Annotated in this window: 178 protein-coding genes, 2 tRNA genes, 1 other RNA gene, 3 pseudogenes and 1 other annotated feature (1 of these 185 only partly in view); of the genes and pseudogenes, 98 read left to right on the top strand and 86 right to left on the bottom strand. The window is 53.9% G+C overall.

The window, feature by feature from the left end; all coding sequences use genetic code 11:
• Nucleotides 1–125: 125 nt before the first annotated feature.
• Nucleotides 126–1,811: an alpha,alpha-trehalase gene (locus M987_RS18440; RefSeq protein WP_014070622.1), complete on the bottom strand. Its 1,686-nt coding sequence runs from the start codon at nucleotides 1,809–1,811 to the stop codon at nucleotides 126–128.
• Between the two features lie 355 nt (nucleotides 1,812–2,166).
• Here M987_RS18440 and M987_RS18435 point away from each other — a divergent pair, with 355 nt between their 5' ends.
• Both M987_RS18435 and M987_RS18430 read left to right on the top strand, forming a co-directional pair.
• Nucleotides 2,167–3,525: a glycoside-pentoside-hexuronide (GPH):cation symporter gene (locus tag M987_RS18435; RefSeq protein ID WP_014070621.1), complete on the top strand. Its 1,359-nt coding sequence runs from the start codon at nucleotides 2,167–2,169 to the stop codon at nucleotides 3,523–3,525.
• Nucleotides 3,526–3,622: 97 nt separating this feature from the next.
• Nucleotides 3,623–5,005 (top strand): carbohydrate porin, encoded by a 1,383-nt coding sequence (locus M987_RS18430; protein ID WP_014070620.1) that lies wholly within the window; start codon nucleotides 3,623–3,625, stop codon nucleotides 5,003–5,005.
• Between the two features lie 13 nt (nucleotides 5,006–5,018).
• On the opposite strand, the gene M987_RS18425 is transcribed toward M987_RS18430, so the two are convergent.
• Nucleotides 5,019–5,975, bottom strand: coding sequence for an AraC family transcriptional regulator (locus M987_RS18425; protein ID WP_014070619.1), 957 nt, complete (start codon nucleotides 5,973–5,975; stop codon nucleotides 5,019–5,021).
• A 116-nt stretch (nucleotides 5,976–6,091) separates the two neighbouring features.
• Here M987_RS18425 and M987_RS18420 point away from each other — a divergent pair, with 116 nt between their 5' ends.
• The gene (locus M987_RS18420; protein WP_014070618.1) at nucleotides 6,092–7,282 is read left to right on the top strand and encodes an MFS transporter; all 1,191 of its coding nucleotides are present in this window, start codon (nucleotides 6,092–6,094) and stop codon (nucleotides 7,280–7,282) included.
• A gap of 431 nt (nucleotides 7,283–7,713) precedes the next feature.
• Here M987_RS18420 and gap read toward each other — a convergent pair whose 3' ends face one another.
• The 4 genes from gap to hpaX form a co-directional block, all read right to left on the bottom strand.
• A complete protein-coding gene (gene gap / locus M987_RS18415; RefSeq protein ID WP_014070617.1) occupies nucleotides 7,714–8,724 on the bottom strand; it encodes a type I glyceraldehyde-3-phosphate dehydrogenase in 1,011 nt (336 codons plus the stop codon).
• Nucleotides 8,725–8,802: 78 nt separating this feature from the next.
• Entirely contained in the window at nucleotides 8,803–9,783 is a 981-nt protein-coding gene (locus M987_RS18410; protein WP_014070616.1) for a GlxA family transcriptional regulator, read from the bottom strand.
• Nucleotides 9,784–9,835: 52 nt separating this feature from the next.
• The gene (locus M987_RS18405) at nucleotides 9,836–11,032 is read right to left on the bottom strand and encodes a DUF2235 domain-containing protein (RefSeq protein ID WP_014070615.1); all 1,197 of its coding nucleotides are present in this window, start codon (nucleotides 11,030–11,032) and stop codon (nucleotides 9,836–9,838) included.
• 132 nt (nucleotides 11,033–11,164) lie between these two features.
• Nucleotides 11,165–12,553, bottom strand: a complete 1,389-nt coding sequence (gene hpaX, locus M987_RS18400) for a 4-hydroxyphenylacetate permease (protein WP_014070614.1) — start codon at nucleotides 12,551–12,553, stop codon at nucleotides 11,165–11,167.
• 265 nt (nucleotides 12,554–12,818) lie between these two features.
• Here hpaX and M987_RS18395 point away from each other — a divergent pair, with 265 nt between their 5' ends.
• From M987_RS18395 to M987_RS18305, 19 genes are all read left to right on the top strand, one after another.
• Complete coding sequence (locus tag M987_RS18395; protein WP_014070613.1) at nucleotides 12,819–13,292, top strand: MarR family winged helix-turn-helix transcriptional regulator; 474 nt, start codon at nucleotides 12,819–12,821, stop codon at nucleotides 13,290–13,292.
• A 333-nt stretch (nucleotides 13,293–13,625) separates the two neighbouring features.
• The gene (locus M987_RS18390; protein ID WP_014070612.1) at nucleotides 13,626–14,750 is read left to right on the top strand and encodes an amidase; all 1,125 of its coding nucleotides are present in this window, start codon (nucleotides 13,626–13,628) and stop codon (nucleotides 14,748–14,750) included.
• Between the two features lie 99 nt (nucleotides 14,751–14,849).
• Complete coding sequence (locus M987_RS18385; protein WP_014070611.1) at nucleotides 14,850–15,977, top strand: acyl-CoA dehydrogenase family protein; 1,128 nt, start codon at nucleotides 14,850–14,852, stop codon at nucleotides 15,975–15,977.
• A 22-nt stretch (nucleotides 15,978–15,999) separates the two neighbouring features.
• On the top strand, nucleotides 16,000–16,359 hold the full coding sequence (locus M987_RS18380; RefSeq protein WP_014070610.1) for a hypothetical protein: 360 nt from the start codon (nucleotides 16,000–16,002) through the stop codon (nucleotides 16,357–16,359).
• Between the two features lie 11 nt (nucleotides 16,360–16,370).
• Nucleotides 16,371–16,883, top strand: a complete 513-nt coding sequence (locus M987_RS18375; RefSeq protein WP_014070609.1) for a nuclear transport factor 2 family protein — start codon at nucleotides 16,371–16,373, stop codon at nucleotides 16,881–16,883.
• A gap of 19 nt (nucleotides 16,884–16,902) precedes the next feature.
• Nucleotides 16,903–18,216 (top strand): aromatic ring-hydroxylating oxygenase subunit alpha, encoded by a 1,314-nt coding sequence (locus M987_RS18370; protein ID WP_014070608.1) that lies wholly within the window; start codon nucleotides 16,903–16,905, stop codon nucleotides 18,214–18,216.
• Nucleotides 18,216–18,695: an aromatic-ring-hydroxylating dioxygenase subunit beta gene (locus tag M987_RS18365; RefSeq protein WP_041162238.1), complete on the top strand. Its 480-nt coding sequence runs from the start codon at nucleotides 18,216–18,218 to the stop codon at nucleotides 18,693–18,695. The genes M987_RS18370 and M987_RS18365 overlap by 1 nt, the downstream gene beginning before the upstream one ends.
• Nucleotides 18,696–18,705: 10 nt before the next feature.
• On the top strand, nucleotides 18,706–19,440 hold the full coding sequence (locus tag M987_RS18360) for an SDR family NAD(P)-dependent oxidoreductase (RefSeq protein WP_014070606.1): 735 nt from the start codon (nucleotides 18,706–18,708) through the stop codon (nucleotides 19,438–19,440).
• Nucleotides 19,441–19,449: 9 nt separating this feature from the next.
• On the top strand, nucleotides 19,450–20,382 hold the full coding sequence (locus tag M987_RS18355) for a PDR/VanB family oxidoreductase (protein WP_014070605.1): 933 nt from the start codon (nucleotides 19,450–19,452) through the stop codon (nucleotides 20,380–20,382).
• A 10-nt stretch (nucleotides 20,383–20,392) separates the two neighbouring features.
• Nucleotides 20,393–20,887, top strand: a complete 495-nt coding sequence (locus tag M987_RS18350) for a flavin reductase (protein ID WP_014070604.1) — start codon at nucleotides 20,393–20,395, stop codon at nucleotides 20,885–20,887.
• Nucleotides 20,888–20,977: 90 nt separating this feature from the next.
• Nucleotides 20,978–22,231, top strand: coding sequence for an MFS transporter (locus M987_RS18345; RefSeq protein ID WP_041162237.1), 1,254 nt, complete (start codon nucleotides 20,978–20,980; stop codon nucleotides 22,229–22,231).
• Complete coding sequence (locus M987_RS18340) at nucleotides 22,228–22,911, top strand: 3-oxoacid CoA-transferase subunit A (protein ID WP_014070602.1); 684 nt, start codon at nucleotides 22,228–22,230, stop codon at nucleotides 22,909–22,911. Before M987_RS18345 ends, M987_RS18340 begins: the two co-directional genes overlap by 4 nt.
• Complete coding sequence (locus M987_RS18335) at nucleotides 22,908–23,570, top strand: 3-oxoacid CoA-transferase subunit B (protein WP_014070601.1); 663 nt, start codon at nucleotides 22,908–22,910, stop codon at nucleotides 23,568–23,570. Before M987_RS18340 ends, M987_RS18335 begins: the two co-directional genes overlap by 4 nt.
• 12 nt (nucleotides 23,571–23,582) lie before the next feature.
• Nucleotides 23,583–24,362, top strand: coding sequence for a 3-oxoadipate enol-lactonase (gene pcaD, locus M987_RS18330; RefSeq protein WP_014070600.1), 780 nt, complete (start codon nucleotides 23,583–23,585; stop codon nucleotides 24,360–24,362).
• On the top strand, nucleotides 24,346–25,461 hold the full coding sequence (locus M987_RS18325; protein WP_014070599.1) for a muconate cycloisomerase family protein: 1,116 nt from the start codon (nucleotides 24,346–24,348) through the stop codon (nucleotides 25,459–25,461). Before pcaD ends, M987_RS18325 begins: the two co-directional genes overlap by 17 nt.
• 9 nt (nucleotides 25,462–25,470) lie before the next feature.
• The gene (gene catC / locus M987_RS18320) at nucleotides 25,471–25,761 is read left to right on the top strand and encodes a muconolactone Delta-isomerase (protein ID WP_014070598.1); all 291 of its coding nucleotides are present in this window, start codon (nucleotides 25,471–25,473) and stop codon (nucleotides 25,759–25,761) included.
• 32 nt (nucleotides 25,762–25,793) lie between these two features.
• Nucleotides 25,794–26,720 carry a catechol 1,2-dioxygenase gene (gene catA, locus M987_RS18315; RefSeq protein WP_014070597.1) on the top strand — a complete coding sequence of 309 codons (927 nt, stop codon included), beginning with the start codon at nucleotides 25,794–25,796 and terminating at the stop codon, nucleotides 26,718–26,720.
• A 132-nt stretch (nucleotides 26,721–26,852) separates the two neighbouring features.
• The gene (locus M987_RS18310; RefSeq protein ID WP_014070596.1) at nucleotides 26,853–27,824 is read left to right on the top strand and encodes a fatty acid desaturase; all 972 of its coding nucleotides are present in this window, start codon (nucleotides 26,853–26,855) and stop codon (nucleotides 27,822–27,824) included.
• Complete coding sequence (locus M987_RS18305) at nucleotides 27,817–28,617, top strand: phosphate/phosphite/phosphonate ABC transporter substrate-binding protein (protein WP_014070595.1); 801 nt, start codon at nucleotides 27,817–27,819, stop codon at nucleotides 28,615–28,617. Before M987_RS18310 ends, M987_RS18305 begins: the two co-directional genes overlap by 8 nt.
• A gap of 4 nt (nucleotides 28,618–28,621) precedes the next feature.
• On the opposite strand, the gene M987_RS18300 is transcribed toward M987_RS18305, so the two are convergent.
• The 7 genes from M987_RS18300 to M987_RS18270 all read right to left on the bottom strand — a co-directional run bounded on the left by M987_RS18300 (nucleotide 28,622) and on the right by M987_RS18270 (nucleotide 34,910).
• The gene (locus M987_RS18300) at nucleotides 28,622–29,938 is read right to left on the bottom strand and encodes an LLM class flavin-dependent oxidoreductase (protein WP_014070594.1); all 1,317 of its coding nucleotides are present in this window, start codon (nucleotides 29,936–29,938) and stop codon (nucleotides 28,622–28,624) included.
• Between the two features lie 54 nt (nucleotides 29,939–29,992).
• The gene (locus M987_RS18295; RefSeq protein WP_014070593.1) at nucleotides 29,993–30,883 is read right to left on the bottom strand and encodes an ABC transporter substrate-binding protein; all 891 of its coding nucleotides are present in this window, start codon (nucleotides 30,881–30,883) and stop codon (nucleotides 29,993–29,995) included.
• Nucleotides 30,884–30,913: 30 nt separating this feature from the next.
• Entirely contained in the window at nucleotides 30,914–31,591 is a 678-nt protein-coding gene (locus M987_RS18290; RefSeq protein WP_014070592.1) for an ABC transporter permease, read from the bottom strand.
• Nucleotides 31,591–32,220: an ABC transporter permease gene (locus tag M987_RS18285; RefSeq protein WP_041162077.1), complete on the bottom strand. Its 630-nt coding sequence runs from the start codon at nucleotides 32,218–32,220 to the stop codon at nucleotides 31,591–31,593. The genes M987_RS18290 and M987_RS18285 overlap by 1 nt, the downstream gene beginning before the upstream one ends.
• Nucleotides 32,213–33,301: an ABC transporter ATP-binding protein gene (locus tag M987_RS18280; RefSeq protein WP_014070590.1), complete on the bottom strand. Its 1,089-nt coding sequence runs from the start codon at nucleotides 33,299–33,301 to the stop codon at nucleotides 32,213–32,215. Before M987_RS18280 ends, M987_RS18285 begins: the two co-directional genes overlap by 8 nt.
• A gap of 546 nt (nucleotides 33,302–33,847) precedes the next feature.
• Nucleotides 33,848–34,168, bottom strand: a complete 321-nt coding sequence (locus M987_RS18275; protein WP_014070589.1) for an AzlD domain-containing protein — start codon at nucleotides 34,166–34,168, stop codon at nucleotides 33,848–33,850.
• Between the two features lies 1 nt (nucleotide 34,169).
• Complete coding sequence (locus M987_RS18270) at nucleotides 34,170–34,910, bottom strand: AzlC family ABC transporter permease (protein ID WP_014070588.1); 741 nt, start codon at nucleotides 34,908–34,910, stop codon at nucleotides 34,170–34,172.
• A 120-nt stretch (nucleotides 34,911–35,030) separates the two neighbouring features.
• Here M987_RS18270 and M987_RS18265 point away from each other — a divergent pair, with 120 nt between their 5' ends.
• Nucleotides 35,031–35,345: a cupin domain-containing protein gene (locus tag M987_RS18265; RefSeq protein WP_014070587.1), complete on the top strand. Its 315-nt coding sequence runs from the start codon at nucleotides 35,031–35,033 to the stop codon at nucleotides 35,343–35,345.
• Between the two features lie 17 nt (nucleotides 35,346–35,362).
• On the opposite strand, the gene M987_RS18260 is transcribed toward M987_RS18265, so the two are convergent.
• From M987_RS18260 to M987_RS18250, 3 genes are all read right to left on the bottom strand, one after another.
• Nucleotides 35,363–36,265 (bottom strand): LysR family transcriptional regulator, encoded by a 903-nt coding sequence (locus M987_RS18260; RefSeq protein ID WP_014070586.1) that lies wholly within the window; start codon nucleotides 36,263–36,265, stop codon nucleotides 35,363–35,365.
• 105 nt (nucleotides 36,266–36,370) lie between these two features.
• On the bottom strand, nucleotides 36,371–38,659 hold the full coding sequence (locus M987_RS18255) for an FdhF/YdeP family oxidoreductase (protein WP_014070585.1): 2,289 nt from the start codon (nucleotides 38,657–38,659) through the stop codon (nucleotides 36,371–36,373).
• Nucleotides 38,660–39,235: 576 nt separating this feature from the next.
• A complete protein-coding gene (locus M987_RS18250; protein WP_014070584.1) occupies nucleotides 39,236–40,135 on the bottom strand; it encodes a LysR family transcriptional regulator in 900 nt (299 codons plus the stop codon).
• Nucleotides 40,136–40,281: 146 nt separating this feature from the next.
• Between M987_RS18250 and M987_RS18245 the strand changes: the two genes are divergently transcribed.
• Both M987_RS18245 and M987_RS18240 read left to right on the top strand, forming a co-directional pair.
• Entirely contained in the window at nucleotides 40,282–41,304 is a 1,023-nt protein-coding gene (locus M987_RS18245) for an aldo/keto reductase (RefSeq protein ID WP_014070583.1), read from the top strand.
• A gap of 46 nt (nucleotides 41,305–41,350) precedes the next feature.
• Nucleotides 41,351–42,046 (top strand): annotated as a pseudogene (locus M987_RS18240) (carboxymuconolactone decarboxylase family protein); the annotation flags it as partial.
• 64 nt (nucleotides 42,047–42,110) lie between these two features.
• Here M987_RS18240 and ychF read toward each other — a convergent pair.
• The gene (ychF, locus tag M987_RS18235; RefSeq protein ID WP_014070581.1) at nucleotides 42,111–43,205 is read right to left on the bottom strand and encodes a redox-regulated ATPase YchF; all 1,095 of its coding nucleotides are present in this window, start codon (nucleotides 43,203–43,205) and stop codon (nucleotides 42,111–42,113) included.
• Nucleotides 43,206–43,331: 126 nt separating this feature from the next.
• Nucleotides 43,332–43,916, bottom strand: a complete 585-nt coding sequence (pth, locus tag M987_RS18230; RefSeq protein WP_014070580.1) for an aminoacyl-tRNA hydrolase — start codon at nucleotides 43,914–43,916, stop codon at nucleotides 43,332–43,334.
• Between the two features lie 274 nt (nucleotides 43,917–44,190).
• Here pth and ychH point away from each other — a divergent pair, with 274 nt between their 5' ends.
• Both ychH and M987_RS18220 read left to right on the top strand, forming a co-directional pair.
• A complete protein-coding gene (gene ychH, locus M987_RS18225) occupies nucleotides 44,191–44,466 on the top strand; it encodes a stress-induced protein YchH (protein WP_014070579.1) in 276 nt (91 codons plus the stop codon).
• A gap of 119 nt (nucleotides 44,467–44,585) precedes the next feature.
• On the top strand, nucleotides 44,586–45,632 hold the full coding sequence (locus M987_RS18220) for a MerR family transcriptional regulator (RefSeq protein WP_014070578.1): 1,047 nt from the start codon (nucleotides 44,586–44,588) through the stop codon (nucleotides 45,630–45,632).
• Here M987_RS18220 and dauA read toward each other — a convergent pair.
• The 4 genes from dauA to lolB form a co-directional block, all read right to left on the bottom strand.
• Nucleotides 45,615–47,309, bottom strand: coding sequence for a C4-dicarboxylic acid transporter DauA (dauA, locus tag M987_RS18215; RefSeq protein ID WP_014070577.1), 1,695 nt, complete (start codon nucleotides 47,307–47,309; stop codon nucleotides 45,615–45,617). The genes M987_RS18220 and dauA overlap by 18 nt on opposite strands.
• A 246-nt stretch (nucleotides 47,310–47,555) precedes the next feature.
• The gene (gene prs / locus M987_RS18210; RefSeq protein WP_003856663.1) at nucleotides 47,556–48,503 is read right to left on the bottom strand and encodes a ribose-phosphate diphosphokinase; all 948 of its coding nucleotides are present in this window, start codon (nucleotides 48,501–48,503) and stop codon (nucleotides 47,556–47,558) included.
• A 124-nt stretch (nucleotides 48,504–48,627) separates the two neighbouring features.
• Nucleotides 48,628–49,497: a 4-(cytidine 5'-diphospho)-2-C-methyl-D-erythritol kinase gene (gene ispE / locus M987_RS18205; protein ID WP_014070576.1), complete on the bottom strand. Its 870-nt coding sequence runs from the start codon at nucleotides 49,495–49,497 to the stop codon at nucleotides 48,628–48,630.
• The gene (gene lolB, locus M987_RS18200) at nucleotides 49,494–50,105 is read right to left on the bottom strand and encodes a lipoprotein insertase outer membrane protein LolB (RefSeq protein WP_014070575.1); all 612 of its coding nucleotides are present in this window, start codon (nucleotides 50,103–50,105) and stop codon (nucleotides 49,494–49,496) included. The genes ispE and lolB overlap by 4 nt, the downstream gene beginning before the upstream one ends.
• Before the next feature lie 234 nt (nucleotides 50,106–50,339).
• Between lolB and hemA the strand changes: the two genes are divergently transcribed.
• Genes hemA through kdsA form a run of 6 tightly spaced genes read left to right on the top strand, consistent with a single transcriptional unit; the run spans nucleotide 50,340 to nucleotide 55,643 of the window.
• Nucleotides 50,340–51,596, top strand: coding sequence for a glutamyl-tRNA reductase (gene hemA / locus M987_RS18195; RefSeq protein ID WP_014070574.1), 1,257 nt, complete (start codon nucleotides 50,340–50,342; stop codon nucleotides 51,594–51,596).
• Nucleotides 51,597–51,637: 41 nt separating this feature from the next.
• On the top strand, nucleotides 51,638–52,720 hold the full coding sequence (gene prfA / locus M987_RS18190) for a peptide chain release factor 1 (protein ID WP_014070573.1): 1,083 nt from the start codon (nucleotides 51,638–51,640) through the stop codon (nucleotides 52,718–52,720).
• Nucleotides 52,720–53,550 carry a peptide chain release factor N(5)-glutamine methyltransferase gene (prmC, locus tag M987_RS18185; RefSeq protein ID WP_014070572.1) on the top strand — a complete coding sequence of 277 codons (831 nt, stop codon included), beginning with the start codon at nucleotides 52,720–52,722 and terminating at the stop codon, nucleotides 53,548–53,550. The genes prfA and prmC overlap by 1 nt, the downstream gene beginning before the upstream one ends.
• On the top strand, nucleotides 53,547–53,939 hold the full coding sequence (sirB2, locus tag M987_RS18180) for an invasion regulator SirB2 (protein WP_014070571.1): 393 nt from the start codon (nucleotides 53,547–53,549) through the stop codon (nucleotides 53,937–53,939). Before prmC ends, sirB2 begins: the two co-directional genes overlap by 4 nt.
• 3 nt (nucleotides 53,940–53,942) lie before the next feature.
• A complete protein-coding gene (sirB1, locus tag M987_RS18175; RefSeq protein WP_014070570.1) occupies nucleotides 53,943–54,752 on the top strand; it encodes an invasion regulator SirB1 in 810 nt (269 codons plus the stop codon).
• Nucleotides 54,753–54,788: 36 nt separating this feature from the next.
• Entirely contained in the window at nucleotides 54,789–55,643 is an 855-nt protein-coding gene (gene kdsA, locus M987_RS18170; RefSeq protein WP_014070569.1) for a 3-deoxy-8-phosphooctulonate synthase, read from the top strand.
• A 94-nt stretch (nucleotides 55,644–55,737) separates the two neighbouring features.
• Here the strand turns inward: kdsA and chaA are convergent, their stop codons facing one another.
• On the bottom strand, nucleotides 55,738–56,838 hold the full coding sequence (gene chaA / locus M987_RS18165) for a sodium-potassium/proton antiporter ChaA (RefSeq protein ID WP_014070568.1): 1,101 nt from the start codon (nucleotides 56,836–56,838) through the stop codon (nucleotides 55,738–55,740).
• Between the two features lie 270 nt (nucleotides 56,839–57,108).
• On the opposite strand from chaA, the gene chaB reads away from it, so the two are divergent.
• Both chaB and M987_RS18155 read left to right on the top strand, forming a co-directional pair.
• Nucleotides 57,109–57,339, top strand: a complete 231-nt coding sequence (gene chaB / locus M987_RS18160; protein ID WP_014070567.1) for a putative cation transport regulator ChaB — start codon at nucleotides 57,109–57,111, stop codon at nucleotides 57,337–57,339.
• Between the two features lie 177 nt (nucleotides 57,340–57,516).
• Nucleotides 57,517–58,212, top strand: coding sequence for a gamma-glutamylcyclotransferase (locus tag M987_RS18155; protein ID WP_014070566.1), 696 nt, complete (start codon nucleotides 57,517–57,519; stop codon nucleotides 58,210–58,212).
• 42 nt (nucleotides 58,213–58,254) lie between these two features.
• Here M987_RS18155 and M987_RS18150 read toward each other — a convergent pair whose 3' ends face one another.
• From M987_RS18150 to M987_RS18140, 3 genes are all read right to left on the bottom strand, one after another.
• Nucleotides 58,255–58,494, bottom strand: a complete 240-nt coding sequence (locus tag M987_RS18150) for a DUF1883 domain-containing protein (protein WP_010432930.1) — start codon at nucleotides 58,492–58,494, stop codon at nucleotides 58,255–58,257.
• A gap of 213 nt (nucleotides 58,495–58,707) precedes the next feature.
• Complete coding sequence (locus M987_RS18145) at nucleotides 58,708–60,492, bottom strand: methyl-accepting chemotaxis protein (protein WP_014070565.1); 1,785 nt, start codon at nucleotides 60,490–60,492, stop codon at nucleotides 58,708–58,710.
• A 106-nt stretch (nucleotides 60,493–60,598) separates the two neighbouring features.
• A complete protein-coding gene (locus M987_RS18140; protein WP_014070564.1) occupies nucleotides 60,599–60,952 on the bottom strand; it encodes a DsrE/DsrF/TusD sulfur relay family protein in 354 nt (117 codons plus the stop codon).
• Nucleotides 60,953–61,025: 73 nt separating this feature from the next.
• Here M987_RS18140 and nasR point away from each other — a divergent pair, with 73 nt between their 5' ends.
• From nasR to M987_RS18105, 7 genes are all read left to right on the top strand, one after another.
• Nucleotides 61,026–62,210 carry a nitrate regulatory protein NasR gene (nasR, locus tag M987_RS18135; protein ID WP_014070563.1) on the top strand — a complete coding sequence of 395 codons (1,185 nt, stop codon included), beginning with the start codon at nucleotides 61,026–61,028 and terminating at the stop codon, nucleotides 62,208–62,210.
• Nucleotides 62,211–62,439: 229 nt separating this feature from the next.
• Nucleotides 62,440–63,687, top strand: coding sequence for a CmpA/NrtA family ABC transporter substrate-binding protein (locus tag M987_RS18130; protein WP_014070562.1), 1,248 nt, complete (start codon nucleotides 62,440–62,442; stop codon nucleotides 63,685–63,687).
• 2 nt (nucleotides 63,688–63,689) lie between these two features.
• Nucleotides 63,690–64,577: a nitrate ABC transporter permease gene (gene ntrB / locus M987_RS18125; RefSeq protein ID WP_014070561.1), complete on the top strand. Its 888-nt coding sequence runs from the start codon at nucleotides 63,690–63,692 to the stop codon at nucleotides 64,575–64,577.
• Nucleotides 64,578–64,586: 9 nt separating this feature from the next.
• The gene (locus tag M987_RS18120) at nucleotides 64,587–65,375 is read left to right on the top strand and encodes an ABC transporter ATP-binding protein (protein ID WP_014070560.1); all 789 of its coding nucleotides are present in this window, start codon (nucleotides 64,587–64,589) and stop codon (nucleotides 65,373–65,375) included.
• A 13-nt stretch (nucleotides 65,376–65,388) separates the two neighbouring features.
• Nucleotides 65,389–69,375: a nitrite reductase large subunit NirB gene (gene nirB / locus M987_RS18115; protein WP_014070559.1), complete on the top strand. Its 3,987-nt coding sequence runs from the start codon at nucleotides 65,389–65,391 to the stop codon at nucleotides 69,373–69,375.
• Entirely contained in the window at nucleotides 69,372–71,870 is a 2,499-nt protein-coding gene (locus tag M987_RS18110) for a nitrate reductase (protein WP_014070558.1), read from the top strand. Before nirB ends, M987_RS18110 begins: the two co-directional genes overlap by 4 nt.
• 164 nt (nucleotides 71,871–72,034) lie before the next feature.
• On the top strand, nucleotides 72,035–73,441 hold the full coding sequence (locus M987_RS18105) for a YchO/YchP family invasin (RefSeq protein WP_014070557.1): 1,407 nt from the start codon (nucleotides 72,035–72,037) through the stop codon (nucleotides 73,439–73,441).
• A gap of 2 nt (nucleotides 73,442–73,443) precedes the next feature.
• Here M987_RS18105 and narL read toward each other — a convergent pair whose 3' ends face one another.
• Nucleotides 73,444–74,094 carry a two-component system response regulator NarL gene (narL, locus tag M987_RS18100; protein ID WP_003856701.1) on the bottom strand — a complete coding sequence of 217 codons (651 nt, stop codon included), beginning with the start codon at nucleotides 74,092–74,094 and terminating at the stop codon, nucleotides 73,444–73,446.
• Nucleotides 74,087–75,883, bottom strand: a complete 1,797-nt coding sequence (gene narX, locus M987_RS18095; protein ID WP_014070556.1) for a nitrate/nitrite two-component system sensor histidine kinase NarX — start codon at nucleotides 75,881–75,883, stop codon at nucleotides 74,087–74,089. Before narX ends, narL begins: the two co-directional genes overlap by 8 nt.
• Before the next feature lie 309 nt (nucleotides 75,884–76,192).
• Between narX and M987_RS18090 the strand changes: the two genes are divergently transcribed.
• The 5 genes from M987_RS18090 (at nucleotide 76,193) to narI (ending at nucleotide 84,630) form a co-directional block, all read left to right on the top strand.
• Nucleotides 76,193–77,590: a NarK family nitrate/nitrite MFS transporter gene (locus tag M987_RS18090; protein WP_014070555.1), complete on the top strand. Its 1,398-nt coding sequence runs from the start codon at nucleotides 76,193–76,195 to the stop codon at nucleotides 77,588–77,590.
• A 380-nt stretch (nucleotides 77,591–77,970) separates the two neighbouring features.
• The gene (locus M987_RS18085; protein WP_014070554.1) at nucleotides 77,971–81,714 is read left to right on the top strand and encodes a nitrate reductase subunit alpha; all 3,744 of its coding nucleotides are present in this window, start codon (nucleotides 77,971–77,973) and stop codon (nucleotides 81,712–81,714) included.
• The gene (gene narH / locus M987_RS18080; protein WP_014070553.1) at nucleotides 81,711–83,246 is read left to right on the top strand and encodes a nitrate reductase subunit beta; all 1,536 of its coding nucleotides are present in this window, start codon (nucleotides 81,711–81,713) and stop codon (nucleotides 83,244–83,246) included. The genes M987_RS18085 and narH overlap by 4 nt, the downstream gene beginning before the upstream one ends.
• Nucleotides 83,243–83,953 (top strand): nitrate reductase molybdenum cofactor assembly chaperone, encoded by a 711-nt coding sequence (narJ, locus tag M987_RS18075; protein ID WP_014070552.1) that lies wholly within the window; start codon nucleotides 83,243–83,245, stop codon nucleotides 83,951–83,953. The genes narH and narJ overlap by 4 nt, the downstream gene beginning before the upstream one ends.
• Entirely contained in the window at nucleotides 83,953–84,630 is a 678-nt protein-coding gene (narI, locus tag M987_RS18070) for a respiratory nitrate reductase subunit gamma (protein ID WP_014070551.1), read from the top strand. Before narJ ends, narI begins: the two co-directional genes overlap by 1 nt.
• On the opposite strand, the gene M987_RS18065 is transcribed toward narI, so the two are convergent.
• Nucleotides 84,627–85,523: a DMT family transporter gene (locus M987_RS18065; RefSeq protein ID WP_014070550.1), complete on the bottom strand. Its 897-nt coding sequence runs from the start codon at nucleotides 85,521–85,523 to the stop codon at nucleotides 84,627–84,629. The genes narI and M987_RS18065 overlap by 4 nt on opposite strands.
• 107 nt (nucleotides 85,524–85,630) lie before the next feature.
• Here M987_RS18065 and M987_RS18060 point away from each other — a divergent pair, with 107 nt between their 5' ends.
• Complete coding sequence (locus tag M987_RS18060) at nucleotides 85,631–86,074, top strand: Lrp/AsnC family transcriptional regulator (RefSeq protein ID WP_014070549.1); 444 nt, start codon at nucleotides 85,631–85,633, stop codon at nucleotides 86,072–86,074.
• Between the two features lie 92 nt (nucleotides 86,075–86,166).
• On the opposite strand, the gene M987_RS18055 is transcribed toward M987_RS18060, so the two are convergent.
• The 5 genes from M987_RS18055 to M987_RS18035 form a co-directional block, all read right to left on the bottom strand.
• Nucleotides 86,167–86,297: non-coding RNA, RtT sRNA (locus M987_RS18055), on the bottom strand.
• A 45-nt stretch (nucleotides 86,298–86,342) separates the two neighbouring features.
• Nucleotides 86,343–86,427: transfer RNA gene (locus M987_RS18050), tRNA-Tyr, on the bottom strand.
• A 35-nt stretch (nucleotides 86,428–86,462) separates the two neighbouring features.
• A tRNA-Tyr gene (locus M987_RS18045) sits at nucleotides 86,463–86,547 on the bottom strand.
• Between the two features lie 157 nt (nucleotides 86,548–86,704).
• Nucleotides 86,705–87,547 (bottom strand): formyltetrahydrofolate deformylase, encoded by an 843-nt coding sequence (purU, locus tag M987_RS18040; protein ID WP_014070548.1) that lies wholly within the window; start codon nucleotides 87,545–87,547, stop codon nucleotides 86,705–86,707.
• Nucleotides 87,548–87,595: 48 nt separating this feature from the next.
• Nucleotides 87,596–88,054, bottom strand: a complete 459-nt coding sequence (locus M987_RS18035) for a YchJ family protein (RefSeq protein WP_014070547.1) — start codon at nucleotides 88,052–88,054, stop codon at nucleotides 87,596–87,598.
• A 114-nt stretch (nucleotides 88,055–88,168) separates the two neighbouring features.
• Between M987_RS18035 and rssA the strand changes: the two genes are divergently transcribed.
• From rssA to galU, 3 genes are all read left to right on the top strand, one after another.
• Nucleotides 88,169–89,071, top strand: coding sequence for a patatin-like phospholipase RssA (gene rssA / locus M987_RS18030; protein WP_014070546.1), 903 nt, complete (start codon nucleotides 88,169–88,171; stop codon nucleotides 89,069–89,071).
• Nucleotides 89,072–89,163: 92 nt separating this feature from the next.
• Nucleotides 89,164–90,177: a two-component system response regulator RssB gene (gene rssB, locus M987_RS18025; protein WP_014070545.1), complete on the top strand. Its 1,014-nt coding sequence runs from the start codon at nucleotides 89,164–89,166 to the stop codon at nucleotides 90,175–90,177.
• A gap of 197 nt (nucleotides 90,178–90,374) precedes the next feature.
• Entirely contained in the window at nucleotides 90,375–91,283 is a 909-nt protein-coding gene (gene galU / locus M987_RS18020) for a UTP--glucose-1-phosphate uridylyltransferase GalU (RefSeq protein ID WP_014070544.1), read from the top strand.
• Between the two features lie 205 nt (nucleotides 91,284–91,488).
• Here the strand turns inward: galU and hns are convergent, their stop codons facing one another.
• Nucleotides 91,489–91,902, bottom strand: a complete 414-nt coding sequence (hns, locus tag M987_RS18015; protein ID WP_008502781.1) for a histone-like nucleoid-structuring protein H-NS — start codon at nucleotides 91,900–91,902, stop codon at nucleotides 91,489–91,491.
• 550 nt (nucleotides 91,903–92,452) lie between these two features.
• Here hns and tdk point away from each other — a divergent pair.
• Nucleotides 92,453–93,067, top strand: a complete 615-nt coding sequence (gene tdk / locus M987_RS18010; protein ID WP_014070543.1) for a thymidine kinase — start codon at nucleotides 92,453–92,455, stop codon at nucleotides 93,065–93,067.
• 80 nt (nucleotides 93,068–93,147) lie between these two features.
• On the opposite strand, the gene adhE is transcribed toward tdk, so the two are convergent.
• The gene (adhE, locus tag M987_RS18005; protein ID WP_014070542.1) at nucleotides 93,148–95,829 is read right to left on the bottom strand and encodes a bifunctional acetaldehyde-CoA/alcohol dehydrogenase; all 2,682 of its coding nucleotides are present in this window, start codon (nucleotides 95,827–95,829) and stop codon (nucleotides 93,148–93,150) included.
• 480 nt (nucleotides 95,830–96,309) lie between these two features.
• On the opposite strand from adhE, the gene M987_RS18000 reads away from it, so the two are divergent.
• The 7 genes from M987_RS18000 to M987_RS17970 all read left to right on the top strand — a co-directional run bounded on the left by M987_RS18000 (nucleotide 96,310) and on the right by M987_RS17970 (nucleotide 104,241).
• Entirely contained in the window at nucleotides 96,310–96,957 is a 648-nt protein-coding gene (locus M987_RS18000) for a YchE family NAAT transporter (RefSeq protein ID WP_014070541.1), read from the top strand.
• Nucleotides 96,958–97,729: 772 nt separating this feature from the next.
• Entirely contained in the window at nucleotides 97,730–99,364 is a 1,635-nt protein-coding gene (gene oppA / locus M987_RS17995) for an oligopeptide ABC transporter substrate-binding protein OppA (protein ID WP_014070540.1), read from the top strand.
• A gap of 123 nt (nucleotides 99,365–99,487) precedes the next feature.
• Complete coding sequence (oppB, locus tag M987_RS17990; RefSeq protein ID WP_014070539.1) at nucleotides 99,488–100,408, top strand: oligopeptide ABC transporter permease OppB; 921 nt, start codon at nucleotides 99,488–99,490, stop codon at nucleotides 100,406–100,408.
• A 14-nt stretch (nucleotides 100,409–100,422) separates the two neighbouring features.
• Complete coding sequence (oppC, locus tag M987_RS17985; RefSeq protein ID WP_014070538.1) at nucleotides 100,423–101,331, top strand: oligopeptide ABC transporter permease OppC; 909 nt, start codon at nucleotides 100,423–100,425, stop codon at nucleotides 101,329–101,331.
• A gap of 11 nt (nucleotides 101,332–101,342) precedes the next feature.
• Nucleotides 101,343–102,356: an ABC transporter ATP-binding protein gene (gene oppD / locus M987_RS17980; RefSeq protein ID WP_014070537.1), complete on the top strand. Its 1,014-nt coding sequence runs from the start codon at nucleotides 101,343–101,345 to the stop codon at nucleotides 102,354–102,356.
• Nucleotides 102,353–103,357 carry a murein tripeptide/oligopeptide ABC transporter ATP-binding protein OppF gene (gene oppF, locus M987_RS17975; protein ID WP_014070536.1) on the top strand — a complete coding sequence of 335 codons (1,005 nt, stop codon included), beginning with the start codon at nucleotides 102,353–102,355 and terminating at the stop codon, nucleotides 103,355–103,357. The genes oppD and oppF overlap by 4 nt, the downstream gene beginning before the upstream one ends.
• 14 nt (nucleotides 103,358–103,371) lie before the next feature.
• Nucleotides 103,372–104,241, top strand: a complete 870-nt coding sequence (locus M987_RS17970) for an ion transporter (RefSeq protein WP_014070535.1) — start codon at nucleotides 103,372–103,374, stop codon at nucleotides 104,239–104,241.
• Nucleotides 104,242–104,272: 31 nt separating this feature from the next.
• On the opposite strand, the gene M987_RS17965 is transcribed toward M987_RS17970, so the two are convergent.
• Together M987_RS17965 and cls are read right to left on the bottom strand one after the other, a co-directional pair.
• The gene (locus M987_RS17965; protein ID WP_014070534.1) at nucleotides 104,273–104,602 is read right to left on the bottom strand and encodes an HI1450 family dsDNA-mimic protein; all 330 of its coding nucleotides are present in this window, start codon (nucleotides 104,600–104,602) and stop codon (nucleotides 104,273–104,275) included.
• Between the two features lie 33 nt (nucleotides 104,603–104,635).
• Nucleotides 104,636–106,096, bottom strand: coding sequence for a cardiolipin synthase (gene cls, locus M987_RS17960; protein ID WP_014070533.1), 1,461 nt, complete (start codon nucleotides 106,094–106,096; stop codon nucleotides 104,636–104,638).
• 157 nt (nucleotides 106,097–106,253) lie between these two features.
• Here cls and M987_RS24740 point away from each other — a divergent pair, with 157 nt between their 5' ends.
• From M987_RS24740 to leuE, 4 genes are all read left to right on the top strand, one after another.
• Entirely contained in the window at nucleotides 106,254–106,427 is a 174-nt protein-coding gene (locus M987_RS24740) for a YciY family protein (protein WP_014070532.1), read from the top strand.
• 116 nt (nucleotides 106,428–106,543) lie between these two features.
• Nucleotides 106,544–106,672, top strand: coding sequence for a KPN_01571 family protein (locus tag M987_RS25315; protein WP_210434728.1), 129 nt, complete (start codon nucleotides 106,544–106,546; stop codon nucleotides 106,670–106,672).
• Nucleotides 106,673–106,683: 11 nt separating this feature from the next.
• The gene (locus M987_RS17955; RefSeq protein WP_014070531.1) at nucleotides 106,684–107,094 is read left to right on the top strand and encodes an Exc2 family lipoprotein; all 411 of its coding nucleotides are present in this window, start codon (nucleotides 106,684–106,686) and stop codon (nucleotides 107,092–107,094) included.
• A gap of 70 nt (nucleotides 107,095–107,164) precedes the next feature.
• Nucleotides 107,165–107,800: a leucine efflux protein LeuE gene (gene leuE, locus M987_RS17950; RefSeq protein WP_014070530.1), complete on the top strand. Its 636-nt coding sequence runs from the start codon at nucleotides 107,165–107,167 to the stop codon at nucleotides 107,798–107,800.
• Nucleotides 107,801–107,839: 39 nt separating this feature from the next.
• On the opposite strand, the gene catA (M987_RS17945) is transcribed toward leuE, so the two are convergent.
• Nucleotides 107,840–108,517 (bottom strand): type A chloramphenicol O-acetyltransferase, encoded by a 678-nt coding sequence (catA, locus tag M987_RS17945; protein ID WP_014070529.1) that lies wholly within the window; start codon nucleotides 108,515–108,517, stop codon nucleotides 107,840–107,842.
• A 273-nt stretch (nucleotides 108,518–108,790) separates the two neighbouring features.
• Nucleotides 108,791–109,702: a LysR substrate-binding domain-containing protein gene (locus tag M987_RS17940; RefSeq protein WP_014070528.1), complete on the bottom strand. Its 912-nt coding sequence runs from the start codon at nucleotides 109,700–109,702 to the stop codon at nucleotides 108,791–108,793.
• 178 nt (nucleotides 109,703–109,880) lie between these two features.
• Between M987_RS17940 and M987_RS17935 the strand changes: the two genes are divergently transcribed.
• Complete coding sequence (locus M987_RS17935; protein ID WP_014070527.1) at nucleotides 109,881–110,657, top strand: SDR family NAD(P)-dependent oxidoreductase; 777 nt, start codon at nucleotides 109,881–109,883, stop codon at nucleotides 110,655–110,657.
• 31 nt (nucleotides 110,658–110,688) lie between these two features.
• Here the strand turns inward: M987_RS17935 and M987_RS17930 are convergent, their stop codons facing one another.
• Nucleotides 110,689–110,985, bottom strand: a complete 297-nt coding sequence (locus M987_RS17930) for a YciI family protein (RefSeq protein WP_014070526.1) — start codon at nucleotides 110,983–110,985, stop codon at nucleotides 110,689–110,691.
• Nucleotides 110,986–111,206: 221 nt separating this feature from the next.
• Between M987_RS17930 and tonB the strand changes: the two genes are divergently transcribed.
• Nucleotides 111,207–111,932, top strand: a complete 726-nt coding sequence (gene tonB / locus M987_RS17925) for a TonB system transport protein TonB (RefSeq protein ID WP_041162235.1) — start codon at nucleotides 111,207–111,209, stop codon at nucleotides 111,930–111,932.
• Between the two features lie 38 nt (nucleotides 111,933–111,970).
• Here tonB and yciA read toward each other — a convergent pair whose 3' ends face one another.
• From yciA to M987_RS17905, 4 genes and pseudogenes are all read right to left on the bottom strand, one after another.
• Nucleotides 111,971–112,366: an acyl-CoA thioester hydrolase YciA gene (yciA, locus tag M987_RS17920; RefSeq protein ID WP_014070524.1), complete on the bottom strand. Its 396-nt coding sequence runs from the start codon at nucleotides 112,364–112,366 to the stop codon at nucleotides 111,971–111,973.
• Between the two features lie 104 nt (nucleotides 112,367–112,470).
• Nucleotides 112,471–113,010: a septation protein A gene (locus M987_RS17915; RefSeq protein ID WP_014070523.1), complete on the bottom strand. Its 540-nt coding sequence runs from the start codon at nucleotides 113,008–113,010 to the stop codon at nucleotides 112,471–112,473.
• Nucleotides 113,011–113,067: 57 nt separating this feature from the next.
• Nucleotides 113,068–113,811, bottom strand: coding sequence for a YciC family protein (locus M987_RS17910; protein WP_014070522.1), 744 nt, complete (start codon nucleotides 113,809–113,811; stop codon nucleotides 113,068–113,070).
• A 25-nt stretch (nucleotides 113,812–113,836) separates the two neighbouring features.
• Nucleotides 113,837–114,010 (bottom strand): annotated as a pseudogene (locus M987_RS17905) (YkgJ family cysteine cluster protein); the annotation flags it as partial.
• 277 nt (nucleotides 114,011–114,287) lie between these two features.
• Between M987_RS17905 and ompW the strand changes: the two are divergent.
• Entirely contained in the window at nucleotides 114,288–114,923 is a 636-nt protein-coding gene (gene ompW, locus M987_RS17900; protein ID WP_014070521.1) for an outer membrane protein OmpW, read from the top strand.
• A gap of 55 nt (nucleotides 114,924–114,978) precedes the next feature.
• On the opposite strand, the gene uspF is transcribed toward ompW, so the two are convergent.
• The 5 genes from uspF to M987_RS17875 all read right to left on the bottom strand — a co-directional run bounded on the left by uspF (nucleotide 114,979) and on the right by M987_RS17875 (nucleotide 118,295).
• Nucleotides 114,979–115,413, bottom strand: a complete 435-nt coding sequence (gene uspF, locus M987_RS17895) for a universal stress protein UspF (RefSeq protein WP_014070520.1) — start codon at nucleotides 115,411–115,413, stop codon at nucleotides 114,979–114,981.
• A gap of 148 nt (nucleotides 115,414–115,561) precedes the next feature.
• Nucleotides 115,562–115,795, bottom strand: a complete 234-nt coding sequence (gene yedF / locus M987_RS17890) for a sulfurtransferase-like selenium metabolism protein YedF (RefSeq protein ID WP_014070519.1) — start codon at nucleotides 115,793–115,795, stop codon at nucleotides 115,562–115,564.
• Entirely contained in the window at nucleotides 115,792–117,003 is a 1,212-nt protein-coding gene (yedE, locus tag M987_RS17885) for a selenium metabolism membrane protein YedE/FdhT (RefSeq protein ID WP_014070518.1), read from the bottom strand. Before yedE ends, yedF begins: the two co-directional genes overlap by 4 nt.
• Nucleotides 117,004–117,337: 334 nt before the next feature.
• Entirely contained in the window at nucleotides 117,338–117,577 is a 240-nt protein-coding gene (locus tag M987_RS17880) for a DinI family protein (RefSeq protein WP_014070517.1), read from the bottom strand.
• 382 nt (nucleotides 117,578–117,959) lie between these two features.
• Nucleotides 117,960–118,295, bottom strand: coding sequence for a colicin E1 family microcin immunity protein (locus M987_RS17875; protein ID WP_014070515.1), 336 nt, complete (start codon nucleotides 118,293–118,295; stop codon nucleotides 117,960–117,962).
• A 274-nt stretch (nucleotides 118,296–118,569) separates the two neighbouring features.
• Between M987_RS17875 and M987_RS17870 the strand changes: the two genes are divergently transcribed.
• On the top strand, nucleotides 118,570–118,908 hold the full coding sequence (locus tag M987_RS17870) for an SMR family transporter (protein WP_014070514.1): 339 nt from the start codon (nucleotides 118,570–118,572) through the stop codon (nucleotides 118,906–118,908).
• Between the two features lie 40 nt (nucleotides 118,909–118,948).
• On the opposite strand, the gene trpA is transcribed toward M987_RS17870, so the two are convergent.
• From trpA to trpL, 6 genes are all read right to left on the bottom strand, one after another.
• Nucleotides 118,949–119,758, bottom strand: a complete 810-nt coding sequence (gene trpA / locus M987_RS17865) for a tryptophan synthase subunit alpha (RefSeq protein ID WP_014070513.1) — start codon at nucleotides 119,756–119,758, stop codon at nucleotides 118,949–118,951.
• A complete protein-coding gene (gene trpB, locus M987_RS17860; RefSeq protein WP_014070512.1) occupies nucleotides 119,758–120,951 on the bottom strand; it encodes a tryptophan synthase subunit beta in 1,194 nt (397 codons plus the stop codon). Before trpB ends, trpA begins: the two co-directional genes overlap by 1 nt.
• A 10-nt stretch (nucleotides 120,952–120,961) precedes the next feature.
• Entirely contained in the window at nucleotides 120,962–122,320 is a 1,359-nt protein-coding gene (trpCF, locus tag M987_RS17855; protein ID WP_014070511.1) for a bifunctional indole-3-glycerol-phosphate synthase TrpC/phosphoribosylanthranilate isomerase TrpF, read from the bottom strand.
• Nucleotides 122,321–122,323: 3 nt separating this feature from the next.
• The gene (gene trpD / locus M987_RS17850; RefSeq protein ID WP_014070510.1) at nucleotides 122,324–123,919 is read right to left on the bottom strand and encodes a bifunctional anthranilate synthase glutamate amidotransferase component TrpG/anthranilate phosphoribosyltransferase TrpD; all 1,596 of its coding nucleotides are present in this window, start codon (nucleotides 123,917–123,919) and stop codon (nucleotides 122,324–122,326) included.
• Nucleotides 123,919–125,481 carry an anthranilate synthase component 1 gene (locus tag M987_RS24520; RefSeq protein WP_014070509.1) on the bottom strand — a complete coding sequence of 521 codons (1,563 nt, stop codon included), beginning with the start codon at nucleotides 125,479–125,481 and terminating at the stop codon, nucleotides 123,919–123,921. The genes trpD and M987_RS24520 overlap by 1 nt, the downstream gene beginning before the upstream one ends.
• A gap of 26 nt (nucleotides 125,482–125,507) precedes the next feature.
• Nucleotides 125,508–125,602: a sequence feature (Trp leader region), on the bottom strand.
• Complete coding sequence (gene trpL / locus M987_RS25310) at nucleotides 125,579–125,623, bottom strand: trp operon leader peptide (protein ID WP_106993556.1); 45 nt, start codon at nucleotides 125,621–125,623, stop codon at nucleotides 125,579–125,581. (Overlaps the previous feature by 24 nt.)
• 139 nt (nucleotides 125,624–125,762) lie before the next feature.
• Here trpL and rnm point away from each other — a divergent pair, with 139 nt between their 5' ends.
• The 3 genes from rnm (at nucleotide 125,763) to rluB (ending at nucleotide 128,233) form a co-directional block, all read left to right on the top strand.
• Nucleotides 125,763–126,644 carry an RNase RNM gene (gene rnm / locus M987_RS17840; RefSeq protein ID WP_041162076.1) on the top strand — a complete coding sequence of 294 codons (882 nt, stop codon included), beginning with the start codon at nucleotides 125,763–125,765 and terminating at the stop codon, nucleotides 126,642–126,644.
• On the top strand, nucleotides 126,641–127,261 hold the full coding sequence (locus tag M987_RS17835) for an L-threonylcarbamoyladenylate synthase (RefSeq protein WP_014070507.1): 621 nt from the start codon (nucleotides 126,641–126,643) through the stop codon (nucleotides 127,259–127,261). Before rnm ends, M987_RS17835 begins: the two co-directional genes overlap by 4 nt.
• A gap of 96 nt (nucleotides 127,262–127,357) precedes the next feature.
• Nucleotides 127,358–128,233 carry a 23S rRNA pseudouridine(2605) synthase RluB gene (gene rluB / locus M987_RS17830; protein WP_014070506.1) on the top strand — a complete coding sequence of 292 codons (876 nt, stop codon included), beginning with the start codon at nucleotides 127,358–127,360 and terminating at the stop codon, nucleotides 128,231–128,233.
• Nucleotides 128,234–128,270: 37 nt separating this feature from the next.
• Here the strand turns inward: rluB and cobO are convergent, their stop codons facing one another.
• Together cobO and M987_RS17820 are read right to left on the bottom strand one after the other, a co-directional pair.
• Complete coding sequence (gene cobO, locus M987_RS17825; protein ID WP_014070505.1) at nucleotides 128,271–128,861, bottom strand: cob(I)yrinic acid a,c-diamide adenosyltransferase; 591 nt, start codon at nucleotides 128,859–128,861, stop codon at nucleotides 128,271–128,273.
• The gene (locus M987_RS17820) at nucleotides 128,858–129,619 is read right to left on the bottom strand and encodes a YciK family oxidoreductase (protein ID WP_014070504.1); all 762 of its coding nucleotides are present in this window, start codon (nucleotides 129,617–129,619) and stop codon (nucleotides 128,858–128,860) included. Before M987_RS17820 ends, cobO begins: the two co-directional genes overlap by 4 nt.
• Before the next feature lie 251 nt (nucleotides 129,620–129,870).
• Here M987_RS17820 and sohB point away from each other — a divergent pair, with 251 nt between their 5' ends.
• The gene (gene sohB, locus M987_RS17815) at nucleotides 129,871–130,917 is read left to right on the top strand and encodes a protease SohB (RefSeq protein WP_014070503.1); all 1,047 of its coding nucleotides are present in this window, start codon (nucleotides 129,871–129,873) and stop codon (nucleotides 130,915–130,917) included.
• 34 nt (nucleotides 130,918–130,951) lie between these two features.
• Here the strand turns inward: sohB and M987_RS17810 are convergent, their stop codons facing one another.
• A complete protein-coding gene (locus M987_RS17810; RefSeq protein ID WP_014070502.1) occupies nucleotides 130,952–131,203 on the bottom strand; it encodes a YciN family protein in 252 nt (83 codons plus the stop codon).
• Between the two features lie 399 nt (nucleotides 131,204–131,602).
• Here M987_RS17810 and topA point away from each other — a divergent pair, with 399 nt between their 5' ends.
• From topA to acnA, 6 genes are all read left to right on the top strand, one after another.
• Entirely contained in the window at nucleotides 131,603–134,200 is a 2,598-nt protein-coding gene (gene topA, locus M987_RS17805) for a type I DNA topoisomerase (RefSeq protein ID WP_014070501.1), read from the top strand.
• 187 nt (nucleotides 134,201–134,387) lie between these two features.
• Nucleotides 134,388–135,362: an HTH-type transcriptional regulator CysB gene (gene cysB, locus M987_RS17800; protein WP_006175683.1), complete on the top strand. Its 975-nt coding sequence runs from the start codon at nucleotides 134,388–134,390 to the stop codon at nucleotides 135,360–135,362.
• Between the two features lie 338 nt (nucleotides 135,363–135,700).
• The gene (locus tag M987_RS17795) at nucleotides 135,701–135,841 is read left to right on the top strand and encodes a YmiA family putative membrane protein (protein WP_217186602.1); all 141 of its coding nucleotides are present in this window, start codon (nucleotides 135,701–135,703) and stop codon (nucleotides 135,839–135,841) included.
• A gap of 2 nt (nucleotides 135,842–135,843) precedes the next feature.
• On the top strand, nucleotides 135,844–136,014 hold the full coding sequence (locus M987_RS24905) for a hypothetical protein (RefSeq protein ID WP_041162075.1): 171 nt from the start codon (nucleotides 135,844–135,846) through the stop codon (nucleotides 136,012–136,014).
• A gap of 138 nt (nucleotides 136,015–136,152) precedes the next feature.
• Nucleotides 136,153–136,251: a small membrane protein YmiC gene (ymiC, locus tag M987_RS25080; protein ID WP_041162233.1), complete on the top strand. Its 99-nt coding sequence runs from the start codon at nucleotides 136,153–136,155 to the stop codon at nucleotides 136,249–136,251.
• A 165-nt stretch (nucleotides 136,252–136,416) separates the two neighbouring features.
• A complete protein-coding gene (gene acnA / locus M987_RS17780; protein WP_014070498.1) occupies nucleotides 136,417–139,092 on the top strand; it encodes an aconitate hydratase AcnA in 2,676 nt (891 codons plus the stop codon).
• Nucleotides 139,093–139,135: 43 nt separating this feature from the next.
• Here the strand turns inward: acnA and ribA are convergent, their stop codons facing one another.
• A complete protein-coding gene (gene ribA, locus M987_RS17775) occupies nucleotides 139,136–139,726 on the bottom strand; it encodes a GTP cyclohydrolase II (RefSeq protein WP_014070497.1) in 591 nt (196 codons plus the stop codon).
• A gap of 197 nt (nucleotides 139,727–139,923) precedes the next feature.
• Here ribA and pgpB point away from each other — a divergent pair, with 197 nt between their 5' ends.
• From pgpB to yciH, 5 genes are all read left to right on the top strand, one after another.
• Nucleotides 139,924–140,691, top strand: coding sequence for a phosphatidylglycerophosphatase B (gene pgpB, locus M987_RS17770; protein WP_014070496.1), 768 nt, complete (start codon nucleotides 139,924–139,926; stop codon nucleotides 140,689–140,691).
• Between the two features lie 148 nt (nucleotides 140,692–140,839).
• On the top strand, nucleotides 140,840–141,148 hold the full coding sequence (locus M987_RS17765) for a LapA family protein (protein ID WP_014070495.1): 309 nt from the start codon (nucleotides 140,840–140,842) through the stop codon (nucleotides 141,146–141,148).
• Between the two features lie 6 nt (nucleotides 141,149–141,154).
• On the top strand, nucleotides 141,155–142,324 hold the full coding sequence (gene lapB / locus M987_RS17760; protein WP_014070494.1) for a lipopolysaccharide assembly protein LapB: 1,170 nt from the start codon (nucleotides 141,155–141,157) through the stop codon (nucleotides 142,322–142,324).
• A gap of 186 nt (nucleotides 142,325–142,510) precedes the next feature.
• Nucleotides 142,511–143,248, top strand: a complete 738-nt coding sequence (gene pyrF, locus M987_RS17755; RefSeq protein ID WP_014070493.1) for an orotidine-5'-phosphate decarboxylase — start codon at nucleotides 142,511–142,513, stop codon at nucleotides 143,246–143,248.
• Complete coding sequence (gene yciH / locus M987_RS17750; RefSeq protein WP_014070492.1) at nucleotides 143,248–143,574, top strand: stress response translation initiation inhibitor YciH; 327 nt, start codon at nucleotides 143,248–143,250, stop codon at nucleotides 143,572–143,574. Before pyrF ends, yciH begins: the two co-directional genes overlap by 1 nt.
• A 105-nt stretch (nucleotides 143,575–143,679) precedes the next feature.
• On the opposite strand, the gene osmB is transcribed toward yciH, so the two are convergent.
• The 3 genes from osmB to M987_RS17735 all read right to left on the bottom strand — a co-directional run bounded on the left by osmB (nucleotide 143,680) and on the right by M987_RS17735 (nucleotide 145,142).
• Entirely contained in the window at nucleotides 143,680–143,898 is a 219-nt protein-coding gene (gene osmB / locus M987_RS17745) for an osmotically-inducible lipoprotein OsmB (protein ID WP_014070491.1), read from the bottom strand.
• 264 nt (nucleotides 143,899–144,162) lie between these two features.
• Nucleotides 144,163–144,915 carry a DNA-binding transcriptional regulator YciT gene (yciT, locus tag M987_RS17740; RefSeq protein ID WP_014070490.1) on the bottom strand — a complete coding sequence of 251 codons (753 nt, stop codon included), beginning with the start codon at nucleotides 144,913–144,915 and terminating at the stop codon, nucleotides 144,163–144,165.
• Between the two features lie 44 nt (nucleotides 144,916–144,959).
• Nucleotides 144,960–145,142: a YciZ family protein gene (locus M987_RS17735; protein ID WP_014070489.1), complete on the bottom strand. Its 183-nt coding sequence runs from the start codon at nucleotides 145,140–145,142 to the stop codon at nucleotides 144,960–144,962.
• A 193-nt stretch (nucleotides 145,143–145,335) separates the two neighbouring features.
• On the opposite strand from M987_RS17735, the gene M987_RS17730 reads away from it, so the two are divergent.
• Nucleotides 145,336–146,205 (top strand): crotonase/enoyl-CoA hydratase family protein, encoded by an 870-nt coding sequence (locus tag M987_RS17730; protein WP_014070488.1) that lies wholly within the window; start codon nucleotides 145,336–145,338, stop codon nucleotides 146,203–146,205.
• Here M987_RS17730 and pdeR read toward each other — a convergent pair.
• From pdeR to pspF, 10 genes are all read right to left on the bottom strand, one after another.
• Nucleotides 146,202–148,193 (bottom strand): cyclic di-GMP phosphodiesterase, encoded by a 1,992-nt coding sequence (pdeR, locus tag M987_RS17725; RefSeq protein WP_014070487.1) that lies wholly within the window; start codon nucleotides 148,191–148,193, stop codon nucleotides 146,202–146,204. The genes M987_RS17730 and pdeR overlap by 4 nt on opposite strands.
• A 324-nt stretch (nucleotides 148,194–148,517) precedes the next feature.
• Nucleotides 148,518–150,452 (bottom strand): exoribonuclease II, encoded by a 1,935-nt coding sequence (locus M987_RS17720; protein WP_014070486.1) that lies wholly within the window; start codon nucleotides 150,450–150,452, stop codon nucleotides 148,518–148,520.
• 88 nt (nucleotides 150,453–150,540) lie between these two features.
• Nucleotides 150,541–151,545 carry a CMD domain-containing protein gene (locus tag M987_RS17715; protein ID WP_014070485.1) on the bottom strand — a complete coding sequence of 335 codons (1,005 nt, stop codon included), beginning with the start codon at nucleotides 151,543–151,545 and terminating at the stop codon, nucleotides 150,541–150,543.
• A 156-nt stretch (nucleotides 151,546–151,701) separates the two neighbouring features.
• Nucleotides 151,702–152,490: an enoyl-ACP reductase FabI gene (gene fabI / locus M987_RS17710; protein WP_014070484.1), complete on the bottom strand. Its 789-nt coding sequence runs from the start codon at nucleotides 152,488–152,490 to the stop codon at nucleotides 151,702–151,704.
• A 124-nt stretch (nucleotides 152,491–152,614) separates the two neighbouring features.
• Nucleotides 152,615–153,421, bottom strand: a complete 807-nt coding sequence (gene sapF, locus M987_RS17705; protein ID WP_014070483.1) for a putrescine export ABC transporter ATP-binding protein SapF — start codon at nucleotides 153,419–153,421, stop codon at nucleotides 152,615–152,617.
• Nucleotide 153,422: 1 nt separating this feature from the next.
• Nucleotides 153,423–154,415, bottom strand: a complete 993-nt coding sequence (sapD, locus tag M987_RS17700) for a putrescine export ABC transporter ATP-binding protein SapD (RefSeq protein ID WP_014070482.1) — start codon at nucleotides 154,413–154,415, stop codon at nucleotides 153,423–153,425.
• Nucleotides 154,415–155,305 carry a putrescine export ABC transporter permease SapC gene (sapC, locus tag M987_RS17695; RefSeq protein ID WP_014070481.1) on the bottom strand — a complete coding sequence of 297 codons (891 nt, stop codon included), beginning with the start codon at nucleotides 155,303–155,305 and terminating at the stop codon, nucleotides 154,415–154,417. The genes sapD and sapC overlap by 1 nt, the downstream gene beginning before the upstream one ends.
• Nucleotides 155,292–156,257, bottom strand: coding sequence for a putrescine export ABC transporter permease SapB (sapB, locus tag M987_RS17690; RefSeq protein WP_014070480.1), 966 nt, complete (start codon nucleotides 156,255–156,257; stop codon nucleotides 155,292–155,294). Before sapB ends, sapC begins: the two co-directional genes overlap by 14 nt.
• Nucleotides 156,254–157,894, bottom strand: coding sequence for an ABC transporter substrate-binding protein SapA (sapA, locus tag M987_RS17685; protein ID WP_014070479.1), 1,641 nt, complete (start codon nucleotides 157,892–157,894; stop codon nucleotides 156,254–156,256). The genes sapB and sapA overlap by 4 nt, the downstream gene beginning before the upstream one ends.
• 88 nt (nucleotides 157,895–157,982) lie before the next feature.
• A complete protein-coding gene (pspF, locus tag M987_RS17680) occupies nucleotides 157,983–158,960 on the bottom strand; it encodes a phage shock protein operon transcriptional activator (protein WP_014070478.1) in 978 nt (325 codons plus the stop codon).
• Between the two features lie 166 nt (nucleotides 158,961–159,126).
• Here pspF and pspA point away from each other — a divergent pair, with 166 nt between their 5' ends.
• The 9 genes from pspA (at nucleotide 159,127) to M987_RS25220 (ending at nucleotide 165,722) form a co-directional block, all read left to right on the top strand.
• Complete coding sequence (gene pspA, locus M987_RS17675; RefSeq protein ID WP_014070477.1) at nucleotides 159,127–159,795, top strand: phage shock protein PspA; 669 nt, start codon at nucleotides 159,127–159,129, stop codon at nucleotides 159,793–159,795.
• Between the two features lie 54 nt (nucleotides 159,796–159,849).
• A complete protein-coding gene (gene pspB, locus M987_RS17670; RefSeq protein WP_014070476.1) occupies nucleotides 159,850–160,074 on the top strand; it encodes an envelope stress response membrane protein PspB in 225 nt (74 codons plus the stop codon).
• Nucleotides 160,074–160,433: an envelope stress response membrane protein PspC gene (gene pspC, locus M987_RS17665; RefSeq protein WP_014070475.1), complete on the top strand. Its 360-nt coding sequence runs from the start codon at nucleotides 160,074–160,076 to the stop codon at nucleotides 160,431–160,433. The genes pspB and pspC overlap by 1 nt, the downstream gene beginning before the upstream one ends.
• Nucleotides 160,434–160,445: 12 nt before the next feature.
• A complete protein-coding gene (pspD, locus tag M987_RS17660; protein ID WP_014070474.1) occupies nucleotides 160,446–160,664 on the top strand; it encodes a phage shock protein PspD in 219 nt (72 codons plus the stop codon).
• A 115-nt stretch (nucleotides 160,665–160,779) separates the two neighbouring features.
• Nucleotides 160,780–162,177 carry a YcjX family GTP-binding protein gene (locus M987_RS17655; protein WP_014070473.1) on the top strand — a complete coding sequence of 466 codons (1,398 nt, stop codon included), beginning with the start codon at nucleotides 160,780–160,782 and terminating at the stop codon, nucleotides 162,175–162,177.
• Entirely contained in the window at nucleotides 162,174–163,220 is a 1,047-nt protein-coding gene (locus M987_RS17650) for a YcjF family protein (RefSeq protein WP_014070472.1), read from the top strand. Before M987_RS17655 ends, M987_RS17650 begins: the two co-directional genes overlap by 4 nt.
• Before the next feature lie 120 nt (nucleotides 163,221–163,340).
• Nucleotides 163,341–164,882: a transcriptional regulator TyrR gene (gene tyrR, locus M987_RS17645; RefSeq protein ID WP_014070471.1), complete on the top strand. Its 1,542-nt coding sequence runs from the start codon at nucleotides 163,341–163,343 to the stop codon at nucleotides 164,880–164,882.
• A 424-nt stretch (nucleotides 164,883–165,306) separates the two neighbouring features.
• Nucleotides 165,307–165,543, top strand: coding sequence for a hypothetical protein (locus M987_RS17640; RefSeq protein ID WP_014070470.1), 237 nt, complete (start codon nucleotides 165,307–165,309; stop codon nucleotides 165,541–165,543).
• A 35-nt stretch (nucleotides 165,544–165,578) separates the two neighbouring features.
• Nucleotides 165,579–165,722: a hypothetical protein gene (locus M987_RS25220; RefSeq protein WP_014070469.1), complete on the top strand. Its 144-nt coding sequence runs from the start codon at nucleotides 165,579–165,581 to the stop codon at nucleotides 165,720–165,722.
• 127 nt (nucleotides 165,723–165,849) lie between these two features.
• On the opposite strand, the gene tpx is transcribed toward M987_RS25220, so the two are convergent.
• Nucleotides 165,850–166,356, bottom strand: coding sequence for a thiol peroxidase (gene tpx / locus M987_RS17635; protein ID WP_014070468.1), 507 nt, complete (start codon nucleotides 166,354–166,356; stop codon nucleotides 165,850–165,852).
• Between the two features lie 108 nt (nucleotides 166,357–166,464).
• Between tpx and ycjG the strand changes: the two genes are divergently transcribed.
• Nucleotides 166,465–167,430: an L-Ala-D/L-Glu epimerase gene (ycjG, locus tag M987_RS17630; protein ID WP_014070467.1), complete on the top strand. Its 966-nt coding sequence runs from the start codon at nucleotides 166,465–166,467 to the stop codon at nucleotides 167,428–167,430.
• On the opposite strand, the gene mpaA is transcribed toward ycjG, so the two are convergent.
• Complete coding sequence (mpaA, locus tag M987_RS17625) at nucleotides 167,421–168,134, bottom strand: murein tripeptide amidase MpaA (protein ID WP_014070466.1); 714 nt, start codon at nucleotides 168,132–168,134, stop codon at nucleotides 167,421–167,423. The genes ycjG and mpaA overlap by 10 nt on opposite strands.
• A gap of 181 nt (nucleotides 168,135–168,315) precedes the next feature.
• On the opposite strand from mpaA, the gene M987_RS17620 reads away from it, so the two are divergent.
• Nucleotides 168,316–169,932, top strand: coding sequence for a peptide ABC transporter substrate-binding protein (locus M987_RS17620; RefSeq protein WP_014070465.1), 1,617 nt, complete (start codon nucleotides 168,316–168,318; stop codon nucleotides 169,930–169,932).
• A gap of 208 nt (nucleotides 169,933–170,140) precedes the next feature.
• Here the strand turns inward: M987_RS17620 and M987_RS24730 are convergent, their stop codons facing one another.
• The 3 genes from M987_RS24730 to M987_RS17605 form a co-directional block, all read right to left on the bottom strand.
• The gene (locus M987_RS24730) at nucleotides 170,141–170,281 is read right to left on the bottom strand and encodes an Ecr family regulatory small membrane protein (RefSeq protein WP_014070464.1); all 141 of its coding nucleotides are present in this window, start codon (nucleotides 170,279–170,281) and stop codon (nucleotides 170,141–170,143) included.
• Nucleotides 170,282–170,356: 75 nt separating this feature from the next.
• Complete coding sequence (locus M987_RS17610; RefSeq protein WP_014070463.1) at nucleotides 170,357–171,589, bottom strand: GGDEF domain-containing protein; 1,233 nt, start codon at nucleotides 171,587–171,589, stop codon at nucleotides 170,357–170,359.
• A 92-nt stretch (nucleotides 171,590–171,681) separates the two neighbouring features.
• On the bottom strand, nucleotides 171,682–173,811 hold the full coding sequence (locus M987_RS17605; RefSeq protein ID WP_014070462.1) for a putative bifunctional diguanylate cyclase/phosphodiesterase: 2,130 nt from the start codon (nucleotides 173,809–173,811) through the stop codon (nucleotides 171,682–171,684).
• Nucleotides 173,812–174,423: 612 nt separating this feature from the next.
• On the opposite strand from M987_RS17605, the gene M987_RS17600 reads away from it, so the two are divergent.
• Entirely contained in the window at nucleotides 174,424–175,419 is a 996-nt protein-coding gene (locus tag M987_RS17600) for a methyl-accepting chemotaxis protein (RefSeq protein ID WP_245551550.1), read from the top strand.
• A 35-nt stretch (nucleotides 175,420–175,454) separates the two neighbouring features.
• On the opposite strand, the gene M987_RS17595 is transcribed toward M987_RS17600, so the two are convergent.
• The gene (locus tag M987_RS17595) at nucleotides 175,455–176,579 is read right to left on the bottom strand and encodes a GGDEF domain-containing protein (RefSeq protein WP_014070460.1); all 1,125 of its coding nucleotides are present in this window, start codon (nucleotides 176,577–176,579) and stop codon (nucleotides 175,455–175,457) included.
• 197 nt (nucleotides 176,580–176,776) lie between these two features.
• On the opposite strand from M987_RS17595, the gene zntB reads away from it, so the two are divergent.
• The 3 genes from zntB (at nucleotide 176,777) to dbpA (ending at nucleotide 179,619) form a co-directional block, all read left to right on the top strand.
• Nucleotides 176,777–177,760 (top strand): zinc transporter ZntB, encoded by a 984-nt coding sequence (gene zntB, locus M987_RS17590; RefSeq protein WP_014070459.1) that lies wholly within the window; start codon nucleotides 176,777–176,779, stop codon nucleotides 177,758–177,760.
• 275 nt (nucleotides 177,761–178,035) lie between these two features.
• Complete coding sequence (gene ynaL / locus M987_RS25185) at nucleotides 178,036–178,218, top strand: proline-rich small protein YnaL (RefSeq protein ID WP_014070458.1); 183 nt, start codon at nucleotides 178,036–178,038, stop codon at nucleotides 178,216–178,218.
• A gap of 27 nt (nucleotides 178,219–178,245) precedes the next feature.
• Entirely contained in the window at nucleotides 178,246–179,619 is a 1,374-nt protein-coding gene (gene dbpA / locus M987_RS17585; RefSeq protein WP_014070457.1) for an ATP-dependent RNA helicase DbpA, read from the top strand.
• A 46-nt stretch (nucleotides 179,620–179,665) separates the two neighbouring features.
• Here the strand turns inward: dbpA and ttcA are convergent, their stop codons facing one another.
• The 7 genes and pseudogenes from ttcA to nifJ form a co-directional block, all read right to left on the bottom strand.
• Nucleotides 179,666–180,601, bottom strand: a complete 936-nt coding sequence (gene ttcA / locus M987_RS17580; protein WP_014070456.1) for a tRNA 2-thiocytidine(32) synthetase TtcA — start codon at nucleotides 180,599–180,601, stop codon at nucleotides 179,666–179,668.
• A 48-nt stretch (nucleotides 180,602–180,649) separates the two neighbouring features.
• Nucleotides 180,650–180,841 (bottom strand): annotated as a pseudogene (locus M987_RS24090) (tyrosine-type recombinase/integrase); the annotation flags it as partial.
• An 86-nt stretch (nucleotides 180,842–180,927) separates the two neighbouring features.
• A complete protein-coding gene (locus tag M987_RS17575; RefSeq protein ID WP_014070455.1) occupies nucleotides 180,928–182,541 on the bottom strand; it encodes a mechanosensitive ion channel family protein in 1,614 nt (537 codons plus the stop codon).
• A 169-nt stretch (nucleotides 182,542–182,710) separates the two neighbouring features.
• The gene (locus M987_RS25180; protein ID WP_254916055.1) at nucleotides 182,711–182,836 is read right to left on the bottom strand and encodes a hypothetical protein; all 126 of its coding nucleotides are present in this window, start codon (nucleotides 182,834–182,836) and stop codon (nucleotides 182,711–182,713) included.
• A 34-nt stretch (nucleotides 182,837–182,870) separates the two neighbouring features.
• Entirely contained in the window at nucleotides 182,871–183,083 is a 213-nt protein-coding gene (locus M987_RS24085; RefSeq protein ID WP_014070454.1) for a KTSC domain-containing protein, read from the bottom strand.
• Nucleotides 183,084–183,283: 200 nt separating this feature from the next.
• Nucleotides 183,284–184,393, bottom strand: coding sequence for a porin OmpC (gene ompC / locus M987_RS17565; protein WP_014070453.1), 1,110 nt, complete (start codon nucleotides 184,391–184,393; stop codon nucleotides 183,284–183,286).
• A gap of 392 nt (nucleotides 184,394–184,785) precedes the next feature.
• Nucleotides 184,786–188,154: the 3' portion of a pyruvate:ferredoxin (flavodoxin) oxidoreductase gene (gene nifJ, locus M987_RS17560; RefSeq protein WP_014070452.1), read on the bottom strand. The gene runs 156 nt beyond the window's last position; the window shows 3,369 of its 3,525 coding nt (coding positions 157–3,525); its start codon lies off the right edge, out of view; its stop codon occupies nucleotides 184,786–184,788.

The raw sequence follows: 188,154 nt of genomic DNA, 5'->3' as shown, positions 1-188,154 counted from the left end.
TGGTGGCGAGCCACCCTGGCACGTTCACGAGTAATGTGGTGACAGAGTAGCAAGGAACATAAAGTGAACGGAATGACCACTTTGGCCGTATGTACCTCCAGCACCCCAATCCCGACAATCTCCACCTACTGCGCCACACTTTTCACCGGAGCCGCGACCTCCTCATTTGCCGCAGGCTGATTCTCCGGCACACTCTCGCACGGCTTCTCTTTCGGACACACCAAATCCAGCATTTTCAGCGTCACGCCGTTGCTCCAGCCAAACCCATCCTGCAACGGATACTCACCGCCGCCGCCACCTGTGCCAGTGGTAGAAACATCATACTTCTCAACCAGTTTCTGCTCGCGATCGTAGGTATGCTGAACATTTTTCAGGAACCTCCAGGTTACATCCATGGCCACCTTGTCTTGCCCGTAATTCTGCAACCCTTCCGTCGCGACCCACTGCAATGGCGCCCAACCGTTTGGTGCATCCCACTGTTGCCCGCTGTTGATCGTGGTCGTCGAAATACCGCCGGGTTTTAACAGTCGCGCAGAGGCCGCAGCCGCCACTTTATCCGCACGATCCTGCGCCGCCGCTTTCACAAACAGCGGGTAGAGGGCGGCAGCGGTCAGCTGATTACGCACCTTTTTGCTTTTCAGATCGTAATCGGCGTACCAGCCCTCTTTTTCATTCCACAGATGTCCCTCAATGGCTTTCTGGCGCGCGATTGCCAGGGCGTCATATTTCGTCGCACTGGCTGTATCCCCTGCATCCTGGCTGGCTTTGGCCAGCAGTTTTTCCATCTTGTACATCAGCGCATTAAGATCGACCGGCACAATGCTGGTGGTGCGGATCGTGCCAAGCTTTTGCGGATCATCCATCCAGCGGGAGCTGAAATCCCAGCCGGATGCCGCAGCAGAACGCAGATCGCGATAGATCTCCGTTGCCGGGCGGTTAGGGTTGCTTTTGGCGGTGGTGACATCATCAAGCCAGGACTCCGGACGCGGTGTATCACGGTCGTCCCAGTAGCGGTTAAGGATGGCGCCGTCGTCCAGTTTCACCACTCGCTTATTGGCCTGCCCCGGCTGAAGTGCGTCCACGCCGTCCATCCAGTACCGGTACTCTTTTTCCATTTGTGGGCGATATTTTTTCAGCGCGTCGCTGTCATGCGTGGCTAAAAGCTCAACCATCAGAGCGAAAAACGGTGGCTGCGAGCGGCTCAGGTAATAGCTGCGGTTGCCGTTCGGGATATGCCCCCAGGTATCAATTTCATAGGCAAAGTTGTCCACCATATCGCTGATTTTGTCCCAGTGGCCGCTTTCCGCCAGCCCGAGCATGGTGAAATAACTGTCCCAGTAATACACCTCGCGAAAACGCCCGCCGGGCACCACGTAAGGTTTTGGCAGCGGCAGCAAAGAATCCCATTTGCTGGCTTTGTCAGTGGTGCGTGTCAGTACCGGCCACAGCCCGTCGATATGCGCCCGCAAACTCTGTCCTGACGGCGGAACGTATTTTTCGCCTTCTGTCGGCAGGGTAAAATTCATTTCTACAAAATGCCGCAGGTCGAAGCCGGACTGGGTGTGCTGCATCCGGTAATCCGCCAGGATAGTCAGGGGATCGCTTTTGGGAACGGCATCGGCAAAGGTCTTTTGATCGGGAAAGAGTTTGGCGCTCTGGACATCGTTAAAAAGGGGCCCGAGCAGTATGTCAGGGGGCGTCGACTGGCCGGTAACCTTGTCTTCCGCGTAGCCAGATACGGTAACGCCCAGCAGTGCGCCGCCAAGTGCGAGCGATAAAAGTGTAGGGTGGCGCATATGAGGTCTTATCATCGGTTCTCTCCTGTATTTGCAGAGCAGCGTGACCGCTGTCATCAACCACGTGAAAACCTTAGACGAATATTGAGAGATTCGCGTGTCGAATATCCCATTTTTCGCAGACTCAGACAATTTACCGTTGCGTTGAGATGGGTGTGGGAATATTTGAAATATTGACCGGAAGAATAATTACGGCATTATTTAATATAAAATGAAGCACGCTATTGCGGTCATTTCATTATTTTAATTGTCAGGATCACATAAAATAAAAAACATAATCTTGTAGTGAAAAAACATAATGGATAATCGTGAGCCTCTCAGCGAGATTATCGCCGACAACAACATCGGGTTGGAAAAATGAGAGGTATTTATGGCGGCAATCGAACGAATTCCGGTAAAAGAAAAAATAGGTTATAGTCTGGGGGATGCGGCAAGCCATATTGTATTTGATTCGTCAGTGGCGATCCTTGCCTATTACTACACCGATATATACGGCCTGCCGCCTGCGGTAATGGGAACCATGTTTCTGCTGGTTCGGTTATTAGATGCGATAACCGACCCGATAATGGGGGCCATTGCGGATGCCACGTCAACGCGCTGGGGGCGTTTTCGCCCGTGGCTGTTGGCAATATGCATTCCCTTTGCGGTAAGTTGCGTTCTGGTGTATTCCATTCCTGATTTTACCGAAACCGGGAAAATCTATTATGCCGTTGGGGCGTATATCTTTATGACCCTGATGTATACTGCTATTAATATCCCTTACTGTTCGCTCGGCGCGGCGTTAACCTCCGACCCGCGTGAAAACCTCTCGTTGCAGTCCTGGCGTTTTGCCATCACCCCCATCGGTGGCGCACTGGGCACAGCCTGCATTCTGCCGCTGGCGGATTATCTTTTCCCGGGCGATCGTGCCACCGGCATTCAGGTGGCGATGGGCATTTTTGGCGTGATTGGCTGCCTGATGTTTCTGGCCTGTTTTCTCACCACCAGAGAGCGGGTTCAGCCTATTAAAGAAGAGAATCTTAACATCGCCCGCGACGTTAAGATCCTGTTTCGTAACGACCAGTGGCGCATTTTGTCGGTCTATAACTTTATGATGCTGGTCGCAGTGGTGATCCGCGGTGGCGCCGTGGTCTATTTCGTCAACACGGTGCTGAACAAAGGGGCGGACATCATCTCCTTCTTTATGCTGGGTGGAATGCTGGCTTCGATGTTGGGTTCGGTACTGGCGCAACCCTTCGGAACACGTTTTTGTAAGGTGAAACTGTCGTTCTGGATCAATATTCTTAATGCCGCTCTCGGCGTAGCGTGTTTCTGGCTCCCGCTGGAGTTCTGGATTATTCCGTTAATTGCTCACGTTCTGATTCAGATAGTGCAGGGTGGAAATGGAGCATTGCAGTGGTCAATGATCACCGATGCAAATAACTATGGCGAATGGAAAACGCAGCGTCGAATAACGGGCATGAATGTCGCTGCCAATATTTTTGTTATTAAATTGGGTGTTGCCGTCGGTGGTGCAATTCTGGGATGGGTACTGGCCTGGTTCAATTATGAATCAAACAGTGAAATACAGTCTGAATCCGCAGTGCAGGGCGTTATTCTGTTATTCACCTTCATCCCATCGTTGTTTTATTTACTCACAGCATTTTCCATTAAATTTTATGGACTGACTGAAAATGTGATGAACGGCGTAGTCCGTGATTTGAATAAAGGTGAATTCGCGAAGGAATAACATAACGATTGATGTATTAAACCGGTAATACAGCGGTATTACCGGCATAGGGTAGTACAACTCAGGACGTAATGAATAATACACGAGGATGGAATCCATGAGAGTTAAGGCTATTGCTCTGGTCATTAGTGCTTTTTGTACCACAGGCACTTTCGCAGCAAAAAATACCCCAACCCTTGAAGAAAAACTGGCGAAACTGGAAGCTCGCCTGGAAAGTGCAGAAAACCGGGCAGCGCAGGCTGAAGCGCAAATTCAGGCTCTCCAGCAACAACAGGCTGTTACCGCGCAGAAACCCGCAAGCGTTAATCTGGAATCGGCGGAGCCTGTAACGGCAACCGCTGTACCAAAACTGACGTTATCAGGCTATGGCGATATTAAATTCTACGGTGACGTGGAATTTAATATGGATGCGGCCAGCAAAACCGGTAGCCTGACTTCAATGAAAACCTCGGCCAATAAAGACTGGGCGCCTGGCAGCAACGAGCGCTGGGATATCAACGGCCGCCTGCTGCTCGGTTTTGACGGTTATCGCCGAATGGATAACGGCAATTTCGCCGGTTTCTCCGTGCAACCGCTTGCCGATCTGACCGGAAAAATGAACCTTGATGATGCCGTGTTCTTCTTCGGAACTGAAAAAGACTGGCAGGTAAAAGTGGGTCGTTTTGAAGCCTACGACATGTTCCCGCTGAACCAGGATACCTTCGTCGAGTATTCCGGCAACACGGCAAACGACCTTTACAGTGATGGTTACGGCTACATCTACATGATGAAAGAAGGTCGTGGGCGTAGTGACAGCGGCGGTAACTTCCTGCTCAGTAAAACCGTCGATAACTGGTATTTCGAGGTCAACACGCTGCTCGAGAACGGCAGTACGCTGTTCGTCGATAAGCAGTACCACGGCATTGATCTCGATAACGAGAAAAACGTGGCTTATGTGCGTCCGGTTATCTCATGGCAAAGCGGGGGCTTCTCGACCGCCATCGCGATGGAGAGCAACCTGGTGAACAACGCCTATGGCTATCGTGATGCATACGGCAAATGGGTGGATCAGTCCGATCGTACCGGTTACGGCCTGACGATGACCTGGAACGGCCAGAAAGCCGATCCGGAAAATGGCACGGTGATAAACCTGAATACGGCCTACATGGACGCCACGGATGAGAAAGACTTTACGGCGGGCATCAACGGCTTATGGCGCAAGTTCGAGCTGGGGTATATCTACGCGCACAACGAAATCGACCAATTTAACACCACCAGTTTCAATGCCGATTGCGACAACGACTGCTGGATCACCGATCCGGGTGATTACGATATCCACACCATCCATGCCTCTTATCTCTTCGATAACGTCATGAAGATGAAGAACTTCAATATCTATCTGGGCGCGTATGCGTCCTGGGTTGAAGCACATCCAAACGAAGGGGACGGTAATAACGACTCCCGTTACGGTGGCCGCGTACGCTTTAAATACTACTTCTGATACCGTCTGACAGTCAGACCTCTTCCGGGGTCTGGCTGCTTTCCCGCAGTGAACCGGGCGCCTGGCCGACAATGCGCTTGAACGCCCGGCTAAACGCAGCAAGTGAGCCATATCCCAGACGCAGCGCGACCGTTTCGAGCGGCTGATGTTCGTGGCGAATATACTGAATGGCCAGCCGCATCCGCAGTTCAGATAGGTATTTGGCTGGTGTGGTACCCGTCGCCGACAGAAAACGCTCGGCGAAGACGGAACGCGACGTTCCGGCCTCTTTTGCCAGGTCCGCCACGTTCCAGTTTACCCCCGGTTGTTGATGCATCGCATAGATCGCGCGACTTAAACGCGGGTCGCGCAGCACCTGTACCCATCCTGTCGCTTTTCCGCATCCTGCTTCTACCCAGCCACGCACAATCAGCGCCGCCACCACATCGGCAAGGCGTGCCAGGATGCCAGCAAAACCGACCTGTCGGGTCATGGATTCTCGCTCCATTGCGGCGAGCAGCGGATGGATCTCCGGCCAGGTGGACATCAGGCGGCTCACCATCATCACTTCCGGCATCGCCTTGATCAGGGGCTGCATCCCGCCAAGCTCAAAATCCATGCATCCACTGAAAATGACGGTGTTCTCGCTGTCCGGGCAGGGTTCACAGGTGATAGCACAGACGGAGTTGCAAATCGGTTCACTGGGAAACGCGCTCACCGGCGTGATGTCGGCATGTTCGTCAGAAAGCAGGGCGTGAGCGTTGCCGTTTGGGATGAACAGCGCGTCACCGCCACTCAGCGTAAACGTCGTACCACTCTCCATGCGCAGCAGCGCAGAGCCATGGCTCACAAAGTGGAATTGCGCTTTGCCGGGTGCCTGATGGAACGCCACGCCAAAGGGAGAGCTGGCTTCAATACGGCGATATTTCACACCGGAAAGGCGCATTCCACGTAGGAGCTCACTGATCAAATCGGGTGACTGGTTGCTCATGTCTTCACTTTCGGACGAATTATCAATAATCAGAGATTATATGTCATAGATCGTCCATGGGGAACTCACTATGCTTTTGCGACAGTTGTCACATTTTTCTAACGGGAGAATAACACATGAATTCATGTGTCGCGGCGAGAGAGGCTATAGCACCCGCAAAGCCTGCCTGGCGAGCAGTCTATTCACTGGGTCTGGGGGTTTTTGGCCTGATCACGGCAGAGTTTTTACCCGCCAGTTTACTGACGCCGATGGCGGCCAGTCTTGGTGTCAGCGAGGGAATGGCCGGACAAGCCGTGACCGCAACGGCGCTGGTGGCACTCGTCACCGGGCTGCTGATTACCTCGGCCACCAAAAGTATCGACAGACGCTGGGTATTGATGTTTTTCTCGGTGCTGCAAATCATCTCCAGCCTGCTGGTTGCCTTTGCGCCAACCCTGCACGTGTTGTTGCTGGGGCGTCTGCTTCTGGGGGTTGCCATCGGTGGTTTCTGGGCGATGTCTACCGCCACGGCGATGCGTCTGGTGCCTGCCGATAAAGTGCCGAAAGCGCTGGCGGTGATTTTCTCCAGCGTGTCGATCGCCACGGTGGTTGCCGCCCCGCTGGGCAGCTATCTCGGTAGCCTTATTGGCTGGCGTAACGTTTTTATTCTCTGCATTCTGCCAAGTATGCTGGCGCTGCTCTGGCAGCTGTGGGTGCTGCCCTCCATGAAGCCAGAAAGCAGCGGTAGCCTGGGGACGTTGTTCCGCGTGCTGCGCCGCCCTGGCATGATTGGCGGAATGCTGGCGACTATCCTGATTTTCAGCGGTCACTTTGCCTTCTTCACCTATCTGCGTCCGTTCCTTGAAACCGTAGGGCAGGCAAGCGTTGAGAGCATCTCTCTGATCCTGCTGGGCTTTGGCGTGGCGAACTTTATCGGTACGTCAATTGCCGGACATCTGCTGGCGCGAAATCTGCGCCTGACGCTGGCGTTAGTCCCGTTTGCAATGGGGATCCTGGCGCTGATGATGGTCGCCTTCGGGCACCTGGCGATGCTGGATGGTTTACTGGTGGCGCTCTGGGGCTTTGCGTTTGGGCTGGTGCCGGTCGGCTGGTCAACATGGCTTGCCACCACCGTGCCGGATGAAGCAGAAAGTGCAGGGGGGCTGCTGGTGGCGTCTATCCAGTTGGCCATCAGTGCGGGTGCAGCTGGCGGCGGAGCGGTATTTGATCTCAATGGTGCCAGCGGCGTGTTTGCCGGAAGCGGCCTGCTGCTGGTGACGGCAATGGTGATTGTGTTTATGGGTGTCAAGGTGAAGCCCACAGCCTAACTCTCTCCCACAGGGCTGAGGGAAGCGATCGAGTGTTTAAGAAGTACAGCGATGCCATTGCGAGTAAAGACGAAAAACTAAAAGCGACGCCCTGTTCCGGCTGAAAATCGCCGAAGCGTTTACGGAAGGCCGGGGCGACGCGCATGGATGCGCGGCGAGGGCGGCTTTACAGGGATGTTACCTCCGCCCGTCCCCGATAAGCCTGGAGCAAACACTGAGGGCACCGCGAAGCGGCGATTTTCCCGCCGGGAGCCCGGGTGGTCAGGGCGGTGGCGACTGAGCCGCCCTGACACGTTCACAAGTATTGTGGTGAAAGAGAAGCAGGGAACGTGAGGTGAACGGAACAACCACCTGAGCCGCATGTTCCCCCTCACCCTAACCCTCTCCCCAAAAGGGAGAGGGGATCGACAGGCCCGGCAAGTGTAGTCGGATTACAACCCTTTCTTATCCATCAGCACGGCCAGGTCTACCAGGCGATTCGAGAATCCCCATTCGTTGTCATACCACGCGAGGATCTTGACCATATTACCGCCAATCACCAGCGTGGAAAGACCATCGATAATGGAGGAACGTGGGTCACCCTGATAATCGCTTGATACCAGCGGCTCATCGCTATAACCCAGGATCCCTTTCAGCGGCCCGCTGGCGGCGGCTTCCCGGAAGGCGGCGTTAACCTCTTCAGCGGTCACGTTACGACTCAGAGTTACCGTTAAATCCACAATCGACACCACCGGAACCGGTACGCGGAGTGAATACCCCGTCAGCTTGCCATCCAGCTCGGGAATGACCTTGCCAAGCGCTTTTGCCGCACCGCTGGAGTAAGGCACAATCGACAGGGCCGCAGCCCGCGCGCCGCGCAGATCTTTTTCCGGCTGGTCGTGCAATGCCTGGCTGTTGGTGTACGCGTGGGTGGTATTCATCAGCCCGTGTTCGATACCAAATGTCTGATGCAATACCTGCGCCGCCGGTGCCAGCCCGTTGGTGGTGCAGCTCCCGTTACTGACGACGAAGTGCTGTGCCGGGTCGTAATTCCCGTGATTAACGCCCATCACCACCGTCAGGTCATCGTTCTTGCCCGGGGCCGAGATAATGACGCGTTTCGCGCCGCCACTGGTGATATGTACCGCCGCTTTTTCGCGCTCGGTGAAAAATCCGGTCGCTTCGATAACCACGTCTACGCCCACATCACGCCAGCGAATGTTTGCCGGGTCACGCTCGCTAAACACCCTGATGCGCTGGCCATCGACCTGCAATGCGCCGTCTGCTGCTTCAACAGAAACCGGTAACGTACCGAGCAAGGAATCGTATTTCAGTAAATGGGCGAGGGTTTTGCTGTCCGTCAGATCGTTAATCGCCGCAATCTGAATATCCGGGTTACCCAGCGCAGCGCGTAAGAAATTACGTCCGATCCTGCCGAAGCCATTAATACCGACCTTAACCATGATTAACTCCTTATCTGTGTTGTCTGGAGTCAATGTAGGCTTTAGGTGAAATGGCGTAAATGACAAAAAAGGATCACATTACGCCATCTTACGACAGTGAAAACGCTGGCGGTATTCGCCCGGGGTGAGGTGGAGCTGCTTTTCAAACACCCGGCGCAGGTTGATGCTGCTGCCAAAACCACTTTTTTCGGCAATGCGATCCAGGGGCTCTGTCGTTTGTTCCAGTAGCTGTCGTGCCGCCGCGAGGCGTGCCTCGGTGACATACCGCGCAGGGGACGCACCGGTTTCCCGGGTGAACACACGGGTAAAGTTACGCGGGCTCATGGCGACTTTTTCCGCCAGATTTTCAACGCACAGGTCAGCGGTGAGATGTTGCAGGATCCAGCGTTGCAGTTCATTTATCGGTCCGGAAGCGCCCGGCTGATGCAGGTTATAGCGGCTGAACTGAAGCTGCCCGCCGGGGCGGCGCAGGTACATCACCATGTCCTGCGCAACGTCACGCGCAAGGCTAAATCCGTAATCATCTTCAACCAGCGCCAGCGTCAGGTCAAAGCCAGAGCTAACGCCGCCGGATGTCCATATCGGGCCATCCTGAATGTACAGTGGCCCGCCTTCGACGTTAATTTTAGGGTAGGTGGCCTGCATGGTTTCCAGCAGCCGCCAGTGGGTCGTTGCTCGTCGGCCGTCGAGCAAACCGGTCTGCGCCAGCAGCATCGCACCGCCGCAAATCGACGCCACACGGCGCGCGTGCGGTGCAGCGAGATGCAGCCAGTCGACCACTGCGGTGCTCTCCAGTTCGTTCATCCCGCGTCCGGTAATGATGATGGTGTCGAGCGGCTCGCGAGGATCAAGCTCCGGCAGGCGGTAGTCCGCCAGCAGGTTTAACCCGGACTGGCCGTGGATCACCTGGTGGGGCTGGGTGGTGGCGATAATAATGCGATAGCAGGGATGTTGCAGGCCTTCCGGGTGCAGCCGGTTGGCCTGCATTAAAATGTCGGCGATACCGGCGGCTTCAAACAACATGCCGCCATCCGGGACGATAATCAGGATCTTCTTCATGTCCTGAAAAGTACCTTTATCGCAAAATAAGTCAAGAAGCAGCTGTGCTTAATCAGGGATGGATAACAATCCCGTTCAGCGGTTGCCAGCTGGCATTGACATAAGGCTGTATCGACGCCGGACGATACAGCTGCGCCCCCCACATCCCGGTGTTATCCTGGACGGGAAGCGGAGTCGGCCAGGCCATTCTCGATACCGCTGAGCTGTGGATAGCAAGGTCCGGGCTGTCGGGACGTCGAAGCTGTCGGACGCCCAGCTTGTAAGGTATCTGGTACCACTCGCAATGGATAGGTCCTTTGAAATCAACGTTGACCTGCACAGGATCCAGATGCACGCCAAGCTGACCCAGCTCGGTGCGGATCCACAGATAAGCGCCGTTTGATAATCCGGTTCCATTATTGGTGCTGCTGTAACCGCCACCGACATCCGCGTGAATCCCCGGGAAATAGAGCTGCACGATATTGTCGCGCTTGTCCCAAAAGGTGGGGGTAAAATCCAGACGCATTTCATCAATGGCAATGGCCTGTCGGCCATATTTGACGTGATCCCCGAGCGCGGTGCTGGCAAATTTAAAAGCGTCGATGCGGGCGTCTTTAATATATTCAGGAATACCCAATGAACCCACGGTTTCCCAGACGGTCACGGCTTTAATCGGCACATAATAGATAATCTTGTTCGGATCAACCTGCTCATGCAAAAACATCGGGGCATCGCGGATAATTCGGTCTAACAGCGAACCGTCAACGTTGGTTTTTTGCCGGTACTGCCGCCATACCGCAGTTCCCAGACGGTAGGCTTCCTCTTTGTCAGTGAGGTCGATTTTGCTTTTATCCAGCAGCCCACATTCACCAATCATCCCTGCCAGAGCCCGTGCCGTGTAGGCTCCCCGGCTAAACCCGATAAGAAAGATATCATCATCTCTGTCGTAATTACGGCAGATGAAGGTATATCCACGCACAATGCGTTCAATGATCCCCGCACCAAACACGCCGCCCAGCATTTTATCAAGCCAGTTATTTGAATCCCCCACGCCATGAATGTACTTACTGACCTGCAAAACAACCCCCGATTTATTTCGCAGGGTTTTTTCCTGCTCATTGCGCACAAACATATCGGGAGTATCGGCGGTGCCATCCAGCTCATTAAACAGCCGTAAAACGTTTGTGTAATCGGGAATATCGTCCTTGTTGTCGTCGTTATTCGGCCCATTCCACGTACCATCAGCACAAAAGATAATGTTTTTACTCATGATGTGTTTTCTCACATAACGGGAATACCACCCAATTTTCGGCGTAGTTAGCGGTGCTAACCCTCATGAGTATTGATGATCTTTGCGATTAAAACCCGAAACGATACATACCGTTTCGGGTCCGGGCTGTGCTTAATGCGCGGGTTGTGCCGTGTTTTTTGCCATTGGGATCGCAGCGATAATCACCGCCCCCAGCACCAGGAATCCGGCCACCATAAAGATCCCTGCATTGAAATTCCCCGTGGCGTCTTTCATCAGGCCCATCAGCAGCGGGCCAAGCGCTGCGCCGGTCATCCCGGTGGCGTTGATCACCGCAATGCCCACCGCACGGGCGCGTACGGAGATAAACCGGTCCGGCGTGGTCCAGAAAATCACCATTGCGGCAAAGGCACCGGCAGAGGCCATCACTATCCCGGTGAACTGGAACAGTGGCGTGGTGCTGGTGGCGGTTAACATCCAGCCTGCGGCCGCAAACAGATAGGGGAGCAGGGTGTGAATCTTACGTTCATTCAGCCTGTCCGAACGCTTACTCCACCAGACCATCGCCACGATGGTACAGACCTGTGGAATGGCGCTCAGAATGCCGATGGTCACGTTGCTGCTGGCTTCGTTAATACTGCGCAAAATCAGCGGCGTCCAGACGCTCAGCGCGCTAAGGGTATTGGTCAGGCAGAAGTAAGCCACGGTGTAGAGGATAATGACCGGGGTAAAGAGTTCGCGCGCCAGGCTGCGCTGCGCCACTGGCGCGGTGTTTGCAGCAAGCTGAGTCTTTTGCACCGCCACTTTGTCCGCCTCCAGCATCTCTTTCAGGCAGGCTTTGTCATCATCCGTTAACCATTTGGCTTTCGCCGGGCTATCGTCCAGCCAGAACCACACCACCAGGCCCAGCAGCACGGACGGGAACCCTTCCAGCAGGAACAGCCACTGCCAGCCTTTCAGGTTCAGCAAACCGTCCATATTCAAAATATACCCGGAGGCCAGCGACCCCAGCGCCATGGTCACCGGCATCGCAATCATAAACAGCGCGTTGGCGCGGGCGCGATAGTGCGCCGGGAACCAGTAGGTTAAATAGAGCAACAAACCGGGCAAGAAACCGGCTTCGGCAATCCCCACCAGCATTCGCAGCACGTAAAGGCTGTTTGGCCCGGTGGCGAACATGGTGGCGGTGGAGGCAATTCCCCAGATAACCATCAGGATGGCAATCCAGCGGCGCGCGCCGACAATACTCAGCATCACGTTGCTGGGGATCCCGCAAATCACATACATCACGTAAAACAGGGTGGTGGCCAGGCCAAACATGGTGCTGGTCAGCCCCAGATCTTTGCCCATCGTTAACCCGGCAAAGCCAATGTTGATGCGGTCGAGGTAGGAAAAGACGAACAGAATAAATAAAAAAACAATTAAACGGCGGAACAGCTTTTTGATGACGGCTTGCTGGCGGGGATCCAGAGTGGTATCTCCCGTGGCTGGCGGGGCCAGCGTTCCGTTCTGGGTCTGTTCTACAGAGGCATTATCGTTCATGAAAGCTCCACATTGCGTTTTTTAGTATGAGTGTGCAGGTCGGCTAACGTATAGAAAATCGCCATATGAAGCGTCAAATTAATGTTCAAAAAATGATACATATTTGTTAATTGCATAGCATTTGTGAATCATAATGAGACAAGGATCGCACCCAAAGCTCCCCGGATCGCCGCCAGGGGTTTTGCAGGCGGCAATGGTGCTATAGCCGTCACAGATTCGCAGGGTATAATCGCGTTATCTGCCGCTTTTTTTGGTAAGGAAACGCATGAGTAATATAAAAAAAACAGCCGAAGAACAGGCCACCGATCCTGCCTTTCATCGTGAAGAATTTCCCTTCTACTGGATTGTTAATGTCTATGCGCGCTACACGCAAATCATGGAAATTACACTGAAAAAAGCGCAGCTGGATGTCTCTGGCTTCCGGGTGCTGATGGTGACGCACCAGTACGGCAAAGCGAGCATTTCGCAGATTTCTGAATACGCGATGGCAAAAATGCCGACGGTGACCAAAATCGTCGGGCGGCTGCGGGAGGATGGCCTGGTGACCACCGCCAGTAGCGAAAATGACGCCCGGGTAACCGAGGTGATGCTCACCGACGCCGGGCGGCAAAAAGTGGAAGAGGCCATGGCCCAGGCAGGCAAAGTGTTCGAAAAAGGCTTCAAAGGAATGACCCGTAATCAGGTCGCTAAAATGAACCTCTCCCTGGCAAAAGTGCTCGATAACCTCAACGAGCTTTAAGGCAAAAAAACCGAATGACAAATTTGTGACCTGCGTAGAAATTAGTTTTAACTCATTGTAAAACATCACCTTTCATTCAACCGCTGTTGCAAGTGATTGCAGCGGCGGTTCTTGCCAAGTTCGCCTTTTTTGCTTTATTTTTCATCACCATGAATGATTGGCCCTTCATTTATAATGGTTAATAAAATGTTGCTGTTACGTAAAATTAACGTGAAACATTACTTGAATTTTCATCTAATTCTTCCATGATTGACTTAACGTTAGTCAGGACAAAAAGACAGCAATGACTGTCAGCCTGAATGTGATTCAACATTTCTGGTCAAGGTGTCAATCATGAAGCCAGTTTCAGAGAGCAATGGTTATACTGAGCAGTTTATCCTCGGCGAAGGCGATCTGCGCTTCGCCGTCAAAGACACGCTGGATATCGCCGGATACCGCACCCAGGCGGGTTGCCCGGCGCTGGCTACGTCGCCTGCCGCGCACAGCCATGCAAGCGTCGTGTCGCAATTACTGGAAAACCGTTGCGTACTGACGGGCAAAACCACGCTGCATGAACTGGCCTTCGGGGTAACGGGCATCAATCCGCGCTGCGGTACACCGGTTAACTCGCGCTTCCCGGCGCTGATCCCGGGTGGATCATCCAGCGGCTCGGCGGCGGTAGTGGCCTCCGGTGAGGTGGATTTTTCACTCGGCACCGATACCGGCGGCTCCGTGCGGATGCCTGCGGCCTGCTGCGGCGTGATGGGCCTTAAACCAGGCTATGGCGTGTTAAGCCGTCAGGGTGTCATGCCCGCCGAAAGCTCTCTCGATTGCGTGGGTGTCTTCACCCGTGATGCCGCCGTGCTGCGCCAGGTCATGACGCGCCTGTCGGTGCCGGTTGACGCCCCACTGAATGCTCTGCCACCGGTGGCGTTTGTGCTGGCGGCGGAGCCTGATATCGACGCCTGCATTCTTAACGCACTCTCTCAGGCTGGGGTTTCGCCTCAGGAAATCACGCTGCCACTGCTGGAAGAGGCGCACCGCGCGGGGTTAACGCTTATCAGCCATGAAAACTGGCTGGCATTAGGCCCGCTGCTGGCAAGCGGTGCCGTCTCGCCGGATGTGGCATCCCGTATTCGTGCTGGTGCGAACGTGAGCCGCGAAGCGCTGGAGCTAGCAGAAAAGGTCCGCGTGGCCTTTAGCGAGCATCTTGATGCCGTGCTCGAACAGACGCCGCTGCTGGCGCTGGCCACGCTGCCAGAGCTGCCGCCCACGTTACAGGAAGCACAAGATCCACTCACTGTCGTCAATCTGACCCGACTGGTGCGCCCGTTCAACCTGAGCGGACATCCTGCAATCACGCTACCGGTGGGTGAGATCGACGGCCGCCCTGTGGCCCTGCAACTGGTCGCCCGCAAAGGGCAAGATGGCCTGCTGGTGCAGGCCGCCGAATGGCTCACGGCGCGACGACGCCACTAGCCACCCCCTGTTTTCATTTTCCTGATTTCTCAGTGAGTACGACTCATTGCGGCCCCGTTCGCCCTCGCGACAGCCGCGGATAACTTTTCGGAGGTCGCTATGTCTGCTGTACAGGTTCGTGAAGAGCTGGTTTCGCTGCTGAATGATGTTGCCGCACGCAGCCCTGATTTTGAGCACCAGCGCCATATTTCTGACGATGTGATCGCCCGTTTCAGGGAAGTGGGCGTATACCGCGCACTGGTGCCGAAAATGTACGGCGGGGAGGAATGCTCTCCGGCGCAGTTTTGCGAGCTGATAGAACAAATCTCTACCGCCGATGGCTCAGCCGGATGGGTGGCAAGCTTTGGCATGAGCCCGTTTTACCTGGGCGCACTGCCGCCGGACACCCTGAAAGAACTGTATCGCGACGGGCCGGACGTGGTTTTCGCGGGCGGCATTTTCCCAACCCAAAAAGCCACCCAGGCCGATGGTGGTTATCGTGTGAGCGGTCGCTGGAGCTTTGCCAGCGGCAGCATGGGGGCCACGGTACTGGGCGTGGGCATTTTACCGGAAGGCGATCAGGCTCTGCCGCGCATGGCGGTGCTTCCCCGTGAACGCGTACAGATCGATCCCGTCTGGGACACCGTCGGGCTGGCCGGGACCGGCAGCCATGACCTGGTGGTAAACGACGCCTTTGTTCCGAACGAATGGACCTTTATTCGCGGCGGCGCTCTGAACCTTGAAGGGCCTCTGTATCGCTATCCGGTGCTTTCTCTGGCGACCCAGGTGCTGTCGGTGGTGGCGCTCGGTGTGGCGCGTGCTGCACTCAACGAGATCTACGCCATCGCCCATCGCCAGCAGTCCGTCACCGGTGCACCGCGTCTGGCCGACCGGCCGCAGGCACAGATGCAAATTGCCCGCTGCGAGGCGGAACTGCGCTCAGCGCGTGCCTGGTTCTACGACGCCATCGACGACGTGTGGCAGCGACTGCTGGCGGGCGATGATGCCAGCTGCGAACAAATTAACGCGCTACGTCTTTCCTCAACGCACGTGACCCGCGTGGCCGCCGATGTGGCGCGTCAGACGCTGGCGCTCAACGGGATGGGCGGCGTCACCATGCGTAGCCCGCTGCAACGCTACGTGCGCGACACGATGGTGATTACCCAACACGCCTTTATGGGCGACCTCTCGTACCTCAATGCCGGGACGGTCTTTTTCGGTGGCAAACCGCTGCCGGGTTACCTGTGATTTTTAACGAAAGGAGCAACACATGAGCCAGTCAACCACCTTACGCGTGCTGTTTTGTATTGGGGTGAATCAGAACTTTTTTGACGCCAGCGCGACCGAAGCCAAACAGGTCTGGGCCGCCTTTGGCGTGATGATGAAAGGCATCGACGAGACGCCGGGGATCCGGGTTATCGGCAACATGGATGACGACCAACTGATGGTCGGGCCATCGACCACCGCCCCCTGGACCACCTACGTGCTGGCAGATGCCGAGTGCCTGGAAAACGTGGCGGCCGTCTGCAACCTGTTCCGCACCACGCCGGTAGGCGACAGCGGCAGCAAGCTGTGGAAGTACTGCAAAATCGAAGCCCGCGTGGGCCGTGAACTGATTATCCAGAGCTAACGGAGCCCGCGATGAACGCCCAGGATGCGCTGCGTTTACAGCAGCTTGAAGACAGCCAGGCCGCCCGCGTTTGTATTAGCGACTACATGCGCCTGTGCGACAGCCTCGACAGCCCTGAAACCGTGCAGGCCATTGGCACCTTGTTTACTGCTGATGCCTGCTGGGAGGGCATCGGTGAACCTTATGCCACGCGCCTGGGGCGTCATCTGGGGCGGGAGGCCATCGTCACCATGATGGCCGGTTACGTGCGCAAGCCTGCGCACTTTGCCATGAACGCCCATTTTTTGTGCTCTGAGGCGCTGTGGCATGAGCCGGACGGGCAGCTGAAGGGCCGCTGGCTGATGCTGCAAACCTCGGCGTTCAGTGCCGGCGGGGCACACCTGAATGCGGCGGAAATCTGCGTCACCTTCGTGCGCGATGAGCACGCCATGGTGATGGCCCATTTCACGACCCGCAATCTGTTCAGCAGGCCGGTTGATCACTGGCACGCGGCGGATGTGCTTCCCGTACCGGATAAAAAATAAGACTTGCAGGAGACTGGACATGCAATGCGATCACCTCATCAACGTGAAGAATATCGATACCACCACGCCAGCCACGCCGACGGCGACGGAGATTGCGGCGCTGGTGCAGCACGACCGGGTACACACCTCGCTGTACACCTCGGAAGATCTGTTCAGCCTGGAGCTGGACAGGATCTTCAGCAAAACCTGGGTTTGGGTCGCCCACGCCAGTGAAATCCCGGACACCGGCAGTTTTAAAACCACCGAGATCGGCACACAGCCGGTGATCGTGGTGCGCGATCGCAAAGGCACGGTACACACCCTGCTGAACCGCTGTCGTCATCGCGCCGCGACCGTTTGCGAACACCGCAGCGGCAAAACCAACAGCTTTGTCTGCCCGTATCACGGCTGGGGCTACGCGCTGGACGGCAGCCTTCGTGGCGTGCCGCACCCGGAAAGCTACGCCGACCAGCTGGAAAAAGGCGAGCTGGGGCTGGTGTCGCTACGTACCGAACAGTACGCCGGGATGATTTTCGCCACCTTTAACGACCAGATTGAGCCGCTGGAGGATTTCCTCGGCGTGGCGAAGAAGTGGATGGATCTGTTTATGAAACAGGGGGCAGGTTACCCGATCAAAACCGGCCCGGCGCACCGTTTCCGCTTCCCGGGCAACTGGAAAATCCAGCTCGAAAACACCACTGACGGCTACCACTTCCCGGTGGTCCACCGTTCGTTTTTAAGCTCGGTCGATAAGCAAACAGAAGAGATGCTGAATTTTGTGGATGGCAGCGGCTACGTCGAAGACTTAGGCAACGGCCACAGCGTGATGGTGATGATCCCGGAACTGGTGGATCTGGACGCTAACCTTGATGCGCCCATCCCGGAGCGCTTTAGCGAACTGGCAGACGCCCTGCGCGCAGACCACGACGAAGAGCAGGTTCGCCGTATCGTACGTGCGGTCGGCGGCTCCGGTTTTAACCTCAATATCTTCCCAAACATTGCCTGCTCGATGGCGTTCTTCCGCGTGCTTCAGCCGGTGTCCGTCAACGAAACGGAAATTCACCATGCGGTGATCACCATGGATGGCGGCCCGGAAATTGCCAACCAGGCGCGTCTGCGTCTGCACGAACATTTTCAGGGGCCGATGGGCTTTGGCACGCCGGACGACTCCGAAGCCTGGGAGCGCGTTCAGCGCGGGGCCACCTCGGGCAACGATCTCTGGATCATGCTCAACCGTGGGCTGGCGGGGGAATACCGCACCGACGATGGTCGGCGCAGCGATGTGAGCGCCGAAACCGGGATGCGCGCCGCCTACCAGCAGTGGAAAAAGCTCATGACGGAGAACGCGCAATGATGACGCCTGATTCAGCACTCTTTACCGCCATGTCGGTAATCAATCTCGAAGGTGATTTGCTCGACCAGGGCGAATTCAATACCTGGCTTGAACTGTGGCAGCACGATGGCCTGTACGTAGTGCCAATTGATCCGGCCGAAACGGATTTTAAAAACACCCTTAACTACGCCTGTGACGATCACCACATGCGGGAAAAGCGCGTGAAACGTCTTTACAGCGGGGAGTCGATTTCCACTACGCCACGCGCCCGTACCTTGCGCACCCTGTCGCGCTTTCGCGTGCTGGAATCCGCCGAGGACAGCATTGTGGTGCGCGGGGCGCAGTCCCTGTGGGAGCACCGTAAAGGCCACAGCCGCCACTATGCGGCAGACATTACCTGGCACCTCCAACAGCAGGATGGCCGCTGGCTTATTCAGCAAAAGGTGATCCGCCTGGTGAACAGCGACGATGTGCTGCACAGCATCGGCTACATCCTCTGAGGAGCTGACCATGACGCAAACCGTATTAGTGACCGGCGCTGCTGCCGGTCTGGGACAGGTTATCGCCGCCACGCTGCTGGAGCAGGGTTATCAGGTGGTGTTGACCGACGTAGACGTAAACCGCGCACAGCAGGCGGCAGATGAACTGGATAACGGCAAGGTGCTGGCGCTTGGGCTGGACATCCGCCAGCCGCAGGATTTTGCCTGCGCGCTTGATGCCACCCTCGCTCGCTTTGGCAGCCTGGAGGTGCTGGTGAACAACGCCGCGCTGACGCTGGCCACGCCGGTGATGGAGATCAACGTCGACGAATTCGACCGGGTGATCTCCACCAATCTGCGCGGCACCTTTGTCGGGTGTCAGACGATGGGGCGCTATTTCGCCGGCCGGGGCTATGGCCGAATCATCAACCTTGCGTCCCTGGCCGGGCAAAACGGGGGCACGGCATCCGGGGCGCACTATGCGGCGTCCAAGGGCGGCATTTTAACGCTGACCAAAGTCTTTGCCCGCGAACTGAGCAAATCCGGCGTGACGGTGAATGCCATCGCACCGGGCCCGATGGATCTGCCCACCGTTCACGCGCTGGTCCCGGAAGAGAAGATGGCCGGGCTGCTGCAAATGATCCCGGTGGGCAAACTGGGCGAGGCGGAGTTTGTCGCTCAGGCCGTTGCGTTGCTGGCTTCACCCCAGGCGTCGTTTGTCACCGGGGCGACCTGGGACATCAATGGCGGTCTGTTTATGCGTTAAGGAGTGAACATGCTGACATTACAGGTTATCCGACGCGAGGTGCAGGGCGACGTGGTGTTGCTGACCCTGGCGCATTCAGAGGGCATCGCACTGCCGGCGTTTCGCGCGGGGGCTCATATCGACCTGCATCTCAGCGCCGAACTGGTCCGTCCGTACTCCCTTTGTGGCGATCCGCAGGACCGGCAGCATTATCAGCTGGGCATTCTGAAAGAAGGGCGCTCAAAGGGCGGATCCCTTGCGGTACATGCCCTGCGTGAAGGCGATGCCATTGCGGTCAGCGAGCCGCGCAATCTGTTTGAGCTGGAAGAGCGTGCGGCGCACACCCTGCTGATTGGCGGGGGAATTGGGGTCACGCCGATGCTGGCGATGGCCGCCGAGCTGCACGCCGCCGGGCGCGCTTTCACGCTGCACTACTGCGCCCGCTCACGTGCGCAGGCGGCGTTTGTCCCACAGCTGGAACGTGCCTCTTACGCATCACAGGTGCAGATGCACTTCAGCAACGAACAACGCCTGGATCTGGCGGCGGTGCTGACCGATGTGCCTGCGGAAACCCACGTGTACGTGTGCGGCCCCACGCGGCTGATGGATGCCGTCACCGAACAGGCGCAAACCCTGGGGTACTCGTCGGGCCAAATCCATCAGGAATGTTTTAGCGCTGAGGTGCAAACCGGCGGCTCAGCCTTTGATGTGGTGGCGGCCACCAGTGGGATCACCGTGAAGGTGCTGGAAAACCAGACCATTGTCGAAGCCCTGGCCCAGGCCGGGCTGAAGGTGAATGTCTCCTGCAAGCAGGGGATCTGCGGCAGCTGTTTAACCGATGTGCTGGAAGGGGATGTGGATCATCGTGACCACTATCTCACCGATGAAGAGAAAGCCGACGGCGATCAAATCCTGCTGTGCTGTTCCCGCGCGAAGTGCGGGCGTTTAGTTATCGATCTGTAAGGGGACACCCATGACTCTGCAAACTGAATTTCGTAATGCGATGGCACAGCTCGGCAGCGCGGTATCGGTGATCACCACCGACGGCCCGGCGGGCAAGTTTGGCTTCACCGCCTCTGCCGTCTGTAGCGTGACCGATCAGCCACCAACCCTGCTGGTCTGTATGAACCGCAACTCTTACGCCCACGAACACTTTCGCCGCAACGGGGTGTTGTGCGTCAACGTGCTCTCCAGTAGCCATCAGGAGTTATCCGGCGTGTTTGCCAACGCCAGCCTGCGCTCGGACCAGCGTTTTCTGCATGACAACTGGCAGGTGATGAGCAGCGGCGCGCCGGTGCTGAGTTCCTCAGTGGCCAGTTTCGACTGCCTGATTGCCGATTGCCATGAAGTCGGCAGTCACTCGGTCTTTTACTGCCAGGTGCAGGCCATTCGCATCAGCGAACAGCCGCGCGGACTGGTCTATTTCAACCGTCGTTACCATGCCGTCGGGCATGACATTGAGGCTTAAGCCTTTTTCCCGAATGCAGGGGAGTGCGTAATGAGCAATGTCGTCACAGAAAACAACATCACCACCGGGGTGAACCAGGATGCGGGCCAGATGCGCAAGCTGGTGATTGCCTCGGTATTGGGGAATGCGCTCGAGTGGTATGACTTTTTCCTCTATGGCACCGCAGCGGCGCTGGTCTTTGGGCCGCTGTTCTTCCCGGTCAGCGGCGATCCCCTTCAGGGGACGCTGCTGGCGTTTTCCGGTTTTGCGGTCGGCTTTCTGGCGCGTCCGCTGGGTGGCATCGTCTTTGGTCACCTGGGTGACCGCTACAGCCGCAAGATGACGCTGATCATGACCTTAACGCTGATGGGGGCGACCACGTTTGTGATTGGTCTGCTGCCGGTCTATAGCCAGGTTGGCATCTGGGCACCGCTGACGCTGATAATTCTGCGCTTTTTACAGGGGGTGGCCTCGGGCGGCGAGTGGGGCGGCGGCGTGCTGATGCTGAGCGAAAATGCACCGGCATCGCGGCGGGGGTTCTACACCGCGTGGAGCCAGATGGGGGTTTCGGGTGGGTTCGTACTGTCGGCATTTGCCTTCTGGCTGGTGCAAAAACTCCCGGAGTCCGACTTTATGTCCTGGGGCTGGCGCGTGCCGTTCCTGCTGAGCATCGTCATCTTTCTGGTCGGGGTGTACATCCGTAAAAACATCCGCGAAAGCAAGGCATTTACCCAGGCGAAGCCGCAAGAGAAACACGAAAAAATTCCGCTGCTGGTTCTGGTGCGTGAACACCCGAAAGCGCTGCTACAGGCCATCGCCCTGCGTCTGCCGGAAAACGGCGCGTCGTACATCTTTTTCACCTTCTCCGTGGTGTATGCCAAACACATCGGCATCAGTACCGGGGACATCATCAGCGCCGTGACCCTGGCGATGCTGGTGGAGTTTTTCTCCATTCTGTTCTGGGGCGCGCTGTCGGATCGCATCGGCCTCAAACCGGTTTATTACATCGGCGTGATTGGTCTGCTGGTGATGGCCTTTCCGTTCTTCTGGCTGCTTTCAACCGGGAGCTATGGCGCGATCATGCTGGCCATGTTCCTCGGCCTGCCGTTCTGCCACGGGGCGATGATTGGCACGCAGCCCTGCATCATGAGCGATCTTTTCCCGGTGCGGGTGCGCTACTCCGGGCTGGCGCTGGGACATGAGGTGGGGTCGATTTTCTCCGGCGGATTAGGGCCGATGCTGGCGGTAGCGTTGCTTATCGAGTTCGACGCTGCCTGGCCGGTCTCCATTTTACTGGTGGTCTACGCACTTCTGGCGTGGGTTGCGCTACGTAGCCTGCCGTCTCAACACGAGGAAAAACAATGATTGATAAAAGGATGACGGACATCGACAGCGCGGTGGCGGACGTGTTCGATGGCGCGGTGGTGATGGTGGGCGGCTTTGGCCCGGCGGGGCAACCGTCGGAGCTGCTGGACGCGCTGATCCGCCGTAAGCCACGCGGGCTGACGCTCATCAGTAATAACGCAGGCAATGGCGACTACGGCCTGGCGGCGCTGCTGAAAGCCGGCTGCGTGAAAAAGGTGATCTGCTCCTTCCCGCGCCAGGTGGACTCCTGGGTGTTCGACGACCTCTATCGTCGCGGAGAAGTGACTCTGGAGCTGGTGCCGCAGGGCAACCTTGCGGCGAGGATCCAGGCGGGCGGCTCGGGTCTGGGGGGCATCTTCACGCCAACCGGGTTCGGCACGGAGCTGGCACAGGGCAAAGAGACTCGCCGTATCGACGGCAAAGATTATGTGTTCGAAACGCCCCTGAAAGCCGACTTTGCCCTGATCAAGGCGCTGAAGGCCGACCGCTGGGGCAATCTGGTGTTCGACAAAACCGGGCGCAACTTCGGCCCGATTATGGCTACCGCGGCGGCCTGCACCATTGCGCAGGTGAGTGAAACCGTCGCGCTCGGCGAGCTTGATCCCGAAGCCGTTGTCACGCCGGGGATTTTTGTGCAGCGCGTGGTGACGGTTGCGGCGGCGCTTAAGGAGTCTGCGTGAATAAATTAACCCATCAGCAGCTGGCGCAGCGTATTGCGCGTGATATCCCGGAAGGGGCGTACGTCAACCTCGGCATCGGGATGCCCACGCAAATTGCGAACTACCTTCCGCCCGACCGTGAAATATTCCTGCACAGCGAAAACGGCATTCTCGGCATGGGGCCAGCGCCCGCACAGGGAGAGGAAGACCCCGAGCTCATCAACGCCGGAAAACAGCCCGTCACGCTGCTGGCGGGCGGCTGTTATTTCCACCATGGCGACTCCTTCACCATGATGCGCGGCGGCCATCTCGATATCTGCGTGCTGGGAGCGTATCAGGTGTCGGAGCGTGGCGACCTGGCGAACTGGAGCACCGGTGAATCGTCATCCATTCCTGCCGTGGGCGGGGCGATGGATCTGGCGATTGGCGCGAAAAAAGTGTTTGTGATGACTGAACACCTGACCAAAAACGGTGCCTGCAAAATCGTCAAAGCCTGTACTTACCCGCTTACCGGGATGGCCTGTATTGACCGCATTTATACCGACATGGCGGTAATGGATATCACCAACAGCGGTGTGGTGGTCCGCGAGCTGTTCGGCGATATCACTGCCGACTATCTGCAATCTGTCACGCCCGTTGCACTGACGTTCGCGTTACAGATTGACGATGCCATGGCGTAACGGAGGGTGACGATGGATCTCGAATATCGACTGGATGGCGACAGCACGTTACCGCTACTGGTGCTCTCGAACTCGCTGGGTACCACATGGGAGATGTGGCAGGCGCAGCTGCCCGCCCTGACGCAGCACTTTCGCGTGCTGCGTTACAACACGCGCGGGCACGGCCGTTCACCGTTAGCACAGCATGATCTCAGCCTGGCCACGCTTGGGCAGGATGTCATTTCACTGCTCAACCATCTTGGCGTGGAGCGCGCCTTTTTCTGCGGTATATCCCTGGGCGGCCTCACCGGGCTGTGGCTCAACCGCCACGCAGCAGGGCGTTTTCACCGTCTGGTGGTGGCAAACACCGCCGCCAGAATTGGCGAAACCAGCGGGTGGTTGCAGCGCGCAAACCTGGTGCGCGAGCAGGGTATGGCGCCCGTGGCCGCCAGCGCTGCCGACCGCTGGTTTACGCCAGCATTTCGTCAGGCTCATCCGGCGGTGGTGGAAAAGCTGGTGACTACCCTGGCCCACACGCCCACAGAGGGTTATGCCGCCTGTTGTGAAGCACTGGCCCGCGCCGACCTGCGCGATGAGGTGCCCGCCATGCAGCGCCCGATGCTGGTGATTGCCGGAGAAGACGACCCGGTGACCACTACGCACGACGCCGAATGGCTGGTGGTGGAAGCCCCGCACGCGCACTACCTGGCGCTTCCCGCCTCGCATCTTTCTAACGTCGCCTGCGCTGAGGCATTCAGCCAGCACATCATCTCTTTCTTAACTGCCGGAGCAGAACATGAGCATCACGATTGAATCCATCGCCTGCTGGCTGGTGGATATCCCGACCATTCGGCCGCATAAGCTGTCGATGACCACTATGGGCTGCCAGACGCTCACCATCGTGCGCATGACCTGTGCGCAGGGCGTGGTGGGCTGGGGCGAAGCCACCACCATTGGCGGCCTGAGCTATGGGGCCGAAAGCCCGGAGGCGATTAAATCAGCCATTGAAACCTATCTGGCACCGCTGCTGTGCGGGCAAAGCTTCAGCGGCCCGGCGGCGCTGGCCGAAACCATGAACGCCAGCGTGAAGGGCAATACCTTTGCGAAGTCCGCCCTCGAAACCGCATTTCTTGATGCGCAGGGAATAGCCCTTGGCGTGCCCGTCAGCACGTTGCTGGGTGGCGCACTGTGCGAACGGCTGCCGGTGCTCTGGACGCTGGCGAGTGGTGATACCAACAAAGACATTGAAGAGGGGAAACGCCTGCTGGCGGAAGGCCGACACAATGCTTTCAAACTCAAAATTGGCGCCCGCGAACTGGCAACAGATGTTCGTCACGCGCTGGCAATCAAGGCCGCGCTGGGGGATGAGGTCAGCATTCGGGTGGACGTGAACCAGGCCTGGGATCTCACCACCGCAATGAAGGGAATGCGCCAGTTGCAGGACGGGGGGATCGACCTCGTGGAGCAGCCGATCCCGCTGTGGAACACGCAGGGGTTAATCACTCTCAGCCAGCGCTTTGAGGTACCGATTCTGGCGGACGAGGCGGTGGCTACGCGCCATGACGGTTACGCCCTGGCACGTGGCGGCTTCACGGGCGCTTATGCGCTGAAGATCGCCAAAGCGGGCGGCCCGGTGCAGGCGCTGAAGCTGGCTCAGGTGGCCCAGGCGGCAGGCGTGGCGCTCTATGGCGGCACCATGCTGGAAGGCTCGCTGGGAACGGTTGCCTCACTCCATGCCTGGTCAACGGTCAGGATGCAGTGGGGTACGGAGATGTTTGGCCCGCTGCTACTGAAAGACGACATCGTGGTGCGCCCGCTTGATTTCAGCCAGGGGCAGGTGAGCGTACCGCAAGGCCCGGGGCTGGGTATTGAGATTGATGACGATAAATTGCGCCATTACGCGCGCCAGTAAGGGGTTCATATGCTGTTTAAAGTGGAAATGACGGTCAACATTCCCGCCTCACTGCCAAAGGTGCAGGCGGATGAAATTAAAGCCAAAGAAAAAGCCTATTCGCAACGGTTACAGCGCGAAGGCAAATGGCTGCATATCTGGCGGGTGGTGGGGCAATACGCCAACGTCAGCATCTTTGACGTTGCCGACAATCAGGAGCTGCACACGCTGTTAATGGAATTACCGCTCTACCCGTATATGGACATCACCGTGCAGCCGTTATGCGCGCATCCGTCGTCGATTGATAACGAAAAAGAGTAAAAACCGTACCCTACAATAACGAGGAACATGCAATGTCCAAAAATCCTGCACATCAGTCTGAACTGGAAACCTTACTCGCCATCAGCAGCGGTCTGAACGCCGACGGCGGAAACGATCGTTTTAAAAACATCATGCACCAGCTCCTGAGCGATCTGTGCCAGACCATTAAAAAATTCGACATCACCGACGAAGAGTTCTGGGTGGCGGTGAACTACCTTAACGAACTGGGCGAACGCAAAGAAGCGGCGTTGCTGGCGGCAGGGTTAGGGCTTGAGCACTACCTGGATATGCGCGCCGATGAAAAAGAGGCCGCAGCCGGTACTGACGTGGGTACCCCACGCACAATCGAAGGGCCGCTGTATGTGGCCAATGCGCCACTGAGTGAAGGGGTTGCCCGCATGGATGACGGCAGCGAAAACGCCGAAACCATGTGGCTGCATGGCAGCGTGACTGACCTTGACGGTAAACCGGTTGCAGGGGCGATTGTCGATATCTGGCACGCCAATACGCTTGGCGGCTACTCGTTCTTCGACCCGTCACAAAGTGAGTACAACCTGCGCCGCCGTGTTAAAACCGGCGCGGACGGCTGCTACGCGGTGCGCAGCATTGTGCCATGCGGTTATGGCTGCCCTCCTGACGGCCCAACGCAAAAGCTGCTGACCGGCCTTGGCCGTCACGGCAATCGCCCGGCACACGTTCATTTCTTTGTCTCGGCACCAGGCTTCAAACACCTGACCACCCAGATCAACCTCAATGGCGATCAATACCTGTGGGACGACTTTGCCTTTGCAACCCGTGAAGAGCTGATTGCTGATCCGGTGAAAATTACCGACGGCACGCTCGCCCGCGAGCGTGATATCAACGAGCCGCATACAGAAGTGAGCTTTAACTTCTCGCTGGTGAAGGCCGCCGAAAATACCGAGGAGTCGAGAGGGAAACGCTCACGCGTGAAAGAGTAATACCGGCGGGCAGCATCCCGGTGCTGCCCCTGTTTTTCTGGCAAAGCATAGCGATTTAAGTTCTTTGTTATTTCAGGCGTTATCCCGGATCTTCATGCCATATTGTCACTGGCGGAAAGGGCGTCTGAAGGAATGGGTAAACGAAACTCCCTCTATTTACATCAACAACAACGAGAACATATTCGCCAGCTTTCAACCAGCATCCTGTGGCGCAGCGAACTCCCGACCTGGATACTCATGATGGCCATTTATGGCGGCTGGTTTGCGACCCTGGCGAACTGGCAGGTGCTTGGTTTGTATCCCGCTACTTTGCTGCTTATCGGGTTTACCGCCTGGTACATGTCGCTTCAGCATGAATTGATCCACGGTCATCCCACGCGCTTTCCCCGGCTGAACCAGCTTTTCGGCACGCTGCCGCTGGCGGTCTGGTATCCGTATGGCCTGTATCGGGACTCCCATCTGGCGCATCACCGTAATGACCACCTGACCGTGCCGGTGGACGATCCTGAGTCGTATTACTTTAGTGATGAAAGCTGGGCGCGGTTTCGCCCGTGGCAGAAGCGGGTGATTCATCTGCGTAACACCTTCATCGGACGGCTGTTGCTGGCGCCGTTAATTGATATTGTGCTGACGCTGGGCAGTGCTGTGTCGGCCTTTCGCCGCTTACAGGTTGCCGCCATGCTGATGTGGATAATCCACGGAGCCTTACTGGCCGTGCTTTTGGTCTGGATGTCGCACCTTGGCTTCTCCCCGCTGTGGTTTGTTCTGGCGGTGAGTTATCCCGCGCTGGCGCTGACCAAAGTGCGATCTTTTCTTGAGCACCGGGCGGCGGACGATCCGCTGGCGCGGTCGGTTATCAACGAAGCCGGGCTGTTCTGGCGGGTCTTGTTTTTGAATCTTAACTATCATTCTGTACATCACGATCTACCAGGTGTGCCCTGGTACGGGCTGAAGGCGGTTTACCTGCACAATCGCGATGCCTATCAGCAACGCAATCACGGTTTCCTGGTGAAGGGATACGGCGAATGGTTACGCCATTTCTGGGGTAAACCGGTGGATGTGACGGTGCATCCGGGCATTCATAAAGGAGACAGTCATGAGTGATCCGCTGGCATTCCCGATGTATGCCGTGAACCGCCGTGACACCGATGCCCTGTGGCTGGCGGTGCAGGCGCTGCTGGTTGCCCGGGGCGTACCGGTGGGAAGCCTCACGCCCGTGTTGCCGCAGGAGACGCTGGTGGAACACTGGCAAAACCCGCAACTGATCCTGAGCCAGACATGCGGTTACCCGCTGGTGACGCAGCTTTTGGATGTTCAGGTAGTTGGCTGTTTTCACTACACCGCGCCGGGCTGCGAAAGCTTCTATTACCGCAGCGTGCTGGTGGCGCGTGAAGAGGATAAACAGCAAACCTTTGCTGATTTTCGCGCCCGGACGGTAGTGTGCAATTCCACCGATTCACAGTCAGGCTACAACGTGCTGATGAAGATGGTGACGCCGCTGGCGGTGAACGGACGCTTTTTCTCGCGCGTTGTCCTGAGCGGCAGCCATCGTCAGTCGCTGATCGACGTGAAGCGCGGGGAGGGGGATATCGCGGCTATCGACTGCGTAACCTGGGCGCTATTACAACGCCATGAACCCGCGTTACTGGACGGGCTGGCGATCATCGACCAAAGCCCGCTGGCACCGGGATTGCCGCTCATCACCGCAGGTCAAACCTCTCCCGACACGCTTGCAGCGCTGCGCGAGGCGCTGCATACGCTGGTGAGCGCGGCGGAATACCGGGAAATTTGTGCCGCGCTGCTGATTGGTGGGTTTAGCGAAGTGACGCGCCAGCCTTATTCGCGGTTACTGGACTGGCGCAAGGCGGCGCAAACAGCCGGGATCGCCCGGCTGTAGCCATTCAGGCAAAGTGGTTTTTGGCCAGTGGAAGGCCCAGTTTTTCCCGCAGGGTGCCCGGCGCATATTCGGTTTTCATCACGCCTTTGGCTTTCAGAACAGGGACAACCTGTTCCGCGAAGCGATCAAAATCACCTGGCAGTAGCGGGAACATCAGGTTAAAGCCGTCTGCGGCCCCGGAAAGATAGATTTCCGCCAGCGTGTCGGCAACCTCCTGCGCAGTACCAATCACCAGCCAGCTGTCGGAGCTTTGCAGCAACAGGCGACCCAGTTCCAGAATGGTCAGGGCGGGGTCGTAATCCCGGATGAGTTGCAGCGTGGTGCGAATACCGTCGAAGTTTGCTTCGTCCGGCAGCGGCGGCAGCGGTTTATCGTGCGGATACGGGCTCAGATCCAGCTTCAGATAGGCCGACAGCAGATCGATAGCCATCCGGTCGCTCATCAGCTCGGCGTTAAGTTGCTGACGCTCGGCTTTTTCGGTTTCGGAATTCACCACCACCGGCAGCACTCCGGCGATGATTTTAAAATCTTCAGGCGAACGTCCCAGCGAGTTCAGGCGCTGATTCATCTCTTCGCGGTAGGCTTTTCCCTGCTCGATGGATTTGATAAACACGAAGTGCATATCCGCCCGGCTGGCCGCGAGCTGCTTACCGGCTTCGGAAGAGCCCGCCTGCACGAGTACCGGATGCCCCTGCGGCGGACGTGGCACGTTAAGCGGGCCGCGCACCTTAAAGAAATCACCATGATGGTTAAGATGGTGCACTTTGTCGGCATCGGCAAACAGGCCGCGCGGTTTATCAAACAGGAGCGCGCCATCGTCCCATGAGTCCCACAGACGGGTGACCACATCGATAAACTCCCCGGCGCGCTGGTAACGATTGCTATGTTGTGGGATCTGAGCCAGCCCGAAATTGGCGGCTTCCTCTTCCAGCCAGGAGGTCACAATGTTCCAGCTTGCGCGACCGTTACTCAGGAAATCTAGCGAGGCGAAATAGCGTGCCAGATTATAGGGCTCGGTATAAGAGGTTGAAGCCGTTGCCATCAGGCCAATATTGTCCGTCACGGCCGCCAGCGCCGAGAGTAGCGTCAGCGGTTCAAGCCGGGCATTGGCGTAGTGGGCAAGGCCGCTGTCCCAGATCCCGGTATGGTCGGCAATGAACAGGGCATCAAGCGTAGCGGCTTCGGCCTTGCGGGCAAGGGCGGTGTAGTAGCTGAGGGTGAAAACCTCGTGTTCGGGGGCGTCCGGGTGACGCCATGAGAACCGGTAATCACCCTGTGGATTGAAAAAGAACAGGTTCAGGATCATGGAGTTGTGCGACATTGTGGGCCTGTGTCAGGTTGTGGCCGATCCCTGGCCATTGAATAATTAAAAACGTTACAGGTTGGCGTTGACCCATTGTTCTGCCACGGCAGCAGGATCTTTGTGCTGGAGGTCAACCTGCTTGTTCAGCTCGACCAGGGCAGTGTTATCCAGCTTGTGAGACACCTGGTTGAGGATGCCATCGATTTTTGGCGTCAGCGCCGCTTTGCGTACCAGCGGAACAACGTTCTGGCTTGGCTGTTCGTGTTTGTCATCTTCCAGTACCACCCAGTCCTCTTTAGCGAGCGAACCCTGGGTGGAGACCACTGTTGCCACATCAATTTTGCCGGAGTTCAGTGCCAGGCGGGACAGCGGCCCGCCCATGTCGAGGGATTTCACCTCTTTAAACTCCAGGCCGTAGACGCGCTTCAGGCCTGGCAGGCCGAGGGCGCGGACCGGAAACTCCGGTGGGCCGCCGATCACCAGCTCGTGTGCCACAGGCGTCAGATCGGAGAGTTTAGTTAACCCGTATTTTTTGGCCGTCTCGGCGCGAACGGCCCAGGCCGTGACCGAGCTGGCAGAAGAGGGGGTCAGCAGCGTGAATTCTGTCGGCAGCACTTTTGCCAGCCCGGCACTGACGTCGCTCTGGGTGGTTGCCAGCGTTTTCCCGTCATAATAATTCAGCAGTGCGCCGAGATATTCCGGCACAATATCTATTTCACCGCTTTTCAGCGCCGGAATAATAATCTCGCGGTTACCCAGATTAAGCCGCGTTTTAACGTCGATATTATTTTTCTTTAATGCGCTGGCGTAAATATTGGCAAGAATGGAGCTTTCGGTAAAATTCGCTCCGCCAATGGTGACGGTTTCCGCCAGAGTGGTAAAACTTAAGCTGAATAATCCTGCCGCCAGAAGGGATAATTTAAATCCACGGTGGTTAAACGAATGCCATAATGATTGCTTCATAATGCCTCTTTTACTTGCAGGTGGTTTTTATCATGATTCCGTTATTGCGGGTGCGGTCTGTGACTGAAATAACACGTTGTTGATAAGTGAAAATATCCCCTCGCAGGCAAGCGCCAGTAGTGTTACCACAAGGGAGCCGGAAATGACCTGCGGGATATCGCGCTGACCCAGACCATCAATCAGGAAGCGACCCAGCCCGCCCAGCCCGGCATAGGCGGCGACCACCGCCGTGGCGATAAGCTGCAACAGCGCGGTGCGAACCCCGGCAAAGATCAGCGGCATCGCCAGCGGGATACGCAGCTGCCACAGGCTCTGTATGGGCGTCATGCCAAGCGCGGTAGCGGCATCGCACAGAGTGCGGTCGGCGTGGTAAATCCCCACCCAGGTATTGGTCAGGATCGGCGGGACAGACAACGCGATCAGCGCAACAAACACCGGCACATCGTTGAAACCAAACAGAATAATACACAGTAAAATCAGGCCCAGAGACGGGATTGCCCGGCCAATGTTGAACAGGTTGATGACCAGGAACGCTCCTTTGCGCCAGTAGCCCAGCGCCACCCCCAGGGGTAGCGCAATGGCTGAAGCGATGACCATGCTCACCAGCACATACCAGAGATGCTCGCGTAAGCGCAGCAGGATCCCCGTATCGCTGAGCCAGTGGTCTGGCTGAATTAACCAGTGCCAGGTTGCGGTTAAGATGTCCATTAGCGTGCCCAGGGTGTAACCCAATAGCCCACGCGCGCTATCAGAGAGTCAAAAAGAAACGACAGCACCAGGCTCAGCACCACGCTGACCACAATCGGCGTCAGGAAATCCTGGTTAAAGCCCGACAGCAGCAGTTGCCCCAGCCCGCCCTGACCAATCAGCGCCGTGACCGTGACCAGCCCAACCAGCGTGACCGAGGCAATACGCAGCCCGGCAAACAAAGACGGAATAATCAGGTGCAGTTCAACGTCAACAAAACGGTGCCAGCGGGTGTAACCCAGCGCACGGGCGGACTCCAGTACGTCGAATGGCAGTTTTTCGATCCCGGCGACCACGTTACGCAGCAGGATCAGCAGCGAATAGAGCGTTAAGCCGATCGCTGACGTGGTGAGCGACAGGCCGGTAAACGGGATCAACAGAATAAACAGCGCCAGCGACGGGATGGTAAACAGCACCCCGCACAGACCAAGCAGTGCCGGAGCCGATGCGGGCCAGCGCAGGGTCAGGCCAATCAACACCCCCGTGAGCGCCGTGCCGAAAAAGAGCGATACTGCCACCAGCAGTGTGTGCTGCCAGAGCAGGGCGGCAATCGGGCCCTGATTATCCACGATCCATTGCCAGTCAATCATAGCGGTGCACATCCACATGCCCGTCCAGCACGCGCTGGAGCAGCCCGTGGGAAATACTGCCCTGATACTGACCGTCTCCGTTGACGTGCACCAGCACGCCCTCCGGCGCATCCAGAAGTGCGCTGTAGGCGAAACGCAGGGAGTGAAGCGCCTTTAGGGTGAGTGAAACGGGCAAGGCGGTACGCCGCTCAGGGTCGAGCCAGTACAACGGGCGTAGTTGTTTATCGAGCACCAGCCGCAGCGGGCTGGCAACCACCGGATGCTGGCTGGTTATCGGGGTCAGCGCCTCGTCCACCAGCGGAACATCGTGGCGCGGAAGCTGCCCAACCTGAAGCCTGGCAAGGCGTTTTAAGTTGGGCTCAGGCCCGATGAATCGTGCCACGAACTCACTGGCAGGCTGGGCCAGGATATGATCGGGCGTATCAAACTGAGCCAGGACGCCACCTTCCTGAAATATGGCGATTTTATCGCCCAGGCGAATGGCTTCGTTAATATCATGGGTAACGAGCACGATAGTTTTATGCAGGCGTTGCTGGAGCTGCAACAGCTCGTCCTGGAGCTTTTCCCGCACGACCGGGTCGATAGCCGCAAAGGGTTCATCCATTAACAGAATAGGGGGATCGGCCGCCAGCGCACGGGCAATCGCCACCCGCCCTTGCTGCCCGCCCGAAAGCTGGTGGGGGTAGCGCGCAAGCAGGCTCGGGTCGAGGGACATGACCTCCACCAGTTCATCAATACGTGCCTGAATGTGTTTTTTATTCCAGCCAAGCAGACGCGGAACGGTTGCGATATTCTGGGCAACGGTCCGGTGCGGGAATAACGCAGCACTTTGCATCACAAAACCGATTTTTCGCCGCACCTGAATAATATCGGCATCGGCTATTTTAATACCCTGAACATAAACCGAACCGGCATCCGGGATATCCAGTTGATTAATCATACGTAACAGGGTGGTTTTCCCGCAGCCGCTGGGGCCAACGAATGTGCAAAATTCACCTTCATTGATAGTGATATTTAATTTACCGATCGCGGCGTGCGTACTACCAGGGTACGTTTTGTTTATGTTTTCGAGTCTGATCATATGAAACAATAGCGCCCTGAAATTATTTCGTTTATATCAAACACAAATTACAGAGGCGATCAAAAGGGCGCAAATATGATATTTGCATTTGTATTGCAGGTATTTGGATTTTGATAAAGGAGGATAGCGGGCAGTAATAACGCCCTCTCCATTTAGGGGAGAGGATTGGGGTGAGGGGGAACATACGGCCGAGGTGGTCATTCCGTTCACTTTATGTTCCTTGCTACTCAGTCACCACATTACCCGTGAACGTGCCAGGGTGGCTCACCGCCACCACCCTGGCGACCCGGGCTCCCGGCAAGAAAATCGCCGCTTCGCGGTGACCCTCAGCGTTTGCTCCAGGCTAATCGGGGACGGGCGGATGAAACGTCCCTGTAAAGCCGCCCTCGCCGCGCATCCATGCGCGTCGCCCCGGCCTTCCGTAAACGCTTCGGCGATTTTCAGCCGGACCGTGGAGCTGCGGTAAGTCTTTTATTTCAAAGGCGTAATATCATCGCTGAATAAAGACAACAATTACTGGGGAACCCTCTCGGAGAGGGGGAAACATCACATCAAAAAATAGCTCAGACCTGAAAACGCCACCATTCCCGCAAGCACCGTCGCGAAAAGGCTGCGCGTCACTATCCCGGCTAATGCAGCAACCGCCGCCGCCAGCAGCGAAATGCTGACCCCGGACGGCGTCAGCGCCGGTTTACCCAGCAGCTCGGCGGTGATAATGGCGGCCATAATGGCGGCAGGAATAAAGCTCAGCCACTGCTGCAACGCCGGTGCAAGACGAAAACGGGAAAGCAGCAGAATCGGCACGGTGCGCATCAGTGCGGTAACCAGCGCAGAGATGAAAATCGCCAGCAGGATATTGCGTTCCATCTTATTTCCCTCCCTTACTGAAGAATCGCAATCCCAGGGTGGCAAGCGTGGCCGATACCGATGCCGCGATAATCACCACCAGGCTGATATCCATCTGGCGGGCGGTCAGCAGCGTAATCACCACAGCGGCAGCAATACTGAATGTTTCCAGCGCTTTTCGGTGGCTGGCAAACCACAGCATCAGCACCAGACCAATAAACATCGATACCAGGCTAAAGCTCAGGCCTTCCATCAGCGATGACGGAAGGGCCGAGGCCAGCCACGCGCCGACCACACAGGCGAGGATCCAGTTAAGCCAGGCGGCGACGTTAAGCCCAAGCATCCAGGCAAACGGAACGGTACTGTGCTGGCTACCGCGCTGCACGGCAACGCCGAAGGTTTCATCGGTCAGTAACAGGCCGCTTACCAGTTTTTGCAGGGTACTGTGTTCGCGGAAGAATACGCTCATGGCAGAGCTCATCAGCAGGTAGCGTAAATTCACCAGGAAGACGCTGAACACCACCGAGGCCACTTCTGCCCCGGCCGCCCACAGTGAATAGAACAGAAATTGCGCCGAGCCGGTATATAACACACTTGCCAGCAGTGCGGTTTGCAGGGTGGTAAACCCGGATAGGGTGCCGATAGCGCCAGCGGCAAAACCAATACTCCAGTAACCGGGGATCGTGGGCAAACAGGCGGTGATCCCTGCGCGAAACTCCGCGCCTGCCTCATCTTTGTGTGAGGTCTTTGTTTTCATCAACATCAGTATTTCCTGTACCCGTGCTTTAAGCCGGAATTGAGATAATCATTTGATCTATTGATATTTGTGAACATGAAACAGTGAGGTACAACTAACTTATCACGTCCTGGCCGAAGTGTTTCGATGAAAAAGAGTTCAATTTTTAGTGTGGCAGCAAGGCTGCCACAATTGTGGCAGTCGCGCATTCTGGGGCAGGTTGGAGATGCCAGTATTAAAGTTACCAGGATGGGGGGAGAGGGCATTCCCCCCGAAGTGCATGACGCTTTCGATGAATGGTTGCTGGTGCTGGATGGTGAACTGCCGCTGGTGGTGGACAATCAATTGTTCACCCTGTCTGCCGGAGAGTATGTCGTTGTGCCACGTGGCAAAACGCACCATGTCCCTCCGGGGAGTGTCGGAACGCTGTTGCTGGTGGATATTAACGCGCCAACGGCGTAATGCCCACTCGCGTCCCGTTATTCATAACTCTCATTTTCCACCGTATAAATCTCCTGAGCGTCGGTAAAGCAGCGCAGTGCCAGGGATGACACGGGTTCCTGTTTGCGCATAATCAGGCCAATAGGGGCGTCGATGTTTGAGTTGGTTATCGGAGTAATCAAAAAATGGCTGTTTAAATTCTCAAGCCCGTTATTCAGCGGCATGACGGCACAGCAGATACCACTTTCTACCGCCTGGATTATCTGAAACGTTGAGTCGCTCTCAAACACATAGTCCGGGGTGATCCCGGCGGACTTAAAACTGACGTCCATATGGTCGCGATAGTGCATCCCTTTGCTCAGGAAACCCAGCGGAAAATTCACCAGATCTTGCCAGGTGAGCGTTGTGTTATCCATCTGGAAATGGCGGGAGTCGTGCAGTAAACCCATTTTGGTTTTCGGCAACTGAATAACATTAAAGACGCTGGTGTTAATATTATTCAGATAGCAAATTCCCAATTCCAGCTGATTACTGTTTACCCCTTCGGCAATTTGTTCTGACGACATGGAATACAGGCTAAATTTCAGTTCGGGGTATTTTTGCGTCAGCTGGCGAATAAAGATCATCGGGTCAACGCTTGCCAGCGGAACCATGCCAAGACGCAGTTCACCCACCACTTGCCCCTTACACAGGGCGGCTTCCGCCTGAAGCCCATCGTGTGCGGCAAGCAGCGCGCGCGCCCAGGCCAGGATCCGTTCTCCCTCAGGTGTAAAGCCCTCAAAGCGTTGCCCACGGACGATCAATACCAGGCCAAGCTCCTCTTCCAGGCTGCGAATACGCATGGAAAGCGTCGGCTGAGTGATATTGCATTGCGCTGCCGCCTTACCAAAGTGACGGGTTTGATCCAGGGCGATCAAATATTTTAATTGTTTTATGTCCATTATTTTTCTCTGATCGGGCAGGTGCTACGAGTATTACATAAATGCGAAAGGAATTGATAAATCCCCCTTATTCATTGCCAGAGCGTTGAATAAGGGGGACTGGGATCAGAGCATTCGGATTTCTTTGGAACGCAGGGTCACGCGAACAGGCACGGACTTATAGGACGGGGTACCACTGTCTTTATCGAGGTAGTTAAGCGGCACCAGCACGTTAGCTTCCGGGTAGTAAGCGCCAACGGAACCCGACGCGATGCTGTAGGCCACCACGGTAATATCCTCGAGGCGCTGAACACTTCCCGCCAGCGCGGTTTCGATATCCACGCGGTCGCCGTGCTCCAGACCCAGACTTTCCATATCGCCTTCATTCATAAACAGAATGTCCCGGCGGCCAAAGACACCGCGATAGCGATCGTCCAGCGCATAGATGGTGGTGTTGTACTGGTCATGGCTGCGAAGGGTAATCAGGCGCAGAACGTTGTCGCCTTCGCCTTTGGCATTCTCATCCACACCATCGAACACGGAGAACATCGCTTTACCGGTAGCGGTGGGCCAGATGCGCTGGATTGGCGGCAGCGGCATCCGGAAGCCACCCGGTACACGAATGCGGTCGTTATAGTTGTCAAAACCGGGGATGGTTTGCTCGATCAACTCGCGGATCAGATCGTAGTCTGTCACCAGCTCCATCCAGTTCACTTTGGTCTGTTTCAGCGTTGCGCGGGCCATGCCTGCAACGATTGCCGGTTCAGAGCGAATCAGCGGGGAGGCGGGTTTCAGCTTACCGGAAGAGGCATGAACCATCGACATGGAATCTTCCACGGTGATGGACTGACGCCCTGTCTGCTGCATATCCAGCTCAGTACGGCCAAGACACGGCAGGATATAGGTTTCTTTGCCGACCAGTAGGTGGGTACGGTTCAGTTTGGTGCCCACATGCACACTCAAATCCAGGGTATGCATGGCCGGGAATCCATTCTCGTGATCGGGCATCGCAACCGCAAAGTTTCCGCCGAGGCAGATAAGGGCTTTGGCATGGCCGTCGATCATCGCCTGCGTGGCCTGTACGGCATCGTGGCCGTGTTTAGCCGGCGCGTCAAACCCGAAGACATCCTTAAGGCGCGCAATAAACGCTGCCGTCGGTTTCTCGGTGATCCCCACAGTACGGTTACCCTGTACGTTCGAGTGTCCACGAAGCGGACAAATCCCCGCGCCCGGTTTGCCGATGTTGCCGCGCATTAACAACACGTCGGCAATCAGCCGCACGTTCGCCGTGCCCTTGTTATGCTGGGTTATCCCCATACCGTAGGTGATAATGGTGGCGTTCGATTTTGCATAGGCTTCAGCCACGCTTTTCAACGCGTCAGCGGTTAACCCGGACTCGCGTTCAATCGCCTCCCACGAGGTTTGCGCGATATCGTCCGCAAAGGCCGAGAACCCCTGGGTGTGTTCGGCAATAAACTCGCTATCCAGCACGCCACCGCGTTCCTGTTCCATTTGCAGAAGGTGTTTAGCGATCCCTTTTAAGGCCGCAGCATCGCCACCGGCTTTCACCTGGAAATAGGTAGAGGCGATATCGGTAGAGCTGTAGGTGGCCATTTCAATGACGCTTTGCGGATCGGCAAAACGTTCCAGGGCTCTTTCACGCAGCGGGTTAAAGACGATGATCGGCACGTTGCGGCGTGCCAGCTCGTGAAGCGTCCCCATCATGCGCGGGTGGTTTGTGCCCGGGTTGTGACCAATAGAGATAACCAGCTCTGTTTTGTCGAAATCATCCAGTGAAACGGTACCTTTCCCGATCCCGATAGAGCGCGGTAAGCCGACGCTGGTGGCTTCATGGCACATGTTGGAACAATCAGGAAAGTTGTTCGTACCGTATTCACGGGCAAACAGCTGGAACAGATAAGCCGCTTCGTTCGATGCTCTGCCCGAGGTATAAAATTCGACCTGGTCTGGTTCAAGCCCGCGCAGGACTTCGCCGATCCGCTCAAAGGCCTCTTCCCACTCAACAGGGCGGAACGTGTCGCTTGCCCGGTCGTAACGCAGCGGGCGGGTCAGACGGCCATAGCCTTCAAGTTCGTAATCGGATTTTGCCAGCAGGGAAGTGACGGTGTTTTTCGCCAGAAATTCCGGGGTGACGCGCTTGCTGGTGGCTTCCCACGTTACGGCTTTCGCGCCATTTTCACAGAACTGGAACGTGGATTTGTGTTCTTTATCCGGCCAGGCGCAGCCCGGGCAGTCAAATCCATCGGGCTGGTTGGTGCGCAGCAGCGTGACGGGAGCGTCCAGCGCATCCATCTGCGTGCGTACGGCTATCGCCGTCGCTTTTAAGGCACCCCAGCCACCGGCAGGCCCGTCATAATGTCTGATCCCGGGAACTGAACGTCTTTTCTTATTCATGCGAACTCCTGACTATTCTGGTCATGACAAAGCGCGGCCAGATTAACCATAAATAAATCATGGTTAATTGAAGGGGCCACTAAAGCAGTGGGTTGGGGTAATAAACAGAAGCAATGAATAATCGTTGTATAACTCATTACATAACCGATGATGAATTTCGTTTAAAACACACCGTTTGCAGCGGTTAACAAAATCAATGCCTTTGATTTAAAGAAATTATAACAGGAATTTATCATCTTCATAATAAATGTTATCTATCACTTATTAAATTTAACCTATTTGCACTTCGTAGAGGATTGTCTGAGTATTATTCAGCGCGCCATGTTTCTCGCCGCAGTTGGGCTAAAATATGAATAAAATCAGCGTTAAGCGATAAAGTCAGAGGGGCAAAGTGGTGCTGTTTCGCAAGCCCGGGACGAGAACGATGGCGTTGTCTCTACAGGAATGATTACGTGCAGGTGAATTTGTTAATTAATTTCGATGTCAGCGCTGAAATCTTACACTCTGACATATTTAAAATTCACCAGACCGTGTTTATTAATAATGACATTTCCCATTCTGCAATGGAAAACCGTATTACCTGGCGTTTTTTAAGATTAAAAATTCAATAAGGCTTTGGACTCTTTTGGTTTTACCCGCGCTTTTAGGATAATAAAGAAACACCGGGGGATAGGTTTTCCAGTAAGGTTCCATTACCGGGATAAACCGGTCTTTATCGGACTGTAACTGATAAACCGGCTCGAAAAGACGCCCGATGCCCAATCCGCTGCGGATCCCATCAGCCATCACGTCAATATCATTGCTGATAAGCTGGCCTTGCATATCAAGGGTTAACTGCTCACCGTTCTCCTCGAGAATCAACGGCAGGATCCGGTTGTTGGTGATAAACCGATAGCCTATCAGCCGATGCCGCGAAAGATCTGCGGGGGTCACTGGAATACCAAATGCCTCAAGATAGGTGGCTGAGGCGTACAAGCCCTCACGAAAGGGCGCCATCAGCTGACGTGCGACGACGCCGCCTTCAAGGATATCGCCGAACCGGATCCCCAGGTCATAGCGCTCATCGACAATGTTGATGGTTCCATCGTAAACGGATACCTCAAGCTGAATACCCGGGTACTGAGCACAAAACTCGGCCATATGAGGCTTGAGGATCAACAGATATGCGAAGCGTGACAAGGTGATTCGTACCAGCCCGGAAGGTGCCTGATGCGTGTCCTTGATGCCCTCCAGCGCATTTTCCAGTGACGCTACCGCCGCCTGAGTTTGCTGTAACAGCTGTTGCCCGGCGTCCGTCAGCTCTATATGCCGTGTCGTGCGGACAAAAAGAGGATGCCCGATGTGCTGTTCCAGCAGTTTTAGCGCTTTGCTCACGGACGGGGGCGTAATTTCCAGCTTCCTGGCCGCTGCCGTGATGCTGCCCTCGCGCGCGATGCACTGAAAGATCCGTATCTGGTTGTAAATCACATTGTTCATTAGGCCATCCTGATGCAATCAGCGTGCTGATTATTAGCTATTGGCTAACTATCTTTGAATCAATGATGACCTAATCTTCCCGCGATCGCGAGCTTATACTGGCGGTGTCTTTTTACATTCATGCTACGTTCAGGTGGGGAAAACGAATGCAATACAGTCAGTTGGGTAACAGCGATTTACGCGTTTCCCGCATTTGTATGGGGTGCATGGGGTTTGGCGATCCTTCTACGGGTCAACACAGCTGGACCCTGAGCGAGTCGGAAAGCCGGGACATCATCCGCTACGGCCTTGAGCAAGGGATCAATTTCTTCGATACCGCGATCGCCTACCAGAATGGCTCAAGTGAACGTTTTGTCGGGAAAGCGCTTCGCGATATGACGAGGCGAGATGAGGTGGTGCTGGCAACGAAATTTTTGCCCCGCACAGGGGAACAGATTGCCGCGGGGATCAGCGGCCAGCAGGCCATTGCGCACTCGCTTGACCAGAGCCTGCAAAACCTCGGCATGGAGTACATTGACCTTTATATCTACCACATCTGGGACTACAACACGCCAGTCCTGGACGTGCTGATCGCGCTGCACCAGGCGGTTCAGGCGGGAAAAGTGCGTGCCATTGGCATCTCAAATTGCTTTGCCTGGCAGCTGGCGAAAGCCAACGCGCTGGCGGAACGCGAAGGCCTGACGCCTTTTGTCTCTGTCCAGAGTCATTACAACCTCATTATGCGCGAGGATGAACGCGAGCTGGCGGGGCTCTGCGCGCAGGACAATATCGCCATGACGCCCTACAGCGCGCTGGCCAGTGGCCGTCTTTCCCGCATTGATAATGCTCAGACACGACGAGCCAGGGAGGACACTTATGCCAAAGGGAAATACGACAAAACGGCAGAGCAGGACGCAGAGATAATCGCCCGCGTGGCGGAGCTTGCCAGCCAGTACCAGGTGTCAATGACCGAGGTTTCCCTGGCCTGGTTGTTAACCAAAGTGACGGCTCCGGTCGTGGGCGCAACGAAAAAGCAGCATGTCGAGGACGCGGTCAAGGCCGTGAATTTGCGGCTGAGCGAGGAGGATATCCGTTATCTGGAGGTCTGTTATCAGCCTCATGCATTGTCGGGGATCATGGCGCAAAACACCCCAGCCACGAAAGACCAGAAACAGGTCTGGACTCACTAACGGCTCGGGGAATCAATAAGGTGAAAACACAATGAAAGTTAATGCATCCGTACTGTCTGACGCCGATATTCAGTCGGTATCACCCGCACTTGTCCGGTTTGGCAATGACGTTATCGCCAATGAACTGTGGCAGCGAAATGACCTGTCACCGCGGGATCGCAGTATCGTCACGCTGGCCATCCTTATCGCCAGAAATCAGCCTGCCGAACTGAAACACTATGTGGAAGTGGCGCTCGAGAGTGACGTAACCCCGGCTGAAATCTCTGAAGTTATTACCCATCTGGCGTTTTATTCCGGCTGGCCGAATGCGATGGCGGCCATTGCGGTGACTAAAGATATTTTCCGCGCTCGCGGAGTAAGCCCTGATGCACTCCCGCAGGCGAAACCGCCGCTATTGCCCCTGAATGAAGAAGTTGAAAGGCTGCGAGCTGAAACCGTGAAAAAGAACGTTGAACCCGTTTCGCCGGGGTTGGTGAAATTCACCGCCGATCCTCTTTTTCTTGAGCTGTGGCAACGGCCAGCGCTTGCCCCCCGCGACCGGAGCCTGGTTACCGTCAGCGCGCTGATTGCCTCCGGGCAGAGTGCGCAAATCGGCTATCACCTGAACCGGGCGATGGACAATGGGCTGACTGCGCAGGAAGCGGGTGAGATTGTGGCGCACGCCGCATTCTACGCCGGCTGGCCAAATGCTTTTTCAGCGGTGGGTGTGGTGGGGGAAGTATTGCAGGGAAGGAAAGCCTGACGCTGCCAGGCCAGAAAAAGAAAAATCCACGCCAATGCGTGGATTTTTTGAAGCAGAGAGGGGATTAGACGTTGAACAGGAAGTTCATCACGTCGCCATCTTTAACGATGTAGTCTTTACCTTCTGCACGCATCTTGCCGGCTTCTTTTGCACCTTGCTCACCTTTGTAGGTGATGAAGTCTTCAAACGCGATAGTCTGTGCACGGATGAAGCCTTTCTCGAAGTCGGTGTGGATTTTACCCGCAGCCTGTGGCGCGGTGGCACCCACTGGGATGGTCCATGCGCGTACTTCTTTCACGCCAGCGGTGAAGTAAGTTTGCAGGTTCAGCAGTTCGTAGCCTGCGCGGATCACGCGGTTCAGACCCGGCTCTTCCAGACCCAGCTCAGCCATGAATTCTTCACGGTCTGCGTCGTCCAGTTCAGCGATATCAGACTCAACGGCTGCGCAAACGGCAACAACCACAGAGCCTTCGCCAGCTGCGATTTCACGCACTTTATCCAGGTATGGGTTGTTTTCGAAACCGTCTTCGTTGACGTTAGCGATGTACATGGTTGGCTTCAGCGTCAGGAAGCTCAGGTATTTGATCGCTGCCTTGTCTTCTTCAGTCAGGTTTTTCAGCGCACGCAACATGCCCGCGTTTTCCAGCTGTGGCAGACATTTTTCCAGTGCGGTCAGCTCGGCTTTAGCGTCTTTATCGCCGCCTTTAGCTTTCTTCTGCACGCGGTGAATGGCGCGTTCGCAGGTGTCCAGGTCAGATAACGCCAGCTCGGTATTGATAACGTCGATGTCGTCAGCCGGATCCACTTTATTGTTTACGTGGATGATGTTGTCGTTTTCAAAGCAACGGACAACGTGGCCGATGGCTTCGGTTTCACGGATGTTGGTCAGGAACTGGTTACCCAGGCCTTCACCTTTAGATGCGCCTTTTACCAGGCCCGCGATATCCACGAATTCCATCGTCGTTGGCAGAATACGCTGCGGTTTAACGATTTCAGCGAGCTGATCCAGACGTGGATCGGGCATCGGTACAACACCGGTGTTTGGCTCGATGGTACAGAACGGGAAGTTCGCTGCTTCGATGCCCGCTTTGGTGAGCGCGTTAAACAGGGTGGATTTGCCAACGTTAGGCAGACCAACGATACCGCATTTGAATCCCATTTCTAAATCACCTTAATATCTTGATAATCAATCCGTTAGCGTTAACCGACTGAAGAAAAGTAAATAACTCTGCCTATTATACACGTAACCCGCACGCTGCGCGGCAAAAAAGCCGTAATGTGCGGATTATTGCGCTTTGAAGGCGTGCAAGCGATTTGTGGCTTTGGTTAAACCGTCTTTGAGCCAAATTTCGGTGCAACGCACCGCTTCGTCTACCGCTTCGTCAATCAGTTTCTGCTCAGAAACCGGAGGTTTACCCAGCACAAAACCGACAACTTTGTTTTTATCGCCCGGATGGCCAATTCCGACGCGCAAACGGTGGAAATTCGGGTTATTACCCAGTTTGCTGATAATGTCTTTCAGACCGTTGTGGCCGCCATGACCGCCACCGAGTTTAAACTTTACCACGCCCGGCGGCAGATCAAGCTCATCGTGGGCGACGAGAATTTCGTCAGGATTGATGCGATAGAACGTCGCCATTGCAGAAACCGCTCTACCACTCAGGTTCATAAAAGTGGTCGGGACAAGCAGCCGCACATCCGCCCCGGCAAGGTTAATACGTGAGGTATACCCGTAAAACTTCGGTTCCTCACGCAGAGGGGCACGTAACCGTTCGGCCAGCAAATCAACGTACCAGGCGCCCGCATTATGGCGAGTTGCTGCGTACTCTGCGCCCGGGTTAGCAAGACCGACAATCAGTTTAATCGTCACGATGTAATTCCTAAAGGGTTCCAGATCTGGCGCGTAGTTTACTGTCTGGCGAGCCGGTTGACAAAATTCTGCGACAACAACAACGGAATACGAATAATTACTTATTTGAACAATTAGAATTTCAAGCTGTTCAGTTGCTTATTTGTAAACTTTTGTACCAACGGTAACCATTATTGTGATCGTTCACGCAACTCACAAAACGGGCGTTGTCTATACTTTACACACAAGGATTAGGGGCTTTTCCCCTTACAACCCAAAGTCCCGGAGGTGACATATGAAACGCAAAAACGCTTCGATGCTCGGTAACGTGCTAATGGGGTTGGGGCTGTTCGTGATGGTGGCCGGTGTGGGTTATTCTATTTTAAACCAGTTGCCACAGCTTGACCTTCCACAATACTTCGCACACGGTGCGGTGCTGAGTATCTTCCTCGGTGCGGTTTTGTGGCTGGCAGGTGCGCGTGTGAGCGGCCATGAACAGGTAAGTGACAGGTACTGGTGGGTGCGCCACTACGATAAACGCTGCCGCCGCGATCAGCATAAACACAGTTAGCGGTTAAACGGTTTTATAAGAACGGTTCCTTCTGGAGCCGTTTTTTTTTGCTTATTATCTTGACCCTCACGTAACGTAAGGCTCCAGAGTGGGGCAACTGGCAAAGAAAAGGAGCGGCTATGTTGATTCAGGTGGGGGAACTGGCAAAGCGTGCCGGGATCACCGTACGCACACTACATCACTACGAACAAACAGGGCTGTTGCTGCCTTCTGCCAGAAGCGAGGCAGGTTACCGGCTTTACAATCTGCGCGATGTTCAGCGTTTGCATATGATACAGGCGCTGGCAAAAGCGGGGCTGGAACTTGCTGAAATCAGGGACTTTCTGGAAAAGGAGTCGCTCTCACTGGCGGAATTGCTCGACGCACAAATCACGTTGCTGGAAAAACAGGCGTGCAGCATTACGACGCTGCGTGACAGGCTGGTGGATTTGCGTACCGGGCTTAGCGCAGATGAGGACCCCGATCTTGAGTCCTGGCTACAGACTCTGGAGTTGATGAACATGTACGATCGCTGGTTTAGCAAAGAAGAGTTGCAACAGTTGCCGTTCGCGGTACAGAAAGAGGAACTGGGCGCCATCTGGGCCGGGCTGGTTGCAGAGGCAAAAGCGCTGCTGGAACAACACGCCGACGTATCAGACCCACGCGCCATGGATCTGGCCACACGCTGGATGGTGCGCCTGGAGCAGGATACGGCCGGAAAACCGGAGTTTCTGACCCGTCTTAACGAGATGCATAGCGTTGAGCCGCAGATGCGTCAGCAAACGGGGATCACCGCGGAAATGACAGACTACATTACCCGGGCATTCGCGGAAACCAAGCTCGTTATCTGGCAGAACTATCTTTCTCCAGACGAGATGGCATTCACTCGCGCGCACTATTTTGACCGCATGATGGAGTGGCCGCCGCTGGTGGCAAAACTGCATCAGGCACAGCGCGAGCGCCTGGATCCCTTATCAGAAGAGGCGCAAAAACTGGCGGAGAACTGGCTGGCGCTGTTCCAGTCTTACGCCGGAAACGATCCGGCGACACAGCAAAAGTTTCGGGTTGCGATGCAACACGAGCCGCATCTGATGAAAGGAACCTGGATGACGCCTGCCGTACTCGAATGGCTACAGCAGGCGATAGGGATCATGATGCAAAGACGAATGTCAGTGCAGGGTCGCTGACAGGTCAGCTAGCGCAGCGGCACGGTCAGGATAGAAGGCAAGGCGGCCAGGGATTGGCTGCACGCCAGCACGTGCCATCGTACGTAGCGGCTGAAACTCAAGATTACTCACTCGCAATTCACAGCCTTCCGGCAGGCGTTTCACAAAGCGCTGGAAGGCATCAAGACCGCCCGCATCCAGCACTGGCACCGCATCCCATTTCAGCACCACAATCCGTTTGCCTGCGATACGTGACTCCAGATCGCTAAACAGACCTTCTGCGGCGGCAAAGAAAAGCGGGCCAATCACGCGCAGCACCAGCACATCGTCAGGGACGTCGACGTTGACCGGGGCCAGGCGTGTCATCCGCGCAATACGGCGCATAAACAGCAGGGAGGCCAGCACAATACCTACGCTGATAGCGATAACCATATCGAACAAGACGGTCAGCGACATACAGATGAGCATCACGATAATGTCGTCTTTCGGCGCACGACGCAGCAGGTTCACCACTTTATGCGCCTCGCTCATATTCCAGGCCACCATCAGCAGCAGGGCCGCCATTGCCGAGAGCGGCAGCCAGGAGAGCAGCGGGGCGAGGATCAGCAGGGCGAGGATCACCAGCACGGAGTGGATAACCGCCGATACAGGAGACGTCGCCCCCGCACGCACGTTAGCCGCAGAGCGGGCGATGGCCGCCGTGGCGGTAATACCGCCGAAGAACGGGGCAATGATATTCCCCAGTCCCTGGCCCACCAGTTCGCTGTTCGCTTTGTGTTTGGTGCCCGTCATGCCGTCCAGCACCACGGCGCACAGCAGAGACTCAATCGCCCCTAGCATCGCCATAGAAAAGGCGGCAGGCAGCAGGGCGCGCAGTGAATCCCAGCTTAGGGTAAAGCTGGAGCCGGGCATATCCCACGGCAGTACCAGCTGCGGTAACAGCTGTGGGATCCCGCTTCCCTGAGAGCCATCAGCCAGCGTGTAATGGAACTGGGAACCAATTGTTGCCACATGGCCGCCAAGCATATTGACGATAGCCATCACCGCGCAGCCCAACAACAGTGCCGGTAAATGACCTGGCAGACGAATACCCAGGCGCGGCCAGACAATCAGCGTACCCAGCGTGACAACCCCAATGGCGGCATCACCCAGGTTGATGGTTGGCAGCGCCATTACCAGCGCACCAACCTTTTGCAGATAGTGCTCGGGCACGTGAGTCAGGCTCAGACCGAGGAAATCCTTGATCTGCATTGTCCCGATGGTAATACCGATCCCGGAAGTGAACCCCAGCGTCACGGAAAGGGGGATATATTCGATTAACCGGCCAAAACGGGCCAGCCCGAATAAAATCAAGAAGACGCCGGACATCAGGGTCGCAACCAACAGGCCTGCCAGCCCAAACTGCTGAGATACCGGATAGAGAATGACCACAAATGCGGCAGTCGGGCCTGAGACGCTAAAGCGCGAACCGCCGGTCAGCGCGATGACAATCCCGGCAACGGCCGAGGTATACAGACCGTACTGTGGTGCCACGCCGCTGCCAATAGCCAACGCCATTGCAAGGGGAATGGCGATAATGCCAACGGTTATCCCGGCAATAACGTCGCGCAAAAAGCGTGACGAAGTGTATTTCTCTTTCCAGCAAGCGTCGATGAGGGCGCGAAAGGGCAGAACATGTGAGGAGGCTACGTTTTTCACAATTATCTATCATCCGTGTGCGCATCATCTGTCATATGAATGGCAGGTGAAGGAGGCATTAGTCATTGCTCGTCATACTTCGAGTTGCAGATGTGTTGGCTGCACTCATTCACCCCAGTCACTTACTTGAGTAAGCTCTTGGGGATTCATTCCCTTGCCGCCTTCCTGAAACTCGAATTATTTAGAGCATCAATAAATATCAGAGACAAAAAAACCCGCCGCAGCGGGTTTTTTGGCCGTGTCCGATTAGTGTTCGAACATTGCAGAGATGGATTCTTCGTTGCTGATACGACGAATCGCTTCGGCCAGCATCCCGGACAGGGTCAAAGTACGCACGTTTGGCAGTGCTTTGATTTCGTCACTCAGTGGGATGGTATCGCACACCACAACTTCGTCGATAACGGAGTTACGGAGGTTGTTCACGGCATTACCGGAGAAGATCGGGTGAGTTGCGTATGCGAATACGCGCTTAGCACCACGCTCTTTCAGCGCTTCAGCTGCTTTACACAGCGTGCCGCCGGTATCGATCATATCGTCAACCAGAACGCAGTCACGGCCAGCAACGTCACCGATGATGTGCATCACCTGAGAAACGTTAGCGCGTGGACGACGTTTGTCGATGATCGCCATGTCGGTGTCGTTCAGCAGTTTCGCGATAGCGCGAGCACGTACCACACCGCCGATGTCCGGGGAAACCACAATCGGGTTATCCAGGTTCAGTTGCAGCATGTCTTCCAGCAGGATTGGGCTGCCGAATACGTTATCAACCGGAACATCGAAGAAGCCCTGGATCTGCTCTGCGTGCAGGTCAACGGTCAGTACGCGGTCAACGCCTACGCTTGACAGGAAGTCAGCGACAACTTTGGCAGTGATTGGCACACGCGCGGAACGGACGCGACGGTCCTGGCGGGCATAACCAAAGTAAGGGATTACAGCAGTGATACGGCCTGCGGAAGCACGGCGCAGGGCATCGACCATAACAACCAATTCCATCAGGTTGTCGTTCGTTGGAGCACAGGTGGACTGGATGATGAAAATATCACCACCGCGTACATTTTCGTTAATTTGTACGCTGACTTCGCCGTCGCTAAAGCGACCTACAGCGGCGTCGCCGAGGGAAGTGTACAGGCGGTTGGCAATACGTTGTGCTAGTTCCGGGGTGGCGTTACCAGCAAAAAGCTTCATATCAGGCACGAGAAGAACCTCAGGCATGCGTCCAGTGGTGGATAACCTTCGCCAAAAACTGTGCGGGCCAGGCGAACGCTATCCAGGCGTGTATTAAAGAGCGCGATGCAACGTCTGGAACAGGGTGACGTTGTCACCGAAACTCAGTCTGCGCCAGAATGGTCTGCTGTAGGGGGGAGATGTTCATCCCGCGTGCTACAAAACCATGCAGCCAAACCGGCGCTTGCTCAAGCACCTGACGAGCAGCGGACTCGGTGTCAAATTCAGCAAAGACACAAGCCCCTGTACCAGTCAGGCGCGACGGCGCGTATTCTAACAGCCAGGAAAGCACCGCATCAACCTCGCGAAAACGTTTTCTTGCGATATCCTCGCAATCGTTGCTGAATTCACAATTTAATAACGTTTCTATTGACCGCACCGGGGTATTTCTTTTCAGGTCAGGATCTTTAAAGATGACCGGTGTCGGAATGCTGACCCCCGGGTGGGCAACCAGGTACCATTTTTCCGCTGGCTCTGCGGGCGAGAGGATTTCACCTACGCCTTCGGCAAACGCCGCGTGCCCCCACACAAACACCGGAACATCCGCGCCCAGCGTTAACCCTAAAGCGGCCAGTTCGTCTTGCGACAGCCCGCATCCCCAAAGATGATTGAGCGCGACCAGCACGGTAGCGGCATTGGATGAACCACCACCTAAACCGCCGCCCATCGGCAGACGTTTCTCAATGCTGATATCCGCACCGCTTCCGGCAGGCAAACGACCCGAGTCAGCGGCTGCCTTCATCAGCAGACGCGCGGCGCGCACAATCAGGTTGTCTTCGTGCGCCACACCCTCTACTGCGGTGAGCAGGTGAATCTGACCATCGCTGCGCAATTCAATCGAGATCGTGTCGCCATAATCGATAAACTGAAACAACGTCTGCAACGTGTGATACCCGTCAGCACGTTGCCCGGTAATGTATAAAAACAGATTCAGCTTCGCGGGTGAGGGCCATTGGGTCATCATTTAACGATCCAGTTGTCCATTTTCAGCTTGATACGCTGGCTACCCTGGGTCAGCTCCATGTTGGACGGCAGCGACGGTTTGGTGTTGCTGTCGTAGGCGCTGTAAACCACTTTCCAGGTTTTACCGTTCTGAGTGTAGTTGACCTGGTTCAGACGATACTGGTCGTCGAGCGTGTAGTCGGTCGCATCACCCGGCAGGCCAAGGATCCACTGACGCAGGCTGTTCAGCGGGATCGGCATCCCGGTCAGTTTGCCGATCATCTCTTCGGCATCGGTCGCGGTGTAGTGCTGGCCCTTGTTGTCGGTTATCTGCGCTTCACCCGGTTTGGCGATAAGCTCCAGCTCAGTGCTACCCAGTGGGTTCAGCAACAGCAGGCGATAGTTGTCCTGACCCGTTTGCTGCCAGAAGAAGCGCGCATAAACCTTTTGTTCGTCAGACAGATAAGCAAAGGCGCCACGCGTCTGGTACTGGCTCAAATTGCGTACGTCCTGCTGGTGCTGACGCCATTGCGGGGAGTCCGGGCTTTTGCCTGGTCCTTTCGGTGGAGTAATCGAACACGCGGTCAGAACCAGCGCCGCCAGCGGCAGAAGGCGAATCAGTCGGGTCATGATAATGACAAATCCTTGAGATACGTTGCAGTTATAACTGTTAATGCTAGCGTCACAGGGTGCCACCGTCTACGTTCAAATTATCTCAAAGAGTTGTATCTACCCTAAATAATGTGAGTTGCTTGACCGGGATAAGCTATTACTCCGAAAGGGTGCAGTCCCTTTTATTGATCTCGCGCATCCTGTATGATGCGACCTGCTAACCTTATTAACGCTGGTACTACTCCCGCTCATATGACCCTTTTAGCACTCGGTATTAACCACAAAACAGCCCCGGTTTCTCTGCGAGAACGCGTAACGTTTTCGCCGGATACGCTCGACCTGGCGCTGGACAGCCTGCTTGCACAGCCAATGGTGCAGGGCGGTGTGGTGTTGTCTACGTGCAACCGTACCGAGCTGTACTTAAGCGTTGAAGAGCAGGACAACCTGCACGAAGCGCTTATCCTCTGGTTATGCGACTACCACAATCTGAACGAAGAAGAGCTGCGCAAAAGCCTGTACTGGCATCAGGACAACGATGCGGTCAGCCATCTTATGCGCGTGGCCAGTGGTCTTGATTCACTGGTGCTGGGTGAACCGCAGATCCTCGGCCAGGTAAAAAAAGCGTTTGCCGATTCTCAAAAAGGGCATCTTAAGGCCAGTGAACTGGAACGTATGTTCCAGAAATCCTTCTCTGTGGCGAAGCGAGTGCGAACCGAAACCGACATTGGTGCCAGTGCGGTTTCTGTTGCTTTCGCAGCCTGTACGCTTGCGCGTCAAATCTTTGAATCGCTCTCCACCGTTACGGTGCTGCTGGTCGGCGCGGGTGAAACCATCGAACTTGTGGCGCGTCATTTACGCGAACATAAAGTGAAAAAGATGATTATCGCCAACCGTACCCGTGAGCGTGCGCAGGTGCTGGCAGACGAAGTGGGCGCAGAAGTGATTGCGCTCAGCGACATCGATGAACGCCTGAAAGAGGCGGATATCATTATCAGTTCCACCGCCAGCCCGCTGCCGATTATCGGTAAAGGGATGGTTGAACGTGCCTTAAAATCCCGTCGTAATCAGCCAATGCTGCTGGTGGATATCGCCGTTCCGCGCGATGTCGAGCCAGAAGTCAGTAAACTGGCTAACGCCTATCTTTACAGCGTGGATGACCTGCAAAGCATCATTTCGCACAACCTGGCGCAGCGTAAAGCCGCGGCAGTTCAGGCAGAAACGATAGTCGAGCAGGAAACCAGTGAGTTTATGGCCTGGCTGCGCGCGCAAAGCGTCAGCGAGACTATCCGCGAGTATCGCGGGCAGGCAGAACAGGTGCGTGACGATCTGACTGCCAAAGCGCTGGCTGCCCTTGAACAGGGTGGCGACGCACAAGCAATTATGCAGGATCTGGCCTGGAAACTGACCAATCGCCTGATCCATGCACCAACCAAATCTCTTCAGCAGGCAGCCCGAGACGGGGATGACGAACGCCTGACTATTCTGCGCAACAGCCTCGGGCTGGAATAGCGCCCTATACCCATTTTCTATTACAAGGTGCACTTACGCCTATGAAGCCTTCTATCGTCGCCAAACTGGAAGCTCTGCACGAGCGCCATGAAGAAGTCCAGGCGCTGCTCGGCGATGCCGGGACCATTGCAGACCAGGACCGTTTTCGCGCGCTGTCGCGTGAGTACGCGCAGTTAAGTGATGTTTCTAAATGCTTTACCGACTGGCGACAGGTCCAGGAAGATATCGAAACCGCGCAGATGATGCTCGACGATCCTGAAATGCGCGAAATGGCGCAGGAAGAGTTACAGGAAGCAAAAGCGCGTTCAGAAGAGATGGAGCAACAGCTCCAGGTTCTGCTGCTGCCAAAAGATCCGGATGATGAACGCAATGCCTTCGTGGAAGTGCGCGCCGGGACCGGCGGCGATGAAGCCGCGCTGTTTGCAGGCGATCTGTTCCGCATGTACAGCCGCTACGCGGAAACGCGCCGCTGGCGTGTCGAAATCATGAGCGCCAACGAAGGCGAGCATGGTGGTTTTAAAGAAGTGATCGCTAAAATCAGCGGTGACGGTGTGTACGGGCGTCTCAAATTTGAATCCGGCGGTCACCGCGTGCAGCGCGTTCCGGCTACCGAATCGCAGGGGCGTATCCACACCTCAGCTTGTACGGTTGCGGTGATGCCAGAGCTGCCGGAAGCAGAACTGCCGGACATCAACCCGGCCGACCTCCGTATCGACACCTTCCGTTCTTCCGGTGCGGGTGGTCAGCACGTTAACACCACCGACTCTGCTATTCGTATCACCCACTTGCCAACCGGCATTGTGGTGGAGTGCCAGGACGAACGTTCTCAGCACAAAAACAAAGCCAAAGCGCTGTCCGTGCTGGGCGCGCGTATTCGTGCTGCTGAAGTGGCTAAACGCCAGCAGGCAGAAGCTTCGACCCGTCGTAACCTGCTGGGTAGCGGCGATCGCAGCGATCGTAACCGTACCTATAACTTCCCGCAGGGCCGCGTTACCGACCACCGTATCAACCTGACGCTGTACCGTCTGGACGAAGCGATGGAAGGGAAACTCGATATGCTGATTGAGCCTATCGTGCAGGAATACCAGGCCGACCAGTTGGCGGCATTGTCCGAGCAGGAATAATGGATTTTCAGCACTGGTTACGTCATGCCGTCAGCGCGCTTTCAGAAAGTGAAAGCCCGAAGCGTGATGCCGAAATATTGCTTGAGTTTGTGACGGGAAAACCCCGCACTTACCTGCTGGCTTTCGGCGAGACGATGCTCACTGCTGAACAGGAAACACAGCTCGCAGCGCTGCTTGCCCGCCGTAAAACCGGCGAACCAGTAGCGCATCTGGTGGGGGAACGCGAGTTCTGGTCGTTACCGTTGTACATCTCAGCGGCCACGCTCATCCCGCGACCCGACACCGAATGCCTGGTGGAGCAGGCGCTGGCGCGTTTACCGGCCACTCGCTGTAGCATTCTCGATCTTGGGACCGGCACCGGCGCGATTGCGCTGGCGCTTGCCAGCGAACGCCCGGACTGCGACGTAACGGCGGTGGATGTGATGCCTGATGCCGTTGCGCTGGCGCAGCGTAACCAGCAACGCCTCGGGCTCAGCAACGTGACGGTATTGCAAAGCAGCTGGTTTAGCGCGCTGGCGAACCGCACGTTTGCCATGATTGTCAGTAATCCGCCCTATATCGACGAACACGATCCGCATCTGGCTCAGGGTGACGTGCGCTTTGAACCGCTGACGGCGCTGGTTGCCGCCAATGAAGGGCTTGCTGACCTCGATCATATTGTGTCGACATCGCGTCAGCATTTGTTACCGGGTGGATGGCTGCTGGTCGAACACGGCTGGACACAGGGCGAAGCCGTTCGCGCGCTCTTTAGTGCGGCAGGGTACACCGCGGTAGAAACCTGTCGCGACTATGGCGGCAATGACCGCCTGACGCTGGGACAGTGGTCATGAGCCTGTTTTCCGTTCTTATTACCGCCCACCTGGCGTCGGTTGCGCTGACCATCGGGTTTTTCATCGTCCGTTACTGGTGGCGTTACAGCAATAATCCACTGATTGACGCGCGCTGGGTGCGCATTGCGCCGCACTGTATCGACACGGTGCTGTTCCTGTCTGGCGCAGGATTAATGTGGAAGACCGGCTATCTGCCATTTACTGATAAAGGCACATGGCTGACTGAGAAGCTGTTTGGCGTTATCATCTACATCGTTTTGGGTTTTATCGCGCTTGGACGTCGTCGTCCGCGCAGCCAGCAGGTGGGGTTTATTGCCTTTCTGCTGGGTCTGGTGGTGCTGTACATCATCATTAAACTCGCCACCACAAGAATACCGTTACTGGGGTAAGTCATGAGGTCCTTAGCCGATTTCGAATTTAACAAAGTGCCGCTTTGCGATGGGATGGTCCAGATTTCTGAGATGATCCGCGACGATTTTTCGTCACGCTTTGTCTACGATGAGCTGGAAAGCCTGGTCAGCCTGGCGCGAGAAGAGATTAATCAGGCGCGTCCTCAGGACTGGCAGTTAGAGAAGCTGGTTGAGCTTTTCTATGGCGAATGGGGCTTTTGCGACACGCGCGGCGTGTACCGCCTTTCTGATGCGTTATGGCTGGATCAGGTTTTAAAAAATCGCCAGGGCAGCGCCGTTGCGCTGGGGGCTATTTTACTGTGGGTTGCCCACCGTCTGGATATTCCGCTGGTGCCGGTCATTTTCCCGACGCAGATGATCCTGCGTGCGGAGTGGCTGGACGGTGAGATGTGGTTAATTAACCCCTTCAACGGCGACACGCTGGATGAACACACGCTGGATGTCTGGCTGAAAGGCAACATTAGCCCGGTGGCTGAGCTCTTCAACGAAGATCTCGACGAAGCCGATAACTCAGAAGTTATCCGCAAACTGCTGGATACGCTGAAAGCCGCGCTGATGGAAGAGCGGCAGATGGAGCTGGCGCTGCGTGCCAGTGAGGTGTTGCTGCAATTTAACCCGGAAGATCCGTACGAAATTCGCGACCGTGGTCTTATTTATGCCCAGCTCGATTGTGAGCATGTGGCGCTGAATGATTTGAGTTATTTCGTCGAGCAATGCCCGGAAGATCCGATTAGCGAAATGATTCGTGCGCAGATCAATTCGATCTCGCATAAACAAATTACACTGCATTAAATTTAATTCCGATTCACACCTGAATAAGGCGATCCTATGAAACAAAAAGTGGTTAGCATTGGTGATATCAAGGTAGCAAACGACCTGCCGTTCGTGCTGTTTGGCGGTATGAACGTGCTGGAATCCCGTGATCTCGCGATGCGCATCTGCGAGCACTACGTGACCGTGACCCAGAAGCTGGGCATTCCGTATGTGTTTAAAGCCTCTTTTGACAAAGCCAACCGCTCCTCTATCAACTCTTACCGTGGCCCAGGCCTGGAAGAGGGGATGAAGATTTTCCAGGAGCTGAAACAGACCTTTGGCGTGAAAGTGATCACCGACGTGCATGAAGCCGCCCAGGCGCAGCCAGTGGCTGACGTGGTTGACGTTATCCAGCTTCCGGCCTTCCTGGCGCGCCAGACTGACCTGGTTGCCGCGATGGCGAAAACCGGTGCCGTGATCAACGTGAAGAAACCACAGTTCGTCAGCCCGGGCCAGATGGGTAACATCGTCGACAAGTTTATCGAAGGCGGTAACGACCAAATTATCCTGTGTGACCGTGGCGCAAACTTCGGTTACGACAACCTGGTTGTGGACATGCTGGGCTTCAGCGTAATGAAGAACGTGTCTAACCAGTCTCCGGTTATCTTTGACGTGACCCACGCCCTGCAATGCCGTGACCCGTTTGGCGCTGCGTCTGGCGGTCGTCGTGGGCAGGTTACCGAGCTGGCGCGTGCCGGTATGGCAACTGGCCTGGCAGGCCTGTTCATTGAAGCACACCCGGATCCGGCTAACGCGAAATGCGACGGCCCATCCGCACTGCCGCTGGATAAGCTGGAGCCGTTCCTGAAACAGATCAAAGCGATTGACGATCTGGTGAAAAGCTTCGACGAGCTGGATACCAGCAACTAATAAAAAAACCCGCTTCGGCGGGTTTTTTTATGTTTTCTCCCTCTCCCTGTGGGAGAGGGGTGGGGTGAGGGCATCAGACCGCAGAGGATGAAAGCTACGCAAATATCGTCATCAGATACGCAATAAACAACGCCATATGCGCCGCACCGTTAAGCACATTAGTGCGCCCGGTTGAGAACGAGATATGGCACAACACCAGCGATGCCACCATCACAATCATCTCTGGCGCGCCTAGCGCAAAGTTCAGCTCGTTACCCGTCATAAAGGCAATCAGCGTCACCACCGGTACGGTAAGTGAAATCGTCGCCAGCACGGAACCAAAGAACAGGTTCATCGCGCGCTGTACCTGATTGTTCAGCACCGCTTTCAACGCCCCAAGACCTTCCGGCGAGAGGATCAGCAACGCAACCAAGAAACCGGTAAATGCCACTGGCGCGTTCAGTTCGGTCAGCAGCGTCTCCAGCGGGTTAGCGTTCATCTTGGTCACCGCGATAACCGCAATAAGATGTACGATCAGCCAGACGGTATGCCACGCGCTGCTGTGTGCAGACGGTTTACCGTGATGCGGGTCATCATCGTCGCTGTCGTCTTCGTGCTCATACACAAACAGGCTCTGGTGCGTTTTGGTCTGAATCAGCAGGAATACGCCGTACATGGCCGCAGAAATCAGTGCAACCAGTAACGCCTGGCCGGTGGTGAAGTTCGCACCCGGCAGCGCCATCGGGAACACCAGCACGATAATCGCGAGCGGGAAGAGGGCAATCAGGTACTGTTTAATCCCGAACAGATTCATATATTGGGTAGCGAATTTACGCCCGCCCAGTAACAGAGAAAAACCTACCAGACCACCCGTTACAATCATAATGATGGAATAGAGCGTGTCGCGCATCAGCGTTGGCGCGGCGTCACCGGTTGCCATCAGGGCAGAAATAAGGCTGACCTCAAGAATGACGACGGAAAGGCTTAATATTAAGGAACCGTACGGCTCGCCCAGACGGTGGGCTAAAACATCAGCGTGGCGAACAACGCTGAATGCGCTGGTTAAAATACCAATCAGCGCAAGAATATTGATACCAACGACCACAGGCAGTGACTGACTGCTTCCCCAGAAGAGCAGCACAGCCAATGCCAGAACCGGGAAAATGAGCGACGTCTCCTTGTGGCGGGTTTTTACCGCCTCGTGTGCTGCTGTCATGTGCTTCTCCATCAATGCAGGTGCTTGTAATTATAGATAGAATTTTGAGGTCATTAAACTAACAGATCTCTGTTAAATACCCTTTATTTTTTACTTAATTTTACCGTTTGCAATTAATTTTTATTGTGTCGATTGAAAACTCACATCTTTTATAAATATTCATTAAATAACAGATAATTAATTAAGGCATGTTCTCAAAAAAAATCTCGCAATGGCGCGATTGCAGGGCATCGACCACACTTAACTCTTTAACAAAAAAAGAGGTTAGTGATGCCATATAAAGCGAAACGCGAATTACCCGATAGCGTACAACACGTACTCCCCGCCCATGCGCAGGATATCTACAAAGAGGCCTTTAACAGCGCCTGGGAACAGTACAAAGATAAAGAAGATCGCCGGGATGATGCCAGCCGCGAAGAGACGGCGCACAAAGTCGCCTGGGCCGCAGTAAAACATGACTATGAGAAAGGAGACGATGATAAATGGCACAAAAAGAAATAGCGACCAAATAATACGCTGCCTTCATTTTGACTTTTCAGGCGGTTGAACTTTCGTTGTATTGCAACTGGCCCATGAATTGCTTATCGTTAATTAACTGCTGGCAAAATGACCAGTAAAAATAGCCGGGAAGGCGAATTACAGATGTCGCAAGGAAGCATGCAGTGGCGGAGGTGTAAAGTGTTAACGCGTGATTTCTTAATGAAGGCAGATTGTAAGACGGCATTTGGTGCTATTGAGGAATCGCTTCTCTGGTCGGCTGAACAACGTGCGGCATCGCTTGCTGCCACGCTTGCCTGCCGCCCGGATGATGGCCCGGTATGGATTTTTGGCTACGGCTCTCTGATGTGGAACCCGGCGCTTGAATTTGTAGAATCAGCAACAGGGACACTCCCTGGCTGGCATCGCGCATTTTGTTTGCGTTTGACCGCCGGGCGAGGCAGCGCATGTCAGCCTGGACGAATGCTTGCACTGAAAGAGGGCGGACGCACCACAGGCGTGGCATACCGGTTACCGGATGCGACCCTGGAAGATGAGCTGACGCTGCTCTGGAAGCGCGAAATGATCACCGGCTGCTATATGCCGAGCTGGTGCAAGCTTGAACTCGACGACGGTCGTACCGTCAATGCGCTGGTGTTTATTATGGACCCGCGCCATCCTCTGTACGAAGCCGACACTCGTACACAGGTTATTGCCCCGTTGATTGCCGCCGCCAGTGGGCCGCTTGGCACCAACGCCCAGTATCTCTTTTCACTGGATCAAGAACTGACTCGCCTCGGTATGAAAGACGATTGCCTGAATGAGCTGGTGATGAAGGTGAAAGCGTTGCTGGAAGGGAATCTGCTAAATAATCCGTTGCGTCCGGGTTTTGCCTGATAAAACGCCCGGTTGCCAGATGGCGAACCGGGCGTTCATTTATTACGCGGCAACGTAGCTTACGGAATGCTCAAGAGACTGACTGTGGCTGTCAATCAGCACATCCCAGGTGCCGGTGTAAGGCACGGTCAGCCACGCTTTATCATCCTGCACGGTCAGAATATCGGCCTGCGATTGTTTTTGCGCTTTAGAACTCATCAAATGAATGCGGCAGCGCTCAGAGCAACGCACCACAACAGTATCCCCGCCAAACAGCTTCAAACTTGTTTTTACCAGTGCCATTTTTAAACCCCGTAGTCTTAAACAACGCTCTCCTTGCAGCCAATCCTGAGCGTGATGTTGTTCACAATTCACTCATTGCATAACACCAAAGGGGAGGGTACGAGATGCTGATTTTGATCAAAAAATGGCATAACGTTTAAACAAAAATGACAAAACACCTGAAAACTTTTAGCCCGCGCGCATTTAGCCAGGTAAATGCGCGCGGGAGGAACATTAAATGCGGAAATGACCGGCTGTTTCAGCAAGGTCGCCCGCCTGGCTCTGCAATGCGCTGGCCGCAGCGGCCGATTGCACAACCAGTTCGGCGTTTTGTTGCACCATACGATCGAGATGTGTTACCGCGTGGTTAATTTCATGAATCCCTTTCATCTGCTCGCCGGTCGCAATAGAGATTTCACGCATAATCCCCGACACGTTGCCGATGCTGGAGCGGATCTCATCCATGCTTTCACCCGCCAGATGCACATAGCGTGAGCCCGTTGCCACGCTGTCGGTGGTGGAATCAATCAGGGATTTGATCTCTTTCGCGGCCTGAGCGCTGCGGCTGGCAAGGTTACGCACCTCACCGGCTACCACCGCGAACCCGCGTCCCTGTTCCCCTGCACGAGCGGCTTCTACCGAGGCGTTCAGCGCCAGAATATTCGTCTGGAAGGCAATGCCGTCAATCACGCTGGTGATATCACCAATTTTTGCTGATGCCACTTCAATTGACTGCATGGTGCTGATGGCCTGAGACACCACGTCGCCACCGCGCGAGGCAGCAGCAGAGGCTTTGCTGGCCTGATCGTTGGCAACCGCCGCCGATTCGTTCGATTGAGTGACGGATGCGGTGATCTCCTCGACGGCGCTGGCGGTTTCGCGCAGGCTGGATGCCGCCTGTTCGGTACGCCCGGAAAGATCGTGGTTGCCTGCGGCGATCTCTTGTGCCGCATTTTTCACTGACGCGCTGGCATCACGCAGTTGCGCCATCACCACCGACAACTTATCGCTGAAGGCATTAAACGCCTGCGCAATTTGCGCCACTTCATCGTCGCCACTATCTGGCAGACGCTGTGACAGGTCGTTGGTGCCGTTAGCAATGTTGTGCATGGCATCGCGAATATCAGACAGGCGCTTAAGCAGACGGGCAATCAGGAAGTGGACAATGGCGCCACTCAGCAGGGCAAGGATCACCAGCGACAGCGCAGAAGCCTTCAGTAGGGCGCGCATCCCGGAGGTGGCGTCGTTGTTGTCGAGCGCGACAATGAGCATCCAGTGCGTCCCGGTAACCGGCGTCGCCACGAAGGTCTTTTCTGTGCCATTAAAGGTGCCGTCAAGCGGGTTGCCGTTTTTCAGCGCCGCAAAATCCACGCCTTTAATGGTTTCAGCGAAGGGCTTCAGGGTCAGGGCCGGATCGTTGGCGGCGATAACCGTGCCATCGCTGTCCACCAGCAGCCCGCTGCTCGCAGGCGTTGGGTGAATACCGCGCACGTTAGACACCACGCTATCCATCGCCACATCACCCGCAACAACAGCTTTCAGCGTCCCGTTGTCTTTCACCGGCACGGCAAAGGTCACCACCAGCTTCCCGGTGCCTGCGTCAACGTAAGGCGCGGTCACTACCGGTGCATCGGTGCTGACTACCTGCTGATACCACGGACGCACGGTAGGATCGTAATCCGCAGGCACTCCCGCAGGATCAGAGAATTTCGCCGTCTTGCTGGCATAACCCACATAGACGTTGGTGAACCCGCCCGCCTGCGCCAGCTGTTTGAAGACTGGCACCGGATCATCGCTCAGGGCAACGGTTTGTGCGGAGGAGATAACGGTCATTTTGCTGTTTACCCAGTCAGCAATGGCCATGTTATGACTGGCGCTGGTGCTGGTCAGAATATCGCGCTGTGACTGCTGGTTATCCTGGCGGGTAACCTGGAAGTTAATAACGGTGTTAAGAATGAGGGCGACGATCAGACAACCTGTCGTCGCGGCAATAATGCGTGCACGAATGGACCTGAACATAAGTGAAATACCTGCTGTGTTGTTTCCATGCCTATCGGCAACCTCGCAGGTAAACTTGATGCTGAAACCGCGTCCATAAGAAAATAATATTTTTACGGGTTTATTATTAAAACGTTAATACTTTATCGGCGGTCAGAGTCCACTGCGCCAGTTCAACCAGCGTGCCAATCTCAACCCCGTCAATCAGCGGCAGCGCAGTAATGCCACGCCCGTCAGTGCAGGTCTTGCACAGCTTCACCGGAATGTTTTGCGCCGTCAGGATCTCCAGCATCTGCTGAATGTTGTAGCCTTCGGCAGGTTTTTGTCCCTTCAGCCCGGCAGTCACCGCATCTGACATTAAAAAGAGACGTAACTGGAGCTCGCTGTCCTGATCGCGCAGGGCGATGGCCAGGCGCAGGCTGTTGAAAAGAGATTCACTTCCGTATGCCGCACCGTTCGCGACGATCACAATCTTCTGCATGTTGACTCCTGTTATTTGAAAAGGCACGAATTTTGCTTATTTCTGCGAATAGATCGTATCCGGGAGAATAAGTATGACGTTAATGGCTGGCAGTCCGCCCGGCGCTACCGAATGGTTCCAGCGCGCAAAACAAATGCGTCAGTTACAGCTCAGTAAACTCGCGCAGCTGGGCGAGCTGGTGAACGGCATCAGCCGACTGGTGCATATGCTACAGTGCGAGCGCGGTGCGTCAAACGTCTGGCTGTGCTCGCAGGGGCAACTTTACGCCCCGGAATGCAAGGCCAGCCGGGCGCTGGTGGACGAAAACCTCACCGCACTTCACCGGATGCTTAACCAGCAATCCCCGATGCCGGGCAGCGCCGTGTGCGAACGCATCGCCAGCGCGTTGCTAAGCCTGGAAGGACTTATCGCCCTGCGTGACGGGGTAAGCGGGCAACACATTGCCGCACCGATGGCGATGGAGCATTACAGCCGGATGCTGCGCCAGCTGCTCAGTATCGTACCGCAACTGAATGACAGTATTGATGATCCGCAAATCGCCGGGCGATTTGTCGCGCTCTATAGCCTGATGCAGGGCAAAGAGCTGGTGGGGCAAGAGCGGGCATTAGGGGCGATTGGCTTCACGCAGGGCTTTTTTAGCGATGATACCCGCCAAAAGCTGGTTGACCGGATTGATGGCCAGCAGGCCTGTTTTGAGGTTTTTCTGTTACGCAGCGGGGAGGATATTCAGCAGACATTTACCCTCAACTGTCAGCCGTGTCTGGAAACAGAGCAGCTGCGGCGAGTGGCCTGCACCCGCCAGCCTGCGGCGGATAATGGCCAGACGGCCCTCAACTGGTTTGCCCTGCAAACGGCGCGTCTTGAGTATCTGCGCACGCTGGAAGAGATGGTCATCGCCGATCTGATGGTCGCCGTGGATGCGCGTATTCACAGTGACGATGATGTCACCCCCGCCGGGGACGAACACGACGACCCCCTAGTGCGTTACCCGGACAAACCCTTACTGCCTCTGGTACGCCAACAGGCGCGGGAAATAGAGCTGTTGTCCCGCCAGCTGGCATCGCTTCGCGACACGCTGGAAGAGCGCAAAACCATTGATAAAGCCAAAAGCGTATTGATGACTCACCAGAACATGAACGAAGAACAGGCCTGGTATGCCCTGCGCAAAATGGCGATGGACAAGAATCAGCGCATGGTGGATATCGCCCGTGCGCTGCTCACCGTTAAGACACTATGGCAGATAACTCCAAAGGAGTAGTTGCACAATCAGTGGGCATTTTCTGCCTGATTGAGGTGCGTAAAGGGGGCGGGAACCACGCCAGGAGCAGAAAAACAGGGGCTTAAAAGCTGGCATTGAGTTTGCATTAACAGATTAACCATTTTTGACGATGCGCCAACGGCGGTGCAATCGTCTGCGGGATAAAGGCGTCCAGCGGTGCTTCGGCACTGTCGGGCGCTTTTTTTTGTCTTTTTTTCAGGAGTGGGTCATGGCGGATTTGTCGAGACGGCGGTTTTTGCAGGCCAGCATGTTGGCGAGCGGCGCAATGTTGTTACCGGGCGTTATGCAGGCCGCATGGGCAGCAGGTTCGGATAAACCAGAGCAGGACACGGTGCGCATTGGGTTTATCCCTCTGACCGACTGCGCCCCGGTGGTGATCGCGGCTCTCAAAGGGTTTGATAAAAAATACGGCATCACCATTGTGCCCACCAAAGAGGCGAGCTGGGCTGCGGTGCGCGACAAACTGGTGGCCGGTGAGCTGGACGCCGCGCATATCCTCTACGGCCTGCTGTACGGGCTGGAGTTGGGCATCGCCGGTAAGCCGCAGCAGATGGCAAACCTGATGACCCTCAACCATAACGGCCAGGCGATTACGCTTTCAGCCGATCTGGCGGAGAAGGGTGTGCGCGATCTTGACGGGCTGAAAAAGCTGGTCGGGCAGCAGGCGCCAGGGACCTATACCTTTGCGCACACCTTCCCGACCGGGACGCACGCCATGTGGCTGTACTACTGGCTGGCCAGTGCGGGCATTAATCCGTTCGACGACGTGCGCACCGTGGTGGTGCCGCCGCCGCAAATGGTGATGAACATGCGCATTGGCAACATGGTCGGTTTTTGTGTCGGTGAGCCGTGGAATGCGCGCGCCATTAACGACCGCATCGGTTTTACCGCCGCAACCTCGCAGTCTATCTGGCCGGAACATCCTGAAAAAATCCTCGGCACGCGCCGGGAGTGGGTAGAGAAAAACCCCAATACCGCCCGCGCCCTGGTGAGTGCCGTGCTGGAAGCGTCTCGCTGGATAGACGCCTCACCGGAAAACAAACGCGAAACCGCGCAGATCCTCTCGCGCCGCGCGTGGCTTAACACTAAAGAGCAATACCTCACCGGGAGAATGCTCGGTGAATACGACAACGGTATAGGCAAGCGCTGGCAGGACGCCAACCCCATCCGCTTCTTCAACGATGGGGCGGTCAGCTATCCGTATCTGTCCGACGGGATGTGGTTCTTAACCCAGTTCCGCCGTTGGGGATTACTCAAAACCGCACCGGATTACGCGGTCATTGCCGCACGCATTAATCAGACCTCGGTCTGGCAGGACGCCGCCACGGCAGTGGGCGGGATCTCTGCACCATCATCACCTGTTCGTAGCAGCACCCTGATGGACGGCACCGTCTGGAACGGCACCGACCCGGAAGGTTACGCAAACCGCTTCGCCATTCATCGTAAAGGGGCCTGATTATGAAGCATCTGCAAAACACCAGACATGTTGAAGAGAAGCCACAGAGTGGGGAAGTGATCGCCCTGCCGCCCGTTCAGGTTCGCCGTCGTGCACCGGCACCGGCACTGGCACGCAAGGTCAATGCACTTTTACAACGCATTATTCCGGCATTTCTGGGGCTGGGGTTGCTGGTGGTGCTCTGGCAACTGGCGGCGATTAACAGCAAAGGCTTTCCGACGCCGCTCAGCACCCTGGATTCTGCGTTAACGCTGTTTGCCGACCCGTTTTACCGCGACGGGCCAAACGACATGGGGATTGGCTGGAACGTGCTGGCCTCGTTACAGCGCGTGGCGGTGGGCTTTGGCCTGGCGGCGCTGGCGGGTATTCCGCTGGGCTTCCTGATTGGCCGTTTCACCTTTTTCTCGCGCATGTTTACGCCGCTGATTGCGTTGCTGCGCCCGGTCAGCCCGCTGGCGTGGCTGCCTATCGGATTGCTGTTGTTCCAGAAAGCGGAGCCTGCCTCCAGCTGGACCATTTTTATCTGCTCTATCTGGCCGATGGTCATTAACACCGCCGAGGGCGTGCGCCGTATTCCGCAGGACTACCTCAACGTCGCCCGCGTATTGCAGCTTTCCGAGTGGACCATCATGCGCAAAATTCTGTTTCCGGCGGTGTTACCCGCCGTGCTGACCGGAGTGCGCCTTTCTATCGGGATCGCCTGGCTGGTGATTGTCGCCGCCGAAATGCTCACCGGGGGGCTGGGGATCGGTTTCTGGATCTGGAATGAGTGGAACAACCTCAATGTCGAAAACATTCTCATCGCCATTGTGATCATTGGCGTGGTCGGGTTGCTGCTGGAGCAGGGGTTGATGCTGATCGCCCGTCGCTTTAGCTGGCAGGAAAAATAAGGAGTGACTATGAAACCGTTAATTCAGGTACAGGCCGTGAGCCAGCGTTTTTCCACCGCCAGCGGTGAGTTTCTGGCGCTGCAAAATGTCTCTTTCGATATTCACGAAGGCGAAACCGTGAGTTTGATTGGCCACTCCGGCTGTGGTAAGTCGACGCTGCTGAACCTTATCGCCGGGATCACCCTGCCGACAGAAGGCGGGCTGATTTGCGATAACCGCGAAATCGCAGGCCCCGGGCCGGAGCGTGCGGTGGTCTTCCAGAACCACTCTCTGTTGCCGTGGCTGACCTGCTTCGACAACGTGGCGCTGGCGGTCGATCAGGTGTTCCGCCGCACCATGGGTAAGGCCGAGCGCAAGGAGTGGATTGAGCACAACCTTAATCGCGTGCAGATGGGCCACGCACTGCATAAGCGCCCGGGGGAGATCTCCGGTGGCATGAAGCAGCGTGTAGGCATTGCCCGCGCACTGGCAATGAAGCCGAAAGTGCTGCTGATGGATGAACCTTTCGGTGCGCTGGATGCGCTGACCCGCGCCCATTTGCAGGACTCGGTAATGCAAATTCAGCAGGAGCTGAATACCACCATCGTACTGATTACCCACGATGTGGATGAAGCGGTGCTGCTGTCCGACCGGGTTCTGATGATGACCAACGGCCCGGCGGCCACCGTCGGGGAGATCCTCAACGTTGATTTGCCGCGCCCGCGTAACCGGGTACAGCTTGCTGACGACAGTCGCTATCACCACATGCGCCAGCAGATCCTGCATTTCCTCTACGAAAAACAGCCGAAAGCGGCGTAACGAGGAGGCCACGATGCGTCTGGTCATTATCGGCAACGGCATGGCAGCAACACGACTGATCACCGCACTCTCGGAGCGCGCACCGGGCCGTTTTGTTATCACCGTCATCGGTGATGAGCCAGAACATGCCTATAACCGCATTCAGCTCTCTCCTGTGCTGGGTGGCGAGAAAGAGGCAGCGAAAATCCGTCTTCAGGATGACGAAAGTTATCGCGCACAGGGCGTGACGGTATTGCGTGGGGAAAAAGTCACAGCGGTGGATGTGGCAGGCCGTGAAATCCACACCCAGAGCCGGACGTTTCCGTGGGATGAGTTGGTTTTCGCTACCGGTTCCAGCCCCTTTGTGCCGGCGATCCCCGGCAACCAGGCGCCGCATGTTTTTACGTTTCGCACGCTGAAGGATACCCGCGCCATTCAGGGGATCGCAGGCCCGGCGGTGGTGTTGGGCGGTGGGGTGTTGGGCGTAGAGGCGGCCGCAGCGTTAGCGCTCTCAGGTGACAACGTCACGCTGGTGCATCGAGGGGAATGGCTAATGGAACAGCAGCTGGATCAGCAGGCTGGGGTTCTTCTGGAAGAAGTGCTGGCAGAGCGAGGGGTTCGCTGTGAACTGTCGTCCGGTATTACGGCGATTGCGGAGGATTCGGTCACGCTGGCGAATGGTCGTCAGATACCGGCAGCACGGGTGGTGATGGCCACTGGCGTTATCCCCAACAGCCGTCTTGCGAACGAGAGCGGTATTGCCTGCGCCAGAGGCATCCTGGTTAACCATCAAATGCAGACTTCCGTCCCACACGTCAGCGCGATTGGTGAGTGCTGCGAGATTGACGGCCAGACGTTTGGCCTGGTCGCCCCCTGTCTGGCGCACGCGGATATCCTCGCCGCGCGCCTGGCCGGGGAGACGCCTGCGGCATTGAGCCATCAAGACAGCGGGATGCGTCTCAAGGTGACCGGCGTGGAGTTGTTTAGCGCCGGGCGTGCCCGGGCGCTACCGGAGGATGTGGTCTGGAGTTCGTGGGATCCGCTGACCCGTCATTATCGCCGTTTGTTAATTCATCGCGGTGCCCTTGCAGGCGTGCTGCTGATGGGAGATTGCCGCAGCGCGGCAACATTTACCGATTTACTGGCAACGCCTGTTCCCGCACACGTGGACTGGCTGTTCGATCGTTTCACTACGCAACCGCAGGTTGCAGGACAGAAAGCTATGACAAAACCTACTCTGGTGGTGGTTGGGCACGGTATGGTCGGCCATCATTTTCTTGAGGATTGCGTAAACCGCAATCTGCATCAGCAATACCAGATTATCGTCTTTGGTGAAGAGCGTTATGCCGCCTATGACCGCGTACATCTTTCCGAGTATTTTGGCGGGCGCAGCGCAGAATCTCTCTCGCTGGTTGAGGGCGATTTCTTTGCCGACAACGGTATCGAACTACGTTTATCCCAGCAGGTAACCGCTATCGACCGGGAGTCCCGGGTGGTGCGCACCGCCAGCGGGCATGAAACCCACTGGGATAAACTGGTGCTGGCGACCGGCTCTTATCCCTTCGTGCCACCTGTTCCGGGTAACGACCTGAAAGGGTGCTTTGTCTACCGTACGCTCGACGATCTGGACAATATCGCGGCTCATGCCACGGGTTCCCACCGTGGGGTGGTGATCGGTGGCGGCCTGCTGGGGCTGGAAGCGGCAAATGCCCTGAAACAGCTCGGGCTTGAAACGCATGTGGTGGAATTCGCCCCGAATCTGATGGCGGTCCAGCTCGACAACGACGGCGCAACGATGCTGCGTAAAAAGATTGAAGCACTGGGCGTGGGTGTGCATACCAGCAAAGCGACGACGGAAATCGCTGCGACCGATGCAGGGCTGGTACTGCGCTTTGCCGATGGCGAACAGCTTGATACCGATATGGTGGTGTTCTCTGCGGGGATCCGTCCGCAGGATGTGCTGGCGCGCAGCAGTGGCCTGGCGGTGGGCGACCGCGGGGGGATCTGCATTGATGCCCGGTGCCAGACCTCCGATGAAAATGTGTTTGCTATCGGCGAATGCGCCCTGTGGGAGGGAAAAATTTTTGGCCTGGTGGCGCCGGGTTATCAGATGGCGCGCGTCGCGGCCGCCTGTCTGGCGGGCGAAGAGAAGAGCTTTACTGGCGCTGATATGAGCACCAAACTGAAGCTACTCGGGGTGGATGTTGCCTCGTTTGGCGATGCGCACGGCCGCACGCCGGGGGCGTTGAGCTACCAGTGGACTCATGGTCCGCAACAGATCTACAAGAAAATTGTCGTCAGCCACGACAGTAAAACGTTACTCGGCGGCGTGCTGGTGGGCGATGCCAGCGAATACGCCACCCTGGTGCAGATGATGCTGAACGGCATCAGCCTGCCAAAAGAGCCGGAAACGCTGATTTTACCGGCCGTTGCCGGCAGTGCGCCTAAAGCGCTCGGTGTGGCGGCGCTGCCAGAGAGTGCGCAGATTTGCTCATGCCATAACGTCAGCAAAGGCGACATCTGCCAGGCCGTCAGCGCCGGGGCAACGGATATCGGTGCCATCAAGCAGTGCACCAAAGCGGCCACCGGCTGCGGCGGCTGTAGCGCGCTGGTCAAACAGGTGATGGAGTACCAGCTTGCCGAGCAGGGCGTGGAGGTGAAAAAGGACATTTGCGAACACTTCCCGTACTCGCGTCAGGAGATTTATCACCTGGTACGGGTTAACCACATCCACACGTTCGATCAGCTGATTAGCCGCTACGGACAAGGGCACGGGTGCGAAATCTGTAAGCCGCTGGTGGGCTCTGTGCTGGCGTCCTGCTGGAACGAGTATCTGCTTAAGCCTGCGCATTTGCCGCTTCAGGACACCAACGATCGTTACTTCGCCAACATTCAGAAGGACGGGACCTATTCCATCGTGCCGCGAATGCCAGCCGGTGAAGTCACCGCCGACGGGCTGATCGCCATTGGCCAGATTGCAAAACGCTATCAGCTGTACAGCAAAATTACCGGCGGGCAGCGAATTGACCTGTTTGGTGCCACCCTCGAACAACTGCCGGAGATCTGGCAGGCGCTGGTGGAAGCAGGCTTTGAAACCGGGCACGCGTACGGCAAATCCCTGCGGACGGTGAAATCCTGCGTCGGCTCAACCTGGTGTCGCTACGGTGTGCAGGACTCCACCGGGCTTGCCGTCAGGCTGGAGCATCGCTACAAGGGGCTGCGCGCGCCGCATAAAATCAAAATGGCCGTCTCGGGCTGTACCCGCGAATGTGCGGAAGCCCAGAGCAAAGATGTCGGCGTTATCGCAACCGACAAAGGCTGGAATTTGTACCTGTGCGGGAACGGCGGCATGAAGCCTCGCCACGCTGACCTGTTCGCCAGCGATCTGGATGACGAGACGCTTATCCGCACGGTTGACCGTTTTCTGATGTTCTATATCCGCACCGCGGATCGTCTGCAACGTACCAGTACCTGGATGGATAACCTGGAGGGTGGCCTGGATTACCTTCGTGAGGTGATCCTGGACGACAGCCTGGGCATTGCCCACGAGCTCGAACAGGAGATGGCGCGGGTCGTGGATACTTATCAGTGCGAATGGCAAACCACACTTAACGATCCCGATCGTCTGGCGCTGTTCCGCACGGCGGTGAACGGTACGCCAACGGACGAGAATAAACGCTGGCAGGAAATCTGCGGCATTGATGACATTCCTGAGCAGGCGGGCATTGGCGCGACACTGGGCCGCAAACACATTGCGTTGTTCCGCTTTGGCAAAACTGTCTATGCCCTTGACGATCTCGAGCCAGGCAGCACGGCCCGCGTGCTTTCGCGCGGCATTCTGGGTGATGCGGGGGGCGAGCCTGTTGTGATTTCGCCGCTCTATAAGCAACGCATCCGTCTGCGCGACGGGCGCCAGGCTGAAAACGGTGAACCTGCCGTGCGCGCCTGGCCGGTGAAAATTGAAAACGGCAAGGTGTGGGTCGGAAACGAACAGCTGGTGATGCGCGCGGAGGCCTCATGAATGAAACCCGTACAACCTGTCCATACTGCGGCGTAGGATGCGGTGTCGTTGCCCGCGTAGAAGGCGGGACAGTGAACGTGCGGGGGGATGAAACCCATCCTGCGAATCTTGGGCGGCTTTGTGTTAAAGGCTCGGCGCTGGGTGAAACCACAGGATTAGCAGGACGGTTATTACGCCCTGTGGTGGATGGCGAAGAGACAACATGGCCGCAGGCACTGGACGTTGCGGGTGAGCGCCTGCGGGAGATCATTGAGACCTGGGGGCCGCAGGCGGTGGCGTTTTATGCCTCCGGCCAGCTGTTGACCGAGGATTACTATGCTGCCAATAAGCTGATGAAGGGATTTATCGGTGCGGCGAATATCGACACCAACTCGCGGCTGTGTATGTCGTCGGCGGTGGTGGGATACAAGCGTGCCTTTGGCGAAGATATCGTGCCGTGCAGTTACGATGACGTAGAAAACAGCGATCTGGTGGTGCTGGTAGGCTCGAACGCCGCATGGACGCACCCGGTGCTCTATCAGCGGCTGGTAAAGGCGCGCCAGCAGAATCCGGAGATGAAAGTGGTGGTTATCGATCCGCGTAAGACGGCCACCTGCGATATCGCCGATTTGCATCTGCCGTTACTCCCCGGCAGCGATGCCGGGTTGTTTGTCGGCCTGCTGAACAGGATTCAGGGGACAACGGAGTGGCCGCTCGCGCGGGTGGCAGAATTTTGCGGTTTGCCGGCAGAAGATGTCGGTAGGTTTTATGACTGGTTTATCACCGCGCCCCGGGCGATCACGCTCTACACCATGGGCATTAATCAGTCCTCCAGCGGCAGCGATAAATGCAACGCAATCATCAATGTCCATCTGGCCAGCGGGAAGTTCGCCCGGCCGGGCTGTGGCCCGTTTTCCCTGACCGGGCAACCCAACGCGATGGGGGGGCGAGAGGTGGGTGGGCTGGCGAATCAGCTGGCAGCGCATATGAATTTTGAACCGGATGACTTATCGCGCGTGGCACGCTTCTGGGGAACTGAACGGCTGGCGCAAACGCCGGGGCTGATGGCCGTAGAGTTGTTTGATGCTATCGCGCGCGGAGAGGTCAAAGCGGTGTGGATCATGGGGACGAACCCTGCCGTATCGCTGCCGGACAGCCACGCGGTATGTCAGGCGCTGGCATCCTGCCCGCTGGTGATTATCTCTGAGGTCATGCGTGACACGGATACCAGTCGCTTCGCCCATATCCAGTTTCCGGCGCTCGGCTGGGGAGAAAAGAATGGCACTGTCACCAACTCGGAGCGGCGCATCTCGCGGCAGCGCGCTTTTCTGCCCACGCCCGGAGAAGCCAGACCGGACTGGTGGATAATTGCCCAGGTGGCAAAACAGCTTGGCTACGCAGAGGCGTTTTCCTGGCAGCATCCGCAGGAGATTTTTTGTGAACATGCCGCGCTTTCTGCGTTTGAGAATGACGGAACGCGGGCCTTTAACCTGAAGGAGCTGGCTTCGCTGAGCCGCGAAGAGTGGGACGCGCTGGCTCCGTACCAGTGGGCAGCGGGGGATTTTCCGCATCGGAAGATAATCCCCGTGGAACCAGAAAAACACGGTGCTACGGTGGATGCGCTTTATCCGCTGCTGCTGAACAGCGGGCGTATCCGCGATCAGTGGCACACCATGACCCGCACCGGCTACGTACCGAGGCTGATGCAGCATATGGATGAGCCGCGCCTTGAAATAGGTGCAGAAGATGCTGCGCATTTTGCCCTGTGCGATGACCAGCTGGCACGCGTCAGTTCACCGCGTGGGGTGATGGTCGCCAGAGTGAAAATAAACAATGGTCAGCGGGCAGGTGAACTGTTTACCCCGATGCACTGGAATGGCTGTTTTGCCCGTCAGGGGAAGGTCAATGCTCTGGTGGAAGGGCGTTGCGATCCGCATTCAGGCCAGCCCGAAAGCAAGCAGACGGCGGTCAGAGTCATGCCCTGGCAGCCTGCCTGGCAGGGGGAGCTTTACGCCCGCGAGCTGCCGGAGTTACCGCCATCGGCCTACTGGTGGCGCAAAGCCGCGCAGGATGTGCAGCGCATTACTGTGGCTGGAGATAAATCGCTGCTGGAGTGGGTCATGGCGCACTGCACCGGGCAGGGCTGGCAGCTGCAAATTGCGCAGACCGGTGAGCGCAGCAGCGTGCTGGCCTGGCAGCAGGGTGAGTTGATGCTCGGTTTTTGGGAAGGAAAGACGCAGCCGGAACTGGCGCAGGCGTTTATTGAGGAGGCTTTTCGCACCGCGCCCGTGGAGCTGGCCGAGCGACATGCGATCCTGAACGGGCAGCGTCCGGGCGAACGGGTGGATCCGGGGCGCATTATCTGTAGCTGCTTTAGCGTGGGTGAAAATGCGATACGTGAGGCGATTGCTGAGGGGTGCGATTCAGCGGCAGCGTTGGGAGCGAAGCTGCGCTGTGGCACCAACTGCGGCTCTTGCGTGCCGGAGCTGAAAGGGTTGTGTAGAGTGACAGTGTAACGGTGTCGGGTGGCGGCTTTGCCTTACCCGACCTACAAATGCGCGTCGCCCGACGAAAATGTTCAGGATAATCCTGAAATTTCAGCTAAGACTGCATTTCACTGCTTATCGCGTTAACATAATAAGAGTTGATTCATAAACGCAGGTTCTTATTTACGACGTTGATGGCTGTATCGTCCCGCATTCGTTCGCTGTTTTTACTCCCCCTTTTTTCGGCCGGAGCCGTTTACGGTGCGCCGAATTCCTTTATCCAGCAGGCACAAAATCCCTTTGATAACAACGGTGATGGGCTGCCCGACCTCGGTCTGGCGGCACCGTCGTCTGCAAGAGAAAAGCATCTGGCGGAGATGGCAAAAGCATTCGGTGAAGCGAGCATGACCGATAACGGCCTGACGACCGGCGAGCAGGCCCGTCAGTTCGCCTTTGGCCAGGTGCGTGATGCGTTAAGCGGTGAAGTGAATCAGCAAATTGAAACCTGGCTCTCTCCCTGGGGTAACGCCAGTGTGGATTTGCTGGTGGACGAGGAGGGGAATTTCACCGGCAGCAGCGGGCGATGGTTTGTGCCCTGGCAGGATAATAACCGCTACCTGAGCTGGAGCCAGCTTGGGCTGACTCAACAGACGGACGGGCTGGTCAGCAATGCCGGTATTGGCCAACGCTGGCTGGCCGGGACCTGGCTGCTGGGTTACAACACCTTCTATGACAACCTGCTGGATGAAAACTTGCAGCGTGCGGGGCTGGGCGCTGAGGCCTGGGGAGAGAATTTACGTTTGTCGGCAAACTACTACCAGCCGTTTGCCAGCTGGCGCAACCACTCGGATGTCCAGGAGCAGCGCATGGCCCGTGGCTACGATGTTACGGCGAAAGCATGGCTGCCGTGGTTCCATCACCTGAACACCAGCGTCAGTTTTGAACAGTATTTTGGCGATAGCGTGGATCTGTTCAACAGCGGAACCGGCTACCACAACCCGATGGCGGTAAACCTGGGGCTGGATTATACCCCCGTGCCGTTGCTGACGTTTTCTGCCGCCCATAAGCAGGGTGAGAGCGGCGTCAGCCAGAACAATCTGGGCCTTAAGGTCAATTATCGTTTCGGGGTTCCGCTGGTTAAGCAGCTCTCTGCCGGTGAAGTGGCCGCCACACGTTCGCTGCGCGGCAGTCGTTACGATTCGCCAGAGCGGGATAACCTGCCGGTGATGGAGTTCCGCCAGCGTAAAACATTATCGGTGTATCTGGCGACACCACCCTGGGATCTGAAAGGGGGTGAAACGGTGATGCTGAAGCTGCAAGTGCGCAGTACCCACGGTATTCGCAAGCTGCACTGGCAGGGTGATACGCTGGCCCTTAGCCTGACGTCGCCGGCTAAAAATAACAGTAGCGATGGCTGGAGCGTCATTATGCCTGCCTGGAGCGAGCAGAGCGGCGCACGTAATAGCTGGAAATTATCGGTGGTGGTGGAAGATGAGGACGGGCAGCGTGTCTCTTCCAATGAGATCACGCTTGCTGTGGCACAACCGCTGGTGGCATTACCTAACGACGACCCACGCTGGAAGCTGCTGCCGGACGAATGAAATCAGAAGATACGTTCCTGATGTACCCAAACCGCCGCTTCAACGCGGGATTTTAATTTCATCTTCTTGAGCATATGTTTCACATGCACTTTGACCGTACTTTCGGTGATATCCAGACGGCGGGCGATCATTTTGTTTGGCAGACCCTGAGCAATCAGCTTGAGAATGTCACGCTCGCGTGGCGTTAGCTGGCTGACGTCGCGGTCAGAGGTGGCGCGGTTGGCGCGCAGGCTGGCGGCCAGCACTGGCGTTAAGGCTTCGCTCAGTACCATCTCACCGGCGGCGGCCTGTTGCAGCGCTTTGAGCAGATCTTCTGGCTCCATATCTTTCAGCAAATAGCCATCGGCACCCCGTTTCAGCGCGGTGACAACGTCCTCTTCATGATTCGAAACGCTGAATACCACCACCCGGCCAGACAGTGATTTTTCACGCAGTTTGTCGAGCGTTTCTAGACCGTTCATACCCGGCATATTGAGATCGAGCAGGATCAAATCAGGATCAAGCGATTCGGCAAGCTCAATACCCTGTTCGCCGTTGCTGGCTTCGCCAACCACCGTGATATCCGGTGCCATGCTGACAAGTTGCTTCACGCCTGTGCGCAGCATCGGATGGTCGTCAATCAACAGGATGGATGCCGGTTCCTGATTAGTCATGGTTTTCTCCTTGAGCAGTTATTTGGGGCTTTTCGGGAATAAAGGTGACCACTACCTCGGTGCCACCAGACTCTCCCCGGCGAACCTGGCAATCTCCGCGCAGGCTTTGTGCGCGATCTCGCATGATAATTAAACCATAGTGGTTACTTCTCTCGGCATTTTCCGGCACGCCGCAACCGTTATCCTGGACCGTAAGCTTCACCTGATTATTGTGCTGGCTGACGGTCACGGTTACTGCTGTCGCACCGGAATGTTTGAGCACGTTGCTCAGGGCTTCACGGGCGATTTGCAGTAAATGTATGGCCTGATGAGAGGGGACAAAACGCGGTGGAAGCTGGTAGTCAAGCTTCACCGGGAACCCCAGTCGGGCGCTAAATTCGTGGCAGCTGGACTCAAGTGCCGGGCGCAGGCCAGGCTCGGTCAACTGCAAACGGAAGGTGGTCAGCAGTTCGCGAAGCTGTACCCAGGAGGTATTCAGCTCGTTGCGGATCTGGCTGAGAAGCTGTTTGCTGCTTTCCGGCAGTCCGTCGTCCTGCATTTGCAGGCAACTGACCTGCATCTTCATACAGGAGAGCGACTGGGCAATGGAGTCATGAAGCTCGCGGGCAATGGTGGCGCGTTCTTCCATAACGATCAACTGCTGCTGTTTTTCCTGGTGGTGATCGAGCGCCAGTGTGGCGGCCAGCTGTTCAACCAGCGTGTCCACCAGCTGCTGCTGGTCATGGCTCAGGTGACGCCCCGCAGGCAGGGTGGCCAGCAAAATACCGTACTGTGTGTGGCCGTCCGTCAGACGCCATTTGAGCGTGGTCCCGCTGCCGGTCAGCGGCGGTAATCCGCGCGGGCAAAGATGGCAACCTTTATCATCGCAAGACATGTCCGACTGACAGGTAAACTCCTGATGATTTTCTTCATCTTCGATGTCGTAAACCCGCAGCTCCAGATCGTGCAGCAGGGTTAAATTTTGCAGGCCGTTCAGTACCGGCGAGAGGCGTTCACACAGGGGAACCTGCATATGCAGACGGCGATTGGCCTGCCATAAAAACGAGAGAATTTCGTTTTTCTGCTCAAGACCGGCTGTTTTCTCCTGGACGCGTTTTTCCAGCACCGCATAGCTTTCAGACAGCTCTTCCGACATGGTATTCAGCGCTTGTCCGAGCATCGCCATTTCATTGCGGCCGCTGATGTGGGTGCGCTGGGTAAAATCGCGTTGCGTGACCGCACGCGCCATCCCCAGCAGCTGTTTCCACGGGTTGAGCAACCGTGCACGCAGCCAGACGATGGTAAACACCAGCAGTAACGCCATAAATACCGCCATCACCCGATGGACGACGACCACCCGGTCAATACGGTGTTCGGTGGTCTGGTCGAACGAGGAGACCAGCATATCGATGCGCGAGACAAAACCGGCGACGTCCTGTGATACGGTGTCTGCACGTTGGGCGCTTTTCAGGTTGGGTTTCAGCTGCGAGTGCCAGTAGCCCTGGAGCGCCTTAAGCTGCGACTCTTGTCCGTCGCGGGTGGCGGCTCTTTCCAGTTCAGGGCTGAACGCCGTGCGCTCCATTTCGTCGATCAACGGCTGATCGTCCAGTGAAAGGGGCACAGCTGCCAGCAGGCGGTAACTCTGCATACGTAGCGAGCCTGCCTCGTTAATGGCATGTGCATTACCCTGCACACCCTGTACCAGCGAGCCAGAGATAGCCATGCCGGTCACACCGATAGCGGTGGACAGCAAGACAATCAGTGCCAACTGGTTAACGAGTGTCAGCGGGGATAAACATCTTTTTAACATAGGGTTGCCGGGCTCCTGACGTGGCCTGCTTGCAGGAATGGCGCTATTTTCATGCATACCCTGGAGTATACCCATACCAATAAAGGATTACCTCTAAATTGCCAGGTGGGTGATGTCTGGGGGGAAGGGAGTACGGGGAACCGTCAGTACCGTGAAAAACCACACCTTTTTTACCGGAAAAGCCTACTCACTTAGAGTAATGGCTTTTTTTTCGCCGCAAATCTGCCCACTTTTCCTTTGATTTATATCAACTTACCGTCGGCCTAAAACCCTAATGTTTGCAGCATCATTCGAGAATCAGAGGTGTCTATGAGTCACTCATCCGCCCCCGAAAGGGATAATGGTGCCGTAATTACAGAATGGCGTCCGGAAGATCCGGCGTTCTGGGAACAACGCGGCCACCGTGTAGCAAGTCGTAATCTGTGGATTTCTGTTCCGTGTCTGCTGTTGGCGTTTTGCGTATGGATGTTGTTTAGTGCAGTGGCGGTAAATCTGCCGAAAGTGGGTTTTACCTTTACAACCGATCAGCTGTTTATGTTGACCGCGCTGCCGTCGCTGTCGGGCGCGCTGCTGCGTGTTCCTTATGCGTTTATGGTGCCGGTGTTTGGCGGCCGTCGCTGGACGGCGTTCAGTACCGGGATCATGATCGTGCCGTGCGTGTGGCTCGGTTTTGCCGTGCAGGATACCTCTACACCGTTTAGCGTGTTCGTGATTATCTCTCTGCTGTGCGGTTTTGCTGGCGCAAACTTCGCCTCCAGCATGGCAAACATCAGTTTCTTCTTCCCGAAAGCGAAGCAGGGCGGTGCGCTGGGCATTAACGGCGGTCTGGGGAATATGGGCGTGAGCGTAATGCAGTTAATTGCACCGCTGGCGATCTCTGTGTCCATCTTTGCGGCGTTTGGCGGCGGCGGTGTGACGCAACCTGATGGTTCCTCTCTCTTCCTGCAAAACGCGGCATGGATCTGGGTACCGTTCCTGGTGATATTCACCCTGGCATCCTGGTTCTTTATGAACGACCTGTCAGCGTCGAAGGCTTCTCTGAGCGAACAGCTTCCGGTTCTGAAGCGTGGGCACCTGTGGGTGATGGCGCTGCTGTACCTGGCAACCTTCGGTTCATTCATTGGTTTCTCCGCAGGCTTCGCGATGCTGTCGAAAACGCAGTTCCCTGAAATTCAGATCCTGCACTTCGCCTTCTTCGGCCCGTTCATTGGCGCGTTGGCCCGTTCTGTTGGTGGGATGATCTCTGACCGTCTGGGCGGAACGCGCGTGACGCTGGTGAACTTTGTGGTGATGGCTATCTTCTGTGCGCTGCTGTTCCTGACGCTGCCAACCAACGGCCAGGGCGGCAACTTTACTGCATTCTTCGGCGTGTTTATGGTGCTGTTCCTGACGGCCGGGCTGGGTAGTGCCTCTACCTTCCAGATGATTTCGGTCATCTTCCGTAAGCTGACGATGGACCGCGTGAAAGCGCAGGGTGGCAACGAAGCGCAGGCCATGCGTGAAGCCGCGACCGATACCGCAGCGGCACTGGGCTTTATCTCTGCCATTGGCGCGATTGGTGGCTTCTTCATCCCGAAAGCGTTCGGTATTTCGCTTGACCTGACCGGCTCTCCGGCAGGGGCAATGAAAGTGTTCCTCGTATTCTATATCGCCTGCGTAGTGATTACGTGGCTGGTATATGGCCGTAATACCAAGAAAAATAAGTAAGTTTGATTATCCGTTTGCGCGGCCTTAGAGCCGCGCTTTTTTTGGGCTCTGAATAGTTACAACATACTGATAGGGGATTTACCTGTCGCCGCGAGTAACACTGTGATCTTCATCGCTTTACAGCCGTTTCTACCCCTTAATACCTAATATGTTAAAAAAAGCCGTACTGTTTGTACGATAAATCAATATTTTCCTTTTAAATCAATAAATTAAAAAATAGAAAATAATACCGCTTTGGTGGTATGTGCACTAATACCACCGCGCAGAGACCCCCTTTGCCTTGATCGTTATCAATTCCCGTCATCTATCAGAGCGTTACTTTCGCTGCAAATCAGCAATGTCGATTTAGAGAGCCACAGGCTCCACACAGGAGATACCCGATGAGCAAATTTTTGGACCGGTTTCGCTACTTCAAGCAGAAGGGCGAAACTTTTGCCGATGGGCACGGCCAGGTTCTGGAGACCAACCGGGACTGGGAAGACGGTTACCGCCAGCGTTGGCAGCATGACAAAGTCGTCCGTTCAACCCACGGCGTTAACTGTACTGGCTCGTGTAGCTGGAAGATTTTCGTAAAAAATGGTCTGGTAACCTGGGAAGTGCAGCAGACGGATTATCCGCGCACCCGCCCGGATTTGCCAAACCATGAACCGCGTGGCTGCCCGCGTGGTGCAAGCTACTCCTGGTATCTGTATAGTGCTAACCGCCTGAAATACCCGCTGATGCGTAAACGCCTGATGAAAATGTGGCGTGAAGCGAAAGTCCAGCACAGCGATCCGGTCGATGCCTGGGCCTCTATTATCGAGGACGCCGACAAAGCGAAAAGCTTCAAGCAGGCTCGCGGTCGCGGTGGATTCGTGCGTTCCTCCTGGAAAGAAGTGAACGAGCTGATTGCCGCCTCAAACGTCTACACCGTAAAAACCTACGGCCCGGACCGCGTAGCGGGCTTCTCGCCAATCCCGGCGATGTCGATGGTGTCCTACGCTTCTGGCGCGCGCTACCTCTCCCTGATTGGTGGTACCTGCCTGAGCTTCTACGACTGGTACTGCGACCTGCCGCCTGCATCTCCGCAGACATGGGGTGAGCAGACCGACGTTCCTGAATCGGCCGACTGGTATAACTCCAGCTACATTCTGGCGTGGGGTTCTAACGTTCCGCAGACCCGTACACCGGATGCTCACTTCTTTACTGAAGTGCGTTACAAAGGCACCAAGACTGTCGCCATTACCCCTGACTATGCAGAAATCGCCAAACTGTGCGACCTGTGGTTAGCACCAAAACAGGGCACCGATTCCGCGATGGCGCTGGCGATGGGCCACGTCATGCTGCGTGAGTTCCACCTCGATAAACCGAGCCAGTACTTCACTGACTACGTGCGTCGCTACACCGACTTCCCGATGCTGGTCATGCTGGAAGAGCGCGACGGCTACTATGCGGCAGGCCGTATGCTGCGCGCCGCCGACCTCGTGGACGCACTCGGTCAGGAAAACAACCCACAATGGAAAACCGTTGCCTGTAACAGCAATGGCGAGCTGGTGGCACCAAACGGATCTATCGGTTTCCGCTGGGGTGAAAAAGGGAAATGGAACCTTGAGCAGCGCGATGGTACCTCCGGTGAGGAAACTGACCTGCGCCTGAGTATGCTGGGCAGCCAGGATGAGATCGCTGATGTCGGATTCCCGTACTTCGGGGGCGAAGGTTCCGAGCACTTCAACAAAGTTGAGCTGCAAAACGTCTTAATGCACAAGCTGCCGGTCAAACGCCTGCAACTGGCGGATGGCTCCACGGCGCTGGTGACCACCGTTTACGACCTGACCATGGCCAACTACGGCCTGGAGCGCGGTCTGAATGATGAAAACTGCGCAACCAGCTATGACGAAGTTAAAGCGTACACCCCGGCCTGGGCAGAGCAGATTACTGGCGTACCTGCTGCACAGATCACCCGTATCGCACGCGAATTTGCGGAGAACGCCGACAAGACGCACGGTCGTTCGATGATCATCGTGGGTGCCGGTCTGAACCACTGGTATCACCTCGACATGAACTACCGCGGGCTGATCAACATGCTGATCTTCTGCGGTTGCGTTGGTCAGAGCGGCGGCGGCTGGGCACACTACGTGGGCCAGGAAAAACTGCGTCCACAGACGGGCTGGCAGCCACTGGCGTTTGCGCTTGACTGGCAGCGTCCGGCACGTCACATGAACAGTACCTCTTACTTCTATAACCACTCCAGCCAGTGGCGCTACGAAACCGTGGCCGCGCAGGAACTGCTGTCACCAATGGCGGATAAATCCCGCTACAGCGGTCATCTGATTGACTTCAACGTGCGTGCTGAACGTATGGGCTGGCTGCCGTCTGCTCCACAGCTGGGTACCAACCCGCTGCGTATCGCGGAAGAGGCGAAGAAAGCAGGCATGACGCCGGTGGATTACACCGTCAAATCCCTGAAAGAAGGCTCTATCCGTTTTGCGGCGGAACAGCCTGAAAACGGTAAAAACCATCCGCGTAACCTGTTCATCTGGCGCTCCAACCTGCTGGGTTCATCCGGTAAAGGCCATGAGTTCATGCTGAAGTATCTGCTCGGTACCGATCACGGTATCCAGGGGAAAGATCTCGGCAAGCAGGGCGGCGTGAAACCTGAAGAAGTGGAATGGAAAGACAACGGTCTGGACGGCAAACTGGATCTGGTGGTGACGCTGGACTTCCGTCTGTCGAGCACCTGCCTGTACTCCGACATTGTGCTGCCAACCGCGACCTGGTACGAAAAAGACGACATGAATACCTCGGATATGCATCCGTTTATTCATCCACTGTCTGCGGCCGTTGACCCGGCATGGGAATCCAAAAGCGACTGGGAGATCTACAAAGGCATCGCTGAGAAATTCTCCGAAGTGTGCGTAGGTCATCTGGGCAAAGAAACCGACGTGGTTACGCTGCCAATTCAGCACGACTCCGCTGCTGAACTGGCGCAGCCGCTGGACGTGAAGGACTGGAAAAAAGGCGAGTGTGATCTGATCCCGGGCGTTACTGCTCCGCACATCATCCCGGTTGAACGTGACTACCCGGCTACCTATGAGCGTTTTACCTCTATCGGCCCGCTGATGGAAAAAATCGGTAACGGCGGTAAAGGGATTGCCTGGAATACCCAGAGCGAAATGGATCTGCTGCGCAAGCTCAATTACACCAAAGCAGACGGCCCGGCAAAAGGCCAGCCAATGCTGAACACGGCGATTGATGCGGCAGAGATGATCCTGACTCTGGCACCGGAAACCAACGGTCAGGTGGCAGTGAAAGCCTGGGCCGCACTGAGTGAGTTTACCGGTCGTGACCACAAGCATCTGGCGCTCAACAAAGAAGACGAGAAGATCCGCTTCCGCGATATTCAGGCGCAGCCACGCAAAATTATCTCCAGCCCGACCTGGTCTGGCCTTGAAGATGAGCACGTGTCTTATAACGCCGGTTATACCAACGTTCACGAGCTGATCCCATGGCGCACCCTGACCGGTCGTCAGTCTCTGTATCAGGATCATCAGTGGATGCGCGATTTCGGTGAAAGTCTGCTGGTTTACCGTCCACCAATCGACACCCGTTCGGTGAAAGCGGTGATGGGCGAGAAATCCAACGGTAACCCGGAAAAAGCGCTGAACTTCCTGACGCCGCACCAGAAGTGGGGTATCCACTCCACCTACAGCGACAACCTGCTGATGCTGACTCTGGGCCGCGGTGGTCCGATTGTGTGGATGAGTGAAGCCGATGCCAAAGACCTGGGGATCGTGGATAACGACTGGATTGAAGTGTTCAACACCAACGGTTCATTGACAGCGCGTGCCGTTGTCAGCCAGCGTGTGCCAGCCGGTATGACCATGATGTACCACGCGCAGGAACGTATCGTGAACATTCCTGGCTCTGAAATTACCGAGCAACGCGGCGGTATACATAATTCGGTCACCCGTATTACGCCGAAACCAACCCATATGATTGGTGGCTATGCGCAGTTGGCCTACGGCTTTAACTACTACGGCACCGTGGGTTCTAACCGTGATGAGTTTGTGGTGGTTCGTAAGATGAAGAATATTAACTGGTTAGACGGCGAAGGTAATGACCAGGTACAGGAGAGCGTAAAATGAAAATTCGTTCACAAGTCGGCATGGTGCTGAATCTGGATAAGTGCATCGGCTGTCATACCTGCTCAGTCACCTGTAAAAACGTCTGGACCAGCCGTGAAGGTACCGAATACGCGTGGTTCAACAACGTTGAAACCAAGCCAGGTACCGGCTTCCCGACCAACTGGGAAGATCAGGAGAAATACAAGGGCGGGTGGATCCGCAAAATCAACGGTAAGATCCAGCCGCGCATGGGTAACCGTGCCATGCTGCTGGGTAAAATCTTTGCTAACCCGCATCTGCCGGGCATTGATGATTACTACGAGCCGTTTGATTTTGACTACCAGAACCTGCATAACGCCGCGGAAGGTAAACATCAGCCGATCGCACGCCCTCGCTCGCTGATCACCGGTCAGCGAATGAACAAGATCGAGAAAGGCCCGAACTGGGAAGACGATCTGGGCGGTGAGTTTGAGAAGCTGTCGAAAGACAAAAACTTCGAAAACATGCAGAAGGCGATGTACGGCCAGTTCGAAAACACCTTCATGATGTACCTGCCGCGTCTGTGCGAACACTGTCTGAACCCGGCGTGCGTGGCGACCTGTCCGAGCGGCGCCATCTACAAGCGCGAAGAAGACGGTATCGTACTGATCGACCAGGACAAGTGCCGCGGCTGGCGTATGTGTATCACCGGTTGCCCGTATAAAAAAATCTACTTCAACTGGAAGAGCGGTAAGTCAGAGAAGTGCATTTTCTGTTATCCACGTATCGAAGCAGGGATGCCGACTGTCTGTTCCGAAAGCTGCGTAGGTCGTATTCGTTACCTCGGCGTGTTGCTGTATGACGCGGATGCCATTGAAAGCGCAGCAAGCACTGAACACGAGAAAGATCTGTACCAGCGTCAGCTGGACGTGTTCCTCGAACCGAACGATCCGAAAGTGATTGAACAGGCGCTGAAAGATGGCGTACCGCAGAGCGTGATCGACGCCGCACAGCAGTCACCGGTGTACAAAATGGCGATGGACTGGAAGCTGGCTCTGCCGCTGCACCCGGAATACCGCACGCTGCCGATGGTGTGGTATGTGCCGCCTCTGTCACCGATTCAGTCTGCTGCGGATGCCGGTGAACTGGGCAGCAATGGCATTCTGCCGGATGTCGAAAGCCTGCGCATCCCGGTTCAGTATCTGGCAAACCTGCTGACTGCGGGTGATACCCAGCCGGTGGTGCTGGCACTGAAACGAATGCTGGCAATGCGTCACTTTAAACGCACCGAAACCGTGGACGGCGTAATTGATACCCGTGCACTGGAAGAAGTGGGTCTGACCGAAGCGCAGGCGCAGGAAATGTACCGCTATCTGGCGATTGCTAACTACGAAGACCGTTTCGTGGTACCAAGCAGCCACCGTGAACAGGCTCGTGAAGCCTTCCCGGAAAAAAGCGGTTGTGGCTTTACCTTCGGTGATGGTTGCCACGGTTCAGACACCAAATTTAACCTGTTTAACAGCCGTCGCATTGATGCAATGGATGTGACCAGCAAAACGGAGCCGCACCAATGATTGAACTCGTCATTGTTTCGCGTCTGCTCGAGTACCCGGATGCTGCGCTTGCGCAGCATCAACAGGAACTTTTCGATGCACTCGCGTCATCTGAAAACCTGGATAAAGAAGATGCCCAGAGCCTGGGCATTTTCCTGCGCGATCTGTTAGCGCGCGATCTTCTGGATGCACAGGCTGACTACAGCCAGCTGTTTGACCGTGGCCGTGCCACTTCACTCCTGCTGTTTGAACATGTTCATGGTGAATCCCGTGACCGGGGTCAGGCGATGGTCGACCTGATGGCGCAGTACGAGCAGCACGGTCTGCAACTCGACAGCCGCGAGCTGCCGGATCACCTGCCGCTGTACCTCGAATATCTGGCGCAGCTGCCAAAAGAAGAAGCGCTCGGCGGGTTGCAGGACATCGCCCCGATTCTGGCGCTGCTCAGTGCGCGTCTGCAACAGCGTGAGAGCCGCTATGCGGTGCTGTTCGACCTGCTGGTGAAACTGGCGAATGCGGCAGTCGATAGCGAGAAAGTGGCGGAAAAAATTGCCGATGAAGCTCGCGATGATACCCCGCAGGCGCTGGATGCGGTCTGGGAAGAAGAGCAGGTGAAATTCTTTGCTGACCAGAATTGCGGCGAGTCAGAAATCTCGGCTCACCAGCGTCGTTTTGCCGGAGCTGTTGCCCCGCAATATTTGAATATCTCTAACGGAGGACAGCAATAATGCACTTCCTGAATATGTTCTTCTTTGATATCTATCCGTATATTGCGGGCACCGTGTTCCTGGTGGGAAGCTGGCTGCGTTATGACTACGGTCAGTACACCTGGCGTGCGGCCTCCAGCCAGATGCTGGATCGAAAAGGGATGAACCTGGCTTCTAACCTGTTCCACATCGGGATCCTGGGCGTGATCGCAGGCCATGCATTCGGGATGTTGACGCCGCATTGGATGTATGAAGCCTGGTTGCCGCTGGAAGTGAAACAGAAGATGGCAATGTTTGGTGGTGGTGCTGCGGGCCTTATGTGTCTGGTTGGCGGCCTGTTGCTACTCAAACGCCGCCTCTTCAGTCCTCGCATTCGCGCTATCACAACCGCAGCAGATATTCTGGTGATGTCGGTACTGGTTATCCAGTGTGCGCTGGGTCTGCTGACCATTCCATTCTCTGCCCAACATATGGACGGCAGCGAAATGATGAAGCTGGTTGGCTGGGCGCAGTCTGTCGTGACCTTCCACGGCGGTGCGTCTGAACACCTGGACGGCGTGGCGTTTATCTTCCGCATGCACCTGGTACTGGGCATGACCCTGTTTGTGCTGTTCCCGTTCTCTCGTCTGGTGCACATCTGGAGCGTGCCGGTGGAGTACCTGACACGCAAATACCAGATTGTGCGTGCCCGCCGCTAGTTAGCTGTTTTGATACCAACCCCGCACTCGCGGGGTTTTTTTTCGCCCCAGCCCAGGTTGTTGCCCGCGGCGGCAACCAGGATCAGCGCGCCACCCGCCAGTTGCGGTGCAGTCAGCGAATGCCCGAAGACCAGATTATCAACCACAATCGCTACCACCGGGTAAATAAAGGAAAGGGAGCCGGTGACAGGGGTCGGGAGCTTCTGAATGGCGCTATAAAGCAGCTGATACATGATGCCGGTGTGCACAATCCCCAGCGTTAAGAGTATTCCCCACGGGAAATGCCCGGAAAGCGTTGGCATGTGCGCCAGTGGCAATAGCATAACCACCCCGGTTAATACCTGAATAAACGCAATATGTTGTGGCGCAATACTTCTGAGCTTGCGGGTGATAATGGCCGTCAGTGCATAGAAGAAGGCTGCACCAAGTGCCAGCGCAATACCGCTAAGCCAACCGGCTTCATGTTTGCCGGTCAGCTCGCCTGAGAGCAGAACCACCACGCCGCCGAAGGCCAGCAGGAGCCATCCCCATTTCGCCAGACTCACGCGTTCACCCAGTAGCATCCCCATCATCACCAGCATAAACGGCTGCGTGTTGTATACCACGGTCGACAGACCTATCGAGATGCGCGCGTAGGCGGCAAAAAGCAGCAGCCAGTTAACAACCAGCGCGATACCGCCGAGGATGGCCAGCCCCAGGGTAACTTTGGTTAACGGGCTAAAAGGCTGTTTACTGATACGGATAAAAAGAAAGAGAGCAACGGCGCCGATGAGGCAGCGCCAGAACACGACTTCTGTGACCGGTAAACCGGAGAGTAAAACAAAAGCTCCGATTGAACCGGAAATAAGCATCGCCAGGCTCATTTGCCAGACGCCTTTTTGTCTATCACCCATAATGCACCTCCTGATTAATAGCTCTATTGTCGAAAAAGTGTGTTGGCTTTTACAGTAGTGATATAAGGTGAAATACAGTTATGGCGTTTTAAAATTAGGTGAATGCTATGGATTACCTTCTCGATGATATCGACCGTCAGATATTAGCCTGTCTGGTGGAGGATGCGCGCGTGTCGTTGAAAGTGCTGAGTGGCCATATCGGGCTGACATCGCCAAGCACGGCAGAGCGTTTGAAAAGGCTGGAGGAGCGGGGCGTTATTCAGGGGTATGGTGCTCGCGTGAATTTAGCCGCGCTGGGATATAGCTTGCAGGCGCTGGTGCGTGTGCGGCCGTTGCCGGGATTGTTGCATAAAGTGGATAAATACATTCAGGCCATGCCGGAGTGCATTGAGAGTGACAAGGTGACCGGTGAGGATTGTTTTGTTATCAGGCTGGTGGTGCGATCAATTGAGCAGCTTGATACGTTGCTGGATGGTCTCGCTGAACACGCCCAGTGTAATACGTCGATAGTGAAAAGCTCACCTGTGAAGCGCCGGTTGCCACCGATGTAGCTGTCTGTTGCCGGGTGGCGGCTGCGCCTTACCCGGCCTACAAGGGTGCAATCAGTTCGGTGATGTTTTTTTTGGATTTTTTCGGGAAATGATGGTGGTGGGGGAAGGATTACTCGGCGCGTTGCGCCTCGCCCTTCGGGTCGTTGCCTGCGGCAACGCATTCTCGCTACGCTCGAATCGAACCTTGGTCGAAGCTTCTCATCCTTCCCCGTTACGGAAATGCATGATGCCCGGTGCGAACAGAAGGTTTAGAGTCATTTGGAAATGATGGTGGTGGGGGAAGGATTCGAACCTTCGAAGTCGATGACGGCAGATTTACAGTCTGCTCCCTTTGGCCGCTCGGGAACCCCACCAGGGGTAATGCTAATTTTGAGGTACAGCTTGAAGATGGTGGTGGGGGAAGGATTCGAACCTTCGAAGTCGATGACGGCAGATTTACAGTCTGCTCCCTTTGGCCGCTCGGGAACCCCACCACGGGGTAATGCTATTGACTGGCCTGCTTCCTGTTGGAAGCGGGGCGCATCATATCAAATGAGACGCCCCTGTAAAGCGTTACCACGATAAAAATAAACTGGTTGGCTGAATTTTATGCGCAAAGACGCAAAGCTAACCAATTCATTTCTCAGTCGATTAAAGAATAATCGTCCGGTTACCGTAAACAAAGACGCGTTGACCCAGAACCTGATACAACGCGCGGCTTAATACATTTTTCTCTACGTCGCGCCCGGCACGCATCATGTCTTCTGCTGTGTAGGTGTGATCCACATGAATCACGTCCTGCATAATGATTGGGCCTTCGTCCAGGTTGTCATTCACGTAGTGCGCCGTTGCACCAATGATCTTCACACCACGCTCATACGCCTGGTGGTATGGACGAGCACCGATAAAGGCCGGCAGGAACGAGTGGTGGATGTTGATAATCTTGTTCGGGAAACGTGACACGAAGGTTGGGGTCAACACACGCATGTATTTTGCCAGCACCACGTAGTCCGGATTATGCGCTTCAATGGCCTGCGCCATTAAGTCGTCATGCTCTTCACGGGTATGACCTTCGTGGCTCACCAGTTCGAACGGAATATCAAAACGTTCAACCAGCGTACGCAGCGTGTCGTGGTTACCAATAACGGCGGCAATTTCCACATCCAGCCCACCGTAGTTCGCCTTCATCAGCAGATCGCCCAGGCAGTGTGCTTCTTTGGTGACCAGAATCACGATACGACGACGGCCAGCGGGCGTCAGCTCACGAACAGAACCTTCAGGTAATGCGCTATCCAGGTCGGCAAGCAGGGTGGTGTCGTTGAAAATACCTTCCAGCTCGGTACGCATAAAGAAGCGACCGGTACGGTGGTCAACGAACTCGTTGTTCTGCACGATATTCAGTTCATGTTTGTAACAAATGTTGGTAATTCGTGCGATCAGCCCTTTTTGATCGGGACAGATGGTGCGCAGAACTTTACGTTGTAATGATTGCATCGCCGGGAAATCCTGTTTGAGTATTTGCGAAATCTGAGTTGTCAGGCATTACTGCCCGCAACACTTTTTAAATTTTTTACCTGAACCACAAGGGCAGGGATCGTTACGACCGATTTGCGGGCGCGTACCGTCAATATAATACCACTGCCCGCTTTCCTTTAAGAAACGGGAACGTTCGATAATGGCAGACGTTTTATCGCGTTCGGTAAAGCGGGCAACAAAGCTGACGTAGCCTTCGTTGTCGTTGCTTCCGGCCGAGGCGTCAAAAACGGTCAGGCCAAGCCACTGCGTGTTGGCGAAGCCAGTTTCGATGTCCTGACGAAAATCGGCGGCATGACAAGACGGGTGCCAGGTCTTAATCAGATAGTCTGCGTCTTTGATCACAAAAGCAGTATAACGCGAACGCATAAGGTGTGACGGGTCTGGTGCAACCTGCTCGCCAGTAAGATATCGCTGGCAACATAGGCTATAATCCAGAGCGCTACCACAGGGGCAGAGTTGAGACACGATTCTCTTCCTGGAACAAAAATTAAGGGCGTAAAACGCTTCGGGTAGCACCATGTTAACTGAGCAGTTGCGTTGACGCTATGTTGAGAATCCAGGGGAAGTAAATCAGGGCTAATGAGAAAGGTTAAAATTGGACTGGCGCTGGGCTCAGGTGCAGCTCGCGGCTGGTCACATATCGGCGTAATTAATGCCTTAAAAGAGATGGGCATTGAGATTGATATCGTTGCAGGGTGTTCTATCGGTTCGCTGGTCGGGTCTGCGTATGCCTGTGGGAAGCTCCCGGAGCTGGAAACATGGGTGCGTTCCTTCAGCTACTGGGATGTTCTACGCCTTATGGATCTCTCCTGGCAACGCGGCGGTTTACTGCGCGGCGAACGGGTGTTTAATCAGTTCCGCCAGATAATGCCTCTTGAAGACTTCAGCGATTGCCGGTTGCCTTTCGGCGCTGTAGCGACAAACCTCAGCACGGGCCGGGAACTCTGGTTTACCGAAGGCGATATCCATCTCGCCGTACGTGCCTCCTGTAGTATGCCGGGTTTAATGGCGCCCGTTCCGCATAACGGCTACTGGCTGGTCGATGGCGGCGTGGTGAACCCGATTCCTATCTCACTCACCCGCGCGATGGGCGCAGACATCGTGATAGCCGTCGATCTGCAACACGATGCACACCTGATGCAGCAGGAGCTTTTGCCCGTCAATCTACAAAGCGAGGATGCGGAAGGTGAAAAACTCGCCTGGCATGAACGCTTGCGTGGGCGAATCGGCCGGATGGCGGCGCGTCGTGCGGTAGCCGCACCGACGGCAATCGAAATCATGACGACCTCAATCCAGGTGCTTGAAAACCGCCTTAAACGTAACCGCATGGCGGGTGACCCACCTGACATCCTTATTCAACCGTATTGCCCGCAAATCGCGACCCTGGACTTCCATCGTGCTGAAGCCGCTATTACTGCGGGCTCGTTAGCCGTTGAGAAGAAAATGGATGAGCTGTTGCCGTTTGTGCGGAGATCAGCCTGAGCACCCTTTTTTTGATTACTTCAGCAAAATCTGACAGGCGATAGTGCCGATCACATGCCACTATTTAGTAACTGTCAGCCAGGGGAGGAACCATGACGCAGCCATTGGCCGGAAAACACATTTTGATAGTTGAAGACGAGCCCGTTTTCCGTTCGCTGCTGGATTCGTGGTTATCCTCGTTAGGCGCGATGACATCGCTTGCCGAGGACGGTATTGATGCTCTGGAAAAAATGGTCACGATCACGCCTGATCTGATGATTTGTGACATTGCCATGCCGCGCATGAACGGACTCAAGCTGGTCGAGCATCTTCGAAACGAGGGTGACCAGATCCCGATTCTGGTGATTTCTGCCACCGAAAACATGGCTGATATTGCCCGGGCATTGCGTTTAGGCGTGCAGGATATTTTGTTAAAACCGGTCAAAGATTTGAATCGCCTGCGTGAAACGGTACTGGCTTGCCTGTATCCCAATATGTTTAATTCCCGGGTTGAGGAAGAAGAACGCCTTTTCCAGGACTGGGATGCGTTAGTCAGTAATCCGCTAGCGGCCTCAAAATTGTTGCAGGAACTCCAGCCACCGGTTCAACAGACTATTTCTCATTGCCGTATAAATTATCGCCAATTGGTCGCCGCGGACGAACCCGGGCTGGTGCTTGATATTGCACCTTTATCGGATTCCGACCTCGCGTTTTATTGTCTGGATGTTACGCGAGCAGGTGATAACGGTGTATTAGCTGCGCTGTTACTTCGGGCGCTATTTAATGGGCTCTTGCAGGAACAGTTATCCCATCAGGGTCAACGGCTTCCTGAATTAGGCAGTTTACTTAAGCAGGTTAATCATCTTTTTCGCCAGGCCAATTTACCAGGGCAATTTCCGCTGCTGGTCGGTTATTACCACAGCGGTCTGAAAAACCTTATCCTCGTCTCTGCTGGACTAAACGCAACGCTCAATACGGGGGAGCATCATATTCAGGTAAGCAATGGCGTTCCTTTAGGGACATTAGGAACAGCTTATCTTAATCAAATTAGCCAACGCTGCTCCTCCTGGCAGTGCCAAATTTGGGGGGCAGGGGGCCGGTTACGCTTAATGTTGTCCACGGAATAAGCAATTGACTTTTATTCGTCAGATTGCTTTTCCGGTGTTTTGCTGACAGTGCTACTATCACCGCCAGATTCATGCGTATTTATCCTAATTGATCGGCAACGCGTCCTTTTCAGACCCGGACTGTATGGTGAGGCTGATATACTCAACGCGTTATTTATTGAATAAGTTCAAAACTTGAACAGCTCAGGAGAATTTCAATGGCTGCCCTAAATTCGAAAGTCAGAAAGGCCGTTATCCCGGTAGCGGGATTGGGAACCAGGATGCTACCCGCAACGAAGGCAATCCCTAAAGAGATGCTGCCGTTGGTTGATAAGCCATTAATCCAGTATGTCGTTAATGAATGTATCGCTGCCGGAATTACCGAAATTGTGCTGGTTACGCATTCATCCAAAAACTCTATCGAAAACCATTTCGATACAAGTTTTGAACTTGAAGCCATGCTGGAAAAACGCGTTAAGCGTCAGCTGTTAGCGGAAGTTCAGTCTATTTGCCCACCGCATGTCACCATCATGCAGGTGCGTCAGGGTCTGGCGAAAGGCCTGGGCCATGCGGTGCTGTGTGCTCACCCTGTCGTGGGTGACGAGCCAGTGGCCGTTATTCTGCCAGACGTTATTCTGGATGAATTCGAATCCGATTTGTCCCAGGATAACCTGGCAGAGATGATTAAACGCTTCGATGAAACCGGCAGCAGCCAGATCATGGTTGAGCCTGTTGCGGATGTCACCGCATACGGCGTTGTAGACTGCAAAGGCGTTAACCTGGAGCCTGGCGAAAGCGTGCCGATGGTTGGTGTCGTTGAAAAGCCAAAAGCGGATGTTGCACCGTCTAATCTGGCCGTTGTGGGTCGTTACGTCCTGAGCGCAGAAATCTGGCCGCTGCTGGCCAAAACCCCTCCAGGAGCGGGTGATGAGATCCAGCTAACTGATGGCATTGATATGCTGATCGAGAAAGAAACCGTTGAAGCTTACCACATGAAAGGTAAGAGCCATGACTGCGGTAATAAACTCGGTTATATGCAGGCGTTTGTTGAATATGGCATTCGCCACAATACTCTGGGTGAAGAATTTAAATCCTGGCTCCAGGAGAGCATGGGTATTAAAAAATAATCTGTTTCCTGGATGAACTAAACCGGTGTGGCATTGCCCACCGGTTTTTTTATGCCCATAACCCGGGCCGGGTCACCTGAGCCGGATTGTAAGGGTTTTTAAATAGTGTCTTGTCGCTATATGACAGAGTGTAAGGGGATGTTCGGCGTGAATTACAGATACAAAAAATCCCGCATTTAGCGGGATTTTTTAGAATGCGTCCTGATTAATCCTTGATCAGGAAGTCATCCAGTTGTTTACCCTGCTCATCCATTGCTTTCTTGATAACAGCAGGAGTACGACCCTGGCCAGTCCAGGTTTTAGTTTCGCCGTTCTCATCAACATAGCTATATTTAGCCGGACGAGCAGCGCGTTTAGCTTTGGTGCCGGTTTTAGCAGCAGCCATGCTGTTCAGCAATTCGTTTGGATCGATACCATCAGCAATCAGCATTTCACGATATTGCTGAAGTTTGCGAGTGCGTTCTTCGATTTCAGCAGCAGCTGCGCTTTCTTCTTCACGACGTTCATTAACTACAACTTCTAATTTTTCCAGCATTTCTTCAAGCGTTTCAAGGGTGCATTCTCTTGCCTGCGCACGAAGAGTACGGATGTTGTTCAGAATTTTAAGTGCTTCGCTCATTGTAGTAATCTCAAACTTATAATGGGGGGTGGTTTGTTGTCCTAATAATAGAGCCATAAATTGACTTGTGCAATAGGTGAGAATGTAAGGAATTCAAAAAATACTAAATATGAGACGCTATTATTAATTACGCTAACTTAAATTTCACCCCTCCCAGAGATGCTTCTTATCACGTCATAGATCATAAGGTTGCCGAACACATGTTTGTTTTTGTGACATTTACCGCAGGAATTATAGTTGCGGCGGATAAATATCAGCCTTTTGTATTACTCCAGAAAAGCAGAGTGTTGCCGACAATAGTTAATAAATAGTGAATTTTAATGAATGCTAAATCCAGTATAAAAAGAAGTGTTATCTATGACTAAACGCTTAACCAAACTTTGCTGAAAAATGCGTTTACTTCATGTTTTAACGGATTATTTTCTTAATCTGTCTGCTGATGCCTTCCTACTGAAACCCATACTCTGTGCGGCGTGTCGCTGATGGAGAGACAAATTATGGTACAATGAACCATCGGAAATATTACACATTGATTAGGGTTTTACGGCCAATGGCACAACTTTATTTCTACTATTCGGCAATGAATGCAGGGAAATCCACAGCGTTACTCCAGTCCTCCTACAATTACCAGGAAAGGGGGATGCATACGTTGGTTTACACAGCCGAAATTGACGATCGCTTTGGCGCAGGGAAAGTGAGTTCAAGGATAGGCCTTTCGTCTCCTGCGAAGCTGTATAACCCCGAGACTGACCTGTTAGCGGATATCCGTACAGAACATGCTTCACGGCCCGTACATTGCGTTCTGGTGGACGAGAGCCAGTTCCTGACGCGCCAGCAGGTACATGCCCTTTCAGAGGTCGTTGATGAGCTGGATATCCCGGTGCTCTGTTATGGCCTGCGCACAGATTTCCGTGGAGAGCTATTTGCCGGCAGCCAATATTTACTCGCGTGGTCAGATAAACTCGTCGAATTAAAAACAATCTGCTTCTGCGGTCGCAAAGCGAGCATGGTACTGCGCCTTGATCAATCCGGAAAACCTTACGCCGATGGTGAGCAGGTGGTGATAGGGGGCAATGAACGCTATGTTTCGGTCTGCCGTAAACACTATAAAGAAGCGTTGGTCGTGGGCTCGCTGACGGCTATTCAGAGCGATAACCGGAAATAAGATAAGGTTTGTTCCTTTAATTGCCTGACCGGCAGACATAAAAAAACCCGCCAATGGCGGGTTTTTTATCAGGCTGTCAATTAAGCACTTTTCTTCGCTTTTTTGTCAGCTTTTGCCGCAGGAGCTGCTTCAACTTTAGCTGCTGCAACTTCACCTTCTTTGAACTCACGGCCGTAGTAGGTATCCAGCAGGATCTGTTTCAGCTCGGAGATCAGTGGGTAGCGCGGGTTAGCACCAGTACACTGGTCATCGAAGGCATCTTCAGACAGTTTATCTACGTGAGCGAGGAAGTCAGCTTCCTGAACGCCAGCTTCACGGATAGATTTAGGAATACCCAGTTCAGCTTTGATGCTTTCCAGCCATGCCAGCAGTTTCTCAATCTTCGCAGCAGTACGGTCACCCGCAGCGCTCAGACCCAGATGGTCTGCGATTTCAGCGTAACGACGACGTGCTTGTGGGCGGTCGTACTGGCTGAATGCAGTCTGTTTGGTTGGGTTGTCGTTCGCGTTATAACGGATAACGTTGCTGATCAACAGGGCGTTCGCCAGACCGTGAGGAATGTGGAACTGAGAACCCAGTTTGTGCGCCATTGAGTGACAAACACCCAGGAAGGCGTTAGCAAACGCGATACCCGCGATAGTTGCTGCACTGTGTACACGCTCACGTGCTACAGGGTTTTTAGACCCTTCGTTGTAGGACGCAGGCAGGTTTTCTTTCAGCAGTTTCAGCGCTTGCAGAGCCTGGCCGTCAGAGAACTCAGATGCCAGTACAGAAACGTAAGCTTCCAGGGCGTGAGTCACTGCATCCAGACCACCGAATGCACACAGTGACTTCGGCATATCCATTACCAGGTTGGCGTCAACAATGGCCATATCTGGAGTCAGTGCATAGTCAGCCAGTGGGTATTTCTGACCTGTTGCATCGTCGGTAACAACCGCAAACGGCGTCACTTCTGAACCGGTACCGGAAGTGGTCGTCACAGCGATCATTTTCGCTTTTACGCCCATTTTCGGGAACTTGTAGATACGTTTACGGATATCCATAAAGCGCAGCGCCAGTTCTTCGAAGTGCGTTTCTGGGTGCTCGTACATTACCCACATGATTTTCGCGGCGTCCATTGGGGAACCGCCACCCAGTGCGATGATCACATCTGGTTTGAAGGAGTTCGCCAGTTCAGCACCTTTGCGAACAACGCTCAGTGTTGGGTCAGCTTCAACTTCGAAGAAGACTTCAGTTTCGACGCCAGCAGCTTTCAGAACAGAGGTGATCTGGTCTGCATAGCCGTTGTTGAACAGGAAACGGTCGGTCACGATGAGCGCACGTTTGTGGCCATCAGTAATCACTTCATCCAGCGCGATTGGCAGGGAGCCACGGCGGAAGTAGATAGATTTCGGAAGTTTGTGCCACAACATGTTTTCAGCTCGCTTAGCAACGGTTTTCTTGTTGATCAGGTGTTTTGGACCAACGTTTTCAGAGATGGAGTTACCACCCCAGGAACCACAACCCAGAGTCAGGGAAGGTGCGAGTTTAAAGTTGTACAGGTCACCGATACCACCCTGAGAAGCAGGGGTGTTAATCAGGATACGTGCTGTTTTCATCATCTGACCGAAGTGAGCAACACGTTCTGGCTGGTTATCCTGGTCGGTGTACAGACATGAGGTGTGGCCGATACCACCCATGGCAACCAGTTTCTCGGCTTTTTCTACCGCGTCTTCGAAATCTTTCGCGCGGTACATTGCAAGCGTAGGTGACAGTTTTTCGTGAGCAAATGGTTCGCTCTCATCAACAACTTTTACTTCACCGATCAGGATCTTAGTGCTAGCCGGAACGGTGAAACCTGCGAGTTCAGCGATTTTATACGCTGGCTGGCCAACGATAGCGGCGTTCAGCGCGCCATTTTTCAGGATGATGTCCTGAACGGCTTTCAGCTCTTTGCCTTGCAGCATGTAGCCGCCGTGGCTTGCGAAACGTTCACGAACCGCATCGTATACAGAATCAACAACAACAACGGACTGCTCAGACGCACAGATTACGCCGTTATCGAAGGTTTTAGACATCAGTACAGAAGCAACAGCACGTTTGATATCCGCAGTTTCGTCGATAACGACAGGGGTGTTACCCGCGCCTACGCCGATGGCTGGTTTACCGGAGCTGTATGCTGCTTTAACCATACCAGGACCACCGGTCGCCAGGATCAGGTTAATGTCAGGGTGATGCATCAGCGCGTTGGACAGTTCAACAGAAGGTTGGTCAATCCAGCCGATCAGGTCTTTTGGTGCGCCCGCAGCGATAGCCGCCTGCAATACGATATCAGCAGCTTTGTTGGTTGCATCTTTAGCACGTGGGTGCGGGGAGAAGATGATTGCGTTACGGGTCTTCAGGCTGATCAGTGATTTGAAGATTGCGGTAGAAGTTGGGTTGGTGGTTGGAACGATACCGCAAATAATGCCGATAGGTTCAGCGATAGTGATAGTACCGAAGGTGTCGTCTTCAGACAGAACGCCACAGGTTTTCTCATCTTTATAGGCGTTGTAGATATACTCAGAAGCAAAGTGGTTTTTGATCACTTTATCTTCGATGATACCCATGCCAGATTCAGCAACGGCCATTTTAGCGAGAGGGATTCGAGCATCTGCAGCAGCCAGAGCGGCCGCGCGGAAGATTTTATCAACCTGTTCTTGGGTGAAATTGGCATATTCACGCTGGGCTTTTTTGACGCGCTCGACGAGTGCGTTCAGTTCAGCGATGTTAGTAACAGCCATAATGCTCTCCTGATAATGTTTAAACTCTATTAGTAAACCAGCGCTCGATACGAGAGACAGTATAGTCAGAGCCGTTAGTACTTGCGTAACACTTAGTAAAACAAAGGGTTACTCGCTGCTCTAACACACTAATTTACTAAAAGAGCCTTACCTTAGCATCATCCCTTTTTGATAGGTGATCTCCCTGGGGGCGTAATCAAGATTACTCACTTCTGAGTACGAAAATCATGATCTACGTCAATTTTACCCCAAGCTGATACCTTTCAGCAGGGTTATTTCTTTGAGATTTTTCCAGTGTTAAATAATTAAGTAACTATTGGAAGTGGCGCTATCATTGAGAACACAAATGTTTAACATCATGAAATGATAGCGTTTTGACATAGATTTCTGGTGAAGTGTGCTAATAAAAAGCGTATCTTCAGCGCGGATGTATCATGACACACTGTCAGTCCCTGGCCATGCTCATAGGCGGAGCTAAACGTGATCCAAACGCTCTTTGATTTTCCTACATATTTTAAGTTTTTTATTGGTTTGTTCGCCCTGGTCAACCCGGTGGGGATTATTCCTGTCTTCATTAGTATGACCAGTTACCAGACGGCAGCGGCCAGGAACAAAACCAACCTGACGGCCAACATGTCTGTTGCCATCATCCTGCTGACGTCACTGTACCTGGGCGACGGCATTTTGCAGATATTTGGCATTTCTATCGATTCATTCCGTATTGCGGGTGGGATCCTGGTTGTTACCATTGCCATGTCGATGATCAGCGGCAAATTAGGTGAAGATAAGCAAAACAAACAAGAGAAGTCAGAAACGTCTGTCCGTGAAAGTATCGGTGTCGTGCCACTGGCGTTGCCGCTGATGGCAGGTCCGGGGGCAATCAGTTCCACTATTGTATGGGGAACGCGTTACCACAACCTGATGCACCTTATTGGTTTCTCCGTTGCCATTGCGATTTTTGCGTTGTGTTGTTGGGGGGTGTTCCGCATGGCGCCCTGGCTGGTTCGCCTGCTCGGGCAAACCGGCATTAACGTGATTACCCGTATTATGGGTCTGCTGCTGATGGCGCTGGGGATTGAATTTATCGTGACCGGGATAAAGAGCATTTTCCCCGGACTATTGCACTGAAGTCTTCATATGAAAGAACGGAGCCTGTGGCTCCGTTTTTTTTACGTGATTATCAGCAAATCATATAAATAAAATTGAAAAGGCGATGCGTCATAATAAATTCTACTAATAATAGCCTTTTCTTAAATTTCAACAGGTTAGTTATTTCCTGTTGACCTGCCTGCGCAGAAACCATCCAAACGATCTGTTATTTTACTCACATGATACTCTGGGGCTTGCTGAGAGATAACTGAAATGATATTAGTAATTTCAACGTTCCCCTAGAGGAATGTGCTAAATAATAACCAGTTGTTAAATTTTCGTACAAAACCAGTCGATGATAGCGCAGCGACGCGCTTGCAGAGGAAAATTCCTCTATCACATTGAATGTCATATGCTTTTCTTGATTTTCAGTGCCAGGCAGGGCTGCCCCCAAAGAAACGGTAATCACCGTAAAAGAGAATTGCTTAACAAATTTGCAAAATGTATTGGCGCGAGATTACGCCATTTGGTACTTTCCGGCCTTATATTTTGCACACTAAACAAGTAGATGAGAATTATTTTCATATAGTTTCCATCTCAGATATCAAACGCACGTCTCATAACAGGGGAGGCGTGTTAAGAATCGACGCAAGACGGCCATACGAGCGGTCAGTAATAAAGAAGTCGGTGATAGCAAGAAGTAAAAAAAGAACCTGACAGTAGCAAAAAAAACTCCTGCACTGTACAGGCCCCAACAGGGGATTACACAGCTGGCAAAGCCAGTAATTATAATGAGTGGAGTATCAACACAATGTCCATCATCACTAAAAAAAGTCTGATTGCCGCGGGAATCTTTACTGCGCTAATCGCGGGTAATATGGCAATGGCTGCCGATGTACCTGCTGGCGTTACGCTGGCAGAAAAGCAAACCATGATTCGTAACAACGGCGCTGAGCCGCAGTCTCTGGATCCGAACAAAATTGAAGGCGTACCTGAAGCAAACATCAGCCGCGACCTGTTCGAAGGTCTGCTGATTACGTCGACGAAAGACGGTCACCCAATTCCGGGTGTTGCTGAAAGCTGGGATAACAAAGACTTTAAAGTCTGGACATTCCACCTGCGTAAAGACGCAAAATGGTCCAACGGTGAACCTGTCACCGCACAAGATTTCGTATATAGCTGGCAGCGTCTGGTTGATCCAAAAACCGCTTCCCCATACGCCAGCTATCCGCAGTACGGTCACATCCTGAACGTTGATGAAATCATCGACGGTAAAAAAGCCCCATCAGAACTCGGCGTGAAAGCCATTGACGATCACACTCTGGAAGTCACCCTGAGTGAGCCAGTCCCGTATTTCTACAAACTGCTGGTGAACCCGGCAATGTCTCCGGTTAACAAGACCGCCATCGAAAAATTCGGTGAGAAGTGGACTCAGCCAGCTAACATCGTCACTAACGGTGCTTATAAACTGAAAGACTGGGTTGTTAACGAACGTATCGTGATGGAGCGTAATACCAACTATTGGGATAACGCGAAAACCGTCGTAGACCAGATTACCTATCTGCCGATCTCGTCTGAAGTAACAGACGTTAACCGCTACCGCAGCGGCGAGATCGACATGACCTATAACAACCTGCCGATCGAACTCTTCCAGAAACTGAAAAAAGAGATCCCGACTGAAGTTCACGTCGACCCGTACCTGTGTACTTATTACTATGAAATCAACAACCAGAAAGCACCGTTCACCGATGCTCGCGTTCGTACCGCGCTGAAACTGGGTCTGGACCGCGATATCATCGTAAATAAAGTGAAAGCACAGGGCGATCTGCCGGCATTCGGTTACACTCCGCCATACGCGGACGGTGCAAAACTGACCAAACCAGAGTGGTTCACCTGGACTCAGGAAAAACGTAACGAAGAAGCGAAGAAACTGCTGGCCGAAGCGGGTTACACCGCAGACAAACCGCTGACGTTTAACCTGCTGTACAACACCTCCGATCTGCACAAGAAACTGGCAATCGCTGCCGCATCCATCTGGAAGAAAAACCTGGGTGTGGATGTGAAACTGGTGAACCAGGAGTGGAAAACCTTCCTCGATACCCGTCACCAGGGTAACTACGACGTGGCACGTGCTGGCTGGTGTGCAGACTACAACGAACCAACGTCCTTCCTGAATACCATGCTGTCTGATAGCTCCATGAACACCGCGCATTATAAGAGCCCGGCGTTTGATGCGATCATGAAAGACACGCTGAAAGTGACTGATGAAGCGCAACGTACTGCCCTGTACGACAAAGCAGAACAGCAGTTAGGCAAAGATTCTGCGATTGTACCGGTTTACTACTACGTGAACGCGCGCCTGGTGAAACCTTGGGTTGGCGGTTATACCGGTAAAGACCCGATGGACAACATCTATACTAAAGATCTGTACATCATTAAGCATTAATGGCAATCCGTGGGGCAAAGTCATTTGCCCCACTGTGTCTTAACTCATCGCACTATATACACCCGAATTTTCAGGTTTCCTGAAAGCTCAGGTGTAAAAGGCACACGCCAGAAGGTACGGGCAATGTTGAAATTTATCCTACGTCGCTGTCTTGAAGCGATTCCGACGCTCTTTATTCTTATTACTATTTCATTCTTCATGATGCGTCTTGCTCCCGGTAGTCCATTTACCAGCGAGCGCGCGCTGCCGCCAGAAGTCATGGCGAATATCGAAGCGAAATACCATTTAAACGATCCTATCTCCACGCAGTACTTCAATTATCTGAAGCAGCTGGCGCATGGCGATTTTGGACCGTCATTCAAATATAAAGACTATTCCGTTAACGACCTGGTGGCCTCGAGCTTCCCGGTATCGGCCAAATTAGGTGCTGCGGCATTTATCCTGGCCGTGGTTCTCGGAGTGGCAGCGGGTGTTATCGCCGCGCTTAAACAAAATACCAAATGGGATTATGCAGTAATGGGGGTCGCAATGACCGGGGTGGTTATCCCCAGTTTCGTTGTCGCGCCATTGCTGGTGATGATATTTGCCATCACGCTGAAATGGTTGCCTGGGGGCGGCTGGAACGGCGGGGCACTGAAGTTCATGATTCTGCCGATGGTGGCATTATCTCTGGCGTATATCGCCAGTATCGCGCGTATTACCCGTGGCTCGATGATTGAAGTTCTGCACTCAAACTTCATTCGTACTGCGCGTGCCAAAGGGTTACCTATGCGCCGCATTATTCTGCGCCATGCGCTTAAACCTGCGCTGTTACCGGTGCTGTCTTATATGGGGCCAGCCTTCGTCGGTATTATTACCGGTTCAATGGTTATCGAGACCATCTATGGTCTGCCGGGAATTGGTCAGCTGTTTGTTAACGGCGCGCTCAACCGCGACTATTCGCTGGTACTGAGCCTGACTATCCTTGTCGGTGCATTAACCATTCTCTTTAACGCAGTTGTCGATGTGCTGTATGCCGTTATCGACCCGAAAATCCGTTACTAACACTGGAGCACGCCATGATGTTGAGTAAGAAAAACAGCGAGGCGCTGGAAAACTTCAGTGAAAAACTGGAAGTGGAAGGACGTAGCCTCTGGCAAGACGCCCGCCGTCGCTTTATGCATAACCGCGCAGCCGTTGCCAGCCTGATTGTTCTGGTGATCATCGCGTTGTTCGTGACCTTTGCGCCAATGCTGTCGCAGTTCACCTACTTCGATACCGACTGGGGCATGATGTCCAGCGCGCCTGATATGGCGTCCGGGCACTATTTTGGTACCGACTCCTCTGGCCGCGACCTGCTGGTGCGTGTCGCTATCGGCGGTCGTATCTCGCTGATGGTGGGTATTGCCGCCGCGCTGGTGGCGGTGATCCTCGGGACGTTATACGGCTCACTTTCCGGCTACCTGGGCGGCAAAGTGGACTCGGTCATGATGCGCCTGCTGGAGATCTTAAACTCCTTCCCGTTCATGTTCTTCGTCATCCTGCTGGTGACCTTCTTCGGTCAGAACATCCTGCTTATCTTCGTGGCAATCGGGATGGTGTCCTGGCTGGATATGGCGCGTATCGTGCGTGGTCAAACGCTGAGTCTTAAACGTAAAGAGTTTATCGAAGCGGCACAGGTCGGCGGCGTTTCAACCGGCAATATTGTGGTTCGCCACATTGTTCCTAACGTGCTGGGCGTGGTGGTGGTGTATGCCTCTCTGCTGGTGCCAAGCATGATCCTGTTTGAATCTTTCCTGAGCTTCCTGGGCCTTGGTACGCAAGAGCCGCTGAGTAGCTGGGGTGCGCTGCTGAGTGATGGCGCTAACTCCATGGAAGTTTCACCGTGGTTGCTGCTGTACCCGGCAGGATTCCTGGTTGTAACCCTGTTCTGTTTCAACTTTATCGGCGATGGCCTGCGTGATGCCCTCGACCCGAAAGATCGTTAAGGAGCGCCGTGATGACTATTATTGAAACGGCATCTGCGCCGGCGGCGCAAGCGCAGGGCAAAATCCTGCTGGATGTGAAAGACCTCCGCGTAACCTTTAAAACGCCAGATGGCGATGTGACGGCGGTAAACGACCTCAATTTCAACCTGCGCGCAGGTGAAACCCTGGGGATCGTTGGCGAGTCGGGGTCGGGCAAGTCGCAGACGGCGTTTGCACTGATGGGGCTTCTGGCCCAAAACGGCCGCATTGGCGGCTCGGCAACCTTCAACGGTAAAGAGATCCTGAACCTGCCAGAGCAGGAGCTGAACAAGCTGCGTGCTGAACAGATCTCCATGATCTTCCAGGACCCGATGACGTCTCTGAACCCGTACATGCGTGTGGGTGAGCAGCTGATGGAAGTACTGATGCTGCATAAAGGCATGGGCAAAGCCGAAGCCTTTGAAGAGTCAGTGAAAATGCTGGATGCGGTGAAAATGCCTGAAGCCCGTAAGCGTATGCGCATGTTCCCGCACGAATTCTCAGGCGGGATGCGTCAGCGCGTTATGATTGCAATGGCGCTGCTTTGCCGTCCTAAGCTGCTGATTGCCGACGAACCTACCACCGCGCTGGACGTTACCGTACAGGCGCAGATCATGACGCTACTGAACGAGCTTAAGCGCGAGTTCAATACCGCTATTATCATGATTACCCACGACCTTGGCGTGGTTGCCGGTATCTGTGACAAAGTGCTGGTGATGTATGCCGGTCGTACGATGGAATACGGTAAAGCCCGTGACGTGTTCTATAACCCGGCACATCCTTATTCCATTGGCCTGCTGAATGCCGTTCCGCGTCTTGATGCGGAAGGGGAATCGCTGCTGACCATCCCGGGTAACCCGCCGAACTTACTGCGTCTGCCAAAAGGTTGCCCGTTCCAGCCTCGCTGTCCACATGCGATGGAAATCTGTAACAGTGCTCCGCCACTGGAAGAGTTTGCACCAGGCCGCCTGCGCGCCTGCTTTAAGTCGCACGAGGAGCTGGTATGAACGCATTAGACGAAAAAAGAAATGTGCTGCTCGAAATTGCCGATCTGAAAGTGCATTTCGACATCAAAGATGGCAAGCAGTGGTTCTGGCAACCGCCTAAAACCCTTAAGGCCGTAGACGGCGTGACGCTGCGTCTGTATGAAGGGGAAACCCTGGGCGTGGTGGGCGAATCTGGCTGCGGTAAGTCAACCTTTGCCCGAGCGATTATCGGCCTGGTGAAAGCCACTGGCGGTAAAGTCGCCTGGCTGGGGAAAGATCTGTTGGGTATGAAGCCCGACGAGTGGCGCGACGTGCGTAGCGATATTCAGATGATTTTCCAGGATCCGCTGGCATCACTGAACCCGCGTATGACCATTGGCGAAATCATTGCTGAGCCGCTGCGTACCTATCATCCAAAAATGCCGCGCCAGGAAGTTCGCGACCGCGTAAAAGCGATGATGATGAAAGTGGGTCTGCTGCCTAACCTCATCAACCGCTATCCGCATGAGTTCTCGGGCGGCCAGTGTCAGCGTATTGGTATTGCGCGTGCGCTGATCCTTGAGCCGAAGCTGATTATCTGTGATGAGCCAGTCTCTGCACTGGACGTGTCGATTCAGGCGCAGGTGGTTAACCTGTTGCAGAAATTGCAGCGCGAGATGGGGCTGTCCCTTATCTTCATCGCGCACGATCTGGCGGTGGTAAAACACATCTCTGACCGTGTTCTGGTGATGTATCTGGGCCATGCGGTTGAGCTTGGCACTTACGATGAGGTGTACCACAATCCGTTGCACCCTTATACGAAAGCGCTGATGTCGGCTGTGCCGGTTCCCGACCCGGATCTGGAAAAGAACAAAACTATCCAGCTTCTTGAGGGTGAACTGCCATCACCGATTAACCCGCCTTCAGGCTGTGTTTTCCGCACCCGCTGCCCGATGGCCGGGCCGGAATGCGCGCAAACGCGACCGGTACTGGAAGGCAGTTTCCGACATGCGGTTTCCTGCCTTAAAGTAGACCCGTTATAATCGCAAGGGCTGACATGATGTCAGCCCTTATTTTTTGCGAGGTTAATGTGTCGCGATTATCTATTTCTGCCCGTCAGCGGCTTTATCATTATTTGTTCGATCTTAAAACGCGTTCAGGCCGTCGATTCGAAGGGCTTTGCGGTTTATTTGCGCTGCTGAGCGTAATTATTATTTTTGTCGAATCAGGCGCCGGGACGCAGTACCACCTGACATTTGACGAATGGCACGTGTTTGTCTGGCTGGAGTTAATGGTGACTCTGGTCTTTACCTGCGAGTATTTACTGCGGGTTTTCTGCTGGCCGAATCCGGTAAAATATGTCTTCAGCTTCTGGGGATTTATCGATCTTGCGACGATCCTGCCGCTGTATGTGATGTGGCTGTGGCCTGAAATCAGCCTCGACTATGTTTTTGCCTGGCGCGCTATGCGAGCGATTCGGGTTTTGCGCATCCTCAAACTCTTGCGTTTTATGCCATCGCTACGGGTATTCTGGCAGGCGATAATAAGCGCACGTCATCAGCTGGCCCTTTTCTATTCATTTATCGCCATCGTGATGATCGTTTTTGGCGCGCTGATGTATTTAATCGAGGGGCCAAAATATGGATTTACTACACTGAATGCGTCTGTATATTGGGCCATTGTTACCGTCACGACGGTGGGGTACGGCGATATTACACCCCACACGCCACTCGGGCGCATCGTTGCATCGGTGCTGATTTTGATTGGTTATTCGGTGATTGCTATCCCGACAGGGCTGATTACCACCCACATGAGTTCTGCATTTCAGAAACGGCAATTTGAACGCCGGTGCCCGAATTGCCAGCAACGCGGCCATGAGAACAGCGCCCGGTATTGCAACCGGTGTGGTAACGAACTGCCGGACTAAATAAAAAAGGCTGCCATCGCAGCCTTTTTTATTATTCGCGCCAGAGAATATGGCACAGCTTGTGGTGTTTCTCGCGACACAGCAGCACGCGGGCGAAGATGTCGTTAATTTCACCACCATCTTCATCAGCAAGCCCAATTACCACTTCGGCGAAGAAGTCCGGGTTGAGGTCGAAATCCACGTGCTCGGCCCAGTCTTCTGCCGGGTCGAATAACTCGGCACCGCCGCGCTCTTCAAATTGCAGATTAAAGAGGATCACGTCTGCGGGATCGAGGTTATCAACCGCCAGTTCGAGAAAAATGTCATAGGCCTGCTCGAGCGTTTCGTCTTCGGTCAGGCGATTGTTCAGATCCATTTCCATGATGACTACCTGTTTAACATCGTTGGGCACGTTTTACAGCAACGGACTAAAGAAGTAAAACAGTCGTTCAGCAATTCTCTGCCATAGCGGGCGTTTCACCCACAGTCGGGCATCCAGCAGGCGGGAACGGGAAATATAGTCATCCTGAACGGCCGCCAGATCGCCGCCAAATCCGGCATCGTCAATCACCAGCGTAATTTCAAAGTTGAGCCACAGGCTGCGCATATCCAGATTAACGGTGCCGACCAGGCTTAATTCACCGTCGACCAGCACGCTTTTCGTGTGCAGAAGACCGCCTTCAAACTGATAGATTTTTACCCCTGCGGCCAGCAGTTCAGTAAAGAAGGCGCGGCTGGCCCAGCCCACCAGAACCGAGTCGTTTTTACGCGGCATAATAATGCTAACATCCACGCCTCGCTGCGCGGCGGTACATATGGCGTGCAGCAGGTCATCGCTCGGAACGAAGTAAGGTGTGGTCATTATCAGGTACTCACGGGCGGAATAGGCCGCAGTGAGCAGAGCCTGGTGGATAAGATCTTCCGGGAAACCCGGGCCAGAGGCGATGGTATGGATGGTGTGCCCGCTGGCCTCTTCAAACGGCATGATGTTGACGTCTGGCGGCGGCGGAAGAATTCGTTTCCCGGTTTCGATTTCCCAGTCGCAGGAGTAGACAACCCCCATGGAGGTGGCGATCGGGCCTTCCATACGTGCCATCAGGTCAACCCACTGTCCAACACCGGAATCCTGCTTGAAGAAGCGGGGATCAACCATGTTCATGCTGCCGGTGTAGGCAATATAGTTATCAATCAAGATCATTTTACGGTGCTGGCGCAGATCCATACGGCGCAGGAACACACGCAGGAGATTAACCTTCAGGGCCTCGACCACTTCGATACCCGCGTTACGCATCATCGCGGCCCACGGACTGCGGAAAAAAGCCACGCTGCCAGCGGAGTCCAGCATCAGCCGGCAGTGAATGCCACGACGGGCGGCCGCCATCAGTGATTCGGCAACCTGGTCTGCCATACCGCCGGGCTGCCAGATATAGAACACCATCTCGATATTATGGCGAGCCAGCTGGATATCACGAATGAGCGCCTGCATCACATCATCTGAAGTGGTCAACAGCTGAAGCTGGTTACCCTTTACGCCGGCGATCCCCTGACGGCGCTCGCACAGCTTAAACAGTGAAGAGGCAACGCTGCTGTTGTCCTCAGCAAAGATGTGTTTGCAGGCTTTAAGGTCGTTCAGCCATTTCGCCGTAGAGGGCCACATGGCGCGTGCACGTTCCGCCCGACGCTTACCAAGATGGAGTTCACCGAAGGACAGATAAGCAATAATCCCGACCAGAGGCAGGATATAGATAATCAAAAGCCAGGCCATGGCAGAGGGTACGGCTCTGCGCTTCATCAGGATGCGTAACGTCACCCCCGCGATGACCAGCCAGTATCCCAGAATGACCAGCCAACTCACCACGGTGTAGAAGGTTGTCATAAATAAAAAATCCTTTTGAAAGCGTATTGTTATGAGTGTACGCATCAGGTTTCATCTGGCAAATAAAAACGGCAGATAAAAGCGCTGGTTTGCCGCAGGGTTGGGTTTATAATGGCCTTTCTTTTAGAGAAAAAGTGTTAGAGAAAGAGTTGTAGACATGAAGCGCAGTAGAACAGAAGTAGGGCGCTGGCGCATGTTGCGACAGGTGAGTCGTCGTAAGGCTCGTTGGCTGGAAGCACAATCCCGCCGCAATATGCGTATACACGCCATCAGAAAATGTGGGTTAAGCAAACACCGTAACGCGTTACTGTTTGCATTCCAGGAACTCTGAAAACCACGAGGGCACCGTTAAGGTGCCCGATGTTTATATAAGGCTATTAATTTTCGCAGTCTCCCCAGACGTGATTCCGCGATATACTACCCCTGTTTAACTTTATGAAATAAAAGATGAATCCATACCTCTGGGTATTTATTGTGCTTTTTGCGCTGGATGCGCTCAGAGAAAATTTAGGGCTGTCGTCATTTTCCTCGCTGGCAGATTTTATATTTGCCTGGGTGTCACAGTGGTTTTACTAAGGGATCAAGGGATGAACGGAAAAGTTGTTGCTGCACTATTGAGCATTGCTGTGTTGAGCGGGTGTGCCAGTACCAAAACAGCGCCGGAACGACATGCGTATTATTTCGTCTCACATAAATCGAGTTTCACTGGCGGGAATTTTGCCTCCAGCGTGCCCGAGAATTATCGTCTGAACGTACCGCAGTTTCGCGAGATGTACGCCAGCGGCAAAGCCGACCGTGCGGCCGGACACACAGAGGCCGAGGCCAATGCGTATGCGCAAAGTCTTCGCGATCAGCTAAAGAAAAGTGCCGTGACAAAACAGTCTTTCTCGGGCAATGCGAATGACCAATGGTCTTCAGATATGGACCAGAAAGATGCCGTGCTGTTTGGTAACGAATTAGCTGCGACTTATCTTGATGGCTTTAACGGCGTACAATAGGTCAATTCACTGTTGGGAATAGCGCCGTTGCAGCGCTATTCCCTTTATTTTATAGCAAAAGGAGGGAGTTGTGTTTGCGGAGTTTGGTGTGCTTAATTTCTGGACCTATGTGGTAGGCGCATTTTTTATCGTCCTGGTTCCGGGGCCAAACACACTGTTTGTGCTGAAAACGGGTATTGGCCATGGCGTCAAAAAAGGATATCTGGCCGCGACCGGAGTCTTTATTGGTGATGCCGTTCTGATGTTTCTGGCATGGGCAGGGGTCGCTGCGTTAATTCAGACCACGCCTGTGTTATTTAATATTGTGCGTTATTTAGGCGCATTCTATTTGCTGTGGCTCGGCGGCAAAATGTTGTGGTCGGTTATCACCCGCAAGAACAATGCTCATGATACCGGTGCTGAACCCGCGAGTATGATCATGAAGCGTTCTCTGGTTTTAAGCCTGACGAACCCGAAAGCGATTCTGTTTTATGTGTCGTTCTTTGTGCAGTTCATTGATGTGCGTGCAGAAAACACAGGAACCTCTTTCCTGATCCTCGCCACCACGCTTGAGCTGATTAGCTTCACCTACATGAGTTTCCTGATTTTCTCGGGTGCGTTTGTCACGCGCTACCTGAAAACCAAGAAGAAACTGGCGAAGCTGGGAAATGGCCTGATAGGGCTGCTGTTTGTAGGATTTGCTGCGCGACTTGCGTCGCTGCACTGAGATGAGGCTCCTGAGGGAGCCTTTTTAATGTCAACCACATCACCCATCAAGTCCCACTAACTGCCCGGGCAAATCATCACACATCGCTTGTAACTCATTGAACAGTCGTGCCATATGGAAACCATCGCACACGGAATGGTGAATCTGAAGGGCGACAGGCAACAATACTTTTCCGTTTTGTTCGTAGTATTTTCCCAGCGTAAACATCGGGGCGAAAAAGTTTTTCATGTCAGCAACGGTGATATTAAAACTGGTAAAGGTTACCCAGGGGATCGCCGATACGAAAAATATGTTCTCCCGCGACTCTTCCTTTGGCCAGTACGCAAGGTTATCGCCATATCGTGCCATGTCTTCTGAATAAGCGTTCTGGAAGTGATGGATATTGCCATCGTAGTGGCTCCATAAAGACGAAAAAGTCTCCGTTTCATTATGGAAAATCGTATAGTTTGGATGTACTTCATTCCAGATAACTAACTCATTGTTTTTCATCGCCATACGGAACTCCGCATGCCTGTTTACGATTTTAGACAGGAGGAAAATCATCGTAGGGTAAAATTTCCACCCAGCTACTTTGATATTTTTTAGCAGAGAAGTAATGTCTATCAGCACCGTCTGGTTAATAGTACTTTGAGCAAAACCCTGAAATACCTCAAAATGTTCCTTCCTGGCCCAACGAGATAAATCAACAGGGGTATATTCCGGGATTATTTTTTTCATTTCTTACCCTTTGATTAGCAATAACAGATCAAATGTTAGCTTAAATTGTTTTTCATGGATGACGTTACCCTACAGGTCATGAGCCGTTTTGATCGTAAACGAGATGGCGAGATTAGCGCATCCTTATACAGGAAGGAAGTGGTGTTAACTATTTAATTTTTAAGATAATAAAAGTAGATTGCGTAATCTACAGGTGTTTGCCTGACAAGCGAATCTCGTAGATTTCCCAAGCCAGGCAGACGTCGAAAATTAGCGCCTGTGTGATGTTTTTCTTCACCCGCCGGAAAGCACGTCCTGCACAAGCCAGTCATGAAAAATTTTAACCTCACCGCGCATTACGGCGTGTTGCGGTGTGACGACGTAATACGACCATTTCAGCGGCCAGCGATGGGCAGAGTGCAACTGAACAAGCTGGCCGGTTTCAATCAGCTGTTTCACTAGCGCATGGCGGACAATCGCGACGCCGCGGCCACTCAGCGCTGATAAAATCACCGCCGAGGTTGAGTTAATGTGCAGGCCGCTTTCCTGTGCCGCAGGCGCATTGACGGCCTTCAGCACATCTTCCCAGGAGGGGAAGTCCGCGCCGGGGTGGGGCGTGTCGTCATGAATGAGTTTTTGTGTAGCAAGCCAGTCGCGACAGGTAACTTTTTCGGGGGGCACAAGGTGCGGACTGCACACGAGGATCGCCTCTTCATCCATCAGCCAGGTTTTGTCGACACCTTGCCAGTCTCCCAGACCACAGCGGACACCAATATCTGCCTCGCCGTGTGAGACATCCATCAGTTTCTCTGTCACGTTCAGACGCAGGTCGATGTGCTCATGGGTTTCCGAGAAACGATTTAAACGCTCCATGAGCCAGTTCATCACCAGCACCTGAGACGCCGTAATCACCACAACTGAACGTGCCCGGCGACCGCGCAGTTTGTTCAACCCCATTTCCAGTTTATCCAGCCCCTGCGTGATGTCCTGTAGTGCATCCCGGGCTTCATCAACCAACGTCAGGCGCTCTTTGCCACTGCGTGTACGGTGCAGAAGTGGGTGGCCGACCCAGTCCTCTAAGGAACGAACAAGCTGACCTACGGCGGCTGGCGTTACACCCATTTCCTGAGCTGCGCCGGTAAAGCTGCCATGACGCGCAGTTGCTTCAAAAGCATGTAGCCATTTCAGTCGGTTAAGGGAGCGCATGTATGATTCCTGGTAATCAGTTTTTCCCGTCAGTATACGTCACCGACAAAGATTTTCTTTCTTGCCAGGCAATTTCTTCTCAGTCGTCAGTATCGCGCTGTACTGGCATTCTTGCCTCACCCGATGAGAGCTGACGCGTCTCATCAATACCATTCAATTGATTTCAAAGAGGTGAGCGATGAACGCATCTTTTTCCGGTAAAAAACTGTTAGTTGTCGGCGGGACAAGCGGTATGGGGTTTGAAACTGCGAAGCGTGTTCTGCAAGGCGGTGGCAGCGTGGTGCTGGTGGGTAATCGCCAGGATAAAGCCGAGCAGGCCCGCCAGGCGCTTTCAACGGCGGGCAACGTTTCAATTATCGTGGCAGATCTGATGACCGAATCAGGTATGAAACACGTGGTTGATAAGCTCAACGCTGAGCATAAAGATATCAGCCTGTTGGTGAATGCTGCGGGTGTCTTCTTTCCGAAACCCTTTACCGAACATGAGCTGCCCGATTACGACATGTATATGAGTATCAACCGGGCCACCTTTTTCATCACCCGCGATGTTGTGCGCAATATGATCGATGTCGGTATTAAAGGCGCTGTGGTAAATATTGGCTCTATGTGGGCGCAGCAGGCTATCGGCGCGACGCCGTCATCGGCCTATTCTATGGCGAAGGCAGGGCTTCATGCGCTGACGAAAAACCTGGCGATTGAACTCGGTGGTAACGGTATTCGGGTTAACGCTGTCTCACCTGCGGTGGTACATACGCCAATTTATCAAGGATTTATCCCTAAGGACGATGTTAAAGCGGTGATGAACAGCTTCGACAGTTTCCATCCGATTGGTCGGGTAGGGACGCCAGAGGATGTCGCTGAAACCGTTACTTTCCTGCTCTCTGATAAAGCAGGCTGGGTGACCGGAGCCATCTGGGATGTCGATGGCGGTGTTATGGCAGGCCGAAACGCATAAATAAAAGGCTCCTTTTGGAGCCTTTGGTGCATCAGAACACTTTCTTAAACGGACGCACGGTAACTTTTGCGTAAACACCAGCGGCCACATACGGGTCAGCGTCAGCCCAGGCTTTGGCCACTTCCAGGGATTCGAACTCCGCAATAACGGTTGAACCGGTAAAACCTGCCGCGCCAGGATCGTTGCTGTCTACCGCGGGCATTGGGCCTGCGGTCAATAAGCGGCCTTCATCGTGTAACAGCTGTAAACGCGCCAGATGGGCAGGGCGTACAGAAAGGCGTTTTTCCAGGGAATCAGCTACATCTTCTGCATAAATCACATAAAGCACGGCGGAACTCCTTAACCAGTAAAAGTGGCAATTACGTTATGTGAAAGCACAATTGACTGCAATGTAAAGATAACGACAATGTTAAAACCCTGATCTGAATGCGCCTTTTTTGGCCTCTTATGCGCTTAAATCGCGCGAAGATAAAGTGTCTTATTGAATATGATTGCTATTTGCATTTAAAATCAGGGTCTGGTTTTTTAACTCTGATGATTATGACTTCGATGACCCTAGATTTACCTCGCCGCTTTCCCTGGCCGACGTTGCTTTCTGTCGTTATTCACGGTGCTGTTGTGGCGGGTCTGCTCTACACCTCGGTTCATCAGGTTATTGAAATGCCAGCGCCCGCGCAGCCTATTTCTGTGACCATGGTAACGCCAGCGGAGCTTGAGCCGCAGGTCGTTACGCCGCCGCCACAACCGGTTGCTGAGCCGGAACCCGAGCCAGAGCCAGAAGTTGTCCCGGAGCCGCCGAAAGAAGCGCCGGTGGTGATCCACAAGCCTGAGCCGAAACCTAAACCCAAGCCGAAGCCAAAGCCGGTGAAAAAGGTTGAAGAGCGTCCAAAACGTGAAGAGCGCCCTGTTGAGACGCGTACCACGCAGCCGGTTGAAAACGCTGCACCAACGCGTGCCGTGGCCAACAACACGCCAGCGGTAGCAAAACCAACGCCAGCCGCGCCAGCAGGCCCGCGCGCATTGAGCCGTAACCAGCCGCAGTATCCGCAGCGTGCCTGGGCATTGCGTATTGAAGGGCGTGTTCGCGTGAAGTTTGACGTTACGCCAGATGGCCGCCTTGATAACATCGAAGTCTTATCTGCGCAGCCTTCAAACATGTTCGAACGTGAAGTGAAAACCGCCATGCGTCAGTGGCGTTACGAACCGGGTAAACCGGGCAGCGGATTGATTGTGAATATTGTGTTCCGCCTGAACGGCGGGGCGAAAATGGAATAAAAAAAGCCTCCGTATCGGAGGCTTTTTTTTGACTGGCATTAAATTGCAGGTAGCTGACGGGGTTTCCCCTGGCTATCTACTGCCACATAAATAAACAGCGCTTCGGTCGCTTTATAACGCTGACCGATAGGCTCGGAAGAGACTTTTTTCACCCACACTTCAATGTTGATCGAAATTGAGCTGTTCCCGCGCTTCACGCAGCGCGCATAACAGCAGACGACATCACCCACGGCAACCGGGCGCAGGAACGTCATTCCGTCAACCCGAACGGTCACCACGCGCCCGTGAGCAATCTCTTTTGCCAGGATCGCGCCGCCCATGTCCATTTGCGCCATCAACCATCCACCAAAAATATCGCCATTGGCATTGGTGTCGGCGGGCATTGCCAGTGTGCGTAATACCATTTCGCCCTGAGGGGCGTCATTTGTTGTCATTGTTTTAACTCGTAACTGAAGACTTCAGGCGGGATGCTACTATGATTTTCGGCTGGTGAGAATAGACCAGAACGCCCGTGGGGTGAGCGTTCTGGTAAAAACTGTCAGTGCTTATCGTCCTGCGGCATGTGGCGGTAAATATAAACGCCGCTTAAAAGCGTAAAAATTAGCGTCAGGGCGGTCAGGCCGAAGACTTTGAAGTTGACCCAGATATTCTGTGGCAGCCAGAAGGCGATGTAGATATTGGCCAGGCCACAAAGGATGAAGAATACCGCCCAGGCGATATTCAGTCGTGACCACACTTCCTGCGGGAGCGTCAGCTCTTTACCCAACATACGCTGGATCAACGGCTTTTTCATGACCCACTGGCTGATCAGCAGCGCGCCGGCAAACAGGGCATAAATGACTGTAACCTTCCATTTAATAAACTCATCGTTATGGAAGAACAGGGTTAACCCGCCAAACACGGCGACCAGAACGAACGTGATCAACGCCATTTTCTCAACTTTGCGATAACGCACCCAGCTGTAGATAAGCACGATAGCGGTCGCGACGATCAGCGCCGTTGTGGCGGCATAAATGTCGTAGAGCTTATAAAACGCGAAAAATACGACAAGGGGTAAAAAATCAAGAAACTGCTTCATTCTATGATTCCATCTTCTTCGTTGAGCCGGGTACAGCGACATACCCGGCCATCAGGATTACTGACGAATTAACATATACAGGCGGAACAGGTAGACCAGCAATACCGCTGATATCAGGTTGCTCAGCGTATTCGCCACTACCGCGCCAACGTTTGGCGTGAGTACGGCAAAGTTTGGTGCAAACAGCAGCAGAAGCGTTTTGGCCAGCAACCAGCCGATTACCGCTGGAGCCACCAGGCGCATATTAGACCATGCCAGTTTTATGCTGCTGCGCATAGCGACAAATATTCCCATTTTATCCTGCACAACCATCACCGGTGCGAAGGAAAGAACAATCGCCAGAAGTACGCCAGGCACAACAACCAGCATAATGCCAATCTGAACCAGCATCGTGGTTAAAAAGATAAGGATGAACAGCTTCGGTAAAACGGGTGCGCTGGCGCCGATAGCGCGCAGGGCGCTAACACGCTGTCCCGCAGACACCAGCTGGATCATCAGCAGAACCCCGCCGGCCAGAACGGCGTTGCCAATCAGGCCGGAGAAAGTTGATGCCGCAGATGCCCGCAGCAGGATTTGCTGCTGTTCGGGAGTCATGTTTTGCACCAGCTCAAATAAGCCCACGCTGCCTGCAAGATTGTCACCCTGACTCAGGCTGGCAATCTGGTCATCACTGGGTGAAAACGCATGGCCAAGCACCACCGTGATAAATGCGCATAGCAACGCTATCAGTAAAAAGGTAATGAACTGATTGCGGAAAAAATTCCCCGTGTCACGGTAGACAGACTTCGCCGTGATAGACATGCACTCTCCTTGAGTATTGCAGGTGTTAATTAGCCGGCAATTGTACACCGGATAAGACTGCGGTGGCAGCATCAAGCCTTGTATGGAAAAGCATATCTTTGTAAAGCGGAGGTAATCCGTAGCGTGCCTTCGCCCGATTACAGGCCTCTTTGACCTTCCCATCCTCCCTCGACATTGAACTTTCCCGGCAGGGTGTCGGCACACCTGCACATTAGAACGCATCAAATAAATGGTGAGACAGCTAAATTATCCAGCCGCTGAAAAGAGAGCAAGAGGGGGAAAGCAGAATATGTTGTCACTGAGAAATGGCAAAAATTGACTTAGAAACGCGTTGCCCCTTTCTGAATAGTTATGAAAAATTAACTCAGATCAATGAATGTTAAATTACTGGTTTTTATGTGATCTGTGTTAGATCACTTATTACTCATTTGTGAGTATATTCTGCTCCGAATTAAAACCACAACGATGGAGCGGATATGAAAAAATTAGCGGTGGCAGCCCTTATCTTAAGCAGTATCTCTGGCGGCGCGTACGCGCATGAAGCAGGCGAATTCTTTATTCGCGCAGGTTCGGCAACGGTTCGACCAACGGAAGGTTCCGATAATGTATTGGGTAAACTGGGTGGGTTTAACGTCAGTAACAACACCCAGTTGGGCCTGACGTTTACCTATATGGCGACCGACAATATCGGGGTAGAACTGTTAGCCGCAACGCCATTCCGTCATCACGTTGGCACCGGGCCTACCGGTAATATCGCCACAGTTAACCTGTTGCCGCCAACCTTAATGGCGCAATGGTATTTTGGCGACTCCAGTAGCAAGGTGCGCCCTTACATTGGCGCGGGCGTAAACTACACAACGTTCTTTAATGAGAAATTTAACGATACCGGTAAAGATGCGGGCCTTTCCGATCTCAGCCTGAAAGATTCCTGGGGTGTGGCGGGGCAGGCCGGGCTGGATTACCTGATTAACCGTGACTGGCTGATCAATATGTCCGTCTGGTATATGGATATCGATACGGACGTGCGCTTTAAAGCGGGCGGCGAACAGCAGAGCGTTAGCACCCGTCTGGATCCGTGGGTCTTTATGTTCTCGGCGGGTTATCGTTTCTGAGTATCACAACCACCTGCCTGGCAGGTGGTTGATTTACGCTTTGCAGTACAGCACTTCATCGAACAACCAGCACCGGACAGGTGGCGTGACGCACAACAACCGCCGCATTTGACCCTAAAAGGTAGGTCGAAATATCTGGGCGATGAGAAGCAATGATAATCAAATCGGCGCTGATGGAATCCGCCAGTTTCAGTATCTGATCTTTAGGTGAGCCAGAAATGGCATGGGTATGCACTTTGTCTGCGGGCAAGTTGAACTGTTTAACCACCTCATCCAGCTTCGCTAACGCGTGCTGCTGTATCTCCGCCAGTTTCGGCGTTTCAATCGAATAAGCCAGCCCCAGTGACGAGTAATAAGGTAAAGAAGGGATAACCGTCAGAAAATGCACGCTGGCGTTGTCGATTGCTGCGTTCGCCTGAACATAGGGGATCACCTGATGAGTCAGGCGGCTTTCGGAAATATCAATAGGCACCAAAATAGAATGGAACATACCGCACCTCCTGTTTGTTTTTCGTCCGCTTTAAGTTTAGCCCCGGTGAAACATCACCGGCGAGATTAGCGCGCAAAATGGGAGCCAGGGCGTTTTTCAGGTGATGACTGGAACAGGTCAGTGCGCCCCTGAACGGGGCGCGACGGGATTATTTCTGAATCAGATAGCGAATGGTTGGCCCATCCTGCTGGATATCCAGCACCGTATAGCCGTGGTTTCTGGCATCCAGAGGGATGTTGTTAATGGATTGCGGACAATCGCTCACCACTTCCAGAATTTCTCCCTTCTTAAGCTGAGGCAGGGCCTCAAGCGTGGCGACCGCCGGATAAGGGCAAGGCTCGCCCACCATATCCAGGCGGTAGTCAGGCACAATGTCTTTCATGCGATATTCTCCTGGGTTTGAGTTTTAGTGGCCGTACGGCGAAAGAAGCGCTTTTCCTGGGCGACAACCAGCAGAAATGCAATCAGCAGCAGGGCGTAGGTCACCAGCAGACCGCCGAGCGGGCCGAAGGTATTCAGCAGGTTAACCTTGTCCCAGTTGGTTGCCAGAACCGGGGATAAATCATCCCAGAAGTACGCCAACACCGTAGAGCCAATCACGTTGCCCAGCCCAACCCACCAGTAATGCACCTGACCTTCTACCGCACGATACATCCAGCCCGTTTCACATCCACCGGCCAGCACAATCCCGAAACCAAACAGTAAACCGCCAATCACCGCATTGGGGCCAGCCCACATGATTTTCGGTTCAACGCCGAGTTGAACGTAGCTGAAAATACCGATCGCACTGACCGCCATCCCGGCAATAATGGCTTTTGCCATCATCGTACGGCCGGTTATCCACATATCGCGAAACGCAGAGGTAAAGCAGATCTGCGCACGCTCTATCAGTAAGCCAAAGCCAACGCCGAACAGCATTGCCAGGCCCAGTTTCGGCTGGTTTAGCGCAGTGCATAGCGCCCAGGCCAGCATGGCGAAAAAGACCAGCATCCCGAGTCGAAAGCGACGGCGCGCCTGTTCGGGTTTTTGCGTCAGCGGCGAGGCGGCACTGACTTTGGTCATTTTCACCGGAATGCGGAAGAAGGGCAGTAGCGTAAAGCGTGCGCCAAAATACGAACCAATGGCCGTTGCCACGGCAAAGAACCAGGCGTGAAGTGAAAACTGTGGAATACCGGTAAAGAAAGCGGCCAGGTTACAGCCCATCGCCAGGCGCGCGCCAAAGCCGGCGATAATACCGCCCGCGACGGCCTGCATAATGCGGATCCGGCTTTTCGGCATTCGTAGCTTCACGTTGTTTGCCCACAGCGCAGCGGCAAAACAGCCCCCGAACATGCCGATAATCATCATCCCGTCGATACGGGTCAGGGGCGTGCCGTCCAGATGAATCAGCTTAAAATAGCCCCACTCTTCGGTATGCACGCCTGCAAGCTGTAATAATTGCCCACCCCAACGGGTAAACTCACCCGTTACTGCCCAGAAGGTGCCGGTGATCCCGAAATAGTAGGTAGAAAGAATGCCCGCGGCGATAACCGCCGGAACCGGTGACCAGAACTTAACCAGGTAAGTCTGTTTGAAATGATGCCATGTCATGACTATGCCTCTGAACTCAGAAGGTGTATGTGAATTTAACGGGCTGGAATATAGAGCTTTTGCGCTTTCTCAAAAACCTCTCCCAACCATTTCTCCAGAATACCTGACTTTTTAATGACCTCAGTCATCAAAAGTTCATGCTCAGTAGGAAAGCGATATACAAAAATTAAATGTTTACGAACAGCTTTGATACATCCAGCCCAATGGGGCGTTTGTTACGATGTTGCCGTGTGGACTTTGTAAAAGAGTTTTCCGGTGGGTGGAAAATAACAGTTTACAGGCAGGCGTATCATTAAATGACTGCCTGCTGGTATTGAAAACTATCAGGTTAAGACTAAGCCTCAAGCCACATATCAGCTTCTTCAAACATCTCCTGCACAACCCGGCTTATCTGTTCCTTCTCATGCTTGCTTGCATCAGTGTTGATCGCTGGCAGTGTCATCATCGGTTTAACTCGAACTTCTGCATCCGGGAAAACGCGGCCAATCCGCTTTGTTAACTCATCCAGAATGATGTTTTTTGCACCTGGCAGGCCTTCGAAATTGCGTTTGTCATAAACGAGCTCTACGAACATTACCTTTCCTTAGATTGTGAAATTAGTCTTAGCTTGATCTTTGGTTTTAAAAATACAACTGTATATGCATACAGTCAATGGGTGGGTGAGGGTGTAACTCATGTCACGTCCATACGAGATAAGGGCTGTATTCGTTGAGGCCATACAACTCAATCAGGCTATTGCAATGTCAGCACTGACAGCTTCATTGCCAGACGGCGGTAACAAGACCACTGACGACAGCGAAAACCGCTACTGGATCCTTCGTAACATGGGGTGGGTAGTCTGATGTGATTATGTCAAAGCTAAGTTTAAATTTCCGGGATAGGGAAAAGCTGAAATGTCCGCTCTGTGCTGCGAGTTCCATGGGTCGATGCAACGCTATCCTTAATCAAGGGCAACGTCATGTGCACTTTTTGGATATTGCAAGGTACAGCAGATAGATTACGCCAACCGGTATGGCCACGACGAAAATCAGCATGAAGTAGAATGCGTACAACCCGTTCTTCATCGGCGTTTCAGTATAGAAACCTGTAGTCCACTGTTCGCGTGTTGAATATTTCAGGGCAATCCGTTCAATCGCTTTTTTTGCAAAGGGGAAAATCAACCCACTTAGCATAGCGAGTACCATAAATATCTTCATTGTGGTTGTTTGAAGTTCATCATGCCAGCCAAAGGCGATAATCCCGAACACGACCAAACCCCAACATAAGTTACCCAGATAGTATTTAAGTGTCATGCTTACCTTATAAATCTAAACAGCCCTGTTGAAATTTCGCCTGTTCTCCGCTTTCCCGCGTCTCACAATCATAGCCTGAATGCAAAAGAGAAGCTTAAACATCCGCCTGGTGGCCGCAGTTTCAACGCGTGCGTTTGCTCAGCAGCATAACTTTGGTGCTGGGCGCAACGTTGTCACGGCCAATCTATAGATAAGATCAATGACAAAGACTTCTCTGAACCGTCATAAAAGCGTTTTATAATATCGGGTTTGCTGGCTTTTTATTGAGGACTCTATGAACCAACAGGCTGTTCTTTTTCTGGCGATTGCCATTGTGATGGAAGTCATTGCCACCACGGCGCTCAAGCTTTCGGATAGCTTTACGCGTCTGTTACCGAGCGTGGTGGCCATTCTGGGGTACTGCATTGCCTTCTGGTGCCTGACCATCCCGATGAAAAGCATTCCTACGGGGATTATCTACGCTATCTGGTCTGGGGTGGGTATCGTCATGATCGGCGCGGTTGGCTGGCTGTTTCTGGGGCAAAAACTGGATTTCCCGGCCATGCTGGGGATGTTGATGATTATCGGTGGGGTGGTGGTCATTAATCTCTTTTCGAAAAGCGTGGCCCACTAAGGGATACCCGTCTGGCAGAGAGCCAGACGGGCGATACCGATTACGCTTTACGTGTAGCGGCTTTCATCGCGGTCACGAAGGCTTTCAGTTCGGCCAGCATCTGCTCTGGCTTATCAACGTTCTTCTCGATGATTTTCACAATTGCGGAGCCTGAAATCGCCCCGGCAGCCTGGGCGTCAATCGCCGCAGTAACCTGCTCTGGCGAGGAGATACCAAAGCCTTGCAGCGGAGGCGCTGCGTGGTATTGCGCCAGTTTTTCCACCAGATGATGCAGTGGCAGCGCCGCTTTGTTCTCGGCGCCTGTCACACCCGCACGGGAAAGCAGGTAGGTGTAACCACGGCCGTAAGAGGCAATCTGGCGCAGCAGTTCGTCATCGGCATTTGGCGGGCAGATGAAAATCGGCGCAACGTTATGACGCATCGCTGCCTGGCGGAACGGGGCAGACTCTTCAATCGGCACATCCGCAACCAGTACGGAATCAACGCCCACGCGGGCACATTCGGCATAGAACTCATCAATACCGCGGTTAAACACCAGGTTGGCATACATCAGCAGGCCAATCGGGATGGTCGGGTGTTTCTGACGAATGGCTGCCAGCATCTCGAAACACTGGGTTGGCGTTACGCCAGCCGCAAAGGCGCGCAGGGTCGCATTCTGAATGGTTGGACCATCTGCCAGCGGGTCTGAGAACGGGATACCCAGCTCCAGCGCATCGGCACCGGCTTCAACCAGGGTATCGATGATTTTCAGCGACTGCTCCGGGCCAGGATCGCCAAGGGTGACGAAGGGAACGAACGCGCCTTCCTTGCGGGCTTTCAGTTGTGCAAATGCGTTATCGTAGCGTTCCATCAGATTTCCCCTCGTGCTTTCAGAATATCGTGAACGGTGAAGATATCTTTGTCACCGCGACCGGAAAGGTTAACCACCAACAGCTGCTCTTTTTCCGGGTTTTCTTTCATCATTTTCAGCGCGTGTGCCAGCGCATGAGAGGACTCCAGCGCCGGGATGATCCCTTCGTGGCGACACAATGTTTTAAATGCTTCCAGCGCTTCGTCATCGGTAATAGAGACATAATCCGCACGACCGATACTGTTCAGATAAGCGTGCTGTGGCCCAACTGACGGGAAATCAAGGCCCGCAGAGATAGAGTAAGACTCTTCAATCTGGCCCTCATCCGTTTGCATCATCGGGGATTTCATACCGAAGTAGATCCCAACGCGGCCATGCTTGAGCGGTGCGCCGTGTTCACCGGTTTCGATACCGTGACCGGCAGGTTCAACGCCAATCAGCCCTACGCTGGTATCGTCGATGAAATCTGCAAACATCCCAATGGCGTTAGAGCCACCGCCCACGCAGGCGATTACCGCATCAGGCAGGCGCCCCTCTTTGTCGAGGATCTGAGCTTTGGTCTCTTCGCCAATCATGCGCTGGAATTCACGTACGATAGTCGGGAACGGATGCGGACCTGCCGCGGTGCCCAGCATATAGTGCGCGGTGTCATAGCTGCCAGACCAGTCGCGCAGCGCTTCGTTACAGGCATCTTTCAGCGTGGCCGAGCCGCTGTGTACCGGGATCACTTCAGCACCCATCAGACGCATACGGAACACGTTCGGCGACTGGCGTTCAACGTCTTTCGCACCCATGTAGATACGGCATTTCAGGCCGAGCAGGGCGCTGGCAAGTGCCGACGCCACACCGTGTTGACCCGCGCCGGTTTCGGCGATGATTTCGGTTTTGCCCATGCGCTTGGCGAGCAGCGCCTGACCCAACACCTGGTTGGTTTTGTGCGCGCCACCGTGCAGTAAATCTTCACGCTTAAGGTACAGCGTGGTTTTTGTGCCTTCGGTCAGGTTACGGCACTTGGTCAGCGCGGTCGGGCGGCCAGCGTAGTTTTTCAGCAGGTCGGTAAATTCAGCCTGAAATGCCGGATCCTTTTGTGCGCTTACGAACGCTTCTTCCAGCTGGCGCAGCGCAGGCATTAGGATTTGCGGTACGTACATACCACCGAACTCACCAAAATAAGGGTTTAGTAATGTCGTCATCTTCTCTTCCTTAATATGCACGCAGAGTTTTAAACACCGAGGCCAGCTTGCTGGCATCTTTGATACCCGGTTGGGACTCTACGCCTGAATTGAAATCGAGGCCGGCACAGCCGGTTTTCGCCGCTTCTACACAGTTATCCGGGCTTAGCCCGCCTGCCAGCAGCACGTTGTCCAGCACTTCACCATTCAGCAATGACCAGTCAAAACGCTGGCCGGTGCCGCCCTGGCCGTTGTCGAGTACGTATTTATCAACATGATTCAGATTACGCGCGGGCAGGGTGTCGCCAACGCTCTGGGCTTTCCAGATTTGCACCTGTGGTGCCAGAACTTGACGCAGGGCGTCGATATACGCCTGATCTTCGCTGCCGTGCAACTGGACTGCGCTAAGCGATAAGGTTTCGGCTTTCGCGGCAACATCAGCAATATCCGCGTTACGGAACACGCCCACGTAGCTAAGTGGTGCTGCCGCGATAATTCCACGTGCCCGCTCGACGGTAACGGCCCGAGGGGAGGTATCGACGAAGATCAGCCCGCCGTAAATCGCACCGGCTTCACAGGCCGCCTGTGCATCCTGTTCACGGGTTAAGCCGCAGACCTTGTTTTCCCCAAGCAGCACGCGGCGCACGGCGGCGTTGAGATCGTCATATGCCATCATGGCGGAGCCAATCAGGAAGCCGTTGGCAAAATGGCTCAGCTCGCGCACCTGGGCATAAGTGTTAATGCCGGATTCGCTGATAACCGTCACGCCGGAACCAAGGCGCGGCGCAAGCTGGCGCGTACGGTTGAGGTCAATGGACAGGTCACGCAGGTCGCGGTTGTTAATGCCAACCACTTTGGCTTTCAGCGCAATGGCGCGTTCCAACTCTTCTTCGTTGCTCACTTCGGTCAGCACGCCCATGTTCAGGCTATGTGCCACGGCAGAGAGCTGGCGATACTGTTCGTCATCAAGCACGGAGAGCATCAGCAGGCAGGCATCGGCCTGGTAAAACCGTGCCAGCCAGATTTGGTACGGGTCGATAATAAAGTCTTTGCACAGGATCGGCTGCGGCGCGATGCCGCTGACAATCGGCAGAAAATCAAAACTGCCCTGGAAATATTTCTCATCTGTCAGCACGGAGATGGCTGACGCATGATGTTTGTAGACGCCTGCAATGCGCGCAGGATCAAAATCATCACGGATAACGCCTTTTGACGGAGAAGCTTTTTTACACTCCAGGATAAACGCGGTGCGCGCACCCTGAAGGGCATCGTAAAAACGGCGGCTGCTTGGTACGACATCATTCTGAAAACTGGCAAGCGGCTGCTGTTGTTTGCGTGCTTCTACCCAGATGGCCTTATCGGCAACAATTTTCGCTAAAACGGTCTGCATTCTTTACCCTCTCGCCGCAAGTGCGGTAACGCGATCGTATGCTGCACCAGAGCGCAGTACGTCCAGAACTTTTTGTGCGTTGACCTTCAGGTCTTCTTCACCGTGTAAACGCATCAGCATGGCAACGTTTGCGGCAACGGCAGCCTCATGAGCGGACTCACCTTTACCTTGTAGTAAGCGCGTCAGAATGTCACGGTTTTCTTCCGGTGTGCCGCCTGCCAGCGCTTCCTGGCGATAGGGCACTAATCCAAAGTCTTCGGCTTCAAGCTGGTAGCTATGGATTTCGCCCTCGCGCAGCTCTGCAACCAGCGTTGGTGCATGAAGAGACACTTCATCCATACCGCCGCTGTGTACGACTGCGGCACGCTGATAACCCAGTACACGTAAGGTTTCGGCAATCGGCAGTACCAGTTCCGGGCTGTAAACGCCAATCAGCGCCAGCGGCGGATGCGCCGGGTTAATCAGTGGGCCCAGCACGTTAAACAGGGTGCGGGTTTTCAGCTGCTGTCGAACCGGCATCGCATGGCGGAAACCGGTGTGGTATTTCGGGGCAAACAGGAAACAGACACCCAAATCGTCCAGAGCTTCACGCGAGCGTTCTGCCTTCATGTCCAGGTTGATGCCAAAGGCCGCCAGTAAATCAGACGACCCCGAACGGCTGGATACGCTGCGGTTACCGTGTTTCGCCACTTTCATCCCACAGGCTGCCGCCACAAATGCGCTGGCCGTGGAGATATTGATGCTGTTGCTGCCGTCACCGCCGGTGCCGACGATATCGGCAAACGGATAATCAGGGCGCGGAAACGGTGCGGCGTTTTCCAGCAGTGCGGTTGCTGCGCCGGCTATCTCCTGCGGGCTTTCGCCGCGGACTTTCATGCTGACCAGCGCTGCTGCCAGCTGTTCAGGTTTCAGTTCACCGCGAACTACAGCGGAGAAGAGCTGGTGGCTTTCCTGCTGGCTCAGCGTCTGCGCCTGGTACAGTTTTTCCAGAATCGGCTGGAGCGTATTGGTTTGCTCCAGTTTCTGTAACGCCCAGTCGAGGGTCTGTTCCAGCAGACGCGCGCCGTTAGAGGTCAGAATAGATTCCGGGTGGAACTGTAGGCCGCAAACGCGATCGGCATCGTGGCGCACCGCCATCACCATGCCTTCGAACGAGGCGTTAATCGTCAGCCCCGCCGGGATATTGCTGCCAACCAGCGAGTGATAACGCGCAACCGGCAGTGGGTTTGGCAACCCGGCAAACATCGCCTGGCCGTCATGTTCAATGCTGGAGGCTTTACCGTGCAGAATTTCACCGGCCTGGCCGACATAGCCGCCGTAAGCTTCAACGATCGCCTGATGACCAAGGCAGATACCGATGATCGGCAGCTTACCGCGCATCCGGGTCAGCAGCTCTGGCATACAGCCCGCTTCGCTTGGTGCGCCAGGCCCAGGGGAGAGCATCAGCACCGGGTTTTGCATAGTGCCCAGACGCTCAATCAGGGTCTGCGCCGGAACATGGTTACGGTAAATAACAACGTTGTGGCCATTCGCACGCAGCTGATCTGCCAGGTTGTAAGTAAAGGAGTCGATATTATCGAGCAGCAGAATGTCAGCCATCAGAAAATCTCCTGTGCATGGTGTGCGGTAGCAATGGCGCGCAATACCGCGCGAGCTTTACTGCGAGTTTCGTCAGCTTCAGACTGCGGAACAGAATCCAGAACGATACCCGCACCCGCCTGGACGGTGGCAATGCCATCTTCCACATACGCAGAGCGGATAACGATGCAGGTATCGAGATCGCCGTGGGCGGTGAAATACCCCACCGCACCGCCGTAACTGCCGCGACGACGGCCTTCGGCTTCGGCGATAAGCTGCATGGCGCGCACTTTTGGCGCACCGCTCAGGGTACCCATGTTCATGCAGGCACGGTAGGCGTGAAGCACGTCCAGGTCGCTGCGCAGTTCACCGACCACGCGGGACACCAGGTGCATCACAAATGAATAACGGTCGACTTTGGTGAGGTCAGCGACGTAGCGGCTGCCTGGGGTACAAATTCGCGCAAGGTCGTTGCGCGCCAGGTCTACCAGCATCAGATGCTCGGACAGCTCTTTATGGTCGGTGCGCATTTCCAGCTCAATACGGCTGTCGAGATCGCGGTCAAGCGAGCCATCGGCACGGCGGCCACGCGGGCGTGTCCCGGCAATCGGGTAGATCTCAATCTGGCGGCTGGTGGCATCGTATTTCAGTGAGCTTTCCGGAGAGGCGCCAAACAGGGTGAAATCATTGTCCTGCATAAAGAACATGTACGGGCTCGGGTTGCTCTTTTTCAGCACATCGTAGGCGGCCAGCGGTGACGGGCAAGGCAGCGAGAAACGACGGGACGGAACAACCTGGAAAATTTCACCCGCGCGAATCGCTTTTTGCATTTGGCGCACGACGGCACCGTACTGATCGTCAGTCTGATTAACATCGCATTGCATTTTTTCCACGCGCTGAACCGGCAGCACAGGGGGCTCTTCAGTTAATTGCTGTTGAAGTTGCGCGATGCGGTGATCAAGACGTTTCTTTTCCGATGCTGACGGCGTGAACAGGCTTGCCTGGATGCGGGTGTATTTTTTCTGATGGTCGATCACCAGCAAGGTTTCGGCCAGATAGAAGCAGTAGTCCGGACAGCGGTTGCCTTGTTCGGTTTCCGGTAAATCTTCAAAACCTGCGACCAGGTCATATGCAAACAGCCCGCCAAAGAACATGGCTTCACGTTCATCTTCAGGCACGGAAACCAGATTTTGCAGCAGACGGAAGGCATCGAACACGGACAGGGAGCACAGGCGGGCGTCTTCATCCAGCAGCTGACTGACCGGCGGGAAATGCAGCACACGCATTTCCGGGTGATGTTCATTCTCGATGCCAGCAGGCAGCGCGGCATCCAGCAGCGGCAGCAGGGATGCACCGTTGTCAGATAACGCTTTGATTGTGACGGTGTCACCTAACGCGGTAATGCGCAGCGCACTGTCGACCAGCAACAGGCTTTTGAGATCGTCTTTGCTGTCGATATCCGCTGATTCCAGCAGCAGGGTGGCCGGACGCGCACCGCACACCTGATGAAACAGCGCGGTAGGGTTATGGCGATAGGCCGCCTCGCAGGTCAGCAGTTCGAGGTGTGGTTTGGCTGTTTGCATGATGTTCTTCTCATTTATTTTGTTCAAAAAAAAAGCCCGCTTTAGCGCGGGCCTGGTATCTGTTTGCATTTCGCAGACGAGTGACACTGCCCGATACTCAGGAAGTGCGCCACCAACCATGCAGAGTGAAATGTGCTGTCATTTTCAGATACCTTTCTCGTGTGAACTTTCGTACTAGTTAACTAGTTCGGTGGCGTGTTGTCAACCCTTGATTTCAGAATTTCGCGGCAAGCCGTTATCATAGGCCTCTGAGATGTTATTAACCTGTGATGGGAAGTGCTTTGAGCGATACCACCTACGCCGTAATTTATGATTTACACAGCCACACTCAGGCTTCTGATGGCCTGCTGACGCCCGAAGCTCTCGTTCACCGTGCCGTTGAAATGCGCGTTGGCACGCTGGCGATAACCGATCACGATACAACGGATGCCATTCCTGCGGCGCGGGCCGAAATTGCCCGCAGCGGTTTACCGCTAAACCTGGTTGCTGGCGTGGAGATCTCAACCCTCTGGGAAAACCATGAAATTCATATCGTTGGCCTGAACATCGATATAGAACATCCAGCAATGTGCGCATTTTTGCAAGAACAAAAAACGCGTCGTAACCTGCGCGCAGAGATGATTGGCGAGCGCCTCGAAAAAGCGCATATCCCGGGGGCACTGGAAGGGGCTCAGAAGCTGGCGAACGGCGGTGCCGTTACGCGCGGTCATTTTGCCCGTTTTCTGGTTGAGGCCGGTAAAGCCACCACCATGGCCGACGTGTTTAAAAGATACCTGGCGCGCGGGAAAACCGGATACGTTCCGCCACAGTGGTGTACAATAGAACAAGCTATTGATGTGATTCATCATTCTGGTGGCAAGGCAGTGCTGGCCCATCCTGGGCGGTATAATCTTTCTGCTAAATGGCTGAAAAGGCTGTTGGTTCACTTCGCCGAGCGCGGAGGAGACGCGATGGAAGTCGCACAATGCCAGCAGGCACCCAATGAGCGTTCGCAGCTCGCGACCTATGCCCGCCAGTTTGGGCTTCTTGCGTCACAGGGCTCTGATTTCCATCAGCCTTGTGCGTGGATAGAGCTGGGTCGCAAACTCTGGCTCCCCGCAGGCGTAGAGCCTGTCTGGCAGCTCTGGGAACAGCCAAAGCAACTTGAAGAGAGGGAAGTATGAGTCAGTTTTTCTATATTCATCCAGATAACCCGCAACCCCGCCTGATTAATCAGGCCGTGGAGATTGTCCGCAAGGGGGGCGTTATCGTTTATCCGACCGACTCGGGTTACGCGCTGGGCTGCAAAATTGAAGACAAAGGGGCGATGGAGCGTATCTGTCGCATTCGCCAACTGCCAGACGGCCATAACTTTACGTTGATGTGCCGCGATCTCTCTGAGCTGTCTACCTATGCTTATGTTGATAACGTGGCGTTTCGTCTGATCAAAAACAACACGCCGGGTAACTACACTTTTATCCTGAAAGGGACAAAAGAGGTTCCGCGCCGTCTGTTGCAGGAAAAACGTAAAACCATCGGGATGCGCGTTCCTTCGAACCCGATTGCACAGGCGCTGCTGGAGACTCTCGGTGAGCCGATGCTGTCGACGTCGCTCATGCTGCCTGGCAGCGAGTTTACCGAGTCCGACCCGGATGAAATCAAGGATCGACTGGAGAAGGTGGTAGACCTGGTTATTCACGGTGGATACCTCGGGCAGCAGCCGACTACCGTGGTTGATCTGACTGACGATGCGCCGGAAGTGATTCGCGAAGGCGTGGGTGATGTTAAACCTTTCTTGTAAAGGTGTAAGCAGCTATACTACGCGGCCATCAAAACGGGGCGCTGCCGTGTTTTGACCTGATTCGACGCCTGTGAAGGCGACACCTGAGGAAGCTCAATGAGCGAGAAATTACAGAAAGTGCTGGCGCGCGCCGGCCACGGTTCACGCCGTGAAATCGAAGCTATTATTGAAGCAGGTCGCGTGAGTGTGGACGGTAAAGTCTCCACGCTGGGCGACCGCGTAGAAATTGTACCGGGGCTGAAGATCCGTATCGACGGTCATCTTATCTCGGTAAAAGAGTCCGCTGAACAGATCTGCCGCGTGCTGGCCTATTACAAGCCAGAAGGTGAGCTGTGTACCCGCAATGACCCGGAAGGTCGCCCGACAGTATTCGACCGCCTGCCTAAACTGCGCGGCGCTCGCTGGATTGCCGTGGGTCGTCTGGATGTGAACACCTGCGGTCTGCTGCTGTTTACCACTGACGGTGAACTGGCAAACCGCCTGATGCACCCAAGCCGCGAAGTTGAACGTGAATACGCAGTGCGTGTATTCGGCCAGGTTGATGAGAACAAACTGCGCGACCTGTCGCGTGGCGTGCAACTGGAAGACGGCCCGGCGGCGTTCAAAACCATCAAATTTACCGGTGGTGAAGGGATTAACCAGTGGTACAACGTGACCCTGACTGAGGGCCGTAACCGCGAGGTTCGTCGTCTGTGGGAAGCGGTTGGTGTGCAGGTGAGCCGCCTGATCCGCGTACGTTATGGCGACATCCTGCTGCCGAAAGGTCTGCCGCGTGGTGGCTATACCGAGCTGGATTTAACCCAGACTAACTACCTGCGTGAACTGGTCGGCCTGACGCCGGAAACCACCTCTAAAGTGGCGGTTGAAAAAGATCGTCGTCGCATGAAAGCGAACCAGATCCGCCGTGCGGTAAAACGTCACAGCCAGGTGAGCAATAATCGCCGCTCTGGCAGCCGGAATAACAACGGTTAATCTTTAAAAGCCCGGTCTCATCAACCGGGCTTTTTTCTTAGTAATCAATCCCGATCTGGGCTTTGATACCTGCATCGAAAGCATGTTTAACCGGGCGTAATTCGCTGACGGTATCGGCTATGTCCAGAATATCCCTGTGGCAGCCGCGTCCCGTTATAATCACCGTCTGATGCGCCGGGCGAGCCTGTAATGCAGCCAGTACGGCATCCAGCGGCAGATAGTCGTAGGCCACCATATAGGTGATTTCATCCAGCACCACCATGTTCAGCGTGGGGTCTGCCAGCATTCTTTTCGCGTGTTCCCAGACGGCCAGACATGCGGCTGTATCGGTTTCACGGTTTTGTGTGTCCCAGGTAAATCCGGTCGCCATGACCTGAAATTCGACGCCGTGCGGCTCCAGCAGATTACGCTCTCCGTTAGGCCATTCACCTTTAATAAACTGAATAACACCCACTTTCTGATCATGACCCACTGCACGGGTTGCCGTGCCAAACGCGGCGGTGGTTTTACCTTTCCCGTTGCCGGTGAAAACAATAATAATCCCGCGCTCGTCCTGAGCGGCGGCAACACGCGCATCGACCTGTTCTTTCAGACGCTGCTGGCGTTGCTGATGGCGTTCTTCACTCATTGCGAAATCCCCGGTTTACGGCCTGGCTGTGCGTCAAAGGTCATACCGGTTTTACGGCGGCTGTCATCACCCATGAGCCAAAGATAGAGCGGCATGATTTCCGCCGGTGTTTTCAGTTTTTGCGGATCTTCACCCGGGAACGCGCTGGCGCGCATTTTGGTGCGTGTTCCACCCGGATTAATGCAATTTACGCGCAGATGGCGGCTCTGATATTCCTCAGCCAGCACCTGCATCATGCCTTCTGTGGCAAATTTTGATACCGCGTACGCTCCCCAGTTTGCACGTCCCTGACGCCCAACGCTTGACGATGTAAAGACCAGCGATCCTGAATCAGACTTGAGTAATAAAGGAAGCAAAGCCTGTGTCAGGAAAAATGTCCCGTTGACGTTAACCTGCATCACCTGCTGCCAGAGCTCCGACTTTTGTTCATCCATAGGACGAACCTCCCCGAGCAACCCGGCGTTGTGCAATACGCCGTCGAGGCGCGGGTGGTGCGTTGCAATTCGCTGTGCAAGCTCCAGGCACGTCTCAGGCGTGCAGGTCAGTAAATCGAGCGTATACCAGGGGGCTAATGCGCCGCCTTCGTCTTCTATTTCTTGCGCCACGTCGCGTAGTTTGTCTTCGTTTCTGCCCACCAGGATGACGTGTGCCCCGTAGCGGGAGTAAGTCAGCGCAGCTTCACGACCAATCCCGTCGCTGGCACCGGTGACAAGAATGATGCGGTTTTGTAGTAAATCTTTTTGCGGTTGATAGTGCACGGTGACTCCTCTGGGCGCTGCACGTAGATCGCGCCTGCTTTTTATCACTTTTCGGCTTTATGCCCGAAATAGCATGAGAATTCAATCAGTCTACAGGACGCTTCTCTGTGAAATTAACAATTTGCAAATATTTCATCCAGTAACGGGGATTCCTGAAGGCGGCTCGCACAGGTATTGTCACGAGCAAGACGCCTGACAACGGCTGTTGTACACTGGCGGGGAAGAATCGTGGTTAAATCAAGGTGGAACACGTGGAATTACTTTCTGAATATGGGTTATTTTTAGCCAAAATCGCGACGGTGGTGATTGCCATTGCGGTCATCGCGGTCTTGCTCGTTAACCTGACCCAGCGTAAACGTCAGCGTGGCGAATTGCGGATCACCCGCTTAAGCGAACAGTATAAGGAGATGCAGGAAGAGATGTCCCTTGCGCTGCTGGATAGCCATCAGCAGAAACAGTGGGTAAAAGTGCAAAAGAAAAAGCACAAGCAGGAAGCTAAAGCGGCCAAAGCGAAAGCAAAATCACAGCTCCCGCAGGATGACGTTAAACCACGTGTTTATGTTCTCGATTTTAAAGGCAGTATGGATGCGCATGAAGTGGCCTCCTTACGCGAAGAGGTAACGGCAGTGCTTGCAGTGGCGAAGCCTGCGGATCAGGTGGTATTACGTCTTGAAAGCCCTGGCGGTGTGGTGCATGGCTATGGCCTGGCAGCGTCTCAACTCCAGCGTCTGCGTGATAAACAGATTCCGTTGACCGTCGCCGTGGATAAAGTGGCCGCGAGCGGTGGCTACATGATGGCATGTGTGGCCGACAAAATTGTAGCTGCGCCGTTTTCAATCATTGGCTCTATTGGCGTTGTGGCGCAAATTCCGAATTTTAACCGCTTCCTGAAAAACAAAGAGATCGACATTGAGCTGCATACCGCCGGGCAGTACAAACGCACGCTGACGCTGCTGGGTGAAAACACTGAAGAGGGGCGTCAGAAGTTTCGTGAAGACCTTAATGAAACCCACCATCTCTTTAAAGACTTTGTGCAGCGTATGCGCCCAACCCTGGATATTGAGCAGGTTGCAACCGGGGAGCACTGGTACGGCACGCAGGCTCAGGAAAAAGGGCTGGTGGATGATGTCGGTACCAGTGACGATCTGCTGTTAGGGCTGATGGAAGGGCGTGAGCTGGTCGGCGTGCGCTTTGCGCAGCGTAAACGCCTGCTCGACCGGTTTACCAACAGCGCTGCGGAAAGTGCAGATCGCCTGCTGCTACGCTGGTTACAACGCGGACAAAAACCGCTGCTGTAAACGAAAACGCGAGGCATCTGCCTCGCGTTTTGCGTTAATCTACCAGGTGATATTTCTCAGATAGCGTATGCGCCAGGTATTTAAACATGTTAAACACCGCGGTGCTTTTCGGGGTGGGTAACCCTTGCTCATCAAGGAAATATTCACCGCTGAACACCAGCACGCCATTTCGTTGCTCTACGCCGGTCGCTTCGATGCCAGCGAGAGTATCTTCATGGTTGCGAATCAGTTTGTTCGCTTCAATAAGAAGAGATGCTCGGTCAATTGGTTGGGTTGTATTCTGCATAATCCACTCCTTAAACAGTGACAATAGTCTACGCCGGAGGGGCTTTGGGGGCAAATTTTCCCTGTTATCAGAGGGGGTAAGCACGGTTCCGGCGGCTGGCGGGAATCGCTATTACATGCTAATAAAGTTGCGTAACGAATTTTATCAGGTACAGTGTGCGCTTTCGTCATTCTGGCAACAGAATTGCTTGACATTCGAGCGGGAATTCGTCACGAATTAACGTCTATCTGAGAAAAATACCCGATAACTCAATCACCTGGACGTCATCTTTCTGACGAAGGGTAAGACAAAGGGGTTGATATCCCCTGACGCAGTCTCAATATCAAGAGCTCGTCGTCAGCGGAAGGGAAATCAACGTGCGGCGTATTCCTGGAAGAATTAAATTAGGTAAAGGTGAATATGGGTAAAGCTCTCGTTATCGTTGAGTCCCCGGCAAAAGCCAAAACGATCAATAAGTATCTGGGTAATGACTACGTGGTTAAATCCAGCGTTGGTCACATCCGCGATTTGCCGACCAGTGGCTCAGCCAGCAAAAAGAGCGCAGACTCTACCTCCACCAAAGGGGCTAAAAAGCCTAAAAAGGATGAACGTAGCGCGCTTGTCAACCGTATGGGTGTTAACCCGTGGCACAACTGGGATGCACAATATGAAGTGCTGCCAGGAAAAGAAAAGGTCGTTAATGAGCTGAAGCAGCTCGCTGAAAAAGCCGACCACATCTATCTCGCAACCGACCTTGACCGCGAAGGGGAGGCCATTGCATGGCACCTGCGGGAAGTGATCGGTGGCGACGACAAACGCTACAGCCGTGTAGTGTTTAACGAAATTACGAAAAATGCGATTCGCCAGGCGTTTGAAAAGCCAGGTGAGCTGAATATCGACCGCGTAAATGCTCAGCAAGCACGTCGCTTTATGGACCGTGTTGTGGGCTATATGGTTTCTCCGCTTCTGTGGAAAAAGATTGCCCGTGGCCTGTCAGCAGGGCGCGTTCAGTCCGTCGCGGTACGTCTGGTCGTTGAACGCGAGCGCGAAATCAAAGCGTTTGTACCAGAAGAATACTGGGAAGTAGACGCCAATGTCACCACACCTGGCGGTGACGCACTGCCGTTGCAGGTAAGCCATCAGAACGATAAGCCGTTCCGCCCTGAAAATCGCGAGCAGACAATGGCTGCCGTCGCGTTGCTGGAAAAAGCACGCTATCAGGTTCTGGAGCGCGAAGATAAACCGACCAGCAGTAAGCCTGGCGCACCTTTTATTACGTCCACATTGCAACAGGCGGCAAGCACGCGTCTGGGCTATGGCGTGAAGAAAACCATGATGATGGCGCAGCGCTTGTATGAAGCGGGCTACATCACCTATATGCGTACTGACTCCACCAACCTGAGCCAGGATGCCGTCAACATGGTGCGCGGTTATATCAGCGACAACTTTGGCAAAAAATACCTGCCAGAAAGTGCCAACCAGTTCGCCAGCAAAGAGAATTCTCAGGAAGCGCACGAAGCAATTCGTCCTTCTGATGTCTCTGTGTTGGCTGAATCGCTGAAAGATATGGAAGCCGACGCGCAGAAGCTGTATCAGCTGATCTGGCGTCAGTTTGTGGCGTGTCAGATGACGCCAGCCCAGTACGATTCCACCACACTGACAGTGGGTGCTGGTGATTTCCGCCTGAAAGCGCGTGGACGTATCCTGCGCTTTGACGGCTGGACAAAAGTGATGCCTGCGCTGCGTAAAGGCGATGAAGACAGAACCCTGCCTGCGGTAAACAAGGGTGATGAACTGTCCCTGGTCGACCTGGTGCCGGCACAGCACTTCACCAAACCGCCTGCGCGCTTCAGTGAAGCGTCACTGGTTAAAGAGCTGGAAAAACGTGGCATTGGCCGTCCGTCAACGTACGCGTCAATTATCTCGACTATCCAGGATCGCGGTTACGTCCGTGTTGAAAGCCGTCGTTTCTATGCCGAAAAGATGGGTGAGATTGTTACCGACCGTCTGGAAGCTAACTTCCGCGAGCTGATGAACTACGATTTCACCGCGCAGATGGAAGACAGCCTTGACCAGGTTGCCAGCCATCAGGCTGAGTGGAAAAAGGTGCTCGACAGCTTCTTTAGCGACTTTACCAATCAACTGGATAAAGCCGAGAAAGATCCGGAAGAAGGCGGGATGCTGCCGAACCAGATGGTGCTGACCAGTATCGACTGCCCAACCTGCGGCCGTAAAATGGGTATCCGTACTGCCACAACCGGCGTCTTCCTGGGCTGTTCTGGCTACGCGCTTTCACCGAAAGAACGTTGCAAAACCACCATTAACCTGGTGCCAGAGAACGAAGTGCTAAACATTCTTGAAGGCGACGATGCTGAAACAAACGCTTTGCGTGCGAAGCGTCGCTGTAAGAAATGTGGCACTGCGATGGACAGCTACCTGATCGATCCTAAACGCAAACTGCACGTCTGCGGTAATAACCCAACCTGTGATGGGTATGAGATCGAAGAGGGTGAGTTCCGCATTAAGGGTTATGACGGCCCAATCGTTGAGTGTGAAAAATGTGGCTCTGAAATGCACCTGAAAATGGGACGTTTTGGTAAATACATGGCCTGTACCAACGACGAGTGTAAGAACACCCGTAAGATCCTGCGTAACGGTGAAGTTGCACCGCCGAAGGAAGATCCGGTTCCGTTGCCAGAGTTGCCGTGTGAGAAATCAGACGCTTACTTCGTGCTGCGTGACGGCGCAGCCGGGGTCTTCCTGGCCGCCAATACCTTCCCGAAATCGCGTGAAACACGTGCGCCGCTGGTGGAAGAGTTGTATCGCTTCCGCGATCGTCTGCCGGAGAAACTGCGTTATCTGGCCGATGCGCCACAGCAGGATCCTGAAGGTAATAAGACAGTTGTGCGTTTTAGCCGTAAAACTAAACAGCAGTATGTTGCCGCTGAGAAAGAGGGTAAAGCGACCGGCTGGTCAGCCTTCTTTGTTGACGGTAAATGGGCTGAAGGCAAAAAATAATCTGCACTTACCGTAACTTACCTGTAAAAGGGCCGGTCTTCCGGCCCTTTTTTATTACGTCGTTATTATTTTTTGTTCCGTACTATACAGTCAGGCTATAAATGATATAGTGGTTATAGTTAACCCTTTTCTTATTATCAAATCGTCTTAAGCGATTGACCGCGTGCGCTAAATCGGATGGTCTGGCATGAAACTACAGCAGCTTCGCTATATCGTTGAGGTGGTAAATCACAACCTTAACGTCTCATCTACCGCTGAAGGTCTATATACCTCTCAACCCGGCATCAGTAAGCAAGTTCGAATGCTGGAGGATGAACTCGGTATTCAGATCTTTGCCCGTAGCGGTAAACACCTCACTCAGGTTACGCCTGCGGGGCAGGAGATAATCCGTATCGCCCGGGAAGTGCTTTCTAAAGTTGATGCGATTAAATCGGTGGCAGGAGAGCACACCTGGCCTGACAAAGGCTCGTTGTACATTGCCACCACCCATACTCAGGCGCGTTATGCCCTGCCTGGGGTGATTAAAGGCTTTATCGAGCGTTACCCACGCGTATCGTTGCATATGCATCAGGGCTCACCGACGCAAATTGCTGAAGCGGTATCCAAAGGCAACGCAGATTTCGCCATTGCCACAGAAGCGCTGCATCTGTACGACGACCTGGTGATGCTGCCGTGCTATCACTGGAATCGCTCGATTGTGGTTACGCCCGATCACCCGCTGGCCGGAAAGGGTTCGGTAACCATTGAAGAGCTGGCGCAATATCCGCTGGTAACCTATACCTTCGGGTTCACCGGTCGTTCTGAGCTGGACACCGCATTTAACCGTGCAGGTTTAACGCCGCGGATTGTCTTTACTGCAACAGACGCCGACGTGATTAAAACCTATGTCCGGCTGGGGCTTGGGGTAGGGGTCATTGCCAGCATGGCGGTTGATCCGGTATCCGACCCGGATTTGGTCCGTCTTGATGCACATGATATTTTCAGCCATAGCACAACCAAAATTGGTTTCCGCCGTAGCACCTTCCTGCGCAGCTATATGTATGATTTTATTCAGCGCTTTGCGCCGCATTTAACGCGTGATGTCGTAGATACCGCCGTCGCTCTGCGTTCCAATGAAGACATCGAAGAGATGTTTAAAGACATTAAGCTCCCTGCCAAATAATCACTCCCGGTATCTTTCCATTGCGGAAAGATACCGATATATCCGCCTAAACCTAAATCATAATTATCATCATCTGCACTTCGCTGACATATAATGTCATAATCCATTTTATTTATAGGGTTTTACTGTCGTGAATTTGCGACAAAAGTAGAAAGTAAATTCCGACTGCGCAAATAATTCTTTTCAATTATTTATTTCTGGTCAAAAGATTGAATATTTAATCTGGACCACAGCGTAAATTCACTGGCTTTTCAGCTAAAGTTTCTTTAGGATTTATCTCAACTGATAATTACTTGTACCAATTGTTTGGTATCAAAATGATAAGCGATGTCGATTGTATGAGGTTAGCAATGCCGTCAGGAAGTGAAGAACCGCAAAGGGACCCTGCGCTTAAACGCAAAGCCTGGATGACGGTCTTTGTTGTTTCTGCCCTGTTTTGGGTGGTGGTTGCTCTCCTGGCCTGGAAATATTGGGGTTAACTATGACAGTGACGGTACGTACAGAATCGGTCAAACAGATGTGTCAGCATCGTGACAGTAGCCACAAAGCGCGTAAAGAGCCGGCTACCAGTGTTCCAGCCTCATGGAAACTCACACCGCAGCAGAAGGCCTTTATTGATATCTTCGCTGAAGACGAACCTAAAAAACAATAATTTAGTTTTGAGCGGTATTACGCGAATAGTCTGAAGAATGTCTCTGCGCTTTTGTACTCTTTTATAAATACACATCAGCAATATTGTACTGAGGAACTGACTCAGGATCGCTAATTAATAAAGTCTGGTGTTGCTATGATGAATAACGTGACAACTCTCAAATACTGGTCGTGGATAGGCGCTTTTTCGCTGTCGATTCTCTTCTGGTGTCAGCTTGTCTGGCTGACAATTTTTTAATTGGTAAAACCTCGCTACGGCGGGGTTTTTTGTTTTATACCCGCCGTCTTCGCCCGCAAGAATTTATCAATTTGGGTTGTTATCAAAACGTTACATCCACCATGTGTTATCTTTAATTACAGCCCTGGAGTTAATCAGGGTATCCCTGTAATTAAGGAGGAGCTTATGTCGTTAACCCTACGCGAAGCCAGTAAGGACACGTTACAGGCAGAAAACAAAACCTGGCATTACTACAGTTTGCCGCTGGCTGCCAAAAGCCTTGGGGACATTTCGCGGTTACCCAAGTCGCTGAAAGTTTTACTGGAAAATCTCTTACGCTGGCAGGATGGCGATTCTGTCACTGCTGATGATATTCACGCGCTGGCCGGATGGCTAAAACATGCCCACGCGGACCGGGAAATTGCCTACCGGCCCGCCAGGGTGTTGATGCAGGACTTCACGGGCGTACCTGCCGTGGTTGATTTAGCCGCCATGCGGGAAGCCGTAAAACGTCTCGGTGGTGACACGGCGAAAGTCAACCCACTCTCCCCGGTGGATCTGGTTATTGACCACTCCGTCACCGTCGACCGCTTTGGTGACGAAGACGCGTTCGATGAGAACGTGCGTCTGGAAATGGAGCGCAATCACGAACGCTATGTCTTTCTGAAGTGGGGACAACAGGCGTTCAGCCGGTTCAGCGTCGTGCCACCCGGCACCGGTATTTGCCACCAGGTTAACCTCGAATATCTGGGGAAAGCCGTCTGGAGCGAATTACAGGGTAAAGAGTGGGTCGCTTATCCTGACACGCTGGTGGGCACCGATTCCCATACTACTATGATCAATGGCCTTGGCGTGCTGGGATGGGGCGTGGGTGGGATTGAAGCCGAAGCCGCGATGCTCGGGCAGCCGGTTTCAATGCTGATACCCGATGTCGTGGGTTTTAAACTCAACGGTAAGCTCTCTGAAGGCATTACTGCCACTGACCTGGTGCTGACCGTCACCCAGATGCTGCGACAGCATGGTGTGGTGGGCAAATTTGTTGAGTTCTATGGTGACGGCCTTGATTCACTCCCGCTTGCGGACCGCGCCACTATTGCCAATATGTCGCCAGAGTATGGTGCAACCTGCGGCTTTTTCCCGGTCGATAATGTCACACTTGACTATTTACGCCTGAGTGGGCGTACAGAAGAGCAGGTGGCGCTCGTAGAGGCGTACACCAAAGCGCAGGGAATGTGGCGTAACCCGGGTGATGAGCCGGTGTTTACCAGCACCCTGGAGCTTGATATGGGCACCGTTGAGGCAAGCCTCGCAGGGCCAAAACGTCCGCAGGATCGGGTGGCGCTACAAAACGTCCCCAAAGCCTTTGTGGCCAGTAATGAACTGGAACTTAACGCGGCGCAAAAAGATCATCGCCCGGTAGATTATGTGCTGAACGGACAAACCTGGCAGCTGCCGGAAGGCGCGGTTGTCATTGCGGCCATTACCTCCTGCACCAATACTTCGAACCCGAGCGTGCTAATGGCAGCAGGCCTGCTGGCGAAAAAAGCCGTAGAGCTTGGGTTAAAACCGCAGCCGTGGGTGAAAGCATCGCTGGCTCCGGGGTCGAAAGTGGTATCCGATTACCTGGCAAAGGCAAAACTCACACCGTATCTGGACGAACTTGGATTTAATCTTGTGGGGTACGGATGTACCACCTGTATCGGGAACTCAGGGCCTTTGCCTGAGCCTATTGAGCAGGCGATTAAACAAGGTGATCTGACGGTCGGCGCTGTTTTGTCTGGTAACCGCAATTTCGAAGGACGTATTCACCCGCTGGTGAAAACGAACTGGCTGGCATCACCGCCGTTGGTTGTGGCCTATGCGCTGGCCGGCAACATGAACGTCAATCTGGTTTCCGACCCTATTGGGCAAGACCGTAATAACCAGCCGGTTTACCTCAAAGATATCTGGCCAACATCGCAGGAAATTGCGCGCGCGGTTGAGCAGGTTTCTACCGAAATGTTCCATAAAGAGTACTCAGAAGTGTTTGAAGGTACGCCTGAGTGGAAAACCATTGCGGTCGAGGGTTCTGACACCTACGCCTGGCAGGATGATTCGACTTATATCCGCCTGTCGCCTTTCTTTGATGAGATGCAGGCTCAACCCGCGCCGCTGAAAGATATCCAGGGCGCGCGCGTGCTGGCCATGTTGGGCGACTCTGTGACCACGGACCATATCTCCCCGGCAGGCAGCATCAAAGCCGACAGCCCGGCAGGGCGTTATTTGCAAGCCCGTGGTGTGGAGCGCCGGGACTTTAACTCATACGGTTCACGACGTGGTAACCATGAAGTCATGATGCGCGGTACGTTTGCCAATATCCGTATCCGCAATGAAATGGTGCCGGGAGTGGAAGGGGGCATGACTCGCTACCTGCCAGGAACGGAAGTGGTGTCGATTTATGATGCGGCGGTTAGTTATCAGCAGGCGGGGATCCCACTCGCGGTTATTGCCGGTAAAGAGTACGGTTCCGGCTCCAGCCGTGACTGGGCGGCAAAAGGGCCGCGTTTGCTGGGTGTCCGGGTGGTTATTGCCGAGTCATTTGAACGTATTCACCGTTCGAATCTGATTGGTATGGGGATTTTGCCGCTTGAGTTCCCGCAGGGCGTGACGCGCAAAACGCTGGGATTGACCGGGGAGGAGCAGATAGACATCAGTGGATTGCAAAACCTGCAACCGGGTAAAACGGTGCCGGTGAAGCTTACGCGTGCTGACGGTAAAACTGAAATACTTGATTGCAGGTGCCGTATTGATACCGCAACAGAGCTAACGTATTACCAGAACGACGGCATCCTGCACTATGTGATTCGTAAGATGCTGGATTGATGGAATGTGCCCGGCGCACATTACCGCGCCGGGCTTATAGCCATTATTCGTTTAACAGATGGCCCATTTTCGCGGCTTTAGTGTCGAGATAGTGGGCATTTTTCGGGTTACGCCCCACAATCAACGGTACACGTTCAACAATGTTGATGCCGGCTTCCGTCAGGATCTCAACTTTACGTGGGTTGTTCGTCAGCAGACGCACTTCATCCACGCCCAGCAGCTTGAACATATCTGCACACAGGGTGAAATCGCGCTCATCGGCGGCAAAACCGAGCTGATGGTTAGCTTCGACCGTATCGTAACCCTGATCCTGAAGGGCATAAGCGCGGATCTTATTCAGCAGACCGATATTACGGCCTTCCTGGCGGTGATAGAGCAGAACCCCACGACCTTCTTCCGCGATGTGCGTCAGGGCCGCTTCCAGCTGGAAACCGCAGTCGCAGCGCAGGCTGAACAAGGCATCGCCCGTCAGACACTCCGAATGGACGCGAGACAACACCGGCGTCTGCCCTGAAATGTCGCCAAAAACTAAGGCGACGTGATCTTGTCCGGTTGCCAGTTCTTCAAATCCCACCATCAGGAAATCGCCCCATGGGGTTGGCAGTTTGGCTTCTGCCACACGTTTAAGCTGCATGTGATTCTCCAGAGTATGCTGACACGTTTCGTGTCTTTCGCCTGTTTGGCTTTCTGTATCTGTTCATTTTGCCACAAGCTCAGCAACTTCGCCTAATCGCCACCATGCTATACGAACGTTAAACGCACGATCCGACATATCCACCTGTCGGGCGAAATTCAGTTATGATTGTGACGCTTAGCGAACAAGGAGAAGACATGCTTTCAATTGCCCGACGAACGGCAGCAGGTGCGGCCATCTTACTTATCATGCCTCTGGCCGTGTGGATTTCCGGCTGGACATGGCAGCCCGGTCAACATACCGCGTGGCTTAAACCGCTGTACTGGGTAACAGAAACGGTTTCTCAACCCTGGGGGATCATTACCCATGTACTACTATGTGCATGGTTCCTGTGGTGTCTGCGTTTTCGCCTGCGTCCGGCGGTGATGTTATTTGCCATTCTTGCGGCGGCGATTGTCGTCGGGCAGGGGGTGAAGTCCTGGGTGAAAGATCATGTGCAGGAGCCGCGTCCGTTCGTTATCTGGCTGGAAAAAACGCACCATATCCCGGTGGATGAGTTCTACAATTTAAAGCGTAAAGACCGTGGCGCGCTGGTCAAAGAGCAACTTTCGGAACAACAGGATATTCCCAAGTTTTTGCGTAAGCACTGGCAAAAAGAAGCTGGCTTCGCGTTTCCTTCGGGGCATACGATGTTTGCTGCCAGCTGGGCGTTGCTTGGCGTGGGATTACTCTGGCCACGTCGTAGGACGGTGACGATAGCCGTGCTGCTGGTGTGGGCCACAGCCGTGATGGGAAGCCGTCTGCTGCTGGGAATGCACTGGCCACGTGATTTGGTTGTTGCCACACTGATCTCGTGGGTGCTGGTGACCTTCGCTACCTGGCTTGCCCAGAGACTGTGTGGGCCGCTGACACCGCCGCCGGAAGAGAAGAAAGAAATCGCGGAAAGAGAGCAAAGCGGGGTCTGACGGTTGATATTCTGCGTTTAGCCCATAAATCCCATACTGGCGCGTTACTTTTTCCGTATCGCGCCCGTCACTAAAATGGTAGTTTATAAGGCTGATTGCGGTAAGTTGAACACACTTTATTCGCTTGAACCACATAACGGGAAGTAATGTGAAATATTTACTCATTTTCTTACTGGTATTGGCGATTTTTGTCATTTCGGTCACATTGGGTGCGCAGAACGACCAACAGGTGACGTTTAACTATCTGCTGGCACAAGGTGAATACCGGGTATCAAGCCTGCTTGCGGTGTTATTTGCTGCGGGATTTATCATCGGCTGGCTGGTTTGCGGCCTGTTCTGGCTTAAAGTTCGTGTTTCTCTTGCGCGCGCTGAACGTAAAATCAAACGCCTTGAACTTCAAATTGCGCCCGCGACTGACATTCCAGAGCGTTCTGGTGTGCCGGTAGCCAAGGAATAATCGAATATGCTGGAGTTGTTGTTTCTGCTTTTGCCTGTAGCCGCAGCCTATGGCTGGTATATGGGCCGCAGAAGTGCGCAACAAACAAAGCAGGATGAAGCTAACCGACTCTCCCGTGACTATGTTGCGGGGGTGAACTTCCTGCTGAGCAACCAACAGGATAAAGCGGTAGACCTGTTCCTCGACATGCTTAAAGAGGACACCGGTACCGTTGAAGCCCATCTCACCCTCGGAAACCTGTTCCGCTCGCGTGGCGAAGTTGACCGTGCAATCCGTATTCACCAGACCCTCATGGAAAGCGCGTCGCTGACGTACGATCAGCGCCTGCTCGCGGTTCAGCAACTGGGGCGTGACTACATGGCCGCCGGTCTGTACGACCGCGCCGAAGACATGTTTACGCAACTGGTCGATGAAACCGATTTTCGAATCAGCGCGTTGCAGCAGCTGTTGCAGATTTACCAGGCGACAAGCGACTGGCAGAAGGCCATTGATACCGCTGAGCGTCTGGTGAAACTGGGTAAAGACAAACAGCGCGTTGAAATAGCCCATTTCTACTGTGAACTCGCATTGCAACAGATGGGCAGCGATGACATGGATAAAGCCATGACACTGCTGAAAAAAGGTGCTGCGGCCGACCGTAACAGCGCGCGCATTTCCATCATGATGGGGCGTGTCTTTATGGCAAACGGCGAGTTTGCCAAGGCAGTGGAGTGCTTGCTGCGGGTGATTGACCAGGATAAAGAGCTGGTCAGCGAAACGCTGGAAATGCTGCAAACCTGCTACCAGCAGTTGAATAAGCAGGATGAATGGGTCACCTTCCTGCGTCGTTGTGTTGAAGAAAACACTGGCGCAACAGCCGAGCTGATGTTGTCCGACATCGTTGAACAACACGAAGGCAGTGACACGGCGCAGGTATATATTACGCGCCAGCTTCAGCGCCATCCAACGATGCGTGTTTTCCATAAGCTGATGGATTATCACCTGAATGATGCGGAAGAAGGGCGCGCCAAAGAGAGCCTGATGGTGCTGCGCGACATGGTCGGTGAACAGGTGCGCAGTAAGCCACGCTATCGCTGCCAGAAGTGCGGTTTTACCGCTTATACGCTTTACTGGCACTGTCCTTCCTGCCGAGCCTGGTCCACGATTAAGCCTATTCGCGGCCTGGACGGGCAGTAATTTTTTTAAAACACATTATTTTAGTTACAACATACTAATGTGTTTTTCTCCATCTGATGGCACCGTGCGGCCATTGGCCTGGCAGGAAAGGAAATCGATTCTGTTCATTTGTGGCGCTGACAGGTAGAATGCTGGCCGTTTATCTGTTCCGCGCCGCTGCGCGCCCATAGACGAAAAGGGCTGGTCATGACGTCTGTTACTTCCTCCGCTTCCCGCGTAGTTACTGATTCTCCTGTTGTTGTTGCTCTCGATTACAATAACCGCGATGCTGCACTTGCCTTCGTCGATGGCATTGATCCACGTGACTGCCGCCTGAAAGTCGGCAAAGAAATGTTCACGCTGTTTGGGCCACAAATTGTGCGTGATCTGCAACAGCGTGGCTTTGAAATCTTCCTCGACCTAAAGTTTCACGATATCCCCAACACCACGGCACATGCCGTTGCTGCTGCTGCTGAGCTGGGCGTATGGATGGTAAACGTCCACGCATCGGGCGGGGCGCGTATGATGACCGCCGCGCGTGAAGCGCTTGTACCTTTTGGCAAAGACGCACCATTACTGATTGCCGTAACGGTTCTGACCAGCATGGACGAAAGCGACCTGCGCGATCTCGGCGTGACGTTGTCGCCAGCTGAACACGCCGAACGCCTTGCGCGCCTGACTCAAAACTGTGGTCTGGACGGTGTGGTTTGTTCTGCGCAGGAAGCCGTACGCTTCAAATCAGAATTGGGCCAGGCGTTCAAACTGGTTACACCGGGTATTCGTCCGGCGGGCAGTGACGTGGGCGATCAGCGCCGCATCATGACGCCTGAGCAGGCGCTGGCGGCGGGTGTTGACTATATGGTTATCGGTCGCCCGGTAACGCAATCGGCTGACCCGGCTCAAACCCTGAAGGCCATCAATGCCTCACTGAAGAAGGGCGCGTAATGAGCGATTCTAACAGCCGCCTGGTGTATTCCACCGAAACCGGGCGCATCGATGAACCCAAGGTCGCGGTAGAGCGTCCGAAAGGCGATGGTGTGGTGCGTATTCAGCGTCAGACCAGTGGCCGAAAGGGTAAAGGTGTATGCCTGATTACCGGCATTGATGCCGACGATGCTGAGCTGGCGAAACTGGCAGCCGAGCTTAAAAAGAAATGCGGATGTGGCGGCGCTGTGAAGGACGGAATTATTGAAATTCAGGGCGACAAACGAGATTTAATTAAATCACTGCTCGAAGCCAAAGGCATGAAAGTAAAACTGGCAGGCGGTTAAAATAAGTGAGCCACGGCAAATACCGTGGCTCTATTTTTACGTGCGTAAGTCAGACCTGAAATATATTCAAAACTATCTTTATACCGGTGGTTGCCGTTATGGAGATTATTTGCCCACCTGGTGACCGATAATACCGCCGACAGCAGCACCACCTAAAGTACCCAGCGTACTACCGTCAGTTAAGACCGCACCACCGAGTGCACCGGCACCGGCACCAATGGCTGTGTTACGGTCGCGTTTTGACCAGTTGGAACATGCGCTCAGGGACATTGCTAAAGCAACAGCCAGAACAGCTGCGGTTAATTTTTTGCTGGTTAAAGACATAATACTTTCTCCTGAATTATCGATTCACGGAAAGAAATACACTTTAAGTATAGACCATTTGCATACTTAAATTCCGTTTCCCGTGAAAGCTGGTCGCGCAGGCGTTACGTAATCACGCAGGTGATAGTCACTTCCTGTTATATCGCTAATATTAATTTTACGAGTTTAACGCCGGTTAAACAGGTAAAAAGTCTTAAAGGGAGACCAGGAATTCTCTCAGAGATGAAATTGCCTGCGCCCGGGGAGGCGGGCGCAGAAAAGATATTATGCGGGGTGTTTGACAATATCGACCGTCAGGCCAGTTTGTTCGAGTTGCTGGCGATGATCATTACTTAACCGATCATCGGTAATTACGCGGCTGAAACGGGAAATCGGGCCCATCATATAAGGGTGAACCGCGCCAAATTTTGAACTGTCGGTAAGAACAATGGCCTCACACTCTTTTTCAAGTACTGCGTTAACCACATCTGAACGCATCATGTCCCGGCCGGTAAAACCTGTCTCTGCCTGCCAGCCGTCGATACCGATAAACGCTTTACTGAAGTGAACCTGCTGAACATATTGGCGGGTCAGTGGCCCAACCATGCTCTCACTTTTTTTCTGATAAATCCCCCCGAGCAGAATCACTTCGCAGCGGGTTTCTTTAAGCAGGTGAGCGATATAGCTGCTGACGGTGATGATAGTGATGTCTTTCTGGTCGGCGAGCGTACGCGCCAGTAGCGCGTTACTGCTGCCGTTCTCGATAAACACTGTCTCACCGTTATTCACCAAAGACGCGGCAAATTCTGCCAGCTCACGTTTCAGCGCATAGTTGTTCATCATGCGGGTTTCGACGTCTTCGCTATCCAGCGGAACGGCATACCCGTGCGCACGGCGCAGGTAACTCTGTTTTTCCAGCAGATTAAGATCCTGACGGATTGTGACTTCAGATACGCCAGTGGTTTTAGCGAGGTCGACCACGCTCACGCGTCCCTGATCGATGACCATCTGTAAAATGAGTTGTTGTCGGGAATTCATAGCATCCATTTAAAAAAAGCTGAACGAGGTCGGAAACGTGGTGGTTACACTTCCCACGGGGCTTTAGGTTGCGCGCTTTCTGGTGCGGTGTCGGCGCCATTCTGTGCCAGCAATTCGGATTTTAAGATCTCAAGATTACGGATTGCAGAGTGATAATCGCCCGCAACCAGGATATCCAGCACAGTATCAATACGTTGTGCCACGGTCAGTGCATCAATGTTGGACATAATTTCACCCCTGGAGCGAAAAGTTAATATTTTCAATGATGCAGAAAATAGGGTCAAAAGAGAAGGGAAAAAATGCAATAAGGAAATTACATAAATGAAAGTGATAAATTTATCCCTCCTCATGCAGTGAGTTGAATGTGTGGATTAGGCTAATTCTGCGCGCAAGGCGCTTTTTTATATGAGGAATTAGACTATGACAGTTATCAATCAAGCTACTTGCACACTGTTCACTGATGCTGAACGCTTTACCCAACTTGCTGCGTATTATGAGGAGGAACGTCACACCGTCTGGATGATGTTGCGGTCTCAGCCACGGCCTTGCTTCAACCATGCATTGATTGAAGAAATCATGAACTTGTCCTGGCTGGTGCGGCAGTCTGGTTTTGTTGTCGACTTCTGGGTCACCGGATCGCTGGTTCCTGATATGTACAACACGGGGGGTGATTTGAAGTTCTTTGTCGAGTGCATCCAAAACGGCCGCCGCGAAGCATTACGTGCCTATGCTCGCGCCTGTGTCGATTGCGTACACGCCGCCTCACGTGGTTTTGATACCGGCGCCATCACACTGGCGATGGTTGAAGGCAGCGCCTTAGGTGGCGGATTTGAGGCGGCCCTGGCGCACCATTTTGTTCTTGGTCAGCGCGATGCACGTCTGGGATTTCCTGAAATTGCCTTCAACTTGTTCCCCGGTATGGGTGGGTATTCGCTGGTTGCCCGCCGTTCAGGCATGAAACTGGCGGAGGAACTTATCTACAAAGGGGAGTCGCATACTGCGGAGTGGTACGAACAGCACGGGTTAGTGGATGTCCTGTTCGAGCCAGGACAAAGCTATATGGCGGTGCGTACATTTATCGACACATTACAGCCGAAGATGAATGGCGTAAGGGCAATGCTGCGCGCCCGTACACGCGTGCTGCAACTTCCGCGTAGCGAGTTGATGGACATTACAGAGGATTGGGTCGACGCTGCGTTTTGCCTCGAACCCAAAGATATTATCTATATGGAGCGTCTGGTTATGTTGCAGGACCGCCATCACGCGGCGGGGTTACGCAAAGCCAGTTAGCGCATTTTTCGTGCCTGATAACGCTTTAGCCATCGCTCGAATGCGGCAGCGGGCATAGGTTTAGCAAAGAGATAACCCTGCCGTTCGTTGACGCCGTTCTTAGTCAGAAAGGCGTCTTCTTTCGCGCTTTCTACCCCTTCCGCAATGACCTGTAAATTGAGCGCCTGCGCCACCGCAACGATCGCGCGTACCAGCGATTGCGATATCGATTGTTTATGAATATCCCGAACGAATGACTGATCGAGTTTAATCGCATCGATTGGGAAACGCGCCAACTGCGAAAGCGACGAGTACCCCGTACCAAAGTCATCCAGGTGGATTTGCGCTCCAAGCTGGCTGAACTGCTGGATAACAGAAAGCGCGAGATCTTCATTTTCAATCAGGCAGCTTTCGGTTAATTCCACATCGATAGGGCAGTACTCAAAGTTCAAATCCTTCAGCGCCTGTTTTAAATCGCTGAAAATGGTCTGATCGGCGAGCTGACGCGCCGAGACGTTAACCGCGACGCGCAGATTAATGCCTTTGTCGCGCCATTTGGCCACCTGACGTACCACGTCGAGCATAACCCAGCGGCCAAGCGGCACAATCAGCCCCGATTCTTCGGCATAGGAGATAAACTCCAGCGGCGGGATCAGACCGCGTTCCGGGGACTGCCAGCGGACCAGCGCTTCAAGGCTCCTGATTTCGCCACGCCAGGTCATTTTCGGCTGATAGTGAATCAGCAGCTGATCGTTATCCAGCGCCTTCCGCAGGTTGGTATCCAGCCAGAGGTACTCGAACACACGCTGGTTCATCTCTGGTGAGAAGACGCAGAACTTACCGCGGCCGCTCTCTTTGGCGGTATACATCGCCGTATCCGCATTACGAATCACGCTTTCACGGTCGATACCGTGCTGAGGCGCAAGAGCGATACCCAGTGAGCAGCCGGTATAAATCTCAATCAGTCCGATGCGGAATGGCTGGCGTAAGCGGGTGAGGATCCGCGAGGCCATCGCTTCCAGCGAACCTTGCGAGGTATCCGTCGCCAGCACAATAAATTCATCGCCACCGAGGCGGGCGAGGATTTGTCCTTCTTCCAGACAACTGAGGATCGCCAGCGCGACCGCCTGCAATAACTGATCGCCAAACATGTGCCCGTAGGCATCGTTCACTTTTTTGAAGTTATCCAGATCGAGATACACCACGCCGACCTGGGTTTCTCCGCGCGCCTCTATGGCGTCGGATATCAGTTCGTGGATGGCATTCCGGTTAGGCAACCCGGTGATGGTATCGGTATTTGCCAGCACGCGCAGGCGTTCCTGAGCGCGGCGTTCCTCAGTGATATCGGTTCCTGAACAGATGAGGTAAATTTCATTCTTACCGCTGCCGCTGTGAACAAATTTGTTTCTGAACAGAAACAATCTTTGTCCCTTGCGCGTCTTGATCCAGCGTTCGACTTCATAGGAACTGCCGTTACGAAAAAAACCAGTAATGTTGCGTTTGGATGCAGCGGCTTCACTGCGGCTCATGAACAGCTTGAAGACGTTCTGGCCGATCACTTCCTGTTCTTTCAGGCCGGTATACTCTTCGCTAAGGCGATTGAAGCGCTGAATATTCCCGTTTTGATCGAGGATAACAATGACAGAGTTCGCTTCGGAGACAACTTGCTCTGCAAATGAGAGTCCCTGTGCCAGATCGCGGGCAACAGAAGGGGTATCGTTCCAGGCAGATGCTGTGCCAGCCCACTCTTTTTTATTGATTTTACGGCCGACCAAATGAACCGGGACATCAGTACCGTACAGTGATAACGTCATCGTAATGCTGGAGGTGATAACCGTAAGTTGACGAATGAGATCGGCCTGCTCATCGCTCAGTGCAACGACCTGAATAACATCGGCACTTTCGCTGGCGGCCAGATGCAGAGCATTGCTATCGGCTGTCAGTCGCCACCAGGGACTGTGCGTACCCATGTAACGAAACAGCAAATTCTGCTCCAGATCATCCATCATGTTTTCTCCTGCGGCTGCTCATTAGCGCAAAAAATATTCAATAGCAGTCGACTTTTCCGTAGTGAGACAGCGGCAAAACCGAAGTGAACTTATTGTTTTTCCCAGTTTTATTATATTAAAACGAGTCGCGCCAAAAAGGATACGTGCTGTATAAAAATTCACGTAACCGAATATGACGGCTCTCTTTTAATGTAGATAATTCTGGCAAGTTTTGGCGGTATGAAGAGGAAAATAATAAGAAAAAATGATGATTTGGCGAAATAAGAGGCGTTGAGGAAATGTCGGCCTTTCCTAAAAGGAAATGACCGACATTTTAATAAGTTATCAGGCGGCCGGGCGCGCGATAATGCTGCGGGTTTCCATACGAACTTCAGCGATAGTTACGTCAATCACGTCTGTGACTTTATAAACCGTTTCGCCTTTGATTTGCACAGTACCGTTTTCCTGGCTACAAACCAGTTCATCACGAACGGCGTGCAGGAATGGCGCAGGGATAAAGGCTACCGCGCCATTATCAACCAGGCGTACACGCATCCCACCACGGCTGATATCGATGATTTCCGCCGGGAAACGGGTGTCAGTACCTGCTTTATCGTTCAGGAAGCGCGCATACAGCCAGTCACCGACATCGCGTTCAGCCATGCGGTTCAGGCGGCGACGTTCCGCCATCTGTACCGTGGTATCGTCCTGAGGACGTGCAATGGATTCGCCTTTGATAATCGCTTTCAGCAGGCGATGGTTAACCATATCGCCATACTTACGGATTGGAGAAGTCCAGGTTGCGTAAGCTTCAAGACCCAGACCAAAGTGCGGACCTGGCTCAGTGCTGATCTCAGCGAAGGACTGGAAACGACGAATACGGCTATCCAGGAAACCGGATGGCTGTGCATCAAGTTCGCGACGCAGTTTGCAGAAGCCGTTCAGCGTCAGCACTTCTTCTGGATCAACGTGTACATCGTGGTTTTTCAGCAGGGCAGCCAGCGCTTCGGTGTTTGCCGGATCAAAACCGGTGTGCACGTTGTAAATGCCAAAGCCTAATTTGTCGCGCAGCACACGTGCGGCACAAATATTGGCGGAAATCATGGCTTCTTCAACAATGCGGTTAGCGATGCGACGCGGCTCTGCAACGATATTCAATACTTCGCCTTTTTCACCGAGAACAAAGCGGTAATCAGGACGGTCTTTAAATACCAGCGCGTGAGTGGTACGCCATTGGCTACGGCTCAGGCAGATGCGGTGCAGCAGACGGATCTGCGCGGCAATCGCCTCGCTTTCTGGTTTCCAGCTGCCGGTGTTTTCCAGCCAGTCAGAAACGTCGTCATAGGCCAGTTTGGCTTTTGATTCGATAGTGGCGGCAAAGAATTCGATATCGTCTTCAATGGTGCCGTCAGCGGCAATGATCATGCGGCAGGCGAGCACTGGACGGATTTCGTTCGCGCGCAGCGAGCAGAGATCGTCGGACAGTTCACGTGGCAGCATCGGGATGTTGAAGCCCGGCAGGTAGTTGGTGAATGCGCGAATTTTCGCAGCATCGTCCAGCTTGCTGCCTTCAACGATCCAGGCCGTTGGATCGGCAATCGCCACGGTCAGATGCATTTTGCCGTCAGCTGACTCTTCAGCAAACAGGGCATCATCCATATCTTCAGTGCTTGCACTGTCGATAGTAACAAAATCCAGAGCAGTCAGGTCACGACGTACCAGACCTTCATCCTGCATTTCAGTTGCTACGCCGTCTGGCGCTTCTTTTTCAAGATTGTGGCGTGCCAGCGTTACCCACCATGGGACGAAATTATCGTCGCCAAAGGTAATGAACTGGGTCAGTTCCGCATAGAAACCGCGGTCGCCTTTCAGAGGATGACGGCGCATTTCAGCAACGGCCCAGTCACCTTGTTTAAAATCATGCTCAACACCACGTGCAGCGCGGCACGGAATGGCATCTTTCAGCAGGGGATGGTCCGGTACGATAGACAGACGGTCGTCTTTTTTATGTACCTTACCCACGAAACGGGTCAGGAAAGGTTCGATCAGTTCTTCCGGCTCGGCAGATTCACGTTCTTTCTCGGTGTGAATGACGGCCGTGACGCGATCGCCGTGCATCACTTTCTTCATCTGCGGAGGCGGAATGAAGTAGCTTTTCTGCGCATCAACTTCAAGGAAGCCAAAGCCCTTTTCCGTGGCTTTTACGACCCCTTCTGCACGCGGCGTCTGGGAATGCAGTTGCTGTTTAAGCTGCGCTAGCAGCGGGTTGTCCTGAAACATAATGTTCTATTTTCGTAGCCATTGAGCGGCTGACAGTTTTACGCGATTCTCACTGCTTCAGCAAGCGCTCTTTAGGTAATTAGTATGGTTATTCCCCTTTGCCGAGGGCGATTCCCAAACGGTCAAGCCAGCCGTTAAAAGCACTCCAGGTGAGCAGATTAATTGCCTGTACTTCGCTCAGACCACTCTGGGTGAGCGGCGTAAATTGCGCGGCGCTGAACCGGTCCGGGGAGGCGTTGAGCAACGCGATTGCGCCAGCCAGTGCCACAGAGGATGCATCATCGGCAGACAAACGAATACCGCCGGTCAGGATCTCTCCGGTCAGGGCAAGCAGTGCCGGTTCATGACACAGCACCGGTGTCAGCGCCTGGAGTTCAGGTTGTGCCTGCCAGCGGGCGAGCAATTCAAGCTGCTGGGCACTGGCATAGCGCAATTCGACAACGGGCAGGATGGACTCCCATTCGCCCGGAGTCCTGTGCGTGTCACCGATTAGCGCATGAGGCTGGATATGATGCCCCGGCAGCCAGCGTACGGGATGCCCCAGGAAGGCCTGAAACGCTGCCACTACGCGCCCCTGGAATCCAGTGAACCCGATTATCTGACTGATCAGCACAATGTCGTAGGTTGTCAGGCCGACTTCATCGAGTTGTTGCTGTGCTTTATCGTCGATCACGTCAGGAGAGCTGGCAAGCTGGCGGGCGTACTGGGTAATTTGGGCAAGGCGGCGATTACTTTCTCGTGAGGAATCAGGGCCGGGAAGCGGGGCAAGCAGGGCAGCGTAGTGATTACAGAGCCGTTGAACGCCGCACGCCTGAGCAACGGTCAACGCAGTGCTCAGCCTGTCGTATGCGCTAAGTGTCCGCAGGCGACTCACAGCAACATTGAGTGGAAACAGTTGGTGACAGAGCGCTCTGGCAGGGGCCAGCCAGCTTTCGCATCCGGCGACAATCTCTTCGGGAAGGGCTAAATCGAGCAAAAAACGATCGTCAACGTAAGCGGCTTCGGGTACCAGAGGTAGAACATCCGTCTGCGAATGATTTGACTGGGTTTCATGATACCAGTGGCCTTTGCCAGAAAAACGGCGTTGTTCCATGGGCGTTCCTTGATCTCAAAATGGCGATCAATATCCTGGCGTAAGGCGGATGAGGGGAAAAATATTGTTAGGTGATAACAAATAGCAGAACGGAATAACGAAAGGTCTTGCAGGGGGAGGGAAAACTCTCTTCCCGGGCGGGAAGAGAGTGACAACTTATTTGATTTCCAGCTCGTTCATTGCAGCGATGTTGAAGCCGCCGTCAACGTGAACCACTTCGCCGGAGATACCCGCGGAAAGGTCAGAGCACAGGAATGCTGCGGAGTTACCCACATCTTCAATGGTAACGGTACGGCGAATCGGGGTAACCGCTTCGCAGTGTGCCAGCATTTTACGGAAGTCTTTGATGCCAGACGCCGCCAGGGTGCGGATTGGGCCAGCAGAGATACCGTTAACACGCACACCTTCTGGACCCATCGCGTTCGCCATGTAGCGCACGTTTGCTTCCAGAGAGGCTTTAGCCAGACCCATAACGTTATAGTTAGGGATTGCACGCTCTGCGCCCAGGTAGGACAGGGTCAGCAGTGCAGCGCCCGGGTTCAGCATGGTGCGGCAAGATTTAGCCATCGCCACAAAGCTGTAAGAGCTGATGTCGTGAGCGATTTTGAAGCCTTCACGGGTAACCGCGTTCACGTAGTCGCCGTCCAACTGGTCGCCAGGAGCGAAACCGATGGAGTGAACGAAACCGTCGAATTTCTCCCACGTTTTTGCCAGTTCAGCGAACATGCCATCGATGCTTTCATCTTGTGCAACGTCACATTCCAGAACAATGCTGGAACCCAGCTGCGCGGCAAACTCTTCAACACGGCCTTTCAGCTTGTCGTTCTGGTAGGTGAACGCCAGCTCAGCGCCTTCGCGATGCATAGCCTGTGCGATGCCGTATGCGATGGACAGTTTGCTGGCAACGCCGGTCACCAGAATGCGCTTACCGGAAAGAAAACCCATAGCTTTAATCCTTATATTCATTGTTGTGGCGATCGTCATCTTCTTGGGACAATCGTCGTTAAAACGCGGCGATAATATCACGTGTCGCGTGCTTAGTTAATCCGACCACTCTTTTGACGCGCGGTTAACGGTCTTTTCGCCATGCATCGGCGGTTAATGCTTCACCAAAATGCCCGGCAATCAGTCTTTTCGTCAGCTCATGAAGCGGGGAAGCCATCACATCCGCTGTGCTTCCGCGTTCGACCACTTCGCCCTGATGCATCACCAGCACCTGATCGCTAATGTGCTTCATCATGCCAAGATGCTGCGTCACATAGATATAAGAGATACCTTGTTTTTCCTGCAATTCCAGCATCAGGTTAATTAACTGCGAACGCATCGACATATCAAGTGACGCCAGCGCTTCGTCGGCGATAATCACTTTCGGGCGCAAAATTAATGCGCGCGCCAGACCCAGACGCTGTTTCTGTCCCGGGGCGAGCATATGCGGGTAATAACTCTCGTGGTCAGGCAGCAGACCAACCATGCGCAGGGTTTCGACAATCCGCTTGCGGCGCTCTTCCGGCTCCAGCTCCGTGTTTAATCGAAGCGGGAAGTCCAGAATCTGCGAAATACGCTGGCGCGGGTTGAGGGATGTCGACGGATCCTGAAAAATCATACGGATGCGCTGACTGCGAAACGAGTAATCACCAAATTCCAGCGGATGATCGTCAATCAGCACTTCACCTGCGGTGGGTTCAACCATGCCGGCGAGCATTTTCGCCAGCGTGGATTTCCCGGAACCGTTCTCACCGATAATGGCCAGCGTCTGTTTTTCCCGAAGCGTAAAGCTCAGGGGTTTAACCGCTTCTACAGTCTGGCGATGAAATAACCCTGTCCGGTAGCGAAAGGTCTTACTCAGGTTGCGAACTTCCAGCAAAGTTTCGACCATTTCACTCTCTCTCCATGTTCAACGGGAAATGACAGGCATAAAGATGGTTCTTAGCCCCCGACAGCCGTGGCGTTTCAATGCATTTACGCTGGGCGTAAGGGCAGCGCGGGCCAAGACGGCAGCCAATGGGCAGTGATTCCAGCAACGGAATGGCCCCAGGCAAGGTATTCAGGCGGCTTTTGTGTGGCATGGCGCTGCCAAAATCAGGGATCGCGCGGATCAGCGCCTGGGTATACGGATGATGCGGGGTGTTCACCAGCTCTTCGCTGACAGCCGTTTCTACCGTCTGGCCGCAGTACATCACATCAATTTTATCGGCCCACTTGCTCAGCATTTGCAGGTCATGGCTGATCAGCAAAATGGTGGTGTTGTTGTTCTGATTAAGACGCGTCAGCAGGCGGAAGATCTGTGCCTGTGTGGTGGGCTCCATCGCGTTTGTTGGTTCATCGGCAATCAGCAGACGCGGTTGGTTCGCCAGCGCGATGGCAATCATCACTTTCTGGCATTCGCCATCGGTCAGTTCGTAAGGGAAACTGCGCATCGCGTCTTTATGATCTTTGATCCCGACCCGGTGCAGCAACTCGATGGCACGGCGCTTACGCCAGCCAACGCGTTGCCACCAGCGGCCTTTGTACGTCCAGCCGGGGATGTTCTGCATCAGCTGTTTACCCACGCGCTCGGAGGGATCAAGACAGGATTGCGGCTCCTGAAAAATCATCGACACGTTATGACCCACCAGCTTACGGCGCTCACGCGGAGAAAGGCGCAGCAGGTCAATATCATCAAAACGCATTCGGTCAGCGGTCACGCGCCAGTTGTCTTTCGCAACACCACAGATGGCCTTGGCTATCAGGCTCTTACCAGAGCCGGATTCACCCACCAACCCGCGGATTTCACCTTCTGCAAGCGTGATGCTGATACGGTCAACGGCTTTCACCCAGCCTTCGCCGGTCTTGAATTCAATCGTCAGGTTGCGGATATCGAGTAACGGCATTATTGCACTCCCGCATTAATTGCCCGGCGAATACCATCCCCAAGCAAGTTGATCAGCAACACGCTGACCATAATCGCGGCCCCGGGCAGCATAACGGTCCATGGAGCGACATAGATAAGTTCCAGCGCGTCGCCCAGCATTGCTCCCCATTCGGGAGACGGAAGCTGAGCACCAAGATCGAGGAAGCCCAGCGCGGCGATATCCAGAATCGCCATCGACAGGGCACGAGTGATCTCGGTGACCAGCCCGGACGCAATGTTTGGCAGCACGGCAAACCACAGGATATTGAAGGTGGTGGCACCATCCAGACGTGCGGCAACCACATACTCTTTTTCCAGCTCGTCATGCACCATGCTATAGACCGAACGCACCAGACGCGGCAGGATCGCCAGCCAGACGGCGAACATCGCGTGCGACAGATGCGGGCCCGCAAAGGCCACGACAATAATGGCCAGCAGCAGGGAAGGAATAGAGAGCAGCGTATCCAGAATGTGATTCATCACGGCGGAACGCAGGCCGTGAGTTGAACCGGCAAAAATCCCCAGCGCCAGGCCACAAATGGTGGCCGCCAGAGTAACCACAAACGCACCACCCACCGTTGGGGCGGCGCCGCTCAGCAGGCGGCTTAAGACATCGCGGCCCAGATCGTCAGTGCCTAAAAAGAAGGACACTTCACCATAACGTGACCAGGAAGGCGGTAAAAGCTGATAACCGAGAAACTGCTGGTCGATCCCGTAAGGCGCAAACCACGAACCCAAAATGCACAACACCGCCAGTGCACCACAGCCATACAGGCCAATCATCGCCGTGGTGTCACCATAGAATTTACGCCACACGGTACGCAGCACACCGGGTGTGCGCTTTTCGCTGTATACGTTATCGTAAGGCATACCATTCCTTATGCTTCAGTGGGTTAGCCATAGCACCCAAAATATCGGAAATCACGTTAACGATGATGACCAGCGAGCCAATCACCATGACCCCTGCGGAAATCGCTGCATAATCTTGCTGACGAATGGCGTTAATCAGCCAGCGACCAAGCCCGGGCCAGCTAAACACCATTTCCGTGATCATCGCCAGGGTCAGCATGGTTGAAAATTGCAGTCCAAGGCGCGGGATGACCGGCGGCAGGGCGTTGTGCAGTACGTGACGGCGCAGAATCGTCAGCCGGGACAGCCCGCGTGTGGCCGCCGCTTTCACGTAGTTTTGATCAAACACGTCGATGGTGCTGATACGCATCAGGCGGATCACTTCGGTTGTGGGCGCAACGGCCAGCGTCAACACTGGCAACACCATATGGCGCAGGGCACTGATGATCATTTCATGGCGCCAGACCGAATCTGAAAGCCAGGCGTCAATAATCGCAAACCCGGTCACCGTTTTTACCATGTACAGCAGGTCGAAACGACCCGACACTGGCAGCCAGCCCAGGGTCAGCGAGAAGAACAGGGTCAGCAGCAGCGCCAGCCAGAAGATAGGGATCGAGAAACCGAGCAGGGCGAGGGCGCTGATAAATTTGTCCTGCCATTTATTGAGATAAATCCCCGCCAGCATCCCCACCGGAATACCGACCAGCAGAGCAAATCCGAAGGCCAGAATACACAGCTCCATGGTGGCCGGGAAAACCTCTTTCAGCTGTTCGGAAATCAACTGCCCGTTGATGCTGGACACGCCAAAGTCCCAGTGCAGCACGCCGTTAAACCAGAACAGCCAGGCATCCCACAGCGACGAACCCTGAAGCGGCGCGTGCGGCGTGAAATAGCTCAGGCTAAAGCCGACAAAGGTCAGGAAGAAGAGGGTTACCAGCAGCAGTAACAGGCGACGCAAGGTAAAAATAATCACGGTTTTTTCACCTCTTGTTCTTTTTCACGCGAGACGCCCGCGAAGGAGGCGTTACCAAACGGACTCAGCACCAGCCCTTTGATGTCATAGCGATAGGCCTGAAGGCGCAGGGACGAGGCAAGCGGCAACACCGGCAGTTCTTTTGCCAGAATGTTTTGCGCTTCATCGTAGGCGTCGATACGGGAGGCCAGCTGTTGTGAGGCGAGGGCTTTTTGCAGCACGGCATCAAATTCGCGGTTACACCAGTGGGCGTAGTTGGTTTGCGAGTTGATCGCCGCACAGCTCAGGAGCGGGCGGAAGAAGCTATCCGGGTCATTACTGTCGGTCGCCCAGCCTGCCAGGGTTAAATCATGGTTCATGTCCATCAGGCGCGCCTCCTGGAAACGCCCCTCGACCGGCACGATCACCACTTTGACGCCCACCTGAGCCATATCGGCCTGGAGCAGTTCAGCGGTTTTCAGCGGGCTTGGGTTCCAGGCTTGCGAACTGGTCGGTACCCAGAGCTGGAGCGTCAGGTTTTCTACGCCCAGCGCTTTTAGCTGCTCACGCGCTTTTGCCGGATTGTATTCCGTAACTTTAGCTTCGCCGTCATAGGCCCAGGAGGCTCGAGGCAAAATAGAGGCGGCGGTTTCTGCTGTCCCGTAGTAAATCGACTGCATCAGGCGCTGGTTGTTAATCGCTAAGGCCAGCGCATGACGAACGGCCGGGTTGTTGAGTGGCGGTTTATCCGTATTAAAGGCCAGATAGGCGATATTCATGCCCGGACGCAGGGTCAGACGCAAACGCGGATCGTCACGCAGAATGGTTAACTGGCTGGCGGCAGGCCACGCGAGCACATCGCACTCACCGGTCAGCAGTTTAGAGAGTCGGCCGGTGCCACCAGAGCCGAGATCCACCACCACCTGCGGCATCAGCGGTGTGCCGCGCCAGAAGTGTTCGTGACGTTGCAGGCGAATGTACTGGCCTGAACGGTACTCTGCCATCTGGAACGGACCTGTGCCGACGGGCTGCCTGTCGAGTAGCTCCTGGCGATCCTGGCTGGTCAGTTTCGCTGCGTATTCCGCCGACATCACCGAGGCATAGTGGGTCGCCAGATGCCATAAGAAAGAGGCATCCGGGCGCGTCAGGCTAAATTCAACGGTTCTGTTGTCGAGTTTACGCACGCTTTTGACGGTATCGGCAAACTGCAAACTGTCGAAATAGGGGAAGCTCCCGCCATTCACGTTATGCCACGGATGATTGCGGTTAAAGATACGCTGGAAGGTAAAGACCACATCATCTGCATTCAGTTTGCGGGTTGGCGTAAACCAGGGCGTACGCTGGAAAGAGACATCGTCACGCAGGTGGAAGCGGTAGGTCGCGCCATTATCAAGCACTTCCCAGCTCTCGGCCAGCTCCGGCACCAGGCGATAGGTATAAGGATCGACATCCAGCAGGCGGTCGTAAAGCTGTGCGGCAAGGGTGTCAACAATCAGGCCGCTGCCCGCTTTTTGTGGGTTAAAGGTGTCAACTTGCCCGCTGACACAATAGACAAAGCCGCTATCGCGAATATCAGGAAGCGCAGCACGCTCAGGCGCAGCAAAGACCGTATTGCTGAACAGACCTAGCGCAAACAGGGACGATAAAACCAGACGCATAATTTTTAAGGTTTTTAGGTTCGATCTGCAAAGTGTATCGCACTTACGCCTGCTTCGTAAAAATGTCTGCGGGTAAGTGCTGATATTGTCAGCGCATTTGATGCTTTTTGAGCAATGCCCTTAATTGATGGTAGGTCAGACCCAGCAGTTCAGCCGCTCGTTTCTGGTTATATTTTGCCTGTTTCAGGCTCTGTTCCAGCATCTGTTGTTCCTGATGATGCTGGAACTGACGCAGATCCAGCGGCAGTGTCGGGGAATTGTTGCTGGTGGCGGGCGTTACGTGTGCCGGCTCCGCGCGCTGGAAAGGATCGAGAATAATGTTATCCAGCTCCATGTCACTGCTTCCATGGCGATAAACTGACCGTTCCACTACGTTTTTCAGCTCACGAATATTCCCCGGCCAGTGGTATCCCAGAAGCGTTTCCCGGGCGTAATCGCTAAAACCGGGGAACAGCGGCAACCCAAGTTCACGACACATCTGTATGGCGAATTGTTCAGCCAGCAACATGATGTCGCTTTGGCGTTCACGCAGTGGTGGCAACTGCACAACGTCAAACGCCAGCCTGTCCAGCAGGTCGGCGCGGAATTTGTCCTGTGCAACCATCTGTGGCAGGTCGGCATTGGTGGCACAAACCAGACGCACGTTGACCTGCAATGGCTGGCTGCCCCCAACGCGCTCCAGTTCACCGTATTCAATCACGCGCAGCAGTTTTTCCTGTACCAGCATTGGTGCGGTGGCTAGCTCATCCAGAAACAACGTGCCACCATCAGCACGTTCAAAACGGCCGGGATGGCGCTTTTGCGCGCCTGTAAATGCCCCGGCTTCATGGCCGAACAGCTCTGAATCCAGCAGGTTTTCATTCAACGCGGCGCAGTTCAGGGAGATAAATGGGCCGTCCCAGCGGCCGGATAAAAAGTGTAAGCGGTTGGCGATAAGCTCTTTACCGGTTCCGCGCTCACCGATGATGAGCACCGGTTTATTGAGTGGCGCCAGTCGCGATACCTGCTCCAGAACCTCCAGAAAGCTGTTTGCTTCACCAAGGAGGTTATCTTTAAATTCGGCCATAGTTAAATTCACCACTCGTTAGCGATATTCACCAGGTGAGAATAGAGTGTTGTTGGTTTAAAATCAAACAGAATCAGGAAAATCAACAAGATAAAAAGTTGGCATGAGATTTGTATTATCTGTTCAGCAGGGCATTGCCCGATAACAGAACTATGAGGATCGAATTATGGGTATTTTTTCTCGTTTTGCCGACATCGTGAACGCCAACATCAACTCTCTGCTGGAGAAAGCGGAAGATCCGCAGAAGCTGGTGCGCCTGATGATTCAGGAAATGGAAGACACGCTGGTGGAAGTCCGCTCAACGTCGGCGCGTGCGCTGGCAGAGAAAAAACAGCTGACACGTCGTATTGAGCAGGCCACCGCGCAGCTCAATGAATGGCAGGAAAAAGCCGAACTGGCGCTGCGTAAAGATAAAGAAGATCTGGCCCGCGCCGCGCTGATTGAAAAGCAGAAACTGGCCGATCTCATCACCGCGCTTGAGCATGAAGCGACACTGGTGGACGACACGCTTACGCGTATGAAGAAAGAGATCGGCGAGCTTGAGAACAAGCTCAGCGAAACTCGTGCTCGCCAGCAGGCGCTGACGTTACGCCACCAGGCGGCCAGTTCATCACGCGACGTGCGCCGCCAACTGGACAGTGGCAAGCTGGATGAAGCCATGGCCCGCTTTGAATCCTTCGAACGTCGTATCGACCAGATGGAAGCGGAAGCCGAAAGTCACGGCATTGGCAAACAAAAGACGCTGGACCAGCAGTTTGCAGATTTGAAAGCGGATGACGAAATCAGCGAGCAACTGGCGGCGCTTAAAGCCAAAATGAAGCAAGACAATCAATAATAAAGGGGGCGGCACATGAGTGTGCCGCCACGCATCGTAAAACAAGGAGTACCTATGAGCGCGCTTTTTCTGGCCATTCCCCTGACGATTTTCGTGCTGTTCGTTCTGCCGATTTGGTTATGGCTGCACTACAGTAATCGTTCTTCTCGCGGTGAGCTTTCCCAGAGTGAACAACAGCGTCTGGTGCAGCTTTCCGCAGATGCCAACAAAATGGGCGAACGCATTCAGGCGCTGGAAGCGATCCTTGATGCGGAACATCCAAACTGGAGGGATCGTTAATGTCCGGGTTGAATCTGAATAAAAAACTGTGGCGGATCCCCCAGCAGGGCATGGTTCGCGGTGTATGTGCCGGGCTGGCTCATTATCTCGATGTACCGGTGAAACTGGTGCGTGTGGTAACGGTGCTGTCGATTTTCTTTGGTCTGGCGTTTATTACGCTGGTGGCGTACATCATTTTATCGTTTGTGCTTGACCCGATGCCTGAAGGTGAACTGGCGAGCGAAAATACGCCGACCACCAACGATTTGCTCAATGCGGTGGATGCCCAACTGGCCGCCGGTGAGACGCGCTTGCGCGAGATGGAGCGCTATGTCACGTCTGATACTTTTACGTTACGAAGCCGTTTTCGTCAGCTTTAAGAGAGAATACGAATGAATCACTCCTGGCAACAGGCGGGGCAAAAGGTGAAACCCGGCCTGAAGTTAGCAGGGAAGCTGGTTTTGTTTACCGCCTTACGTTACGGCCCGGCAGGTGTGGCTGGCTGGGCGGTGAAGTCCGTCGCCCGCAGACCGGTCAAAATGTTACTGGCCGTGGCGCTGGAGCCGTTGCTGAGAAAATTAGCCGGGCGGCTCTCGGGAAAACTAAAATAATCTCCAAACGGCACGCTGACTGGCGTGTCGTTTTGCTTTAAGGTTTTATTCCTTTCATTTAGTCCCCATGTCATATTTTTAAGAATACAAACGCCTTCAGGCAAAAAGGACGGCGATGAAGCGACTTAAAAACGAACTCAATTCTCTGGTGAACCGTGGCGTTGACCGTCATCTGCGTCTTGCGGTGACGGGCCTGAGCCGCAGCGGCAAGACGGCCTTTATCACAGCGATGGTAAATCAGCTGCTTAACCTGCACGCGGGGGCACGGTTGCCGCTGCTCAGTGCGGTACGGGAAGAGCGATTGCTGGGCGTGAAACGTGTTCCGCAGCGAGATTTTGGCATCCCGCGTTTTACCTACGACGAAGGCCTGGCGCAGTTGTACGGCGACCCTCCTGCCTGGCCAACGCCCACGCGTGGGGTCAGTGAAATTCGTCTCGCGCTGCGTTTTCGTTCTAATGATTCCCTGATGCGCCATTTTAAGGATACTTCCACGCTGTATCTCGAAATTGTGGATTATCCGGGTGAGTGGCTGCTGGATTTACCCATGCTGGCTCAGGATTACCTGAGCTGGTCACGACAAATGACCAGTTTGTTACAGGGGCACCGCGCGGAGTGGTCGGCGAAATGGCGGCAGCTGTGCGAAGGGCTCGATCCTCTGGCGCCTGCGGATGAAAACCGCCTGGCGGCAATTGCTGAGGCCTGGACCGATTATCTGCATCAGTGTAAGCAGGAAGGGCTGCATTTTATTCAGCCAGGGCGTTTTGTCCTGCCGGGCGATCTGGCGGGTGCGCCAGCGTTGCAGTTTTTCCCGTGGCCGGATGTCGACGCAATCGGAGAGTCGAAACTGGCGCAGGCAGATAAACACACCAATGCCGGGATGCTGCGCGAGCGTTACAACTACTACTGCGAAAAAGTGGTGAAAGGTTTTTATAAAAATCACTTTTTGCGTTTCGACCGTCAGATTGTGCTGGTGGATTGCCTCCAGCCACTAAACAGCGGGCCGCAGGCATTTAACGATATGCGCCTGGCGCTGACGCAGCTGATGCAAAGTTTCCATTACGGGCAACGCACGTTGTTCCGCCGGCTGTTCTCACCGGTTATCGACAAGCTGCTGTTCGCCGCCACCAAGGCCGATCATGTCACTGTCGATCAGCACGCCAATATGGTGTCGCTGTTGCAGCAGCTGGTTCAGGATGCGTGGCAAAACGCGGCATTTGAAGGGATCAGCATGGACTGCCTGGGGCTTGCGTCGGTTCAGGCGACCCAAAGCGGGTTGATTGACGTGAATGGCGAGAAGATCCCGGCGCTGCGCGGTAACCGCTTAAGCGATGGAGAGCCGCTGACGGTCTATCCCGGTGAAGTGCCCGCGCGCTTGCCCGGGCAGGCGTTCTGGCAAAACCAGGGATTCCAGTTTGAAGCGTTTCGCCCACAGGCAATGAACGTTGACCAGCCATTACCGCATATTCGTCTTGATGCGGCGCTGGAATTTTTGATTGGAGATAAATTGCGATGACGGAACCGTTAAAGCCGCGCATTGATTTTACGGGCCCGCTTGAGAAAGAGCCGCTCGATGCGTTCAGGACCGCGCAAACATTCAGCGGGACACAGGCCGATAATTTTGCGCCTGTGCTGTCGGAAGAGCCTCTGGCGGATGAAGGGCAGGCAGAAGCGGTCGTTGAATCCGCGCTGCGTCCTAAACGCAGCCTGTGGCGCAAAATGGTGACCGCCGGGCTGGCACTGTTTGGTGTCAGTGTGGTTGGGCAGGGTGTCCAGTGGGCGGTAAATGCCTGGCAAACCCAGGACTGGGTGGCGATGGGCGGCTGCGCTGCGGGAGCGCTGATCATCGGTGCGGGCGTCGGCTCGCTGGCAACTGAGTGGCGGCGTCTGTGGCGTTTGCGCCAGCGCGCGCATGAACGTGATGAGGCGCGGGATCTGCTGCACAGCCATGCCACCGGTAAAGGGCGCGCATTTTGTGAAAAACTGGCAAGCCAGGCGGGTATCGATCAGTCACATCCGGCGCTTCAGCGCTGGTATGCCGCTATCCATGAAACGCAAAACGACCGGGAAGTGGTCACGCTCTATTCCCATATGGTGCAGCCGGTACTGGATGCACAGGCACGCCGTGAAATTAGCCGTTCAGCGGCAGAATCCACATTGATGATTGCGGTTAGTCCGCTGGCGCTGGTGGATATGGCGTTTATTGCGTGGCGCAATTTGCGCCTGATTAACCGTATTGCCACGCTGTATGGTATTGAGCTTGGGTATTACAGTCGTTTACGCTTATTCCGCCTGGTCTTGCTGAATATCGCTTTTGCTGGTGCCAGTGAGCTGGTGCGGGAAGTCGGCATGGACTGGATGTCTCAGGATCTGGCCGCGCGCTTGTCGGCGCGAGCCGCTCAGGGGCTGGGAGCCGGTTTATTGACGGCACGTCTGGGGATCAAAGCGATGGAAATTTGCCGTCCGCTGCCGTGGATAGACGGCGATAAACCCCGGTTGGGTGATTTCCGCCGCGAGTTAATTGGCCAGCTTAAAGACACGCTGAGCAAAAAAGCGTAATTGGCTCACATCATCGTCTAATTAACCATCAGGCTGTCAATATTTGTTGACAGCCATCTTCCCGATCACCGCTTTCTGACATATTATTTTAATGTTATTGGCTTAAACGGTGAATTTCCCATGCGTCTGGAAGTCTTTTGTGAAGACCGACTCGGTCTGACCCGCGAATTACTCGATCTGCTTGTTTTACGTAGTATTGATCTGCGTGGCATTGAGATCGATCCTATCGGGCGAATTTACCTCAACTTTGCCGAAATTGAATTCAATACCTTCAGCAGCCTTATGGCTGAGATCCGCCGTATCGCTGGCGTTACGGATGTACGAACCATTCCGTGGATGCCATCAGAGCGTGAACACCTGGCACTGAGCGCACTGCTTGAAGCGATGCCAGAGCCGTTCTTATCCCTGGACCTGAAAAGTAAAGTCGAACGTGTAAACCTGGCCAGCTGTCAGCTGTTTGCACAGAGCCAGGAGAAGCTGAGCACTCAACATGCAACACAGCTGATCCCCGGTTTTAACTTCCAGCGTTGGCTGGAAAGCAGCCCGCAAAACACACACAGTGAACACGTGGTGATCCACGGGCAGAACTTCCTGATGGAAATCACGCCTGTGTACCTCAAAGGGGAAAATGATGCCCGCGTGCTGACCGGCGCGGTGATCATGCTGCGTTCTACCGTTCGTATGGGGCGTCAGCTGCAAAACCTCTCCAGTCAGGATGTTGGTGCCTTTAGCCAGATAATCGCCGTCAGCCCGAAAATGCGCCATGTGGTTGATCAGGCGCGTAAGCTTGCCAATCTGACGGCTCCGCTGCTGATCACCGGTGATACCGGTACCGGGAAAGACCTGCTGGCTCATGCCGTGCATCTGTCCAGCCCGCGTGCGGCAAAACCGTATCTGGCGCTGAACTGCGCCTCAATTCCGGAAGATGCCGTTGAGAGCGAGCTGTTCGGCCATGCGCCTGAAGGAAAAAAAGGCTTCTTCGAGCAGGCAAATGGCGGCTCGGTTCTGCTGGATGAGATTGGCGAAATGTCGCCACGGATGCAGGCTAAACTGCTGCGTTTCCTCAATGACGGGACTTTCCGTCGCGTAGGGGAAGATCATGAAGTCCATGTGGATGTGCGCGTGATTTGCGCCACGCAGAAAAACCTGGTGGAACTGGTGCAGAAAGGGGTGTTCCGCGAGGATCTCTACTATCGCCTGAACGTGCTGACGCTCAATATTCCGCCGCTGCGGGATTGCCCTCAGGACATCATGCCGCTGACCGAGCTGTTTGTGGCACGCTTCGCCGATGAACAAGGCGTCCCGCGCCCGAAACTGTCCGCCGACCTGGGGACAGTGCTCACGCGTTACGGCTGGCCGGGTAACATTCGCCAGCTTAAGAACGCCGTTTATCGTGCGCTGACTCAGCTGGAAGGGTACGAACTGCGTCCGCAGGATATCTTATTACCGGATTACGATGCCGGGACGGTATCGGTGGGTGAAGAGGCGATGGAAGGCTCGCTGGATGATATTACCAGCCGTTTCGAGCGCTCGGTGCTGACGCAGCTTTATCGCAGTTATCCGAGTACACGTAAGCTGGCGAAGCGTCTTGGTGTGTCTCATACCGCGATTGCGAATAAACTGCGTGAATATGGTTTAAATCAGAAAAAGGGCGACGAATAAGGTTAATTCCATATTTGTTATCCGGATAAGTAAATAAAAACCCCGTCATCGCGATGGGTTTTTATTTGTGGTGAAATAAAATATTACATTTTAAAAAGGCTGGTGTTTTATATTCTTTCGCCATGAATAATAACGGCCGAAATTTTAATTTATTCCTGATTAGACACGATTGGTGTATTAAAATACTCCCTTGAGAGTATTTTAACCGACATAACAGAATAGTTTTCGGCGAAAACAAGAAAATTGATGTGTATCAATATAAGCGGCAAGCCAGTGCGAAAGGTCAAATGTTGACTTATATCAAATTTTTGAGGTGAATTACGTAGCATTTTATGCGCCACTTTTAATTCAATGGTGATGTATGGAATTCGTTATAAAAATAGAAAGAATATTCAATCGACCCTCAACGTTATGGGGTTGGTTAATGTGCAGTGCTATCAATGGGATAGCAATCATCATTGTCTTCGCAGCTATCAGTTATCTTATCGGCATTCGAGAGTTTGTCTGGCATATGGTGGTGACAGTGGCGCTGTTAATTTCTGTTATTTACAGCGCGAATTATTTTTCCGCATTAGAAGCTCGCCACGATCATCGCCGCTTTCTGCTGGTCGTCTGGGTCTTTTTTACCGTTGGGCTGAATCTGATCCACATCTGGAATTGATAATAAAACACCACAATATCATTTGGGGATAGATAATGACGCTCGCAATGCTACTCATTCTGCTTAAAACCAATAAATGGCTGGCACTTTTATTGATAGTAATCATTGCCTTATTGTTTATGGCAATAAAACCCTTAATCAAACGATTACTCAATAATATTGCCGAAAGTGAAAAATAACCTAACACTTGAAAAAAGCCCCGCCAGGGTGGGCAGGGCTTCGACATTCTGCTCATATTGAGAAATGAACAGAAATAAATCCTTTTATTTCATTACTTTGCTAAGCTATAAACGCTAAGCTAAGTGATTACGCTTTCAGCACATCCAGGGCAGCGGTGTAATCGGGTTCGGTGGTGATTTCGTTAACCAGTTCGCTGAAGACGATGTTGTCATTCTCATCGATAACCAGCACAGCGCGTGCTGCCAGGCCTTTCAGGGCGCCTTCAGAGATACCCACGCCGTATTTCTCGAGGAAATCCGGGCTACGCAGCGTAGAAAGGGTGATGACGTTGCTCAGACCTTCTGCACCGCAGAAGCGAGACTGGGCAAACGGCAGGTCCGCAGAAATGCACAGCACAACGGTGTTGTCCATTTCAGTTGCCAGTTGGTTGAATTTGCGCACAGATGCGGCACAAACACCGGTATCGATGCTTGGGAAAATGTTCAGGACTTTACGTTTGCCTGCGAACTGGCCCAGCGTGACGTCAGACAGATCTTTAGCCACCAGAGTGAATGCCTGTGCTTTGCTACCAGCCTGCGGAATGGAACCTGCAACAGCAACCGGGTTGCCCTGGAAATGAACGAGTTGTGACATAGATATCTTCCTGTTTACATATAGTTAACGTCAGGGCTAGTGTATGCCAACTGCGGACAGCACGGCAAACCAATTTTATCGCCTCACCGGGCCGAAAGGAGACAGTCAATGAGAAGCGTGAAAGTCTATGAAGAAGCCTGGCCATTGCATTCCCCGTTCGTTATTTCGCGCGGCAGTCGTAGCGAAGCCTGCGTTGTGGTGGTTGAAATAGAGGAAGACGGAGTGAAGGGCGTGGGGGAATGTACCCCGTATCCGCGCTATGGAGAGAGCCTTGCCTCAGTGATGGCTCAGATTATGGCGCTGGTGCCTGAGCTGCAAAAAGGGCTTACCCGGACTACATTGCCACAGCACCTGGCGGCAGGGGCTGCGCGTAACGCGATTGATTGTGCGCTCTGGAACCTGGAAGCCGCTCAACAGCACCGCACTTTACCATCGCTTCTGGATATCACGTTGCCGGCGTCGGTTGTCACGGCGCAAACGGTGGTGATTGGTGAGCCAGAACAGATGGCTGCCAGCGCAAAAGCGCTGTTTGCCTCCGGGGCAACCTTATTAAAGGTGAAGCTTGATGACCGGTTAATCAGCGAGCGCATGGTTGCGATCCGCGCTGCCGTACCGGACGCCACGCTGATTGTCGATGCTAACGAATCCTGGCACAGCGAAGGGCTGGCCGCCCGCTGTCAACTGCTGGCGGATCTGGGTGTGGCCATGCTGGAACAACCGTTACCGGCAGAAGATGACGCTGCGCTGGAGAACTTTATCCATCCGCTGCCCGTGTGCGCCGATGAAAGCTGCCATACCCGCGAAAGCCTTGTCGGGCTAAAAGGCCGCTATGAGATGGTGAATATTAAACTCGATAAAACGGGCGGGCTAACCGAAGCGCTGGCGCTGGCGAAAGAGGCGCGGGCGCAGGGTTTCTCGCTGATGCTGGGTTGTATGCTCTGTACGTCCCGGGCGGTTAGTGCCGCGTTACCGTTGGTTCAGCAGGTGAGTTTTGCCGATCTGGATGGCCCGACATGGCTGGCGGTAGACGTCTCGCCAGCCCTGCATTTCACCACCGGCACGCTTCATCTCTGAGGTTGCCAGTGCAGAAGCCCGACCATCGCTTTAAGGTACTTTTCGCTCGCTTCGTCGGATGAGATTGGGGGGAACTCTGCGGTGATGCAGTGTAACCCCAGATCGGCACACCAGCTCCCGAACGAGCCGGGCGTCTCGTAACCCACACTCGTGACCAGCGGAAGGGCAAAGGCATCGGCCAGCCACTGTCCGAGCGCGGTGTGGTGGGGATCTTCGATACAGGCTAGCGGGTCGTGAAACGAAACGACCCAGGCAGGATGCAGTCGATGAATCAACTGACACAGGGCGTGTGTTTCCGGTTCTGAACCTGGCTTTTCTCCCGTCAGTAACACCACGTCACGCTCTTCTGCGGAGCTGTTCCAGCGATAGACCGTTTCACCCGCGCGCCAGTTTGCTGCCGGGAAATTGCGATTTAAGTCGATGCCTCGCGCATTTGCCCGAAGCCCAAGCTGACAGCCGTCCGGGTTGACGGTCAAAATGACGTGATGACGGCGTAATTCAGGCGCCAGGGTACGTAGCGCACAGGATAACGTCACAATAGAGGAGTTCTCGTCACCATGCGTGCCGGCGATGATTAGCCCGCTATTACGGTCGGCCTCCGGGGCGGGAAACCAGATTAACGGCGCGCCTAAAAATGAATGGCCATAATGTTCGGTTCCTGGCGGGAAAGCGCCACGTTCCGTTCTTGGTCGGGTGAGTGACATAGGAAATCCTGATAACGAAGTCTCTACTGGCAGTGTTGTGCAAAACTCGCGGTTAATCAAATAGTTTCCATCGCTGCGGAAAATTGCCAGATATCAACTTTCCGATTTAAGGTATTTGCATTTCTCCGTTTCGAAACAAATAATTACGCATCTGTTTTACCTGACATCTAAAGGGGATCTCATGAAGCATCCTGTTTCGCTGCTTTGTTCTGCACTCTGGCTGTGCGGACTTTCTTCACTTTCTTATGCTGCGGACATCCCAAAGGGAACCGTTCTGGCACAAAAGCAGGAACTTGTACGTCACATAAAAGACGAACCCGCCTCGCTTGATCCGGCAAAAGCCGTGGGGTTGCCCGAAATTCAGGTGATTCGCGATCTCTTTGAAGGGCTGGTCAATCAGAATGAAAAAGGGGAGTTAGCGCCGGGTGTCGCGACACGCTGGCAGAGTAACGATAACCGCGTCTGGACGTTCAGCTTGCGTGATAATGCAAAATGGTCGGATGGCTCCCCCGTTACCGCACAGGATTTTGTCTATAGCTGGCAGCGTCTGGTAGATCCGAAAACCACATCGCCTTTCGCGTGGTTCGCGGCCCTGGCGGGTATTAATAATGCCCAGGCCATTATAGATGGGAAAGCAGCGCCCGATACGCTCGGCGTAACGGCCGTCGATGATAAAACCCTGCGCGTTCAGCTGGATAAACCGCTGCCGTGGTTTGCCAGCCTGACGGCGAGCTTTGCGTTTTATCCGGTGCAAAAAGCCAATGTTGAAAGCGGGAAAGAGTGGACTCGGCCAGGTGCTCTGGTGGGTAACGGTGCCTATGTCCTGAAAGACCGCGTGGTGAATGAAAAGCTGGTTGTTGAACCTAATACGCACTACTGGGATAACGCCAAAACGGTATTGAAAAAAGTCACCTTTGTGCCAATTAATCAGGAGTCTTCCGCGACCAAGCGCTACCTGGCCGGTGATATTGATATCACTGAATCTTTCCCGAAAAACATGTACCAGAAACTGCTGAAAGATATTCCGGGACAGGTTTACACACCACCTCAACTCGGGACTTACTATTACGCCTTTAATACCCAAAAAGGGCCAACCGCAGATGCGCGCGTGCGTCTGGCGTTGAGTATGACCATCGATCGCCGCATCATGGCGGAAAAAGTGCTGGGCACGGGTGAGAAACCGGCATGGCATTTCACGCCTGACGTGACCGCCGGGTTTACTCCGGAAGCGTCCGTGTTTGAACAGATGTCGCAGCAGGAACTGAATGCGCAGGCGAAGATGTTGTTGCAGGCGGCAGGTTATGGCCCTCAGCGTCCTCTGACCCTGAATCTTCTGTACAACACCTCAGAGAACCATCAGAAGATCGCGATCGCCGTGGCGTCGATGTGGAAGAAAAATCTGGGCGTTGACGTCAAACTGCAAAACCAGGAGTGGAAGACGTACATCGATAGCCGAAACACCGGCAACTTCGACGTGATCCGCGCGTCCTGGGTTGGGGACTACAATGAGCCGTCCACTTTCCTGTCGCTCCTGACCTCTACGCACAGCGGCAATATCTCCCGGTTTAACGATCCGGCGTACGATAAGATAATCAATCAGGCGTCGCTTGAAACAACCGAGAAAGCGCGGAATGTGGATTACAATAAAGCCGAGAAGATCCTCGCCGAAAAAGCCCCAATTGCGCCGATTTACCAGTACACCAATGGCCGTCTGATCAAACCGTGGGTTAAAGGCTATCCTGTTAATAATCCGGAAGATGTCGCTTACAGCCGTACGATGTATATTGAGAAACACTAATTTTGACGGGTCGGAACTTAACCAAAATTAATGTTCTGGCCCGTAAAAAAGAAATAAAAAAAGCCCGTCAGAGAACGGGCGAAATAAGCAAATGATTTATTGATTCGTTACCCGCCATCACGGAGGCTAACAGCGCGTATATTACGCGTCCGTTCAGTTGGCGTGTAGCTGACAAATTCGGTAGGTGAAACAAGGGATTAAACGTGCGTTACGGCGCTTCTATGGACGGATACACGCTGTTTTCAAGATATTCGACTAGCTGCCAAACCTCACCGCTGAAGATAAACCAATAGCCAAAAATAATAAGGCTTAAAATAATTAAGATGAGTATTAATTCTGTCTTTCCCATTGCTGGATACTACCCACCTGAAGTCTGTTTCTTCGAGGTGGGCATTGTAGCGAGGCTTGATTAAATACTCCAGTTTCACGCAGCCAGTACCTTATTGCGCCCGTTGTTCTTGGCGCGGTACAGCGCATCATCAACCCGTTTAAACAGGTCATCGATACTCTCTCCCTGATTATGACGCGCAACGCCAATACTGACCGTAAAACGTGGAAGACCAGGGATAGTAATGTGCGCAACGGCGGCGCGAATTGTTTCGGCAACCTGCATGGCGGCATCGAGCGACGTTCTGGGCAACAAAATCACAAACTCTTCACCGCCCCAGCGAAAAACAAAATCGTCTTTACGGCTACAGGCCTCCAGCGTGCGGGAGAGGGAGATAAGCACTTCGTCGCCTTTGAGATGGCCAAAGACATCGTTGATATTTTTAAAATGATCGGTATCCACCAGCAGCAGGCTGAACTGCTCCTGAGCGGGCAGGTGAGCAGGATTTGTTTGTTCGGTGATGATGTAAAACTGCCGACGATTAAGCAGGCCTGTCATGGAATCTCGCAGGGCCGCATGTTCCAGCTCCTGTTCTAACCGCTTTTGCTCTGTAATATCGTGAATGATGCATAGCATCAGCTTATCGCCGTATATTTCAATTGGCCCGGCATAAGTCTGTACATGGCGGGTTGAGCCATCGGCGAGTCGGTGGACAAAGTTAAGCGGTTTATGCCCGCCTGGCAGGCTCGCTATCTCTGTCATTACCGGTATGATGTCACGACCGAGTGTATTAATTTCCCAGGTATGTTTGTTGCACAATTCGTCGTGCTGATAACCGTAAAAATTTAGTGCGGCCAGGTTAGCATCCACAATTTGACCATCCCGTGCCGGGTCGATGAGTAGCATCGGTGCGCTGTTGGTCAGAAAAAATCGTGCGTAAAAGCCCTGTTTTTTTCGCTGATAGGTTGCCGAGCGACTGGCTTTAAGGCCCGATGTGGTTTGCTGGGCGATCCCCTCAAAAATGATGACATCACCGTGAGGCTCACACTGGGTGAGTGTCAGGCGGCAGGTTAACGTTGATTCTTGCTCATTACGCCAGACCGTCCAGATTTCGATTATTTCCTGGTCGGCTTTCAGGTCCGGAACATACATGGAGAGTGCGGATTGCGCATTAGCGGAGTAGATCCCCGTACGCATTTCAATAACTGTTTTATTCCGCATAACATCGGTAGCGGCGGTGTTTGCAAATATAATGTGTTCTGAGACGGGTGAAATCAGCCAGACAGGTGTTTTGATGTAATTCAGTGCATCGAAGCAAGTTAGCGGCATAGGGAATTCCTATCCATCGACACTGCGTGTCTGACGATCACGGCGGAATTGACTCGCGTGGGCTTCTTTGAAACATACTCTACTTCACCACATCAGGCATGATTTTTTTGTGAAACAAATGGGGATTCCGTATGAATTTTACCGATTGGTATAATCTGTTTGTCGGACTTTTTTTGTAACAACAACCAGGGGACTTGTTCGGCAGGTAACGGGCGAGAGAAAAGGAAACCCTGAAGGAAATCACAGCCTAAATCGGTAAGAACGGCCTGTTGTTGTTCTGTTTCAATGCCTTCGGCCACGACATTCATCTCCATCGTGCGCGCGATATTGATAATGGTTTCCACCAGTTTCCGGCTTTTCTCGTTTTCCAGCATTGAGCTTACAAAGCTTTTATCGATTTTAAGTTCTTTCGCAGGAAGCACGCTGAGCATCAGCAGGTTTGAATAGCCTGTGCCGAAGTCATCGATGGATACCGTTATCCCGGCATGGTTAAAGGCGGTGAGTAACTCAATACTGCGATCGAGATTTTTGAGCGCGGTGCTTTCGGTGACTTCAAGAATCAATCTGGATGGCGATAAATTGTATTTTTCCAGCATGGACGAAACAACCTGGAATATATCCTGTTGCTCAAACTGGATGGGCGACAGGTTGAAGGATAACGTCCACTGACTGAAGCCTTGTTCCGTCCAGAAATTGAGCTGACGGCACGCCGCTTCAATCGCCCAGTTGCCCACCGGAATAATTAAACCGGTTTGCTCAAGAGAAGGTAAAAACACATTAGGTAGTAAAACGCCTTGTTCCGGATGGCGCCAGCGGATCAGCGCCTCAAAACCGTGAATGGTGTTTTCTTCGGCGATATAGGTTGGCTGATACCAAAGCTCAAACTGATCGCGTTCGAGTGCCTGGGACAACTCCTGCAAGAAACCCGGTTCCGCCGGCGCGGTGGTGGACATCTCCGTGCGGTAAACGGCCCAGTCGTTGCGTCCTTCCTGCTTAACGTACTGCATGGCGGCATCGGCCTTAAGCTTGAGCTCATGCAATGTTTCACCGTGTTGGGGATAGAGACTAACACCTGCGCTGAGGGTAGTGCTCAGCGCGTGCCCACAGATGGGCTGGCGACGCCGCATATCTTCAGTCAGTGTCGAAAGCAGGGTGTTTAATTTATCATCATCGCATTCCGGGACCAGCAACATAAACGAATCGCCACCCAGTCTCGCCAGCGTCATTTCGCGTGTCAGCCTGGCCGTAATACGCTGGGCAACGTTAATCAGCAGCTCATCACCCACCTGATGTCCCCAGGTGTCGTTCACCCGCCTGAAGTGATCGACATCGAAGAAGATCAGCGCAAATTGCTTCTTGTTCAGTAATGAGTTGTGTAGACAATCCTGTAAGCGGATATCCATCTGATGCCGGTTAGCAAGCCCGGTGAGGGTGTCAAAACGCGCCTGCAATTCCAGCTGGCGATTAAGCTGGCGCAGATTGTCGGTCAGCCGGGTTGTACGCCAGTGGGAGTCCACCAGCGAGATAATAAGCATCAGACCAAGCAGGCACAGGGTTGTGACCGACACCCAAATCGACAGCCCCAGTTCACTGACTCCGCCTGACCGGGTTTGCTCCATTTCATGAATATGGGCGGCGCTCATCCCGGTGTAGTGCATGGCACAAATAGCGACGGCCATCACCACCGCGGCCATTACGCGATTAATAAAGATACCTTTGCGATTTTCCCGCAGGTGGAATGCTAACCACAGGGCAACACCGGAGGCGATAACGGCAATCACTACGGACAGCAGAACAATACGATGATCCCAGAGAATACCGTCTTCAAGCATCAATGCGGCCATGCCGATATAGTGCATGGAGGCCACGCCTGCGCTCAGAATGAGCGTGGCAAGGATCAGCCGGAAAGGGGAAAGGGTTTTAGCAGTGACGGCAATATAGATAGCAATGGTCGAAGCCAGAACGGCAGCACCCAGTGAGGCGAGTGTAAGCCACAGGTCATAGCTCATGGTCATCGGCATTTCCATCGACAACATGCCAATGAAGTGCATTGACCAGACCCCGATACCCAGGGTTACGCCTCCGGCAATCCGCCAGAATAACGCGGCTTTGCGGCTGGAAAGGGGGATCTTACCCGCGCTGTCCAGTGCAACAAATGAGGCGATAAACGCCACCAGAAAAGAGATGGCAATTAACACTGGGTCCCACGATACATTGAGCATTATGCAATCCCACGCCAAAAAGTGACTGAGGTCGCCTGCTGACGCCCTGCATCAGCGAGCCGCGAACTCGTTCAAACAATATTAGTTATTAATCGCGAAAAAAGACCAGGCGCATTACTTTTTTTCACTCAGATTAAAGAACAGAATATATTCTTTCATTAATTAGTTAAGTTTCGCTAAACAACGAAGCTGTAGAGCAATACTGTTCCTTAAAATATGAGTGCGATCGTATTAGTTCACAAAAGAAGATGCTATCGCTTAAGTGTCATAAAAACCAGTGTTCCGAGATGAAGTTCATAACATTTATCATAATATAGTATTTTGTATCTACTTAAGTGAAATCATGGGATGCAAAATGCGAAACGAAAGGAGTTGCGGGATAGTGAGGAAAAAGCGCTGAGGCAATGCTATATATTTTAACGCCGACCAAAATATCAAGCAGTGGGACAAATCATGCTAAAAAATATTAGTGTCAGAACTTTCATTATGTATTTTCTGGTGACCGCTTTTTTGTTAATTGATGGTTTGATTGCTTTGTTATCTCGCAGTACAACTCTTTTTGTTTCTGTAACTGTTGTTAATTTAATTGCCTTATTTTTACTTTGGGGCTACATGACAAAATATCTTGTGACGCCCATCAACACTGTGAAAAAAAGTATTGAAGAAGTGACGTCGGGCAATCTTGCCGTCTCTATTCCCGAGTTTGGCAATAACTGTGCCGGGCGACTGATCCCGGGCATTAATACCTTATCGAGTAACATCGCAACGCTGGTGCGGGAGATTCGGGCATCATCCGAATCGGCGATGACCTTGTCCGGGCAGCTTTCTGAGCGAAGCGCACAGCTCTCTGTGAAAACGGAACAGCAGTCAGCCTCGCTGGTGCAAACCGCAGCCAGCATGGAACAGATGGCCGCCAGTACGAAAAACAACGCCGATAACACCCGTTTAGCCAGCGAACAGGCGAATGCTGCCACGTTGCAGGCGCGAAAGGGGGGCGAGTTGATGGGGCAGGTTGCCCACAATATGCAATCCATCACCGAATGCGCCCAGCAAATGAAAGAAATCATCACGATGATTGACGGTATCGCGTTCCAGACCAATATCCTGGCCCTGAATGCCGCCGTTGAAGCAGCACGCGCAGGTGAGCACGGCAAAGGCTTCGCCGTGGTGGCCGGAGAAGTCAGAAATCTGGCACATCGCAGTGCAGAAGCCGCGAAAAACATAAAATCCCTGATCGACGAGACCAGCTCTAACGTCACGCAGGGCGTTACCGTGGTTGCTCAGGCGGAAAAAAACATGCACGAAATTGTGGCGGGTTCGGGCCAGGTCAGCAGGTTAATGGACGATATCTCTTCATCAACGTCAGAGCAGGAGAAAGGGATCTCGCAAATTACGCTGGCGCTTTCTGAGCTTGAACGGGTTACCCAGAGTAACGTTGTGATGGTGGAAGAGTTGAGCGGTTCGTCAGATGTGCTGAAGAATCAGGTCATTGAATTACAGGCCCGGACGCGCAATTTCAGGCTTGAAGAAGGTTTCCAGAAACCGCTGAATGCGTCGCCACATCACCATTCCCTGATGTTCGCGCAGCACGCCAAACACTCCCTCTGAGGGTAAAAAAAGAGCCTGGTTCCCAGGCTCTTTTTTTACGCCTGCACCCAGCGATTTCGTCCTTGCTGCTTTGCGCTGTAGAGCGCCTTGTCAGCCCGGGCAATGACCGATTGGGCCGTTTGCCCAACTTCCCATGTTGCTAACCCCTGGCTTACTGTAACGAGAGGGTTGATCGGGGAAAGGGCATGAGCCTGTGCCTGAGATTGCAATGTACTGGCTATCGCCGCCGCTGTGCTCTGCAACTGGCCGGGATCGGGCAATAGCACGATAAACTCTTCGCCGCCAAAGCGCCCGACAACGCCGTGGTTATCGCGCGTGGCGCTTTCAAGTACGCGGGCAATCATCATCAGGCAGCGGTCACCGCCCTGGTGGCCATAGTAGTCGTTGTAAAGCTTGAAATGATCGACATCGAGCATAATCAGCCCGAATTCGGTGCCTTCACGCTGGTGTCTGATAATTTCCTGATCCATTCGGGTTTCAAATGTGCGGCGGTTTGCGATACCGGTTAACGGGTCTTTGCTGGCAAGCTGCCCCAGTTGTTGAATAAGGTCCGCATTTTCCTGTTCACGACGTAGTGCAAGGATGAACCAGCTGTTGAGGATCCGACGACCGGATTCAATCATCCCGGCCAGCAGTATCCACAACAATGCGTTCAGCACGGTAAGGTTAGAGGGATAAAAAAGGCTAGTGACCAGGATGGTTAGCCACACCGGTGCGATAAAGCTCAACAACACTTTCGGGTCGAAATAGAGCGAAATAAGTGCGGTAAAAAGCAGCAGGGCAGCAAACGGAAAAATTAAACGCATGTCACCGCTGGCAATTAGCACGTAAAAACAGACTGACCAACAAAGACTTATCCCGACGACCACCCCTTTTGCCAGATGCCGGAGCCAGGATGCGTTCTGGAGTGGCGCCATACGCAGGATAAACAAAACCCCGGCCGAAAGCGTCAGGTCGATAACCATCATGGTTTCCAGCAATCCGGCGGGATTAAGAGGCGCGGTTAAGGTATCAACCGTAGAAAAATAGCGCCGTCCCAGCAGGAACAACGAGAATAAAATGTTCACCCACAGGAACCAGGTCATGCTGGTTTTGATGGCAATTGCGCGCATTTCCGCCAGGCGAAAATCGAATGCAGCACAGGGCTTTTTTGTTGTCACCAGCTCACTCCGGGATACATTTAGATCAAAACGGCAGCATTTCATTAACTCTAACGATTTACCTGTACCTGTCTACTTAAACCTGAAGGATAATGTGCAATTCCTGAGCTAATTCAGCGCGATGCTGGACATATTTATTGCTTAACGTTAAGTGAAAGCTAGACTGACAACCAAAGAGTCAAAAAGGTGGAGGTGCTGTGGATAGCATTAAAGGGTCTGAGGTTAACGTTCCTGACGCGGTTTTTGCGTGGCTGCTCGATGGTCGCGGCGGCGCGAGGCCGCTGGAAAACGGTGATGACATCGACAATCAGCATCCTTGCTGGCTGCACCTGAACTACACCCACCCGGATAGCGCTCAGTGGCTGGCCACAACCCCGCTGTTGCCAAACAATGTTCGGGATGCGCTTTCGGGAGAGAGCCTGCGTCCACGAGTCAGCAGGATGGGGGACGGTACGCTGATTACGCTGCGCTGTATTAACGGCAGTACCGATGAACGTCCCGACCAGCTGGTGGCGATGCGCGTGTATATGGATGAACGAATGATTGTCTCTACACGTCAGCGCAAAGTGCTGGCGCTGGATGACGTGGTCAACGATCTAAAAGAGGGCACCGGGCCGGCGGATTGCGGCGGATGGCTGGTGGATGTCTGTGACGCCCTGACCGATCACGCCAGCGAGTTTATCGAGGAACTGCACGATAAAATTATCGACCTGGAAGATAATTTGCTCGATCAGCAGATCCCCCCGCGCGGTTTTCTCGCGCTGCTGCGAAAGCAGTTGATTGTGATGCGTCGCTACATGACGCCCCAGCGCGATGTCTACGCGCGTCTGGCCAGTGAGCGCCTTAACTGGATGAACGATGATCAGCGCCGCAGGATGCAGGATATCGCCGACAGGTTAGGACGAGGTCTGGACGAAATTGACTCCTGTATCGCCAGAACGGCGGTGATGGCCGATGAAATCGCGCAGGTGATGCAAGAATCCCTGGCGAGGAGAACCTATACGATGTCGCTGATGGCGATGGTCTTTTTGCCGAGCACCTTCCTGACCGGGCTGTTTGGTGTGAACCTGGGCGGGATCCCCGGTGGTGCCTACCGGTATGGATTCATTTCCTTTTGCATCATGTTAGTCGTTTTGATAGGTGGTGTTGCGTGGTGGTTGCATCGTAGTAAATGGTTGTAAAATTACGTTTTTTGGCTTCGATGAGAGCCTCAAAACGCTATTTTACTTGAGCGAAGTCAATAAACACATACCCCGTAAGGTGCAATATTACTCCCGCAGGTGAATGCAACGTCAAGCGATGGGCGTTGCGCTCCATATTGTCTTACTTCCTTTTTTGAATTACTGCATAGCACAATTGATTCGTACGACGCCGACTTAATAGTCGGCTTTTTTTTTGCCTCCTGTTCTTCAGCGTCTACCCTAAAAAGGGAGAGCGCCCAACCCTGGAGGGAAAGATGAGCATCCTGGCCACTCTTCAACGAGTAAATTCCATTCCGATTGGTCCTGAACCTAACGATCCTGTACCGATGCCGGACCCCATCCCGCGTCCGCAACCGATGCCCGACCCGCCACCCGATGAAGAACCGATTAAAATGTCGCATCAAACCCCGAGATCTGCGAGGATACGCGCCATCTGACTGCAAAGATGACCGCGAGAGTATATTGTGACCGCATTTTCTACCCTGAATGTTCTGCCCGCTGCCCAACTCGATAACCTTAACGAGTTGGGTTACCTCACTATGACCCCTGTTCAGGCGGCTGCGCTGCCCGCCATTCTTGAAGGCCGTGATGTACGCGTACAGGCAAAAACGGGCAGTGGAAAAACGGCTGCATTTGGTCTTGGGCTGTTGCAGCATATAGATGTCGCACTTTTTAAGACCCAGTCTTTAGTGCTGTGCCCGACTCGTGAACTGGCGGATCAAGTCGCCGGTGAACTGCGTCGACTGGCGCGTTTTCTGCCGAACACCAAAATTCTGACGTTGTGCGGCGGACAACCGTTCGGTGCACAGCGCGATTCACTCCAGCACGCTCCGCACATTATTGTGGCAACCCCGGGGCGTTTACTGGATCACCTGCAAAAAGGCACTGTATCTCTTGATGCGCTGCAAACGCTGGTTATGGATGAAGCAGACCGAATGCTGGATATGGGCTTTAGCGACGCCATCGACGAAGTCATCCGCTTTGCACCTGCCGATCGTCAGACGTTGCTGTTTTCTGCGACCTGGCCTGAAGCCATTGCGGCAATCAGCGGCCGGGTACAGAAAAATCCATTAACCATCGAGATTGATACCGTCGATGCGTTGCCTGCCATTGAGCAACAGTTCTTCGAAACCTCACAACAGGGCAAAATTACGCTGCTGCAAAAGCTGCTGAGCCAGCATAAACCTGCGTCCTGCGTGGTGTTCTGTAATACCAAAAAAGATTGTCAGTCCGTATGCGATGCGCTGAATGCTGCCGGGCAGAGCGCGTTATCACTGCATGGCGATCTTGAGCAGCGCGACCGCGATCAAACGCTGGTGCGTTTTGCCAATGGCAGTGCGCGCGTGCTGGTGGCAACCGACGTTGCGGCACGAGGCCTGGATATTAAATCTCTGGAGCTGGTGGTTAACTTTGAGCTGGCCTGGGATCCCGAAGTGCACGTACACCGTATCGGCCGTACTGCCCGCGCCGGGAATAGTGGTCTGGCAATCAGTTTCTGCGCGCCGGAAGAGGCACAGCGAGCCAATATTCTGTCAGAAATGCTGCAACTTAAGCTGAACTGGGTCAGCGCGCCGGGTAATGTCAGCATTGTGCCGCTGGATGCAGAAATGGCGACGCTGTGTATTGATGGCGGTAAAAAAGCCAAAATGCGTCCGGGTGATGTGTTGGGTGCATTGACCGGCGATATTGGTCTGGACGGGGCGGATATCGGGAAGATTGCCGTGCATCCGGCACACGTTTATGTTGCTGTTCGCCAGTCAGTGGCGCAGAAAGCATGGAAGCAGTTGCAGAACGGCAAAATTAAAGGCAAAGCCTGCCGGGTTCGCCTGCTTAAGTAAGCGGCAGGAAGGTAGCGTCCCGAAGCCAGTTCGGGACGCTAACGGATTACTTCACTTCAACGACGTTCAGACGCAGTTCATCAAGCTGGGCGTCATCTTCTTCCGGTTGCCAGCCAGTCGGCTGCATTGGGATTTCTTCACGATCAAACGCCAGATCGCCGCCGTTCACCACTTCTGAGTCGTGGTTAATCCCTTTAAAGTCAAACAGCTCTACGTCCGCCAGGTGCGAAGGCACAACGTTCTGCATGGCACTGAACATGGTTTCGATACGGCCCGGATAGCGTTTGTCCCAGTCACGCAGCATATCGCCAATCACCTGACGTTGCAGGTTCGGCTGCGAACCACACAGGTTGCAAGGAATAATTGGGAAGCATTTCGCCTGAGAGAAACGCTCGATGTCCTTCTCGCGGCAATACGCGAGGGGGCGGATAACGATGTGCTTTCCGTCATCGCTCATCAGTTTTGGTGGCATCCCTTTCATTTTGCCGCCGTAGAACATGTTCAGGAACAGCGTTTGCAGGATGTCATCGCGGTGATGGCCCAGCGCAATTTTGGTTGCGCCCAGTTCGGTTGCCGTACGGTAAAGGATGCCGCGGCGCAGACGCGAGCACAGAGAGCAGGTGGTTTTGCCCTCAGGGATCTTCTCTTTCACGATACCGTAGGTATTTTCTTCGACGATTTTATATTCGACGCCGAGCTTCTCCAGATACTCAGGAAGAATATGCTCCGGGAAACCTGGCTGTTTCTGGTCGAGGTTTACCGCCACCAGTGAAAAATTCACTGGCGCGCTCTGCTGAAGATTGCGCAGGATCTCCAGCATGGTGTAACTGTCTTTCCCCCCGGAGAGGCAGACCATGATGCGATCGCCTTCTTCAATCATGTTGAAGTCAGCAATTGCTTCGCCCACGTTACGGCGCAGACGCTTTTGTAATTTGTTCAGGTTGTATTGTTCTTTCTTGTTAATGTCTTGATTTTGTTGCATTTATTACTACCTATGGAACCAAAAGGGGCATTTATTCAATTCTTTGATCTACGCATTGCAGACGTCATAAACCATTTGCGCGTTTTCATGCCCCATCTGGCTCACGATGAAAGAGGGGTTAGCGCCAGCGGATAAAAGCCAGCAGGCAAAAGTATGTCGCGTATGGTACGGATTCCGGCGACGAATTCCAGCACGTTTTACAGCGGCGTTTGATCTGGCATCGGTACTTGATAAAGCGTAGTCGGCTTTTAACGCGCCTTGCGCAGTACAGGCGCAGAAACAGAAGGCACTTTTTGATACTCCGCCGCAGGAATGACTATGCCGTATTACCCTTCACGCTTGGGTGGTGCAGCGGGGGCGGCATACCAGTTTTCTTGCGCGACAATGATGTTCCCTTCAGGCTGCATGACAAAATTCGGCGACATGATCTGAACGTTGAATTCATTGAACACATCCTGAATGTTGCTGTACAACGCATTACGCGCGATGGCCAGGGGCTGCCCGGGCAACAGTCTCACCTGGAGCTCATAGGCTATGTACCAGTCCATCAGTTCCAGCTGGCGCACCAGCGGCGGGTGCGTCAGATCAACACAGCTTGCGCGTTTGGCTGCCAGCTCAAGCATGGCGTGAACCTGCCGCCACGGGGTGTCGTACCCAATGGTCACGCCGACGGTTAAGTTGATGCTGCCATCTTTATTATGCGCACTGAGGTTAACAATCTTGCCACTCACCACAACCGCATTGGGCACGGTCACCACGTAGTTTTCGCGCGTGATGATTTTGGTGGCGAGCATCCCGATTTCGCTGACTTCGCCTTCGTTATCTGCCACCCGAATGATATCTCCTTTTCTCAGGGCTCTTGAATAAATGAGGACCAGGCCACTCATGGCGTGATTCATTACGCCAGCCGAGCCGAGCGTTAACATCAGGCCAAAGAAGACGCTAATGCCTTTAAAGGCCAGTGAATTTGCGCCGGGCAGGAAAGGGTACGCGGCGGAAAGGGCAAATAGCCACACTATCACGGAGATAAGTTTACGCGTTGCCCCGACGGTCTCAGGGTGAAGCCCCGGAAACTGTAAACGACCGGCTTCAACCTGGCGGAGTACCATTTTGAGCAACTTCAGAATAAAGGCAGTGATAATGAAAATAATCAAAACTATCATCAGGCCCGGTAATGCAGAGACGATGGACAGGGCTATCTGACGTACGACTCGCAGTGACCAGTCACCCAGCGACGTGGCCCAGACCCGTGTCCAGGGGAACAAACTTAATGCCCAGCTTAACCAGACGTAAAAAGTCACAATCCCCAGCAATATCATCAGTAAGCCATACAGACGCGCTTCAATTGCTCCTGTATAACGGCGCCAGCTCTTGGGGATCCAGCCCCGGTTTTCAGCAATCTGGCGGCGATAACATTGTCGTACCCAACGCCATGAGCGCCACGCGCCATAGCCAACGAGCAGAAATAGAGCCAGACCGGCAACCGTCTTAACCGCAGAAAGGACAAGCCAGCCGGTATTGAATTGATCGCGAAGTGCCGTTCGCTGTGCTTCCAGGCGCACCAGCACGCGTTGTGCAGCCTGGTCCAGAGTCAGATCGTCTCCCTCATCCAGATCTGCCTGCGCCAGCAGCATCAAAGGTTTGCCATTCATCACGAACAGTCTTCCCGGCTGGTTATAGCGGGTGACAGGGACGATTTCCAGGGGGTCGAGAAGATCCGCATGTTCGAAATGGCGCAGCGTGTTGCGGATGCGTAGCACGCGCTCTTCTGGCGTAGTGAGCCCGAATTTTGCCTGAAGCATAACAATGGGGTGATGGAAGATATAAACCGTGCGGGCTTGCTCCTGGTCAGTTGGCTCCTGACGGGGTTCTGCCGCAAAAGAACAGAAGGCGAAAAGCGATACCACACACGTCAGAAATGCGAGCACTCTCTTATTCATACCCACCACCCGATAACACGAAATTATCATTATTTTCAGGCAGCCAGCTAACCGGCAGACATGAACTTTCTGAGCATAGACCAGTTGCCCGGTTGTGCAACATTCACCTTAAGCAAGGCGATGGCTGCCGGGATGTTCATCAACAATGATGCAGGAGGGTAAGAGTAGATTAATAGCTGTCTAAATGGTTCAGAAAGTCGCCAAGATGGCTAACGATACCGCCAATATCGAAAATCAACGCCATCCACATGAATGCAAGAAGGGCGAGTACAACCACGGAGATACGACTAAACAATGCGAATGTCCTTATTCATGCTGAAAGGTCCGGTTCAATATACTTTGACCTCTTTAAACTTACCTTTAACGACGCCGTCATAAAAGCGGCCTTTAGACACTACGCTCAGGAAATCCCGAAAAATGCGAGCGGGGACACGTTGATACTGGAAAGCAGAGCGATCATGAAACCGTATCTCGAGGGTAGCACTGTTTTCGTCGTAGGCAATCGATGAGATGCGTGATGATCTGACTGGATGGTGGTTCATGATGGGCTCTCCCTGACGGCGTAACGGGGAGAACCATCATCCACCATGAAAGGTGCAGGGCGCAATACGTAAATTCAAATCAGTTAAGTAAATGGGCAGATATCAGGCGCAGTAAGAAATGGTAATAAGGAGGGGTAAATTCAATTAAACAATTTGTGGCGATAAATTAATAGCCCGCGTTTGCACGCGGGCCAGAAGAATTAGAACTGGTAAACCAGACCTAACGCTACGATATCATCCGTACCGATACCGTTGTTTTTGTAGAATGCGTCATCTTCGTCCAGCAGGTTGATTTTATAATCAACATAGGTGGACATGTTTTTGTTGAAATAATAGGTTGCGCCTACGTCAGCATATTTAACCAGATCTTTATCGCCTTCGCCGTTACCCAGGTCTTTCCCTTTCGATTGCAGGTAAGAAATGGCCGGACGCAGACCGAAATCAAACTGGTATTGCGCAGTGATTTCGAAGTTCTGCGTTTTGTTAGCAACCGCGTTTTCGTTGTCACCGTAAGGAGTCATATTGCGGGTTTCGGAATACATGGTTGCCAGGTAGATATTGTTGGCATCATATTTCAGGCCAGCAGTCCAGGCATCGGCTTTATCGCCGCCCGCAGTGGTGTTGCGAACCTGATCATTTGAACGGTCAGAAGAGGCGTAAGCTGCACCGGCGCTGATACCCATGCCGAAATCATAGGTGGTGGAGATACCGAAACCGTCGCCGTTCTCGTGACGCGTATCGCGACCGTTGTTGGTTCCTTCCTGATTGTTGCTGGCGCTTTCATTTTTGCCCTGGTACTGCAAGGCAAAGTTCAGACCCTGCACCAGGCCGTAGAAGTCGGTATTACGGTAGGTTGCAACACCGTTAGCACGGCCAGTCATGAAGTTGTCCGCTTTGGTGTAAGAATCGCCACCGAACTCTGGCAGCATATCGGTCCAGCCTTCCACGTCGTACAGCACGCCGTAGTTACGACCATAATCGAATGAACCGTAGTCGCCAACTTTGACACCCGCGAACGCCAGACGCGTCCAGGACTGGTTGTCAGAGCCTTCAGTATTGTTCGCCTGAACGTTGTATTCCCACTGTGCGTAGCCGGTCATCGTGTTGTTAATCTGGGTTTCACCCTTGAAGCCCAGACGCATGTAGGTTTGATCGCCATCCGCGCCTTTATCGTCAGAAAAGTAATGCAGACCATCTACTTTTCCGTACAGATCTAATTTGTTGCCATCTTTGTTGTAAATTTCAGCTGCATTCGCTGCGCCGGCGATTAAAAGAGCCGGAATCATAAGAGCCAGTACTTTTCTTTGCATTGTGATATTCCTTTGCAGTTGTTTTTATTTAATTACTGATTGAACTTTCCTGACTGGAAAGATGTCCCATGCTAAATCACTCTGACATGAGAGTAATAAAATATAATTGTTACCGATTAAGTAAAATCTCAACAGAATGATGCTGCTGAAATGATGATAAGTTTCATGAATGTATAGCCACAAAATATACAGAATAAAAATTATTAATGTGGCGAGAAAGAGGGTAGGCTCTACGCCGTTATATGCCTTTAAGATATTTATTCATTATTCCGGTGAATCTTATTTAATTAAATAAAGAGTTTTCGGAAATAAACTGAATGCGCCCGATGCGAATGCATCGGGCATTTTTTTGCCCAGAATAAAAAAAGCCCGGACATGCCGGGCTTGAGTGATTATTCGTTGGTGGATTTTTCCGCTTTACCTGCCATTTGGGCCAGGAAGTCATAGCGCTTTTGCAGGTCGGCGGCCGCATCTTTCCAGAGCTGCTCAGCTACCTCAGGCTGCTGCGCATTCAGGCGACGGAAACGCTGTTCCTGCATTAATGTCTCGGCCAGCGCATCTGACGGTGGACGCGAATCCAGCGCCAGAGGCAATTTGCCTTCATCAGCACGACGCGGATCGAAGCGATACAGTGGCCAGAACCCGGTGGCGGTGAGCTGGCGCATCTGATCGTGGCTGAGCGCCAGATCGTAACCATGCTCTTCACAAGGGCTGTAGGCGATAATCAGTGACGGACCCGGGTAAGCCTCCGCTTCCTGAATGGCTTTCACCGTCTGGTTAAGCTGAGCTCCCAGTGAAATCTGCGCGACATAGACGTGGCCATACATCATCATGCTGACGCCCAGATCTTTACGCGCTTTGCGTTTCCCGTGTTCGCCAAACTTCGTGACCGCACCCAGCGGGGTAGCTTTTGAGGCCTGGCCACCGGTGTTGGAATAACACTGCGTATCCAGCACCAGAATATTGACGTTTTCGGTCAGGCTCAGCACATGATCCAGGCCGCCGAAGCCAATATCATAAGCCCAGCCGTCACCGCCAATCAGCCAGATAGATTTCTCAACCAGCGCATCGGCATCGGTTAGCAACTGCTCTGCACCGTCTACGCCCTGGAGTGCAGTGCGCAGCGCCGCCACCTGCTCGCGGCGCACTTCTGGTGTTGCATCTGAGTGCAGGGCATCGTTCAGCTCAGCCGGGATCTTATCGGCAAACTGTTCCAGCAGGCGCATCACGCGGGCACGATGCTGATCGACCGTAAGACGGAACCCCAGGCCGAATTCTGCGTTATCTTCAAACAGGGAGTTCGCCCATGCCGGGCCGCGCCCGTTGGCATCGGTGGTGTACGGTGTTGATGGCAGGTTGCCCCCGTAAATAGATGAACAGCCAGTGGCATTGGCAATCAACATGCGGTCACCGTAGAGCTGGGTCAGCAGCTTGATATACGGGGTTTCACCGCAGCCAGAGCAGGCACCTGAGTACTCAAACAGCGGGGTAATCAGCTGCGAAGTACGGATGTCGATACGTTCCAGTTTGCTGCGGTCGATTTCTGGCAGATCCAGGAAGAAGTCATAATTCACTTTCTCCTCTTCCACGTGCTCCAGACGCGACATCATATTGATGGCTTTAATTTCCGGGTTCTGACGATCTTTCGCCGGGCAAACTTCCACGCACAGGTTACAGCCGGTGCAATCTTCCGGTGCGACCTGGAGAACATATTTCTGTCCGCGCATATCGCGAGATTTTACATCCAGCGAATGCAGGCTGGCTGGGGCATTTTCCATCGCTTCCGGTGACACCACTTTGGCGCGAATGGCAGAGTGCGGGCAGGCAGCAACGCAGTGGTTACACTGCGTACACAGCTCTTCTTTCCAGATTGGGATCTCTTCGGCAATGTTGCGTTTTTCCCAGCGAGTGGTACCCATCGGCCAGGTTCCGTCTGGCGGCAATGCCGAAACAGGAAGGGCATCACCCAGGCCTGCCAGCATGGCAGCGGTAACGGTTTTAACAAAGTCAGGGGCAGCGTCAGAAACCACTGGCGGACGGTTAGGGCTGGCGGCATTCACCTGCTGTAAAGGCACTTCGAATAAGGATTCGCGTGCCAGCGCTAGCGCCTGCCAGTTACGTTCAACCAGCTCCTGACCTTTGCTGCTGTAGCTTTTGGCAATCGCACCCTGCAACTCCGCCAGCGCGCTGTCGCCCGGCAGAATGTTGGTCAGGTGGAAGAAAGCCATCTGCATGACGGTGTTAATACGGGCAGCAAGCCCGCACTCACGCGCAATTTTTGCCGCGTTGACCACAAAGAAGCGTGCTTTTTTCTGATTGAGAACCGCCTGCACTTCCTGCGGCAGGCGCGACCAGACTTCATCTGCGCTGTACGGCGTATTGAGCAGGAAAATACCGCCGGGTTTCAGGCGTTCGGCCATCTGGTATTTGTCGATAAACTGCAACTGATGGCAGCCGACAAAATCTGCCTGCGACACCAGGTATGCAGAACGGATCGGGTGCTCGCTGACGCGCAGGTGAGAAACGGTCAGACCACCGGCTTTTTTCGAGTCATACACGAAATAACCCTGCGCATACCACGGCGTCGAGTTACCGATGATCTTGATGTTGTTCTTGGTTGCCGAGACGCTACCATCACTGCCTAATCCGTAGAACAGTGCTTCAAGCTTCGCTTTGGATGGCAGCGTGTTTTCCGGTAACACCAGAGAAAGATTGGTGACGTCATCATAAATGCCGACCGTAAAGCGCGGCTTTGGCTTCGCTTCAGCCAGTTCATTAAACACCGCGAACACGCAGTCCGGGCCAAACTCTTTGGAGGAAAGACCGTACCGGCCGCCAATGACACGCGGTAAGGTTTCGCGCTCACCGCTGTTGAAGGCTTCCGCCAGGGCGGTCATCACGTCCAGATACAACGGCTCGGCATGTGCGCCAGGCTCTTTTGTACGGTCGAGCACGGCAACGCTACGGGCGCTTTCCGGTAGGGCAGAGAGCAGGTGTTTTGCCGAGAACGGGCGATAAAGGCGCACTTTCAGCACACCGACTTTTTCGCCACGGGTCAGAAGTTCATCCACCACCTCTTCACAGGTGCCAATTGCAGACCCCATCAGCACGATGACGCGTTCCGCCTGCGGGTGACCGTAGTATTCAAACGGCTTATATTCACGCCCGGTCGCGGTGGCGAAGTCGTTCATCGCTTGTTCAACGTGGTCGTAAACGGCGTTGTACCACGGGTTTGTCGCTTCACGTGACTGGAAGTAGGTGTCCGGGTTGGCAGACGTGCCGCGAATAACCGGATGTTCCGGATTCAGGGCGCGGGCGCGATGGGCGTCGATCTCTGCCTGCGGCAGCAGGTTCAGGATAGTGTCATCCGCCAGGGGAACAATTTTGTTGATTTCATGCGAGGTGCGGAAACCATCAAAGAAATGAATAAACGGTACGCGGCTCTTGAGGGTGGCGATATGGGAAATCAGCGCGAAGTCCTGGGCTTCCTGAACGCTGCTGGCACAGAGCATGGCACAGCCGGTCTGGCGTACGGCCATGACGTCAGAGTGATCGCCAAAAATGGAGAGCGCGTGGGTGGCAACGGTGCGCGCCGCCACGTGCAATACAAAGGGGGTCAGTTGTCCTGCCAGCTTGTACAGCGTCGGGATCATCAACAGCAATCCCTGGGAGGAGGTGAATGACGTGGAAAGGGCACCGGTCTGAAGTGCACCATGCACAGCAGCAATGGCCCCGGCTTCTGACTGCATTTCGACTACTCT

Source organism: Enterobacter soli ATCC BAA-2102, assembly GCF_001654845.1.
GTDB classification, from domain to species: domain Bacteria; phylum Pseudomonadota; class Gammaproteobacteria; order Enterobacterales; family Enterobacteriaceae; genus Enterobacter; species Enterobacter soli.
Note: the sequence above shows the minus strand (reverse complement) of the source record. Positions and strands in the feature narration are given on the sequence as shown.

Bases quoted from the DNA above. Each gene is read 5' to 3' on its own strand.
- M987_RS17965 (WP_014070534.1), bottom strand. From the start codon at position 104,602: ATGGAAATGGATCTGAACAATCGCCTGACCGAAGACGAAACGCTCGAG.
- M987_RS17935 (WP_014070527.1), top strand. From the start codon at position 109,881: ATGAACGCATCTTTTTCCGGTAAAAAACTGTTAGTTGTCGGCGGGACA.
- hns (WP_008502781.1), bottom strand. From the start codon at position 91,902: ATGAGCGAAGCACTTAAAATTCTGAACAACATCCGTACTCTTCGTGCG.
- gap (WP_014070617.1), bottom strand. From the start codon at position 8,724: ATGGTTAAGGTCGGTATTAATGGCTTCGGCAGGATCGGACGTAATTTC.
- M987_RS18295 (WP_014070593.1), bottom strand. From the start codon at position 30,883: ATGAAGCAATCATTATGGCATTCGTTTAACCACCGTGGATTTAAATTA.
- M987_RS18360 (WP_014070606.1), top strand. From the start codon at position 18,706: ATGACGCAAACCGTATTAGTGACCGGCGCTGCTGCCGGTCTGGGACAG.
- cobO (WP_014070505.1), bottom strand. From the start codon at position 128,861: ATGAGTGAAGAACGCCATCAGCAACGCCAGCAGCGTCTGAAAGAACAG.
- M987_RS17600 (WP_245551550.1), top strand. From the start codon at position 174,424: ATGACAAAATATCTTGTGACGCCCATCAACACTGTGAAAAAAAGTATT.
- catA (WP_014070529.1), bottom strand. From the start codon at position 108,517: ATGAAAAAAATAATCCCGGAATATACCCCTGTTGATTTATCTCGTTGG.
- sapC (WP_014070481.1), bottom strand. From the start codon at position 155,305: ATGCCTTACGATAACGTATACAGCGAAAAGCGCACACCCGGTGTGCTG.
- hemA (WP_014070574.1), top strand. From the start codon at position 50,340: ATGACCCTTTTAGCACTCGGTATTAACCACAAAACAGCCCCGGTTTCT.
- M987_RS18430 (WP_014070620.1), top strand. From the start codon at position 3,623: ATGAGAGTTAAGGCTATTGCTCTGGTCATTAGTGCTTTTTGTACCACA.
- M987_RS18410 (WP_014070616.1), bottom strand. From the start codon at position 9,783: ATGAAGAAGATCCTGATTATCGTCCCGGATGGCGGCATGTTGTTTGAA.
- M987_RS18405 (WP_014070615.1), bottom strand. From the start codon at position 11,032: ATGAGTAAAAACATTATCTTTTGTGCTGATGGTACGTGGAATGGGCCG.
- oppB (WP_014070539.1), top strand. From the start codon at position 99,488: ATGTTGAAATTTATCCTACGTCGCTGTCTTGAAGCGATTCCGACGCTC.
- yciA (WP_014070524.1), bottom strand. From the start codon at position 112,366: ATGACAACAAATGACGCCCCTCAGGGCGAAATGGTATTACGCACACTG.
- ispE (WP_014070576.1), bottom strand. From the start codon at position 49,497: ATGATGACCCAATGGCCCTCACCCGCGAAGCTGAATCTGTTTTTATAC.
- M987_RS17640 (WP_014070470.1), top strand. From the start codon at position 165,307: ATGTGCAGTGCTATCAATGGGATAGCAATCATCATTGTCTTCGCAGCT.
- M987_RS17735 (WP_014070489.1), bottom strand. From the start codon at position 145,142: ATGTCCAACATTGATGCACTGACCGTGGCACAACGTATTGATACTGTG.
- pyrF (WP_014070493.1), top strand. From the start codon at position 142,511: ATGACGTCTGTTACTTCCTCCGCTTCCCGCGTAGTTACTGATTCTCCT.
- M987_RS17915 (WP_014070523.1), bottom strand. From the start codon at position 113,010: ATGAAGCAGTTTCTTGATTTTTTACCCCTTGTCGTATTTTTCGCGTTT.
- yciT (WP_014070490.1), bottom strand. From the start codon at position 144,915: ATGAATTCCCGACAACAACTCATTTTACAGATGGTCATCGATCAGGGA.
- tpx (WP_014070468.1), bottom strand. From the start codon at position 166,356: ATGTCACAACTCGTTCATTTCCAGGGCAACCCGGTTGCTGTTGCAGGT.
- ychH (WP_014070579.1), top strand. From the start codon at position 44,191: ATGAAACGCAAAAACGCTTCGATGCTCGGTAACGTGCTAATGGGGTTG.
- M987_RS17620 (WP_014070465.1), top strand. From the start codon at position 168,316: ATGAAGCATCCTGTTTCGCTGCTTTGTTCTGCACTCTGGCTGTGCGGA.
- yedF (WP_014070519.1), bottom strand. From the start codon at position 115,795: ATGAAAGACATTGTGCCTGACTACCGCCTGGATATGGTGGGCGAGCCT.
- M987_RS17610 (WP_014070463.1), bottom strand. From the start codon at position 171,589: ATGCCGCTAACTTGCTTCGATGCACTGAATTACATCAAAACACCTGTC.
- M987_RS17875 (WP_014070515.1), bottom strand. From the start codon at position 118,295: ATGACACTTAAATACTATCTGGGTAACTTATGTTGGGGTTTGGTCGTG.
- M987_RS24520 (WP_014070509.1), bottom strand. From the start codon at position 125,481: ATGCAAACAGCCAAACCACACCTCGAACTGCTGACCTGCGAGGCGGCC.
- sirB2 (WP_014070571.1), top strand. From the start codon at position 53,547: ATGAGCCTGTTTTCCGTTCTTATTACCGCCCACCTGGCGTCGGTTGCG.
- M987_RS17910 (WP_014070522.1), bottom strand. From the start codon at position 113,811: ATGTCTATCACGGCGAAGTCTGTCTACCGTGACACGGGGAATTTTTTC.
- M987_RS17730 (WP_014070488.1), top strand. From the start codon at position 145,336: ATGACAGTTATCAATCAAGCTACTTGCACACTGTTCACTGATGCTGAA.
- kdsA (WP_014070569.1), top strand. From the start codon at position 54,789: ATGAAACAAAAAGTGGTTAGCATTGGTGATATCAAGGTAGCAAACGAC.
- pgpB (WP_014070496.1), top strand. From the start codon at position 139,924: ATGCTTTCAATTGCCCGACGAACGGCAGCAGGTGCGGCCATCTTACTT.
- oppC (WP_014070538.1), top strand. From the start codon at position 100,423: ATGATGTTGAGTAAGAAAAACAGCGAGGCGCTGGAAAACTTCAGTGAA.
- M987_RS18285 (WP_041162077.1), bottom strand. From the start codon at position 32,220: ATGATTGACTGGCAATGGATCGTGGATAATCAGGGCCCGATTGCCGCC.
- M987_RS24740 (WP_014070532.1), top strand. From the start codon at position 106,254: ATGAAGCGCAGTAGAACAGAAGTAGGGCGCTGGCGCATGTTGCGACAG.
- M987_RS17940 (WP_014070528.1), bottom strand. From the start codon at position 109,702: ATGCGCTCCCTTAACCGACTGAAATGGCTACATGCTTTTGAAGCAACT.
- M987_RS17605 (WP_014070462.1), bottom strand. From the start codon at position 173,811: ATGCTCAATGTATCGTGGGACCCAGTGTTAATTGCCATCTCTTTTCTG.
- M987_RS18395 (WP_014070613.1), top strand. From the start codon at position 12,819: ATGAGTAATATAAAAAAAACAGCCGAAGAACAGGCCACCGATCCTGCC.
- oppF (WP_014070536.1), top strand. From the start codon at position 102,353: ATGAACGCATTAGACGAAAAAAGAAATGTGCTGCTCGAAATTGCCGAT.
- M987_RS18255 (WP_014070585.1), bottom strand. From the start codon at position 38,659: ATGAATAAGAAAAGACGTTCAGTTCCCGGGATCAGACATTATGACGGG.
- M987_RS18380 (WP_014070610.1), top strand. From the start codon at position 16,000: ATGAGCCAGTCAACCACCTTACGCGTGCTGTTTTGTATTGGGGTGAAT.
- hpaX (WP_014070614.1), bottom strand. From the start codon at position 12,553: ATGAACGATAATGCCTCTGTAGAACAGACCCAGAACGGAACGCTGGCC.
- pcaD (WP_014070600.1), top strand. From the start codon at position 23,583: ATGGATCTCGAATATCGACTGGATGGCGACAGCACGTTACCGCTACTG.
- catC (WP_014070598.1), top strand. From the start codon at position 25,471: ATGCTGTTTAAAGTGGAAATGACGGTCAACATTCCCGCCTCACTGCCA.
- M987_RS18220 (WP_014070578.1), top strand. From the start codon at position 44,586: ATGTTGATTCAGGTGGGGGAACTGGCAAAGCGTGCCGGGATCACCGTA.
- oppA (WP_014070540.1), top strand. From the start codon at position 97,730: ATGTCCATCATCACTAAAAAAAGTCTGATTGCCGCGGGAATCTTTACT.
- M987_RS18390 (WP_014070612.1), top strand. From the start codon at position 13,626: ATGAAGCCAGTTTCAGAGAGCAATGGTTATACTGAGCAGTTTATCCTC.
- mpaA (WP_014070466.1), bottom strand. From the start codon at position 168,134: ATGTCACTCACCCGACCAAGAACGGAACGTGGCGCTTTCCCGCCAGGA.
- M987_RS17870 (WP_014070514.1), top strand. From the start codon at position 118,570: ATGAACCAACAGGCTGTTCTTTTTCTGGCGATTGCCATTGTGATGGAA.
- tdk (WP_014070543.1), top strand. From the start codon at position 92,453: ATGGCACAACTTTATTTCTACTATTCGGCAATGAATGCAGGGAAATCC.
- ttcA (WP_014070456.1), bottom strand. From the start codon at position 180,601: ATGCAACAAAATCAAGACATTAACAAGAAAGAACAATACAACCTGAAC.
- adhE (WP_014070542.1), bottom strand. From the start codon at position 95,829: ATGGCTGTTACTAACATCGCTGAACTGAACGCACTCGTCGAGCGCGTC.
- M987_RS18245 (WP_014070583.1), top strand. From the start codon at position 40,282: ATGCAATACAGTCAGTTGGGTAACAGCGATTTACGCGTTTCCCGCATT.
- M987_RS18350 (WP_014070604.1), top strand. From the start codon at position 20,393: ATGACTCTGCAAACTGAATTTCGTAATGCGATGGCACAGCTCGGCAGC.
- pspD (WP_014070474.1), top strand. From the start codon at position 160,446: ATGAATCACTCCTGGCAACAGGCGGGGCAAAAGGTGAAACCCGGCCTG.
- M987_RS18420 (WP_014070618.1), top strand. From the start codon at position 6,092: ATGAATTCATGTGTCGCGGCGAGAGAGGCTATAGCACCCGCAAAGCCT.
- purU (WP_014070548.1), bottom strand. From the start codon at position 87,547: ATGCAATCATTACAACGTAAAGTTCTGCGCACCATCTGTCCCGATCAA.
- M987_RS24730 (WP_014070464.1), bottom strand. From the start codon at position 170,281: ATGGGAAAGACAGAATTAATACTCATCTTAATTATTTTAAGCCTTATT.
- rluB (WP_014070506.1), top strand. From the start codon at position 127,358: ATGAGCGAGAAATTACAGAAAGTGCTGGCGCGCGCCGGCCACGGTTCA.
- M987_RS17810 (WP_014070502.1), bottom strand. From the start codon at position 131,203: ATGCAGAATACAACCCAACCAATTGACCGAGCATCTCTTCTTATTGAA.
- M987_RS17650 (WP_014070472.1), top strand. From the start codon at position 162,174: ATGACGGAACCGTTAAAGCCGCGCATTGATTTTACGGGCCCGCTTGAG.
- M987_RS18130 (WP_014070562.1), top strand. From the start codon at position 62,440: ATGGCGGATTTGTCGAGACGGCGGTTTTTGCAGGCCAGCATGTTGGCG.
- M987_RS18300 (WP_014070594.1), bottom strand. From the start codon at position 29,938: ATGTCGCACAACTCCATGATCCTGAACCTGTTCTTTTTCAATCCACAG.
- M987_RS18435 (WP_014070621.1), top strand. From the start codon at position 2,167: ATGGCGGCAATCGAACGAATTCCGGTAAAAGAAAAAATAGGTTATAGT.
- chaA (WP_014070568.1), bottom strand. From the start codon at position 56,838: ATGACAGCAGCACACGAGGCGGTAAAAACCCGCCACAAGGAGACGTCG.
- tyrR (WP_014070471.1), top strand. From the start codon at position 163,341: ATGCGTCTGGAAGTCTTTTGTGAAGACCGACTCGGTCTGACCCGCGAA.
- fabI (WP_014070484.1), bottom strand. From the start codon at position 152,490: ATGGGTTTTCTTTCCGGTAAGCGCATTCTGGTGACCGGCGTTGCCAGC.
- M987_RS18440 (WP_014070622.1), bottom strand. From the start codon at position 1,811: ATGATAAGACCTCATATGCGCCACCCTACACTTTTATCGCTCGCACTT.
- rssA (WP_014070546.1), top strand. From the start codon at position 88,169: ATGAGAAAGGTTAAAATTGGACTGGCGCTGGGCTCAGGTGCAGCTCGC.
- trpCF (WP_014070511.1), bottom strand. From the start codon at position 122,320: ATGCAGACCGTTTTAGCGAAAATTGTTGCCGATAAGGCCATCTGGGTA.
- M987_RS17720 (WP_014070486.1), bottom strand. From the start codon at position 150,452: ATGTTTCAGGACAACCCGCTGCTAGCGCAGCTTAAACAGCAACTGCAT.
- osmB (WP_014070491.1), bottom strand. From the start codon at position 143,898: ATGTCTTTAACCAGCAAAAAATTAACCGCAGCTGTTCTGGCTGTTGCT.
- trpB (WP_014070512.1), bottom strand. From the start codon at position 120,951: ATGACGACATTACTAAACCCTTATTTTGGTGAGTTCGGTGGTATGTAC.
- pspA (WP_014070477.1), top strand. From the start codon at position 159,127: ATGGGTATTTTTTCTCGTTTTGCCGACATCGTGAACGCCAACATCAAC.
- lolB (WP_014070575.1), bottom strand. From the start codon at position 50,105: ATGACCCGACTGATTCGCCTTCTGCCGCTGGCGGCGCTGGTTCTGACC.
- pspF (WP_014070478.1), bottom strand. From the start codon at position 158,960: ATGGCCGAATTTAAAGATAACCTCCTTGGTGAAGCAAACAGCTTTCTG.
- pdeR (WP_014070487.1), bottom strand. From the start codon at position 148,193: ATGATGGATGATCTGGAGCAGAATTTGCTGTTTCGTTACATGGGTACG.
- uspF (WP_014070520.1), bottom strand. From the start codon at position 115,413: ATGTTCCATTCTATTTTGGTGCCTATTGATATTTCCGAAAGCCGCCTG.
- galU (WP_014070544.1), top strand. From the start codon at position 90,375: ATGGCTGCCCTAAATTCGAAAGTCAGAAAGGCCGTTATCCCGGTAGCG.
- ompC (WP_014070453.1), bottom strand. From the start codon at position 184,393: ATGCAAAGAAAAGTACTGGCTCTTATGATTCCGGCTCTTTTAATCGCC.
- M987_RS18110 (WP_014070558.1), top strand. From the start codon at position 69,372: ATGAATGAAACCCGTACAACCTGTCCATACTGCGGCGTAGGATGCGGT.
- M987_RS17795 (WP_217186602.1), top strand. From the start codon at position 135,701: ATGAGGTTAGCAATGCCGTCAGGAAGTGAAGAACCGCAAAGGGACCCT.
- ycjG (WP_014070467.1), top strand. From the start codon at position 166,465: ATGAGAAGCGTGAAAGTCTATGAAGAAGCCTGGCCATTGCATTCCCCG.
- M987_RS18310 (WP_014070596.1), top strand. From the start codon at position 26,853: ATGGGTAAACGAAACTCCCTCTATTTACATCAACAACAACGAGAACAT.
- ompW (WP_014070521.1), top strand. From the start codon at position 114,288: ATGAAAAAATTAGCGGTGGCAGCCCTTATCTTAAGCAGTATCTCTGGC.
- M987_RS17970 (WP_014070535.1), top strand. From the start codon at position 103,372: ATGATGTCAGCCCTTATTTTTTGCGAGGTTAATGTGTCGCGATTATCT.
- narJ (WP_014070552.1), top strand. From the start codon at position 83,243: ATGATTGAACTCGTCATTGTTTCGCGTCTGCTCGAGTACCCGGATGCT.
- ymiC (WP_041162233.1), top strand. From the start codon at position 136,153: ATGAATAACGTGACAACTCTCAAATACTGGTCGTGGATAGGCGCTTTT.
- M987_RS24905 (WP_041162075.1), top strand. From the start codon at position 135,844: ATGACAGTGACGGTACGTACAGAATCGGTCAAACAGATGTGTCAGCAT.
- M987_RS18290 (WP_014070592.1), bottom strand. From the start codon at position 31,591: ATGGACATCTTAACCGCAACCTGGCACTGGTTAATTCAGCCAGACCAC.
- M987_RS18370 (WP_014070608.1), top strand. From the start codon at position 16,903: ATGCAATGCGATCACCTCATCAACGTGAAGAATATCGATACCACCACG.
- sapF (WP_014070483.1), bottom strand. From the start codon at position 153,421: ATGGTCGAAACTTTGCTGGAAGTTCGCAACCTGAGTAAGACCTTTCGC.
- M987_RS25220 (WP_014070469.1), top strand. From the start codon at position 165,579: ATGACGCTCGCAATGCTACTCATTCTGCTTAAAACCAATAAATGGCTG.
- pspB (WP_014070476.1), top strand. From the start codon at position 159,850: ATGAGCGCGCTTTTTCTGGCCATTCCCCTGACGATTTTCGTGCTGTTC.
- nirB (WP_014070559.1), top strand. From the start codon at position 65,389: ATGCGTCTGGTCATTATCGGCAACGGCATGGCAGCAACACGACTGATC.
- M987_RS17575 (WP_014070455.1), bottom strand. From the start codon at position 182,541: ATGAATAAGAGAGTGCTCGCATTTCTGACGTGTGTGGTATCGCTTTTC.
- rssB (WP_014070545.1), top strand. From the start codon at position 89,164: ATGACGCAGCCATTGGCCGGAAAACACATTTTGATAGTTGAAGACGAG.
- prmC (WP_014070572.1), top strand. From the start codon at position 52,720: ATGGATTTTCAGCACTGGTTACGTCATGCCGTCAGCGCGCTTTCAGAA.
- M987_RS18120 (WP_014070560.1), top strand. From the start codon at position 64,587: ATGAAACCGTTAATTCAGGTACAGGCCGTGAGCCAGCGTTTTTCCACC.
- M987_RS18270 (WP_014070588.1), bottom strand. From the start codon at position 34,910: ATGTTGATGAAAACAAAGACCTCACACAAAGATGAGGCAGGCGCGGAG.
- narX (WP_014070556.1), bottom strand. From the start codon at position 75,883: ATGTTAAAAAGATGTTTATCCCCGCTGACACTCGTTAACCAGTTGGCA.
- catA (WP_014070597.1), top strand. From the start codon at position 25,794: ATGTCCAAAAATCCTGCACATCAGTCTGAACTGGAAACCTTACTCGCC.
- sirB1 (WP_014070570.1), top strand. From the start codon at position 53,943: ATGAGGTCCTTAGCCGATTTCGAATTTAACAAAGTGCCGCTTTGCGAT.
- ynaL (WP_014070458.1), top strand. From the start codon at position 178,036: ATGAGCATCCTGGCCACTCTTCAACGAGTAAATTCCATTCCGATTGGT.
- cls (WP_014070533.1), bottom strand. From the start codon at position 106,096: ATGACAACCTTCTACACCGTGGTGAGTTGGCTGGTCATTCTGGGATAC.
- M987_RS18385 (WP_014070611.1), top strand. From the start codon at position 14,850: ATGTCTGCTGTACAGGTTCGTGAAGAGCTGGTTTCGCTGCTGAATGAT.
- M987_RS25315 (WP_210434728.1), top strand. From the start codon at position 106,544: ATGAATCCATACCTCTGGGTATTTATTGTGCTTTTTGCGCTGGATGCG.
- cysB (WP_006175683.1), top strand. From the start codon at position 134,388: ATGAAACTACAGCAGCTTCGCTATATCGTTGAGGTGGTAAATCACAAC.
- M987_RS17835 (WP_014070507.1), top strand. From the start codon at position 126,641: ATGAGTCAGTTTTTCTATATTCATCCAGATAACCCGCAACCCCGCCTG.
- M987_RS18105 (WP_014070557.1), top strand. From the start codon at position 72,035: ATGGCTGTATCGTCCCGCATTCGTTCGCTGTTTTTACTCCCCCTTTTT.
- ychF (WP_014070581.1), bottom strand. From the start codon at position 43,205: ATGGGATTCAAATGCGGTATCGTTGGTCTGCCTAACGTTGGCAAATCC.
- M987_RS18250 (WP_014070584.1), bottom strand. From the start codon at position 40,135: ATGAACAATGTGATTTACAACCAGATACGGATCTTTCAGTGCATCGCG.
- narL (WP_003856701.1), bottom strand. From the start codon at position 74,094: ATGACTAATCAGGAACCGGCATCCATCCTGTTGATTGACGACCATCCG.
- prfA (WP_014070573.1), top strand. From the start codon at position 51,638: ATGAAGCCTTCTATCGTCGCCAAACTGGAAGCTCTGCACGAGCGCCAT.
- M987_RS18340 (WP_014070602.1), top strand. From the start codon at position 22,228: ATGATTGATAAAAGGATGACGGACATCGACAGCGCGGTGGCGGACGTG.
- M987_RS18260 (WP_014070586.1), bottom strand. From the start codon at position 36,265: ATGGACATAAAACAATTAAAATATTTGATCGCCCTGGATCAAACCCGT.
- M987_RS18090 (WP_014070555.1), top strand. From the start codon at position 76,193: ATGAGTCACTCATCCGCCCCCGAAAGGGATAATGGTGCCGTAATTACA.
- sapA (WP_014070479.1), bottom strand. From the start codon at position 157,894: ATGCGTCTGGTTTTATCGTCCCTGTTTGCGCTAGGTCTGTTCAGCAAT.
- M987_RS18325 (WP_014070599.1), top strand. From the start codon at position 24,346: ATGAGCATCACGATTGAATCCATCGCCTGCTGGCTGGTGGATATCCCG.
- M987_RS18305 (WP_014070595.1), top strand. From the start codon at position 27,817: ATGAGTGATCCGCTGGCATTCCCGATGTATGCCGTGAACCGCCGTGAC.
- M987_RS18345 (WP_041162237.1), top strand. From the start codon at position 20,978: ATGCGCAAGCTGGTGATTGCCTCGGTATTGGGGAATGCGCTCGAGTGG.
- narI (WP_014070551.1), top strand. From the start codon at position 83,953: ATGCACTTCCTGAATATGTTCTTCTTTGATATCTATCCGTATATTGCG.
- M987_RS18355 (WP_014070605.1), top strand. From the start codon at position 19,450: ATGCTGACATTACAGGTTATCCGACGCGAGGTGCAGGGCGACGTGGTG.
- M987_RS24085 (WP_014070454.1), bottom strand. From the start codon at position 183,083: ATGAACCACCATCCAGTCAGATCATCACGCATCTCATCGATTGCCTAC.
- M987_RS18145 (WP_014070565.1), bottom strand. From the start codon at position 60,492: ATGTTCAGGTCCATTCGTGCACGCATTATTGCCGCGACGACAGGTTGT.
- yedE (WP_014070518.1), bottom strand. From the start codon at position 117,003: ATGACATGGCATCATTTCAAACAGACTTACCTGGTTAAGTTCTGGTCA.
- M987_RS18265 (WP_014070587.1), top strand. From the start codon at position 35,031: ATGAAAAAGAGTTCAATTTTTAGTGTGGCAGCAAGGCTGCCACAATTG.
- M987_RS18085 (WP_014070554.1), top strand. From the start codon at position 77,971: ATGAGCAAATTTTTGGACCGGTTTCGCTACTTCAAGCAGAAGGGCGAA.
- oppD (WP_014070537.1), top strand. From the start codon at position 101,343: ATGACTATTATTGAAACGGCATCTGCGCCGGCGGCGCAAGCGCAGGGC.
- trpD (WP_014070510.1), bottom strand. From the start codon at position 123,919: ATGGCTGACATTCTGCTGCTCGATAATATCGACTCCTTTACTTACAAC.
- M987_RS18060 (WP_014070549.1), top strand. From the start codon at position 85,631: ATGGATTACCTTCTCGATGATATCGACCGTCAGATATTAGCCTGTCTG.
- topA (WP_014070501.1), top strand. From the start codon at position 131,603: ATGGGTAAAGCTCTCGTTATCGTTGAGTCCCCGGCAAAAGCCAAAACG.
- sapD (WP_014070482.1), bottom strand. From the start codon at position 154,415: ATGCCGTTACTCGATATCCGCAACCTGACGATTGAATTCAAGACCGGC.
- acnA (WP_014070498.1), top strand. From the start codon at position 136,417: ATGTCGTTAACCCTACGCGAAGCCAGTAAGGACACGTTACAGGCAGAA.
- ntrB (WP_014070561.1), top strand. From the start codon at position 63,690: ATGAAGCATCTGCAAAACACCAGACATGTTGAAGAGAAGCCACAGAGT.
- M987_RS18375 (WP_014070609.1), top strand. From the start codon at position 16,371: ATGAACGCCCAGGATGCGCTGCGTTTACAGCAGCTTGAAGACAGCCAG.
- chaB (WP_014070567.1), top strand. From the start codon at position 57,109: ATGCCATATAAAGCGAAACGCGAATTACCCGATAGCGTACAACACGTA.
- nasR (WP_014070563.1), top strand. From the start codon at position 61,026: ATGACGTTAATGGCTGGCAGTCCGCCCGGCGCTACCGAATGGTTCCAG.
- M987_RS18425 (WP_014070619.1), bottom strand. From the start codon at position 5,975: ATGAGCAACCAGTCACCCGATTTGATCAGTGAGCTCCTACGTGGAATG.
- M987_RS18365 (WP_041162238.1), top strand. From the start codon at position 18,216: ATGACGCCTGATTCAGCACTCTTTACCGCCATGTCGGTAATCAATCTC.
- narH (WP_014070553.1), top strand. From the start codon at position 81,711: ATGAAAATTCGTTCACAAGTCGGCATGGTGCTGAATCTGGATAAGTGC.
- M987_RS18275 (WP_014070589.1), bottom strand. From the start codon at position 34,168: ATGGAACGCAATATCCTGCTGGCGATTTTCATCTCTGCGCTGGTTACC.
- trpA (WP_014070513.1), bottom strand. From the start codon at position 119,758: ATGGAACGCTACGATAACGCATTTGCACAACTGAAAGCCCGCAAGGAA.
- tonB (WP_041162235.1), top strand. From the start codon at position 111,207: ATGACCCTAGATTTACCTCGCCGCTTTCCCTGGCCGACGTTGCTTTCT.
- M987_RS18150 (WP_010432930.1), bottom strand. From the start codon at position 58,494: ATGGCACTGGTAAAAACAAGTTTGAAGCTGTTTGGCGGGGATACTGTT.
- lapB (WP_014070494.1), top strand. From the start codon at position 141,155: ATGCTGGAGTTGTTGTTTCTGCTTTTGCCTGTAGCCGCAGCCTATGGC.
- M987_RS17655 (WP_014070473.1), top strand. From the start codon at position 160,780: ATGAAGCGACTTAAAAACGAACTCAATTCTCTGGTGAACCGTGGCGTT.
- yciH (WP_014070492.1), top strand. From the start codon at position 143,248: ATGAGCGATTCTAACAGCCGCCTGGTGTATTCCACCGAAACCGGGCGC.
- M987_RS17715 (WP_014070485.1), bottom strand. From the start codon at position 151,545: ATGGAACAACGCCGTTTTTCTGGCAAAGGCCACTGGTATCATGAAACC.
- M987_RS17955 (WP_014070531.1), top strand. From the start codon at position 106,684: ATGAACGGAAAAGTTGTTGCTGCACTATTGAGCATTGCTGTGTTGAGC.
- pspC (WP_014070475.1), top strand. From the start codon at position 160,074: ATGTCCGGGTTGAATCTGAATAAAAAACTGTGGCGGATCCCCCAGCAG.
- M987_RS17880 (WP_014070517.1), bottom strand. From the start codon at position 117,577: ATGTTCGTAGAGCTCGTTTATGACAAACGCAATTTCGAAGGCCTGCCA.
- ribA (WP_014070497.1), bottom strand. From the start codon at position 139,726: ATGCAGCTTAAACGTGTGGCAGAAGCCAAACTGCCAACCCCATGGGGC.
- M987_RS18140 (WP_014070564.1), bottom strand. From the start codon at position 60,952: ATGCAGAAGATTGTGATCGTCGCGAACGGTGCGGCATACGGAAGTGAA.
- M987_RS18280 (WP_014070590.1), bottom strand. From the start codon at position 33,301: ATGATCAGACTCGAAAACATAAACAAAACGTACCCTGGTAGTACGCAC.
- M987_RS18065 (WP_014070550.1), bottom strand. From the start codon at position 85,523: ATGGGTGATAGACAAAAAGGCGTCTGGCAAATGAGCCTGGCGATGCTT.